Below are 230686 nucleotides of genomic sequence, written 5' to 3'. Positions count from 1 at the left end.
CCGCCGCCGAGGCCGCCGAGCTCGCGCTCGACCTGCCGGTGCTGTACGCGTCCGGCCGTGAGGGCAAGGCATCCAAGGAACGCCCGGAGAACGGCAACGCACCGGACGCGGAGAACCTCGACGCGCTGTTCGACGTGCTGCTGGAGAACATCCCGGCACCGAAGGGCGATCCGGCCGCGGCGCTGCAGGCGCACGTCACCAACCTGGACGCCTCCGCGTTCCTCGGTCGCCTCGCACTGGTCCGCATTCACAACGGCGAACTGCGCAAAGGCCAGAATGTCGCGTGGATGCACGCGGACGGTGTCAAGCAGGTGAAGATCACCGAGCTGCTGCAGACCATCGGCGTGGAACGGCAGCCGGGTGAGGTCGCGGTGGCAGGCGACATCGTCGCCATCGCGGGCATCCCCGACATCATGATCGGTGACACCCTCGCGGACATCGACGAGCCCGTCGCGCTGCCGCGCATCACGGTCGACGAGCCCGCCATCTCGGTCACCATCGGCACCAACACCTCGCCGCTGGTCGGCAGGGTGCAGGGCCACAAGCTGACCGGGCGGATGGTGAAGGCGCGGCTGGACCAGGAACTGGTCGGCAACGTGTCGCTGCGTGTGCTCGACATCGGTCGACCGGATGCCTGGGAGGTGCAGGGCCGCGGCGAGCTGGCGCTGGCCATCCTGGTCGAGACCATGCGCCGTGAGGGCTTCGAGCTGACTGTCGGCAAGCCGCAGGTGGTCACCAAGCAGGTCGACGGCAAGGTGCACGAGCCGTACGAAGAGCTGACCATCGACTGCCCCGACGAGTACCTCGGCGCCATCACCCAGCTGCTCGCCGCGCGTAAGGGCAAGATGGTGCAGATGAGCAACCACGCCGCGGGCTGGGTGCGGATGGAGTTCATCGTCCCCTCGCGCGGTCTGATCGGCTTCCGCACCGACTTCCTCACCGAGACCCGAGGCACCGGCATCGCCAACGCGGTCTCGCACGGCTACGCGCCGTGGGCCGGTGAGATCCGGGCCAGGCACACCGGCTCGCTGGTTTCCGATCGCGCGGGCTCGGTGACCCCGTTCGCCATGATCCAGCTGGCCGACCGCGGCCAGTTCTTCGTCGAGCCGGGCGCGGACACCTACGAGGGCATGGTCGTCGGGATCAACCCGCGCGCCGAGGATCTCGACATCAACGTCACCCGCGAGAAGAAGCTGACCAACATGCGCAGCTCCACCGCCGACGTGATGGAGACCCTGGCCAAGCCGTTGCAGCTGGATCTGGAAGGCGCGATGGAGTTCTGCGCCGCCGACGAATGCGTGGAGGTCACCCCGGAGGTGATCCGGGTGCGTAAGGTGATTCTCGGCCAGAACGAGCGCGCGCGGGAAACATCTCGGCGCAAGGCGAGAGATCGCGCGGCGCTGTAATTGCTTGTCGCATAAGGGAATCCGGCGTCACTGCATGGCGCCGGATTTTTCCTGCCCGAATCACGGGTGGTGGCCGGGCCGGGATCGCGGGGATCGGCGGTGGGTGCGACCCGGTCTCGAGCGGTTTTCGAATAGATCGTATCGGTTGGCGGGTCAGAATTTTGTTGCGGTCCGAGAATTCCGCTCGTACATTGTCGAAAAGGTATTTGAAAGAGCGATCCGACGGCAGCGATCGGAACATCGGGAACGGATAGTCCTGGCTAAGAAAGATAAATACGGATACGTTCGATTGGTAGCGCAATTCGGGAGCGGGTCGCTGTGCTCCGGATCGCGGGCATGATTCTGAAGTATGCTGCGCGATAACTTTCGATGGATGTAGTCGGGTTCTGCGTACGCGTGGCCGGAGTTTGCTTTCACGGCGAGTTATCGGATGTTCTCATCGGTGAGTTTCGTTTGGAGATCACGTTGCCGATATCGACGACAGTATGCTGCCTTCGGGATGAAAGATCTTGGTCTGTATTGAGCGACCCTCTGCGCTGGGGTGGCATGCTCCGACCAGGAAATACTGTGCTCATGCAGGGGCTCCGACCCGCGACAAACGGCCGCGATGATGACCACGGAGGAGGGTAGGTCGGCCTCCGCGAGTGCGCCACTTCCGCTCCGGGTCGGCAAATCGGGACGCTACCCGCTCGATGCTGAATGTCATCGCGCGGCCTGGTTCGGGCATGCGCCGCTCCATCATTGCTCCCCGGCCGCTGCGAATCGGTGGGGCGTCGATATCGCAGGAGGCACCGGATCGGTAAGCTGAAAGTTTGCCCGAGGATTAAGCGTGCAATAGTCACCCGGCGGAACGGGGTCTGCGGTGCGTTCGCTATTCGGTACAGGACGTATATCGGTACAGGGCATATATAGGACCGGTATCGCAGTTCGTCGGCTGCGATACCGTGATTCTGCGCGCGGACTCGAACGTGCGGTAGAGTTCCCGAGCGTGAAAGTGGGCCCAGGAAAACGCACAGCGTGGCGCACGTTGTTGCCGACCGTGGCAGTGCTGATGCTGATCAGCAGCTGCGCGGCGAACCCGCCGCCGCCCATCGAGAGCACCGACAGCCCGAAGACCACGCCGGTGAAACCCGCGGAGACGACGGTGGTCGTCGCCCTGGACACCATCGGAACGGCCTTCAATCCGCATCTGCGGTCCGACCAGTCGGCCGCCACCTCGGCGATCGCCTCGCTGGTGCTGCCGAGTCCGTTCCGGCCGGTCCCCAGTCCGACCACGCCGGGGACGACGGCGTGGGTGCCGGACTCGTCATTGCTGGTTTCCGCCGATGTCACCGCGCAGGAACCGTTCACGATCACCTATCGGCTGCGCAACGAAGCGTCCTGGTCCGACGGGGCGCCGATCGCGGCCGAGGACTTCCGATATCTGTGGCAGGAGATGATCTCGGAACCGGGGGTCGTCGATCCGGCGGCCTATCGGCTCATCTCGGATGTGAACTCTTCGGCTGGTGGCAAGACGGTGACCGTCGTGATGTCGCAGCCCTACCCTGGCTGGCGCGAGCTGTTCACGGATCTGCTGCCTTCACATCTGTTGAAGGACGCTCCGGGTGGGTTCGCCCGTGGGATGAACGGCCAGGTGAGCGGCGTTCGAGTGTCCGGAGGACCGTTCGGGATCCGATCGGCCGACCCCGGACGGGACGAGATGCTGCTGGAACGCAACGACCGCTTCTGGGGTACCCCGGCCATGCCCGGCCAGATTCTGCTGCGCCGCGGCGGCACGACCGCTCAGCTGGCGGGCTCGCTCCGCACCGGCGATGTCCAGATGGCGCTGGTCCACGGCGGCGTGGCGACCCAAGCTCAACTCGGTGCGATTCCGTCGGTGCGGACCGCCATCATGCCGCAGTCGCGGGTGCTGCAGCTGGTGCTCAACGGACGCAGGGGTGAACTCGGTGATCCGCGGGTCCGGTCCGGGGTGCTCGCGTTGCTGGACCCCGCGTTGCTGGCGGCGGTTGGTGCGCAGACCGGCAACTGGGTGGAACCGGCGCGCGCCCAGGTGCTCGCACCGTCCGATCCCGGTTACGTCCCGACCGCTCCGCCGAGGCCGTCCGCGGACGGGGCCTTCGCTTTGCTCGCCGCCGCGGGTTTCGGGCGGGCGCCGGAGCCGCCGCCGGTGACGTCGCCGACCTCACCCGCGCCGCAGCCGAGAACGATCGGCAAGGACGGCAAGCCGCTCGCCGTGCGGATCGGCGCAGCCGACAAGGACGCTACCGCGCTCGCGGTGGCCAATACCGCCGCCGACCAATTGCGTAGCGCCGGAATCGATGCGACGGTGCGCAGCGTCGCCGCCGACGAGTTGTACGGTAAGGAATTGATCGACGGCACGGTCGACGCGATCGTCGGCTGGGAGGTGGCCGGTTCCGATCCGGCGACCGTCCTGGCCTCCCGCTACGGTTGTCCACCGCCCGCGCTGCCGGAACTCACCGGAATCGCGCAGGCCATCGCCGAGGCCGCCGCGCGCGCGCCGAGCAACGTCTCCGGTGTGTGCGATCCGACCCTGCAGCCCGCGTTCGACGAGGCGCTGCGCGGAGTCGAGGTGGGCCGGGTGCTCGCCGATGCCGAGCCCAAGCTGTGGGCCATGGCCACAGTGCTGCCGATCGTGCAGGACAACGCGGTCGCGGTGTCCGGGCCGCGGGTGGACGGTGCCTCGCTCAGCGGCGCCATCCAGGTCGGCATCTTCGGCGACGCCTCGATGTGGCGCAGGATTCCGTGATGGCTGCGACGACTGGTGGGTTGCTGCTGGTGCACGCCCACCCGGACGACGAATCCATCACCACTGGAGGCACGATCGCGCACTATGGCCGCCATGGTGTGCCGGTCACCGTGGTGACCTGCACCCTCGGTGAAGAGGGCGAGGTAATCGGCGACGAGTGGGCGCAGCTGGCCGCCGATCACGCCGATCAGCTCGGCGGATATCGGATCCTGGAGCTGACCCGTGCGCTGTCTGCCCTGGACGCGGCGCCCCCACGGTTCCTCGGCGGTGCGGGGCGCTGGCGCGATTCCGGCATGGCGGGCACCCTCGCAGCCGACAAACCGAGGGTGTTCGTGCGGTCCGGCGAGGAGGCGGTGCGGGCCCTCACGGAGCTGGTGCTGGAAGTGCGGCCGCGTGTGGTGGTCGGCTACGACCCGAACGGCGGCTACGGCCACCCCGACCACATTCGGGCCCATGAGATCACCACGGCCGCCGTGCACGCCGCCGCGGACGCGGGCTGGAACACCCCGAAGTTCTACTGGACCGTGACCGACGCCGACATGCTGCGCCTGCACACCGCCGCGCTGGCCAAGCGCACGGTCGATGGGTTGCCCGGCCGGCTGCCGCCGGGCTGGCGGCTGCCCGCGGACGGGGAACTCGCGAGCGTGCCGAGCCACACCGTGACCACGACGATCGACGTCTCCGACGAGCTCGCCGCCAAGCGCGCCGCGCTGCGGGCGCACGCCACCCAGGTCACCGTCGCGCCGTCCGGGCGCGAGTTCGCACTGTCCAACAATGTCGCTCAGCCGGTACTGCCGGAAGAGCACTTCATCCTCGTGCGCGGCCGGCGTGGTCCGGTCGGGCCCGACGGCCGTGAGCACGATCTGTTCGCGGGCTTGGACTGACCGATTCCGCCGAGTGACCGGCGTGTTCCACGTTGTTTCCGAATAATCCGAATAATCCGCGCAATTCGACCCCGCTTTTCCGAAGTGCCGCCGACCTGCGCGGATCCGCCCCCTGTGGGTTGCTGTCGCGATGGATCCACGCGACGGGTACCGTTCCCGTGATCTCGCGATATCGATGTGGAAGGTTCAACTTCATGACAGCGGTCGGCGACAAGGCTCACCTCAGCATCGAGGACCACGGATACCACAAGAGTCTCAAGCCGCGGCAGCTACAGATGATCGCGATCGGCGGCGCCATCGGCACCGGCTTGTTCCTCGGCGCGGGTGGACGGCTCGCCAATGCCGGACCAGGATTGTTCCTGGTCTACGGAGTGTGCGGATTATTCGCCTTTCTCATTCTGCGGGCGCTCGGTGAGCTGGTGCTGCACCGGCCCTCGTCCGGCTCGTTCGTCTCCTACGCACGCGAGTTCTTCGGCGAGAAGGCCGCGTTCGTGGCCGGCTGGATGTACTTCTTGAACTGGTCGATGACCGGTATCGCCGACACCACCGCGATCGCACAGTACTTCCACTACTGGTCCGGGTTCGGCCACATCCCGCAGTGGGTGCTCGCGCTGATCGCGCTGGTCCTCGTGCTCGGCGTCAACCTGATCTCGGTGAAGTGGTTCGGCGAGATGGAGTTCTGGGCCGCGCTGGTGAAGGTGTTCGCGCTCAGCGCGTTCCTGATCGTCGGCACGGTCTTCCTGCTCGGCCGGTTCACCGTGCAGGGAAGCCCGACCGGCCCGAGCGTGATCACGGACCACGGCGGCCTGCTGCCGACCGGCATCATGCCGCTGGTCGTGGTGGTCTCCGGTGTCGTGTTCGCCTATGCCGCCGTCGAACTGGTCGGCACCGCGGCGGGTGAGACGGAGAACCCGGCCAAGATCATGCCGCGTGCCATCAACTCGGTGATCGCCCGGATCGCGGTCTTCTACGTCGGTTCGTTGGTGCTGCTCGCGCTGCTGCTGCCGTACACGAAGTACACCGCCAAGGAGAGCCCGTTCGTCACCTTCTTCACCATGCTCGGTGTGCCAGGCATCGGCAGCGTGATGAACCTCGTCGTCCTGACCGCCGCTTTCTCCAGCCTGAACGCAGGCCTGTACTCGACCGGACGTATCTTGCGCTCGATGTCGATGAACGGCAGCGCACCGAAATTCACCGGCGTGATGGGCCGCAACGGAGTTCCCTATGGCGGCATCCTGCTCACCAGTCTGATCGCGTTGGTCGGCATCGCACTCAACGGCATCGTCCCGGACAGTGCTTTCGAGATCGTGCTGAACATGGCCTCGCTGGGCATCGTCGCCTCCTGGGCCACCATCGTGCTGTGCCAGCTGCAGCTGTGGCGCTGGTCGACGCAGGGACGCATCGAGCGGCCCGCGTTCCGGATGTTCGGCGCGCCCTACACCGGGCTGCTCACCCTGCTGTTCCTGTTCCTCGTCGTCGTGCTCACCGGATTCGACTATCCGCTAGGGACCTGGACGGTCGCGACCCTCGCGCTGATCATCCCGGCCCTGGTCGTCGGCTGGTTCGCTACCCGTAAGCGGGTGCTGGCGATTGCCGAGCAGCGCGCGGGCTACACCGGCGAGTTCCCGGTCGTCGCGAACATCCCGGTGGACGGAGAGAACTGATCGTGCGCGTGGAAACGCCGGAATAGACTCGGCCCTATGTACAACTGGCAGCTCCAGGACGCGATCGTGGCGTTCGTCGACAGCATGAAGCCGCACTGGCCTGCGCAGCACGACCTGTACATGACAGTGCTGTACGGCTTCGTCGACATGCAAAGCCACCTGCTGACCCTCCTCGGCTACCCGCCGGTGCCGTGACAACGAAGGTCGACGATTACGCGGGTGATCACGCCGCCGTGGAACCGGGTGCGGGTCGCATCCGGGTCGCGCTGGCGCCGGTGGTCCTGGTTCTCCTGGTCCTGAACGGCCTGATCACCCTGTTTCTCGAGGTCTTGTACCTGCCGACCTATCTCGGAGCCATCGCCTTTCCGCTCTCCGGCGTCCTAGCCGGTGCGGTCAACCTCCTGCTCGTCCTGGGGGCGCGTTCGGTCTCGCAGCGCACCGCGGCGATGTTCCTTCCGCTGGTCGCGTGGGCGCTCGGCTTCCTGGTCTGCGCGAGTACCGGCCCAGGCGGCGACATCATGCTCGGCAGTGATTGGCGCACCGTGCTTCTGCTGTTCTGCGGGCTGGTGCCGCCCCTGCTGTATATCTACTTCCGGATGAACTCGGTCCTATTTCCGTAGGAGCTGAGCCTGCCGCTTGGGAACTCAGCCGTCACCGCGCTGGGTCCGCCGGACCCGGCGATCGGCGATGCGTGGCTCGGGCGGGTGTGTCTTGGTCGTGGTCACCACGATCTTCATTGAACGCTCGCGCGGTTCAGCAATCGATCAGCGACACCGGTAGCCCGGGTGGTCGGTGGTGCCCATGCGGCACGTGCGAGCCGTCCCGGTGGGTCAGCGCGTGCCGAGCCGTCCCGGTGTGACGGCCTCGATGAGTTCCCATGCCGCGTCGAACGGAACGTCGACCACCGAGTAGCGCTTCTTGCCCGCGGCGGTCGCCGCGACCACCGTGGCGAGTCCGGCGCGCCGCTGGAAGAAGGTCTGCCGTACGGTCCAGCCGATCACGCCGGGTGCCTCCAAGCAGTCCCGATCCCGGTCGAGCGATCCGGAGCGGGTGATCAACCAGGTGGGGGTGGCCGCCGTGCCGGGCAGCACGGTGTGCCCGAGACCGCGGTAGCGGTCCTCCGCCAGCACGATGGCGATCGGAAGGGGCAGGCCGGGCACCAGCCACCACCACGGCGAATAGTCGATTCCCGCAAGGGAAAAGCCGATCAGCGCCAGAGCCGCTACGACGACCGGAAGGAGCGCGCGGGTATATCGGCGGCGCCGGGCGGCAGGGCCGTGCGATATCAGCGGCGCGCTACCGGGTGCGCTGTGCGAGGACGAGGGCGAGCCGAACTGCCAGGTACCGTTTGCTGTTATTTTCGATGTGGTCGGAATACGGTTGTCCCGCAGCTCATTCGGGGCGAGCAGGTGGCCGAGGGTGTGCTCGATGGCGCCGCGCGGGGCTTGGGGCAGGATCTTCTGGCGCGGGTTCTCGCCGGTCATGATCGCCTCCAGCTCGGCAGCCCCGGCCAAGCGCAGCAGCAGCGGCTCCTTCACCGTTGCGCCGCGCAGCCGGGCCAGGTCGAGCGTGATCTGCCGGGTGGTGAACAGACCGTGGCGTAGTTGCATGGTCTTTCCGTTGTCGGTGACACGGAGCCCGAAATAGGTGGCCAGGTAGTGCGCGCAGGACGAGACGCTGACCACGATGACGACGGTGAGCAACAGCGCGGCACCAGCGATGGCCAGTACGAGGGCGCTGCCGTTCTCGACGTTCTGCACCGCGTCCGACCGGAACACTATTTCGCCGATCCCGTACTGGAACGCTACGCCCACGATCGGCGCGATGATCGCGAACCCGGTCAGCGACAGCGGCGCGTACCGCACCCACTCCGGTTTCCAGTGTCCGATCTCGCGCGCAGGGGTCCTTGCCGTCACGAAACCGCCGGCCGACTTCTCCGGGAGTTCGTTTCGTTTTTCGGCCTGAACCGCCGACCCCGCGGTGTGCGCGAGCAGGGCCTTGCGCAGCTGCGGCAGCACCCGCGCGTTCAGGGCGTCGAGCTTGAACTTCTCCCCGGAATCCGCCCGCTGCCCGGTCCCGATCGCCAGCACAGCCAGCCCCAGCGCCCGGTGCAGCAGATCCGCCTCGATGTCCACCGACCGGATCCGTGACCTCGGCACGGACAGCTTCTTGCGCTGTACCAACCCGGTGCGCAGCTCGACGTGGGTCGGTCCGACCCGATATGTCGTGGTGAACCAGCGGGTGAGCGCGAACCCCACGATCAGCGTTATCGGGATGACGCTCCACACGTGATTGCCGCTGCTGGTGCCGAGGATCACCGAACCGATCAGCACCGGGATGAACTTCACCACTTCGGTGATCGGATGGACCAGCAGCATTCGCTTGTCCAGCCGCAGCCAGGGCTGGTCGGAGCGATGCTCGGCGGTGCCCGTGGTTCGCTCGCTCACGTCGCATCCCCGCGGTGCTGGGCGGCGATCCGGGTCAGGCGCGTGACGGTCTCCTCGGCCACGGGGAGGTCGAGGGCGCTGATCTGCACGGCGCCCGCGGAGGAGGCGGTGGTCACGGTGACCGTCGCCAGTCCGAGCAGGCGTTCCAGCGGGCCACGTTCGGTGTCGACGGTCTGCACCCGGGAAATCGGCGCAACCCGGTTCTCCTGGGTGAGCCAGCCGACCCGGGTGTACACCGCCTCGTCGGTGACCTCCCAGCGGTGCACCGCGTACCGCCACCACGGCACCACGGCGACGTTCAGCGCGGCCAGCGCAAGGGTCACCAGCAAGACCCCGAGTTGCCAACCCCGATGCCCGGCGTCGACCAACGCCCAGATGATCTGCGCCGCGAACGGAACCGCCCAAGCCAGCGCGGCCTGCACCGTCCACAGGAGCTTCGCCTTCGGACTGGGGCGCCAGGCCGGACCGGCCATGATCGTGCGCGACTGCGACATAACTGCCATGGTTGCATGACCACGCGCCGGTTGGCGCCGCAAACATCGACAGGTCAGCGCGACGGTGCGCGTCCGCGGGAACAGCCACTCGGCGAGGGAACGCCACCCGTCGTCGTCGATGTCTTTTCTGTTGTACGGCAAAGGATTTGTCTGATGGCGGGCTCGTCGAACGGGATGGATCATCCCGATGGCACAAATTGTCGACTCCGCAGTTCGGGAACGGTTCCCGGAGCAGCGCTCGCCGAGCCACGCGTCGAGGGCTGACCGCACCGTGCGCCTCGACTACCCGGTGCGGCGTCCTCGGAATAGCCGTCCATGCCGCACGGTTGTCAACGCTCAACGGTGCCTACGTCCCGCTCGGGCTCCGTTGTGAGCGGATCCGTCGACCCAGTGGCTCGTCGGCTGCGCCTCACTCACAAGCACTGGAGGGAGACAGTTCCGGATGTGTAGCGCATGATCGAGGGCGTGACCGACCTACCGAACCCGAGCGTCCCGTCCGCATCGCCCAGTACGTCGGCCATGCGTCGGGCGCTGCGACGAGCCCGTGACGGTGTCACATTGAACGTCGACGAGGCCGCGGTGCTGCTGCACGCGACCGGCGATGATCTGCTGGACCTGTGCCACAGCGCCGCGCGGGTGCGTGATGCCGGGCTGGCGTCGGCGGGTCGTCCGAAGACGATCAGCTATTCGCGCAACGTCTTCATCCCGCTGACCCGCCTCTGCCGCGACAAGTGTCACTACTGCACCTTCGTCACCGTGCCCGGCAAACTGCGTGCCGAGGGCAAGGGCATGTTCCTGGAGCCCGAGGAGGTCCTCGATATCGCACGCCGAGGTGCGGCCTTGGGTTGTAAGGAGGCGCTGTTCACGCTCGGTGACCGGCCCGAGGATCGCTGGCCGGAGGCCGCGCAGTGGCTGGACGAGCGCGGGTACGACTCGACGCTGGACTACCTGCGCGCCGTGTCGATCATGGTGCTGGAGGAGACCGGTCTGCTGCCGCACCTGAACCCGGGCGTGCTGTCGTGGGAGGAGATCTCGCGGCTCAAGCCGGTGGCGCAGTCGATGGGCATGATGCTGGAGACCACCGCCACCCGGCTGTTCACCGAGAAGGGCAACTGCCATTACGGCAGCCCGGACAAGGATCCCGCGGTGCGGCTGCGCGCCATCACCGATGCGGGCCGGCTTTCCGTGCCCTACACCACCGGTATCCTCGTCGGCATCGGCGAGACGATGGCGGAGCGGGCCGAATCGATCATGGCGATCCGTAAGCAGCACAAGGCTTTCGGGCACATCCAGGAAGTCATCATCCAGAACTTCCGCGCCAAGGACGACACCGCGATGCGGGATGTGCCGGACGCGGGCATCGACGAGTTCTTGGCCACCGTCGCCGTCACCCGGGTCCTGCTCGGCCCGGACGTGCCGGTGCAGGCGCCGCCGAATCTGGTGTCGCACGCCGAGTGCCGCGCGCTGATCGATGCGGGCATCGATGACTGGGGTGGTGTGTCGCCGGTGACGCCGGATCACGTGAACCCGGAGCGGCCGTGGCCGAATCTGGACACGCTGCGGGAGATCACCGAGGCGGCGGGCTATCAGCTGGTCGAGCGGACCTCCGCGCATCCGAAGTATGTGCGCGCGGGCAACCCATGGGTCGATCCGCGCATCGGTGCGCACGTCGCGGCGCTGACCGATCCGGCGACTGGGCTGGCGAACCCGGACGCGATACCGGCCGGCCTGCCCTGGCAGGAGCCGGACGAGTCCTGGGAGTCGGCCGGACGCGTCGACCTGAACACCTCGATCGACACCGAGGGCCGCAACACCGAAAGCCGCAGCGATTCCGCGCTCGGTCACAGCGGTGTGAGCGAGGGGCCCGGAGGCGGTAGCCTGCGTGACCACGGAGGGCCCGCGAACGCCGCTGATCAACACAGCGGTGTGAGCGAGGGGCCCGGAGGCGGTAGCCTGCGTGACCACGGAGGGACTCGTGAAGGCCGCCGATCGGACACTGACATCGTCGGCGCTTTCGGTGACTGGGACACGATCCGTGAGCAGGCGCGTGATCTCGCGGCCGCGACGCCGCAGCGACTGGATGCCGATGTGCTCGCCGCGCTGCGTGCGGCCGAGCGCGATCCGGCGGGACTGACCGACGCCGAGTATTTGGCTTTGGCCACGGCCGAGGGCCGCGAGCTCGATGCGGTGGCCGCGCTCGCCGATCAGCTGCGCCGCGACACCGTGGGTGACGAGGTCACCTATGTGGTGAACCGGAACATCAACTTCACCAACATCTGCTACACCGGCTGCCGGTTCTGCGCGTTCGCCCAGCGCAAGGGCGATGCGGACGCATTCACCCTCAGCGTGGACGAGGTCGCCGATCGGGCGTGGGAGGCGCACGTCGACGGTGCGACCGAGGTGTGCATGCAGGGTGGCATCGACCCGGACCTGCCGGTCACCGGATATGCCGATCTGGTGCGGGCGGTCAAGCGGCGGGTGCCGTCGATGCACGTGCACGCGTTCAGCCCGATGGAGATCGTGAACGGCGCCTCCCGCGGCGGGCAGAGCCTCCGGGATTGGTTGGTCGCGCTGAAGGAAGCCGGCCTGGACACCATCCCCGGCACCGCCGCGGAGATCCTGGACGACGAGGTGCGCTGGGTACTCACCAAGGGCAAACTCCCCTCCTCGGCCTGGATCGAGGTGATCACCACCGCCCACCAGGTGGGTCTGCGCTCCAGCTCCACGATGATGTACGGCCACGTGGACAACCCGAAGCACTGGGTCGGCCACCTGCGTGTACTGCGCGGAATCCAGGACGAGACCGGCGGTTTCACCGAGTTCGTTCTGCTGCCGTTCGTGCACCAGAGTGCGCCGCTGTATCTGGCGGGCGCCGCGCGGCCAGGGCCGACGAACAGGGACAATCGGGCCGCGCACGCACTCTCGCGGATCATGCTGCACGGTCGGATCCACAACATCCAGACCAGCTGGGTCAAACTCGGCACCACCGGCACCAGGGTCATGCTCAACAGTGGCGCCAACGATCTCGGCGGTACGTTGATGGAGGAAACCATCTCCAGGATGGCCGGCTCGCAGCATGGGTCCGCCAAGACCGTCGCCGACCTGGTCGAGATCGCCTCGGGTATCGGGCGTCCGGCCCGCGAGCGGACCACCACCTACGGCGTGCCGAAGCACAAGATGTCGGCGCTGCCGTTGACGGTGGGATAGCGCGAATCTGTCGCGCTCTGTGGTGACCGCGTTGCGCGATCGCCGGCACGTCGTCATATTGGGGTGGCCCGCCATAATCAACGGGGGCCACCCCAGGACTACCAGCACAACAAGTGATTTCATGAGCACATGGGTAACTCACTGGACACGCCCAGAACTCGAGCAGTCTCGACGCAGGACCTGAACGCAAGTCCCGCGCCACCCAACTAGTACGGCCGGAAGATCCGGAGAGGCGGAACAAGGCCACCCCGAATAGGGCAGGCTGACCAGTAGTAGCGTGGGGTGCCGGGATAGGGTTTCGCCGGGCGGACTATCCCGCAGGCGAGGACAGACTAGGAGAGCGGCAGTGCCGTACATCATCGCTGAACCGTGCGTTGACGTGAAGGACAAGGCATGCATCGAGGAGTGCCCCGTTGATTGCATCTACGAGGGTGGTCGCATGCTGTACATCCATCCCGACGAGTGCGTGGACTGTGGTGCATGTGAGCCGGTGTGCCCGGTGGAGGCGATCTTCTACGAAGACGACACCCCGGACCAGTGGAGCGGATACGTGAACGCCAACGTCGACTTCTTCGACGAGCTGGGCTCGCCGGGCGGCGCGACGAAGGTCGGCAAGGTCGATTACGACCCCCCGTTCATCAAGGAACTGCCTCCGATGGCGACTGAATGAGATCTGACGTGTCATCGCGTGGCCGGGTCAGCAGGCTGCTGCCCGATTTTCCCTGGGACACCATCGCTTCGGTGAAGGCGAAGGCGGCGGCCCACCCCGGCGGGATCGTCGATCTGTCCGTCGGTACCCCCGTCGACCCCGTCGACCAGGTGATCCGGACGGCATTGAGTTCGGTCGCCGAGGTGCCCGGGTATCCGACCACGCACGGCACACCCGAACTCCGCGCGGCCGCGGTCGACGCGCTGAAGCGGCGTTACGGGATCACCGGTCTCGACCCGGCGGCGGTGCTGCCCGCGATCGGCACCAAGGAGCTGATCGCGGGAATGCCGAGGCTGCTCGGTCTGGGCGCGGGCGACTTGGTGGTCATCCCCGAGGTCGCCTACCCCACCTATGAGGTGGGCGCGCTGCTGGCGGGCGCGCAGGTGCTGCGTGCTGACGGACTGACCCGGCTCGGACCGCAGAAGCCCGCGCTGATCTTCGTGAACTCCCCGTCCAACCCGACCGGCCGCGTGCTCGGCGTCGACCACCTACGCAAAGTAGTGGCCTTCGCCCGTGAGCGCGGCGCGATCGTCGCGTCCGACGAGTGCTACCTGGGCCTGGCCTGGGAGGGTCGTGCCATATCCATCCTGGACCCTGAGGTGTCCGAGGGCGACCACACCAACCTGCTCGCGGTGCATTCGCTGTCCAAAACCTCCAACCTGGCCAGCTACCGCGCCGGTTTCGTGGCGGGCGATCCCGCCCTGGTCGCCGAGCTGCTCGAGGTGCGCAAGCACGCGGGCATGATGGTGCCGTTCCCGATCCAGGCGGCGATGACGGCCGCGCTCAGTGACGACGCGCACGAGGCGCAGCAGCGCGAGCGGTATCGGGCACGCCGCGACGTGTTGCGAAAGGCGCTGGTGGAAGCCGGTTTCCGGATCGATCACTCGGAGGCGGGCCTGTATCTGTGGTCGACCCGCGGCGAGCCGTGCCGGACCACACTGGACTGGCTGGCCGAACGCGGCATCCTCGCCGCACCCGGCGACTTCTACGGCCCCACCGCAGGCGCGCACGTGCGGATCGCGCTGACCGCGACCGACGAGCGCATCGCCACGGCCGCCGAACGGCTCACCGCGGGCTGAAGGCCGAGCACCCGAACCCGTCACTGACTCCCCGCGCGCCCCGCCGGGAGTTAGCCTGAAGTATGGACGCTGTTACGGTTGTCCCCACGCCCGGCAACGAGCCGGCGCACTCCTACGCGCCGGGAAGCCCCGAACGGGAGCTACTGCTCGGCAAACTCGCCGAGCTGTACGCCGAAACCGTCGACGTGCCGCTGGTGATCGGCGGCAAGCACCGGCCGGGGATCGGCGAACGGCACGACATCGTCGCGCCGCATCGCCGCAGGCACGTGCTGGGGACCTACACCGACACCACACACTCGGAAGCGCACGGAGCCATCGATGCCGCGATGGCGGCCGCGCCCGGTTGGCGGGCGATGCCGTTCGAAGAACGTGCCGCGGTCCTGTTGCGCGCGGCCGACCTGCTGGCCGGGCCGTGGCGGGAGACCGTCGCCGCGGCCACCATGCTCGGCCAGTCGAAATCGGTCCAGCAGGCCGAGATCGACGCGCCCTGTGAGCTGGTCGACTTCTGGCGTTTCAATGTCGCTTTCGCGCGCGGAATCCTGGAGCAGCAGCCGCAGTCCAGCGCCGGAGTGTGGAACCGCATGGACTATCGGCCGCTCGAGGGGTTCGTCTACGCCATCACGCCGTTCAACTTCACCGCGATCGCCGGGAACCTGCCGACCGCACCCGCGCTGATGGGTAACACCGTGGTATGGAAACCTTCGCCCACGCAGACGTTGTCGGCGTTCTACACGATGCGGTTGCTGGAGGCGGCGGGCCTGCCTCCCGGCGTGATCAACATGGTGACCGGCGACGGCGCGCAGCTGTCCGAGGTGGCGCTGGCCGATCCCCGGCTGGCAGGCATCCACTTCACCGGTTCCACCAAGACATTCCGGTACCTGTGGCAGCAGGTGGGCGCGAATATCGGTCGCTACCATGGCTATCCGCGCCTGGTCGGGGAGACCGGCGGCAAGGACTTCATCGTCGCCCACTCCTCCGCCGACCCAGACGCGTTGCGCACCGCCTTGATTCGCGGGGCATACGAGTATCAGGGCCAGAAGTGTTCGGCGGCTTCGCGTGCCTACATCGCGCGTTCGGTATGGCGCGAGATCGGCGACGACTTCCTGCATCAGACCGGCCAGCTGAGCTACGGCGACGTCGCGGATCTGTCCAATTTCGGTGGGGCCCTGATCGATCGGCGCGCGTTCGACAAGAGTGCGGCGGCCATCCGGCGGGCCGGGGACGCGGGCATCACCATCCCGATCGGCGGCACCTACGACGACAGCGAAGGCTGGTTCGTCCGGCCGACTGTGCTGGTGGTGGACGATCCGCACGACGAGTCGTTCGCCACCGAGTACTTCGGACCGATCCTCGCGGTGTACGTCTACGACGACGCCGAACCCGGCTCCTACAGCGCGATTCTCGCCGAGGTGGAGTCGGCGGCGCCGTACGCGCTGACCGGCGCGGTGTTCGCGCAGGACCGGTACGCGATCGAACAGGCTGACGCCGCGCTGCGATTCGCGGCGGGCAATTTCTACGTCAACGACAAGCCGACCGGCGCGGTCGTGGGTCAGCAGCCGTTCGGCGGTGCGCGCGCCTCCGGCACCGACGACAAGGCAGGCTCGCCGCTGAACCTGCTGCGCTGGGTCGCGCCGCGCACGATCAAGGAAACCTTCGTTCCGCCGGTGGACTACCGCTATCCGCACATGGGGACATGATGTGCGGCGCGTCATGCGGCCGGGAGGCGGCGCGGTGAATCCGTTGCGGCTGGTGATTCTGGCCGCGTCGTCATCGAATCTCAGGTTCCTCCTGCGCGTGGTGTGATTCGCAATTCGTGCCAACATCGGAAAGTGGGCAGGGCAGATGCCCTGCCCACCTACCCTCTGGTGTAACGTATCCGAGTTTTCTACACCAGTGGTCTACCCAGGCGCAAACGCCTTCGTAGGTCGAAAAGATACGCGTTGAGTGGGAACATCCGTGCTTGTTTGGGCAAACGGGTGTGTATCGCAGCGATGGCCCGCAGCATCCGATCGAATCGGTGCTGGTCGCGTTCGGTCCAGGACATGCCCATCTCGTCGCGCAAGTGTTGTGGGAGAAGGCCGGTGACGAAGAAGCGTTGCAGCTTCGCGAAGGTGAACCGGACGAAGCGCGGCACCATCTTCAGATCGATCAGATCGTCGAAGTAGTCCCGGAGCGCGGGCTCGATGCTGCGCTGCGCCAGGTTCTCGTCCCAATACCGCTGGAACTTCGCACGATTCGCGGGCCACATTTCGGGCCGCATCTGCAGCGTGGTCCCGAACCGCGCGGCGTAGTAGTAGAAGGCGTCGGCGGTGGCGGGGTCCATCGGGCCGTGCATCCGGGTGTAGAGGTCGTCGATGCCCCAGTACAGGCAGGCGGCGACCCACAGTTGCAAGTTCGGGTCGAAGGCGTTGTATTTCACCGGGCTCGCTGCGGTGGAGTGGACCGGGCGGTGCGACACATTGACGGCGTCGCGGTAGGCGGCGCGTTCCTCGTCCGAACCCATCAGCGCGACCGCGATGTAGGTCAGCGTGGTGCGCAGCCGCTTGATCGGGTGCAGAGTGACCTTGCCGCTGTCGACGGTGCTCTCCAGGACTCCACGCCCGACCGGCCGCAGGCTCAGCTGCATGATCACATTGGCGGTGCCGCCAAGGAAGGCGGCGATTCCGTCCACATACTCTCGAGCGGTTTCCGGGGTGAGGGTCTGGCTCGGATTCGGCTCGTTCTCGGATGCGGGCAGCGGGGCGGTCATCGTCGACCTCGTCTTTCCGTGTCCGTCCGCTCGCCGCGGAGCGGACGGTGAGAAGATTGCTAAGCCACCTTCTCATTGCTTCGAAAGGGTGTCAACCGCGGTGATGGTATGCGATGCTGGCCATGTCATCGTTTCGCCAATGTGGATAGGGTGGAGGCATGGCGATGCTGACCAGACTGCTGGCGCTGGTGCGCAGTGCGGCTCCGGAGGACCACAATCAGGCGCGGGTGCTGGACGCGGCGTTGCTGGCGTTTCTGGATTTCGGCATCAAGCGCACCAGCATGGTCGAGGTCGCGCGCCGCTGCGGGTTGTCGTTGGCCACGCTGTACCGGCGCTTCGCGAGCAAGTCCGATCTGATCAAGGCCGTCGGGCTACGACAGACCCGCGAGTTCATCGATGAGGTCGATGCCGCGCTGCAACGGCAGGTCGATCGGGACGCCAGTGCGGAGGACCAGATCGTCGAGCTGTTCGCCGCGTTCATCACCGGCCTGCGCGGCAACCAGCTGATCCACCGGCTGCTGGCGACCGAGCCCGAACTCGTACTGCCCTACCTGACCACCGAGGGCGCCCCGGTCATCGAACTCGGCCGGGACTATCTCGCCGAGTTCATTACGCGGTTGCAGCAGGAAGGCAAGCTGCCGGAATACGATCCGGAGCCCTTGGCCGAAATGATCGCCCGCACAGCGCTTTCGTTGGCGTTGACGCCGCAGACCGTGATTCCGCTCGCCGACGACGCGGCGATCCGGCAGTTCGCCCGGGACCACGTGGTGGTGTCGTTCCGGGTGCGGTAGTGGTTCCGAGGGGCTAGCTACGCGCAGCGTCTTGCGGCCTGGGCGGTGGTTAGCTCAACGGTTCCCATCCTGGCCACGGGCGCCGGCCGAGTCGCTCGCGGAGGCAATCGACGCGATGCTGCGCTTGATGAGCGTGGGCGAAGTTCTCAGCGGCGGTCTGCACCGCCATACAGGTCATCCGCATTTCCCGGATGTCGCGCAGTAGTTCGAATCCTGCCCAAGCCGTCACGTCGACACCGTAGGCATCGGAGAAGGTGTCGTACTCGGCTTGGCTGATCCAGCCGAATGAGGTCAGTTTGATTGCAGTGTGGACGAGGTCCCATTCCGGTGGGCCGACCGATGCTCGCTCGAGATCGAGGAACAGCGTCACCCCGGCGTCGGTGGTGACGACGTTGCCGTCCCAGGCATCCCCATGGATCGGGCACCACGGTAGTCCGGTCGGGAGCGCGTCCCACTCGACGTGCAGGTCGTCCAGGTGGGTGCTCAGCCATTCGCGATCGGAAGCGCCGAGGGTACGTGCCGCGGCGATCCGTTCGGCTAGCCGTACGAATGGGTCGACCTGGCTCAGGAACGGCGGGCTCGGGAGGGTGTGCAGGTGGTGCAGTGCGCCCGCGATCTCGGCCGGTTGACCGTTGCGGTGCGGCGGAAGCTCTTCCAAAAGGTCACTGCGCGCTGACCGACAACCACCAAGTCCGCTGCCGTGCCTGCTGGCTCCACCGCAGCGACATCGTTGTCTCGCAACCAACTTGCGATTTGCAGTTCGCGGCTGGCGGCCTCCTGCTGGCCGGACCGTGCGATCCGAGCGACGATGTTGCCCGGCAATCGGAAGACCGCGTTCTCCCCCAGTTTGATCGGTGTCGGGGATCCGGCGACGTCGGCGACCGCGCAGGCCGATCCGAGGATCTCGACGAGGTCAGAACTCACGCGATCACTGTGCCCGCACGGTGCGCGAAATTCCGCAACTCCTGGATGTCCTCGGCGGCGCGCTTGCTCTTCACCGCGCCCGCACGGTTGATCGCTGTGGCGCCGATGGACACTGCCTCGTCCCTGTCGCCGGTCGCCATCACCAGCGAGGCCAGCTTGATTGTCGACATCGTTCGAGACCGAGCCGCCTCATCTCCGTGGCCGGCGACCGCAGCCGCAAGACGGGATCTCGCTTCACCGGCGAATTTGCCCCGGATGGCCAAGTCGAACAGTGCGTGGCCGGTGTCGCCGGCGTGCTGCGGCGCGTCGTAATACGCCATCCAGCTCGGATCGTTCTGTGGCTCGGCGTTGGCGAAGTTCTCGTCGGCGTGCCCAACCGCGGTGAGGGTCTCCTGGATTCGTCCCAGCTTGGCGTGCCCGCGTGCCCGCGCGGTGAACAACATGGCCCTCTCCGTCGGCGTCAGACGGTCCGAGTGCTGGAATGCGCGGTCGATATGGCCCAAGCCCTGTTCGATGTTGCCGGTCCAGATCGCGTGGCGCCCGATCGAGCTGAGCACCTTCGCTCGCAGATTCCAGGCGTCGGCCTCTTCAGCGCAGGCGAAGGCGACGCCGAACATCGTGGTCGCATCGGCGTGTTCGCAGGCATCGAAGGCCATGAAAGCGGCTGTGTGAGTGAGCGCACCGACGGCCAGGAGCAGGTCGGGGCGATACTTCGGCGCACATTCTGCACCGAGGTAGGAGACCGCGGTACGGACCTGCGCGGCGACTACATCGCGCACCAGACCGCTTCCGTAGGTGGCATCCCAGGTTGCGAACAGATCAGACGCTGCAAGTAACTGGCGGATTTCGACGAGGCCGACTTTGGCTGGAGTCTCGGACACTCGGAAATCGTCGAGCATTCGCAGAAGGCCGGCCGGGGAGCCCAGACGGAGGGCGACCAGGTGGTGCTCAACCGGAAGACCTCGAAGAACGAGTTCGACCTGTTCACTCTGCCGTTGGTCGGCAGCTCGTGTGGTGGCTGCAAGGAATCCGCGTGCCTGGGCGGCTGCCCGGCCGAAGAGATCGTCATGGGCGCATCTTCGTGCGCCACCTATCCCGACATCGTGCCCGTATGCCGGTTGTGGAAGTCCAGCGCAAAGCCCGAATCGGAGTAGGAGCCAACCGAAATGAACATCCTCGAACAGGTCATTGAGCCGCTGCGCGACGTCGACTGGAACGACACCGAAGCTGTCCATGCCACGACACAACCCGTACTCGGCGGACTCGCCACCGACCGGCGGCTGCTTCGGACATCGGTTCTCGCCGCACTCGGCGACGAGGAATTGCTGCCTCTGTGCGAGCATTACGACATCCTCGACAAGATCGTGCTGTTCACCGATCCGAGCGGAATCCGGGTGCGCCTTCACGTCTTCCAGTCTGGCTACTTCGACCGGCCCCACAACCACCGCTGGACATACTCCAGCCGCATCCTGCGAGGCCGATACCTGCACAGGCTCTACGGAGACGCCGAGCTCGACTCCTCGCTCCACCCGGGAACGCTGGACGCGGTGCAGGTTCGCGAGGAGATCATTGGCACCTCGTACACCCTGAGCCACAAGGCCATCCACGCTGTCGTCGCCGATCCTGGGGCGGTATCGCTGGTCGTTCGCGGGCCCGCGGTGAAAGACCGGTTCCTTGTGATGGACGCGGCCACCGGCGATGCCTGGTGGCAGTACGGCGCTGCCCAGGAATCGGAGGAGGACTCGCGAAAAAAGAAGATGTCGCGTGACCGGTTGAGCGAGGTGATCGACTCGCTCGTCGACTGGAAAGTCCTCTAGTCAAGGACTGGGGTCGTGTCGGGTGCCGCGGCGGGCACCCGACTGGCGACTACCTACCAGCCGTACACCGAGAACGGTTGGCTGGCAACGATCGAGCTCAGCGCTGCCCGGCAGTACCTGATCATCCGATCAGGCAGCTCGGCTGGCGCGAACCATTCCAACGCATCGCACTTGTCCGGTTCCTGATTGATCGGAGTCCCGGCCCAGGTGCTGACCAGGAAGAAGAACGCAGCTCGGCCGCCGGAACTGGAGTTGTGCATGACGTGCGCGAAATGCACGTCTATGGGAGCAATCACCACCCCGATCTCCTCCGCTGCCTCCCGGACGAGTGCGTCGACGACGGACTCGTCGGACTCGAGGTGACCGGACGGCAGGTGCCAGGCGCCATCTTCGTATCCCGTGTTGGCTCGGCGCCCGAATAGGTACCGCCCTTGATCATCGACCAGCACCAGGTGTACGTCCCCGATCAGCTTGTGCCGCTCGGTCACTGTCGCGCTCACAGCGTTCTCCTTTCGATTCAGTGCGCGCCGGCTGGCGCGGGCCGACCGTACGCCACAACCCGCGTTGTCCTTATTCCTATGTCGAATAGTCCAGGAGCACGAATGACCACGCCCGTTGTCCTCTACCGACAAGATGGCCATCTCAGGATTCAGCCGCAAGCGCCCGGCTGGCTGCTGGCCATCATCGCGTTCAGCGCCGCGGCGGCAGCTGGCCGGGCCGAGGCACGTTTGCCGGAATCGGAACGCCGCGGTTACAAGGCCATCGTCAACCGGGAGGCGGGGCGATACCGCCTTCGGGACTCATACTGTGTGGCTGAAGGAGCGGGACTGTGCTGGACGATCTCGACGAGGATGTCAGCAAGCCGCTGGCTCCGGGGTTCGCCGATACGCCGCGTTCGCGGTGTGCGTTCTATCGGAAGGTGTGCCAGCTACCCACGGTAGTCGACCCCGACTCTGGACAGATCACGATGCGGGCGGGGCTGGTGTGGGGTGTCATGATGCCCGTCGAGCTGGGCCAGGTGGTGAAGGTCGATATGGAGCGGCGCCAGCTCGGCGGCGGGCCGATCGTCTCGCATCCGCGGTCGCGGACGTGGACCTTTCTCACCAGGTCGGACATCGTGCAGAAGCTGCGCGAGAACATCGACGCCGAGCTGTTCCGCCATCGAGTGACGCTGATCGGAACGGGGGGTCGGATCGGATTGCCGTCGCCGACGGATAGGGGCGTGGCATATCGGGCCTGGATCACCGCCGCCTACAGCCCGTTTCGGCCCTCCGGCGCGGCGGTGGTCGAGTCCATCCGTGCCGTTATCGCACCGAGGAGGCACTACACCCATGCCTGACACTCCGGAGTTGGAGTTGCCGCACTTGTACCGGGCCGATTGGAACGGCTACAGCCTGTGGTGGTTCACGGAGGATGGGTTGCTGGTGCGGGTCGCGCTGCTGGAATCCCCGGCCGGAGAGGCGAAGTTTTTCCCGACCGCGCCGACGCTCGGTGAGTGCTTTGGCATGATGCCGCGTGAGCTGTGGGAGAAAGCCCGCTGGGACTGTCATGACGTTCACAACGCGGCAACCGGGCGGCGCACCCGGTGGAGGTGAAATGTTATGAGCGTCAACGCATCTCCGAACGCTAGTGAGAGAGATTTACGTTTGTCCGTGTCCCTGCACGGTCTTCGGATGGATTTCGCTGCTTGCATCACTGGCGGCGTTGATCTTCGTGCAGGAACACCAGCACCAGCATTGCTTGGATGCGGTGGGGTGGCGCTGACCGGCACCACCGGATTGCCGTGCCTACCGTCTGAACGGCTATACCTCGAGCTGTGAAATCGTGCCGGAGATGGAGAAGGGGAACGTCATGGGAAGGTTCGAACCGTAGACCGCAGCGGACCTCGAGAGGATCGAGCGCGACCAGCAGGACCCTCGCTGGCTGGCATGACTGGGGGCATGCTCAGGCGGTTGTCGTCGCGGACTGTGCCTTGCCGGGTGATCCCCTCAGCGGAAGGGCATCAGCCCCGCGGCGATCGACGGTAGTGCGGCGAGGACGTCGGCGGTCTGCTCGGCGGCGGTGCCGCGAGTGTGCGCGGTGACCGCGAAACCCGGACCGTAGGACGCCGAAGCGACCTCGGGCTCACCGAGATCGGACCAGCCCCACTTGGTCCCGAGCACCAATGGGAATTGTGCGGTGCCCCACCCCTGTTCGGTGCCGTCGAGGGCGGTCGAGCCCGCGGCCGCCATCCAGTCGAAGATCGGCGACCCGGGATCGGTGCGCAGTTTGGCCGCAAGGAAGTCGGACACGTCCGCGGCGCTTGTCGTCCCGGCGCCCCAGTCCGTGCCGGGCCGGGTCTCGGTGAGGCGGTATTCGTGTGCGACGGCGCCGACGGCTTCCGGGTACTTGGCCGCCATCAGGCTCGCCGCGCCGTCATCGGAATAACGGATCATCCGTTCGGCGAGGTTGCGGTCGCTCGCCGAGCCGTCGCCGTGGCGCAGCGCGTAGTCAGCCAGAAACAGCTTGACCAGGGACAGCGCCGAGCGTGGTTCGTGTTCGTTCGCGCTACCCCATCCGACCCCGATGATCGTGCGCACGGAGATCGCTGTGCGGGTCGGCAAGGCGGCCTCGCCGGGTTCCGCGCTCGCGACCGGCGCGACCAATGCGAGGCAAGTGCCTACCGCCAAAAGCGCGGTCACCGTCATTCGACAGCCCATCGAATCCTCCTGGCTCGTTTCGGTGCGGCACCGGTCGGTGTGATTCGAGATAACACCGGTGCAGGCACTATCGGGGGCGCGACACGCGAATGCCGAACGATTGTTCTCGACGCGGCGCTGCGCGAGGCGCGCCGCGGCCGAGCCGTCAGACCAGGCGCAGGCCGAGTAGTCGCCGGACGCGCATGTCCAGCAGGTAGGCGTTGAACGGGAACAGGCGGACCGGCCGGGGCAGCCTGGTCTCGGCAGTGCCCAGCACGCGCAGGATGCGGTCGAGGGCGCGGTCGTCGCGCTCGGTCCAGGTGAGGTCCATTTGGTCGCGCAGATGCTGAGGGAGCAGGCCGGTGACGAAGAAGCGGTGTGGGCGGCCGAACACGAGTTGCGCGGGACGTGGCAGCATGCGCAGGTCGATCAGGTCATCGAGGTAGTCGCGGACGGTCGGGCCGATGGTCGTCTTCGCCATGTTCTCCGCCCAGTACTCGGCGAACGCGCGCCGGTCGGCGGGCCACATCTCCTCGGGCATCTGGAGAGTGGTACCCAGTCGGGCGCCGTGCCGGTAGAAGGCATCGGCGGTGGCCTCGTCCATCGGGCCGTGCAGACGCTCGTACAGGTCCTTCGCGCCCCAGTAGAGGCAGGCGGCGACCCACAGTTGCAGGGCGGGGTCGAAGGCGTTGTAGTGCACCGGGCTCGACTCGTCGGAGTGCACCGGTCGGTGCGAGACATCGACCGCGGCGCGGTAGGCCGCGCGCTCCTCGTCGCTGCCGAGGATCGCCACGGACAGGTAGGTCAGCGTCGTGCGCAGCCGTTTGACCGGGTGCAGCATGACCTTGCCGCTGTCGACCGTGCTCTCTGTGACGCCGTAGCCGATCGGTGGGGTGCTGAGCTGCATGATGACGTTCGCGGTGCCACCGAGGAAACCGGCGATGCCGTCGATGTACTGCCCGATGTCGAAGGGATTCGGCGATTCGGGGTGCGTCGTCGTGCGAAGTGGCCTGGTCATTGTTGACCCCGTGTTCATTGACCCCGCGCTCATTGAGAAGTCTATGCAATAATTTTCTCAACACCTCATCTGAGTGGCAACCGTCACAGCCGTAGGTCGCGTGTGGTGCTCGGCCGGATGTCGTGACGGTGCGCGCGGCCCGGCGAAGTAGCGTGGTCGAATGTCGTTCGGTCCGCCGCTGCTGCTCAGTTCCCTGAATCCGCTCGCCGTCGCAGGCGGAGCGGACATTCCGAATGCCGTGACGATCGATGGGACGGTGCTGTCGCGCAGCGATCTGCTCGGCGCGGCGACCTCGGTGGCTGAGCGCGTCGCCATGGCGGAGCGGGTGGCGGTGCTGGCCGAGCCGACCGTCACCACCGTGCTCGCGGTAGTCGGCTGCCTGATCGCGGGCGTGCCGGTGGTACCGGTGCCACCGGACTCGGGCACCGCCGAGCTGGCGCACATTCTCGCCGACTCGGGCGCGCAGGCGTGGCTCGGAAAGGCGCCGGAGAATACCGAGCTGCCCGTGGTTCCGGTGCGACGGCATGCCAGGTCCTGGCACACGTATCCCGAACCCGATCCCGCCACGCCGGCTTTCGTGCTCTACACCTCGGGAACCACCGGCCTTCCCAAGGGAGTCGTGCTCCATCGCGGCGCCGTCGCGGCGGGTCTGGACGCGCTCGCTGACGCCTGGGCATGGACCGCGAAAGACATTCTGGTGCATGGTCTTCCGTTGTTCCACGTGCACGGGTTGATCCTCGGCGTGCTCGGCCCGCTGCGCGTGGGCAGCCCGCTGGTGCACACCGGCAAACCGACCCCGGCGGCGTACGCCGCGGCCAAGGGCTCGCTCTACTTCGGCGTGCCCACCGTGTGGTCGCGGATGGTCGACGACCCGGACGCGGCAAAGCAATTGGCCGACGCCCGGCTGCTGGTCTCCGGAAGCGCGCCGCTGCCGGTGCCGGTCTTCGAGCGGCTGCGCGAACTCACCGGGCACGCGCCGATCGAGCGCTACGGCATGAGTGAAACCATGATCACGCTGTCCACCCGGGCTGACGGCGAGCGCAGGCCCGGCTGGGTCGGCACGCCGGTGCGCGGCGTGCGGACCCGGCTCAGAGACGAGGCCGGCGCTGCGGTGCCGCACGACGGCCAGAGCATCGGCGGCCTCCAGGTGCTCGGCCCCATGCTGTTCGACGGCTATCTGAACCGGCCGGAGGCGACTGCCGAGAGCTGGACCGACGACGGCTGGTTCAAGACCGGTGACGTCGCCGCCATCGGCCCGGACGGCTTCCATCGCATTGTCGGCCGGGAATCGGTGGACCTGATCAAGTCCGGCGGCTATCGCGTCGGCGCGGGCGAGGTGGAAACCGTGCTGCTCGGGCACCCCGCGGTCGCGGAGGTAGCGGTGGTGGGGCTGCCCGACGACGACCTCGGCCAGCGCATCACCGCCTTCGTCGTGCTGCGCGCCGGCGTCGGCGAGCGTGAACTGATCGACCATGTGGTCGAACAGCTTTCGGTGCACAAGCGTCCGCGCGAGATTCGGGTGGTCGACGCGCTCCCGCGCAACGCGATGGGCAAGGTGCAGAAGAGGCTGCTCGGCTGAGAGTTCACCATGGCGTTGACCTCAAGTTAGGTCGAGGTTCTACCTTCGTGGTATGACCTCGACCTTGACGCCCGAACAGATCGACTACCTGCACAGCCAGCGCCTCGGACGCCTGGCCACCGTCCGGCCCGACGGCACACCCCAGAACAGCCCGGTCGGCTTCCGCTACAACGCCGAGCTCGGCACCATAGACATCGCGGGCTGGAACATGGGCGCTTCCTGGAAGTTCCGCAACCTCGCCACCAACAACCACGTCGCTTTCGTCGTCGACGACATCGCCGCGACCCAACCCTGGCGCGTCCGCTGTCTCGAAATCCGCGGCACCGCCGAAGCACTGACCGACGTAGACCCCTACATCACCGGCGTCTCCCGCGAAATGATCCGAATCCATCCCCACCGAATCGTCGCCTTCGGCCTCGTCCCCGACGCCGCATAGTGGGAAGCCCGTCTCCAGCCCCGCGCTGGGCCAGGTGAAGGCGAGGCAGCCGCCCTGATTCACCCAGCACCGGCGAGCGGTTGGCACGGATCCGTGCTCGAGAACCGCCCGGCGCGGACCGATTGATTATCCCAACGCACCAACTGATTTCGTAAGCACATGGGTAACTCACCGGGAACGCCCAGAACACGACTGGCACCCAACGCAGGACCTGAACGGAAATCCCGCGCCACCCAACTAGTACGGCCTGAAGACCCGGAGAGGCGGAACAGCGAGGCGGAAGAGCTCAGTCGTTGGCGTGCAGGGCGGCGTTGAGTTCGATGCCGGTGCCCTTGCGGAGGACGACCTCGACCGCGCCGGTCGTGGAGTTGCGGCGGAACAGCAGATTGTCGCGGCTGCTGAGTTCGGCGGCCTTGACCACGGTGCCGTCTGGGGTGGTGACCTTGGTGCCCGCGGTCAGGTAGAGGCCTGCCTCCAGGACGCAGTCATCGCCGAGGGGGATGCCGAGGCCGGAGTTGGCGCCGAGCAGCGAGCGCTCGCCGATGGAGACCACCTGTGTGCCACCGCCGGACAGCGTGCCCATGATGGACGCGCCGCCGCCGATGTCGGAGCCGTCGCCGACCACGACACCCGCGGAGATGCGGCCCTCGACCATGGACGAGCCGAGGGTACCCGCGTTGAAGTTCACGAAGCCCTCGTGCATGACCGTGGTGCCTGAGGCCAGGTGCGCGCCGAGGCGAACCCGGTCGGCGTCGCCGATCCGCACGCCTGAGGGAATCACGTAGTCGACCATGCGCGGGAACTTGTCGATGCTGTACACCGTGACGGGGCCGCGGGCGCGCAGCTTGGCTCGGGTGATCTCGAAGCCCTCCACCGCAGCGGGGCCGTGGTTGGTCCACACGACATTGCTCAGCAACCCGAACTGGCCATCCAGGTTCACTTCGTGCGGCTTGACCAGGCGGTGGGACAGCAGGTGCAGGCGCAGGTAGACGTCGTGCGCGTCGACCGGGGCGGCGGACAGGTCGGCGATCGTCGTTCGCACAGCGACCACGTCGACCCCGCGCGCCTCGTCGAACCCGAGCAGCGCCGCGTACTCGGCGGGCGCCTCGTCCAGCCGCTTGCTGCCGGTCTCGGCGAACTCACCCAGCCGCGGGTTCGGGTACCACGTGTCCAGTACGGTCCCGTCCGCGGTCACGTTGGCGATACCGACTGCTGCTGCTCCCTCGATGCTCACGTCACAAGAGGTTACTGTGTTGGTTTTGCAGCGCCTGCGGCGCTGCGGGTTCGCGGGCTCTGTTTTCGGCCGCGCGGGCGCGGCGGGTTCGCGGCCCCCTGGTGGCTCGCGTCCGAGCGGCCGACGCTGGCGACTTCGTCGCGGACGCGTCGGCCGCTCGGACGCGAGCCGGGCCGCGAACGGGTAGTGCTCGGTCTCGCTTCGCTCGGAAGTGGGGTGGGGGCGATGTGGTTGCGTTGGGAGGCGAGCGCGGTTGTTCGGCTCGCATCTGCGGTTGTTCGGCCGCACATCATTGAGCCAGGTAGGCGGTTGTGCCGGTCGGGCAGTCCCGATCCGGTGGCGGGGCACAGTGCGGTCGGCGGACCGTGCGCGGAGCGGAGTTTTCTGGACGCCGTCGACTTGAAGTTGGTTCGTCGCGGTGGGGTGCGCGGGTGCGGGTGGGGGCGGTCGTAGGGTGAAGGGCGTGACCATCGACCTGCATGCCGACCCGATCACGCTGACCGCCGCGCTCGTCGACATCCCGAGCGTCTCCCAGGGTGAGGCGGCGATCACCGACAGGATCGAGCGGGCACTGCGGGAGCAGACGACCGGGTTCGAGGTGCTGCGGCACGGGAACGTGGTGCTGGCGCGGACGAATCGCGGATTGCCGACCCGGGTGATCCTGGCCGGGCACCTGGACACCGTCCCGATCGCCGACAATGTGCCGGGCCACTTCGCTGTCGGTCCGGCGGGCGAGCGGGTGCTCTACGGGTGCGGCTCGGTCGACATGAAATCCGGTGACGCGGTGTTCCTGCACCTGGCCGCGACCGTCGCCGAGCCGGTGCACGATCTGACGTTGATCTTCTACGACTGCGAGGAGATCGCCGCGGAGTTCAACGGGCTCGGCCACATCGAACGCGACCACCCCGGCTGGCTGGCCGGCGATCTCGCGGTGCTCGGCGAACCGTCCGGCGGCTGGATCGAGGCGGGTTGCCAAGGAACGCTGCGGGTTCGGTTGAGCACCTCCGGCGTCCGCGCGCACTCGGCGCGAGCGTGGCTCGGCGACAACGCTATTCATCGGCTTGCCCCGATTCTTCAGCGGCTCGCGGATTACCGGGCGCGCGAGGTCGACATCGACGGCTGTGTTTATCGAGAGGGGCTGTCCGGCGTCCGCGTCTCCGGCGGCGTGGCGGGCAATGTGGTGCCGGACCTGGCGGAGATCGACGTCAACTTCCGCTTCGCCCCTGACCGCACGGTGGACCAGGCCATCGATCACGTCCGCGAGGTCTTCGCCGGTCTCGAGATCTCCTTCGAGGTATTCGACTTCGCGCCCGGCGCGCTCCCCGGCCTGTCCGCACCGGCCGCCAAAGACCTCATCGCCTCGGTGCACCGCCACGGCGGCGGCGGTGTGCGTGCCAAGTACGGCTGGACCGACGTCTCCCGTTTCGCCGCCCGCGGCATCCCCGCTGTCAACTTCGGTCCCGGCGACCCCAACCTCGCCCACAAGCGCGACGAGCACGTTCCGGTCGACCAGATCACCGACGTCACCGCGATACTGCGCAACTACCTCACCGGCGACGCGCGCTGAGACCCGGCGGCGGCCGCGGTGTGGCTGCCTGCCATCACAGCGACGATCAGCGGCACAGCCGGGAGGACGACGGGACGTCGCCACAACGCCACGCGGCGCTTCAGACGACGGCGCTTCAGACGACGATGGGAATGATCGCCTCAGTGGTCAACGGTCCGATCGATCATGGCGGGGAGGCTCAGGTCGCGCACGGCCGTAGCCGGCGCCCCGGCTGCTCAGGCGGGGACGGGCTCCAGGTTGTCAACATCGTCAAAGGGCGGATAGCTCTCGCTGCCCGTCTGCTCGGCGGCATCAATGTAGTCGGCGAGAGCGTCGCGGGATTGAGCGAGCCTGTCCATCTGATCGTCCAGTCGCTGCAGCCGTGACCGCATCGCGGCCAGCAACTCGGGACACCCGGGCAGGGTCGGGGCCTCTCCGACTGCACAGGGCAGCAGGTACGCGATGTCCTCGGAGGATAGACCGGCGCCAAGCAGGTGCCGGATCTGTTTCACCCGCAGCACGGCGTTCTCGTCGTACTCGCGGTAACCGTTCGCGCCGCGGCCTGCCTCCAGCAGGTCCTGGGCCTCGTAGTAGCGCAACTGATGGGCGTTGACGCCCGTCCGACGACTCAGTTCCCCGATCCGCATCGAAACCTCACTTGACCTTCACACCGGTATCAACGTTGATGATGCTGCCATGAACAAAAAGACCGATACCTCCGTGACAGTCATCGGACTCGGACTGATGGGCCAGGCACTCGCCGGTGCGTTCCTGAAAGCCGGGCATACCACAACCGTGTGGAACCGTACGACCTCCAAGGCCGACCAGTTGGTGGCCGAGGGCGCACGGCTGGCGCCAACGGTCGGCGACGCGCTCGAGGCAGGTTCGGTGACGATCATCTGCGTCACCGACTACAAGGCCATGCACGAGTTGCTCGGCGCGAGCGATATCGAGCTGGACGGCACAATGTTGATCAACTTGACCTCGGGCGATTCGGCCCAGGCCCGGGAGGCTGCCCGATGGGCCGAGCAGCGCGGCGCCCATTACCTGGATGGCGCCATCATGGCCATCCCGCCTGCGATCGGGACCGCCGAGGCGGTGATTCTGCACAGCGGGTCGCAGTCGGACTTCGAGGCACACAAGTCAACACTCGACGCGCTCGGCACCGTCACCTACCTTGGTGCGGACCATGGGCTGGCATCCCTGTACGACGTGGCCGGCCTAGCCATGATGTGGAGCGTCCTGAACGCCTGGCTCCAGGGCACTGCCCTGCTCAGGACGGCCGGCGTAGACGCCGCGACGTATGCGCCGTTTGCGCAGCAGATCGCTGCCGGTGTGGCCGAATGGCTGCCTGGGTATGCCGAGCAGATCGACAGCGGCTCCTTCCCTGTCGAGGTGTCGGCCCTGGAGACCGACGCGCGGGCGATGGCACACCTGATCGAGGAGAGCGAGGCGGTGGGTGTCAACGCCGAACTGCCGAAGTTGATCAAGGCGATGGCTGACCGCTCGATCGCCGCCGGACACGGTGGGGAGCAGTATCCCGTGCTGATCGAAGAGTTCGGCAAACCCCGCAACGACTGACCGATCCCGACACCCGGGATCTAGCTGGTCTGGCCGCTGTCGCGAGCGGTGGGGAACTCGATCTCGGGAGCCTCTCCAGCATCGAGCAGGAAGTACCCGAGGAACGTGACGCCGTCGTCCTGCGCGTCGAAACGCGCTATGCGGACACCTTTCGGCTCGTAGAACACATCGCCGGAGCCGAGCACGGTGGGTGGCTCGCCGTCGACCTGATAGACGACCGAACCGCTCTCGATACTGCCGAAGACCGGGCAGTTGTGCACATGCAGTCCGCCGGCATGTCCTGGCGCGATAGCGATGCGCCGAATCTCGACCCGGTGGAGATTCTGGGGTGTCGGCAGTGGCTGGTCGAGCAGAACCGAGCGGGTGACCGAGTGAGCGGTTCCGGCGGTTCCGGTGTGATGGTCAGCGTGATATTCGGCGTCGGTGACGGCATCTCCGGCTTCGGATCCGGCGCCGTCTTCCGGAATTTCCTCGACGGCCAGGTGGGTCATGGCAGTTGTGGAAGTGGCGCCGTGCCAGTGCCATTCGCCGGGAGCGATGCGAACAGTGTCGCCCACCCGGATGGTCTCGATGCGCCCGCCGCGACGCTGCACGAGGCCAGTGCCCTCCGTAACGATGAGCACTTGGCCCAGGGGGTGCCGGTGCCACACGGTGCGAGCCCCTGGTGCGAAGCGGACGCGATCAACCTGGGTTCGCGACAACCCGTCGGGACTGGCCAGCGTCTCGAACCACGCGTCGCCAGTGATCCACTCGGCAGGAGCAACCGCAGTGGTGGTCGTGTGCGATATATGCATGATGTTGTGCGACTCCGCTGTTGATGGATTACGCGACGGTATGCGCGGCAAGAAGGCCGAGGATGCCCGCGACCGCTTGGTCGAACGGGTCCCGGGTGTCGTCGGCGCGTGCGAGGACGTAGCCACCCTGTAGGACAGCGACGATCGTCGTGGCGGTAGCGGCAGGGTCGAGCGTGGGGTCCAACTCTCCGCGGTCCAGACCCTCCTGAACGACCTGCGTGAGACGTCCACGTAACCAGGTGAAGGTTTCTTCTATCGGTGTGCGGAGGGCGGGAGTGACCATAACGTCCGGGTCCTGGGTGAGCCTTCCGATGGGACACCCCCGCAGGACATCACGCTCGCGACGCAGATAGGTGGCGATGCGGGTATAGGCCGTTCCCGCAGCGGACAGTTGGGCATCGGCGCCGGCCCGCAAATCTTCGGCGGTTCGGCAGATCGCGGCGAGAGCCAAATCCTGTTTGCCTGCGAAGTGGTGGTACATGCTGCCCTGCCCGGCACCGGCCCGTTGCTGGATCGACTTCGGGCTGGTACCGACGTACCCGCGTTCCCACAGCAATGCTCGAGTGCTCTCGATGAGGCCTTCTCGTGTACTCACGCAAGCAACTGTACATACTGATAGGTACAGAGTAAACGTGGCCGCTGATCCCGCCGAACAATGTCCTGCATTCGGCATGAGGGTGCTCGATGACAGGCGTCGGCCACATCGGCCACTGTCTGAATCGTTTCGGGTGGCCTGGCGGTAGGTCAGCCGATCCTCGCCTGCCGTTTCAGGAATTCGGCGACCGTGGCGGTGTAGTCATCGGGACGGCTGAGCAGCAGGGAGTGCCCGCCTTCGGGGAAGGTGCGGAGCTCTGCGCCGGGGTGCAGATCGCGCAGTCGCTGGGTGTGCTCGGCAGTGATCAGCGGGTCGTCGTCAGCCTTGATGATCAGGGTTGGCCCCTGCCATGCCTGCTCGCTTTGCAGTTGTGGAAGTCGTTGTGCCGCATCGAGCAGTCGAAGGTAGGAGTTGACCGCGCCGTCCTGCCCGCCGGTGCGGGTAGCGGCATCGACGCGGTCGAGCCAGAATTCGGCCTCGGCGGCGTCGCTCCAGGTGTTGCGCAGCGATGTGCGGATGGCGGTCAGGGTGTGCTCCCAAGGAGTGTCCCGGGTTCGAGTGAGCACCCCTTCCAGGCGCGCGACGTCTTCGGGGCCGTAGAGGCCGGTACAGCCGAGCGTCAGCGAGCCGACCCGGTCGGGTGCCTTCCGCGACAGCTCCTCGGCCAGCATGCCGCCGGCCGACTGGCCGACCACGTGCGCGGAGTCGATGTGTTCGGCGTCGAGGATGGCGACGATACCGTCGGCGAGTTCGTCGAACGTGGTTGGCCCGGGCGGATAGTCGACGGCGAGGGTGCGGAAGCCGGGGCGCAGGGCCGGTGTCAGGTCCAGCCAGCCGATGGCGATCCCGGCGCCGCCGGTCAGCAGCAGGACCGTCGAGCCTGCGCCGCCGGTGTAGTAGGTCCACTCATGCCCACCGACGTGCAGGGTCTTCGTGTCGTGGTCGCGGTCGAACGCTGTCGCGCGCTCGAGGATGGAGGTCATGTCGGCTCCGAACTGTGGCATCGTCAGGCGGCGGCTTCGGTGATTTCGGTGGCGAGATCGGCGGGGACGGGCATGGGCGTGCGTAGGCCGGCATCGGTGCGGCCGGTGTTGCCTTCGGGGAAGCGGCCGGTCAACGATCCGGGGGCGGCGACGATGATCCGCACGACCTGACCGGCGGCTTCGCGTCTGTCGCGCTGAGAGATCGCGAGCGCGAGCATAGCGACGTGGTTGCGGGTGTGCAGCCACGGATAGGGCTGCGAAATGATGTGCGCGCGTTCGAGATGCGTCCACCGCCGCTGCGGATCGGCGACGTGTTTCGCTGCCGTCATTTCGCGCTGGTAGAGCTGTTTGATGCCGCTGCTGACGGTGGTCACGACAGGTCAGCCTTTCGTCCCGAAGTGGGTGGGATTCCTTGCGCAGTCGCAGCAAGAGCAGTCGTGCGCGGCGGTTTTCGTTTGCTGGGTGCCGGGTGCCGGGTGCCGGGTGCGGGTGTGGGGCAGCAGGTGTCGCCTTTCCAGGCGTTGATGCCTTCCTTGACCGCGATCACGGCGATCACCAGGGCGGCGATCGGGTCGGCCCACGACGACCCGAACAAGGCGTTGAGCAGCAGCCCGGTCAGCAGGACCGCCGACAGGTAGGCGCAGAGTAGGGTCTGTTCGGAGTCGGCGACCGCGGACGCCGAACCGAGTTCGCGCCCCGCGTGCCGCTGCCCCCACGACAGCACCGGCATGATGATCAGACTGGTTGCGGCCAACCCGATTCCGATCGGGGAGTGCCGAGCATCCCCGATGCCGAGCAGGGCGCGGATGGCGTCGACGGTGACGTAGGCGGCCAGTACGAAGAAGCAGAAGGCGATGATCCGTAGCGCAGTCCTCTCCCTGGCTTCGGGGTCGCGGCTGGAGAACTGCCAGGCGACCGCCGCGGCGGAGGACACCTCGATCACCGAGTCCAGCCCGAACCCGATCAGCGCTGTCGACGACGCCCGGGTTCCCTCGACCAGCGCAATGCTCGCCTCCAGCACGTTGTAGCTGATCGTGGCCGCGACGAACCAGCGGATCCGCCGCGACAGCACCCGTCGCCGCGCGGGGCTGGGTCCCAGCCGGGCCGGCGACGTCCCGAGATCGGGCATCAGCAGGACTCCGCATTCACCGAGGCCGGGCAGCAGGCCGGATCGACCGCCAAGACCAGCCCGAGCAGATCGTCCAGCGCATGCCCGATGCGCGGGTCGGCAAGTTCGTAGCGGCTGCGCCGACCTTCGGGAACGGCGACGACCAGGCCGCAACCACGCAGGCAGGCCAGGTGGTTGGACAGGATCTGCCTCGATACCCCGATCCGCTCGGCCAGATCCGACGGATAGGCGGGCCCGCTGCGCAAGCTCAGCAGGATCCGGGTGCGAGTCTGGTCTGACAACGCATGACCGAAGCGGGCCAGTGCATCCGAGTGCAACAGCGTCTCCACAAATCCAATAATACAGATTCTCGTGTATTCATGAAAATATGAACTGTCTGCGGCGGCGAGGGCTCGGTGTGAAGTAGGGCTGTTCGCTGGCCGACCAGGGATGTGGGCCCGAAAACTATGCCCGAACTCCCCTCGGAAACTAACCCCGAACTCCGAAACCTCTACTCGAACGCGACACGTACTGTGCGTTCCGGATCTGGGTGGCGAGCCATCGATGGTCTGCCCAGGCCGCCGATGGTTGAGCCGGAGACCGGGGCCTCCCCGGCGGCAAACCGACCTGGGGGCCGCGGGCCGGTCGACCCTCGACCGCATACTGGTATCAATCCAGGGGGCCCCTTTTTCCTCAGGTTCGCACCGATGCGCCGAACCTGAATGGCGGACGACTTCTCGCGTCGACCCGGCGTGCACGCCGCCGGACGGTAGCGTAGAACGCATGTCCACCGACGCCGCCGACCGTGAGGTCGCCAACAAGCCGAAGTCGACAGCGAAATTCCGCGGACCGATAATGTTCCGCCGCGACCGCAAGGACGGCCTCGGTACCGCCGACCGGAATCTGCTGGACCAGCGCGGCGATACCGACTGGGTACACACCGACCCGTGGCGCGTGCTGCGCATCCAAGCCGAGTTCGTCGAGGGTTTCGGCGCGCTCGCCGAGGTGCCGCGCGCGGTGACCGTCTTCGGTTCCGCGCGCACCTCCGCGGACCATCCCGAGTACCAGGCGGGCCGGGCGATCGGCGCGGCGCTGGCCAGGGCGGGGTTCGCGGTGATCACCGGCGGCGGGCCCGGCGCGATGGAGGCGGCCAACCGCGGCGCCTGCGAGGCAGGCGGCTACTCGATCGGCCTCGGCATCGAGCTGCCGTTCGAGCAGGGCCTCAATGAGTGGGTCGATCTGGGCATCAACTTCCGCTACTTCTTCGTCCGCAAGACGATGTTCGTGAAGTATTCCCAAGCGTTCGTCTGTCTGCCCGGCGGTTTCGGCACCCTCGACGAGTTGTTCGAGGCGCTCACGCTGGTGCAGACCCGTAAGATCACCCGCTTCCCGATCATCCTGTTCGGCAGCAGGTACTGGTCCGGACTGGTCGACTGGCTGCGCGATTCGCTCGGTGGTTCCGGCAAGATCTCCCCGGGTGAGCTCGGCCTGCTGCATGTCACCGATAGCGTCGAAGACGTGGTCGGGATCATCCAGGCCAACGCGGAGGCGGGCGCCGCCGAGGACGCGATCGGCACGGAGGACCAGTGGTGAGCGAGCGAATCATGGCACAGCGCGCATCGCGCATCGCGCATGCCGGAGCCGAGCGCCAGCGAGGCGCAGGCATGAGCGGTCAGGCCCGGAGGCGGCAGCGGAGCGTGACCACGAAGGGCCCCGCTCATGCCAGAAAGGACACAGCATGAGCGAACAGCCCTTCGCCGTCTGCGTGTACTGCTCGGCGAGCACCATGAATCCCGACTACCTCTCGCTGGCCGCCCGGGTCGGTACCGAAATCGCCCGGCGTGGTTGGCAATTGGTCTCCGGTGGTGGTCACGTCTCGATGATGGGAGCGGTCGCGACCGCGGCTCGTGCCAGCGGCGCGAACACCATCGGCGTGATCCCGAAACACCTGGTGCACCGGGAGGTCGCCGACGTCGACGCCGACGAGCTGGTGGTCACCGACACCATGCGCCAGCGCAAGCAGGTCATGGAGGATCGCGCCGACGCCTTCCTCACGCTGCCGGGCGGCATCGGCACCCTCGAGGAGTTCTTCGAGACCTGGACCGGTGGCTATCTGGGACAGCACGAGAAGCCCGTCGTCGTGCTGGACCCCAATGGATTCTTCGCCGGGTTGTTCTCCTGGCTGGACGAGCTGTACGACCGGAAGTTCGTGCCCCGGACAGCCTTGTCGCGGATTACCGTGGTGACCGATCTCCCGTCCGCGTTCGCCGCACTGGAGGCGCCGCGTACCGCCTGATTCGGTGAGCTGACGACGTGAGCGCCGACGGCCGCTCGATGGTTCGCTCGCCGATTCGATGGGCGATACGCCCGGACGCCGACAGCGCCTTCTCCCCGCCGGACCATCGTGGCTGCTTTCCTGCTTACGACAATGCCGACGATGTCACCGGCCGAGCTCTCAACAGCTGACGACAACACCCCGAGCGGACCCGGTGGCGGCGCTCTACCGAATCTGCCGCCACCATCCCGTTCGGAACGGAACAACTGATTTCGTGAGCGCATGGGTAACTTGTCGGGTACGCCCCAACACAAGCGGCACCGAACGGAGGACTTGAACGCAAGTCCCGCGTTACCTCCTGGTACGGCCTGAAGACCCGGAGAGGCGGACTGGCTACAGTCGTGGACATGTTCAGCTCCACCGCAGCGCCGCTTCCCACTCTGTGCGGCAGGCAGGTGGCGACGGATCGTGCACTGGTGATGGCTATCGTGAATCGCACGCCGGACTCCTTCTACGACCGGGGTGCCACCTTCACCGACGCGGCGGCCTTGGACGCCGTGGCGCGCGCGGTGGACGAGGGCGCTGACCTGGTCGACATCGGTGGCGTGAAGGCCGGGCCCGGCGCGATGGTCGACGCGGCCGAGGAGGCACGGCGTGTGATCCCGTTCATTGCGGCCATTCGTGCGAAGTACCCGCAGCTACTGATCAGCGTCGACACCTGGCGCGCGGACGTGGCGCTGGCCGCTGTGGGCGAGGGCACAGACCTGATCAACGACACGTGGGCGGGCGCCGACCCGGACCTGGTGCCCGTCGCCGCCGAGCACGGTGCCGGGGTGGTGTGCAGCCACACCGGCGGCGCGGTGCCGCGGACCAGGCCGCACCGGGTCCGCTACGCGGACGCAGTGGGCGAAGTCGCCGACACAGTGGTGCGCGCCGCCGAGAACGCGCACGCGGCGGGGGTGCGCGAGGACTCGATACTGATCGATCCGACGCATGATTTCGGCAAGAACACCTATCACGGTCTCGAGTTGTTGCGCGGAATCGACGTTCTTGTAAATACCGGATGGCCAGTCTTGATGGCGCTGAGCAACAAGGATTTTATCGGGGAGACTTTAGGTGTCGATCTTTCCGAACGACTGGAGGGCACATTGGCGGCAACAGCATGGTCGGCGGCCGCAGGCGCCCGAGTCTTCCGAGTGCACGAAGTCGCCGCGACCCGGCGGGTCGTGGACATGATCGCCGCGATCCAGGGCATCCGGCCCCCCGCACGAACCTTGCGAGGTCTGGTATGAAAATCCAACACCGCGAGCCCGCCTGGGCGACGACCAATACCTGGGACACCCCGGACTGGACGGTGGACGAGCTCGTCGCCGCCAAGGCGGGCCGCACCGTTTCGGTGGTGCTGCCCGCACTGAACGAAGAACGCACCGTGGCCGAGGTGGTGGCCAGCATCCGGCCGCTGCTCGGCACGCTGGTCGACGAACTGATCGTGCTCGACTCCGGCTCGACGGACGCGACCGCGCAGCGCGCCCGCGCCGCGGGAGCCGAGGTGATCAGTCGCGAGCAGGCGGTACCCGAGCTGGAGCCGGTCGGGGGCAAGGGCGAAGTGCTGTGGCGCTCGCTGGCTGTGACCAGCGGCGACCTGGTTGCCTTTGTCGACTCCGATCTCATCGATCCGGATCCGGCTTTCGTGCCGAAACTGCTCGGCCCGCTGCTCACGGTCGACGACGTACAGCTGGCCAAGGCTTACTACCGCAGGCCGCTGCGCCAGGGCGGCGCGGTGGACGCGCACGGTGGCGGTCGCGTCACCGAGCTGGTCGCGCGTCCACTCCTCGCCGCGCTGCGGCCCGAGCTGTCGCAGGTGCTGCAGCCGCTGGGCGGCGAATATGCGGGCACTCGCGATCTGCTCACCTCGGTGCCGTTCGCGCCGGGCTACGGCGTGGAGATCGGGCTGCTGCTCGACACCTATGACCGGCTCGGCATGTCCGCGATCGGGCAGGTCAACCTGGGCGTTCGCACGCATCGAAACCGGCCGCTGGCCGACCTGGGTGTGATGAGCCGCCAAATCCTTGGCACCGCGCTCGGTCGCAGCGGCGTGCGTGACTCCGGCGCGGCGCTCACCCAGTTTCCGCTCATCGGCGATGAATTCACCGCACACAGTACCGAGGTCTCGCTGACCGACCGTCCGCCGATGAACACCCTGCGGCCCGCGCGGGCGGCCGCCTGAACTTCGAGTACTTCGGTGCACGAGCCGCGCGGATATGTCGGGCGGCCGCGCAGCGGTCAGGCGCGGAGTCCGTCTGTAGTGTGCGTCGGGTCGAGCGGGGGCGAGGCAGCCGTATTACGGGCGCTGTCGGACGGAGTCCGTCTGCAGTCTGCGCCGGGCCGAGCGAAGGCGAGGCAGCCGCATAATGGGCGCTGTCGGACGGAGTCCGTCTGTAGTCTGCGCCGGGCCGAGCGAAAAGGTGAGGCAGCCGCATAATGGGCGCTGTCGGACGGAGTCCGTCTGTAGTCTGCGCCGGGCCGAGCGAAGGCGAGGCAGCCGCCTACTCGGAGACTATTCGGCGCGGCGGCGCTGGTCGGGAAGTGGCTCGGCCACTGCAGGCCCGGCCTGCGGCCCGTCGTCCGCAGGCGCTACGGCCGCCTCCTTCGCGAGGCGGCCCTGCAGCTCGGCGACGGTCAGCTGCCGGTGCGCCGCCGTCGGCCGCAGCAGCACGGCGACGACCAGGGTGAGCAGCCCGGTCGCCAGCCCGGCGGCACCGACGAGCACGAGCGAGTTCACCGTTTTCTCCTCGAAGAACGCATCACGCGGTCGTCTCACGGAGCTGAAGGTAAGGCGGGACGTCACCCGTCTCGAAATACGCCGTGAAGATCTCGGCCGCCTGCTCGGCGGTGAACAACTCGTCCGGGTAGATCAGCGGAGCGGGCACACCGGCCGGCACCGGGACGTCGATGCTCGGCGCGCCGATCCGGTCGCCGGGCAGGCCGACGGCGAACTGGCGCGGCGCGGCGTCGACGGTGCTGCGCAATTCGATGGCCAGCGCTCCGGCCGAGCCGGTGCACTGCAGGTAGTTGCGTCCAGGCGCGGAGCTGATCACCGGGCTGATGTCGGCGGGCCGCATGGCCGCGGCGAGCCGGGTCATGTTCACCGAGTAGCGGTGGTACCCGTCGAGCCTGCGCAGCGGGCGCAGGAAGCTGTCGACCGTCTCGCCGGCCCCGAGGAAGACCTTCAGCCGGTCGCTGTAGGTGACCCGGTGGGTGATCAGCGCCGGGTCGGTGGCACGCAGCGCCGGATCGGGGTCGAGCTGGTCGCGCCGCAGCGGGGGAAGTGTGGAAACCGAACTCTCAGATATCGAACCTCGAACACGCATCAGAGCCCGCCCATCGAAATAGTTATCTTTCGGCTATTTAAGCATCAGCGCAGGAAACACCCTACCCGAGGGTGTTGTGACGTGTCGTATACCTCTGGAACCCTGCGTGTCACAAGCCCTTAGAGGATAGGGGTTTGCGCAGGTGGACGTCGTTCGACTGGCCGTGACCGGTATGTCGATTCAGCGGACCGGCAGTCGAATCCTGGGCTCCGGAATGGGCCTCGGGTGATCGGCAGGGACGATCCGCGCAGGCGGACCGACCGTCGTCGCGGGGCGATGAAGTTCTCAGCCGCTCTTCGGCATTCGGCACGTTACCGCCGAATCATGCCGAGACCCCAAGCAACTCGTCGCCGCGGGCCAATGGTGCCTACCGGCTCGCGTTATCGCGGTTCGCCGTGGATCAGCGGCGCACACCTTTTGCGGGAAACCGGGTTTCGGCGTCATGGCGGTACACCGGCGTGAGAAGATCGGCCTCCAATGGTTCGCCGGTGGCCCGGTCGAACCGGCAGGCGACCAGAACTGAGAACAGGTGTGTGCTCGCACGCTCGTGCAGGGTTGCCAGACGGGTGGCGAGCAGCCGAATGGCGCCGAGAGATCCGGGTGGATGCATGCCGTCGATCATCAACACGCTGCCGCGCCCATCGGGTCTTGGCAGCCTGGCCAGATAGGCGATGTCATGCGGTTCCGGCCCGCCGGGCCGGTACACCCGGCGCGCCGCCCGGTCTTCGATGCCACGACGGGTGTCGCCCGCCCTGGCCACCGCGCGCCGCAGCCGTGGATCGGCGGTGATCAGCTGGCGCAGGCTGGGGGAGAGCTCCGGGCCACCCAGCACGATCAGCCCGTCGCGCTTCAGGTCGACCGGGCGGCCGGGTAGGAAATGTTCGACCGCGACCGTGAAGCCGAGTTCGCGGAGTAGTTCGGCAAGACGGTGCGGCGCAGCCGGGTCCGGCGCACCGACTACCCGCCCGGCCCGCACCTCCGGGACGAGCACGGTGAGCGAACCGTGCCCGAAGAACAGTCCCTCCGGCGATGGTCCCTGCGTACTCACCTGATGGATCCGGGCGCGGGAAAGCCCCGCCGCCGCACCGATTCTGGCGAACGTCCAGCCATCGGCATGGAGTTCCCTGATCACAGCACGGCGAATCCTGGTCAGTTCGTTGATGGTCTGCTGGGCCGCCGCCACCCCGTCGGTGGCCGCCTTCAGTCGCTCGACCCTGTCCTCGATCGCGAACACGCGCGCCACGTCATCGGCCGACATGTGCGAAGTCTAGACAGCTGAACAGGTCATGGTGTCTAGACTTCTTGACAGATCAGGTGGCGTCCGTGTCGATCGGCGGACGTTCGTTGCGCTCCAACGGCTTATCGATCTTCGGCATCGGGTAGTCGGGCATTCCGCTGTTCGTGCTGTACAAATCCTTTTTGTCGAGCAGCGTGCCTTCCCAATCCTTGAACAGCGAATCGTCGCCGTTGAGAAGGTGTTTGGTCACCATCCCGCGCGGAGTCATACCGCGCAGTTCGTTCAGGTCGGCCAGCGGCTTGCGTAGATCCTCGAACTCGGGCCCGAGTTCCTGCTTCAGCTGCGAGGTCGCACCGCTGGCATAGTCGCGCACCTGGCGCAGGCTGCGAGTGGTCCAGCGCACCGCACCGGGCAAGCGCTCCGGTCCGAGAATCACGAGGGCGGCGACGAGCAGGATGACCATCTCGCTCCAGCCGATGTTGCTGAACACGTAATCAGGCTACCTGGGGACCCCACCAGCGGCTCAGTCGGATTCCAGCGTGACCGGCACGTCCACCTGTCGGCCATCACGGATCAAGACCACGTTCACGGTCTCCCCGATCTTGCGCGACTGCACCGCGACGACCAGCTCCTCCGGGCCGGTTACCTCACGATCGCCGACCTTCACGATGACGTCGCCCTCGACGATCCCTGCCTTGGCGGCGGGGCTGCCGGGTGCTACATCGGCGACTTCCGCGCCGCTCGTCGTCTCATTCGCCACCTGTTTGGTGCGCGGGCTGATTCCCAGCCTCGGATGATGAATCGCACCATCGCGGATCAAGGTCTGGGCGACTTGGGTCATCATGTCCACCGGGATGGCGAAGCCGAGGCCGACCGAGCCGCCGGTTTCGCTGCGAATGGCGGAGTTGATACCGATGACTCGGCCCTCCATGTCCACCAGTGCGCCACCGGAGTTACCCGGGTTGATCGACGCGTCCGTCTGCACGGCGTCGATCACGGCGTTCGTGTCGCTGCCCTCACCCTGCAACTTCACCGGGCGGTGCAGCGCGCTGACGATGCCGGAGGTGACGGTCTTGCTCAGTCCGAGGGGCGAGCCGATAGCCAGAACATCGTCGCCGACCTGGACGTCGCCGGACTTACCGAGCTTGGCGACGGTGATGTTCTTCACATCGACCTTCAGCACGGCCAGGTCGGTCTTCGGATCGCGGCCGACGATGTGGGCGGGCACCCGGGTGCCGTCGGAGAACTGGACCTGGATCGTGGCGCGATTGGTCTTGTCCTGTGCGGCCATCGAGATGACGTGGTTGTTGGTGACGACGTAGCCCCCGCCGTCGATCACCACACCGGACCCGGTGGCGCCATTGTCGCCGACGGTGACCCGAATCGAAACGACCGAGGGCAATACGGCGTTCGCGACCTGCGCGATCAGTCCGTGCGGACGATCGGTGTCGCCGCTCTGCTCCAAGGCGACCTTGCGCGAGGTGAGCGTGGAAGCGGTCTCCGCGGTCAGCCTGCCGACCAGACCGCCGAGCAGACCGATCACGAGCGCGACGAGCGCGAGCACGGCCAGCGCCTTGGGAGCGACCCGGGAGCCGAACAGCACCTGGCGTGCGGTGAGTTTCTCGGCCTGCGGCAATGGCTGCGGTGTGGGCGTCGGCACCGCAGGCGCGCCGAGGCGCGCGGCGGCATCGGGATCACGCCACGGATCGGCCGGACCCGCGATTGCTGCTGTGCCGTCGGCGGCGTCGGGATCGCGCTGCAGCAGCTCGCTGGAACCCTCCGGGCGGCCGAACGCCTCCGCGAGCACCGCGTCCGGGGGGCGGTTGTGGAGTTCGGGGCCCACCTGCGGCGCCGGACCCGCGGTGCGGATCGGCAGCGGCTCGGCGAACGAACCGGACAGGCCGGACGGCCTGCGGAAGGCGCGCGCGGTGTGCGTGTCGACATGGGGTCGGTAGACCGGACGCGGACCGAGCACGGGCGCGTCCGATGGACGGAGATTCCCGCGGTTGGCCGCCGAATCCGAGGTGTCGGCCGATCCGGAATTCGTAGATTCGGTGGTCACTCGGGAAACTCTACTTCCGCCACCACGTTGTCCACCGGGTCGCGGTGAACGAATCGGTCAGAAAGCCGAAAACCGCCTCGTTGCGCGGGGTCCCGTCGGAACCTGAGGCCGGGGTCCGCCCGTTGCTCGCGCCGCCCGGCAGTTCGGCGAGGGGAATCCTGGTCAGACTGTCGTGCAGCCCGGTGGGGATCGCGACATGGCCCGCATGACGTAACGCGATGCGCGCCTGTTGCTGTGCGTCGACCTCCGCCGCGCATTCGGGGCAGAGAGAAAGATGCTGGGCGGCACGCAGATAGGCGTTCATCCGCAACTCGCCGTCCACATAGGCCGCGATCGCCTCGCTCGCCAGATGCTCGGTGGGGCTGAAACGAGGCGGACGACGACCGGACGTACTGGAGTCGCCACTCATTCGGTGCTCACCCTTTCAACCGACATCATCCGATTTGTCGGGCGATGCCGGCTTTCGACGGATCACCCTATGTTGTTCGCGTCAGCGGCGAACCGCTGCTCACTTCCATTATGCGCAAGGTAGTCACGCAGTGCCTGCCGCCCACGGTGGATTCGACTGCGCACGGTGCCCAATTTCACGCCGAGCGTAGCGCCGATCTCCTCGTAGGACAGCCCTTCGATGTCACACAGCACGACGGCGGCGCGGAACTCGGGTGCCAGCGAATCCAGCGCGGATTGCAGGTCGGGATCCAGCCGGGCGTCGTGGTACGCCTGCTCGGGGCCGGGGCCCTCGGCGGGCACGCGGTCGTAGTCCTCGGGCAGCGCTTCCATCCTGATCCGGTTGCGCCTGCGGACCATGTCCAGGAACAGGTTGGTGGTGATGCGGTGCAGCCAGCCCTCGAAGGTGCCCGGCTGGTAATTCGAGAGCGAGCGAAACACCCGAATGAACGTTTCCTGGGTGAGGTCGTCGGCGTCCTGTGCGTCGCCGGAGAGGCGGTAGGCCAGGCGGTAGACCCGATCGGCGTGCTCGCGGACCAGCTCGTCCCAGGACGGCATGGCCGACCGGTCACCGGTGGCATCGAAGGCAGCAGTCCCGCTCAGCTCTACGGACTCCTCGGAGGCCTCGGCTTCGGTCGGCAGGATCTGCTCGGGCAGGGTGGCGTACTCACGCGCCGCATCGACCATGTGGATGGAGCTACCTCCTACTAGGGACCGTAAACGTCGGAACTCGCGGTGGCCCGGATCTGCGGACCGTCGCGTACGGATACAACCGACGATCGGTATGTCGTTGTTCCCGCGTTCCGTGTTAGACACGGTCGGTGGTCTTGCGTTGCCCATACTCTCTCGTGTCCTGATATGGCCGGGGTATGGAGATCCTGAGGGTCACCTGAGAAAACTGGCCGCGAGAATGGCGGGCGGCGCGTGTTGTACGGAACGCCGAGACCACCCGCCCGGCGTTAGCCTCATACCCGTGGCATCGAATCTGGAGCGAAATCTCGCCTACGTGGAGGAATCCGTCGTGGAAGACGAGATCCTCGTCAGCGCGCGCGAACGGGCCACCGAACTCGGCGTGGCACCCGTGCCGCCCTCGGTGGGGGCGATGCTGAGCATCTACGCGCAGTTGCTCGGCGCACGTGCCGTAGTCGAGGTGGGCACCGGTGCGGGCATCAGCGGGCTGTGGCTGCTCGACGGGATGCGCGAGGACGGAACGCTGACCACCATCGATTCCGAGCCAGAGCACCAGCGCGCGGCCAGGGAGGCGTTCCGCGCCGCCGAGATCCCACCCGCACGGACCCGGCTGATCAACGGACGCGCGCTCGACGTTCTGCCGCGCCTGGCCGACGGCGCCTACGATCTGGTCTTCATCGACGCGGCGCCGCTGGAGCACCCGGAGTATGTCGCCCAGGCGGTGCGACTGTTGCGCGACGGCGGGGCAATCGTGCTGCACAATGCGTTGCTCGGCGGACGGGTGCCCGACGCGGCACAGCGCGATCCGGCCACTCAGGCTGTGCGCGCCGCCACCCGCGCCATCGCAGAGCATCCCGAACTCACCAGCGTGCTGATCCCGGTCGGGGACGGATTGCTCTGCGCCTCACGCGGTTAGTGATTCGCGCCTTGCTCGACACGAGCTGATTTCATGGCCGAATTGCGGGTACCCGCTGGGAAACAAGTCAGCGAGGTTGTCAAGATGCGTGAACTCGATGCCGTCGAGATGGTCTACATGGGTGATGTCGTCGTGGAGCGACGATCGAGTTGGCTGCGGCCCACGGTAATCGCCTTCCTGTTCGTGATCCTGGGTGCCGTTCTGGTGCTACTCGTGGTCAGCAACGCCGATTTCGACAGCGGAACTCCGAAAGTCACTCCGACACAGGGGCCGTGCGAGCCATTCTGCACGCAGACTGTCGTGCCGCCTGGACCGTAATCCGCCCCCGAACGCCGGCCGCAGATACCTGGTGCCCGTGCAGGTTCGAAGCGAAAGTGAAAAGGCCCGAAGAGCAACTCGATTCGTTCGGCCGAAGCAGATCCCGTGGCTTCTGCACTTTTCGTCAGTCCGTGATCGGCCAACCCATCGAATACCCGGACACGCGCCGACTGTCCGGCGCATTCTTCAGGAGGCATGTGTGAATGGGGCACTAGCGGGTTGATCCTCCGAGCGAAGCATCTGGAAGAAGGTGCAGTGCGGTGATGTTCCTTTGGGACGACGACGAGCGTCGCCCTCGTCCGATCCACTGGGGTCGGGCGATGGCAGCCTTCGCCGCGGTGCTTCTGTTGGCGGTGCTGGCGGTGTATCTGGTCAGCACCGCCGATTTCGGCACCTCGAAGAGGACCGTGCCGCGCACGCCGGGCCCGTGCGCACCGTTCTGCATCGGATCCCCTGCCCCCGAGCCGGGGGAACCCTGATACAGCTCACCACGCAACTACTGATTTCGTAAGAACATGGGTAACTCGTCGGGCACGCCCAGAACTCGAGCGGCACCCATCGTAGGACCTGAACGCAAATCCCGGGTCACCCTGACTGGTACGGTCTGAAGACCCGGAGAGGCGGGCCAGCCCTAGACCCACACGCCCTTGCCCACCGTGACCACGCCGCCGTTGCTCACGGCGAACCGGCTGCGGTCGCGCTCCAGGTCTACCCCGATGATCTCGCCCTCGCCGACCACCACGTTCTTGTCCAGAATGGCGTGCCGCACCACCGCGCCGCGCCCGACGCGGACACCGGGCATGAGAACACAGCCCTCGACGGTGGCGCCGTCGTCGACCATGACATTGGAACTGAGCACCGAAGTGCGCACGGTGGCCGCGGACAGGATGCTGCCAGCGCCGACGATGCACTCCTGAGCCAACCCACCCTGGGCGAACTTGGCAGGCGGGAGGTTCTCGGCCGCGCCGCGGATCGGCCAGTGCCGGTTGTAGAGGTTGAACACCGGGTGCACCGAGACCAGATCCATGTGCGCGTCGTAGAACGCGTCGATCGTTCCGACATCGCGCCAGTAGCCGCGGTCACGGTCGGTGGCGCCGGGCACGTCATTGTGGGCGAAGTCGTAGACGCCCGCCTGACCCGCGGCGACCAGCGACGGGATGATGTCGCCGCCCATGTCGTGGTCGGAGTCGGAGTTGTCCGCGTCCGCCTTGATCGAATCCACCAGCACCTTGGTGGTGAAGACGTAATTGCCCATGGAGGCGAACGTGACGTTCGGGTCGTCGGGGGTGCCCGGCGGGTGCGCAGGCTTCTCCAGGAACTGGGTGATCCGGCCCGAGTCATCGGTATCGATGCAGCCGAACGCACTCGCCTCACTGCGCGGCACCCGGATGCCCGCGACGGTCACGCCCGCCCCGGAATCGATGTGGTGGCGCACCATCTGCTCCGGATCCATCCGGTAGACGTGGTCGGCGCCGAACACCACGATGTAGTCCGGGTCCTCGTCGTAGATCAGGTTCAGCGACTGCATGATCGCGTCCGCGCTGCCGGTGTACCAGCGTGGCCCGAGCCGCTGTTGCGCAGGAACCGGGGTAATGTATTCGCCCGCGAAGCCGGACAGCCGCCAGGTTTGCGAGATGTGCCGGTCCAGCGAGTGCGACTTGTACTGGGTGAGCACGCACAGCCGCAGAAAGCCCGCGTTGACCAGATTGCTGAGCACGAAGTCGATGAGGCGATAGGCGCCGCCGAATGGGACCGCGGGCTTGGCGCGGTCCGCCGTGAGTGGAAAGAGTCGCTTGCCCTCGCCACCGGCGAGCACGATCCCGAGTACGTGCGGCTGGCTCCTCACACCTGCCAAACTACCGGGTGACGCGCCCGGGAGTGGCCTCCACCGAATCGAACGTCTAGTTTGAACCGGTGAGTTTCGGCACGTATCGCGGGCACTCGGCGGTGGATTCCGGCGAGCGGGGCCGGCTTCGGGTCGCAATGCTGACCCGCGAGTATCCGCCCGAGGTGTACGGCGGAGCCGGGGTACACGTAACGCAGTTGACCGCGTGTTTGCGCGAGCTGTGCGAAGTGACCGTGCATTGCATGGGCGTCGCGCGCACAGATGCCGTAGTACACCAACCGGATCCGGTGCTCTACGCCGCCAACCCCGCGTTGCAGATGATGTCCGCGCAGCTGCGGATGGCCGATGCCGCGGGCGAGGTCGATTTGGTGCACTCGCACACGTGGTACACCGGTCTGGCGGGGCACCTGGCCGCGACGCTCTACGGGATCCCGCACGTGTTGACCGCGCATTCGCTGGAACCGCGCAGGCCGTGGAAGGCCGAGCAGCTCGGCGGAGGCTACCGGCTCTCGTCGTGGTCGGAGCGGGCCGCCGTCGAACACGCCGACGCCCTCATCGCGGTGAGCGAGGGCATGCGCCGTGACGTGCTCGACGCCTACCCGGCCGTCGACCCGGATCGGGTACACGTGGTGCATAACGGCATCGACGGGAGAATCTGGCATCCGGGGCAGGAGGCCGCGGGCACGTCGTCGGTGCTCGACACGCTCGGCGTGCGCCCCGATCGGCCCATCGTGGCGTTCGTCGGCCGCATCACGCGGCAGAAGGGCGTCGGCCACCTGCTGGCCGCCGCCCGGGACTTCGACCACGACATCCAGCTCGTGCTGTGCGCAGGCGCCCCCGACACGCCGGAGCTGGCGCAGGAGGTCGCCGCCGCGGTGGACGAGTTGCGGCGGCGGCGCGGCAACGTGTACTGGGTTCGCGAGATGCTGCCGACCGAGCAGATCCGCCAGATCCTCGCCGCCGCGGCCGTGTTCGTATGCCCGTCGGTGTACGAGCCGCTCGGCATCGTGAATCTGGAGGCGATGGCTTGCGCGACCGCGGTGGTCGCCTCCGACGTCGGCGGGATCCCCGAGGTGGTCGAGGACGGCCGCAACGGACGGCTGGTGCATTACGACGCGGGCGCCGCCGAGGACTATGAGCGCGACCTGGCCGCCACCGTCAACGAGGTCGCCTGTGACCCGGCGCTGGCCGCCGAGTTCGGTGCGGCGGGCCGCGCGCGGGCGGTCTCCGAGTTCGACTGGGCGCAGGTTGCCGCGCGCACCATCGAGGTCTACGACAAGATCCGAAAGGTGTGACTCCGCGCAGGCAGCGGCGCGGTCATGACACCGGGCGGTAGGTGCGCACGGCGACCGACGCGGTCACCTCCACGCTCTTCGGCAGGTTCGCCAAGCGCGGGTCCGCGGCGGCCACGTGATGCGCGGACGGTCCCATGCCCACCACGTTCGCGACCTCGCTCCGGCCGAGTTTCATCGGATACTCGACGAGCGCGTTCTCGACCGCCTCGAAGTGACCCGACAGCGCGGCCTCGAGCTTGCGGTCCTTGTCCGGGTCCACGCGCACCATGTCCAGCGGCCCGATCAACTCGCCCAGGTGGCGTTCGGTGGGTGTGGCGACGACGAAACGGCCGTCGTTGCCGAGCACCCGGGCTACCTCGCCGGGATTGCGCGGCGCGAAGACGGAGAGCACGCGGTCGAGCACGCCGTCGCGGATCGGCAACCCGCGCCAGGCATCGGCCAGCACCGCCGCGGCGCGCGGGTGCGCGCGGGCGCACCGCCGGACGGCGGGCTTGGCCACGTCCAGCGCGATGCCGACGGCCGGGGAAACGGCGTCGAGCACCCGGGCGAGGTAGTAGCCCGTGCCCGCGCCGATTTCCAGCACCGCACCGTCGGGTCGCCGGGCCGCCGTGACGGCGCGAGTCACCGCATCGGCGATCGGCAGGAAGTGTCCCCCGCTCTGGAAAGTGGCGCGCGCGTCCAGCATGGCCGCGGTGTCACCGGTCATTTTTGTCGACGCGCCGGTCAGAAGGCTGACATAGCCCTGCCGTGCGACGTCGAAGCTGTGCCCTTGTCCGCAGCGCAGCGCCCGGTCGTGCATTTCCAGCACGAGCGCCGAGGCATCCTCGTGCGACCGCTGCGAGCCCACGCATTCGGGGCAAGTCAGCAGACCGGCCACCGCGGCGAGGGCCGGGTGTTCAGCTGGTGACACTCAGCTGGTGACGCTCTTCAGTTCGTCACCCAGCGCCGCTGCCTCGTCCGGCGTGAGTTCGACGACCAGCCGCCCGCCACCCTCGAGTGGAACCCGCATGACAATTCCACGCCCTTCCTTGGTTGCCTCGAGGGGACCGTCCCCGGTGCGGGGCTTCATGGCCGCCATCCTCTGCTCCCTCCAGATCTGCGCGGTCTGCTGCGCACTTTCTTGGAACTCCAGTTGTCACCAACTAGTGAGCTCGCCGACATTTGGCGAGCTACACCCATTCCATTCTTCCCTATCGCGGATGTGGGCGGATACCTGAGTTCAAAAAGTGACCGGTCGGCCCGGGTCCGGCAGGTCACTGCCCACCCAGCAGTCGGCCAGGTGATCGTCGACCATTCCAGTCGCCTGCATCAGTGCGTAGGCGGTGGTCGGTCCGACGAATCGGAACCCGCGCCGTTTCAATTCCTTTGCCAGAGCTAAGGATTCGGTGGTGGTGGCGGGCACCTCCGCACCGGTGCGCGGCCGCGATCGCCGCGGCGGCGCGAATGACCAGAGCAGTGCGTCCAGGCCGATGTCGAGGTCGCGGGCGACCCTGGCATTCGCGATGGCGGCCTCGATCTTGAGCCGATTGCGCACGATGCCCGCGTCGGCCAGCAGCCTGGCCACGTCGGCGTCGCCGAATTCCGCGACGCGCTCGATCGAGAACCCGGCGAACGCCGCGCGGAACGCGGGCCGTTTCCGCAGGATGGTGATCCACGACAGCCCCGACTGGAACGCCTCCAGGCACAGCCGCTCGAACAGGGCGTCGTCGCCGTGCAGCGGCTTGCCCCACTCGTAGTCGTGGTAATCCCGGTACAGCTCGGACTCCAGCGGCCACGCGCAGCGAATTCGGCCGTCGTCGGCCGGCGCGATCATTTCGACTCGGGTGCGATCGGTGTCTGCCACCCGGCAGCCTGGACATCGGCCACTTGGCGCTGGAGTTCGTCGATCCTGGCGGCCAGCCTGGCTAGCGCCCAGTCCACCTCTGCGGCCTTGTACCCACGCACCACCTGCTGGAAGCGCAGCGCGCGCACGTCCGCTCCGGTAATTCGCTCGGCGGGCAGCAGCGTGGCCGTCGCCCCCTCCGGCAACGGCCCCAACTCCTCGGACCGCCCGAAGACCGCACTGGCGAGCAGGAACAGCACTGCGGCGACCAAGCCGACGATCAGCACGTATAGCAGCATCGTGAGCATGCTGTAATTTTTCCAGCGCCTGCGGCGCTGGGTGTTCGCGGCCCCCTGTTGGCTCGCATCCGAGCGACCGCCGCTGGCGACTTCGTCGCGGACGCGGCGGCCGCTCGGACGCGAGCCGGGCCGCGAACAGGCAATGCTCGGTCTCGCTGCGCTCGGAAGGGGGAGTGGGCCGATATGTTGCGCCAGGGGTGGGAGCGGTGGCGAGTTGTTCGGCCCGCCACTTGCCGCCAGCGATGGCTATTGTTCTGGGTGCTTCGGCAGCTCGGACGCGAGCCAAGAGGGGGCCGCGAACACGCAGCGCCGCAGGCGCTGCAAATTAAGCACGGCTATCGATGCCGAGCGACATGCCCGCGAGGCCACGGCGGCGGACGGCGAGCTTGTCGGCGACCTCCTGCAGCGCCTTGGCTGCCGGGTTGTCGGGATCGCGCAGCACGATCGGGGTGCCCTCGTCACCCGACTCACGCAGCGCCTGCTCGATCGGGATCTGACCGAGCAGCGGTATGTTCGCGCCGACGGCGCGGGTGAGCCGGTCGGCGACGGCTTGGCCGCCGCCGGAGCCGTACAGATCCATCCGGGTGCCGTCCGGCAGGTCCAGCCAGGACATGTTCTCCACCACGCCCGCGATCCGCTGACGGGTTTGCAACGCGATTGCTCCCGCGCGCTCGGCCACCTCTGCGGCGGCCGGCTGCGGGGTGGTGACGACGAGGATCTCGGCGTTGGGGATCAGCTGGGCGATGGAGATGGCGACGTCGCCGGTGCCTGGCGGCAGGTCGAGCAGCAGGATGTCCAGGTCGCCCCAGAACACGTCGGCGAGGAACTGCTGCAGCGCTCGGTGCAACATCGGCCCGCGCCACACCACCGGTGTGTTGCCCTTGGTGAACTGCGCGATCGAGATCATCTTCACGTCGTGCGCGACCGGCGGCATGATCATCCGCTCGACCTGGGTCGGCCTGGCGTCGGTGCCGAGCATGCGCGGGATCGAGTGTCCGTAGATGTCGGCGTCCAGCACGCCCACCGAGAGGCCGCGCGCGGCCATGGCGGCGGCGAGGTTCACCGTGACGCTGGATTTTCCGACGCCGCCCTTGCCGGAGGCGACCGCGTAGACGCGGGTCAGCGAGCCGGGCTGGGCGAACGGGATGACCGGGTCGGCCGAGTCGCCGCGCAGCTGCTTGCGAAGCTCGGTGCGCTGCTCGTCGCTCATCACGTCGAGCTCGACGGTCACCGCGCCGGCACCTGGCACGTCGGCGACGGCCCTGGTGACCCGCTGCGTGATCTCGGTGCGCAGCGGACAGCCCGCTGTCGTCAGGTAGATCTCCACGTGGACATTGCTGTCGGCGCCGATCGCGACGCTTTTCACCATGCCCAGTTCGGTGATCGGCTTGCGGATCTCCGGGTCGTCGACCTTCGCGAGGGCGCCCCGCACATCCGATTCCGTAACTACTGGCATGGCAGGAATTTTAGGCGTGTCAAATTCTGGGCAGGTCTCCGGGCCGGGGTGCGACCCCGGTGCTGTAGGAGGTTTCCCAGGCCATGACGTTCGCGACGTAGGCCATGGAGTGGTTGTATCGCAGGATCGCGCGCGACTGTTGGGCCAGGTCGCGCATGTTCAATCCGCCGTCGCACAGGTATTTGCCCGTGGTCAGGGCGGCGTCGAAAAGATTCTGCGGATCTGCGATGCCGTCGCCGTTGCCGTCGGCGGCGTAGCGCTTCCAGGTTTGCGGCAGGAACTGCATCGGGCCGATCGCGCGGTCGAATCCGGCCAGGCCGTCCAGCGCACCGTCGTCGGAGTCGCGGACGACGTGGTTGCCCGCCAGCGATCCGTCCAGCACCGGGCCGTAGACCGGGGTCAGCGGGTTGCCGTCGGTGTCGGCCTTGCCGCCGAACGCGTGCGTCGACTCGACCCGACCGATGCCGGCCAGCAACGACCACGGCATCCCGCACACCGGATTCTCCGCGGCCAGAACACGTTCGGCGTTCTGGTAGGCCGCGACGGCCACGCCGGGAACGCCCACCGGCCCGGCAGGCAACGCGGCGACTTGCCTTCCGTTCGGCAGCACAACGGTTTTCACCACCGGCGCCGCGGTAGGCGCGGGCTTTGCCATTGCGTGAGCGACGAATTCGGTCGTGGCGACGGGTTCTGCGACGACCTGCGTTCTGGCGCCCTGCACGTCCTGATCGGCTCCCGGTGCTTGAACCGCCGCCGCGGACGCGCCCACGCTGCCCACATCGGACGCGGCCGTGACGGCCACGAGTCCAGCGGGAACCAATCCGGTCAATGCGATAACGGAGCTCCGTCTGGCGGTGGCAGGCGGCTGTTTCCGGTGACGTCCCACGGTGTGGCGACCCTCCAATGGCTCATCGTGAGCCCTTCGTGATGGACGAAGGGAAGGTTACCGCATTCGAGATTGTTTTGTTACTGCTTCGTGATCCGCTGCTGGTTTAGGTCACTGTTGGAGTGTGGGTAGGGGTATGACGATGCCGAAGGGGAGGGTGATGCCGGGTGCTGGGGTGGATTCTGCGGGTTCGCCGGGGCCCGGTTCGGGTTCGTGTGTTTCGGCCGGTTCGGCGGGGGCGTCTCGGCGGGGTCCCTCGGCCGGCGCGGCGCCGGGTGCGGCGTCTGGCCGGCCGCCGGGTTCGGCGTCTGTCCAGACGCCGGGTTGTGTGCCGGGCGGGGTGCAGGTGGCGGCCTGGGGGTCGCGGGGATCCTGCGCCCGGGAATCTCGTGCCTGGCGGTCGTAGGGTTCGCCGGTGCCCGCGCCGTAGCTGCGTCCCGGCGGGACGGGAACAGGTATGTCGGGGCGTGGCATCGGTGCGGGCACCACCCGCGCCACACAGGGATCCACCGGTGCAGGCGGGGCCGGGCAGAAAATGCCACACGGGATCGGCGGCAGCCCCGGGATCATGATCATCACCTCGACCGGAGCCGGGGCCACCGGAGCCGGGGCGACCGGAGGCGGCACCTGCACACTGGAGTGCTCGGCGGGATCGGGGGGCGGGGCCTGGGCAGGCAGCGGTCCGAGGACGCCGGGCGCGACCAGCTCCGGTGACACCGCCACCTGAGTGGGAGAACCCCCCGTGCGGTAGGCCGCCGACCAACTCAACACATTCCCCGCATACGCCATCGAATTGTTGTACCGGAGCACCGCCCGCAACTCCTGGACCGGATCACGCAAATTCAACCCACCCGAACACAAATATTTCCCCGCACCCAATGCCGCGTCGAACACATTGTTCGGATCGGCCACCCCATCGGCGTTCCCGTCCGCGGCGTACGCATTCCACGTACCCGGCAGAAACTGCATCGGACCTACCGCCCGCACAAACCCACCCTCCGCCGACCGGATCACCTCGTTGCCCGGCAGATGGCCATCCAACGCCGGACCGAAGATCGGACGCACCGTCGTCCCCGCCGCGTCCGTACGACCACCCCCCGCATGCCCCGACTCGATCCGCCCGATCCCAGCCAGCAAACTCCACGACACCCCACACCCCGGCATCGAGGACTCCAACGCCAACTCCGCATTCCGATACGCCGCCAACAGAATCTCCGGAATCCCCAACGCACCCCCCATCACCGGCAACGAAATATCCCGCAGCGGAACCACACCCGCATACGGAGCCACCCCTTCCCCCCGCGGGACCAATGCCCGAAGCTTGCGCGGCGCCTCCCCGGTCACCGGTAACAACCCCGGCATCCGAGACAACCCCTCCTCCATCACATCCCGCCCACCGACCCCGCCCGCCGACGCCGCCAACAACGCCCGGGGCGGCCGCACCACCGACGACGGCTCCGCCGCCGAACCACTCACCACGACGCCAGCAACAACCAAGGCCGAGACGGTTATCGGAGCAGAAATACGCATTCGGCCACACCATCCTCGACGTCGCGGGGAGCGATTGTCCGGGACATCCCGGCCCGGGCCGCTCTGGACAACGCTGTCCAGGTTACCCACCGGTCAGATGGTTGTTCGGTATTTTCGGTCAATCATCGGCGCCGGGCGGTGAAACCGGAACCGTGGACTGCTTTCGGCCGGAGGTTTTCTTGCGAGCGGACTTTTCCGGGTGCGTCTCCTGATCCCGGGATTCGGCGGACTCGATCCGGTCCAAAATCTCCTTCATCTCTTCCAATTCGCGGCGCAAGTAGTCGCGCGTGGCCACTTCGCCGACCGCGAGGCGTAATGCCGCGAGTTCACGGGCGAGAAACTCGGTGTCCGCCTTGGTCTGCGCGGCCCGCATCCGGTCCTCCTCCAGCGCGACCCGATCGCGGTTGTCCTGCCGGTTCTGTGCGAGCAGGATCAGCGGCGCGGCGTAGGCGGCCTGGGTGGAGAACGCCAGATTCAACAGGATGAACGGATACGGGTCCCAACGCAGCGCGACAACGAACACGTTGAGCACGATCCAGAAGATCACGATGATCGTCTGGATCGCCAGATAGCGCCCGGTGCCGAGGAACCGCGCCACCCGCTCGCTGCTGCGGGCCAGTGCCTCGGCGTCCCAGTCCAACCGGAACCGGGTTTCCATGGGCGTCTCCAAGCGCTGGCGCGCGCTGCTGTAGCCGAGCCCCCGTGCCGGGTCCTTGTCACTCATGCCCAGGCACCCCTTCGTGCATCTCTTCTTGGTCGCGCCAGTTGTCGGGTAGCAGATGGTCGAGCACGTCGTCGACGCTGACCGCGCCGAGCAAGTGGTTCTCCTCGTCCACCACCGGCCCGCAGACCAGGTTGTAGGTCGCGAAGTAGCGGGTCACCGCGGCCAGCGGGACGTCGGGGCGCAGCGGCGCGAGGTCGGCGTCGAGGATGCCGCCGACGAGATGAGCGGGCGGTTCCCGCAATAGTTGCTGGATGTGCACCGATCCCAGGTAACGGCCGGTCGGCGTCGCGGTGGGCGGACGGACTACGAAGACCATCGAGGCCAGCGCGGGGGTCAGATCGGGATTGCGCACCCGTGCCAGTGCCTCGGCCACCGTGGTGGCCGGTGTCAGGATGACCGGCTTCGGGGTCATCAGACCGCCCGCGCTGTACGGGGAGTGCTTGAGCAACCTGCGGACTGGCTCGGATTCCTCCGGATCCATCAGGGCGAGCAGCGATTCGGCCTCGCCCGCGGGCAGTTCGCCGAGCAGGTCGGCGGCGTCGTCGGGGTCCATCGCCTCCAGCACGTCGGCCGCCCTCCGCACCTCGAGATGACTGAGCAGTTCGACCTGCTCGTCGTCGGGCAACTCCTGCACGACGTCGGCGAGGCGTTCGTCGTCGAGCGCGACGGACACCTCGACGCGCCGCTTCTCCGGCAGCTCGCGCAGCAGATGCGCGACGTCGGCCGCGCGCAACCCCTCGAACTGTTCCAGCAGTTGGGTGACGTCCTGTCCGGGCCTGCCGATTTCGTATGGCGTCAGGCCGGACACCATGGTCCAGTCGACCACGTGCACCGTGCGGCGGCGCCCCAACCTGCGGTGGCCGCGCACCGCGACCCTGGTGACCAGCCAGTCCCTAGTGCGGGTCTGTTCGATGCCGAGATCGACCACGTGCACGTCCACGCCGTCCAGGTCCGGCAGATCCGGGTCGTGCACCCGCACCGTGGAATCCACGATCTGCGCCAGCGCGAGCATTTCGCCGGGGCGCTGGGTGAACCGACGCAGGCTGACCGTTCCGGTGTTCAACGTGACGACGCCAGGCTCGATCGCGGTGACCCGCAGGATCGGCACGAAAATGCGCCGCCGGGTGGGCAATTCGACGACGAGGCCGTGCACCCGAGGTTGCTGGCGGTCGGACCGGATGGCCACGACGACGTCGCGGATCCGGCCGATAGACTCGCCGTCCGGTCCCAACACCACCAGGCCGGCCAGCCTGGCGACGTACACCCTGGTAGCTGCCATGCTGCCAGGCTAGAGGTTCGCGGGCGGGTGCTCGCAACGCGCCACCATCGACGGGAGTGGGCCAGGTACGCGCCCTCGACCTGCTGCTGACCCAGCTGGAGAAGGCATGCGGCCTCGAGGTCGGGCGCATCGGCATCGAGCCGCAAATCGAGAACGCGCTCGGCCTGCGCAACATCGACGATGGCACAGGTGATCGCGGAGCAGGGCCGCGCCGCCGGAATGACGCGCACCACGCGTTTCGCACCACCGGAGCAGCGGTCGGAGTAGCAGAGCAGAATGGAGAGATGACGAATCCCTTGGGGAACTCGAACCGCGCTCGGCAGGGCCTGCCGACGCCGCCCACCGGCTGGCCGGTCGGCTCCTACCCGACCTACGCCGAGGCGCAGAAGTCGGTGGATTACCTGGCCGACAACCAGTTCCCGGTGCAGGACGTGACCATCGTCGGCGTCGACCTCATGCAGGTCGAGCGGGTCCTCTACCGGCTGACGTGGGGCAAGGTCATCGGCGGCGGCGTGGTGTCGGGTGCCTGGCTCGGCCTGTTTCTAGGCCTTCTGCTGAGTCTGTTCACCACGAGTGGCGCGCTGGGTCCGCTGCTCGTCGGCCTGATCGGCGGCATCATCTTCGGCGTCATCTCCACCTCCATTCCGTACGCCGCGACCAGAGGGCAGCGCGATTTCGCGTCCACCATGCAGTTGGTTGCGGGCCGCTACGACGTGCTGTGCGACCCGAAGTCGGCCGAGCAGGCGCGCGACCTACTCGCGCGGTTGGCCATCTGACGCATGGAAGTGACGGAGGCGGTCCGCACCGGGGTGCTGGGCCATTTCGGGGTGGATTCGGCGGGCGTCGATTCGGCGTCGGTGACGTTTCTCGGCTTGGAGCCGATCGAGATCCTGCGCATCGTCGAGGGCGATCTGGTGCATTACGCCACGCTCGGTGGGTCCCGGCATCCGATGGGCGATCCCACGGCGCTGCACTCGGATCCGGTGCGTGGGCCGCGAGCCGAACTGGTGTTGACCCTGCGTTCCGGAGTGGGCGCGAGCTCGGGACTGGCCAAGTCGCTGGGTGTGCTCGCCGCCGCGCCCGTGGTGGAAGGCGTTGTGCTGCAGGCGGATGCGCTGATGGACTTGGGTGAGCCGATGTGGCGCAACGCGCCGTTCACCGCGGTCCTGCTCGGCGGCAGTGACATTCCCGATGTGGTGCTGCCCGATCCGGCCGAGCCGGTGCGGTACTTCGCGGTGACGCCGGTGACCGCTACCGAGGCGGCGTGGGTGCGGGTACGCGGCGCGCAGGCACTGCGGGACGCGTGGCAGGAAGCGGGCATCGATGTGCGCGATCCGGAACGGGGCGTCGCGAGCCTGTGAGCCGGTGTCGGGCTACAGCCACTTGTTGCGGCGGAAGGTGACGAACAGGCCGGTGCATATGGTGACGATGAGCAGCCATACCGCCGGATAACCCCAGACTTGGTGCAACTCCCACATGTGATCGAAGTTCATGCCGTAGATACCCGCGATCATCGTCGGCACGGCCGCGATCGCGACCCACGCCGAGATCTTGCGCATGTCGGTGTTCTGTTGCACGCCGATCTTGGCCAGCGCGGCGCTGATCAGCGCACTGAGCGCCTCATCGAAGTCGTTGATGCGCTCAGCGACGGCGGTGTGGCGCTCGGCGACGTCACGCAGATAGCGCCGAACCTCCTTGGACAGCGGCAGGTCCGGTTTGTGGCTGAGCTGTTGCAGCGGCGCGGCGAGCGGATTCACCGCGCGCCGCAGCTCCACCACCTCGCGTTTGAGCTGGTAGATCGATTCGACGGTGACCCTGCTGCGCGGGGTGAAGACTTCCTCTTCCATCCCGTCGATGTCGTTCTCGACCGATTGGGCCACCTCGATGTAGGAATCGACCACCCGATCGGCGATAGCGTGCAATACGGCGCCGGGACCCAGCGACAGCTGGGCCGGGTCCTCCTCCAAGGCCCTGCGCACCTCGGCGAGCCCCGAGTGTTCCCCGTGCCGCACCGCGACCACGAAGTCGGCGCCGGTGAACACGACGATCTCGCCGGTCTCCACGATCTCGCTGACGCTGTCCATTTCGTGCTCGACGTAGCTCACAGTGCGCAAGACCAGCAGAAGCATGTCGTCGTAGCGCTCCAGTTTCGGCCGCTGGTGGGTCTTCACCGCGTTCTCCACGGCCAGATGGTGCAGTCCGAAGGTGGTGGCGATGTCGGCCATCTGTGTCCGGTTCGGATCGTGCACACCGACCCAGACGTATCCGGTTCCCTTGTCGCGGACTTCTGCCAACGCCTCCTCATGGCTGAACCGGCCGGGCAGCCGTTTGCCGTCCACGTACACCGCGCAGTCCACGATCGCACGCGCCGTCGGCACCGTAGGCACTCGCGGCGGCGTCGGCGTCCGGCCGTATCCGCGAAATGACAGCGGGGAAAAGGAGGGCACGGTGACGATGCTACGTCGCCTGCGCGTGCGGGAACGGATCCGCGAACTGTAAGACTGGGGCGTGCGCATCGACCTGCATACCCATTCGACGGCGTCCGACGGTACCGACACTCCGGCCGAATTGGTACGGAACGCGGCGGCCGCGGACTTGGATGTCGTCGCGATCACCGACCACGACACGACGGCCGGATGGGCGGAGGCAGTCGACGCGCTACCGAAAGGGATGACGCTGGTCCGCGGCATGGAGATGTCCTGCGTCGGGCTCGGCGCGGACGGCTGGCCGGTTCCCGTGCATTTGCTCGCCTACCTGTTCGATCCGACCGATCGTTGTTTCGCCGACGAACGCGAGCGGCTGCGCGCCGAGCGGGTGGAGCGCCTGCGTGCCATGGCGGAGCGGATGGCGGCCGACGGACTGCCGATCGACCCCGATGCCGTGCTCGCCTCGGCCGGGCCGTCCGCGGGTCGTCCGCATCTGGCGCGCGCACTCGTGGCGGCGGGCGTGGTGCCGAGTGTGGACGCCGCATTCACCGAGCTGCTCGCCCCGCACGGCCGCTATTACGCGGAGAAGGCCGACACGCCGCTGCGTCACGCGGTCGAGATGATCGCCACCGCCGGTGGCGTGAGTGTGCTCGCGCACACCAGGGCGCGCAAGCGGGGCAGGTTGCTCGCGCTTTCGGACATCCGCGAGCTGGCCACCCTGGGGCTGGGCGGTCTGGAGATCGATCACCCCGACCACTCGGCGGCTGATCGTGCGCTGCTGACGGACTTGGCCGCCGAACTCGGTCTGCTCACCACTGGTTCGTCGGACTACCACGGCGCGAACAAGACCATCCGGCTCGGTGAATTCACCACCGAAGCCGCCCAATTCGAGAAGTTGGTCGGCAAGGCGACCGGGGTGCCGGTGATCGCCTCGTGAGAGTGGTGCGTGGGCTCAGCGGAATTGTTGCCGCAGGCACCTTCGCACTCATGCTCGTTGTAGTCGGCGCCTCGGTGATCGCCGACCGGCGCGGGTTCCCAGGGCCCGGCGGAGAGTCGGTGACCTGGCATGCGGTGATCGCCGCGATCGCCGTCACGGCGCAGATTTATTCGGATAGGCATCGGGGTTTCGCAGCCCTTTCCGGATCCGTGGTTGTTTTCGTCGCGGCCGGCATATTGCTTTGGACACAATGGTGGAGTTGATATTCCGGTATTGGTTGCGGCCGGGTGAATTGTGGCCGAACATTTCTCATTGTGAGTGCACTCGAGACGGACGTACTGGTTCTCGGCGGTGGCCCCGCCGGGACTTGGGCGGCCGTCTCGGCCGCCGCCACCGGGGCCAGCGTCGTCCTCGCCGACAAAGCGCGATGCGGCTCCAGCGGGCCGACGGCGTTCGGCACGACGTCGCTGTGGAACATTCCGCCGGGGCCTGCGCGGGATGCGGCGGTGCAACGTGGGTACGCGCACGGCGGCGGGCTCGGGGATCCGGAGTGGATGCATCGGGTGCTGGAGGAGACCCACCAGCGGGTGGAACAGCTGGCGCGGTGGGGCCATCGGTTTCCCGGCGAGGCATCGGGCGGCGCGGCGCGGCGGGTGTATCTGGACGGCGCGGGCTACCTGCGTCGTATGCGTCGCGGCGTGCTCGCGGCCGGAGTCCGGATTCTCGACCATCATCCGGCGTTACAACTGCTCGTCGATCGCGACGGCGTGGTGTCCGGGGCGAGCGGATTGCAGCACAGCGGCTTTCGGCGCTGGACCGTTCGCGCGGGTGCGGTCGTGGTCGCCACCGGTGGTTGCGCGTTCCTGTCCGGCGGCGCCGGCACCGAAGTGGACACCGGTGACGGGCTGCTGTTCGCCGTCGAGGCGGGCGCCGAACTGTCCGGCATGGAGTTCTCCAACGCCTACGGCCTGACCCCGCTGCCGCACAGTAGAACGCCCGCGGTGCGCTCGAGTTCCTCATCGGATCTCGCGCTGCATTTCGCCACCTTCTACGACGAATCCGGCGCCGTGCTCGACGGGCATCGGTCGGCGGCCTTCGCGGCCATCGCCAACGGTCGCCAGGTGTACACCTCGCTCGACGACATCCCGGATGCCCTGCGCAGCTGGTTGATACGGCAACGGGTGGTCGACCGCACGGGGCGGGTGCCGCTGCAAGCCGTGCTGGAGGGCACCGTGCGCGGCACCGGGGGACTGCGGATGACCGGATTGGATTGCGCCACCACCGTCGCCGGGCTCTACGCCGCCGGTGACGTCACCAGCCGGGAACCGATCACCGGCGCCAGCAGCGGGTTCGGCGGCCAGGGTGGCGCGTGGGCCGTCGCCTCCGGCGTGTGGGCGGGCGCGGCAGCTGCGAAGTTCGCGCGTGCCGCGGACCGGCGCGTGCCTGCCAGGGAGGTCCCGGGCGCCGGGCTCAACGCCGTGGCGCGGATCGATCCGAGGGCCGTGGTCGGGTTGGTGCAGGAGCACACCCTGCCGCTGCGCCGCAGCTACTGGCGCAGCGCAGGCAGCCTGCATGACAGCATCGGCGAACTGGACGAGATGTGGCCCGGCGCGGAATTCGATCTCGGCGGCAGCGGTGTGGACCGGCTGCGCGCCAGGCAGGCCGCTGCGCTGCTCGCGGTGGCGCGGTACACGAAATACAGCGCGCTGATGCGGACCGAAAGCCGCGGCATGCACCGCCGCACCGATCATCCCGGTGCGGCCGAGAACTGGCGGGTGCGCCTGACGTCCGGTGGGATTCGCAGCGTGTGGGTGCGTCCGGATGTCGTGGGGAGAGCGTCGGGAGAGCCGCGAGACATCGTCGCATAAGCTGCCCGGGTCTCACACCGGCTCGGCGCCGGATGGTGCGACAGCTCACGGGGCAGCGGCCGTGAGGTGCGAGTTTCCGCTCACTTCAGGGTAATTCCGAGGCCTTACGGTGGGGTGATGGCGCGCGACACGGCCCTGGGCATACCAGGTTTGGCAACTTCCCTGTGGGGCTGGCAGAATGTGCGGATTCCTTACTTACGCCACCGCCGGGTAGGGGAGAGCTGGAGAGCTACGGAGATCTCCGACTCGCGACGCACCGTCGCGGCCCGAGGATCACGCCGCATGTTCCGACCGGACCACCCGTCTGGTTCTTGCTCCGCGCATCAATGCCGTGACACGTCATCAAGATATCTGCCAGCCGCAGTCGTTTTGCTCGCAGCCATCTCGAAACGTCCCGGTCAGCGCATTCGATGAGCGCAGTGAATCGACTTATACCTATTACCCGGTGGTAACCGTCCCCCGGTTTAGCCCGACCCGAGCAGGAGTGAAATCGTGTCACCTGTGACTGACGCACCGAATGCCACCGCAAACCTTTCCGAAATCACACACGACGAAATTTTCGCGGGTCATCTCGGCGGCAAACTTTCGGTCGAACTCAGCGCGCCCCTGGAGACCCAGCGCGACCTCTCGATCGCCTACACGCCAGGTGTCGCCCAGGTCAGCCGCGCGATCGCACAGGATGAGGCGCTGGCCAAGCGCTACACCTGGACCGATCGGCTGGTGGTCGTGGTCAGCGACGGCACCGCCGTGCTCGGCCTCGGTGACATCGGCCCGCGCGCCTCGCTGCCGGTGATGGAGGGCAAGGCCGCGCTGTTCAAGAAGTTCGCCGGCCTGAACTCGATCCCGATCGTGCTGGACACCAAGGACGTCGACGAGATCGTCGAGACGCTGATCCGCCTGCGTCCGAGTTTCGGCGCGGTGAACCTGGAGGACATTTCCGCGCCGCGCTGCTTCGAGATCGAGAAGCGAGTCATCGAAGCGCTGGACTGCCCGGTCATGCACGACGACCAGCACGGCACCGCGATCGTGGTGCTCGCCGCCCTCAACGGCGCGGCCAAGGTACAGGGCCGCGATATCGAAGGCCTGAAGGTCGTAGTGTCCGGCGCGGGCGCGGCCGGTGTCGCGTGCACGAACATCCTGCTTGCCGCGGGCGTCTTGGACGTCACCGTGCTGGACTCGAGGGGCATCGTCAGCAAGGACCGCGGTGACCTCAACGAGGTGAAGGCCGAGCTGGCCACCCGCACCAACCCGCGGCACCTCAACGGAGGTGCCGCCGAAGCGCTGGCAGACGCCGATGTGTTCCTCGGCCTGTCCGCCGGCCTGATCGCGGAGGAGCTCATCGCTTCGATGGCGCCGGAGTCGATCGTGTTCGCCATGTCCAACCCGGACCCGGAGATCCACCCCGAGGTGGCGCGCAAGTACGCCTCGATCGTGGCCACCGGCCGCAGCGACTTCCCGAACCAGATCAACAACGTGCTGGCGTTCCCCGGTGTCTTCAAGGGCGCGCTGGACGCGGGCGCTCGTCGGATTACCGAGGGCATGAAGATCGCCGCCGCCAACGCCATCCTCGGCGTCGTCGCCGACGAACTCGGCCCCGAGAAGATCGTCCCGAGCCCGCTGGACCCTCGCGTCGCCCCGGCTGTCGCCGAGGCCGTCGCCGCCGCTGCCCGCGCCGAGGGCGTCGCCTGACCGGATTTTCAGCGTAATCGACCAAGGCGCCCCGCTCGATTCGAGCGGGGCGCCTTAGTCGTTCGTATCGAATCGATGCGTGGCCGACGGAGTCAGTCCGCGGTTCGCAAATCGACCGCGGGAGCTACGGCCAGTCGCGGTGATCGGCGCAAGCGGCCGGTCCCCGGTGCGCCAGCCCACACCGTGAATGCGAGCAAGCCGTCGAGCAGCATCGCGAGCACCGCCACCAGGAGGGCGCCGACCAGAACGCGGTCGTAGCGGTAGAGGCTGATGCCGTCGAAGATGTAGCGGCCGAGCCCGCCGAGGTTGACGTAGGCCGCGATGGTCGCGGTGGCGACCACCTGGAGGGTGGCGCCACGCAGGCCGGTGAGCAGGATGGGCATGGCGTTGGGCACTTCCACGCGGAACAGGATCTGGCGTTCGGTCATGCCCATGGCGCGCGAGGCGTCCACGACATCAGCCGGGACATTGGCGATCCCCGCGTAGGCGCCGGCCAGCAGCGGTGGGACGCCGACCGTGACGAGGGCAAGCAGGGGCGGGATCAGGCCGAGACCGAGCAGCAGCACCAGGAAGGTCAGCAGACCGAGTGTCGGCAGGGCGCGCATGGCGTTGGCGAAGCCGACCAGCACCGCCGCTCCACGCCTGGTATGGCCGATGACCAAGCCGAGCGGTACCGCGATCACCGCGGAGATCGCGATCGTCAGGAAGCTGTACCAGAGGTGCTGAGCGATCCGGGTGCCGATGCCCGCTGGGCCGTTCCAGTTCGCACCGTCGGTGAGGTAGTGCCAGGCGTCGAGGAAAAGGTTCATGCGGCAGCGGCTTTCGCTTTCGAGGTCCTGGCATCGGCGCGCACCCACGGTGTCGACCAGCGTCCGAGCACGTACACCACCCGGTCGGCGATCAATGCGAGCGCGAGTGTCACGATGATGCCTGCGATGATCTCGTCCGGATAGTCGCGCTGATACCCCTGGGTGAACAGCTTGCCGAGCCCACCGACGCCGATCAGCGCGCCGACCGACACCATAGCGATGTTGGTGACCACCACCACCCGCAGGCTGGACACGAACACCGGGACGGCCAGTGGCATGTCGACGGTGAGTGTGCGCCGCAGCGAGCCGAAGCCGACCGCGTCGGCCGCGTCGAGCACGGTGGCGGGCACCGAATCCAGGGCGGCGGGGACCGCGATCACCAGCAGCGCTGTCGAGTAGATGGTGAGCGCGATGATGACGTTCAGCGGATCGATGGCCGAAATCCCCACCACCGGAGGGATGATCACGAACAGCGCCAGCGAGGGGATGGTGTAGGCCAGGCTCGCCACGGTCACCGTGACCCGCCGCAGCAACGCCACCCGACGCATCAGCGCGCCGACCGGAATCGCGATCACCAACGCCAGCAGTAGCGGCACCAGCGCGAGGTACAGATGGGTTCCGGTGAAACCCATGATCTCCGAGAAGTTGTCGACGAGATACTTCATGCCGTCCTCCGGATCTCGGGCATCCGGCCGCCGCTCACCGCGCTTCCTGTTCGAAGAAGTGCCGATTGCGTTCGGCGTCCTCGTCCGCGCGCTGGTTCGCCAACTGCCGCACCACCTCGGTGGCCAGTACACCGCCGCGGACGGCACCCGAATCGTCCACGGCGACACCGACTCCGGATGGCGAAGAGATCGCGGCGTCCAGCGCCTGGCGCAGGTCCCCGGTCGGGCTGAACAGCGAGCCACCCGCGGACATGCTGTCGGCGAGCGCACGTCCGGAGCGCAGCGCCTCGACGCCGGTCACGTCAACCCAGCCGATCGGCTTGCTGGTCGCGTCGACCACCAGTACCCATTCCCCGCGGTCCAGCCGTAGCGTGCTCACCTCCTCGGCCACTGCCATCCGGATCTCCTGGAGCGGAACGTCGTCGGCGATTCGGAAGGACAGCCCCCGATACCCGCGGTCGCGACCGACGAAATCGGCGACGAAATCAGTGGCAGGCTGGGCGAGCAGATGCCGCGGCGGGTCGTGTTGCTGCAACACTCCACCGCGGCCGAACACCGCTACCCGGTCACCGAGGGTGATCGCCTCGTCGATGTCGTGTGTGACGAACACGATGGTCTTGTGCAATTCGGCTTGCAGTCTTTGCATTTCGACCTGCAATTCGGCACGCACCACCGGGTCGACCGCGCTGAACGGCTCGTCCATCAGCAGAACCGGCGGGTCGGCGGCCAGCGCGCGCGCCACACCGACGCGCTGCTGCTGACCGCCGGACAACTGCGCCGGATACCGCCCGGCCAGCGACCGGTCCAGGCCCACCCGGTCCAGTACCTCGAGCGCCGCGGCCCGCGCCGCGCGGCGCGAGTCGCCGCGCAACACCGGGACGGTGGCCACGTTGTCGACGACCGTGCGGTGCGGCAGCAGCCCGCCGCTTTGGATCACGTACCCGATACCGAGGCGGAGCCGCACCGGGTCGATCGTCGAAATATCTTGTCCGGCAACGGTGATCGTTCCTGAGCTGGGGGTGATCATCCGGTTGATCATCCGCATCGAGGTGGTCTTGCCGCAGCCGGACGGGCCGACGAACACGGTGAACGAACCGGATTCGATGCGCAGATCGAGGTCGGTGACGGCATGTGTGCCGTCCGGATAGGTCTTGCTGATACCGGAGAACTCGATATCGGACAACGCTGTTTCTCCTATCCGTTCGGCCTGCTCAGCCCTTTGGCAGCCACCCAAGCCACGGCCGCGGCCTTGGGCTCGGTCTTGCTGGTGCCCGAGACGGCCTCATTCAGCTTGATCAGCTCGGCGGTGGTCAGCTCGGCCGACGCCGCATTCAGTGCGGCGAGCGCCTTGTCCGACTTCTTGGCCGCGTTGACCAGCGGGACGATGTTCTGCGCCGGGAAGTTGTGCTTCGGATCCGCCAAGACCACGAGGTCGTTCTGCACGATGGCGGGCGAGGTGGTGAAGATATTGGCGGCGGTCACCTGGCCGTCCACCAGTGCGCGCACGGTGGCGGGCCCGCCACCGTCGGCGATCGGCACGAAGTTGTTCGCGGCGATGTCGAGGCCGTAGTTCTTCTTCAGACCGGGCAGACCGACCGGGCGCTCCTGGAATTCGGCCGGTGCGCCGAACTTCACCTCGGCCGAATGCGCGGCCAGGTCCGCGATGGTGCGCAAGTTCCAGCGTTGGGCGGTGGCGCGGGTGACGACGACGGCGTCGGAGTCCTCGCCAGGCGCCGGGGTGCCGATGGCCAGGTCGGAGCCGATCGCCTTGCCGAGCGCGCTGTCCACGTCGGCGGCGGTGGTCGCGGTCGCGTTCTTGTCCAGGTACTGCAGCAGGTTGCCGGTGTACTCCGGGATTACCGAAATGGCGCACTGCCGCAGCGCCGGGATATAAGCTTCCCGACTGCCGATGTTGAGCTTGGTGTCGACGGTGAATCCGTTCACCCGCAACACCTCCGCGTACACGTTGGCGATGGTCTCGGACTCCGGGAAGTTCGCTGAGCCGACGATCAGCCCGTCGCTTTCGCAGCTGCCCTTGGCCCCGAGCGGATCGGAATTGCCACAGGACGACAGGATCATCGCGACGGCGAGGGCCGCGGCGGCGGCAAGGACGCGCGAGGCGCGCAACACGATGCGCAGCGCGGAGCGCCGGTGCCTGGCGGCATCGGTGGTGCGGGTGGATTTCACGGGAGTCCTTCCGGCGTGGCGGGCGGTGCGCGGTCTGGGGGCCGAGCGTCCACCGGTACATTCTGGGTGTCCATACTGCCCGCTTCCGGGTGTTCCCGTTGGTTGAGTCGGTCCGTCGGAGAGTTGGTGTCGCCGTATGATGTTGGCCACGTCGGTGCGGATGGTTGCTCGATTTCTGGTGGTCGGGGCCGTCGCGCTGGTCGTATCCTGCGGGAACGACGATTCGGGGCCGCGCATCACGGTCGGCGCGGGCGACTCGGCGGAGTCCGCGGTGCTCGCCGAAATCTATGCGGGCGCGCTGGCGCGCACGGGCGCGCGGACCGCGGTCGAATCGCATCTGGGCGGTCGCTCGGATTACCTGGCCGCGCTCGACGCGGGCCGGGTCGAGGTGGTGGGGGAGCACACCGGCGCGTTGCTTGCCCATCTCGACGAGCATGCGGCCGATCGCCTGCCCGCGAAGGTGGCGAGCGCGCTGAGCGCCGCGCTGCCCGAGGGACTGCTGGTGTCCGACATCGCGGACGGCGCCGATCTGCGGCCGCGGGTGTTGGTGACCGAGCAGGCCGCGGCGCGCGACAACGTGCGATCCGTCGGCGATCTCGCCTCGCGCTGCGGTGGGCTGACCGTCGGCGTGGCGTCCGCGCCCGGACTGCTGCCGCTTCCGGCCGGGCTCGATCGGGTCACCGGATGCGACTTCGCGGCGATCGCGGCGTTTCCGGATCCGGCCGCGCTGCGAAGGGCATTGCTGGACGGGCAGATCCAAGTCGGTGTGCTGACCGGTCCACCCGAGCTCGCTCCCGGCGCGACCGACGGGCTCACCGCGCTGTCCGACGACGACTATGCGCTGCGCGCCGAGAACGTGCTGCCGCTGTTCCGCAAGGGGCTGCTCGACCAGCGGCAGATCAAGAAGCTGAACTATGTCGCGGGCGAGCTGACGACGAAGGACCTTGCTGTCATGATCCGGCGGGTCCGGGACGACGGTGCCGCGCCGGGCGAGGTCGCGCGCGCCTGGTTGGACGAGCACGCGTTGTAGCGTCCAGGGTGTCCCCGGGCGCATGATCCGCTGGTCTCCGGGGTTTTCGACGGGGCCGCCGATCGGGTCGCTGGAGGTCACGACGGTCGCCGACCGTTGTGGCGACAAGTGCGCCGCGTCTGTTCTACGCATATGACTCCGTCCAGAGCTGTTGTCGAGCCTGCTGCTGGTACCGCCGTCGCATGTGCCCGCCTGAACTGGGCTGACCGTGTTCCGTCGCGGCCGCGCGGGCGAAATTCCGTGTCCCGACTGCCTTTCCGCAAGCTCATGAGACTTGCATCCCCTTTACTCCACACCGTATATTCCGCATGGAATATTAAGTATGGAGTATGTCGGAGACCCGGACTGCTGTCGCGGGTCGCGAGTGACGCCCGGCTCCTCGATGACCGAAAGCCGGGGCGAACTGCGGGAGGTGACCAGACATTGGGGCAGCAGGCGTATCCATCCGTGACGCCATTGGCGATCGCTGTGCTCGCGCTGCTCGAGGAGCGGCCCATGCATCCCTACGAGATGTATCAGCTACTGATCGCACGCCGGGAAGACAAGCTGGTCAAGGTGCGGCCCGGCTCGCTGTACCACACTGTCACGCGGCTGGCCGACCAAGAGCTGGTCCGCTCCGAAGGTGTCGACCGAGCGGGCAACCGGCCCGAACGCACCACTTACCGGATCACCGCGCGCGGCAGGGACGCGTTGCGCGACCGGATCGCGGAGATCGTGCGGCGGCCCATCCCGGAGTATCCGAGGTTTCCGGTGGCGCTGGGGGAACTGCACAATCTCCCCAAACAGGATGTGCTCGCGCTGCTGCGTGAACGGGTCGGCCGGCTGGAGGCCGAACTCGCCGACACCGACATGATGGTCGCCTGGGCCGACGAGCACGTCGTCCCGCGTCGTTACTGGATCTCGCTCCCGTTTCTGCGTGCGATGCTCGCCGCCGAAGCCACGTGGGTCAACGAGTTCATCGCCGAGTTGGACGGCGGCGCACTCGAATGGGAGGACTTCGACCCCGAGACCGGCGTGCGGACGTCCGACCACGACGACACGTGGTCGGACGCCGACTCCGCCGAACTGCCCGTGCCGCGCAAGGCCGCGGCGAACTCCGCCACAAACATTCGGTCATCGGAGAATCTGAGTTAGGAACGAAATCCATGTCCACACAACGCAATCCGTGGCTCGCGCTAGTCGCGCTTGTCGTCGGCTTCTTCATGATCCTGCTGGACATGACGATCGTCGCGGTCGCCAATCCCGCGATCATGACGAACCTGCACGCCGATATCTCCCAGGTGATCTGGGTGACCAGCGCCTACCTGCTCGCCTACGCCGTGCCGCTGCTGGTCACCGGCAGACTCGGTGACCGCTTCGGCCCCAAGAACATCTACCTGATCGGTCTCGCAGTGTTCACCGCCGCGTCGCTGTGGTGCGGTCTGTCCGGCACCATCGGCATGCTGATCGCCGCGCGCGCCGTGCAGGGGATCGGCGCCGCACTGATGACGCCGCAGACCATGGCGGTGATCACCAGGACCTTCCCGCCGGATCGGCGCGGCGCGGCCATGGGTCTGTGGGGCGGCGTCGCGGGTCTGGCCACCCTGGTCGGTCCGATTCTCGGCGGCGTTCTGGTCGAAAGCCTCGGCTGGGAGTGGATCTTCATAGTGAACGTCCCGGTCGGCATCATCGCCTTCGCGCTGGCGGTCTGGCTGGTGCCCGCATTGCCGACCCATGAGCACAAGTTCGACATTCCCGGTGTCGTGCTCAGCGGCGTCGGCATGTTCCTGCTGGTATTCGGCATCCAGGAGGGCAACAACTACGACTGGTCGCCGCGCATCTGGCTGATGATCGGCGCGGGCGCGCTCGTGCTCGCCGCATTCTTGGTCAACCAGGGGCGCAACACCGGTGAGCCGCTGCTGCCGCTGAGCTTGTTCCGCGATCGCAACTACGGGCTGTCCACCGCCGCCATCGCCGCGATGGGCGGGGCGGTGACCTCGCTGATGGTGCCGTCGTTCTTCTACTTGCAGGCCGTGCGGGAAATGTCGCCGACCGAGTCCGCGCTCGTGTTCGCACCGATGGCGCTCGTGACCGGCGTGGGCTCCCCGCTGATCGGCAAACTCGCCGACAAACTGCACCCGAGGATCGTGCCCACCGTCGGATTCGCTCTGTTCGCGCTGTCAGTGTTCTGCTTCTCCGCGTTGATGGAGCCGGACTCCTCGCTGGCATTGTTCCTGGTGTCCGCGGGTCTGGGGGGCCTCGGCAACGCCTGCATTTGGGCGCCGCTGGCGGCCACCGCCACGCACAACCTCCCGGTGCAGCAGGCCGGTGCGGGCGCAGGTGTCTACAACACCACCCGCCAGGTGGGTTCGGTGCTCGGCAGCGCGGCGATCAGCGCCTTGATCGCCGCAAGGATGTCAGCGAATGGACTCGGCGGAGGCAAGGTCGCCGAGGGCGGCGCGGGCCAGGGCCCGATCCCGGAGTTCGTGAAGGACTCCTTCAGCACCGCGCTCGGCCAGTCCACCCTGCTGCCCGCAGGCATCCTGCTCATCGGCGTCGTGGCTTCGGCGCTGTTCGTCCGGCATGGAAAGTCGGCCCCGGCAGGACTGCGGGAAGATCGCGACAAGGCAGATTCGATGGTGAGCTGAATCCGCGAACCCGTGCCCCGCAAGCCATCCGCGCGCGGGGCACGGGGTGTCGGCGAATCAGTGCTGCCTCCCTCGACGGATTACTAGCCGAAACCGGCTTCACCCTCGACCCGATAAACCCATGAGTTCGAACTCATTACTCGGTCAACCGAGCCATGGCAAACCCTGATAGCAACGCGGCAACGTCTGGCAATATTGCGTCACCGAATCGGGCTAGTGGAGAGTGGTTCCCCGGTGCCCGACCGGGATCCGCGTCCGGTGGACAAGCGCCGAACAGTAGCATTGCACCAGGCACGGCATCCAGTACCAAGGAGAAGTCCTCCGATGCGTTGATCGGGTGTGGCGCTGTGGCATAACGTCGCTCTCCCAGCAGTTCTCGAACCACATCAGCGGTGAATTCGACCTCACTGGAGTCGTTGACTGTTGCTGAAAACTCTGGTTTGAACCGAATGTCGACATCGACACCATGCGCCATGGCCAAACCTTTGAGACAGCGGGTGAATATCTCTCGTAATCTGGGCTCGGAATCAGAGGAAAACGTACGGACGGTCGCTTCGAATGATGCGACCTCGGGGATGATGTTGTGACGAGTGCCCGCATGTAACGTGCCGACTGTAAGTATGACTGGATCGAACACGTTGAAATTCCGGGTAACCGCAGTCTGTAGTGCGCCGATCATCTCGGCAATCGCAGTGATCGGATCCCTCGTCTTGTCCGGCATCGCGCCGTGTCCACCCGGGCCGGAGACCGTAACCTCGAGCGTGTAAGCAGCGGCCAGCACTACTCCGGGACGGCTGGCCACTAGGCCGGTAGGAGACTGACTGGACGAAACATGAATAGCATAGGCATGGTCGGCCCGTCGTCCCGCAGCATCGAGCACTCCTTCTCGGATCATTGCTTCGGCGCCGTTCCACCCTTCTTCGCCGGGTTGAAACATGAATACCACGTCGCCGGAGAGCCGGTTTCTCTGTGCGGCCAGTAGTCGAGCGGCCCCTACCAGTGCCGTTGTATGCAGATCGTGGCCACAGGCGTGCATCGCGCCGTTCGTCGCGGCGAAGTCTTCACCGGACTGCTCGTGGATCGGTAGCGCATCCATGTCACCGCGCAAGAGGACTGTGCGTCGTCTGCCATTCGACGGCGACTCGGCTGTTCCGCGGAGTACCGCCGTGATCGAGGTACTTTCGATCCCAGTGGATATTTCCAGAGGAACCCCATCCAGTGCGTTGAGAACTCTCTCCTGAGTTTTCGGCAGAGAAAGGCCGACCTCTGGCTCGCGGTGTATTTCTCGGCGTAGATGCCTGAGATATGTACTCATTTCACGAGCGTCATCCAAGAGGTCCATAACGTGTCTCCTCGTGTCCATCTGCGCTATCTTGTGAGCGTTCCGCGTTACCAGGGATCTTTACACCCGAGGGTGGTGCAGTCCAGGGGCCGATCGCAGGGTCGGGTGGCTCGAGGGGATGGCGCACTCGGGCCACCTGCAGGGCGCGGCCAAGTCGTGTTTCAGCGGGCGAGCAGTAGTCAGGCGGGCCGGTTGAAGTCGTAGGCCATGGTGTCGCGGCGCGGCGGCGATGTTGGTATGCCCAACCGGCCGTAGCGGGCCGATGGCGGTGTTGCGGAGGGTAGTCATGACCTGCGGGTGTGGATCCGGCAGCGGTCCTCGTCGAAGGAACCATCGCGGACCCAGTGCGGGTAGTCCTCGATCTTCCCATTACCTGCAATCATTCGGCGACCTGTTCGGGGGTTGTGTCGGCGACAATGAGGCTGGTGACGGCATAGGCAGTTGTGCGGGCGCGTTTGCCGGGCTTGCGCCCCACCTACGGGTGCGGGTCAGCCCTAGCGCCTGTGCGGCACCGGGAGCCCGATGCTATCGGAGATCTCTGTCGTCTTCAGCGTGCGGGGTGTCCGCCTGCCGTGATCGCGTCCGGTCGAGATCGCCGCGCAGCGGAATGTCTTTCCAGGCAGGGGCTTTGACGCGTTCATGGAAGTCGCGTCGATCGGACTCGACGGTGCGGATGTAATGGCCGCCGCCGTCGGTGATCATCGTGGCGGTGTCGCCCCGGCAGTGCATGGCATCGGCGGCGATCACCGCACCGGTGATGCCCGAACATGTCAAAAGCGCCTGCGGACAGAGTATTTCGTTGGTTTCGCGCCGACGTCGATCTGGGGGGCGACCGGCACGCTCGCCCAGCCCGGCGCGCGGATGCACCAGGTTCCGCGGTGTCTCGGGTGTCACGCAGGGTCTTGCCGTCGACCACGATCACCCGACTGCCGCGGAAAACGCTGGTGCGCAGCCACATCCACCTCGTCGATGGTGTCGGGGGCACCTGGTGCGGCAGCCTGCGGATCGTCGCTTCCGACGGCACCCGGCCACTCACACTCAGCTGCACCATGATGCCGACCGGCGCCCCATCAGCCCATTGGGTGATCGCGGCGAACGACCGCGCGCCGGTCGGCGCCACGGTCGGCGCCACGGTCGGCACGGTGCCGACTCGCTGGCGCACTCCGCCTCGCTTGCGCGGATCACCGACCGTCTTCAACACTTCCAGCAATCCCACAGGAATCAGCGATCCAATGGAGGATTGTCGTCCGCCTCGCCCCGGGGCGCGGCCTGGCAGGGTATCGGCGAGAAGGACGGGAGGTGATGACAACGCGGGCACGGCAACGACTTTCGGAACGGACCGGCACGGTAACCGAGATCGTTACCGCATGCGGCAGCGCCCGCCTGAGAAGGAACGCCGAAGTCGCAGGTAAAATCCTTATTTCACAATTTTGCCGCCGCCATGGGTCACCCGGCCCCTGGGTCGATCCAGTGCAGTCGAGTAACTCTTGGGTGTTCTCGGGGACGGCTGAAGGTCGAGTCCTAGGTCCTGGCGCAGTGGTTCGGGAAAGACCGAGCTCGTACGTGTTGTAGGGGGACGATAGTCGCGATACCCTGTAGGCCCCCATCACGAGAACGTGTGATACGTGAGCGAGGCTGCCACCTAGCAACACTCACTTTGGGGTTGTTGGTAAGACGGAGGACAATATCATGGATGCTGTGGAAGTTGAGCGCACGGAGCTGCCCACGTGGGAATACGGGTGGGGAGTGACCGACGGTCCCGGGGTGCCGGAAGGCCTGTTCGTCGAGGACTCGATCAGCCACGACTGATCGGTCGGATCGATAGATATCATGTCAATTAGGTGTTGTTAGTGAACACCTCGAGTGCGCAGACGGGTCGTCAGGAGCGCGGGTGGATGTCTCTGCTGCGCGCTCCCGACACCCGTCCGCTGCCACGCTGTTGGTGGTACGACGACTCCACATTGGTGATCGTCGATGCCGCGCTCGCCGAGGAGGTATTGCGTGCTCCTCGGGGAACCTACATTTTGCCGAGCAGGTTTTACGTCGATTCGGCTGAGGGCTCTGGCGGCGGGCGAACATCGACCGAGCTGCCGCCCGGCCGAGCTACGGTGCAATCCTGGATGACGCCGGCCTGGACAGCTGCCTCGGTGCGCAAGCTCGCCCCGGCGATGCTGGCCGCGGCCGATGCGGGCCTGGACGCTCATCCACCGGCGGCGACCGGTTGGCCCGCGTTGGATGGTGCGCTGGAACTCAGCTCCCGGTTGGCGGCATTGCTCTGCCTGGGACCCGACGCCGATCTGATGACTGGTCTGCACGCCACCATGCGCGCGGCCGCTCCCGGTGTCGTGCGTGGCGTCGGCCGACCCGATGACCCCGATGCGAAGGCCCGCTTTGCCCAGGCCGCGGCCGAGATCGGGTCCCGGGTCCAGCGTGCCGTCGACCGGCGACGCGGCGGTGTCGAAGTCGACAGTCCCGATCTGCTGTCGACACTGATGGCCGCCGCCCACAAACGTGGCCAAACCGATCTACGCAGCGTGGTTTTCGCGGTGGCACATGCCCTGTGGCGAGTGGAGACCGGTCCCGGCCTTGTCACCGCGTGGATGCTGCACGAACTGGCAAAGCACCCTGATCACCAGACTCGGCTCCGCCAGGAAGCTCTCGCTGTTCTCGGTAGTAGTGGGACCCCCGAGGCGCTCAACCCGGCCGACTTGATTTCCACCGGCCACGCCATGCATGAGACTCTGCGGCTCTACCCGACCGCATGGATCCAGGGGTGGGTCGCTTGCCAGGCGGTCGACATCGGTGACCAGCACTTGGAGCCGGGGATGCAGGTGCGCATCGCCGTGTACCCCATCCAACGGGATCCTGCCAACTACTTCGATCCCCATGCTTTTCTGCCGCAGCGCTGGGCCGATTCAGACCTGGCTGGACCGGCTAATGCATTCCTGCCGTTCTCGCTGGGCACCAGTTACTGCAAGGGGACCCATTGGGTATACGCCGTCGCCGCCTTGTCCACCGCGGCTATCCTGCGCCGCTACCGACTGGCTCCGACTCAGGGCGCTGAGGTCATCGAGCAGTTCACCTCGCACCTGCAACCCGTCGGGCTGTCCCTGGATGCCAGCCAGTTACCGACCAACAATTAAGGCTCGCTATCCACATGCCCGTTATCGGCGGGGCGTTGATTCCTCCACTCGCTCTTCGCTGCCATCGCGGCATCATCATCGGTCCGCCTCGGACGGAAGGACGACATGCAGGATCTACGTGACTACATCGAGCAGCTCGAACGGCGAGAGCAACTGCTCCGGATCACCGCCGAGGTCGACTGGAACCAGGAGCTCGGTGCCATCACGCGGCTGGCTTGTGAACGACGCGCCCCTGCACCGCTTTTCGAGAACATCAAGGGATATCCGGGGCACCGCGTCCTAGGGGTGGCGATGGGGCCGGACTCGCGGTCGTTGTTCGGTCGGGTGGCGACTGCACTCGAACGTCCCATAGATACTCACCCGCTGGACCTGATCGAGTCGATTCGGACGAAGCTGAGCAAGCCGGTCGAGCCAGTTGTCGTCGATCGCGATTCCGCCCCCTGCAAGGAGATCATCCACCAGGGAGATGACGCCAACCTGCTGGATCTGCCGGTGCCGTGGATCAAGTCGATCGACGGCGGACGCTACGTTGGGACGTCCTGCATCGTTGTGACCAAGGATCCGGACACCGGTTGGACGAACTGGGGCACATATCGGTGCATGGTGCACGACGAGCGCAGCTTCGGCATCCTGCTGCTGCCGAGCGAGCAGCACGGCGGCGGAATTCTGGAAAGGTACAAGTCCGCAGGCAAGCCCATGCCCATCGCTGTCGTGATCGGCGCCGATCCACACTCCAGCCTGGCAGCGATGACGCCCTTCGAGAAAGGGGTGAGTGAGTCCGCCATGGCGGGCGCGCTGAAAGGATCCCCGGTTTCCCTCGTCGAGTGTGAGACAAGCGATCTTCTCGTCCCGGCGACAGCGGAGTTCGTCATCGAGGCGGAGGTGCACCCCGGCGATCTAGCCATGGAAGGACCATTCGGCGAGTACACCGGTCACGCCGCGCACAGCGGTCTGAGTCCGGTCGCCAGGGTCTCGTGCATCACCCACCGAGCGAACCCGATCTTCACGATGGCTAATCCGAGCAAGCCGTACGACGACAACGGAACGCCGATGTCTCTGATGGTCAGCGCCTTGATCAAGAGCCGGCTTGAAGCCGCCGGTGTGCCGGGTGTATCCGTCTTCCTGCCGTCTCCACCGATTGTCACCGTAGTTTCGGCCAAGGCACGTCCTGGTCTCGCAAAGCGTGTCTTCGCCTCGGTGTTCTCCGGTTATCGGATGTTCTCCTCGGGTTTGGTTCTGGTGGACGATGACGTCGACATCACCGACATGGACCAAGTGTGGTGGGCGATCGCGACCCGGTTGCACCCGGACCGTTTCGAAGTGGTCCGGAGGCTTCCCGTGACGAACCCGCTCTTGCCGCACCTGACTCCGGAAGAGCGAAGCACGTGGGAGAACAGTGCGTGGATCATGGATGCGACCTTCCCCACGAGCTGGTCTTCGGAGTACCGGCACAAACACACCCGGGTAGTCGACTTCGCGGATGGCTGGACCGAAGACATTCAGCGGCTCGTTCTCGGTCGCTGGGCTGAGTACGGTTACGGGCAGCGGTGATGCGCGAGCAGCGACTGATCGTCGCGATGACCGGGGCAACGGGAGCCATCATCGGGATCCGCCTGCTCGAGGCGCTGCGGGACCTCGAGGTCGAGGTGCATCTGGTACTCAGCGAGTGGGCGAAGCGCACGATCCGGATCGAGACCGACTACTCCGTACCGGATGTGCTGGCTCTCGCCCACCGGCACTACCAGCATTCGAACCAAGCAGCACCGATATCGAGCGGTTCGTTCCGAACCGATGGGATGATCATTGTTCCCTGCAGCATGAACACGCTGGCCGCGATCGCTCATGGCCTGTCGGAGAACTTGATCGCGCGCGCAGCCGACGTGACGCTCAAGGAGCGGCGCAGGCTCGTGATTGTGCCACGGGAAACCCCGCTCAGCTCTATCCATTTGCGAAACATGCTCTCCCTCAGTGACGCGGGAGCGTCGGTGGTGCCACCCGTTCCGGCCTTCTACAACCTCCCGCAGTCGGTAGACGACCTTGTCATGCACATCGTCGCGCGGGTTCTCGACCAGTTCGGCATCGAGAACGAGCTCACTTCGCGCTGGGGCACACCGAGCGCTGAGTCCAATGGGGGTGCTCGCCTCGTGGTGTCCGGGGTCGAGGAACCAGCGGACAACGGTTATCGCTGAGAATGGTCATGGTCGGGATGGCGGTCCCGAACCGATCGCCGAATTGATCCGATATCGAGCTCAGCCGACCTGGATCGTGACGGTGGGGTAGCCGGTGGCGCCGTCGGGGACCACGTCGCTGCGCTCGGCGGTCTGGGTTTCGCCGGTGCCATCGGTGGCGCGGGCGCGGATGGTGTGCGGGCCCGTGGTGGCATCCCAGTCGAAGACCCACTGTCTCCAGGTGTCGACGGACTGTTCGTCGGCGAGGCGGGCCTGCTGCCATGCGCCATTGTCGATCTGCACCTCCACGCCGCGGATGCCGCGATGCTGCGCCCAGGCGACACCGGCGATGGGGATGCGGCCCGGCTCGATGCGGCCGCGGGCGCGCGGGGTGTCGATGCGGGTGCCGGTCTTGATCGGGCCGAGGGCCGACCAGCCGCGGCGGGTCCAGTAGGCGGTGGCGCGGTCGAAGCGAGTGACTTCCAGTTCGGTCACCCATTTGGTGGCCGAGACGTAGCCGTAGAGACCTGGGACGACCAGGCGGGCGGGGTACCCGTGTTGCACGGGGAGGGGTTCGCCGTTCATGCCGATGGCAAGCAGGGCGTCGCGTCCGTCGGTGAGCACCGACAGCGGACTGCCCGCGGTCCAGCCGTCGGTGCTGTGCGAGAGCGCCATGTCGGCGTCCGCGTGCGGTCCCGCCTCGGCGAGTAGCTGGTCAAGGCGGTAGCCGAGCCAGCGCGCGTTGCCGATCAGGTCGCCGCCGACCGGGTTCGACACGCACGCCAGCGTGACCAGGCGTTCCTCCACCGGCCGATTGGCCAGATCCGCCCAGGTGAGCTCGATTTCGTGGTCCACCATGCCGTGGATGCGCAGTGACCAGGAGTCCTTGGACACCTGGGGCACGATCAGCGCGGTGTCGATCCGGTAGAAGTCGTCGTTCGCGGTCAGGTACGGCGTCGACCCGGGAACACGCAGGTCCACGCCGGGCGCGAGAGGCTGCACGGGAGCGCTCGGCTCCGGCAGCCGCACCGCGGCTCGCTCACCGGACACGTCCCGCCGCCGGGCACTGAGGAGCCGCCCGCCGAACCCGGTCACCACGGCCGCACCGCCCGTCACCAGCAGACCCTGCAAAACCTGCCGCCGCTCCGGTGCGGCGGCCCGCTGCGCCGCGTCGACCGCCGTCGTGGACGACGCGGCCGGTACCCGCGCAGCGCTGGCGGGAGGCGCGGCTTCGTCGCTCGGCCTGCCGGATTCGCTTCCGGTGTCCGGTGTTCGGTGGTCTCGCCGCTCGAACGCAGAGGACTCTTCGGCCTCGGCCGTGCGCTCGATCCGGCGGGTCAGCACGCGCAGCGCATAGATCCCGACCGAGACACCGATGACCGTCGGTAGCGCACCGGAGACGCTGGTGCGGGCCACCGCCGCGGCGGCGGCGATCACTCCGAAGGCGGCGAGCAACCACGAGCCCGTGGCACGGGACGGGCGTTCGATCACTCCCGCCAGCCCGGCGACGACGAGGGCGACCACGCCCATGATCAGATACAGCGCGGACTTGTCGTCGGTGCCGAAGGTATCGATGGCCCACTCGCGCAGGCTGTCGGACGTGTGATCGACCACGACCGAGCCGAGGGCGTTGAGCGGTGCGCTGCGGGCGTCGGCGAAAGCCGCGACCAATTCGGCGACGCCGAGCGTCAGCCCCGCCGACACGATCCCGGCCACCACCCGCAGTCGCAGCTCGGCCATGGAACCGAGCCTACTGCCGGTTGCGGGCGCACAGTGCGACCATTCCAGAACATGCGAACCGTCTTTGTTCTCGACGTGCTGGCTCCATCCCAGCGCGGCCGCCGAGGTTCGGATCCGAGAAAGGCGCTGCCCGCGAACAGCTCTGCGGACAGCGCCTCTCGGTGGCTGGGTCAGCCGTAGATCTGCGCCACGTCGTCGGCGTGCTGCTTCATCACGACCGCGCGCTTGAGCGACATCTTCGGGGTGAGCTCGCCGGTCTCCTGCGTCCAGTCGGTCGACAGGATGCGGATCTTCTTGATCTGCTCGGCGTGCGAGACCTTCTGGTTCGTCTCGGCCACCGCGGCGTTGATCTCGGCGATCAGGCCTTGGTTCTCGATGAGCTTCTCGATCGGGGTGTCGGCGGGCAGGCTGTTGCGCTCCTTCCAGCCGGGCAGCGACTCCGGGTCGAGGGTGATCAGCGCGCCGACGAAGGGCTGGCCGTCGCCGACCACCATCACCTGGCTGATCAGCGGGTGCGCCCGCAGCGAGTCTTCGAGCAGCGCGGGGGAGACGTTCTTGCCACCGGCGGTGACGATGATCTCCTTCTTGCGGCCGGTGATCGTGACGAAGCCGTCCGCGTCGATGGCGCCGAGGTCACCGGTCTTGAACCAGCCGTCCTCGAAGGCATCCTCGGTAGCCTCGGCATTGCCCCAGTAGCCGTTGAACACGACCGGGCCACGCACCAGCAGTTCGCCGTCCTCGGCGATCTTGACGGCGTGGCCCTCGATCGGCCTGCCGACCGAGCCGACCCGGATGTGCTCCACAGTGTTCGCGGTGACGGCCGCCGTGGTCTCGGTGAGGCCGTAGCCTTCGTAGATGGTCAGCCCGACGCCGCGGAAGAAATGGCCGAGACGCGCGCCGAGCGGGCCGCCGCCGGACATGGTCGCCTCGCACTGGCCGCCGAGTACGGCGCGCAGCTTGCTGTAGACCAGCTTGTCGAACAGCGCGTGCTTCAGCTTGAGTGCGATCCCGGGCCCGCCGGTGTCGATCGACTCGCTCCACGCGATGGCGGTGTCGGCCGCGGCATCGAAAATCTTGCCTTTACCGCTGTCGTGCGCCTTCTGCTTGGCGCTGTTGAACACCTTCTCGAAGACGCGCGGCACCGAGACGATGAAGTGCGGCTGGAAACTGCCGAACTGCTCGACCAGGGTGGACCAGTCGGCAGTGTGCGCGACGGTCACCTTGGCGTCGAACGTGGTCAACGCCAGGCCGCGCGCGAAAACGTGCGCCAGCGGCAGGAATGCGAGGGTCTTCTTGCCCTCGGTGATGTACTTGCTCAGCGCGATCCGGCAGGACGCGGACTCGGCGTAGAGGTTGGCATGCGAGAGCATGACGCCCTTGGGCCTGCCGGTGGTGCCGGAGGTGTAGATCAGGGTGGCCGGCGACGCGGCGTTGACCTGAGCGCGGCGGTCGTGCACGGCCTGGTCGTCCAGCTCGGCGCCCCGCGCGGTCAGCTCGTCGAGCGCGCCCTTGTCGATCTGCAGGGTCTCCTTCAGATCCGGAAGCGACCCGGTTTCGATCTGGTCGATGACCTTGCGGTGCTTGTCGCTGTCGAGGATGAGCACCTTGGTGGCGGAGTCCTGCAGGATCCACTTGGCCTGCTCGGCAGCGGAGCTGTCGTAGATGGCGACGGTGCATCCGCCCGCGGCCCAGATGGCGAAGTCGAGTACGGCCCACTCGTATCGGGTCGGGGCCATGATGGCGACCCGCTCGCCGAGTTCGATGCCCGAGGCGATCAGGCCCTTGGCCACGCCGGTGACGGTCTTCGCGAATTCCGCGGCCGTCACGTCCTGCCAGCCACCGCTGCCGTTCGGCACGTTGAACAGCACCGCGTTCGGCGACTGCTCAGCATGGCGGAAGACGTTGTCGGAATTGTTCGCGTCATCCGGAATGGTGTAGGAAGCCGGGACTTCGAACTCTCGCATCAGTGCCCTTCCACGTGTGTTTACTCGCCAGTAATCTACGACACCTGTGCCGGGGCCGTGAGGTGGACCACCGAAATGGATCCGCACGCCATCGCGGACTACGGATCCGCTCCGTATTCATCCTAGGTCGCGCAGGTCCAGCGGTTGGATCGCTTCGCGCAGGAACTCGGCGAGTTCGCGCAACGCGGCGGCCGCGGGCGCCACCAATGCGGCCTGCAACTGCGCGACGTGCCAGAGGCCCTCGCTCTCGGTGAAGCGGACGTGCACGCCCGCCGCCCGCAGCGCGGCGACCAGATCGACGCACTGCCCGTGCAGCAGCTCGCTGACGTCGACCTGCACATAGGTCGGCGGCAGGCCGCGCAGCTCACCGGTCAGCGGAGCGTAGCCGGGATCGGTCGGGTCCCCTGCGCCCAGATAGGCGGCCGCGCAGGCGCGCGACCACGGCTTGTTGATCACCAGATCGCGCTCGCGGTCCGGGATCCGGTTGGGGTCCCCCCACGGCGCGATCAGGCCGAGGGCGGCGGGAGTGTGCCCGTGCCGCGCGATCAGACGCTGCGCCAGCGCCAGCGAGAGTCCGCCGCCCGCGGAGTCACCGGAGATGGTGATCTGATCCGGGCGGTAGCCCGCGTCCGACATCAGCTCCAGGAATGCCGCCTCGGCGTCGTCCAGCGCGGCGGGGAACGGGTGCTCCGGCGCCAGCCGGTAGTCGAGGACGTAGACCGGGCAGCCGGTGTCGCGCGCGAGCCGGGCTGCCAGCGAACGGTGTGTCGCGAGGGAACCGACCGCGTATCCGCCGCCGTGCAGGTAGAGCACAGCGCCCTGGGAGGAAAGGGCGCCGCCGGTGATCCGCTCCGCGGGCCTGCCGCCGAAACGCAGCGTTCGCACGACGCTGCCCTCAGGCAGCAGCTGCGCCCGCGAGCTCACGTCGAGCAGTAGGCGCTGCGTCGGAAACGACAACCGCTGGTTGAGCGTGGCCCGGAAGATCGGATTCAGCACTGCCCGCGCCACGGGCAGCGGAAGGTTGATGTCCCGCATGGTTGTTCCTCGAATCCGGATCAGGGCAGGAAACGGCGTTCGACGGTGGTCGCGATGCGCTGGTAGCCCGACGCGGTGACCCGCACCAACATGTCGAGCAGCTTGGCCTCCCAGCCGATCAGTACGCGGCCGTGTCCCTTGCGCACGCCTTCGGTGATGGTCTTCGCGGCCATCTCCGCGGTGTGGATGGCCAGCTTCTTGTCGAACATCGAGGCAGCCGACGTGCCGTCGATGCCTTCGGCGTAGGTGGCGTTGCGTGCTACCGCGGTCTTGATGCCGCCGGGGTGCACACAGGTCACTTTGACCGGGTGCTCGGCAACCAGCATTTCCTGGCGCAGCGACTCGGTGAAGCCGCGCACCGCGAACTTGGCCGCGTTGTACGCGCTCTGGCCGGGGATCGCGATCAGGCCGAACAGGCTGGACACGTTGACGATGTGGCCGTCGCCGGATTCGATGACCATCGGCAGGAACGCCTTGGTGCCGTTGACGACACCCCAGAAGTCGACGTCCATGACGCGCTCGAAGTCCTTGAATTCCGAGCGGATCACCTCGCCGTGGTGGGCGATGCCTGCGTTGTTGTAGACCTGGTGCACCGTGCCGAAATGCGCCTTCACGGTATCGGCGTAGTGCAGCACCGCTTCCCGCTCGACCACGTTCAGCCGGTCGGATGTAACCTCGGCGCCGAGCTGTTCGCAACGGCGCGCGGTCTCGGCCAGCCCCGCGGTGTCGATATCGGACAGTGCCAGTTTGGCGCCGCGCTCGGCGAGATTCTCGGCCAGCGCGCGACCGATACCGGAGCCCGCTCCGGTGATCACACACACTTTGTTCTTGAAGTAAGCGTCATTGCTCACTGTGCCACCGCTTTCAGGTCGGCTCGGGAGAGGGATACGTCGTAAGCGGCCACGTCGAATCTCTTGGTCCGCCTACGGAATTCGAAGGTGAAGTCAGGCCACAGTGTGGTGTTGTTGCCGTGCTTGTCCAGGTACCAGCTGGAGCAGCCGCCGGTCACCCAGACGCTGCCGGACAGCTTCTGCTGCAGGTCCTTGTTGTAAGCATCCTGCATATCGCGGCGGACCTCAACGGTCCGAAGTCCCATTCGGTCGACGGTGGCCAGCGCGTCGGCGACGTAGTTGATCTGCGATTCGATCATGTACACCATCGACGTGTGCCCTAGGCCGACGTTCGGGCCGAGTAGGAAGAACATATTGGGGAAGTTGGCGATCGTGCTGCCCTTGTAGCCCTGCTGGCCGATCTCGTCGAACACCTCCGACAGGGTGCGACCGTCGCGGCCCGTGATCGTGTCGTAGGTCGGGGAGTCGGTGACGTGGAAGCCGGTCGCGACGATCAGGGCGTCGATCTCCCGCTCGGTACCGTCCTTGGTGACGATCGAGTTCTTGCGGACCTCGGCGATGCCGTCGGTGACGACGTCGACATTGGGCCGGGCCAGCGTCGGGTAGTAGTCGTTGGAGATCAGCATGCGCTTGCAGCCGATCCGGAAGTTCGGGGTGACCTTGGCGCGTAACTCGGGATCGCGGATCTCCCCCCGCAGCTTCGCCTTCGCGACCAGCTCGAGCACCTGCATCAACGCGGGAACCTTGGCGAGGCCGACCACCTGGGTCTCGCGCGCGGCGTAGATCGCCGCGCGGGATAGGCGCTGTAGACCGGGTACATGCCTGAAGGCCAGCCGCTCGGCCTTGGTGTAAGGGCGGTCCAGGCGCGGCAGCAGCCAGGGCGCGGTGCGCTGGTAGACATCCAGCCGGCCGACCTTCGGGGCGATGGCGGGCACGATCTGGATGGCCGAGGCGCCGGTGCCGATGATGGCGACCCGCTTGCCGGTCAGGTCGGCGTCGTGGTTCCACCGCGCGGAGTGGAAGACTTCGCCCTCGAACCCGTTGATGCCTTTGATGTCCGGCAGCGCGGGCTCGCACAGCGCACCGACCGCGGACACCACGGTGTCAGCGGTGAAGCTGCCCTGGCTGGATTCGATCTCCCACACCGCGGAGTCGTTGTTCCAGCGAGCACTGGTCACGTCGCAGTCGAAGAGGTGCTTATCGCGCACGCCGTAGCGCGCGGACACTTTCTCGATGTACTGCTGGATTTCGCCCTGACGGGAGAACGACCGAGACCAGTTCGGGTTGAGCTCGAAGGAGTACGAGTACAGGTGCGAGGGGACGTCGCAGGCCGCGCCGGGGTAGGTGTTGTCGCGCCAGGTGCCGCCGACATCGCTGCCGCGCTCCAGCACAAGGTAATCGTTGCGACCCTGCTGGGTCAGTCGGATGGCCAGACCCAGACCCGCGAACCCACTGCCGATGATGATCGTCTTGGCGTGGCGGGTGGGCCGGTTGACGACAGCTTTGTCTGTAACCTTGCGACTCATATATCTGAGAATACGGTGTTCACCCAGTGGCAGTCAACAGTATTGACTAGTGTTCAGTAAGAGTCGGTAGCATGGGTTCGGTGAGCAGGAGGAGTTCCGGGGAAACCGCCAAGCGGGTCCGCATGAGTCCGGATGAACGCCGCGAGCAGCTGATCACCTTGGGCGCCGAGATGCTTGGCGATCGAGCCATCGAAGACATCTCCATCAGCGAGATCGCCGAACAGGCGAGCATCTCCCGCGGTCTGCTCTTCCACTACTTCCCGACCAAGCAGGACTTTCAGCTTGCGATCGTGCGGCATGCCAACGCCGAGTTGCTCCAGCGCGTCACCCCCGACCGCAACCTCGCGGTGTTCGAGATGTTGCGCGACTCGATCGAGCGCTACGTCGAATACGTCAGCGATAACCGCACCTCCTACCTGGCGCTGCTGCGCGGCCCCACCAGCGTCAGTCCCGACCTGGCGCCGCTGGCCGACCAGACCCGGGACGCCATCATCGGCATCATCCTCACCGAGGCCCCTGTCTCCGTCGACGCCGCCGACCGCCCCCGCCTCACGCTCGCCATGCGTGGCTGGATCGCCTTCGTCGAGGAAGCCACCCTCACCTGGTTGCGCACCGAACCCATCCCGCGCGCCGACCTCATCGACCTTCTCGCCGAATCCCTCATCGCCATAGCCTCTTCCGTCGACCCGGCGCTGGCGGCCGCGCTGCGTGGGTGACCGGCGGCCCTCTGCACCACAGTGCGGTGATCGGCCACGTACAACCGGCGCTACCGCTGCGGGCCGTCGCCGTAGATCGGAATCTTCCGGTCGCGCAGCGCATTCCTGACCGTGAGCGGGATGAACTTCTCCGCCACGGCAGGAGCTCGTCCAACCAGGCGATACATGTCGGCGAACCGCCTGCCGGCCAACATCGACCCGTGTCCGATGACCGCGCACACCGGTACGGCGCTCCTGTCGCCATGCTGGACGTGGACTGCCCTAGTGCTGCCAATGCCGTGCTCTTACAGTGCCTTTCGAATCATTTCCGGGCTCCGCGGCGAATATCGTTGAGCGGTCGATTGTGTGGAACGCGATGGAGGTGGCCGCTGATGTTGGTCATCAACGAACGAACGGCGGCGCCGCGATCCGAGCAGCGTGTGCTCGACTGGATGCGGACCTGGACCGGGCAGTACGTCATTGTGGGACTGGCGATCTCAGGGTGCTACCTACCGGACCACAATGGCGAGGGAGAGGCGCGGGAAGCCGATCTGGTCGTGATCACGCCCAGGGCTGCGGTCGTGGTCGGGGTGAAGGGGACCGCGCCGGAAGCCATGACAGGCGTTCTCTCGGTGCAGGCCAACGGACGCTGGCGGCTGTCCGGCTTCGAGGGTGACCCGATCCACGTGCGCGACCACGACAGCAGCCCGTTCGACCAGGTGTCGAGCAACGTCTTGAACCTGGAGGAACTGGTGCGCAAGCACCACGCCGACGCTTTCGTCGACGGCTTGATCGTCGTGGTGCCGCCCCGAGACTCGAACATCACACTGAACATCGAAACGCGCAGGCGCGGTTGCGGGGTGCTGCTCGGATCCAGCCCTCGCGAGCTGCGCGCCTGGTTCCACCGCACCGTGAGCCGAAAGCTCATCTGGACCGCAGAGCGCGTGCACGCCCTGCTCGGCGACTTGGACCTGGCCGATCAGGTGACTCTCGAAGATCTGGTTGCGGACGGCTTTCCGCTGGAGCGGAAGCTGCGTGCCGGGACTGCACTTGCGGCGCTCGAAAACGCGGCGCGCGAGCCTCGTCCGGTCGACGACACGCCTGCCACCGGAATCTCGACCGCCGCCGGTACGCCTGCGAATTCGGGTGTCCCGCCAGCGCATTCCACAGTCGGGGTGTCAGGCGTGGCGCCGATTGCCCCAGTGGCGTCGGAATCTTTTGCGCCGAAGCCTGCTGCACCGGAACACGCCGCACCGGAACACTCAGCATCGGAGCCCTTGTCGTCGGGCCCGGCACTCGATTCCGCTGCACAATCAGTGCCCGTGTTGTCGTCGCCCTTCACGGACCGGTGGTCGTCGTGGATCGAATCCGACGCCGACCGGCCAGTACGCCCCGCCCCTGCATCATCGCGCTCGCACCCCACGCCGCCACCGCAGCATCGGCTGTCACTGCGATCCACGTCGAACACCGGAGCCCGGCCACTGCGATGGCCCACAACACCGGTCATCGTCGAGCGTCGACCACGCATTGCGGATCTCCGGCGAATCACCGCGGCGCTCCCGAGTACGGCTGGCCGAACAACCGCACAGCCACAAGCGGGGGGCGGCCATCGGCCGCAGCAGATCGCGGCCGCGGCATCGATCGCGGTCATCATCGGCGCCATCTGGCTGCTGGCCGTCGCCTGCTCGACCCCGCACGGTGACGCCGTAGAGCAGAGACCATTGCCGACGTCGCCCACCGAGGTCGTTGGGCCACCTCCGACCGTCGCGGAAACACCGGCCCAACTGAATTTGCTGCCGCTGTGCCTTCCGTTCCGATCCGATTGTTGACCCCGGCAGTCCGAACGGGCCTCGGCGACCGTATTGCCCACCCTTCCTGGCAGTAGGCATAGTTCGGTCGGCCATGCGATGATCGAGGAGCAGTTGCTGACCGATCCTGAGGGGAGGATCTGGACCAGTTACTTCGACGAAGCCAGCTACTGGTCGGCCGATCCGGACGGCACGCGGTCGCATCGCTTCCTGGTCGGCCTGGCCCGCTGGGACGACACCGGCGGTATCCCCTGGCTCGCGCCCGCCCACACCGGCAGCCGGGTCGTCTGGTGCGACTGCTACGCGCTGAAGGTCGGTCGGACCCTGGTCCATGCCTGCCCCTACACCGACTTCCCGTTGGTCGAGTTGGATGCGAGCGGGGGCCGGTCGATCACACCGAATCCGGTCACTCGATGTCACGGCCTGGCAGTGTCGGGTTCCACGCTTGCTTTCCTGGACCAGCACCGGCACGGTGACGCGATCGTTTGGGAGATCCGTAGAGCCCATCGGGAGGATCGGGTGATCACCGAGACCGGACGAGAGACCCTGGCACTGCCCGACGGCCGGTCACCGACGGGCTGTGCTCGGGGGAAGATCGGGCGGGACGCAACTCTGTGGCTGCATGAAGATGGCAACCCCCGACAGTGGTATCGATACGAGATCGATTGCTAGGCAGACAGCGAGGACAACTGTCCAGAGCAGACGGCATCGTTCGGCGGCAACCGCCGTGACAACCGCCGCGAGTAGCTCGGCATGCGTACCGGTTTCCACGATCCGCCCGCGCACGACGACGGCGATCCGATCGGCCTGCGCGGCGGTCGCGAGCCGGTGCGCGACGATCACCGAGGTGCGGTTGCGGGTCAGTGATCGGCTCGCTACCAGTAGCGCGGTCTCGGTGTCCTGGTCGAGGGTCGCCGTTGCCTCGTCGAGCAGCAGCAGGTCAGGGCCAACCAATTCGGCCCGGGCCAGCGTGATCAACTGGCGCTGACCCGCGGACAGTCCGCGGCCGCGTTCGCCCACTGGTTGCCGCATACCGAGCGGCAGGGCGGTGATCGTATCCAGTGCGCCGCCGGAGGTCGCACGATGTTGTGGTGGAGTTGGGGGTGACGACTCGATTACCGAAAGATCTTCAAGATCAGAAGAACACTGTTAGTTCGACTAAGGTTCTGGGCTGTGGAAGTCGGGACGCCGCCTCATGATACGAGGACCGGTTCGGTGTACCGATATGTTCGCCGTGAGCGACACATCCCAGCTACTGCCATTGCGGCTGCGCTCGGTCACCCAGAGGGCGAGGTCGGAAGCGCGTTGGAGGCGTTGAGAAGTTATCGTCTCATCGACGACTCGCGTGACATCGCTAGGCCGTGTCTCATAAGTCCGGTGTGCGGTACGGTTTTCTGACCGCTTTTCTGGCGCCCTGCGGCTGTCTTACCCGCCCGAGCGTCTCAGCGCAGCGGGGATGAGGCGGAGGCAGGCCGCAATGTGTACTCGACCCTCGTGCAGTGGCCAAGGTTTCGGTCAACCGCTGGAAAGTTCATCGACTACTTGCCTCAGCCATTTCGAGATCGTAAGCCCCTCACACCGTGGATCGTAGCTGGCGCGGGCTCTCGCCAGCCACACCTCGGCCATCTGCTGGTCGCTCGCACCGGAGTCGAGCAGAACCTGAATGGCTTCGCGAACAGCCTCGACCTGTTCGGGAGGTTCGCCGATCCTGAAGTTTCGGATGACGCCCATCGGTGAGTCCGCTTCGAGGTCGAAGTCTTGGTGGAAGTAGGCCTGCGCAAGATATTCGATCTCTGGACCGTCCACTGCCACTCCTGTTTCATCAGCCCGATGGTCGGAGGTGGAACCCCGTTGTCCGGGTGGAGAAGTTGGTGATATGGCGAGGTCTCCGGTAACTGGTTGATCGACCAAGATTCCAACTGAACACCGGAGCCCTCGTGCCCAGCGTAGCGGTGACGCGGCGCGCGGACTTGACCGACGCCGAATGGGCGCGGCTGGCACCACTGCTGCCTCACGGGAAGAAGGCGGGACGCCCGCCGAAATGGACGAAACGACAGCTCATCGACGGGATCCGATGGCGGGTCCGCGTCGGCTCACCCTGGCGGGACGTGCCCGCCTGCTACGGGTCATAGAAGTGACTTGTGTTGTCGTGTAAGGAAATGCACGCCGACAGCTAGTTCGGCGAATCCTGCTGGGCGGTGGCTGCCTGGTCGGCGTTCTCCGGATAGTAAGGCGCCGGGCCGAATTGCTCTGGGGGACAGAGCGATTCGGCCCGGCGTCAGATCAGGAAACTATGCCGTCGGCTCGAACGCTTCCGCGACGATCTCAGCCTGCTCCACCGCGTGCACCTTGCTCGAACCCGAGGACGGGGCCGACATGGCGCGGCGGGAGATGCGGCGCAATTTGCCGAGGCGGTCGGGGAGAACCTCCGGGAGGTTGAGGCCGAAGAAGGGCCAAGCGCCCTGGTTGGCCGGTTCCTCCTGGACCCAGGCGAGGTCGGTCGCGTTGGGGTAGCGGTCGAGCGACTCGTTCAGGCGGAAGGTGGGCAGCGGGTAGAGCTGCTCGATCCGCACGATCGCGACGTCCTCGCGCTTCTGCTTCGCCTTCTCCGCGGCCAGCTCGTAGTAGAGCTTGCCGCTGGTCAGCAGAACCCGCTTCACCTTGCCGCGGTCGCCGATGCCCTGCTCGTAGGCGGGTTCGTCGAATACCGAGCGGAACTTGCTCTCGGTGAAGTCCTTGAGATCCGAGACCACAGCCTTGTTGCGCAGCATCGACTTCGGGGTGAAGACGATCATCGGGCGGCGGATGCCGTCCAGCGCGTGGCGGCGCAGCAGGTGGAAGTAGTTCGCTGGGGTGGACGGCACCGCGACGGTCATCGAACCCTCCGCGCACAGCTGGAGGAAGCGCTCGATGCGGCCGGAGGTGTGGTCCGGCCCCTGGCCCTCGTGACCGTGCGGCAGCAGCAGCACGACATCGGACAGCTGGCCCCATTTGGCTTCACCGGAGGAGATGAACTCGTCGATGATCGACTGCGCGCCGTTGACGAAGTCACCGAACTGTGCTTCCCACAACACGAGCGCGCTGGGGTTGCCCAGCGAGTAGCCGTATTCGAAACCGACGGCGGCGTATTCGCTCAGCGCCGAGTCGTGCACCGCGAACCAGCCCGGGTTCTCGCTGCCGATGTTGTGCAGCGGGGTGTACTCCTCGGCCGTCTTGCGGTCGATGATCACCGAGTGCCGCTGGGTGAACGTGCCACGCCGGGAGTCCTGGCCGGTCAGACGGACCGCATGGCCTTCATCGATCAGCGTGCCGAAGGCGAGCAGCTCGGCGAAGGCCCAGTCGACCTTGCCCTCGTAGGCCATCTCGCGGCGCTTCTCCAACACCGGCTTGACGCGCGGGTGCACGTTGAAGCCCTCGGGCACATGGAGGAACGCGTCACCGATGCGCTGCAGGACCGTCTTGTCCACGGCCGTCACGACGGTCGCGGGCACCGGCTGGTCGCCCTCGACCGATTCGCTCGGTTCCGGTGTGTACTTCTCCAGCTCGCGGACCTCGTTGAACACCCGCTCCAGCTGGCCCTGGTAGTCGCGCAGGGCGTCCTCGGCCTCTTTGAGCGAGATGTCGCCACGGCCGATCAGGCTTTCGGTGTACGCCTTGCGGACGCTGCGCTTGGTGTCGATGACGTCGTACATGTATGGCTGCGTCATCGACGGGTCGTCGCCCTCGTTGTGGCCGCGGCGCCGGTAGCAGATCATGTCGATCACGACGTCCTTGCGGAACTTCTGCTTGAAGTCCACCGCCAAGCGGGCCACCCAGTCACAGGCCTCCGGGTCGTCACCGTTCACGTGGAAGATCGGCGCACCGATGAACTTCGCGATGTCGGTGGAGTATTCGGTGGAGCGGCTGTTCTCCGGTGCGGTGGTGAAGCCGATCTGGTTGTTCACCACGATGTGGATGGTGCCGCCGACCCGATAGCCACGTAGACCCGACAGGTTCAGCGTTTCGGCGACCACGCCCTGACCCGCGAACGCGGCGTCACCGTGCAGCATCAGCGGCACGACCGAGTAGCCCTCCGGCCCGTCGCCCTTGTCCAACAAGTCCTGCTTGGCGCGGACCAGGCCCTCCAGGACCGGGTCGACCGCCTCCAGGTGCGAGGGGTTGGCGGTCAGCGAGACCGCGATCTCGTTGTCGCCGAACATCTGCAGGTAGTTGCCGTGCGCACCGAGGTGGTACTTCACGTCGCCCGAGCCGTGCGCACCGGCCGGGTTCATGTTGCCTTCGAACTCGGTGAAAATCTTCGAGTACGGCTTGCCGACGATGTTGGCGAGCACGTTCAGCCTGCCACGGTGCGGCATGCCGATGATGACCTCGTCGAGCGAATGCTCGGCGCACTGGTCGATCACCGCGTCCATCATCGGGATGACCGCCTCGGCGCCCTCCAGCGAGAACCGCTTCTGCCCGACGTACTTGGTCTGCAGGAAGGTTTCGAAGGCCTCCGCCGCATTCAGCCGGTTCAGGATGTACTTCTGTTGCGCGACAGTCGGCTTGACGTGCTTCTGCTCGACCCGCTCCTGGATCCACTGCAGCTGCTCGGACTCGAGGATGTGGGTGTACTCCACACCGACGTGGCGACAGTACGCGTCACGCAGGATGGAGAGCACCTCGCGCAGCTTCATCTGCTCCTGGCCGTGGAAGCCCGCGACGTTGAACGTGCGGTCCAGGTCCCACAGGGTCAAGCCGTGCTGGGTGACATCGAGATCCGGGTGGCTGCGGAACTTGTCCTTGACCAGACGCAGCGGATCGGTGTCGGCCATCAGGTGGCCGCGGTTGCGGTAGGCCGCGATCATCTCCAGCACGCGCGAGCTCTTGTCGACGCCACGCTCGCGCATGTCCTTGCGCCAGCGAACCGGCTCGTAGGGCACGCCGAGGCCGTGGAAGATCTCGTCGTAGAACTCGTCGGAGATCAGCAGCTGGTGGATGGTGCGCAGGAAGTCACCGGACTCCGCACCCTGGATGATGCGGTGGTCGTAGGTGGAGGTGAGCGTCATCAGCTTGCCGACGCCCAATTCCGAGATCCGCTCGTCGCTCATGCCCTGGAACTCGGCCGGGTACTCCATGGCGCCCGCGCCGATGATCGCGCCCTGACCATTCATCAGGCGGGGCACCGAGTGGACGGTGCCGATGGTGCCCGGGTTGGTCAGCGAGATGGTGACGCCGGAGAAGTCCTCGGCGGTCAGCTTGCCGTCGCGGGCACGACGCACGATGTCCTCGTAGGCGGTGTGGAACTGCCCGAAGGTCATGGTCTCGCAGCCCTTGATGGCGGCGACGACCAGTGCGCGGCTGCCGTCCTTGCCGGGCAGGTCGATGGCGAGCCCGAGGTTGGTGTGCGCGGGGGTGACCGCGTTCGGCTTGCCGTCGATCTCGGCGTAGTGCCGGTTCATGTTCGGGAAGGACCTGACGGCGTGCACGATGGCGTAACCCAGCAGATGGGTGAAGGAGATCTTGCCGCCCCGGGTGCGGGCGAGGTGGTTGTTGATGACCAGGCGGTTGTCGATCATCAGCTTTGCCGGGATGGCGCGCACGCTGGTCGCGGTGGGGATGGCCAGCGAGGCTGCCATGTTCTTCGCCACGGCCGCCGCGGCGCCACGCAACACCTTGGCCTCGTCGGTGGCGGTGTCGGCCTGCTTCGGGCCGGAGGTCGGCGTCGCGTTCGAAGTGGGCGCCGGGGTGGTCTGCGGGGTGCGCGTGGTGACCTTGGCGGGCGCGGCGGGCTTCGTGGGCGCGGCGGGCTTCGCTGCCGCCACGGCGGGCGGCGTCTTCGGGGTCGTGGCAGCCGGAGCTGCTGAAGGCGCGGCCGCCGGAGCCGGGGCGGCAGCCTGCGCGGATGTGGCGGCGGTCTGGCTGTTACCAGAATCACCACTCACCTCAGGTGTGTAGTCGGCCAGAAACTCGTGCCAGCTTGCGTCGACAGAAGATGGATCCTGTTTGAACTTCTGATACATCTCGTCGACTAGCCACTGGTTCTGTCCGAACTGGGAAGTTGAGCTGCTCACAGCAGGTGTTCGCCTCATTTCGTTCTTCGCGCTGCGACGTTTGTGACGTGCCCGGCATGGGAATCAGCGGATACGCGCCGATGCGCCCTGTCTGAGGATAGGCCCAGCAGCAAATCGGTGGATCTACTGACCACCACCCGACACCCCCGACCTCATAGGTGACGACTCGTCGATACCCGAGAATATTCCCTCTGTCTCGCGGGCCGCTGCCCAGAGCCGGGCATAGGGTCCCGCGGCGGCGAGCAGTGCGGCGTGCGGACCGAATTCCACGACTCGGCCGTGGTCGACGACGGCGATCCGGTCGGCGCGCGCGGCCGTGCCGAGCCGGTGCGCGACGATTACCGTGGTGCGGTCCCGGCTCACCGATCGGCTCGCCGCCAGCACCGATGCCTCGGCGTCCGGATCGAGGGTCGCGGTGGCCTCGTCCAGCAGCAGCAAGTCCGGGGCGACCAGTTCGGCGCGGGCGAGCGCGATCAGCTGGCGCTGGCCCGCCGACAGGCCGCGGCCTCGCTCACCGACCGGCTGACCCATACCGAGCGGGAGGGCGGCGATCATGTCGGTCGCGCCTACCGCGGCGGCGGCCGCGGCCACCTCCTCGGCGGTGGCGGACGGTTTCCCGAATGCGATGTTGCTCGCCACGTCGCCGGTGAACAGGTGAGCTTCCTGCGGGACTATGCCGAGGCGGGAGCGGTATTCGGCGAGGCGGTAGTCGCGGATGTCGACGCCGTCGACCCGGATCGCGCCGGAATTGCTGGAGCCTGCGCCGTTCTGCTCGGTCGTGCCGGGACCGTTCCGCTCGGCCACATCGGCGCCGTCGTCGTTCTGCTCGGGGTTGCTCAGCGCGCCGGACTTCGGAGAACCACCCGTGCCGTTCGTCACACCCGCGGGCAGGTCGTACAGACGTGCCAGCAACTTGACGACGGTCGACTTGCCCGCGCCGGTCGGTCCGACCAGCGCCAGCGTGGAACCCGCCGGGACCCGCAGCGAGACGCCGTCCAGAGCCGGAACCGGGCTGCCCGGGTACCGGAATCGGACATCGTCGAAGGCGACATCACCGCGCAACCCCTCCTCGATCGGCGCCGGCTCGGCCCGGTCGGCGGCGATCGAGGAGGGCGTGCGCAGCAGATCCCCTATGCGGCGCAGGCCCACCTTGGCCTGCTGATACCCGTCGAACATCTGTGATAACTGCAGGATCGGCACGAACAGCAGCTGCAGATACAGCACGAACGCGACCAGCGTTCCCGCGCTGGTCACACCGTCGGCGACCTCGCGCGCTCCGACGAACACCACCGCGGCCAACGCCAGATCCGCCCACCCGACGACGAACGCGAAATACAGTGCGATCGCCCGCTGCGCTCGCAACCGGCTGTCGCGGTAGCGCTGGGAGTACTCGGCGAAGCGGCGGGCGGCACGTGGCTCATGCCGGTTGGCCTGCACCGCGCGCAACCCGGTGACGTTCTCTTGGAAATCTGCGTTGACCGCCGACACATGCTCCCGCGACACGGTGTATGCAGTGGACGACATCCGCCGGAACAGCGCCGTCGCGACCACCAGGGCGGGCAGCATCACCAGCACGACGAGGGCAAGCGAGACATCGATGACGAGCAACGCGACCGCGATGCCGGCCAGCGTCAGCACGCCGACCAGGGTGGTGGCCACCCCGGTTTGCAGGAACATCGACAATGCGTCGACGTCGGTGGTCATCCTGGTCATGATCCGGCCGGAGAGCTCGCGCTCGTAGTAGTCCAGGCCGAGCCGTTGCAGATGCGCGAAACTGCGCACTCGTAGCGCGAACAGCACCCGCTCGCCGGTGCGCGCGGTCAGTAGCGTCGTCGCCGCGCCGACCGCCCAGCCCGCGGCGGCGAGCACCGCGCCGAGCAGGGCCGCGCGGACCAGCACCTCGGCGTGGTTGCCGACCACGCCGTTGTCGATCGCGTAGCGCACCAGGGGCGGGAACGCTATGCCGATCACCGCGTCCGCCGTGAGCAGCGCCATCACGGCCAGCACCAGCCAGCGGACCGGGCGAAACATGCGGGTCAGCCGGAACTCCGGATCCGGCTCGCGCAATCGCTGTGCGTCCAGGCCCGGCTGCTCGGTGGCGGGTGGCAGGCGCTCGATCGTGCGGCGCAGCTCGGGCGTCTCGCTCAGGTCCGCCGTCGCTCCCGCGGAGAGACCGCCGCCCGAACGCGGGGGCGGCGTCCGACCGGCCCGCACCGTGGTCGCGGAGGCGTCCGGCGCGGAGGCGATGTGCCCTGCGGGCGCGGGTAGCCGGATGATGCGATCGGCGTAGGCGAGGGTCGATTCCCGGTGCGCCAGGATCAGCGTGGTCCGTCCGCCGCGGTCGGACAGCGTGTCGAAGATCGCGGCCTCGGTGACCGCGTCCACCGCAGAGGTGGCGTCGTCGAGCACGAGGATGCGCGGGCGTGCCAGCAGCGCCCTGGCCAGCGCGATCCGCTGTCGCTGTCCGCCGGAGAGCGTGAGGCCGCGCTCGCCGATCACAGTGTCGTATCCGTCGGGCAACTCGGCGATGAAGTCGGCGGCGGCGGCCTGGATCGCCGCCTGCCGGATCTCCTCGTCGGTCGCCTCCGGTCGCCCGAGCGCGATGTTGGCGGCGATGGTGTCGGAGAACAGGAACGGATCGTCGAAGACGACGCCGATCGCCGTGCGCAGGTCGGCGGCGCGAACGTCGGCGATGTCGACCCCGACGACGTCGGCTGCGCGCGTCACGGCGTGCGGATCGGTCGGCGCGGCGGCGGAGGCGCCTGCTCCGTTGGTCCGCCGCGAGTCGGGGTGCTCGGAGAACAACTGGATGCTGCCGGAGTCCGGCGCGTAGAACCTGGGGAGCAGTAGGGCGAGCGTGGACTTGCCGGAACCCGCAGGGCCGATGATCGCTACCGTCTCGCCGGGCCGCACGCGCAGGTCCATCTCACGGAGCACCGGCTGTTGGGGGTCGAAACCGAAAGTGAGCGTATCGATGTCGATCCCGAGCGGCCCGTCCGGCAGCGCGACCGGACGTTCGGGGTCCGCGATGACGGGCGCGGTGTCGATCACCTGGAAGACCCGCTCGGCCGCGGCCCTGGTCAGCTGGGCCATGACGATTACCGACGAGAGGATGCGCGCGGTACCGGTCATGGTGGCGACGTAGGCGGCGAACGCGACGAAGGTGCCGATGCCGAGCAGGCCGTGCAGCGCGAGCATTCCGCCGAGCGCGATCACCGCGACCATGCCGACCTGCGGAATCGCCGCGACGCTCGGAGCGAACCGCGCGTCGATCCGCGCGGCGCGCATGCGCTCCGCGAACAGCGTGCGGCCGAGCCGCTCCAGCAGACCGACCATCCGCGCTTCCTGCCCGAAGCCCTTGACCACACGGACGCCGGTGACCGTCTCCTCGACGTGCTGGGCCAGATCGGCGGCACGCTGCTGCGCCGACCACGTGGCCGCATGCAGCTGCGGCCGCACCCGGTAGACCACAAGGCCGATCGCGGGAACCACCAGCAGCGCAACGGCCGCCAGCGGCGGGGAGAGCCAGAGCATGACCGCGGCGGCGAGCACGAACTCCAGCAAAGCCATGCCCGACAGCGGCGCCATCGCCATCAGTCCCTGCACCAACTGGAGATCGGTGATCGAGCGCGACACCACCTGCCCGGTGCGGATCGTGTCCTGCCCGATGCCGTCCAGTCGCTGTAACGACCCGAGGATGTCCAGCCGCAGTGCGTGCTGCACATCCAGCGACATTCGCCCGGCCAGCAGCCGCCGCCCGAACCCGGCCGCCGACCGGCCGACCCCCAGCAGCACGAGCAGTCCAGCGACCGCGCCGATCGCTGCCGTGTCACCGATGCCTGCCGCGTCGACCGCCCGTTTGATCAGCAGCGGGCCAGCGGTCTCGGCCACCGCGCCGACGAGCAACGCCGCCGCGAGTCCGGCGAGCACCGTGCCGTGCGGCCTGCACTCGGCCCACAGCCTGCGAATCCATCCCGGTCTGTCGCCCCCGTCCACGTCGCCTACTCGCCCCTCGGTTGTACCGCGCTACCCATTGACGGTACCGACACCCGCCGACACGTCGTTGCTCCCGAAGCTTCTTCAGCCCCTTCAGACGCTTCGAGTCAGAGATCGCGAGTGCGCAGGCTCCACCAGGTCGCGGCGCCGAAGCAAATGGTCCACAGCAGCAGGACAACGACGGCGGCTGGGGCGGGTGCGAGGAAATCACTGTCGGGGTAGGAGCCGACGGCCACGGTGCTGACGGTGGCCGAGAGGGGCAGCAGGGTCACGCCGCCCGCCATGCCGATGCCACGCGCGATCAGCCACAACAGTGGTTCGGCGACGGCGATCCAGCCCAGCAGCAGCCCGGCCGCGGCGGCGGACGATCGCAGCAGGATCCCGACGCTCGCCCCGATCAGCGACCAGCAGACCGCGGCGAGCAGTCCGCCGCCGAGCGCGGCGAGCAACTCGGCGGTGAAACCGAACTTGCCCCGGCCGAAGCCGAGCAGCCCTGCGAGCGCGACCAGCTCGACCGCGAACGCGGTCGCCAGCGCGACGCACCCGGTGACCAGGAACTTGGAGGCGGCGAGCCGGTCGCGGTCGGCGGCGAACAGCGCAGTCACCGCCATGGTGTGGTGCCGGTACTCTGTGCCGCTGCTCACCGCGCCGAAGATCGCGCCCGCTAGCACGGCCACCGCGAGGCCAACGTAGAGCCCGATCGTCGCGGCCCCGGTGGCGGGCTCGCTCTTCGGGGCCGCAGGTCCGGCGAGGCTCGCGGACCCGATGCTCGCGATCAGCGCGATCGCGAGGATCGCGCCGACGAGCACCCGGCCCTGCGGCAGTGTGAGGACCTTGCGGACCTCGGAATTGACGGTCGGCACCAAGTCCGTGGGCAGGAGGGGGATCATCGTGGGATTCCGTAGGGCATCGGCGATGGTTGCTGGTTGGTGATTCCGGCGGGCGCGGCGAGGCCCGGGTACTGCGGCGCGGGCGCGGCGGTGGGTTTGGTCAGCGACGCGAGCACCCGGTCGGGGTGGATCGGGTCGGGGACGATGCTGTCCAACCGCACCTGCGCCGCCGCGGCCGCCGCCCTGATCTGCGCTTCCGTCGCCTCGGCCACGGCGAGGCGCCCGTCCGTCCTGATCACCGCGTCGGTAAAGCCTTGCGCGGCGAGCATCGTCGCCAGCGCGATCGGTGTGGACGCCGCGACGACCAGCCGGTCCGGATGTCCGCGCCGCAGTCGTGCCGGGCTGCCCTGGTACACCACCGTGCCCTCCTTCAGCACGATCAGGGCGTCCGCGCTGGGCAACACCGCTGCGAGGCTTTCGCTGGACAGCAGCGCGCTGCCGCCGTGCCGAGCGTGCCCGCGCAGAAAGTCCTGCAGCCAAGCGCGTTCCGCGGCGTCGAGTCCGTCCATCGGGTCGTCGAGCACCAGCAGCGGGGGATCGGTGAGCAACGCGGTCGCCAGGGCCAGCCTGGTCTGCTGCCCGGCCGACATGGCGCCGATCTTCGTCCTCGCTTCCTCGTTCAGCCCGACGATCTCCAGCACCTCGGGCACCCGCGCGTCCGCGACCCCGCCTGCGGCGGCGTAGCTCCACAGATGGTCCCGCGCCGTCCTCGCCGGGTGAAGACCGCGCGGCGTGAGCACGCCGCCGACCATGCGGGAGGACCCGGCCGCGTCCTGACGGGCCGACCCCGGGCCGCCGACGAGAACGGTCCCGGAGGTAGGGACGAGCAGGCCGAGCAGCAGCCGCAGGACGGTGGTCTTGCCCGCGCCCCGCGGACCGACCAGCGCCGCCGTGGTGCCGGATGACACGGTGAAACTGACGTTCTCCACGGCGGGCGTCAGGTCGTACCGCTTGGTCAACGCCCGGACCGAGAACGCGAGCGGACGCGCCCCGCTCATTTCGGCGTCTTCGGGGGTTTCGGCTGCGCCGGGTCGACCGCGGTGAGTGGATCGGCGTCGACGACCAGATGCCGGTCGGCGGGCCACACCACGGGCGGGGGACCGAATGCCTTGCGCGCGTTGGTGATCGTGGACTTGCCCAGCGCGCGGTTACCCGCGCCGCCGATCAGCGCACCGATACCCGCGGGCAGTACCTTGCCCGCCATGAGCGCCGCGCGCTTGGTGATGAACCGGACGATGAACCGTTTCACCAGCGAATCGTTCATGCTCGACAGTCCGGGAATCCGGTTGGCGAACACAGTGCCCCAGTTCTTCGCCGACGTGCCGACACTCTTCTGCACGATCTCCATGCCGCTCTCGCCGAGCACGACGGCGAGCACCAGTGCCCTGCGCTGTGCCTGGTCCTCCGGTGAGATGCCGTGCACCGCCGCCACCGCGAGGGTGAACACCGCCGACGCCTCCATGAAGAACGTGGTCTCGGCGCTGACCGCCGCGATCGCCGCGACGGTGCCGACACCGGGCACCGCGGCCGTCGCGCCGACCGCGCTACCGCTGCCGGTCACCGCGAGCAGGTACTGCTTCTCCAACCGCTCGATGATGTGCGCGGGGGTTTCGTCGGGATGGGAGCGCCGGATTCGGTCGACGTACTTGGCGACCGCGGGTGCCTGCAGGCGGGACCCGGTATCGAGCAGCTGAACCACCGTCTTCTCGAACGCGCCTTTGACCATCGGCGGCATCCTCCTCTTCCCGTCTGCTTGGTGAACTGTATGGCACCGCGGCCGTCAGCTCGTCATGACAACGAACTACCCAGCCGGATCGGTTCCACTACGCCGGACTGTGCAGCGCGGGCACGCGGTCGGCAGACGGAGGAGGAGGCGGCGGGGTTCCATCGCCGAACGGCCTGCCGCCGAGGGCTTCCCTGCCGTGCGGGGTGAGCCAGTTCGCCAGCTCTGGTCCCTTCGGGACGATCCCGGTCGGGTTGACGTCCCGGTGCACCACGTAGTAATGCGTCTTGATCTGCCCGAAGTCGATGGTGTCGCCGAAACCAGGGGTCTGGTAGAGGTCACGCGCGTACGCCCACAGCACCGGCATCTCGGCGAGCTTCGACCGGTTGCACTTGAAGTGCCCGTGGTAGACCGGGTCGAACCGCACCAGCGTGGTGAACAGCCGCACATCGGCCTCGGTGATCGTATCGCCGACCAGATAGCGTTGCGCCGCAAGGCGTTCCGCGAGCTGATCCAGCCGGTCGAAGAGCCGGTCGTAGGCGTCGTCGTAGGCGTCCTGCGACCCGGCGAAACCGCAGCGGTAGACGCCGTTGTTGACGTCGCGGAATACTGTGCGATTCACCTCGTCGATCTCCGCCCGCAACGCCTCGGGGTACAACTGCGGCGCCCCGGGCCGGTGGTATGCCGTCCACTCGGTGGAGAAGTCGAGGGTCATCTGCGCGTAGTCGTTGGTGACGACTCGGCCGGTCGGTACGTCCACGATCGCGGGCACTGTGATGCCGCGCGGATAGTCAGGGAACCGCGCCAGGTACGCGTCACGCAGCCGGGGGATGCCGAGCACCGCGTCGACACCGCCGGGATCCAGATCGAAGGTCCAGCTGAGCTTGTCGTGGGTGGGCCCACACAGGCCGAGCGAGAGCACGTCCTCCAGTCCGAGCAGGCGGCGCACGATCAGCGTCCGATTGGCCCACGGGCAGGCCCGTGCGGCGACCAGGCGGTAGCGGCCCGGCTCCACCGGGTAGCCGTCTCGGCCGTCGGCCGTGATCCTGGTGGTGATGTAGTTGGTGTCCCGCTTGAACTCGCCTGGCTCGACGTAGGAACCGTTTTCACTGGCCGACTTGGTCACCCGGACAGTCTCGCAGATCGACGTCCTAGTAATGGGCGCTGCCGGACGTGGTCCGTCCTCAGCCCGCGCATGGCCGGAGCGAAGGCGGAGGTACGCCCTAGCGGGCGCTGCCGGACGCGGTCCGTCCTCAGCCCGCGCATGGCCGGAGCGAAGGCGGAGGTACGCCTAGGCTGACCGGATGAATGAAACGACGGCCACCCGGCTGGAGCGTGAGATCACCGACGGCGGTGCGGAGGTGGCGACCCTCACCCTCGCCCATCCGCCGCTCAACCTGTTCGATCGGGCCATGCTGGACTCGCTGGTCGCCGATATCGGCGAACTGTCGGGCCGCCCGCCGCGCGCGGTGCTGCTGCGCGCCGAGGGCAAGGTGGTGTCAGGCGGCGTCGACGTCCACATGTTCGACGGACTGACCACTGAGCAGGGCGCCGAGTTGTGGCGCACGCTGTTCGCGCAGATCATCCACCCCTTGGAGGCGCTGTCGTGTCCGGTGGTGTTCGCCGCGCACGGTCTGACCCTGACCGCCGCCTTCGAGATCGCGCTCGCCTGCGACTTCCTGCTCGCCGCGCCGAAGGCGAAGTTCGGACTGGTGGAGACCGTGGTCGGACTGACCCCGTCGATGGGCGGCCCGCAGCGCCTGGCCGAGCGCGCGGGTTCGGGCCGGGCCCGCGAATTCGTGATGACCGGCGATCTGTACGACGCGGCGACCATGGCGGACTGGGGCGTGGTGAACGCCGTACACGACGACGTCGACGCGGCGGCGAAGGAGCTGGCCCGCCGTCTGGCCGATGGCCCGACGAAGGCGCACGCGGCGACAAAGAAGATTGTCGAGGCGTGGCGTTCCGGTGGTGTGGCGCATGCGGATTCGGTGACGCCGGAGGTGTCCGGCGCGCTGTTCGCCACCGACGACCTGAAGGGTGCGGTGCGCAGCTTCCTCGAGGTCGGTCCGGGGAAGGCCGATTACTCCGGCCGGTGACGGGTAGGACACGTTCATCTCCTATCCCAGCGAGATTGTGACATGCATCATATAGTCGCAGTGCCTGCTGACTCGAGGCACGCGGAGGACGAATGTCGCAGTTGCTCATCGAATACCCCCTGACCCGCCCGCATGTCTGGGACAACCCACTGGCCCGGGGTGCGGACGGGGTTCTGCGCTACGGAAACCTCACGCCCGCGCTGACCGAACTGCTGGATCTGCAGGTCCACGCGTTCTCGACGCGCGAGGCCGTGGTCGAGGTCGGCGGCCCGCGCCTGACCTACCGTGAGCTGTGGCACTCCGCCTCGCGGATCGCCGGCGGGCTGCAGGAGCATGGCATCGGCTACGGCGACCGTGTCGCCATTCACATGCCCTCCGGTGCGCGCTGGGTGCAGGCCTTTCTCGGCGCATTGCTCAGCGGCGCGGTGCCGGTGCTGGTGCACGACGGTCTGCCCGAGGCGGTCGCCGAGCGCGTGATCGCCGACAGTCGCGCCGATTTCGTGCTCGGGCGTGCCTGCTCGGGCACCGAACTGCCCGACGGTGCCGCGTACATCGATGACGGTGCGGCACTGGGGGATTTGGCGCTGCTGTGCTACACCAGCGGAACCACCACCCCCAAGGGTGTGGAACTGACCAACGAAAACCTGCTTTCGGCCGTGCGGTCGATGGTCGCCGCACTGAATCTGCCGACCGACGGCCTGCGCAACCTGGTGCTGCTTCCGTTGGCGCACGCCAGCGGCTGTGTCGATCAACTGCTGCCGACCTTCGCGGTCGGCGGCACCGTCGTGCTCGCCAGGGACACCCGCGCGCTCGCGGAAGCCATTGCGGCCGAACGGATCGATATGGTCTCGGCGACGCCGCGGATCTTCGCGGGCCTATTACCGGAACTCGCCGAGTTGCGCGCCGAGGGGTTGTGTACCGAGGGCATCGCCCGGATCAGCAAAGCCGGTCACCGCGGCGAACGCGCCGCCGCACCCGCCACGCCCGCCGACCTGACTGCCGAACTGCGCGGCATGTTCCCCACCGCTCGGCAGTGGTCGGTGTGGGGCGCGACCGAGACCAGCGGCATCGGCCTCGCCGTGGACGACGCCGAACAGGCGGAGGACCCCTCCGACGCCGGCGCGGTGCTCGGGTTCCCGTTCGGGGGTACGGAATTGGCGCTGTGGGGGCCGCGTGCGACGGCGGGCTGCGGTGAGCTGCTGTGCCGTGGGCCGAATGTGACGTCGCGCTACTGGAACGATCCGACCACCACCGCGGCGCGGTTCACCGGAACCTGGTTCCACACCGGAGATCAGGTGACCATCGACGCGGACGGCTTGGTCCGCAGGGGAGCGGCGCTCGCCGAATGACTCGGTCTCACTCCAGCATTCGCATGCGCAGCCGGGCGCGCAGGTCGGGCGTCAGCCCGACGGCGGCGAGGTAGCCGTCGAGATCGCCGTGCAGGTCGCGCATCGCGGTGCTTGCGGTGTCGAGGTATTCCTCGCGCACGCCGAGCAGATCCACCGAGACCTCTTCACCGCCGAGTAGTTGCGTCGTCATCAGGGAACGGAGCGCGGGGATGGCTCCGTTGCTGAGCAGGAAATCGGTGAACACGTCGGCCTCGGTGACGCCGACGGCGCGCAGGAGCGTGGCGATCGCCCAGCCGGTGCGGTCCTTGCCCGCCGCGCAGTGTACGAGCACGGCGCCCTCGCCACGCACGATGGATTCGGCGATGGCGAGAATCGCGCCGTTCGCCTCGGGCAGCGCGGGGAACATCCGGTAGACCTCGAGCATGTACGTGAACGCGGTCCGCGCGGTGGCCTCGTGTGGGGGCGCCTCGGCCATTCTGGAGTCGAACGGTGTGACGGTCAGCCGGACATCCTCGGTCAGCCGGTCCGCGCCGATATGCTCGATCTCGCGATGTCCGCGCAGGTCGTGCACGTCGCTGACGCTCAGGTCGCGTAGCGCCGCGTGGCCCGCGTCGTCGAGGCCGCTCAGCTGAGCCGAACGCAGCAGCACGCCGGGGCGGACCTTCGCGCCGTCGACGGTGCGCAGGCCGCCGGTGTCTCGGAAGTTGAACGTGCCGGAGAGGAAGTACTGGTCGGCGGGCGGCGAGAGAGTCACCGGTCCAGGCTATCGGCCTCGCGGTACGAAAAGGAGTCGTTATCGGATCGAACGCCACACACGGGTGCCTGATTTGAGTGGTTCTGGTGTGTGATAGATCACAGAATTGCGGGTGCATCGAGGTCCGGTACCGTAAAGTGGCTTACGGTCTGGCGTACGGCAGGTAGGGCTGAGGTCGACCGTCATAGCGCGATTTTCGGAGAGCTTCGGTATGTCCCGGCGGCATTCCGTTTGGGTAACAAAACATTCTTTCAGTCTGAAATACCCACTTAAGCCATTCTCAAACCCCGAAAAACCACTACCATTGACGAACGTTGGACCGGGCAGCCTGGTGTTTCCCGAGATAGCCCGCCCGTTCAGCGAGTCGCGCCGACGAAGGTGCGCGAAATTTTTTCGCCGAGGGAGTCGTCGTTGAGCACACGTGGAGAAGTAGTAGCAGAGGTACGGCTGCGACCGAGCATCTGTGAGGCGGTCGAAGAGGCAGCGGCCACGCTCGATCACACTGGGGTCCGCGCACTGCGGGTCTTGCTGCACTCCGGGATCAGCGCATACTGGCCGTTGATCACGGCTGCTCCGACCAAGCATCTCAGGGCATACGAGGCGACGGTGCAGATGCTGAGCACTCGCTGGGGAGTGCGGACAAGCTGTGCCGCGGACCCGATCGCGTCGGCGGCCTATCAGGAGATGGACACCGAGGTCGCCACGTTCCTCGAGCTGTGCGCCGAGCGATCCGGAACGCAGTGGCTCGAACCGGTGGGGGCGATCGCCGCATACGTCGTGTCGCTCGTCCGGGGCGCTGTCTTGCGCTGGCTGGCCGACGGCAATGACGAAACCATGCTGGTCGTGCTGGACGACCTGGTCGCCATCCTGACGACGAAGGCTGTCGAGAACTAGTAGGCAGAAATACTGGACGTTTGACCAGTGCGGTGGTTGAGTATTTCTGGTGACCGAAACGTCGCCGATCGCGGGCCTGCACGCGGCCACCGCCGAGCTGGATCCGCCGCTGGCCGTCCTGGACTTGGCCGCCCTCCGCGCGAATGCCGCCGATCTGGTGCGCCGCGCCGCGGACATACCGGTGCGTGTGGCCAGCAAATCCGTGCGCTGCCGCGCCGTGCTCGAAGAGGTGCTCGGCGCCGATCTCACCGCCAGGGGCGGCTTCGCGGGCATCATGTCCTACTCCCTGCGCGAAGCCATCTGGCTGGTACATCGCGGAGCCCGCGACATCCTGCTCGGCTATCCGAGCGTGGACCGGGCGGCGCTGGCCGAACTGGCCGCCGACCATACGCTGCTGCGTTCCATCACACTGATGATCGACGACGTCGCCCAACTCGACCTGATCCGCGCCGCCGTCGGCACCGACCGGGTGCGCGCACGGGTCTGCCTGGACGTGGATGCCTCGTTGCGGATCGGCCCGATCCATCTCGGTGTACGCCGCTCCCCGGTGCGGACCCCCGAACAGGCCGCCGCATTGGCGAGTGAGGCGCTGCGCCGCGGGTTCGACGTAGTGGGCGTGATGACCTACGAGGCGCAGATCGCGGGGCTGCCCGACACCACTGCCGCGGTGCGCCTGGTGAAGCGGGCGTCCGTGGTGGAGATCGCCAAGCGCCGCGCGAAGGTGCTCGACGCGGTCCGCTCGGTGACCGGCAAGCTGGAGATCGTGAACAGCGGCGGCACCGGTTCGATCGAGGTCAGCGTCGCCGACCCGGACGTCACCGAGGTGACCGCGGGTTCCGGCTTGTACGTGCCGACACTCTTCGACCACTACCGATCGTTCACCCCGAGGCCCGCACTGTACTTCGCCACCTCTGTGTTGCGGCGACCGACGCCGACCATCGCCACCGTCTTCGCGGGCGGCTACACAGCCTCCGGCCCGGCCGGGCCGTCGCGGATGCCGAAACCGGTGTGGCCAAGCAGACTGAAGCTGCTCGGCACCGAGGGCGCGGGAGAGGTGCAGACCCCGCTGTCAGGGGCCGCGGAGCTGCGCATCGGCGATCGGGTGTGGTTTCGGCACGCGAAGGCCGGTGAACTTTGCGAGCGGTTCGACACCGTGCATCTGGTCGAGGCCGACGGGTCCCGCAGCTCCGTGCCGACCTACCGCGGCGAGGGCGCCTGCTTCGGCTGACCCACTCAGCCCAGCCGCAAGAACCCGGCCAGGTCGGCAAGGTCGTCGGGTGCGGCGGGCAGGTATTCGGTGAGCAGTGGCGAGCGAATGATGATCGCCTTCCACATGGCGCGGCACAGCGCGGCGTGGAGCAGGTTGCGTGATAACAGGAACGGCATGCCGTAAGGGGCGTCGGCCGGGCTGGAGGTGGTCATCGAGAGCAGCACCACGGCCGCTTCCCTGCCTCGGAACCGGTCCGGCGTCCCCACCAGCACGTCCTCGATCTTCGCACGGGCCAGCATGGTCTTGATCCGCCCGACCTGCGCGGCGTACGGCGCCACCACGAAGATGTCGTGCGGGTGCATTCTGCGGGTCGTCGCACCGATCGTCCACGACATGCCCAGCAGCGTACGGACCCGGCGCACCACCTCGCGGGCCTCGGCCACCGATTCGGCGGAGTTGCCGTGATGATCCACCAGGACGGTGCACACGCCAGGTTCCTCGCCGTCGAGCTGCCGTGCGAGCGTGACGGTTTCATTGGACCGCAGCCGACCGTCGTAGTACAGCCGGGAGAGCGGTTGGCACACCGCGGGATGCATCCGCCAGGTCCGGTCCAGAAAGTAGCCGCGCTGCGCGGGCAACGTCTGGCGGCCGTCGGCCAGCCAGCCGAGCACCGATTCGCCGACCGGGGCCGGATGGGCGCTGCGCGCGGCCGATGGCACGGGATCGCCGAGCAGCAGCAGGTTTCGCGCGCTGGCCGCGACGGCCACGGTGTCGGCCAACGACAGGCGGCCCGCGTCGGCGACTACGAGCAGGTCGAGGCTCGCGCGCGGCACCACGTCCTCGTTCGCGAAATCGGCCGGGGTACCGCCGATAACGCAGCCGCTGATGGCGTTGTCCAGGAAGCGCGGATAGCGATCGGCGTCGAGCACGGCCCACTCCGGGGCGACCGCCGCGACGTCCTTCTTGGCGACCAGCTCCGGGAGCACGCCGATACGCACGATCGCGTCGAGTAGATTCTCCACGGTCGAATGTGCCTGCGCGACAATGCCGATCCGCCATTTCTGGCGGGTGACCAGATGCTCCAGCACCCGGGCAGCGGTCGAGGTCTTGCCGGTGCCGGACGGTGCATGCACCGCGAGATAGGAGCGGTCGAGCCCGCGCACCGCGGCGGTGATCGCCGCGGCGTAGTCGCCGTGCACCGCGGGCAGCCCGGCGTCCCCGCGCAGCCGGGGCGGGCGGCGCACGAGAATATCGAAGATCGCCTCCCTCGGCGCATCCGGCAATGTCATGAGCAACTGCTGCGCCGCGAATTCGACCGCCATCTCGGCGTTCTCATCCCACGCAGGCAGACCGGGCGCGATCGCGGTCGGCAGCTCGTCGTAAGGTTCGCAGCCGTCGGGCAGCAGCTCCTCCAATCGGACGGTGTCGTCGAATTCGGCGTCCACCGAGCAGCCGAGCACCGTCGCGGTCGCGGTGGCGCGCCGACCGACGGCGGTCACCATGCCCGCGGCGGCCGGCCGGTCGTAGAAGGTGTAAACGGCGGTGCCGGGGGTCAGCGCGCTCGGCCCTGCCGCGCCGCTCCAGCTCCTTGCGATCCGGCCGGTCAGCGTCAGATACCGCCGCATTGTCGGCCGGTCCGGGCGGCGATGCCACTTGGTGTCGACGGTGCCCCAGTCGGCGACCAGAACGCCAGGGGCGTCAGCCCATTCGTCCACGGGATGGCTGAGCCGGTCGGCGTGTGCCCACCACAGCGGCTGCCGTTCGCGGCGGTGGTAGCCGAGCGCCGCGGCCATCATGGCGGAGGTGTGCAGCGGATCGCCATATCCCGCGGCATATTCCGCGAGCGCGGCCTCCAGCGACGACGGACGGGACGGGGGCACGGACTCCGGCTCGTCGGGGCCCGCCACCGTGCACCACGAACTCGCCCGCTCCAGCGTCACCGCCTGAGGGTCGATGCGTTGCTCGGCGGCGCGGTCCAGTAACCAGTCCCGCAGCCGCAGCACGGTCAGGCAATCGCGTTCGGCGGCGGGCGAATGCGCCGCACCGGGGAGCAGCCGCCGCAGTCTGCTCAGCCGGTAGGACCGCTCGCCGATGATCATGGCGTTGCGGATGATCGGGTACAGGTCGACGAAGACGCCGTCGCACAGCAACTCGTCCACGATCTCCTCACCGACGCCGTGCCGTCCGGTGCAGTGCAGCAATGCAGTGCGCACCGCCGAGGTGTAGTGGTACACGTGCAGGTCCGGATACATCCGCCGTCGTCGCACGAGATAGTCGAGCACCTGCTCGAGCGCGCGGCGCTGTGCGGTCGCCTCGCTGTCCGGCGCACCCGCCGCGCCGAACGGGCCGCGGAACGACAGGTGCACGGTGCCCGGCCCGCCCACCTCCAGGGTGAGCGGTAGTCGCCCGCCGCCCTCGATGGTGAGCGAGAGGTCGCCGGGCGAGGGCGGCGGCAGCGCGCCGAGCGCGATCGCGTCCACCAGGCTGTGCATCGGCCGGCCCGAATCATCGCGCCGCAGTTGAATTTCCGCCTGGCGCCGCAGTACGGACAAGGTGCGTGGCGGCACGCCTGGCACCGAGACCTCCGCGGCGGCCAGCCGATCGATGGTGCTCACCCCTGCTTCGCGCAGACGGGTACGCGTCGCCGACGGCATGCCGGCCACGAGCAACAGGTCGCGCGCGGCGGAGAGGGCGGCGGTGCAGGTCCGGCAGTGGCCGCAGGCAAGATAGCGAGAGTCGCCCCACTGCACCGGTAGCAACTCGCTGAGCTTCTCGTCCAGAATGCGTTCTACCCTGCGCCTGCGTGCGCGATACACAGGAAGCAGCTCGCTCAACGTGTGGGCGCTGCTCCCCTCGGCAAGGTGCAGCCGGATCAGCGGCGCGGTCAGCGCGCCGGAGCGGTCGATGGCGTCGGCGCACGCGGAGAGTTCGACCGCGGCGCCGACCCGGTCCGTCCCGGTGGGCGCGGTGCCGTGCACGGTGTAGCGAACCCGATGGTCCGCGCGGACGAGGAAGTCGCAGGAATAGTCGAATCGGCCGTCGAAGAATGTCGCGCCGTGGATCACGGGCGCGCCTGCGCGTAGCGCCGCGACGGTCTGCGCGTGCGCGGCTGTCAGCGCATCGATCCGCTCGGCCGATTCGCCGGGTTGGTCGGGTGGACGGTCGATCTCCACCAGCGCGCCGCCGAACCGCGCGCGGTAGTCGGCGAGGTAGCGTTCCAGGGGATCTTCGTATACGTTCGGCGGCTCGGGCACCGGTTCGGCGCCATCGAATTCGGCCTGCATGGTGCCCAGTTCGGCGTCGAGGGCGCGCAGCAGCGCGAATTCGCAACGCGCTGCGCGCACGAGGTCGACGGCGGTGCAGACGACACGATCACCGAACAGGAACAACCGCGGCCCTCCTGTGTCTTCGCGGGACACCCGCTGCCGGCGTGCGCCTCGTTACGCACCGACCGCAACACTGTAGCTAGCGCGTCTGACCTCGGCGTACCCTCCCCGCTTCAGGAGCGTGGCTTACGTCGCTCCGTTCGCTTGGCGCCGTCGCGCTCCCGGCGCGGACCCCGGCTGAACGAGCGCTGCTGCGGCGGACCCTGGTCGAGCTGCAGTTGGATGAGTACTCCACCGATCCTGGTGCGCCGCAACGCTTCCAGTGTTTCAGCAGGCAGCTGCGCGGGCAGCTCCACCAGGCTGTGGTCGGGACGGATGCTGATATGCCCGAAGTCGCTGCGGCGCAGGCCGCCCTCGTTGGCGATGGCGCCGACGATCGCGCCCGGCACCACGCGATGCCGCTTGCCGACGCTGATCCGGTAGGTCGCCAGCTCTGTTCCGGTGGCGCGGTGCACACCGCCGCCCTGCCGGTCGTCCTCGAAATGCCGTGCGGGCCGCTCGCGCGGGGTCCGGTCGCGCTGCGGGCGCTCCACCGGTTCGGGCTCGGGTTCCATGAAGAAGTTGTCGCCGTCATAGGAGCCGACGGCCAGCGCCGCCGCGATGTCGACCAGCGGGATGTTGTGCTCGCGCTCGTAGTCCTCGATCAGCTTGCGGAACAGCGGGACGTTCGCCGAGGCGAGGTTTTCGGTGATGGCGTCACCGAACTTGGTGACGCGCTGTGCGTTGACGTCTTCCACACTGGGCAGTTGCATTTCGGCCAGCGGGTGCCTGGTGGCCCGCTCGATCGACTTGAGCAGATGCCGCTCGCGCGGTGCGACGAACAGCAGCGCCTCGCCGCTGCGCCCGGCCCGGCCGGTGCGGCCGATGCGGTGCACGTAGGACTCGGTGTCGTGCGGGATGTCGTAGTTGACCACGTGCGAGATACGGTCCACGTCCAGTCCGCGCGCGGCGACGTCGGTGGCGACGAGGATGTCCAGCGCACCGGACTTGAGCTGGCCGATGGTGCGCTCGCGCTGGTTCTGCGCGATGTCTCCGTTGATCGCGGCGGCGGAAAAGCCCCTGGCGCGCAGCTTTTCGGCCAGCTCCTCGGTGGCCTGCTTGGTTCGAACGAAGATGATCATCGCCTCGAACGACTCGACCTCGAGGATCCTGGTGAGCGCGTCCAGCTTGCGCTGATGCGAGACCTGCACCCAGCGCTGCGTGATGTTGGTCGCCGTCGAGGTCTTCGACTTGACCGTGATCTCGACCGGATCGTGCAGATACTGCTTGGAGATCTTGCGGATCGCGGCGGGCATGGTCGCGGAGAACAACGCCACCTGCTTGTCCGACGGTGTGTCCGCGAGGATGCGCTCGACGTCCTCCTGGAAGCCCATCTTCAGCATCTCGTCGGCCTCGTCGAGCACCAGGTACTGCAGCTGCGACAGGTCGAGCGTGCCCTTCTCCAGATGATCGATCACGCGGCCCGGCGTGCCGACCACGACGTGCGCGCCGCGGCGCAGGCCGGACAGCTGGACGCCGTAGCTCTGGCCGCCGTAGATCGGCAGCACGTGCAGGCCTGGGATGTGCGCGGCGTAGCGGCCGAACGCTTCGGCGACCTGGATCGCGAGCTCACGGGTCGGGGCGAGCACGAGGGCGCGAGGATGTCTGCCCGCGACCTCCAGGCCCATCAGGATCGGAATGGCGAAGGCGGCGGTCTTGCCGGTACCGGTCTGCGCGAGACCGACGACGTCCGCGCCGGAGAGCAAGGGGGGAATCGTCGCCGCCTGGATCGGCGAGGGCGACTCGTAACCGACATCGGCGATGGCTGCGAGGATGCGGTCATCGATACCGAGATCGGCGAAAGACGGGCCGTCGGTGTCCCTGTCGTTGTCGCCAGGAACGCTGTCGACCTGATTGGTACTCATTGACCAGGAGTTTACTGCCTCGTACTGGTCGCCAAGGCCACGGCCCCAATACGGTGAGACCTATGCAACTGGACAACTCGCGCGGGCATCGGGACCCGACGCCGGATCAGCTGGACGTGGCGGTCGTCCAGTTCGCCCCGTCGACCGCCCCGTCGGCCAACCTCGCCACACTGCGCGAGCATGTGCGTACGGCCCGCGATCGCGGCGCGCGGGTGGTCGTCGCGCCGGAGTACTCGATGTTTGCCGTGACCCGGTTGGACGAGCGGGTCGTTGCCGTCGCCGAACCTCTGACCGGGCCGTTCGTCACCGGCCTCGGCGGCATCGCGCGCGATTTCGGCGTGTTCTTGGTCGCCGGAACGGTGGAGGAGGTCGCTCCCGGCAGTGGTCGGATCCGCAACACGCTCGTGGTGCTCGGACCCGATGGAACCCTCGTCGCGTGCTATCGGAAAGTGCACCTCTACGACGCCTTCGGACATCTCGAATCCGACGTGGTCGAGCCCGGCGCGATCGAGACGCCGGTCACTTTCACCGTCGCGGATGTGACATTCGGCATGCAGACCTGCTTCGATCTGCGCTTCCCCGAAGGCGTTCGCCGGGTCGCCGCGGCGGGAGCGCACGTGCTGCTGCTGCCGGCGCAGTGGATTCCCGGCCCGGCCAAGGTCGACCAATGGACCACCCTGGTGCGGGCGCGCGCCATCGAGAACACCGTCTACGTGGCCGCCGCCGATCAGGCCGCGCCGCGCGGCGCGGGTGCTTCGATGATCGTCGACCCGACCGGCGCGGTGCTCGCGGAACTCGGCGACGAGCCGGGTATCCTCACCGCCGGAATCGACCTCGCGCATCTGGGCGAGGTCCGCACCGTCAACCCCAGCCTCGCCTTGCGCCGATTCGCGATCACCGAGCGCCGACTGGAGTAGCGTCCGAATGGATGGTCTACTCCGATCGGGCATCGGCCGGTCGCACGCTGGGTGCGCTTCTGGAACACCTGCGGGCGTCGAACCCGCTGGTGCTCGGTCTCCCGCGCGGCGGCGTCCCGGTGGCTGCCGCGGTGCGTGAGGTGATCGGCGGTGATCTCGACATCCTCCTGGTCCGCAAGCTCGGTGTGCCGTGGCAGCCGGAGCTGGCGATGGGCGCCGTCGGCGAGGACGGCGTGCGCGTGCTGAATCCGGATGTGTTGTCGCACACCGGAGTCTCGCCCCGGCGACTGGCCTCGATCGAGAACGCGGAGCGCGCCGAGTTGGAGCGGCGCAGGCTGGCGCTGCGTGGCGACGCTCCACCGGTCGCGCTGGACGGGCGCACGGTGGTCATCGTGGACGACGGGATGGCGACCGGCGCCACCGTCGTGGCCGCCTGCCGCGTCGCGCGTCTGCACCGGCCCGCGCGGATCGTGGTCGCGATCCCGGTCTCCTCCGACGAGGCGTTGCAGCGTGTCACCGCCGAGGCCGACGAGGTGGTCTGCCCGTTGGTGCCGCGCATGCTCGGCGGTGTCGGCGCCGCCTACCGTGACTTCCACCAGCTCGCGGACGACGAGGTCACCGCGCTGCTGTGCTGAGCGCGGCTCAGATCTCGGCGATACCCTTGCGGTGGCGCTGCGCCAACTCCGCATAGAAGGCCGGGTTCAGCTGGACCCACATCTGAGCCGGGGTGCCCTCGATCGGCCGCTTCACCTCCGCGGGTGATCCGGCGGCCAGCACACCGTCGGGAATGTCGGTGCCGGGCTGGACCAGCGAGTGCGCCGCGATCATGGTGCCTGCGCCGATCCTCGCAAGATCGAGCACCGTGGTGCCGTTGCCGACGATGGCCTCCGCACCGACCGAGGCGCCGTGGAACACAACACTATGCGCGATGGTCGCGCCGGGGCCGATCTCCATCGGCACGTCCGGCGGCACGTGCAGGACCGCGTTGTCCTGGATGTTGGCGCGTTCCCGGATGATGATCGGGGCCAGGTCCGCGCGCAGCACCGCGCCGTACCAGATCGAGGCGCCCGCCTCGACCCGCACGTCACCGATCAGGGTCGCGGTCGGTGCGACGAACGCCGTCGGATCGACCTGGGGCCGCTTGCCTTCGAATTCGTAGAGTGGCACTTGTACACCGTAAGCGCTTGCCGCGCGTCGTGGTCTCCCCGGACGCGCACCGCGATGGATCAGCGCTCTGCGTATGCCGTGATGGTGCGCGTGGCCGCGGTGATCATCGGGCGCAGATGGGCGGCGAACCCTTCCGCCGTCACGGCGACGATGTCGACGTCGGTGCCGGTGCGCACCGCGTATCGCCCATCTCCGACCACGTCGATCCAGCACAGCACGCCGAACGGGCGCGGCACGCCCGCACCGCGGCGGGCGGAGACGACGATCTGACCGATGCCCTCGCGCGGCTGCTTCAGCAGCTTGCGGATTCTGGCCGATGGCGACGGTCCGGCGACCGGGACGGTGACCAGGCCGCGGCTGTCCTCGCCGACCTGGGCACGCGGGGCGGTCAGGCGCGGGAGTGCGCCGGGGGCGTTCTCCGGCAGTGTCGAGACCACCCGCGCGGCAAGGTTTTTCGGGCTGCCGACGAACAACCGCACCGCGTCGCCGCGGTCCGGGGTCGCGCCAGGACGCTGCGCCGCGACCACCGCGATGTTCCCGCATGCGGCGCCGAGAATCCGGACCGGCCGCGCCGCCGGGCCGGGTGCGTGCCCGCCTTCTGCCGCGGGGGTGGGAGGCGGCGCAAGGGGGCCATCGTCCCGGCACGGACCCAGTTCGTGCGGGATCGGCGCCGGTTCACGCTGTCCGAACACCTCGATGCGCAGGTCCGGCTTAGCGAGGATGCGCAGTGCCGCTTCCAGATCCGCGTCCAGCACGCGATCGCACCAGCCGCTGAGTGCGGGTAGTTGCGCGGCGCGTTCGCCGGTGTCGCGCGCGGACAGGCGGATGGCCAGCGGGTAGGGGATCCGATCGCCGTCGGTGCGCGACCAGGCCAGCGCGAACTGGTCCGGGGTCAGCGTCCAGTTCACTCGTACTCGGTCCATTCACCGAGCACGGGCGGCGTCGTCGGATCGAGCGACCCGATCAGTTCGCCGCCGTCGTCGGAGGGCTCGAGGTAAGTCGGGAGGTCGTCGAGATCGAACTCGTCGTCCTCGTCGTCGACGTGCACGGTTCGTGCGGCGACCGCGTTCGCGGCGACGCTCGATCCCGGTCTCGTGGTGTCGGTGGTGGCCAGCGCGCCGCCCATCAGACCGCCGACGGCGCCCGCGCCCAGACCGGTGACCGCGTCGTTGCCCGCGTTGTCCGTGCGTCGCTCATCGCGTTTGCGTTCCTGCTCCGCCGGGACCGGGTTGCTCGTGCCCGGAGTGGTCGGCACGACGATCGGCGCGGGCGTCGCGGCGGTCGTGTTCGTCGACGCCGGTGCGCTCGCGGCGGGAGCGGTGCGGAGCCGGGTGCCGGCCGGGACCACCGACAGCGGAGCCTCGGCGGCGGCAGGCGCGACGCGGGGTGCGTTCGCCCGCGGGTCGGCGGGGACGACGCTGTCGGCCGGAGTGACCCCGGCGGTCGTTGTCGCGGGTACGGCGTCGGGCGTCCGGTCGGTAGGCGCCCCGTTCGCGCTCGGATCCGCCGATCTGGTCCCCTGCACGGTCATGTCGAGCGAAACAGTCTGTGCGTCAAATACTTTCGGACTGGTTCCGGTCACGTTGGCCGACGGTGCACCGGTCGGCGCTTCGGGCGTCCGGTCGTCCGCCTGGTCGGGGAACGCGGGGACATCGGTGCCGGTCTGGACGAACACTCCCGCATAGATGTCGTTCATCGCGCGCACGACATCTTGGCGTGCGTGCTCGCCCTCCTTTTGTCCGTCGATGTTGCTGGTCGCCTGGGCCGGATCCAGTAGGGCCGCGGCCAGATCCGGCGCGACGCCGGACGGCTCCGACACGGCGGCCCGCAGCGCCTCCGCCGCGTCGCTCGCCTGACCGAGGCGCTGCGAGACCACCGCGAGCACATCGGCGAGGTCTTGGCCGCCCTGCTCGAACACGCGCACAACGGCGACCGCGCTCTCGGCCGCGCTGCCGCGCCAGCCGTCGGCGATAGCGGCGCGAATCTCGGTGTGCGCCTGGAAGATCGCGTCCGCCATTTCTGCGGCGGAATCGGCCCACGCCTGCCGGCCACCCGCGAGCACCGCGGGATTCAGCAGCTGGACTTTGGCGTGGATCTCGTCGTGGGTGAGGTTGTCGAAGATTTCGACGTTCGGCACGTAGGCGGGGTCGGTGCGCCGGTGCGTGGCCCGCTCGGCGGCGCGTGGCATTTTACGCATGAGTGGCTCCCGTCGCGTCGATCCGATCGACCGCCGCGGCGAGAGCATGGTCGGCCCCCTGGTAGGCGGCCGCCGCCGCACGGAAGGTCTGTGCGAGTGCCCTGGCTCCCGTGGCGTATTCCCGCAGCCGGGCGATCGCGCCGTCGGCCTTGCGCTCGAAGCCGGTGCGTAGGGAGTCGCCGGAGGCGAACCCGCCGAACCCGGGCAGCGAGGTCGCCGCGTTCAGCACGCGGATCTGCGCTTCGACCCGGTCGGCGAGTTGCTCGTACTGGCGCGCGCACCGTTCGTGTGCGCCGTCCGCGACGAGGAGGCCGTCGATCCACAGTGTCCCGTCGTCGACCGCCCGATTCAGCGCGGCGACGTCGACACCGGGCGCCGTGACCTCGGCGGGTGGCTCTCCGCCGAACCCGTTCTCGTTCGATGGCATGTGCGCCGTCCCCCTTCTTCCTCATCCGAAGCGTGTTCGGTTCACGGATGTCGCGCCGACCCCACGACGACACCCTGCATCCAGTCCGCGATGTCGGCAGCGACACGCGCGTGCACCGGCTCGTGCAGCAGGTCGTGCCCGGCGTCGGTGTACTCCCGCAAATGTACCGATTCGTGGCGGCTAGTCCAGACCCTGACCGCATCGATCGGCGCGCGCCGATCTTCGACGCCGTGCACCGTCAGCACCGGAAGCCTGCGTGGCAGCGGCGTTCCCGGCGCGCCGGGCGCACCGCCGCCGAGTGCGCGCTTCGGCACGCCGGACAGCACCAGCCCCGCCAGCGTGCTCGCGGGCAGGGCAGGCCGCAGCGGGTAGGCCCGCTCCAGGACGGCCGAATCCGGTGTCGCCTCCGCCGAATCCGGCACCGCGGCGCCGAGCATGCCCAGTGCGGTGACCGCGCCGAGTGAGTGGCCCATCAGGATCAGCGGTGTGTGTGGGTGTGCGGCGCGGGCCAGCTCGACCAGGCGAAGCGCGTCGGCCACCAGCTCGGCCAGGGTGCCCGGCCGGTCCGGGTCGCCCTCGCTCAGCCCGTGTCCTGAGGTGTCCAACGCCCACATCTGCATGTGGGCAGGTTGCAGGGTGCGGGCGAGACGGTGATAGTGGCCGCTGTGCTGGCCCATTCCAGGCAGCAGAACCACGGTGAGCACCGGGTTTTCGGTCGGCCACCACCGATAGTGCATCCGGCCGCGGGCGCCGTCGAAGAATGGCATTCGTCGATCTTGCCAAAGATTCTGTTGGCCATGGGGCGCCACATCCACTCGGAAAAGATCGCTACACTGCGCGGCGACCTTCCCCCTTTCCCGAGCTGAGGTGCCCGTTGCGAACCTCCCGCCGTCCAGGCGCCTTGCTCCTACCCGCCGCCGCGCTCGCGCTGACCTTCGCGTCGGTGCCGAGCGCCACCGCCGCCCCGATCGCCTCCTGCGCTCCCGCCGCGTCCGCGACCGCCGTGCCCGCCGGGTTGCCCGTGCTCGACTGGTCGGAGAACGTGGGCTACGACGCGCAGGGCAACCTGTGGGTTTCTCGCCTCTACCGCAACGAGGTTCAGCGCTACGACGCGGCAGGCACGCTTACCGCGACCGTACCGGTCGAATTCCCAGGCGCGGTCCGGCTCGGCCCGGACGGACTGCTCTACGTCGTCTACGGCGACACGCCGACCAGTGTTATTCGGCCCGGCGGTGTGGTCCGCTTCGACCCCGCGGCCGCCGTGCCGAAGCCCGAGGTGTTCGTCTCCGGGTTCACCATGCCGAACGGCGCCGCGTTCGACCCGAGCGGCAACCTCTACGTCGCGACCATGTCCGGCGTGGTTCGGGTCCGTCCCGACGCGAGTGTCGACATCGCCTGGGGTGAGCCGGTGGCCGTGCTCGCCGCCAACGGCGTTGCCGTGTACGACGGGGTGCTGTACGTGACCACCAACGGCGGCCCGCTCGGCCGGATCGTCCGCGTCCCGATCGCCGCGCCCGCCGACCGCGGCACCGTCGCCGACCTGTCCTCGCCGCTGCCCGGCGTGCCGGATTTCGCCGACGACCTCTTGGTCGACCCCGCCGGAGTCCTCTACGTGACAACTCTCGCGGGCCAACTGGTCCGGGTCGATCCGACGAACGGTGCCGCGTGCGCAGTCCTCAGCGGCGAGCCGATGACCGCGGTCGTCGCGGTACCCGGACACCCGGACGAATTGCTTGCCGGCACCGAAAGTGGCGCCATCCTGCGCATCCGCCTGTCCCACTGACCTACCCACTGGCCGCGCGCCGAATACGTTGGCGTACCGGCACTTCAGGAACAAGGGCGCCGTTGTCCGCGCCGTGCAGAGCGCTCTACGGAAACTGTGCGCAGCAGCCGGACGGCGGTCGCGATCGACTGGGGCGGGTGCGGCGACGAGGGTTCGCGCGGCATCGTTCGCGACATCGACAACGGCTTGTCCGGCACCCACGCATACCCGGTGACGGCCGTGGTCGGGTCTCACCGCCCGATGGCATCTGGTCGGGTTGCGACCTGCGGCTGGCGATTTATCTCACCGGCGCGGCGGTCAGTGGTCTGTCTCGAAAAAATAGACTTGACGAATGTCATATTGAGATGTCATTATCAAGAGGGAAAGGCACTGGAAATTGGGTGCCTATTTTCTTTTGCTCCCTCGACATCGGTCGAGTTCGGGTGTAATTTGGGGCTTCGCGTCGGGTCGCGTGCTGTCCAACTCTCGAAATCCGAAATGACTGTAGAAAGTGGCACTGTCTGCGTGTCGCTTTCTACCCGTTGTTGTCGAGTCATGTTCGGGCGGCGTCCGGAACGGTGCGCAATGTGAAATACGGCCCACAGGACAAGCAGATACCGTGACGACCGCGCGAACGCGTGGGCGGCGCGAGGTGCTGGAAGGACGCATCTTGGCAGTCTCGAGTCAGACCAAGGTCAATGCCGAAATACCCGTCGATACCAGCAGGAGCGGAGCCTGCGGAGCGACCAGACGACACCGCTCCGGGGCACCGAAGCGGGTCTCGTTCGCCAAACTCCGTGAGCCCCTGGATGTTCCGGGGTTGTTGGATGTCCAGACCGATTCGTTCGAATGGTTGATCGGTGCGCCTGCCTGGCGCGAACGGGCAGCGGCGCGCGGCGACTCACGTGTGGGCGGATTGGAGGAGGTGCTCGAGGAGCTCAGCCCGATCGAGGACTTCGCCGCGACGATGTCGTTGACGCTCTCCGACCCCCGTTTCGAGGAGGTCAAGACCTCGATCGAGGAATGTAAAGACAAGGATATGACCTACGCGGCGCCGCTGTTCGTCACCGCTGAGTTCATGAACAACAACACCGGTGAGATCAAGAGCCAAACGGTCTTCATAGGTGATTTTCCGATGATGACCGACAAGGGCACTTTTGTCGTCAATGGCACCGAGCGCGTCATTGTCTCGCAGTTGGTGCGTTCGCCGGGTGTCTACTTCGATCGCGCCGTCGACAAGGCCACGGATAAGGATCTGCACAGTGTGCGCGTCATCCCGTCGCGCGGGGCGTGGCTGGAATTCGACATCGACAAACGCGACACCGTCGGCGTTCGTATCGACCGTAAACGCCGTCAACCCGTGACAGTCCTGCTCAAGGCGCTCGGCTGGACCAGTGCGCAGATCACCGAGCGGTTCAGTTTCTCCGCGATCATGATGACGTCCCTGGAGAAGGACAACGCGTCGGGCACCGATGCGGCGCTGCTCGATATCCATCGCAAGCTGCGCCCGGGCGAGCCGCCGACGAAGGAGTCCGCGCAGGCCCTGCTGGAGAACCTGTTCTTCAAGGAGAAGCGCTACGACCTGGCGCGCGTCGGTCGCTACAAAATCGACAAGAAACTCGGCATCCACGCCGACGAAGTCATCGGCTCATCGACTCCGCCTCGCCGGCGCCCGGCTCCGTCATTCGCCGGGGACGCTGCGCCGACGGCTCGCCCCGGTGGGCTCGGCCCACGGGTGCTGACCGAGGAAGATATCGTCACGATCATCGAATACCTGCTGCATCTGCACGCGGGTGATTCGGTGATGACCGCGCCAGGTGGCATCGAGGTTCGGGTCGAGGTCGATGATATCGATCATTTCGGTAATCGCCGGGTGCGCACCGTCGGTGAGTTGATCCAGAACCAGATGCGGGTAGGCCTGTCCCGGATGGAGCGCGTGGTCCGCGAGCGGATGACGACTCAGGATGTCGAGGCGATCACGCCGCAGACCCTGATGAATATCCGCCCCGTCGTCGCGGGGATCAAGGAGTTCTTCGGAACCTCGCAGCTGTCGCAGTTCATGGACGAGCGGAACCCGCTCGCGAGTCTGACCAACAAACGCCGCCTGTCGGCGCTCGGGCCGGGTGGCCTGAGTCGGGAACGCGCCAGTCTCGAGGTCCGTGATGTGCATTACAGCCATTACGGCCGGATGTGTCCGATCGAGACGCCCGAAGGTCCGAATATCGGGCTGATGGGTTATCTGTCGGTGTACGCACGGGTCAACCCGTTCGGCTTCATCGAGACGCCGTACCGGAAAGTGATCGACGGCAAGGTGACCGACGAGGTCGACTACCTGTCCGCCGACCAGGAAGACCTTCATGTTGTAGCGCAGGCGAATGAGCCGCTCGATGCCGAGGGACGCTTCATTGATGCGCGAATCGCGGTGCGTCGCAAGAATTCCGAGGTCGAGCTCGTTGATTCCGACGAAGTCGACTACATGGATGTGTCGCCGCGTCAGATGGTGTCGGTCGCGACGGCGATGATTCCGTTCCTCGAGCACGATGATGCCAACCGTGCCTTGATGGGTGCGAATATGCAGCGTCAGGCCGTTCCGCTGATCCGTTCCGAGGCGCCGATCGTCGGCACGGGTATGGAGTTGCGTGCGGCGGTGGACGCGGGTGATGTCGTGGTGAACGAGAAGGCTGGTGTGGTCGAGGAGGTTTCGGCCGACTATGTCACCGTGATGGCCGATGACGGTACTCGCAAGTCCTATCGGATGCGGAAGTTCAACCGCTCCAACCAGGGCACCTGCTCCAACCAGCGTCCGATCGTGGACGAGGGTCAGCGGGTCGAGCATGGTCAGGTTCTGGCTGATGGTCCGTGCACCGAGAACGGTGAGATGGCTCTGGGTAAGAACCTGCTCGTGGCGATCATGCCGTGGGAGGGCCACAACTACGAGGACGCGATTATCCTGTCGCAGCGCCTGGTGGAAGAGGATGTTCTCACCTCGATCCACATCGAAGAGCACGAGATCGATGCTCGTGACACCAAGCTGGGTGCCGAGGAGATCACGCGGGATATCCCGAATGTGTCCGATGAGGTGCTGGCCGATCTGGACGAGCGTGGCATCGTGCGTATCGGTGCGGAGGTTCGGGATGGTGACATCCTGGTCGGCAAGGTCACGCCGAAGGGTGAGACCGAGCTGACTCCGGAGGAGCGGTTGTTGCGGGCGATCTTCGGTGAGAAGGCGCGCGAGGTGCGGGACACTTCGTTGAAGGTGCCGCATGGTGAGTCCGGCAAGGTTATCGGTATCCGCGTGTTCTCGCGTGAGGACGATGACGATCTGCCTCCGGGTGTCAATGAGCTGGTGCGTGTGTATGTGGCGCAGAAGCGCAAGATCCAGGATGGTGACAAGCTGGCGGGTCGGCACGGTAACAAGGGTGTGATCGGCAAGATCCTGCCTACCGAGGACATGCCGTTCATGCCTGATGGCACCCCGGTCGACATCATCCTGAACACGCACGGTGTGCCGCGTCGTATGAATATCGGTCAGATCTTGGAGACCCATCTGGGCTGGATCGGTAAGGCGGGTTGGCAGGTCGACATCGCCGACGGCAGCCGCCCGGACTGGGCCAAGCGATTGCCCGAGGAGTTGTTGTCGGCGGGCCCGGATACGAATCTCGCGACACCGGTCTTCGACGGTGCCCGCGAGGAAGAACTCGCCGGGATGCTGGCGTCGACACTGCCCAACCGCGACGGCGATGTCATGGTCGGGGCAGACGGTAAGTCGACATTATTCGACGGCCGCAGCGGTGAACCCTTTCCGTACCCCGTCGCCGTCGGTTACATGTACATCCTCAAGCTGCACCACTTGGTCGACGACAAGATCCACGCCCGTTCGACCGGCCCGTACTCGATGATCACCCAGCAGCCGCTGGGTGGTAAGGCGCAGTTCGGTGGCCAGCGGTTCGGTGAGATGGAGTGCTGGGCCATGCAGGCCTACGGTGCGGCGTACACGCTGCAGGAGTTGCTGACCATCAAGTCCGACGACGTGGTCGGCCGTGTGAAGGTCTACGAGGCGATCGTCAAGGGCGAGAACATTCCGGAGCCGGGCATTCCGGAATCGTTCAAGGTTCTGCTCAAGGAACTCCAATCGCTGTGCCTCAACGTCGAGGTCCTCTCCGCCGGCTCCGCCGTCGAATTGCACCACGGCGATGACGACGAGCTCGATCGGACCGCTGCCAATCTCGGAATCACGCTGTCCCGCACCGAATCCGCATCAATCGACGACCTTCCGAGCTGATCCGCGTGTCAGAGCTGCCGCGCACCGGATCCTCGGTGCGCGGCACTCCGAGACGTGCGCGGGTTCGGTGGTCATGCGGCGTGATGTGTCCGAGCGCCTGCGTCCGAACCGGAACGACTTGTGCCAGAACGAAGATCACAACGCGGCCGTGCGCGACCGCCGATTCGCGAGCTGTCCGGACGCCACAAGCACACGTGTCTTCCCGCCCGCGTGACTCGTCGAGGACTTCCTACCCACAGATCCGGACATACGCGGAGTCATCGAGTTCGGCCGGCGCCGGTGCTCGGCCCTGGGTTCGTGGTGACCGCGTGTTCGATGCGGTGCGCAAGGGTGCGCAAGTGGGTAACCAGCTCCGGTGGCTCGTGTACCTGGAAGTCGACGCCGAGCCCGAGCAGCCGGTGCGCCAACCATTCGGGCGAGTCGTCCCGAACGGTATCGATCCGGCAGGAGTGCGCATCGATCGCGCCGATCTCACCGGGGTCGTCGCCCAGCCGCCCCGCGATCTGCTCGGCAGGGGCATCGATGGTCAGTCGCAGTCGGAATGTTGGTGTGTCCCAGTCGGTCCGTTGGCCTGCGACATAGGCGGCGGCGTCGGCGGCAGGCAGGGCACGCGGGGTGAAGCGGGCGGCGGTGGGCTGTGGCCGGTCGATCCGGTCGACGCGGTAGACCCGCCAGTTGTCGCGGTCGATGTCGTAGCCGACCAGGTACCAGCGCCGCCGGACGGGCACCAGGCCCACCGGCTCGGCGTTGCGCCTGCTTTCGGCGCCGGACTCGTCGTGGTAGGCGAAGCGCACCCGCTCGCGGTTGGTTACGGTCGTGGCGAGCGTGGCGAGCACTTCTGGGTCCACGGCGGGCCCGTCGGCGGTCGGCGTGCTCAGTGCGGTGCCGAATACCCGCACCTTGCGCCGCAACTTCGCAGGTAGCACCTGCTCCAGCTTGGCAAGTGCCCGCACCGACGCTTCTTCGATCCCGGCCACGGCGATCCCGGCCGCGGCGCGTAGCCCGACCGCGATGGCGACCGCCTCGTCGTCCTCGACCAGCAGCGGCGGCAGGGCCGACCCGGCAACCAGCCGGTAGCCGCCCGTCGCGCCCATCGTCGCCGTGACCGGATACCCGAGCTCGCGCAGCCGGTCGATGTCGCGGCGCACTGTGCGATCGGTGACGCCGAGGCGTTCGGCAAGCTCGCTGCCCGGCCATTCGCGCGGAGTCTGCAGCAGCGACAGCAGCCGCAGCAGACGAGCGGGGGTGTCGTTCACGATTTCGAGGATGCCAGATAAGTAGGACACAAACAGTCCTAGATACTCCCTACCGTGGTTCTGGATCGCAGGACTTACCAGCAAGGAGCCCCAACGATGACCAGCAAGTCCACCGACGTTCGCCCGTTCCGCATCCAGATCCCGCAAGCCGATCTGGACGACCTGCGCGACCGGCTCGCACGCACCCGCTGGTCGGCGCAGTTGCCCGGCGCGGGCTGGGATCGCGGCATCCCGGTCGGCTACCTGAAGGAGCTGGCCGAGTACTGGCGGACCGAATTCGATTGGCGTGCACAGGAAGCGGCGCTCAACGAGTTTCCTCAGTTCATGACGCGGATCGACGGTCTCGACGTGCATTTCCTGCACGTGCGCTCGCCGGAGCCGGACGCGACGCCGCTGATCCTGACCCACGGCTGGCCGAATTCGTTCGTCGAATTCACCAAGACCATCGGCCTGCTGGCCGATCCGCGGGCGCACGGACTCGACCCCGCGCAGGCGTTCCACGTGGTGGTGCCGTCCGTCCCCGGGTTCGGCTTCTCCGAGGGCCCGCACGAACCCGGCATGACACCGCACAAAGTGGCGGAGATGTGGTTGGAACTGATGGACCGGCTCGGGTACCGGCGTTTCGGCGCGCAGGGCGGGGACCTCGGCGCGTACGTCGCACCGGAACTGGCCATCGCCGCGCCGGACCGCGTGATCGGCGTGCACCTCGACGGCGGCGTCGGGATGCCGACCGAGGCCGACGTACCCACCATGACGCCGGACGAACGCGCCGAGTGGGACCTCATGCAGAAGTGGATGACCGGTGTGAACCACCACGTGCTGCTGCACGCCGCACCGCAGACTTTCGCGCACGCCTGGACCGACTCGCCGGTGGGTCTGCTCGCCTGGCTGATGCACAAGTTCACCGAGTTCACCCCACTGGCCGACCGCGCCGAGGACGCGATAGACCGCGACCACCTGTTGACCAATATCAGCCTGTATTGGTTCGCCAACACCGCAGCCTCATCGTCCTGGCCGATGTACAACGGTCTCGGTGACGGCGGTTTCGTGTGGCCGAAGGGGCAGAAGCTGGTCCCTACCGGCACCTACGGCGGTGGCTCCGCGCTGATGCGCCGACTGGCCGAGCGGGACAACACCATCGTGCACTGGCCGGAGGGCAACACCGGCAATCACTTCGTCGCGATGGAACTTCCGGACGCGCACGTTGCCGACATCCGCGCGTTCTTCGCCGATCTTCGGTGAGCACGCGTGAGCGAGGCCGCCCGCGATGATCCCGGAGTGTGCCGAGTCGTCGTCAGCGAGCGGGTTCTGCCTGCGCCTCCGCGCCCGCGGGCACACTCGGTGCGGCTTCCGGTGCGAGGGCGGGTCCGACCTCGGTGCCGTTGCGACCCGGTGTGATCAAACCCGGTGTGGGAGGCGGCGGCGCCGCGGGGACGCCGACCGGCTTGTCCGGCACCACGAAAAGGCCCACCGTCGGCGTCATCACGCAGTGCGCGAACGGGTAGTCGATGATGCCCCACATCGAGGCGATGACCGTGCCCGGACCGCTGATGACCGTCTTGGACAGCGACGGCTGGTGGTACTCGGTCAGGTCGTTGAGCGGGGTGATGCCGCTGGCGCCGGTGTTCACGTTCACCCACGCGACGACGAGGCCCGAGGCCAGCGGCGCGCCGGAGTGCGAGGGGGTGGCGCTGAACCGCAGTGTGCCCGCCGCAACATTCAGGTCCGGGCTGGTGCCCGGCCCGTCGGTGGTCGCGGCGGCGATGATCGTGGTGATGGGGCCGTTGCTGCCGCAGCCGAACGTGGGCGCGGCGTAGGCGAACGGTGTGAACACGCTCGAGACGTGGCGCAGCTCCGCGACGTCGACCAGAGCGGTGTAACGCGAGAGCGCGTCGACGCCCGCCTGCGTGGCTGGGTCGGGTCGGGCCCTCTCGGTGAGGCGGCCGAGGCTCGAGTCCAGCGGTGACCGGGTTTCGTCGGCGAAGGCCGTGCCGGAGAAGGTCAGAACGGCGCCGATGCCGAGAGCTGTCGCGGCCGTGATGGCACGTGCGATGGTTCTGCCGTTCACTCGTTCTCCTCGATACCGAACCTTTCGGGGTCATCGACCCATGACCAGCAACGTACCAGCTCACCGGTTCTGTCGCCCGAGGGTGACGGGCGTCGGTAGCTGACGGCAGAACCCGGTCCACCACGGGAGCGAATACGCGGGACCTCTCGATGCGATCCAGTCGCCGAGGTGGGATTACCGAGGGGTAGTTTGGAGCAGGAAGTACGAGACACGCTGGGAGATGCGTATGAAACTATCCTTGTCCCCCGAAGACGTCGCCTTCCGCGACGAACTGCGTAATTTCTATCGGACCGAGATCCCGGCCGACATCCGCGAGCGCGTCCGGAACGGCCATGAGCTGTCCCGCGACGACGTCGTCACCGCGAACAAGATCCTCAACGACCACGGCCTCGCGGTGCCGAACTGGCCCGTCGAGTGGGGTGGCAAGGACTGGACGCCGATGCAGCGGCACATCTGGCAGGACGAGATGCAGCTCGCCTCGGTGCCAGAGCCGCTGACGTTCAACGCGCAGATGGTCGGCCCGGTGATCGCCCAGTTCGGCTCGCAGGAGTTGAAAGAGCGATTCCTCCCGGCCACCGCCGCGTTGGACATCTGGTGGTGCCAGGGCTTCTCCGAGCCTGACGCCGGCTCCGACCTGGCCGCACTGCGCACCACCGCGGTCCGCGACGGCGACTCCTACATCGTCAACGGTCAGAAGATCTGGACCACGCTGGCCCAGTACGCGGACTGGATCTTCTGCCTGGTCCGCACCGACCCGAACGCGCCGAAGAAGCAGGCGGGCATCTCGTTCCTGCTGTTCGACGTGAAGTCGCCCGGTGTCACCATCCGCCCGATCAAGCTGATCGACGGCGGGTACGAGGTGAACGAGGTCTTCTTCGAAAATGTCCGGGTGCCCGCCGATCAGCTGGTCGGCGAGGAGAACATGGGCTGGACGTACGCCAAGTTCCTGCTCGGCAACGAGCGCACCGGTATCACCGGCGTCGGCCGCACCAAGGTCAAGATCGGCGTCGCGAAACAGTACGCGGCGCAGACCAGGTCGGGCAGCGGCACGCTGCTGGAGGATCCGGTGTTCGCGGCGCGGGTCGCCGAGCTGGAGAACGAGCTGCTCGCGCTGGAGCTCACCCAGCTGCGTGTGGTCTCCAACTCCTCGGACGGCAAGCCGAATCCGGCCTCGTCGGTACTCAAGCTGCGCGGCTCCGAGCTGCAGCAGGCGGCCACCGAGCTGCTGGTCGACATCGCTGGACCGGATGCGATTCCGGTGGACGCGGACGACATCGCCTCGCCGGCCTGGGCGCAGCGTAGCGGCCCCGCTTACCTGAACTACCGCAAGACAACCATCTACGGAGGCTCCAGCGAGGTGCAGCGCACCATCATCGCCTCCACGATCCTCGGATTGTGAGGCGACACCATGGATTTCGATCTCACCGATGAGCAGGTCATGCTCCGCGACACGGTTCGTGACCTGCTCGCGCGCAACTACGACGCCGAATCGCGGCTGAAGATCACCGATTCCGAGCTCGGCTGGAGCCGCGACGTATGGCGTCAGCTCGCCGATCTCGGCGTGCTCGGGCTGAGCTTCAGCGAAGAGGACGGCGGTGTCGGCGCTGGTCCGGTGGAAACGATGGTCGTGCTGGAAGAGGTCGGCCGCAGGCTCGCGCCGGAGCCGATCCTGGACGCGGTGCTCGTGCCGGGCGGGCTCGTCGCCACGGCAGGCAGCGCTGAACAGCGTCAGCGGATCCTGCCGGAGGTCGCCGCGGGCGCGAAGCTGCTCGCCTTCGCGCACGCCGAGCCCGGTGTGCGCTGGCCGTCCACCGAGCCGGCGACCACCGCTGCGGCGGCCGTGCCTTCGGTGTCGTCCGCGGGGCCCTCTGTGGTTACGCAGGCTGCCGCCTCCGGGCCCGTCGCTACCGCTGTGTTCGATGCGGCGTCCGCGGGGCCCTCTGGGGTTACGCAGGCCGCCGCCTCCGGGCCCGTCGCTACCGCTGTGTTCGATGCGGCGTCCGCGGGGCCCTCTGTGGTTACGCAGGCTGCCGCCTCCGGGCCCGTCGCTACCGCCGGGGGGGATTCCTACACGCTGACCGGCGTCAAGAACCCGGTCCCGCACGGCGACAGTGCCGACGAGCTCGTGGTCAGCGCCGCGCTGCCGGATGGCGGGGTCGGGCTGTTCTTGGTCGCGCCGAACGCCACCGGTGTGGTCCGTAAGCCCTACCGCACGGTGGACGGTCAGCGCGGTGCGCAGCTGGAACTGGACAACGCGCCCGCCGAGCGTCTCGGCGCCGCGGACGCCGCGGAGGCGATCGCGTCGGTGCTCGGGCACGCACAGGCCGGCCTGTGCGCGGAATCGGTCGGCGCTATGGCGGAGGCGCTCCGGCTGACCACCGAATACCTCAAGCAGCGCAAGCAGTTCGGTGTCACGCTGTCGAAGTTCCAGACGCTCACCCAGCGGGCGGCCAACATGTACGTTTCGCTGGAGCTGGCGCGCAGCATGAGCCTGTACGCCACGGCGTCGCTGGTGGACGGAGCCTACGACCCGGTGATCGCGTCCCGTGCGCGCTTGCAGGTCAGCCGCGCCGCGCGGCACATCGGGCAGGAAGCGATTCAGATGCACGGTGGTATCGGCGTCACCGCCGAATACCCGGTCGGCCACTACGTGGCCCGGTTGACTGCGATCGAGCGCACCCTGGGTGGCGGGCTCGAGCATCTGCGAGTGCTCAGCGCTCGGGTCGGCGACTACGAACTGGCTGAACTGTAGGGCCGATGCGGTGGTGCGCGCGCCGCGCGCCACCGCGGGTCACTCGTTCGCGGTCGGCTCACTCGGCGTCATGACGGGCGGCTCGACCGCGGCCGGTCGTGTGCTCATCGGCGGCCTCGCGTCCTCGGGTGCCACGCCTTCGTGCAGAATCCGCGGCGAGGACTCGGCAGAGGTGGTGCTGCTGCTGAAGCCGGAGAACGGCGTGGCAGGGCGTTGCTGGTACGGCGCGATCTTCCAGGTCGGCGAGGGCGGGATGATCACCTTGGGCGTCGTCGGGCCGGTGGTGCCCTCGTGGGCAGCGGGCTCGACGTACTCACCCGCCTTCAGCGGCGGCGGCGGGACATAGGTGTCATGCCTGCCTACGCCGCACGCGCCGATGAGAACGAGTCCGATGGAAACTGCTCCCGCGGCGATCGCCGGACCGGCGATCTTGGCCCTGCTGTTCTCCATCGGTAACAACTCCTCGTGGGTATCGAGTGGCCTTACCTTACTCGAGGCCGGTCGGCCAGGCGAGGTAAGTGGTCGCTGGAAGGCGCCGTATGGCGCTTTAAAACAGTTCTAATTCAGATATCGAATTGGTCTCGTCGGCGTGTCGCGGGCACGTGTCGCTGTCATCCGACGTGCCGGAGTCGTAGCGTGTGTGAGCAAAGTTACGCGTGAGACGCCTGTTTCAGGATGAGAGACACGTTGTGTGAGAACGTGAAAGCGGTTCTCTGACCGGCGTCATCGAGGAGTAGATGATGGGAGCTTACTCGACAACATCGCGGCGCAGGTCGTCCCGCGCCGCGGAGGATGCGGTGTTGGCAACTGCGCAGCATCTGGAGTCGAACCAGCCGGCGCGTGCGCTGTCCACGACTGTGTCGCGGACCCTTGCCTGGTTGATCTTTGTCGGCGGAATCGTCGGGGCGGTCCTCGGCATCGCCGGCCTGCACGTCGAAATCACCGTTGCCGGTCTCATTCTCGCGTGCACCGCGGGGCTGGTCCTGCTCAAACTCCGCACGGGTGGCAGCGAAGCCGACTGAAACGACCGGTCGGTCGCGCGTGGGCACGCATGCCGTTCCCGGAAAACTCGCGCACGCAATACATTTAGGCACCTACCGTTGTCCGAACGGGGTGTAGTGCGTTGTTTTCGGTGCTCGGTCTCCTCCGCGGGAAAGCCTGTGGCGGCGGGTCTTCCCGCACGACGCTGGGACCGGCGATGTCCCGCGCGACGCGGCGAATGCCGCATCGCTGTGTAGCCGGTGGGGGTTGGTGCCGGCGGTGGCCAGCAGTGCCTTGATCTGGTTGATCACGGCGGTGCGGGCCTTGACCGCGGAGCGGCGGGTGGTGAGTAGGGCCCGCGGGGCCGTGGTGTTCGCTCACGGCTTCGCCTCGATGGCGCTCGGCTCCGTCGTGCGCTATTGCGCACTGTGCGCTCGGTTCACTCGCTGAAGCTTGCTCACGGGTCGGTCTCGATCTAAACGGGGCGGAAGCCTTCGCTTGCGCGGCTTATCGCAGTCCGCATCGAGGAGTGCCGCGTACCGGAATCCGAACCGGCCGCGGCTGTCACCGCACCCATGCATGCACCGAGGTGCGTGGAGATGATCGGCCATCTCGTCCGATCGGGGAAGCGTTCCTCGAGCGCGAGCAGAAGCGCCGCGTGCACGGACTGCAGCCGAATCATGAGCGATCCGGGCAATCCTCGTGCGCTGCCGACGAACTGGCGACGCAGATCCGCGAGCTCGTCACCGTTCGCGGCGGTGACATCGAAAGCGTCTACGAGTGCGTACATGGCGGCTTGCGTGGCATCCCAGGCGGTTGTCTCGGGGTCGAGCCGGGACAAGATGTCGAGCGCGACCTGAATGTGCCCCTCGATGTGGTGGAACAGAACGTCTTCCTTGGACGGAAAGTGCAGGAAGAATGTCCGGCGCGACACCCCGGCAGCCGCGGCGATATCCGAAACCGAAGTCGCGACGAAGCCCTGCCGCAGGAACAGAGTTGTCGCGGCTCGGACGATCGCCTCCCGTGTCGCCCGCCTCTTCTGTTCGCGGAGTCCGGTCGCTGCGGTCACAACTCGTAGCCTAATACCAGAGGGAATTAAGTGCACTAGTGTATAACTGCACTAGTGCACTTAAGCTTGTGTCGGTGTCGGCGTGGCAATCCCGAGTCGGCATCGCCTCCCGTGCGGCGACAGCGGAAGACCGTTGAACCGCAGTTCACGCGTGTGGCTGTACGCGACAACGAGAGTGAGGTAGGAAGATGGCGAACCTGGAGGGACGAACCGTCCTGATAACGGGAGCTGGGCGAGGGATCGGCCGGGCAGAAGCGCTGTACTGTGCGGCCGTCGGGGCAAACGTCGTGGTGAATGATCCCGGCGTGCAGACCGACGGTTCCGGTGGCGATAGCGGAATCGCGTCCACGGTGGTCGATGAGATCCGGGCACTCGGCGGACGGGCGGTGGCAGACACCGGAAGTGTCACCGATTGGAACGACGCCCGGATAATGGTCGAGCGTGCCGTCGTCGAATTCGGCGACCTCCATGCGGTGGTGAACAATGCCACCATCGAGGTCAATAAAGGGCTAGAGCGGTTGACCGAAGGTGAATTCGACGATGTGGTCGCCGTGAAGTTGAAGGGAACGTTCGCGGTCAGCCGGTGGGCGGCGGCGTTCTGGCGGCGGCGATTCGACGAGGGTGTGCGAACGGACCGGGCAATCGTCAATACCGCCTCGGGTTCCGGCCTGCTGAATCCACTTCCACTGCAAACCAATTACGCCGCGGCCAATGCCGGAATCGCGGCGATGACCACCGTGCACGCCCTGGAGCTGCGGCGACTGGGCGTGCGAGTGAACTGCGTCAGCCCGTCGATGGTCCGTACCCGCTTGACAGAGCAGGTGCCAGGCATGGATCGAACCCTTCCGCCCGACCGCCTGGACCCGAAGGATCCGATCACCGTGGCTCCGCTGGTTGCCTACCTCCTCGACGAGGCATGTCCGTTGACCGGACAGGTGCTCTCGGTGCGCGGCGGTTCGATCGCGGTGAATCACGGATGGGCGCGTGGCGGTCAGATCGACAAGGACGACGAACTGTGGACCGTGCCGGAACTGGCGCAGAGTTTCACGACGCTGACGGTGGAGGATCCGTTCGATCGACTTGCTACGGCGCTCGGCGGTGCGCTTGGCGTCCAAGGTCGGGACCAGCTGGAAGCGCTGATCGACGGCGAGCTCGACAAGCTCTGATCCGGCCGGACGAGGCGTCCGACCCAGGACCTGCGGTAGCACCCGTGGGTGGGTCGCTGCATCCGGATGCGACGCCTGGTCCCGGTTTCTGATGGGCCGGAGACGTGCTGGCGCGTCGCCAACAGCCGCGATGATGCTCCGATAGATGTCAAGCGGCTGGAACCTGGTCGCATTTATCGAGCAGGCTTTCGATGATGTACCCGGCGACATCTCACCGGTGCGGCACGCGTCAGTGCAGCGGCGCCGAGCGCCACCACCGCAACAACTCGTCGACCGTGGTGGAGCTGAAGCCGTCGGTGTACATCAGGAACTGGGTCCGATCCGGGTCCCCGGTGAACGCGGTGACCATCTTGGCGCCGTCGTCCACGTATTTGTAGTTGGTGTAGGACTTTCCGGCGTTGCTGTCCGTCGACTTGGTGGCCTGCGAGGGCAGGCCCTTCAGCACGTTCTGCACGTCGGCGGGTGTCTTGTAGGCGTAAATGCGGTAGTACGGGTCCTCGTTGTTGCCACCCTTGAAGCAGCGCCACTGCGCGGCCCAGTCGCCGAAGTTCGGTTCGCCCTTGGACGGCGACGGCGGCGAGCTCGGCGAGGCCAGCCAGCACTCGGCGCCGTTGTATCCGACTTCTTCGGTCTTGGACGGGGGCACCATCCTGGGGAACTCCGCGCTGATCGACTCCGCGGTCGCGCCGACGATGTTCGGCTGCACTGCCGAGGTGGTGGTGCTGCCGCCGTTGCTGGAGCTCGAGTTGGTGACCACGCCGATGATGCCGAGTACCACCAAGATCAGCACGATGACGCCCACCGAGACGCCGACGACCAAACCGGTGTTCTTGCGCGGCGGTCCGGCCGCCAGATGCGTGGGCACGCCGCGCGGTGGAGCGGGTGGCGCGGTGAACGCGGAGAACCCGGAATGCTGGGCATAGGGGTTGGTGGGCGTCGGCTGTGGCGCGGGGCCGGTGCGCGGCGACTGGTTCACCGGCGCGGGCGGCGGCATCGGCGACGATATCGATGCGGAGAGCTGATTCGGTCCGCCGGCTTGTGGGCCGGGGCCGTGCGCCACCGGGAAAGGCGTGCCGGTGACCGGGATATGCGGTCCGCTGATCGGTCGCGCGGTCGTCGGGCGCGGTCCACCGGTGACCGGCTGAGGCGGTCCGGTGATCGGGCGGGGACCACCCACCACCGGCATCGACGGCACACTCGGAGTGGTCAGCGCCTGCTTGGCGGCCGCGGCGAACTCCGCGCAGCTGGCGTACCTGTCGTCGGGACGCTTGGCCATCGCCCTGGCCAGCACGCCGTCCAGCGCGTACGACAGGCCGGCGCGGACGCTGCTCAGCGCGGGCGGAGCGCCTTGCAGATGCCCCTGGATCACCGCGGCGGGGTTCGTCGCCTTGAACGGGCCGGTGCCGGTGAGCAGCCAGAACAGCGAGCAGGCCAGCGAGTACTGGTCGGACCGGTGGTCGAGCGCGGCGCCGGTGAGCTGTTCGGGCGATGCGTAGGCGAGGGTCGCGGTGAAGGTGCCGGTCTGGGTGAGATGCCCGGTGTCGTCGCGCAGCCGCGCGATGCCGAAGTCCGTGAGATACACCCGCTCACCGCGGCCCGCGCCGGAACGGGCCAGCAGGATGTTCGCGGGCTTCACGTCGCGGTGCAGCACGCCGCTGCCGTGCGCATAGTCCAGCGCGTCCGCGGTCTCCTTGATGATCTGCACCGCACGTTCGGGCGGCAGCGACTTCGCCTCCACCGAGGCGGCGTCGATGCCATCGATGTACTGCATCGAGATCCACAGCTGCTCGTCCTCGAGCCCGCGGTCGTAGACCGTGACGATGTTCGGGTGATCGAGCTGGGCGACCAGATCCGCCTCCCGTTCGAATCGCGCCCGCACCTCCTTATCGAAGAACATCTCCCGGTTCAGCAGCTTCAGCGCTGTCATCCGCGGCAGCCGCGGATGTTTCGCCAGGTATACCGAACCCATGCCACCGCGACCCAGTTGCCGCTCGATGACATAGCCGGCGAAAACGTCACCGCTGGCCAGCATGACTGCTCCACTTCCCGCCGCCCGCCGGGACCCACCGGCGAACAGGCGTACAGCATAAGAACGCGCGATCCGGGACGGGCCCGACCACGGAAAACATCGAAACCATAGCAGCTATCGCGCAGCTCCCGTTCGGTCACGGACTTCGTCCGGCTGCGCCCATTAGGCTGACCGCTATGCGCATTGGAGCACATGTCCGGCTCGACAGCGATCCGATCGGCTTCGGTGAAAAACTGGGCGCCGACGTCATCCAGCTGTTCGTCGTCGATCCCCGGGGCTGGGACAAACCCACCCCGCATCCGCGCACCGAAGAGATCCTCGCTAGCCCGATCGACGTGGTGGTGCACTCCTCCTACCAGATCAACGTGGCAAGTCTGAACAACCGGCTGCGCATGCCCTCGCGCAACGCGGTCGCGCAGCAGGCGAAGGCGGCCGCGGAGCTCGGCGCGTTCGGCCTCGTGGTGCACGGCGGGCACGTGCGCTCCGACGCCGAGCTGGAGACCGGAATCGACAACTGGCGCAAGCTGTTCGAACGCCAGCAGGACAAGGGCGGCTTCGCGGTCCCGATCCTGATCGAGAACACCGCGGGCGGCAGCCACGCCATGGCGCGGCACTTCGATTCCATCGCCCGGCTGTGGGACGCCGTCGGAGACTACGGCGCCGGTTTCTGCCTCGACACCTGCCACGCCTGGGCGGGCGGTGAGGAACTGGTCGGCGTCGTCGACCGAATCAAGGCGATCACCGGGCGGATCGACCTGGTGCACCTGAACTCCTCGCGCGACGCGTTCAACTCCGGTGCCGACCAGCACGCCAATTTCGCCGACGGCACCATCGACCCGCAGCTGCTCGCCGAGGTGTGCAGGACGGCGGACGCCCCGGTGATTCTGGAGACCCCCGCCGAAGGCGTCGCGGACGATCTGGCCTACCTGCGTGAACACGTGGGCTGATCTGTGTTTGTTTTGCAGCGCTTGCGGCGCCGCGTGTTCGAGGGTCGACAACGTCCGGCTCGGCGGCGACCTGGCCCCGACCAACCTCGACGTGATCGATCGCGCCCTGCTGGAGCACAAGGTCATCTTCTTCCGCGGGCAGGACCACCTCACCGAGGACGTGCTGTACGAGTTCGCCCAACTGCTTGGCACGCCGACCACCCCGCATCCCAGGGGGCGCTTCGCGTAGTGGAAAGGAGTCCGTTTGTGGTCGGGTTCGTACTTCGCCGGGTCGGTCGGCGGCGGCCCATTGTCGATCCTGCGCCAGTACATCGAACAACAGAACCGCCCTACCGTGTGACAAGTTACGTCGACTGCGCAGCTGACGCGCTTCCTCCCTCGCCGTGAACGGCGGAGTATCCGCGCTACGTTTACTTGGTGATCATGAGTATTCGGCCGCTGGACGGGGTGCGCGTCCTGGAACTCGGCAACTACATCGCCGCGCCGACCGCAGGGCGGATCCTCGGTGACTTCGGCGCCGAGGTGATCAAGGTGGAACGGCCGAAAGTCGGTGACGAGCTGCGCAACTGGCGACTCTACGGCGGCGACACCTCGATGCTCTATCGGACCGTCAACCGCAACAAGAAGTCCATCACGCTGGATCTGCGCAGCAAGGCGGGGCGCGGCATCGTGCTCGATCTGATCCGGCGGTGTGACGTGCTGCTGGAGAACTTCCGGCCCGGCATGCTGGAGAAGTGGGGTCTGGGGCCGGAGGTGCTGAACGAGGCGAATCCGGACCTCGTGATCACCAGAATCTCGGCCTATGGGCAGACCGGGCCGCTGTCCGCGCGTCCCGGGTTCGCCGCCGTGGCCGAAGCGGTCGGCGGCCTGCGTGAGCTGGTCGGCGACCCGGATCGTCCTCCGGTGCGCACCGGGGTCTCGATCGGTGATTCGATCGCGGGCATCTATGCCGCCTTCGGCACCGTGATGATGCTGTTCCAGCGCGAACGCCGAACCGCGCAAGACGCGCCGATACCCCTGTCTGAGCGGGTTGTCGACGTGGCGCTCAACGAGGCGATCCTGTCCGTGATGGAATCGCTGGTGCCGGACTACCTCGCCTACGGCATCCAGCGTGAACGCGTCGGCGGCCGGATGGAGGGCATCGCGCCGAGTAACGCCTACCCGTGCGGCGACGGAGCCAGCATCATCATCGGCGGCAACGGCGATGCCATTTTCCAGCGCTATATGGCGGTCATCGAGCGCCCGGACCTGGCCGCCGACCCGGAGCTCCAAGACAACGCGGGCCGCTGGCGTCACCGCGAGCGACTCGACGCGGCGATCGGCGAGTGGACGATCCGGCACACCCGCGCCGAGGCGCTGAAGCTGCTGGAGGCCGCGGCCATTCCGTGCGGCCCTATCTATACCGCCGCCGACATCGTGGCCGACGAGCAGTACCGGGCGCGCAACATGATCCAGCCGTTCGCGGTGGATGTCGGTGCGCCGGAACCGAAGATGGTCGGCTTCCCCGGCATCGTCCCGGTGATCGGTGAACAGTCCTTGCCCATCCGCAATGTCGGGCCCGATCTGGGAGAGCACACCCGAGAGGTGCTCTCCGAGTTGCTCGGCATGAGCGAGGCCGAGATCGACGAGCTGGAGGCGTGATGAGACATAATCGCGCAGCGCTCATCGGCGCCGACCGGGTGCGGGTGTCCCGCAAGATACTGGAGGCGTGATGAGACATAATCGCGCAGCGCTCATCGGCGCCGACCGGGTGCGGGTGTCCCGCAAGATACTGGAGGCGTGATGAGACATAATCGCGCAGCGCTCATCGGCGCCGACCGGGTGCGGGTGTCCCGCAAGATACCGGAGTCGCCATGAGCACGCAGCCACAAGATCGCAGGCGACCCCAGGGGCGCGGAGCACGAGAACTGCGTTCGCCGGGCAGCAGCAGGCCCGCGGTGCAGCCGAATCCGACCGGGGCGGGCGAGAAGCCGTGGGGCGGCGTGATGTGTGGACGCCGCCAGGCGGGAGGACCGCGATGACCGCGCCGGTTCTACGCGACGTGACGCTGCGCGACGGGTTGCAGCTCACCGGCAAACTGCTGCCGGTCGAGCGGAAGGTGGAGGTGGTGCGCCGCCTGCTCGCGCTCGGGGTGCCCGCGTTGGAGATCGGCTCCATGGCGCGGCCGGACCTGGTCGCGCCGATGGCGAACACGATGGAGCTCGTCGCCGAGTTGACTCCCGAAGAGCTGCAACGCTGTTGGGTGTGGGTGGCCACGCCGAGACACGTCGAGAAGGCGGCGGCGGCGGGGATGCGCAACTTCCAGTACTGCTTCTCGGTGTCGGACGCGCACAACAGGGCGAACATCGGGCGTGACACCGAGGACAGTGTCGCCGTGCTGCCGGACGCGGTGCGGCTGGCCAGGGCGGTGGACGGGTCGATTCAGCTGTGTCTGGCAACGGCTTTCACTTGTCCGTTCGACGGGCCGGTCGATCCGGAGCGGGTGCTTGCCATCGCCCGCGACCCGCGCACCGAGGGCACGGAAGATATCGTCATCGCCGACACGCTCGGACAGGCGTATCCGGGACAGGTCGCGGCGCTTGTCACGGCGGTGCGGGAGCGAACCCCGCAGCGGCGCATCGTCTTCCACGGCCACGACACCTGGGGGATGGGCGTGGCCAACACCCTGGCCGCCGTCGCGGCGGGCGCGGACATGGTCGACGGGGCGCTCGGCGGCCTCGGCGGTTGCCCGTTCGCCCCGGGCGCGAGCGGCAACACTTCTTCCGAGGACATCCTCTTCGCGACGCGGCCGGAGTGGTTCGACCCCGCGGCGCTGGCCGCGCTGGTCGCGCTGTCGGAGGAACTGCTCGTCGAACTCGGCGAACCCAACCGTTCCCGTGCCGCCGAGGGCGCACGATCGAAGGCGTCGGCCTTCGAGTGGGTCGTCGAGCGAGCCCGCACCTAACCTGATCGGTCGCCCCCCCCACACACACAACCACATCGGCCCCTGCTTCCGAGCGGAGCGAGACCAAGCATGGCGGCGAACAATAGCGCGGCAGGCGCCGCACTACAAACACAGCCCGAAACATCAATAGATGGCGAACCCCGATGCCGGGATCACAACCTGCGTAACCACATCGGCCAGACTCCCGTTTCCGAGCGAAGCGAGACCGAGCATTCCCTGTTCGCGGCCCAGCTCGCGTCCGAGCGGCCGACGCGTCCGCGACGAAGTCGCCAGCGTCGGTCGCTCGGACGCGAGCCACAAGGGGGCCGCGAACCCGCCGCGCCCGCGCGGCCAACAAACATGGCACATGGGCGCGAACCCGGTAAGACTGGACGGCATGACTTCGCAAGCCATGCCTGCCGACACCGCCGAGAAAGTGGCTCAGCCCGATGTCGCGGCCCGTGCTATCGAACTGACCAAGGTCTACGGTTCGGGAGATACCCAGGTCAGGGCATTGGATGGAGTATCGGCCGAGTTCGCGAAGGGGGAGTTCACCGCGATCATGGGCCCGTCCGGATCGGGTAAGTCGACCCTGATGCACTGCTTGGCCGGGCTCGACAGCGCCAGCTCCGGGACCGTGCGTATCGGGGACACCGACCTCACCACCTTGTCCGACAAGCAGATGACGTTCCTGCGCAGGGACCGGATCGGGTTCGTTTTCCAGGCGTTCAACCTGGTCCCGACGCTCACGGCGCTGGAGAACATCACGCTGCCGCTGGACATCGCGGGGCGCAAGCCGGACCAGGACTGGCTGGACACCGTCCTGACACGGCTCGGGCTGACCGATCGGCTCACCCACCGTCCCAGTGAACTGTCCGGCGGACAGCAGCAGCGGGTGGCGTGCGCGCGGGCACTCGCGGGCAAGCCGGAAATCATCTTCGGCGACGAGCCGACCGGCAACCTGGACTCGCGTGCCTCGGAGGAGGTGCTGACAATCCTCCGCGCCGCGGTGGACGAGTTCGGGCAGACGGTGGTCATCGTCACGCACGAGCCGCACGCGGCCGGGTTCGCCGACCGGGTGGTCTTCCTCGCCGACGGACGCATCGTGGACGAGATGCGCGATCCGACCGCGGACACCGTACTCGACCGGATGAAGTCGCTGGAGCAGGCGTGATAGTGATGGCCGGTAGTCCGATGCGCAAGGTGGCGCTGCGCAATCTCGCCGCACACAAAGTCCGCCTGGCCCTGACCCTGCTGTCGGTGGTGCTCGGCACCGCCTTCATCGCCGGCTCGTTCGTGTTCACCGACACGCTGCAGCGCACCTTCGACGGGATCTTCGCGAACCAGGCCAAGGGTGTCGATGTCCGAGTGGGCCCGAAAGAGCGCCAGGCGCAAGGCATTCCGAACAATGTGGTGGACGAGCTCGCGAAGTACCCCGGCGTCCGCACGGTAGCGCCCAGTGTGAACGGACCGGTGGTGCTGCTCGATCCCGCGGGCAAGAAAGCGGTGCAGACCGGCGGAGCGCCCAGCATCGGCCAGTCGTACCTGCCGCCGGAGAAGGCGGTCGCGGAGCCGGACAAGTTCGTGCAGGGCGTCCCGCCCGCCCGGCCCGGTGAGATCGCGCTGAACACCGGTGGGGCCGAGCGGGCCGGGCTGAAAATCGGTGATCGGACCAAGATCCTGATCCCGTCGCTACCCGACCCCATCGAGGTGACCCTGACCGGCATCTACGAAGTCCCTTCGGACACCGGCGGTTTCATCGCCGTACTGTTCGACGACGCGCAGGCGCGCAAATTGTTCACCGACGGCATGCACGTCGCCTATGTGGATCTGGCGGCGTCCGGGATACCTGGCGACGAGCTGCGCGACAATCTGGCCGAGGCGCTGCCGAACTACAAGGTGCAGAACGGCGAACAGGTCCGCGCGGACCTGAAAAAGGAAGTCTCCAACGCGCTCAACTTCATCAACTACTTCCTGCTCGCGTTCGGCGCGATCGCGCTGATCGTCGGCACGTTCATCATCTACAACACCTTCTCGATGATCGTCGCGCAGCGATTGCGTGAGCTGGCGCTATTGCGCGCGGTCGGTGCGAGCCGTCAGCAGGTCGGCTGGTCGGTGGTGGCCGAGGCATTCGTCATCGGGCTGATCGGCAGTGCGATCGGTCTCGCGGGTGGCGTCGGATTGGCGTTCGGATTGTCGGCGCTGCTGAACGCGTTCGACCTCGGTCTGCCGACCGGGTCGATGGCGGTGCTGCCGCGCACCATTCTGGTCGGCCTGCTCGTCGGTCTCGCGGTGACGATGGTCAGTGCCTACGCGCCCGCGCGCCGGGCGTCGAGGATTCCGCCCGTGGAGGCCATGCGCGAGGAGTTCGCATCCGCCGGTGAATCGCTGCGGCTGCGTACCGCGATCGGTGCGGTGCTGGCCGTGCTCGGTGTCGGATTCGTCGTGGTGGGTGCGCGATCGGCCGGGGGAACCGCGGCCGCGACCGTCGGGGTCGGCGCGCTCGGCCTGATCTTCGCCGTGTTGCTCGCCGCACCCGCGCTGTCGCGGCCGGTGGTGTCCGTGCTCGGTGCGCTGGTGCGACCCTTCGGGTCGATCGGCCGGATGGCGCGTAACAACGCGACGCGCAACCCCCGCCGCACCGCCGCGACGGCTTTCGCGCTCACCCTCGGGCTGATGCTGGTGTCGGCGATCGGCATGCTCGGCGCGTCGGCGAAGGCCAGCGTCGGCGTTCTGGTGGACAAGGGTGTGCGGGCCGATTACGTGCTGGCGGGTCCGCAGCTGCTCGGGGTGCCGTTCGGCGCCGCCGACGCGGTCCGCACGTCGGTGCCTGGTGTGGCCGACGTGGTCGGGGTCCGCGGCGTCGGGTTCAAGATCGATGACGAACAGGTCATAGGCACCTCGGCGGACGGACCGCTGGACCGGGTGCTGAGCTACGACATCGTGCGCGGCAGCAACACCGTCGGTGGCCACGACGTGCTGGTCTCGGAGGACGAGGCCGACGATCGTGGTTGGCAGGTCGGCCGGCAAGTTACCGTGACCGGTTTCGACGGCAAGAAGATTCCGCTGACGGTGGTCGGCGTGTACAAGAAGACACCGTTGCTCGGCCCGATGGTGGTGTCGAAGAGTCTCTTCGAGGAACTGGTGCCGCTCAACTTCCGGACCAACTACCTGGTGCTGATCAAGGCGAAGCCGGGCGCGAACCTCACCGAGATGCGCACCGACCTGGAGAAGGCGACCGAGCAGTACGTCGTGGTGCAGGTGCAGGACCGCGAAGAGTTCAAGGGCGCGCAGGGTCGGCAGATCAACACGCTACTGGCCATCCTCTACGGGCTGCTCGCTCTGGCGGTGGTGATCGCGATCCTCGGCATCGTGAACACGCTCGCGCTGTCGGTGGTGGAGCGGCGACGCGAGATCGGCATGTTGCGCGCCGTCGGCATGCAGCGCGCCCAGGTGCGCAGGACGATCTATCTGGAATCGATGCTGATCGCGGTATTCGGCGCCGTCGTCGGCATGGCGCTTGGGCTCGGGCTGGGCGTGGGATTCCTGCGGACGCTGCGCGATCTCGGACTCGACCAGATCGCCATCCCGTGGACGCAGCTGGTGCTCGTCCTGATCAGCTCGGCAGTCGTCGGGGTACTCGCCGCGCTCTGGCCCGCGGTGCGCGCTGCGCGTACACCCCCACTCGCGGCCATTGCCGATCTCTGAAAACCCGTGCGGCGCAATTCACCATCCCGATCAGCTGATCGTCTTCTCAGCACTCAGCGAATTTCCGTCAGCGTCGACTTCTTCGTAGTCGATGCTGAACTCGAGACCAGTGCTTCTGCAGTGCTCGGCAAGATCCCGGAGCCTACCAACCGCCACCTCGGGCACGCCATCGATATGTCCTTCGAGAAGAAAGTATGTGGGCGTACCCAATCCCCCTGCATCATGACACAAGAGTTCGAATCCGTCGGTCTCGTAGTACACCTGGAACCCGCGGCGCGGCCTCATCTGCAAATCGTCGATCGACAGCCATGACCTCAGCATCTGCTCCACGATTTCCGGGCTATCCGTATAGAAAGTTCCGTGGTACGAGGTAATTGCCATGGATCTCCTTTGTTCGATGCGATCGACGTGGCGTGACCAGAAAATCACTCCAACCGAACGAACACCCGCTCGTCGGCATTATGTGTGTTCGGCCGACTACTCGACCACCGTGGCGAGATGTGCTGTGGCGCCTGCCGTTCGAGCCTCCCTGCCGCGCGGCTGAGCCTCGCCGTTCGGCAGCAGCGCCAGGAAGTTGCGCACGAGAGGCCGATCGTCATCCACCCGGTGCGCCACATAAACCGTTGTCGTGGCCTCGGTTTCGGCGAGCGGCACGATGCGCACCGACTTCGGTGCGGTGAACGTCGCGCTGCGTGGCGCGATGGTGACGCCCAGGCCCTCACCCACGAGGTAGAGGATGGTGGTCCAGTTGTTGCCCTCCTGCACGATGCGGGGCCGGCAGCCGGCCTCCACCAGGGGCCGCAGGTTCTTGTCGTGGGCATGGGCGCCGGCGGCCCGCGGGAAGAACACCAACGGGTCGTCGGCGAGTTCGGGGCCGGTGAGGACGGCGCGGTCCGCCTGCGGGTGGTCGACCGGAAGTACCGCCATGAACGGCTCGGTGACCAGCGGGAACACGACGATACCCGGCTCACTGTCGGGATCGCGCACGATTGCCATGTCGAGCGCGCCATGACCGAGCTGAGCCATCATGTGGGTGGTGTAGCCCTCGATGAGTTCAATGTGGACCAGCGGATAGCGGTCCCGGAACTGCCGGACGCTCCGCAGCGGTTTCAGCGGCAGCACCGACGGGACGAAGCCCAGGTAGAGCCGCCCCTGACTGCCCTGACCGATACCAGCGACCTCGTCGAGGTCGCGGGCCGCGTGACCGAGGATCGCCGCAGCGCGCTCGCGCAGGACTTCCCCTGCCGGCGTGAGGGCGACGCTGCGCGAGGTGCGGTCGAGCAGGCGAGTTCCCAGCAACATTTCCAGGCGCTGAATCTGCTGGGTCAGCGCGGGCTGAGCGATGTGCAGCCGCGCAGCCGCCCGGCCGAAATGCAATTCCTCGGCGACGGCCAGGAAGTAGCGCAGGTGCCGTAGCTCCACCCCATTATTCATAAGTTCAACATATCAATCGGACCTATCAAGTATTGGACATGATGGTTCCATGCCGGGCATGCTGACGATGTGTTACAGGAGACCGAATGCGCAGCCGCCGAGCAGGCCGGCAGCATCGTCATCGAGCCGATGTCGAGCCCGGCTGACGCCCAGGCGTTCAAGAACCTCAACGAGGACTGGATTGTCGAGCTGTTCTCCCTCGAGCCCGCCGACTCCGCCACACTGGACGACCCGGAGCATGAGATCGTCGCCAAAGGCGGGCAGGTGCTGATCGCCCGCGACGGCGAGGACATCGTCGGATGTGTGGCGCTGGTGCCGGAGGGCGACGGTGTGTTCGAGCTGTCGAAGATGGCCGTGGCGCGGGACTGCCGTGGCCGTGGCCTCGGTCGGCTCATCCTGCGGGCGGCCATCGACCATGCCCGTCGGCGCGGCGCCACAGCGCTGTTCCTCGGCAGCAGCACCAAACTGCCCAACGCGGTGCATCTGTACGAATCAATCGGTTTCGTGCACGTGCCGAGCGATCAGATCGGGCCGATGCCGTACCAGCGCGCGGACGTGTTCATGCGGTACGAGCTGAGCTGACCGCTGTCCGGATGGCTGGACGGGAAGGTAGTTCGATCGCATTCCCCCAGAGCGGCAACTCCTGCGGCGCTGTCGCGGTGATCTCCTGGAATGCGGACATGACCTGCAGGGCGCGGTCGGCTGGCCTGAGCATCTGGCCCCGCCATACAGTGTCGGGACCAGATGCAGGTCGAACTCGATCGCCGTGACCGGCGCATAGTCACCGCCACCACACAACGACCAGAACAGGTCGGGCTCGACCGACGCAACTGCCTCATTCGCGATGGTTGGCATGTTGCGGTGGAGGAACTTTCGCGGCGTCTGGTGCCGGATGAGTTTTCGAGCGTGGCCACCTGTCCCGTCCCGTGTGCGGGTAGCAGCAACTGTCGCGAATCCGCTTCTTGTGCAAGCGAATCCGTCTCAGTGCGTTCGCGTGTCTGCCCCGTCACATTCTGCTGAAGTTGTCGGCTCGGTGATGCTAATTTAAACGGAGGTTGCCACTCCGCTTAATTTTTGGGTAACGGCCTGGTTCAACGGGGAAGGAGGCCGCGCGATGGTCGCAGTGGGTCTTGGCGGCCCTGGCGTCGAACTCGAGTTCACGCCCGGTGGAGTCGTCGAACGGGTGCGGGCGGCCGTGCACGGCCGCGGCGGTGAGGCGATTCGGCAACTCGCCCTGATCACGGTCCTGTACCTCGGCTATCGGGCAGGTCGCATGGTCTCCGCCGACGACATGGGCCGCGCCATGGACAACGCGCATGACCTGCTCGGTGTCGAGGACCGGCTCGGCCTGCCGGAGGAGACGACGGTCCAGGCGATCTTCGTCCACCATGATCTCTTCGCGGTTCCGGCCAATTTCTATTACGCCACAGCTCATTTCACCGCCGCCGTCGGTGTCCTGCTGTGGCTGTGGATGTTCCGGCCGGAGCACTACCGCTGGACCAGAAACCTCATGGTGGCCCTTACCGGAGCGGCGCTCGTGGTGCACATGCTGGTCCCGCTCGCACCGCCACGGATGCTCCCTGACCAAGGCTTCGTCGATCTGGCCGCAATGCACGGCCAATCCGTCTACGGTGCGGCCGATTCCGGCGGACTGTCCAATCAGTTCGCCGCCATGCCCTCGCTGCACGTCGGCTGGGCACTACTGCTCGCCTTCGCGGTGGTCGCCGCGAACCGCACCCGCTGGCGCTGGCTCGCCCTTGCCCACCCCGTCCTGACCACGCTCGTCGTGGTCGGCACGGCCAACCACTACTGGCTCGACATCATTGTCGCCGTGGTGTTGCTTGCCATATCCGCCACGCTGCACCCACTCGTAGTGCCCGCGTCGTCCACCGCGTGGGGCGTCATGGGTCCTGCTCCCTATCGGCCGCAGGGAAGCCGTCATCGACGGTAGTGAAATGGTGGCTTCGGGGCGAAGCAGAACCACCATTGGGCTACGTTCGGTGTGCGTTTCGATGCGCAGCCAGGCAACCGGCACTGGGTGTGAGGGCGCTGGTCGCACTTCGGGCGAGGCGGTACGCCGCGTTGTCGGCGGTTGGGTAGGTCAGTGGTCGATACACGCCGCGCGGCGGTCACCCGGAGGGGGTTCCATTCACCAGTACGATCACGGGGCCCATCTTGTTTGCCAGTTCGGACAAGGAGTCGCCGTGGATCCGCTTGCCATCCTGAATACGTTGCTCTCGCTTGCCGTCCAGATCTTTTCCCTGGTCCAGGGGGACAGCAGCTTCTCGGCAGGTAGCTGAGCGAGTCGCCTCGGCGCTGCCCCTGTGGTGTCGAGGCGGCTCGGTGCCAGGGCAGGTAGCGCGGTGCGGTGATGGGTCAGCGGTGGGCGGCATCGGTGTTGGCCCAGGATTGGATGTCGCCGCGGTCGAGGGCCAAGGCCAGGAGGGTGGGAAATTTGTCGGGGGTGCAGGCGAAGGTGGGAATGTCGAGGGCCGCGAGGGCGGCGGCATTATCGTGGTCGAAGGCGGGGGCGCCGTCGTCGGAGAGGGCGAGCAGGACGACGATCTGGACGCCGGACTCCTTCATCGCGTTCACACGGCGGAGCATGTCGTCGCGTATGCCGCCCTCGTACAGATCGGAGATGAGGACGAACAGTGTGTCGGCGGGCTGGGTGACGAGGGACTGACAGTAGGCGAGAGCTCGGTTGATGTCGGTGCCGCCACCGAGCTGGGTGCCGAACAGCACCTCCACCGGGTCGTCGAGTTTGTCGGTGAGATCGACGATTTCGGTGTCGAAGACCACCAGCGAGGTTCGCAGCGACCGCATGGACGCGAGCACCGCGCCGAACACCGACGCATACACGACGCTGGTGGCCATCGACCCGGATTGATCGATGGCGAGCACGACGTCGCGACGCACCGCCTGTGCCTTGCGGCCGTAGCCGACGAGGCGTTCCGGCACCACGGTGCGGTGCTCGGGCAGATACGTCGCGAGGTTCTTGCGAATGGTGCGGTCCCAGTCGATATCTCGCAGGCGTGGGCGCGTGACACGGGCCGCGCGGTTCAGCGCACCGTTGACCGCGGCGACAGTCTGCGCTGCGATGCGCTGCTCGATCTCGCGGACCACTTTTTCCACCACCATGCGCGCGGTCGCCTTGGTGGTCTCGGGCATCACCCGGTTGAGGCTCAGCAAAGTGCCTACCAAGTGCACGTCCGGCTCGACCGCCTCGAGCAACTCCGGCTCCAACAGCAGCTGGGTGAGGTTCAGCCGCTGCACGGCGTCGCGCTGCATCACCTCGACGACAGTGCCGGGGAAGTAGCCGCGAATGTCGCCCAGCCAGCGGGCCACGCGCGGCGCCGAGCCCTGCAGCCCGCCGGTGCGCTTGCCCGGCGACTGGTGGTCGTGGGTGTTGTACAGCGTCGACAACGCCCGGTCCATGGCCACGTCCTCAGCGGAGCCGAGCCCGCCGAGACCCTCCTCGGCCGCCGCGCCGAGCACCAAACGCCAACGCCGCGCCTGTGTTTCGTCGGCAGTCATACCGTCACCCCCAGGATCTCCGCGGCAGTGCGCACCGCGATCCTTCCGCGCTCCACATCGAATTCCGCCGCGGTGCCCGCTGCCGCGACGACGGATCCGCCGTCGCGCACCGCCTGCCCGATCGCGCGGCGCTCGCCGGATTCGAACGCGCCGAAGGTCCGGCGCAGCAGCGGTAGTGTTTCGACGAACGCGTCGTCGCCGAGTTTGCGCAGCCAATCGTCGATGAGCCGCAACAACTCTCGATCGTGCACGAGCAGCAAGCCGTGGCCGCCGAGGAACCCGTCGATCCACGCCGCCTTGGCCGCGGCCGTGTTACCGACCGACAGGGCGGCGGCGAGCCGACGCGCGGACTCGGCGTCGCCGATGCGGCCGGCGTCGGCGAGTAGCCGAACGGCCCGGCCGACCAAGGCGCCGTGCACGTCGTCTCGGTCGGCGAGGCGGCCGAGCACGGCCAGCCACTCGTCGGTCGCCCAGCTGTCGTCCCTGGTATGGATGGCGGTGTGTGCCGCGTCGAGCAGGGTGCACAGCTCGGCGGCGGCATCGGTGTCCAGTCCCGTCACTGCCGCGGGCAGGCCCGCGCAGATGCGCACGAGCAGTCCGTCGGCGACGTGTCCGAGTGCCTTGGTGTCGGTGCCGCGCACGTCGCCGTAGCGCAGCGTTCTGATCAGCCCTGGCAGGGCGGCGAGCAGGTGGGTGACGTCGTGGTCGAGCGCGGCGGCGGATTCCAGCCGGGCGATCAGCCCGTCGGTGGCACCGCCGAGATCAGCGAGCAGGGCCACCTCCAGCGCGGCGGTCAACTCGACGACGGTGCTCTCCGCCCGGCTCGCGGTGTCGAGGATCTTCGCCTCGGCGGCGGTACGGATGGTGGTGCCCCAGCGGGAGGCCTCGATGATCGAGATCGCGTACTCGGGCCGCCATTCCAGCGTCCAGGTCTCCCGGAAGGTGCCGGAGCCGCGTACCTCGCTTGTGGTGAGCGTGCCCCACCCGATTTCGAGCACGCGCAGCCGGTGCAGGAGCCGCGACCGTTCGACTTCGCGCTGCTTGCGCAGGTCCAAGTCTATGGTGCGGGCATGAGGTTCCTGTTTCACACGTAGTGACCGGATCTTGGCGCGTAGGTCCGCGTCCAGCGGGACGGTCGGTGTCCCCTCGGGAACGCTGCCGAGCGCCTCGCCGACGACGAGCTCGCCGACCACCAGACGCAGCATCGTCTCGTCGCCCGCGCACATCACCGACCTGGTCGCCTCGGTGACCTCCGACAGCCCCGCGAGTGGGCGGCCGCGCAGCGCGGCGAGAGTGTCGGCGAGCCGGACAGATTCGATGATGTGCGCGCTGGAGACGGGCAGATCGTGGGCGCGCAGCACGCCGGCGACTTTCGTCAGCCACCGGACGATCGGCTGCTCGGTCTCGGTGAACAGGTGGTGGTACCAGCCCGGCGAGGTGACGCCCGCACCGTATCCGGAGGTCGTGGACAGCCGCGAATGTGTCCAAGGCACCCAGGTGAGTCGGGTCTTGGTCTTCGGAAGCCCTTTCAGCAGACGGGTATCAGGGGCGGCGGGGCCGAGCTTGCCCGTGAGTGCGGGCGCGTGCCATGCGCCGCACACGACCGCCAGCCGGACCGCCCCGTCCTTCAGCGCCTTGCGCATGGTCTGCCGCATGTAGGCCTCACGCCGCAGCGTGTTCGCGTCAATGGTGATCGGATCAGGTGGTGCCGGTCGGCTGATGTCGGCGTCGGAGAGCGCTTCGGCAACCGAATTCGCCTCCAGTGCTTCGGTATCCGTGGATTCGCCGGGTATGGGTTCGTGGTGTGCGTGACTGTCGTGCGCTGGTTCGCCTGCTGCTCGGTCGTGCGCTGATTCGTTGTCCGTCCGTCCGCCTCGTGCTGGTTCGCCTCGTGCTGACTCGTTGTGCGCCCGTTCGCCTGTCGCCGGTCTGTGAGCTGGTGCGCCTTGCGCTGTTTGGTCGTGCGCTCGTACGCCTCGCGTCGCTTCGCCGCGTGTTGGTTCGCCGTGCCCCGGTTGGCCGGGGGCCGGTGCGCCGTGCGCTGGTTGGTCGTGCGCGCTTCGCGTCGATTCGCTGTGTGTTGGTTCGCCGTGCCCGGGTCGGCCGTGGGCCGATGCGGTTTGTGGTGGTTTGCTGTGCGCTGGCTCGTTGCGCGTTTCGGTGTTTGCCGGTGCGTGCTCGGTGGTGCCAGGCACAGGCTGTTGTTCGCGCGCGGTCTGCTCGGCGGAATCCCGTAGTGCGCCCATCGCCTCGGTGATGGGGTCGAACGCGTCGGCGTCGGGGGCGGATTCGACGACCGCGTCCCACCAGCGCTCGGCGTCGTCGTAGCCGCCCGCCTCGGCCAGGGCGGTCAGTGGATCGAATCGATCGCCGGGCTCGTCCTCCGCCGCGAGGACGACCGTCGCGGGCAGATCGCAGAACCGGACAGGCACGGAGTTCCGCACGGCGTATCGCAGCGCCTGCCACTCGGGGGAGAACACCGCGTACGGCCAGAACGCGGCCTTGGCCGGTGCGTCCGGGACATAGGCCAGCAGCGCGACCGGTGGCGCCATCCCTTCGGCCGCGACGTAGCCCACCAGCGGGTCGGCGTCGGCGGGACCTTCGATGAGGATCATGTCGGGACGAAATGCCTCCAGGGCCAGCCGCAATGAGCGCGCCGAGCCGGGACCATGGTGGCGAATACCGAACACCCTGGTCACCGGCTTGGCTCCGGTGCAGGAGTTCACCCGGTGATCTCACGGCAGGCACGGTAGAAGTCCGACCAGTCCGGCCGCTCCCGGACCACGGCCTCCAGGTACTCGGTCCAGACCACCGCATCGGCCACCGGGTCCTTGATCACCGAGCCGAGCACGGCGCCGGCGATGTCGGAGGCGCGCAGCACCCCGTCGCCGAAGTGGGCCGACAGCGCGATCCCGTTGGTGATCACTGAGATCGCCTCGGCGGTGGACAGCGTTCCCGACGGCGACTTGAGCTTGGTCCGCCCATCGGCGGTGCTGCCGGAGCGCAGCTCACGGAAGACCCGCACCACCCGCCGCACCTCCTCGGCCGCGGCGGGCACCGTGGGCAGTTCCAGGGCGGACCCGAGCTGCTCGACCCGCTTGCTGACGATGGCGACCTCCTCGTCCTCGCTGGCGGGTAGCGGAAGTACCACCGTGTTGAACCGGCGGCGCAGCGCGGAGGACAGATCGTTGACGCCCCGGTCGCGGTTGTTCGCGGTGGCGATCACGTTGAACCCTTTGCTCGCCTGCACCTCCATGCCGAGTTCCGGTACCGGGAGCGTCTTCTCCGACAGCACGGTGATCAGCGCGTCCTGCACGTCCGAGGGGATGCGGGTGAGCTCCTCGATCCTGGCGATCGCACCGGTGCGCATCGCGGTCAGCACCGGCGAGGGCACCAGTGCGCTTTTACTCGGCCCTTCGGCGAGCAGTCGCGCGTAGTTCCAGCCGTACCGGATCGCTTCCTCGGCCGTGCCCGAAGTCCCCTGCACGAGCAGCGTCGACGCACCGCTGATCGCCGCCGAAAGATGTTCCGAGACCCAGGTTTTGGCAGTTCCCGGCACGCCGAGCAGGAGTAGCGCGCGATCAGTTGCCAGCGTCGAAACCGCCACCTCCATCAGCCTGCGGGGCCCGACGTACTTCGGGGTGATCACGGTGCCGTCGTCGAGAGTTCCGCCGAGCAGGTAGGTGACCACCGCCCAGGGTGACAACCGCCAGGACGGCGGCCGGGGCCGTTCGTCGTCGGCGGCGAGGGCACGCAACTCGTCGGCGTACGCCTGTTCCGCGTGCGGGCGCAGGAGGTTCGGCGTGGGGTCGATTGTGGTCACTGCAACTCCTCGAGCATGATCGAGCGGTGGTTGAGGTCGTGGGCGAGCTGGTCGAAGGCGCGCTCCCAAGCGGGATCGTCGCACCGGTGGGCCACCGCGGCGACGGCGTCCGCGACGGCGACGGGGAGATGGACAGCGGCCGTGGCCAGCAGCGACCGGTGCGCGTTCGGGGAGGCGCCGTGTGCGTCCGGGCGGCGGGCCGCTGCCCGTGCCCGCTCGAACAGCAGCAGGATCAGATGCTGCGCCAGCGCGTCCGGCCATGGGTGGCCCATCGCGGGCAGCAGTGCCTCGATCTCGGAGAGCCAGGAGCCGTCCAGCCGCAACAGATGCGAGGTCCGGTCGGGCAGCGGGAGCAGCGCGAACAGCTCACGCCGGCGCAGCATAGCCAGATCGGTCGGCACGCCCGCCTCGAACAGCGCGCGCGCCCACGGCGAATCATGTTGTGCGAGTGCGGCATCCACCCAGCCATCGAAGATCGGCTGCCGGAATCGGTCCTCGATCGTGGTGCGCACCGCCTGCTCCGGTGTGTTCAGCAGACTCGACCAGTGCGCCAGCGGTGTCGCCGCGACCACCTGCCGCAAACGGGCGGCCTGAACATCGGGCGCGCCGTTCCAGCGGTAGGCGAATTCGACCGTGCGGTCGGTGATTCCGTCGCGCTGTGTGGCGGCGTCGAGCGCGTCGGGCAGAGCGGGCACCAGATTCGTGTGCCGCATCCGGTGCTCGGCGCGGATCCACGTGGTCGCCCGGTTCCGCATGCGCTGCGCGAACGCCGAATTCGGCAGCAGCGCGAGCAGCCCCGCCGCGGTGCGCCGCACATCGGCGCGCCGATCGTCCAGCGCCGTCTCCAACAGCGGTTCGTCATCCGGCCCGATGCCCTCGGCGAGCACGGCCAGCAGCTCCGCCTTCAGCGGACCGGATTCCTTCGGCCATGCCGCGACGAGCCGCTTTCCGGCGGCGTCGGCGTCGCGACGACGGAGCGCGGCAAGCCAGTCGCGCCGCTCGGGCGGCTGCCCGAACTGCCAGGTTTCCACGGAAAGGTCGGACGCGATGGGCTGCTGCCGCACCAGGTTCCGCCACTCCGGGTGCTGCGCGGCCAGCCAGCTGCCGCGGGCGCCGGCCAGGCGCAGCAGTGGCTCGCGCAGCGCGGCGTTGATCTTCGCCTGCTCCAGTAGTCGCACGCTCAGCGCGCCCGGGGCCCGATAGTCGTGCGGCGCCGCTGCTTCGAACCATTCCGGGAGGAAGGCCGAGTGCTCCTGCACCATGCGCGTCAGTCGTGCCGCAGCCGGGCGCGGCAGCAGGCGGCGGTCGTCATCCGCCGCGGGTTCGGTCGCGGTCGCGGTGGCGGGCATGACCGCGCCGCGCGTGAAAACATCCTGCAACGCGGCGGTTTCGAGAAGCCGCAGCGCCGGGTCGGTCGGCAACCGGACCGCGGCGCGCGCCACCGGAGGCGCCAGCCGGTCGAGATCCGGTGTCCGGCGCGCGGTACCGAGCAGCGCGACGGAAGTCAAATCCGCGCTCGAGGTCTGTACGGCAGGCGAATTCGGCGGGCGGCCGACGGGGTCCGTTGGCGCCAGGTCGATGACCTCGCCCGCGGTGAACACCGAGATCGGAGCCAGCCCGTCGGTGCCCCATTCGGCGGCCACCGTCACCGGGTGGCCACCGGAGACGGCCAGCAGTCGCCACGGTTGCTCGGCCGCGGCGATCGGCAGCGCCGTGCCGTCGGATTCGGTGAGGTACCAACCCTGTTCGGTCAGCGCGGGAATCACGTCGACGAGCAGCATCGGCCATGTGCGCAGCCACGGATCGGCGCCGAGCGCCGCGGCGTGGTCGGCCAGTGCGGCCGCGATGGTTTTCGGCCGGTCCTTGTCGGCGGGCAGCGTGGTGAAGGGTTCGGCGGGGCCGCGCCGTTCGCCCCAGAGCGCCCGCAGCGGCGCGGTGCCGGGGTAGTAGTGCAGTTCGACATCGGCGAGTTGACCGAGCGCGGGAACGTCGGCGGGAAAGCTGGGGGAGCCGAAGGAGTGGTCGACGATCAGCGCCCAGCGCTTGCTCGCTCGCCCGTACAGCCAAGTGCGCCTGGTGTGCAGCCGCTCCTCATCGGAGACCCGCACACCGAACACCATCCACCGGTCCCGCACCGCGGGTTCGCCGCGCACCGCCTCGGCCGGATTCGGGTAGCCGATGTGAGTGCGGATACTCGCACGCAGCGCGGGCTCCACGTCGTCGAGCTGCCGGTGCGCGGCGACCAGGAGGTGCATCCGCGCATACTCGCGCAGCACGAGATCCGGCCAGTCGGTCCTGGTGACCACCGTGGTCGGCAGTCGGCGCAGGGCCGAAGCGAGGCCAGGCGCCTGTGCGTCGACCATCCTGGCGGCGATGGCCTCGAAGGCGCGGAACGAGCGTTCCGTCTGCGCGAGCCCGGTGCGTACCTGGTCTCCGAGCCAGATGTCGAGTTCTTCCAGTCCCGCGGTCACCCGCACCCTGCGCTGCTCGGCGGTGGCAGGGTTCGGTGTGCGGGCCACGCGCCCCGTGGTGGACGCCGACCGCGCCGCGCGGCCGCCGATCCAGGCCGCCGCGTAGTCCGCGGTCTCCGGGACCGCGGGAACCTCGCCCACGGCCCAGGCCAGCAACAGCGACAGTGCGTGTTTGCAGGGGAACTTGCGGCTCGGACAGGAGCAGCTGTACGCCGGGCCGGACAGATCGACCACCGTCTGGTACGGCACCGCGCCGCTGCCCTGGCACTGCCCCCACAGCGCGACGCCGTGCTGCCCGGCGCCACGCCAACGGTCCGTAAACTTGCGCGCCGCCGACAGCGAACCCGCGTCCGGTGCGAGCGCCCTGACCTGGTCTTCCGTCCAGGGCGTCGTCATCGGACGGTTCCAGCTCGGTGGTGCCTCATCGCCTTCCCCATTCCTCGGTTGACCGGATTTCTACCGCAGCACACCGACAGGTGCCGACGCCGCCGGTGTGTTCGCACGGAAATTCTTGTCGCCGTGCCACATTCGCCGACCGAGCTGATCTTGCGCCGATCGATGCGCTCTGGCATTCTGTGCTGTTCGGCTCGACCGAGCCACCCGGAACGGGTGTTGACACCATCGAGCTGCCCGCCGGGGTTGGCGAGGGGTGGACATCGAGACGCAGCCGAGCCGTTTCGATGACCATATCCATCCCCGCGGGCAGATTCGCACCGGCACGGTGGGTGTCTGCCGAGGCTTCGCTCGGCCGAGCACTTTTGGTGTCTGCCGAGGCTTCGCTCGGCCGAGCACTTTTTGTGTCTGCCGAGGCTTCGCTCGGCCGAGCACTCCTTGCGAATACGGCGCGATCGGGTACCGTTTCGCACAGCTTCGACAAAGGCGCCGTGCACGGGGTCGGAGGACGTGTGGCGGCTCGGTGGTGGAGGGGGTTTTCGCATGCGCCTGGATCCCGACGCTGTCCAGGTCGACGGGCCAGCGGACGCGGCGCCCCGGCTGTCCGCGGTGGTGACCAGGCGCCTCGCCGAGGATCCCGCGGTGCCGCCGTCGGTGACGCGGACCGTGCTGCGTGCGCTCGGCGGCGCCGAACCTGGTGATCCGACAACGGCATTCGGCCACTCCGGCATCTTCTTGCGCTCCATCCGGGTGCGCGGCTTCCGCGGCATCGGGCCGGAGACGACGCTGGACCTGCCACCCGGGCCCGGACTCACCCTGGTGGTCGGCCGCAACGGCAGCGGAAAGTCCAGTTTCGCCGAGGCCGCCGAACTGGCCCTGACCGGTGGAAATCGCCGGTGGGACGGGCGGTCGGCCGCTTGGCGCGAGGGCTGGCGCAACTTGCACGACGGTGACGCGCCGCGCATCGAGCTGGCGCTGCTCACCGCGGGCGGTGCGCCAAGGAGTGCTCGGCCGAGCGAAGCCTCGGCAGACACAAGGAGTGCTCGGCCGAGCGAAGCCTCGGCAGACACAAGGAGTGCTCGGCCGAGCGAAGCCTCGGCAGACACACAGTTGACCATCGCCAAGGAGTGGACTCCCGCCGCGGATCTGGCCGACGCGGACTGGACTCAGCAGTATCCGCCCGCCTCGCCAACGGAATTCGACGTGGACCGGTGGGCGGCTCAGCTGGAGCTCTACCGCCCGTTCCTGTCTTACAGTGAGCTCGGTGCCCTGGTCGACGGCAAGCCGAGCGATCTGTTCGATGCGCTACACCAGCTGCTAGGTCTCGACGAACTCACCATGGCGCAGGAACGAATCCGAATGCGTCGGCTGGAACTGGAACGCGCCGTGCGTGATTCGCGCCAGGAACGACTCGAGCTGCTCGAGCTGCTCGCGTCGGTGGCAGACGACCGTGCGGTCCGGGTGACGGGTCTGCTACGCCCTGCCCAGCCGGATCTCACCGCGATCGGGCGCGAGGTGCTCGGCGCCGTCGACGACCCGGCCGGGCCGGACGGGCTGCGGGCGATCGTGCGGCTCGCGCTGCCGACCGACACCGAAGTGGAAGAGGTGGCCGCTCGCCTGGAGCACTGCGGCGAGGCGCTGGCCAGGGGCGCCACCGCCGACGCCGAGGCCGATCTGCGGGTGCTCGAGCTGTTGCGCAAGGCGCGCGATCACCGAGCGGCGCGCGGGACATGTCCGTGCCCGGTCTGTGGAAGCGGCGCCCTCGACGACGCCTGGGCCCGCGACACCGAGGCCGCCATCGATCAGCTCGCCGCCCGAGTCGACGCGCTCACCACCGCGCGCGCCGAACTGGGCCATGCCATACGGGCGGCGCGGGCGCTGCCGGATCTCGTTCCGGCGGAATTGGAATTCGATCCGCGCAACCCGCCGTCGGTGGACACCTCCGCGGTACGCGGCGCTTGGTCCGACTGGGCCGCGTTGACCAGTGCCGAATACACCCCCGACCTTGCCGACCGGCTGCGCGGCGCGCACGCGCGGCTGGTCGACGAACTGGACCTGCTGCAGCAGGGCACCCGCAAGGAACTCGACCGCCTCGACGAGGTGTGGACGCCGCTGGTCCCGCGGATCGCGACTTGGCTGAAGGGGGCGCGCGAGGTCGCCGCGCGTGCCGCCGAACTGCGCACGGTGAAGAAGGCCGAGGATTGGTTGAAGTCGGCGACCGCGGGTCTGCGCGGCGAGCGCATGACGCCGCTGGAGACGACGGCGCGCTGGGTGTGGCAGACGCTGCGCCAGCAGAGCAGTGTCGAACTGGGCGCGATCCGCCTGCAGGGCAACGCGGGAACCGCGCGCCGGGTGCTGCTCGACGTCACGGTGGACGAGGTGGACGGCGCCGCGCTCGGCGTGATGAGCCAGGGTGAGCTGCACGCGCTGGGGCTCTCGCTGTTCCTGCCGCGCGCCACGGTCGAGGAGAGCCCGTTCCGCTTCGTCATGATCGACGACCCGGTGCAGGCGATGGACCCGGCGAAGGTGGACGGCCTGGCCCAGGTGCTCGCCATGGTGGCGTGGACCCGCCAGGTGGTGGTCTTCACCCACGACGAGCGCCTCGCCGAGGCGGTGCGGCGGATGGAGCTCGACGCGACCGTGCTCGAAGTGCAGCGCCGCGATCGTTCGGTGGTCGAGGTGCGGGTGTCGAGCGATCCGATCCGCCGCTACCTCGATGACGCCCGTGCGCTCGTGCGCACCCCGCAGCTGCCCGCCGCGATCGCCAACGAACTCGTGGCCACCTGCTGTCGTTCCGCGGTCGAGGCGGCTGGTCTGGCGAGGGCTCGACGCACCCTGCTCGCCGCGGGCATGAACCACTACGAGGTCGAACGCCACATCGACGCCGCGCAGTCGACCAGGGCCAAGATCGCGCTCGCGGTGTTCGGTGTTGGCAGCAAGGTCGACGACTTGAACAAGAACCTGGTCGCGCGCGAAGGGCAGTGGGTGGTGAACGCGCTGCGCGATGCCACGGCGGGCGCGCATGTGCCGATCGGGCGCACGATGCGCGAGCTGATCGGCGAGACCGAGAAGTTCGTCGCGTGGCTGGCCCGGTGAGGCGCCGGTGAGCGGGCGGCGTCCGCGCACCGGCGCGCGCCGCGGACCTGGGCGCGGGCCGAAGAACGGCTCGCGGCGGCTGCCCGCGAATCGTCCGTCGGTGGCCGAGCGGCTGGACACCGTGGATCGGCTGCTCGCCGGTTCGGTGACCGACGCGGGCGGGCTTTGGTCCCGGGCGACCGTGTGGATTCTGCGGATCGCTCTGGAGCAGTGCGTCGACGAACTGTGGATGCGGCTGGCGCCCGCTCTGATCCGCTGTCCGATGCGGGCGCAGCTGATCGCGTTGCGCGCCTTCGCAGGACCGGAGGTCGCGGCGCGGGTCGCGGCGCTGTGGGCGGCGCTGTCACGGGCCGCGCACCACCACGATTACGAACTCGCGCCGAGCGTCACCGATCTACGGCGCTGGCGGGAACAGACCGTAGCCCTCGCCGCGGAGCTGGCGGCCGTCGACGCGCACCGGAGGTAGCCCGGTCGGTGCCGGATACGGCGGCTAGGACGCCGGCTGCCGTGGGCCGCTGACGATGTGGTCGATGATCCCGTAGTCCTTCGCCTCGGCCGGCGTGAACCACCGGTCGCGGTCCCAGTCGGTCAGGATCTGCTCATCGGTCTGGCCGGTGTGCTCGGCGACCAGCCCGGCGAGTTGGCGCTTCATAAGAGCCTGCTGCTCGGCGAGGATGAGGATGTCGGCCGCGGAGCCGCCGAGCCCGGCGGAAGGTTGGTGCATCAGGATGCGGGTGTGCGCCAGCGCGTGGCGTTTGCCCTTGGTGCCGCAGGTGAGCAGAACCTGCGCCATCGAACCGGCCAAACCCATGGCGTAGGTGGCGATGTCGCAGCCCACGTAGGTCATCGTGTCGTAGATGGCCATGCCCGCGTCGACCGAGCCGCCGGGAGAGTTGATGTAGAAACTGATCTCGCGGTCCGGGTCTTCGGCGGCGAGTAACAGCAACTGTGCGCACAGCCGGTTGGCGATGTCGTCGTCGACCTGCTGGCCGAGAAAGATGACGCGTTCGCGCAGGAGTCGTTCGTGTACCGAATCGTCGAGGGTGCGTCCGCTGGTAGCCATGGCACGAGCGTAGAAGTTTGCCGAGCATACCGGAACGGAAGTTCACCATCAGCGAATTCCGCTGCTAGCGAACATAATTCAGTCTTCATTTCGGGTTTGCCGGGGTATAAGGCGAGCCCGGCGGAGCTGAGTCGTTCGCCCGGCGGCAAGATCGGTGGCATGGGCGAGCGAGCAATGAACACAGCCGAGTTCTCGGTCATGGTGGAGTCGAGCGCCAGTGATGCGCAGTCATGAGCGAGTGCATCGAGCGAATCATCGACACAGCGCGCATCGCGCATGACGAAGCCGAGCGCGAGGCGCAGTCATGAGCGGATCGCGCAGGTGCCCGTGTGGGCGGGGCGAGGCATTCGACGACTGCTGTGGCCCGGTGCTGCGCGGCGAACGTGGCGCCGCGACGGCGGAGGCGCTGATGCGGTCGCGCTACACCGCGTTCGCGGTGAGGGACATGGATTACCTGCTGCGGTCCTGGCATCCGCGCACCCGTCCGCCGGAGGTGGTGCTCGATCCGGCGCAGCGCTGGCTGTTCCTGGAGATTCGCGCGACCGAACGCGGTGGCCTGTTCGATGACACCGGCACCGTGGAGTTCGTCGCGCACTACCGGGACGCGGACGGTCGCGGCATGTTGCACGAGGTGAGCAGATTCGCCCGGTCCGATGGCGCGTGGGTCTACCTGGACGGCACGCACAAAGCCTGACCGGTAGCGTCAGCGGGCATGGCCCGCGTCGCGATCGAGTACTGCACCCAATGCCGCTGGCTGCTGCGCGCGAGCTGGATGGCGCAGGAGTTGCTGAGCACCTTCGCCACCGAGCTGGGCGAGGTCTCGCTCATCCCGGGTTCGGGCGGCGTCTTCCGGATCACTGTCGACGGCGAGCAGATCTGGGAGCGCAAGGCCGACGGCGGGTTCCCCGATATCGCGGTGCTCAAGCAGCGGGTGCGCGACCGGGTGGCACCGGAACGCGACCTCGGCCACGCCGACCGGCGCGACTGAAACCCGGACCGGCCGAAGCGGAGTCAGCCGCAGCAGCCGCCACCGCAGCAGCCGCCGCCCGCCGGCCGCGCCGCGGGGCTCGGCGCAGGTGTGCTGCCGCCCCTGGTGACCGTGGCGAAGGTGGTCAGCAGTTTGACCGTGTCGTCGTGCCCGCTCGGACAGGTCGCGGGCGCCGACGACTCCGCCATCGGACGGGCCATCTCGAAGGTGTCGCCGCAGCTGCGGCACCGATAGCTGTAACTCGGCATTCGCACAGTGTAGGGCCGCGCCGCAGGGCCGTTCGGATCGGCCTGCGGTACCAACCGGTCGCCGGCCAGATCCCGGTTCGTCGTTCCTGACAGATGTCAGCACCTTGCCAGCTATCTGAAGGCTTCCGCCGAGACCTCGCTACCGTGACCGATTCGACACGACGGCACCAGCACCGGCCTGAACAGCGGATGAATGTGATCCGACGCAGCAATGTCTCGGCATCGAAACGTTGTCGTCCTGATCTTCGACGTACTCTCGAGAGAGAAGTATGAGGAGGTCTGAGATGAGCGCTCAGTTCTTCGAGATGGCGCCCGGTCCCGATGACCTTGCCGAGCCGATCGTCCGCACGTCGTACGGTGACGTGCGCGGCGTGCACCAAGGATCGGTTCGCGTCTGGCGCAGTATTCCCTACGCGGCCGCCCCGACCGGAACCGCCCGATTCGCGCCGCCGCAGCCGCCACCGTCCTGGGCGGGAGTGCGCGACTGCACCGCCTTCGGCCGGATCGCCCCGCAGACGATGGGCAACATGGTGCCGGTCGATTCGCACCTGAAGATCGGCGAGGACTGTCTCTGGCTGAACGTCTGGTCGCCGCAGCACGACATCGGCGCCCCGGTGCACAGCGTGGAAACCGGCGAGTCTCGGCCGGTCATGGTCTGGCTGCACGGCGGTGCGTACTGCCTCGGCACCGCCGCGCAGGAGATCTACGACGGGCGCAAGCTGGCCGCGACCGGCGACGTCGTGGTGGTCGCGGTGAACTACCGGCTCGGCGCGCTCGGCTTCCTCGACCTGTCCTCGCTCGGCGACGACTTCGTGCCCAACCTCGGCCTGCACGACCAGATCGCCGCGCTGGAGTGGGTGCGCGACAACATCGCCGCGTTCGGCGGCGACCCCGGCAATGTCACGCTGTTCGGCGAGTCGTCCGGCGCCGGCTGCGTCACCGCGCTGCTGACCTCGCCACGTGCCACCGGCCTGTTCCACAAGGCGATCGCACAGAGTCCACCCGCGACCACGGTGTTCGGGCAGGAGCGGGCGGCGACGGTGGCGCGGCGCTTCCTGGAGCTGATGGAGCTGCCCGCGTCGCGCGCCAAGGAACTGTTGGAATGCCCCCTCGACCGGATCGTCGCGGCAGCGGGCGTGCTGCTCGACGAGATCCCGCTGAAGGAGCCGGGCAGGCTGGCCGCCGCGCCGGTGGTCGACGGCGACCTGCTGCCGACCTACCCGATCGACCGGTTCCAGCACGGGCGCTCGCACCAGGTGCCGCTGATCATCGGCACCAATAAGGACGAGGCGTCGCTGTTCCGGGTGTTCCGCTCGCCGATCATGCCGGTGACCCCGGACGCGGTGAACGCGATGCTTCGTGACGTCGCGGCCAACCACCCGGAGATGTCGCCGGAGCGGATCGCCGAAATCACGTCGGCCTACCCGGATCTCACCAAAACCCGCGGCGCGATGGCCATGTCCACCGACGCTGCCTTCCGGATGCCCGCGCACTGGGTGGCCGACGCGCACGCCCAGCACTCACCGACCTGGATGTACCGCTTCGACTATGCGACGCCCATGTTGCGGGCGGCTCGGGTCGGCGCGGGGCACGCCACCGAATTACCGTACGTGTTCGGTAATTTCGGCACCTTCAACCACGACCCGACGTTCTGGCTCGGCGGACGCAAGGTGGCCATGGAAGTGTCCGGTCGCATGATGCGCCGCTGGCTGGCCTTTGCGGCACACAGCGTTCCCGCTGCCCTCGACGGCTCCAAACACTGGCCCCCCTACCGCCTGGCCGCCCGAACCACCCTGGTCATCGACACCGCCGACCGAGTTGTCGACGACCCTGACCGCGAATTGCACAGCGCCTGGGGCGAACAGGCAGTGGGGTTCAGTTAGGACGCTGCCGCGACCGTGACCAGCGCCGCCGCGCCCCTTGCGAGCCTGGTGGAATCAGCCCGGGTAGACGTAATGACGGGGCCCGAAGTTGCCAGTTTTGCTGGAGCCGGCATAGGGCATGTCGAGGGGGGCCGTGTTGAGCTTGTGTGGGTTGCCGTCGAGGTCTGCTTGCCAGCAACCCTGTTGGACGCCATGGAAACTGGTGCACACGATGCGGGTGCTCGTGCCGAACGGTGAGGTCAACCGGTTCCGGTCGGAAAGTGGATTCCAGTAGTCGGGGTCGCTCGGGACGGCGAAATTCTTGGTCTCATAAACCTCGAACGCGCCCCCGCCGTCCGTGGGCCAGTCGTCGGCGGCGGCGGTGCCCGCACCGATCAGAAGCGCGGCGCCGGCCATCGCGGTGAGCGCGGCGATCCGCGCGAGGAGTTCGGTGTTGATGTTCATCCGCATCCTTGTCCTCTGAGGAACTGCGACTAAAAGCCGTATCACCGTAGCTCAGAGCATCATTCACCGTTCATAACCCAGTTCTGGCAACTCGATACCGTGAAAGGTGATGGGCTAGACGTCCGTCGAGAAGCGGATGCCGCCGTCGGGAATAACGACGCCGGGCCAGACTCGCGCCCCGCGCAGCAGCTCACACCGCGCACCGATGTTCGCGCCGTCGCCGATGACGCCGTCGCGAACGAGCGCGCGGGGGCCGATGCGCGCACCGAAGCCGATGATGGTGCGTTCGACCGTGGCGCCCGCTTCGATCACGGCGCCGTCGAAGACGACCGCGCCGTCCAGCCGCGCGCCCGCGCCGATCTCGGCGCCGCGACCGACGACCGTGCCGCCGATGAGCAACGCTCCTGGCGCGACGCCCGCACCAGGATGGACCAGCGATTCGCCGCGCTGACCAGGCAGGGCGGGCGAGGGTGCGATACCACGCACCAGGTCCGCGGAGCCGCGGACGAAGTCCTCGGGGGTGCCCATATCGCGCCAGTACGAGGCATCGACGTGGCCCTGGACGCGGGCGCCCTCTGCTAGCAGCGACGGGAACACCTCGCGCTCCACCGAGACCGGACGTCCGGCCGGGATCTTCTCGATGTATTCGCGGCGGAAGACGTAGCACCCGGCGTTGATCTGGTCGGTCGGCGGGTCCTGGGTCTTCTCCAGGAACGCGGTGACCCGGCCGTTCTCGTCGGTCGGCACACAGCCGAACGCGCGCGGATCGCTCACCCGGACCAGGTGCAGCGTGACGTCGGCGTTGGTCGACTCGTGCGTGTCCAGCACCGAGCCGAGGTCGGTGCCGCCGAGTACGTCACCGTTGAACACCATCACGTTGTCCGCGCGCAGCTTGGCGAGCACGTTCCGGATGCCGCCGCCGGTGCCGAGCGGCTCGGTCTCGGTGACGTACTCGAGCTCCAGCCCGAGATCGGCCCCGTCGCCGAAGTGCTCCTCGAACACCTCCGCCTTGAACGAGGTGCCCAGCACCACATGCGTGATCCCGGCCTCCGCGATGCGGGCGAGCAGATGGGTCAGGAACGGCAGCCCCGCCGTCGGCAGCATCGGCTTGGGTGCCGAAAGGGTCAGCGGACGCAGCCGCGTCCCCTGGCCGCCGACCAAAATCACGGCGTCGGTGCCCGCATTTCCTGCCATCAAGCTTCCCCTGTTCACAGTGGGTCGTTATTCGCTCATGCGCCGGTTACCCGGCGCTCTGCGCCTGTTGGCGCAGGGCAGATCGAACCGCAATCCGCGAGCGCACCGCAAGTCCGGCCCGCAACGCCAGCCGCAACGGCGCCTGCCACCAGTGCGGATGCCGGTCAGCCTGGAAACGGTAGGCGCTGGCGTGGTGCGCGGGCAGCATCACCTCGGGATGGCGGCCCGCCGCGTGGCCCTTGGCGTGGGTGACCTCGGCGTCCGGCACGAACACGTTGTGCCAGCCCGCCTTGCCCATGCGGTCGCCGAAGTCGACGTCTTCCATATACATGAAGTAGCGCGAGTCGAAACCGTCGATCGAGTCGAAGGCCGCGCGCCGCACCAGCAGGCACGACCCGGACAGCCAGCCGACGGCCCGCTCGGAGATCTCCTCGTTCTCCTGCCGGTACCGGCGGCTCCACGGATTGGACTTCCACACCGTGCCGAGGATCGCGTGCCCCGCGCCGTCGAGCAGCCCGGGCACCCGGCGGGCGGATGGGTACACGCTGCCGTCCGGCTCCCGCACCATCGGCCCGAGCGCGCCGGCTCGTGGCCAGCGCTTGGCGGCGGCGAGCAGCTTGTCGATGGAATCGGTGCTCCAGCGGATGTCCGGATTGGAGATCACGACGAACTCGATGTCCGGATCGATCTCCGCGACCGCCCGGTTGATCGCGCCGCCGTAACCGATGTTGCCGCCGGTACGCAGCAGCCGCACGTGCGAATTGGCCTCGGCGACCAGCTCCGGCACGCCGTCCACAGACCCGTTGTCGGCGAGGATCACCTGTGGTTTCTCGGTAGTGGCCGCGGCCAGGGTGGTGATGAAGTGCTCTAGGTGCTCACCCGGCGAATAGGTCACCGTGACGACGGCCACGCCCGTGGGGGTGACGGAATCAGAAGCTGCTGTGTCTTCGGTTCGCTCGCTGCGCTCACTCACAGTTGCCAACCCTAGTCGGACACCCGCACCAGCGCGTCCTCCAGTGCCGTCCGCCAATCGCGCAGCGGGGTCAGCCCGGCCTCGTTCCAGGAACGAGGCGACAGCACCGAATATGCCGGGCGCCGTGCGGGTCTCGGATGTGCGGACGAGTCACACGGGCGGACGCGCCCTTGGTCGGCGCCGACCCCGGCGAACACCGCGCGCGCGAGTTCGAACCAACTGGCCTGCCCGGCATTGGTGGCGTGCAGCACACGTGGCGCGTCCGGTCGCCCCGCCAATTCCAGCAGGGCCGCGGCCAAGTCGGCGGCGTAGGTGGGCGAGCCGAGCTGGTCGTCGACCACGTCGACGGTGTCACGTTCCCGTTCGAGACGCAGCATTGTCGCGACGAAATCGCCGCCGCGCCCGGCGTATACCCACGCGGTGCGCACCACGTGCGCGTCAGGGCATCGCGCGAGCAACGCCTGTTCGCCCGCAAGCTTGGACTTGCCGTAGACGGTTGCGGGACCGGTCGGATCGGTGGTGTCGTACGGCCGATCGTGGGTACCTGGAAAGACGTAGTCGGTGGACAGATGGATCAGGCGGGCGCCGAGGTCGGCGCAGGCGGCGGCGAGCACGGCGGGTCCCGTCTCGTTTCCCACGTACGCCGCCTCGATTTCGGTTTCGGCGCGGTCGACGGCGGTGTACGCGGCGCAGTTCAGCACCACGTCACCCGGTGCGAGCACCGCGCGTACCGCGGACGGATCGGTGATGTCCAGTTCGGCGCGTCCATAGCCGCGGGCAGCCGGAGCGAGACGCAGCAGTTCCCGGCCCACCTGCCCGCGCGCCCCGGTGACAACGAGGTGTGTGGATACGGCGGAGTCGGGCGCGGTTGGGGCGGTCACGGGCGCAAGTCTGGCACGCCGTCATACCGGTGGTTGAGGTCCTTCCCGGTAACCGTTCGTTAGCCTTGGAGTATCGGGGCTTCCCGGACCGGGCGGGGCAGGGTGGGAACCGGGGTGACGGGGGCAATTGCGCAAGCGACGCGAGGACACCAACTTTCGGCAGGAGGATGCAGAGTTGTCGCAGCGGAGGGGCACATCGATCCCGTCGCGGTCGGCCGGGGCAGGCGCGCAGTCGTTCGGGCCACTGCGTCTGGTCGTCGCGGTCGCCTCCGTGATTGTGCTCGTGCTCACCGGTTTCGCCTGGCGCAGTGTCGACTCGCTGATCGCGGACATCGAGCGCATCGGCGACCTCGGTCTCGGCGGTGGCCGCGACGGCGCGGTGGACATCCTGCTCGTCGGCGTGGACAGTCGCGCCGACGCGCACGGTAACCCGCTGTCGGTCGGAGAGCGTGCCATGCTGCACGCGGGCGACGAGGTCGGCACCAACACCGACACCATCGTGCTGCTGCGGGTACCGAACGACGGCCGCTCCGCGACCGCCATCTCCCTTCCGCGCGACTCCTATGTCGACATTCCCGGTATCGGCATGGGCAAGATCAACTCGGCCTACGGCGTGACCAAGGCGACGCAGCAGACGAAGTTGCTCGACGAGGGCGTCTCGGACGCCGACGCGGAGCAGCAGTCCACGAAGGCGGGCAGACAGGCGCTGATCAAAACCGTGGCCAACCTGACCGGCATCACCGTCGACCACTACGCCGAAGTGAGTCTGCTGGGCTTCGTGCTGCTCACCGATGCCGTCGGTGGCGTCGAGGTGTGCCTGAACCGGCCGGTCGACGAATGGATGTCCGGCGCCGACTTCCCCGCGGGCCGCCAGCGCCTGGACGGTCCGCAGGCGCTGAGCTTTGTACGCCAGCGACACGATCTGTTGCGCGGCGACCTCGATCGCATCGTGCGCCAGCAGGTGTTCATGGCGCAGCTGGTGCGGCAGGTACTCAGCGCGAAGACGCTGCGGAATCCGGGCAGACTGAAACAGCTCAGCGACGCGGTGGGGCGGACGGTCGTGCTGGACGACGCCTGGGATGTGGTCGCGTTCTTGCAGCAGCTCGAGGATCTGTCCGGCGGGGAGGTGAAGTTCGAGACGATCCCCGTCAAGGATCTCAACGGTGAGACCCGCAATGGCGAGTCGGTGGTGAAGGTGGATCCCAAGGCGGTCAAGACCTACGTCGCCGCGCTGGTCGCCGACGGCGAATCCGCGCAGAACTCCGATCTCGGGGTCGACCCGGCGACGGTGACCGTCAGCGTCTACAACGCGGGCGGCGTCGGAGGACTCGCGGCTCAAGTGGCGCAGGCGCTGGACGCCAAGGGTTTTCGGGAAGGCACGGTGACCAACTACACCGGCCGGAGCGTCACGAGCAGCCGGGTGCTCGCCGCGGACGCCGCGGACCCGAAGGCCAAGGCGGTGGCGAAGGCGCTTGGCGGGCTGTCGGTCGTCGCTGATTCGACACTGGCGGCGGGTTCGGTGAGCGTCGTGCTGGCGAGCGACTATTCTGGTCCGGGCTCGGCGGCCAGCAGTGTGTTCGACTTCTCCGGAACGTCGACCTCCGCCACGCCCGTGCCGCCCGCCCCACCGATCGACGCAGGCCAGAACGGACCGAAATGCGTGAATTGAACCATGCGTGACATCGACCAGGCCCACACCCTCACCGAAGCGGTACTCGATCCGATCCTTGCCCGCGAACCCGCGGGCCCGCGCGTCACCTACTACGACGACGCTACCGGCGCGCGGATCGAGCTGTCCGGTCTGACGCTGGCGAACTGGGCGGCCAAGACCGCCAATTTGATTCGAGACGAGTTCGGCCTGAGCCCCGGCGCCAGGGTCGCCGTGCTGCTGCCCGCGCACTGGCAGACCGCCGCGGTGCTGCTCGGCTGCTGGTGGGCGGGCACCGAGGTGGTGCTGCGCCCGGACGAGGACGCCGACCTGGCCCTGGTGACCCCCGACCGCCTGGACGATGCCGACGGCGTCGGCGAGGTCGCCGCGCTGTCGCTCGACACGATGGGCGCCCCGGTGCGCGACCTACCCGTCGGGATCACCGATTTCGCCACCGCGGTGCGTGTGCACGGCGACCAATTCCTGCCCCGCGGGGCAGGTGTCGCGCTGGACGGTATGCCGGTCGCGGAGGTGCTCGCCGAGGCGAGGAAATCGGCCATGCGGCAAGGCTTCTCCGAGGGCGACCGGGTCCTGTCGAGCACGCCGTGGGAGACCCCTGCGGAGCTGATCGACGGGTACGTCGCGGTGCTCGCCGCGGGTGCCTCGCTGGTGCAGGTGGTCAATCCCGATCCGGAGCTGCGTGACCGGCGGATTGCGTCGGAACGGGTGACCGCGCAGCGCGGATGAGTAGGACCCGGCATCGCGAGCGAGCGTTTGCCTGCTCCTACCGCGGTATAGGCCGGAGTCCGACCAGGGGATGTTCCACAACTCGGCCGGATTCCGTACGGTGGAGTCGATCGTACAACGATGGGGGTCGAGGACATATGAAGCCGCGGTATTGGTTCCGCTGGTTGTCGGTTCAGGGCGCGCCGCGTCTCGTCCTGCGTGCGCAGGCTCGCCGCGGTGACCCGTTCGCCGAGCTGGTCGGCGGGCCGACCGGCTGCGCCGACCCCTACCCGCTGATCGAGCAGCTGCGCGGCAAGGGCAAGCTCATCCGCACTTCGATCTCGTGGGCGACCTTCGACCACGAGCTGTGTCGTGCGATCCTGCGCGACAACAGATTCGGTGTGCGCACCACCGAGAGCTTCGACATCCCCAAGCCGATGCAGAAGCTCGCCGAGCGCTTCCCGCTGCCCCCGAACCCGGTCGAACCGCCGTCGATGCTGGTGATCGATCCGCCGGAGCACACCCTGATGCGCAAGCCGGTCGCCTCGGCGTTCACGCCGCGCGCCATCCGCAGGCTGCGCGACCGGGTCGAGTCCGTCACCGCGGAATTGCTGAACGAGTTGCCCTCGGACGGATCGGCCGACCTGATCGAGTCGTTCGCCGCGCAGGTGCCGATCGCCATCATCTCCGAAATGCTCGGCTTTCCCGACAAGGACAAGGCGATGTTCCTCGACTGGGGCGATCGGATGACGCCACTGCTCGACCTCGGCATCTCGTGGCGGGTGCACCGCAGGGCGCTGCGGTCCATGGAGGTGATGAACGACTACCTCGACCGGCATATCCAGCGATTGCGCCGCGAGCCGGGCGAAGACATCCTCAGCAGCCTGGTCACCGCGGGCGAGCTGGACGACAACGCGCTGAAGGCCTCCGCGAGCCTGCTCATGGGGGCGGGTTTCGAGACGACGGTCAACCTCATCGGCAACGGCGTCGTGCAGCTGCTCGCCCATCCCGATCAGCTGGAACGGCTGCGCACCGAGCCGGAGCTGTGGCCGAACGCCGTCGAGGAGATCCTGCGCATCGACTCCCCGGTGCAGACCACGGCACGGACCGCGTTGACCGACGTGGAGATCGAGGGTGTGCGGGTACGCAAGGGCAACACGGTGGTGCTGTCGCTGGCGGGCGCCAACCGTGACGCCGCGGTCTTCCCCGACCCCGAGCGCTTCGACGTCGGGCGCGAGAACGCCAAGGACCACCTCTCGTTCAGCAGCGGCGTACACGTCTGCCTCGGCGCCAGCCTGGCCAGGATGGAAGGCGTCTACGCGCTACAAGCCCTGTTCGACCGGTTCCCCGACCTGCGGCTGGACGGTACGCCGCAACGCCGCAAGCTGTTCACGCTGCACGGCTACGAGCGGATGCCGGTCCGGCTCGGACGCCGCGCGACGGCGCCGGAACCGACCGCGGTGTGACCGGAGCACCGATCAGCCGGTGGACGCGCTCTTCCAGACGTAGCGGGTTTTCGGGCGACCCGCCCTCCCGTAGTCCGAGCGCCGGACGACCAGGCCGTCGTCGGCCAGCTTCTCCAGGTAGCGCCACGCGGTGATGCGAGAAACCCCGATCGAGGTCGCGGTGTCGGCGGCCGTCATGCCTTGGGTCTCGGCGGCGCGCACGGCGCGGGAGATCTCGTCCAGCGTCTGGGGCGCGACGCCCTTCGGGGTGGCGGCGCGCTGGTCGGAGGTGCGCAGCGCGCTCAGCGCCCGGTCGATGTCGTGCTGGGAGATGGCGGACTCGCCCGCGGGGAGAGCGGTGCGGAATTCCCGGTAGCGGTCCAGCTTGTCGCGGAACGCGGCGAAGGTGAACGGCTTCAGCAGATACAGCACGACGCCGTGCGACACGGCGGTACGCACTAGGGCGAGGTCGCGCGCGGAGGTGATGGCGATGACGTCCGGGCGCGGCGCAAGGCCGGTCAGCGCGGCGGCGACATCGAGGCCGCTCGCGTCCGGCAGGCCGATGTCCATGAGCACCAAATCGACCGGCGTGCCCTCGGCGGCGGCATCGGCCGCCGCACGCATCGCCTCGCGTCCGGTATGCGCGACGCCGACGGGGGTGAACCCGGCGATGCGCTCCACGTAGGCGCGGTGCGCCTCGGCGATGAGTGGCTCGTCCTCGACGATGAGCACTCGGATCATCGTGCCGTGTCCTTTCTGGCATGTGCGGGGCTCTTCGTGGTCACGCTTCGCTGCCGTCTCCGGGCCTGACCGCTCATGCTGTGTCCTTCCGTGGAATCGTCACGGTTACCGCGCTTTCGGGATCCCGTTCGGTGCGAATGGTTCCCCCGTAGCGGGCCACCAGACGGTGGACCAGTGCGAGACCGAGCCCGTGATGGTCCGCTTTGGTCGAATAGCCACGCTGGGAAGCGCGCGCGAACTTTTCCGCCGACATGCCGGGACCGCTGTCGGCGACCCGGACGAAGAGCACCGAATTGCGATGCGCTGCGTCGGCGTCCTGATATCGCATGGTGACCTCCACCCATCCGGACGCACTTCCCGCTGCGGCGTCGATCGCGTTGTCGATGAGATTGCCGACCAGCGTGACGGTTTCGTGCGGCGACAACGGGTCCACCGAGTCGAGTGCGGTGTCCTCGGTGATGGTCAGTTCGATGCCCCGCTCGGTCGCCTGGTTCACCTTGCCGAGCAGCAGTGCGGCGAGCGCGGGCGCACCGACCGCGGCGAGCAGCCGGTCGATCAGCGCCTGAGACAGTTCGAGTTCCGAGGTGGCGAACTCCACGGCTTCCCGGTGGCGGCCCAGCTCGACCATGGTGACGACGGTGTGCAGCCGGTTGGCGGACTCGTGCGCTTGCGCCTGCAGCGACTGCGCGAAGCTGCGCACGGTATCGAGTTCGCCCATCACCGCACGCAGTTCGGTGTGGTCGCGGATCGTCATCACAGTGCCGATCGACCGGCCCTCCCACGTCACGATGTCCTGGTTGACCAGCAGGATCCGATCGGAGGTCACGTGCATCTCGTCCCGCACGACACCCCAGCTCATCCCCTGCAGCGAGAGCGGAAGGTGGCTGCGCCGGATCTTGCCGGCGGGGAGGTCGAGCAGCCTGCGCGCCTCGTCGTTGACCACCTCCGCGTGCTCGCCGGACGGCCCGAACACCACAAGACCCTCGTGGATGGAGTGCAGCACGGCGTCGTGGTGCTCGTACATCACCCGCAGTTCGTCGGGCGCGAGGCCGTGGGTCTGCCGCCGCAGTCGACGGCTCAGCAGAAACGAGCCCGCTCCCGACACCGCGAGACCCGCGCTCGCCACGCCGAGGATCACCGGTACCTGGGTGGCGACCTGGTCGCCGATCTTCGCGCGGGTCACTCCGGCGGAGACCAGACCGACGACGCGCCCGTCGTCGTAGATGGGAGTGACCGCACGGATGGAAGGGCCGAGAGTGCCGGTGAAGGTCTCGGTGAACGTCTCGCCCGCCAGCGCGCGATCGATATTGCCGCTGAAAGGCAGCCCGATGTTCGCTGGGTTGGTGTGTGTGTAGCGGGTCCGATCCGGCGCCATGACCACGATGAAGTCCATGCCCGTCTCGCGCCGGACCTCCTCGGTGACCGGCTGCAGCAGCGCCGTCGGATCGACGGTACGGAGTGCGGCGACGGTGGACGGCGCGTCCGAGACAGTCACCGCGACGTCGATGACCTCACGGGTGGTGGTGACGTCGCTGTCGTGCCTGGCGTCCAAGACCGCCAGCACCGCGCCGATGGCGATCATCATCGCGAGCACGACCAACTGGAGGGCGAATGCCTGACCGGCCAGGGATAGCCGACCACGTCTCACAAGCTTTTCCTTCGCTGAACGTAATGCACCAAACAGTGACCCGGATCACTCCGGCCAGTCATCATTCTGCCTGGGGTGCATGAGACACCTCACTTCGGTACCACTCGAAGGGAACCCATCGCGATGAGCGACCCCATTACAACGCGGCACGACCGCACCCATTGGCTATATTTCGCCGTCATCCTGGCGGTGGTCGGGGGCGTCCTCGTCGGCTGGCTGGCGCCCGATGTCGGGCAGTCGTTCGCCCCGCTGGGAACCATCTTCGTCAACCTGATCAAGATGATGATCGCACCCGTCATCTTCTGCACCATCGTGCTCGGCATCGGCTCGGTGCGCGCGGCCGCCACCGTCGGCAAGGTCGGCGGTCTGGCCATCGGATACTTCCTGATCATGTCGACCATCGCCCTCGGTATCGGCATCGTGGTCGGCAATCTGCTGCAGCCGGGTACCGGCCTGAACGTCACCAAGTCGGTCAAAGCCGGTCACGATCTAGCCAACACGGCGCATAGCGCGGGTGGTACCTGGGAGTTCATCCAGGGCATCGTCCCGACGACGCTGTTGTCCTCGCTCACCGCGGGCAACGTGCTGCAGGCACTGTTCGTCGCGCTGCTGGTCGGTTTCGCGGTGCAGGCCATGGGCAAGACGGGGGAGCCGGTGCTGCGCGCGGTGGCGATCATTCAGAAGCTCGTGTTCCGGATCCTGGCGATGATCCTGTGGCTGGCGCCGATCGGCGCGTTCGGCGCGATCGCGAACGTGGTCGGCAAGACCGGGCTCGACGCGGTGGTGAAGCTGGCGACGCTGATGGCCGCGTTCTACCTGACCTGCCTGGTGTTCGTCTTCGGTGTGCTCGGCGTGCTGCTGTGGGCGGTGTCGCGGGTGTCCATCCTCAAGCTGGTCCGCTACTTGGCGCGGGAGTACCTGCTGATCGTCGCGACCTCGTCGTCGGAGTCCGCGCTGCCGCGTCTGATCGCGAAGATGGACCACATGGGAGTGGAGCGCACCACGGTGGGTGTGGTCGTGCCGACCGGGTATTCGTTCAACCTGGACGGCACCGCCATCTACCTGACCATGGCGTCGATCTTCATCGCCGACGCGATGGGCAAACCGCTCGCCCTCGCCGAGCAGGTCGGCCTGCTGCTGTTCATGATCATCGCGTCCAAGGGCGCGGCGGGCGTCACGGGCGCCGGTCTCGCGACGCTGGCAGGCGGGTTGCAGAGTCATCGGCCCGAACTGCTCGACGGTGTCGGTCTGATCGTCGGCATCGACCGCTTCATGTCCGAGGCACGCGCGCTGACCAACTTCTCCGGCAACGCGGTCGCCACGGTGCTGATCGGCACCTGGACCAAGACCATCAACGTGGACCGGGTGAAGGACGTGCTCGATCGCAAGCTGCCCTTCGACGAGCGGACCATGGTCGACGACGACCACGGGACGCCACCGCCGCCGCGGCAACCCGAAACCAAGAACCTGGTTACGGCTTAGCCGCACGGTGAACGACGAAGGGCCCGCAGGATCTGCGGGCCCTTCGTCGCGTTCCGGGGCAGTCTGCCCACTTCTCCGGGTGAAGGTAGTGCTGGGTGCTGCCGGAGGCGTGGGCGTGTCCGAAACCGTGCTCGGCTTCAGCCACTCGACGAGTTCCTTGTGCGAGGTCAGCACGGTATGCCGAGGTGGTGCCCCGGGCGGCTGGCTTCAGGTGCCAGCACCAACCGCGTCCGGCCTCGACACGGTGCGGTTCCGGAGACTCTGCTCACGGATGAGCAGCACGCCGGTCAGCGCGACGAGAACGGCGGTCAGGCCGTGGACGCCGAATGCGGTCGCGGTGGAACCGCTCCAGCTCAGCACGGTCAGCATGTCGCCGATCGGGACGAGCGCGATGACGAGGGTCGCGATGCCGAGCGCGTAGCGCCGCCGCGCCGAGCTCTCGAACGTGGCCGACGCCTCCGCCCCGAACTCCGCGACCAACGCCTCACGTTCCTAGTAGCCGAATGGCTCGCCGCCGTCGGCGCGCCGCTCACCCGACCGGACCTGGCGGAGTCGGCTCGCCCGTCGAGGTCGGTAGCGTGGGGGGCATGGCTGATGTGGTGGTGGTCGGCTCCGGGCCGAACGGGCTCGCCGCCGCGGTAATCCTGGCCAGGGCCGGTCTTGCGGTGGAGGTGTACGAAGCCGAGGCGACGGCCGGGGGTGGATCGCGCACAGCCGAGCTGACCGTGCCCGGATACCGGCATGACGTGTGCGCCGGTGCGCATCCGATGGCGTTGGCGTCGCCGTTCTTTCGCGCGTTCGATCTCGAGGCGCACGGTGTCGAGCTACTCGCGCCGGAGGTGTCCTACGCGCATCCGCTCGACGGCGGTGTGGCCGGACTGGCCTGGCGGGATCTGGAGCGGACCGTCGATGGCCTCGGCCGGGACGGTGCGGCCTGGCGTTCCCTGTTCGCGCCGCTGGTACGGCACTGGTCGGACGTGGTCGATTTCGCCATGTCGGATCTGCGCCGGATGCCACCGGGGCTCGGGACCGCCTTCCGGTTCGGGCTACGAACCCTGGAGCAAGGCACGCCGTTGTGGAACATCAGGTTTCGTGACCAGGCCGCGCCCGCCCTGCTCACCGGCATCGCCACGCACGCGATCATCCCGCCGCGCGCCATCACCGCCGCGGGCGCCGGACTGCTGCTCGGCACCCTGGCCCACGCCGGAGGCTGGGTTGTTCCGCGCGGCGGTAGCCAGGCGATCCCCGATGCTCTCATCGCCGAACTCGAACGCCTCGGCGGACGGATATCCACCGGGCACCGGGTCGACTCGCTGGACGAGTTCTCCGACGCCCGCGCGATCATGCTCGACCTCGCCCCTGCCGAACTGCTGCGCATCGCAGGCGACCGGCTGCCCGCGCGATATGCCGAGCGACTGCGGCGTTTCCGCTACGGTGGCGCGGCGTGCAAGGTCGACTTCGCGTTGTCCGGACCGGTGCCTTGGCGGGCCGATGGCTGCGAGCTGGCCGGGACGGTGCACGTCATCGGCACTCGCGCCGAGGCCATGGCGGCGGAACACGCCGTCGCCGCAGGGCGACACGCCGAACGGCCCTATGTGCTGTCCATCCAACCCGGCGTGGTCGATTCGACCCGGGCACCCGCGGGCAGCCACACGTTCTATACCTACGCGCACGTGCCGAACGGCTCCACCCGCGACGTCAGTGACGCCGTGATCGCCCAGGTCGAGCGTTTCGCGCCGGGTTTCCGCGACCTGATCGTGGCCGAGAATGTCCGCACCGCGGCCGAGATGCCCGCGCACAATGCCAACTATGTCGGCGGCGACATCTCCGCGGGCGCGATGTCCCTGCGCCAGTTCGCCTTCCGCCCCGCCGTGCGTTGGAACCCTTACGCCACACCCATTCCCGGCGTCTACCTGTGCTCGTCGGCGACCCCGCCCGGCCCGGGCGTGCACGGCATGAACGGCATGCACGCTGCCCGCCACGCTCTGCGCGGGCGCTTCGCTGTCCACACCGACCCCCTGGACCTCCTCCGGACCCGTACCCCGCAGCTTCGCTGATCCAGCGCACGCCCGACCAGCTCGCCCGAATGCTTGCGCCATGCCGGTTATCGGCGGTGCGCGAAGGCTTACCTGTTGGCGAGTTCGGTGCGGTAGAGGTCGGGTTCGAGGTAGATGACGCGGGCGGCGGGGACAGTGGAGCGCACGCGGGATTCGGCGTCGTCGATCGCGGTGGCGATGGCGGCGACGTCGAGGCCGGGAACCACGCCGATCTTCGCGGCCACCAGCAGCTCGTCGGGGCCGAGGTACTGGGTCTTGAGGTGGATCAACCGGTCGATGCGGGTACCGTCGACCAGATTCTCGCGGATCAGCCGGTCCTCGTCGGGGGTCGCGCCCTCGCCGATCAGCAGGCTCTGCATCTCCACGATGAGCACGATCGCGATCACGCCGAGCAGCCCGCCGATGGCCAGGGTGCCGACGCCGTCCCAGACCGCGTCGCCAGTGAGCATGGTCAGGCCGACGCCCGCGAACGCGAGGAGCAGACCGACCAGCGCGCCGGTGTCCTCCAGCAGCACCACCGGAAGTTCGGGGCTGCGCGAATTGCGAATGAACCGCCACCAGCTCGCATCACCCTTGAGCGGCTTGGATTCCCGGATCGCGGTCATGAAGCTGTAGGACTCCAGCCCGATCGCGATCACCAAGATGACGATCGCCACGAGCGGCGAACTGAGCTCCTCCGGATGCTGGATCTTGTGGATGCCCTCGTAGATCGCGTATCCGGAGCCGAGCGTGAACAGGACCAGCGCCACGATGAACGAATAGAAGTAGCGGTTGCGCGCGTACCCGAACGGGTGCAGCGCGTCGGCCTCACGCTCGGCGCGGCGCTGACCGAGCAGCAGGAGTCCCTGGTTGCCAGTGTCGGCCACGGAGTGCACCGCCTCGGCGAGCATAGACCCGGAGCCGGTGATCGCCGCGCCGACGAACTTCGCCACGGCGATCCCCGCGTTCGCCGACAACGCCGCGATTATCGCCTTCTTGCCACCACCAGCTGACATGGAAGCATGTCCTCTCTGTTTTCGACCTATCCGCGAACAGACTAATGGGCGCAGTCGGACGTAGGCCATCGTCAGCCCGCGCATGGCCGGAGCGAATGCGGAGGTACGCCTAATGGGCGCAGTCGGACGTAGGCCATCGTCAGCCCGCGCATGGCCGGAGCGAATGCGGAGGTACGCCTAATGGGCGCAGTCGGACGTAGGCCATCGTCAGCCCGCGCATGGCCGGAGCGAATGCGGAGGTACGCCTAATGGGCGCAGTCGGACGTAGGCCATCGTCAGCCCGCGCATGGCCGGAGCGAATGCGGAGGTACGCCTATGACAGCCGGACCGGACAATTCGGATCGGTCAATTGGTTCCGCCCACACACGCGCAGAACAGCTGGGCATTACCGTTCACCGCCTGGGCGCGGATATCGGTGTCGGCCGCGGAGATCCATGCGGCGGCGCCACGTTCGAGCTCGAGCAGGGAGCCGTTCTGGAACAGTCGCACCGCGCCCGCCGTGCACAGCACGATGCCCGGCCCCGCCGCGGTCAGCGGCACCTTCGCGGAGCCTGCGACGAGGTCGAAGCGCCGCAGCACGAACTCCGGGGCGGGCGTGCGGTAGCGCACCGACCCGCCGCCTGCCGGTTCCGGCAGCACGACGGGCAGGTTGATCGGCTCGAAGTCCAGCACCCGTAAGAGTTCCGGCACGTCTACGTGCTTGGGCGTGAGACCGCCGCGCAGCACATTGTCGGAGTTGGCCATGATCTCCACGCCGAGTCCGCGTAGGTAGGCATGCAGGTTTCCGGCCGCGAGGAACAGGCCCTGGCCCGGTTCCAATGTCAACCGGTTCAGCAGCAGTGCAGCGAGCACGCCGGCGTCGCCGGGGTAGGCCTCGGCGAGTTCGAGCGCGGTGCGGGCTTCGGGGACGAATTCGCGCTTGCCCTTGCCGGACAGATAGCGCACGCAGCCGTCCAGCACAGCGGGCAGCAGTGTGGCGAGCACATGGTGCGGCAGCGTGATCCAGGTGGTGAACAGGGTGCGCAGACCCGCCGAATCCGGTTGGGCGGCAAGCAGATCGGCATAGGAGGCGAGCCCGTCCACGCGCAGCGCGCGTAACAGCTCGACCGTGCGGCGTGGGTCACGGAATCCGGCCAGCGCCTCGAACCGGTCCAGCGCGACGATCAGTTCGGGCTTGTGGTTGCCGTCGCGGTAGTTGCGCATCGGCGAGTCCAGCGGCACCCGCGCCCGGTTCTCCCGTTCGAATCCGGCCTCGGCCTGTGCCGTGCTGGGGTGTGCCTGCAGCGACAGCGGCTCCTCGGCGGCGAGGACCTTCAACAGGAACGGCAGCTTCCCACCGAATTCCGGTGCGGCGGCGCCCAATTCCCGGTCCGGGTCGGCTGCGACGAGTTCGAGCAGCGAGATGGTGTGGTCACCGATCCGTACCTGCGCGGGGTCGGCCGGATGGGCGCCGAACCAGAGTTCGGCCTCCGGGTGCGCGGAAGGAACGGGCCGTCCGCACAGCTGAGCGAGTGCGGTGCGCGATCCCCAGGCATACGACCGCAGCGCACCGACGAGTTCGTGCACTAGTAGCTTCCCCCGTACTGCCCCTGGCTGTCGGCCGCGGCGGGGCGGGATCCGATCAGCCCCAGGTAGGCGGCGGCCATCTCCAGTCGCAGCGCGAGCACGGCGAGCTGTTCGAGTTCGGTGCCGTGCCCGGATGCGGACTCCTCGGAATGGGTCTGCGCGGGCGCGGCGGGGTCGGTCAGGTCGGTGCGCAGCAGATCGACGTCGGCATTGACCAGATCGGCGTCCACCGGGCTCGACGCCGCGCCGTCGAACACCGCGATCCGGCGGCGCGCGGCCGCCTGATCGGGATCGGTGCTGAGCATGAACACCCGGATGCGCTCGACCGGCGCGGGCCCGTCGAGCTCCTCGTCATGGAACAGTGGATCGAAGTCGGGCGTCGATCCGCCTGCCGCCTCGGCAATTCGGCCCTTCGCCGCGACGGCCTCGGCGAGATCCACCGCGGCACACACCCGGCCCGCGGACTGCAGCAGCACCTCGGCGCCATGCTCGGCGAGTTCGGCCGCGGCCGGCGAGTCGCCCGCGAGCACGATGCCGCGTTGTTGCATTCGGGCGGCCAGCGTCTTGGCCGGGTTGTGGAAGACCTCGTTCTGCGGGCCGTCGCGCAGCGCCTCCGCGTCGAGCACGTCGGCCAGCTCGGTGAGATCGGGGACTGCGGCGCCGGCGCGGAGGGGGTCGATCGCACGCAGTACCGCGATTCCGGCGGCCAGGAAGCGCAGCAGGCGGTTGTGATCGAGCACCTGCACCCTCGGTTCCAGCAGTGCGGCCCGACCGGCCGCCGCGGCGCGCAGCGGGCCCTCGTGCGGCGCGGCGACGACCACCTCGGCGCCGCGGCGCAGCGCCCGGTCGATGGCGTCGATGAGGCGCGGATCGCCCGCGTCGTCCCCGGAGACGAGCACGACGTCCAGCGGTCCGACCCACGGTGGCAAGGCGGTCGCGGGCACGACGGGTAGGCCTGCGCGATCGCCGAGAGCGGCGACCAGCAGACTCGCGGCACGCGCCGCGCGTCCGGAACCGGCAACCAGCACCACGCTGCGCGGTCTCAGGTCAGCAAGGCGGGCCAGCGCATTCTCACCGACGGCCGCCGCGGTGGCGCGCACCTGGGCGCCGCCCGAGGCGGCCGAGCGCAGGGCGCCGCCGGTATCGGCCGCCTCGAGCGAAGCGGCATCGTCGAGGTCGAGCACCGGTGTTCCAGCGATCATCGGGCGTCCCACCTCCCCTCATCGCGCTGTGTCGTTTCCGCCCCCGCGCCCACCCGGTTCAGCTGCCACACCGAGACCGAGTCGGGCGAATCCAAGGCCTGTGATTCCACTATTCCAGTCAGGAGCGGACGATGCTCAGGATCTCGGTTACGAGTACGTCTACTTCCTCCGCCGATCGGGCCTCGACGTTGAGCCGGAGCAACGGTTCGGTATTCGACGCGCGCAGGTTGAACCAGGCGTCGTCGGCCAGCTGCACAGTCACCCCGTCCAGCCGGTCCACCGAGTGCGCCCGGTCCGCGAAAGCCTCTACTACGGCCATCGTCCGCTCCTTCGCATCGGCCACTGTGGAATTGATCTCTCCGGAGGCCGCATACGTTGCGTACGACGACATCAGGTCCGACACCGGCCGGTCTTTCTCGCCGAGCGCGGCAAGTACGTGCAGGGCCGCGAGCATGCCGGAGTCGGCGCCCCAGAAGTCGCGGAAGTAGTAGTGCGCGGAGTGCTCGCCGCCGAACACGGCTCCGGTGGCGGCCATTTGCTGCTTGATGAACGAATGACCGACCCTCGTGCGCACCGGCGTTCCGCCCAGCTCGTGTACCAGTTCCGGCACCGCACGTGAGGTGATCAGGTTGTGGATGATCACCGCGCCCGGCTCCTTGGCAAGCTCGCGTTCGGCGACCAGGGCGGTGATCGACGACGGCGATATCGGGTCGCCGTTCTCGTCCACCACGAAGCAGCGGTCGGCGTCGCCGTCGAAGGCGAGGCCGATGTCCGCGCCGGACGTGCGGACCAGCTTCTGCAAGTCCACCAGGTTCGCCGGATCCAGCGGGTTGGCCTCGTGGTTCGGGAAGCTGCCGTCCAACTCGAAGTACAGCGGCACGACGGTCACCTGCGGCAGCGTGCCGAGCACCTGGGGCACGGTGTGGCCGCCCATGCCATTGCCCGCGTCCACTACGACGGTGAGGGGGCGGATGTCGTCGAGATCGACGAGGCCGCGCAAGAAGTTCGCGTAGTCGGCGAGCAGGTCGAGTCGGGTCGCGGCGCCGCGCGCTCCTTCGGGGCCGGGCACGCCCTCGATCAGCTCGTCTTTGATGGTGGCGAGGCCGGTGTCCTGCCCGACCGGGAGGGCCTTGGCCCGGCACAGCTTGATGCCGTTGTAGCGGGCCGGATTGTGGCTGGCGGTGAACATGGCGCCGGGGCAGTCCAGGTGGCCGGAGGCGAAATACAGCTGGTCGGTCGATGCGAGGCCGATGTGCACGACGTCCAGCCCCTGGGCGAGCACGCCGTCGGCGAAGGCGGTGGACAGCTCCGGTGAGGAGTCCCGCATGTCGTGTCCGATGACGACCTGGTTCGCGCCCTCCGCGCGCATCAACCGGGCGAACGACGCCCCGACATCCCTGACGAATTCCGCATCGATCTGTTCACCGACCACGCCGCGAACGTCGTATGCCTTGATCACCGCGTTCACGAATTCGGCAGAGCGGGGGACTGTCATGCCCAACACCCTAGTGGTTGCCACCGGTCGGTCCGCCACCGTCCTGGTCCGGTCAGGACGGCGGATCAGGGAGGACGCGCAGATGGCCGCGGCGACCGGTGCGCGTGGTGCGTGGCGGCGGGGGAGCATAGTCGTGGTAGCCGCGCTGGTCGTGTTCCGGCGGGCGGCGGCGCAGTCCGGCCTCGCGGACCGCTTCGGCGAGCGCGGTCAGATCGTCGTCGTCCGGTGTGCTCGAGGAGAATCCGCCTTCGTGTCGAACCAGCTCCCAACCCTTCGGGGCGGTGATCCGTGAGCCGTGTGTTTCGCAGAGATCCCAGGAGTGCGGTTCGGCAACCGTCGCGAGTGGTCCGACCACTGCCGTCGAATCCGAGTACACATAGGTGAGCGTCGCGACGGCCGGATTCTTGCAGCCTGGTCGGCAGCAACGACGCATGGGGATCACGCCGATGAGAGTAACCCTCCTGGCGCGTCGATGGGGACAGACACGCTTGGCGAATCTCAGTCTGCTCTCAGCGGAATGCGGGAAGCACGGCGTTCCGCGGGAGGCGCCCGTGGCGCGTCCGACGGTGTGTTCCACAGTGGAGATCCCCGGGCATCCAGCCTACGCGCCCGTGGATCGGTTTCGCTCGCCCCGCAATGGCATTCGAGGGGTGGGCCCGTCCGGATGGGTGCGGATCACTCGGCTTCCGGGTCGATGACGTCCGGGTCGACGCCGAGGTAGGTCGCGACCTGCTGGACCAGGACCTCGCGCAGCAGGTCGACCAGGTCGTCGGGATCGCTGGCCCGCAGCTCGAGCGGCTTGCGGAACAGCACGACCCGCGCCCGGGTCGCCGCGCCGTGCCGGTCGACGCCGGCCGGGATGAGCCGGGACAGTGGGACCGGCCCGTCGGCGACGACCTCGTCCGGCCAGGTAACCGAATCGGGATGCAGCGGACGGATTTTCGGAACATCGTCGACGGCGATGTCGAGTTTGGTGAGCCGGTCGTGCCATCGGGTGTCCAACGGGGCGAACGCCTCCAGCACCAGCCGGTCGAACTTCTGGCCGCGGGTCCGCCAGGCCGGCACCGTGGGTGGCAGCATCGGCCCGCGCACTCCGCGGCCGCGGCGGATCACCGACCGGGCGGTGGGCGGTCGACGCTTACGGGAACGTGCCATGACACAAAATCTAGGCCAGTGTATTCCCGCCGCGCTCATCGAGGCGGCGTGATGGTCTCGTCGTGTCGATGAGTGTGCCGGCGAGTGTCGCGTCGGTGCTGCCGTGAACCGACGGTCGGGCGCGGGATCGGCTGTCCTCGCGTGTTCCCGGAGTCACCCTGGTGGAGGTGGGCAACTCCGGGCCTCGCGTACGTCTCAGCTGATGCCGCGCTTGAGGCGGCGGCGCTCCCGCTCGGAGAGCCCGCCCCAGATGCCGAAGCGCTCATCGTGCGCGAGTGCGTACTCCAGGCACTCGTCACGTACTTCGCAGCCCATGCAGATCCGTTTCGCCTCACGGGTCGAGCCGCCCTTCTCGGGGAAGAACGCCTCCGGATCGGTCTGCGCGCACAGGGCACGCTCTTGCCACTGCTCTTCGATGGATTCGAACATCTCGTCGAAGCCGGTCACGACCAGGCTGAGCCGGGGTGCCGAGACTCCGTCACCCCCCTCTTCGTCCTTCCAGCCGTTGTCTGCGCAGACGCCACGTGCTGCGCCTGCTGTGGAATCGGTCGGCGAGACCATCTCATTGGCCATCGCTCCGCCTCCTCACTGTGTGTTAGCGCAGAATGATTCGTTCCGTCGGACCAACACGCATGCCGACGGCCATACCCCGCGACGTTGTCCCGCGGACGTCCCCGAGCCTGTCATTCACTCGAATGTCTGTTCGAAAAGCTGCTCGCGCCTTGGGCTCTCGCGCGAACCCGGAATGACATGACTGTGATTAGACACGCCGGACGTGTCGATGGTCAAGCCGCCGACGCTATTCCGTTACTATCCGCAGCCGCATTCCGAATTGATCTTGTCATGTACGTTAGCAAATAGATAGCAAATTTACTGCGAGTCGTGGCCGCCGGGGTACCGCATAGGCTGTGCGGATGTGACTGGACAACAAGCGGACGCTGTACCCGGGTGCGGGCCCCGGATCGCCGTCCTGGTCGGCGGTGTAGGTGGCGCGCGTTTCCTCCAGGGCGTCCGCGAACTGCTGCCCGAGGCCGACATTTCCGCGATCGTGAACGTCGGTGACGACGTCTGGATGCACGGCCTCCGGATCTGCCCCGACCTCGATACCTGCATGTATACCCTAGGTGGCGGTATCGATACCGAGCGCGGCTGGGGCCGGGTCGGCGAGACCTGGCACGCCAAGGAGGAACTCGCGAAATATCATGCCCAGCCCGACTGGTTCGGCTTGGGGGATCGTGATATCGCCACGCATCTGATCCGAACCGAAATGCTGCGCGCCGGCTACCCGCTCTCGGCGGTCACCGAGGCGCTGTGCAACCGGTGGCAGCCCGGCGTGAAACTCATCCCGGCAACCGACGATCGCTGCGAAACGCATGTCGTTGTGACCGACCCGGACAATCCTGGCGAACGGCGCGCGATCCATTTCCAGGAGTGGTGGGTCCGCTACCGCGCGAACGTCGACACCCATGGATTCGCCACAATCGGCGCCGATGACGCCAAACCGGCACCAAATGTGACGGAGATCATAACGTCCGCCGATGCGGTGCTCCTCGCTCCGTCGAACCCGGTCGTGAGCATCGGAGCCATCCTCGCCGTGCCGGGTATTCGGGGCGCCCTGCGCACGACCGAGGCCAAGGTGATCGGCGTGTCCGGCGTGATCGACGGAAAGCCGTTGCGCGGTATGGCCGACGAGTGCCTGTCGGTGATCGGGGTGGACACCACGGCCGAGGCGATCGGTCGTTACTACGGCGCCCGCTCGGCGACCGGAATCCTGGACGGCTGGCTGATCCACACCACCGACACCGCCGACGTGCCCGGCGTCGAGGTGCGTAGCGTGCCTCTACTGATGACCGAACCGCCGACCACCGCCGAAATGGTGCGTCAGGCACTGGATCTCGCGGGAGTGAAGCCATGACGACACCCACCGACCACGCGGCAGGAGAGCTGCGCATCCTGCCCGTCACCGGCCTTCCGGAGTTCCGGCCCGGTGACGACCTGGCCGAACACCTTGCTCGGTGTGCACCCTGGCTGGCCGACGGCGACGTGCTCGTAGTCACCAGCAAGATCGTCGCGAAGGTCGAGGGCCGAGTCGTGGAGGCGCCGATGGACCCCGAGGAACGGGACAGCGCCCGGCGCAGGCTCATCGACCAAGAGGCGGTGCGGGTGCTCGCGCGCAAGGGCCGCACCTTGATCACCGAGAACAAGCTCGGCATCGTGCAGGCGGCCTCCGGGGTCGACGGCTCGAATGTCGAACAGGGCGAACTCGTTCTGCTGCCCACCGATCCGGACGGCAGCGCCAAGGCGCTGCGGACGGCGCTGGCCGAGCGACTGGGCGTGACGGTCGCGGTGGTCGTCACCGACACCATGGGCCGCGCCTGGCGCAATGGCCAGACCGACGCGGCGATCGGCGCCGCGGGGCTTCGGGTGCTGCACGACTACGCGGGTGCTGTAGACGGCCAGGGAAACGAGCTGCACGTCACCCAGGTCGCGGTGGCCGACGAGCTGGCCGCCGCGGCGGACCTGGTGAAGGGCAAGCTCGGCGGCGTTCCCGTCGCCGTGGTGCGCGGGTTTTCGGTCACCGACGACGGGTCCGACGCCGCCGACCTGCTGCGCAGTGGCACCGACGACCTGTTCTGGCTCGGTACGGCGGAGGCGATCGAGCAGGGGCGGCGGGAGGCGATTCTGCTGCGTCGGTCGATCCGCCAGTTCGCCGACACCCAGGTCGATCCCGAACGCATCCGTGCGGCGGTGTCCGTCGCATTGACCGCGCCTGCCCCGCATCACACCCGCCCGGTGCGGTTCGTCTGGCTGCGCAAGCCGGGTCTGCGCGCCCAGTTGCTGGAGGCGATGGCGGAGAAGTGGCGCGCCGATCTCACCGCCGATGGCCTCGCGCCGGAACGCGTCGAGCGCCGCATCGCCCGTGGCCGCATCCTGTTCGACGCACCTGAGGTGATCATCCCGTTCTGCGTGCCAGACGGCGCGCACGACTATCCGGACGAGCGGCGGCGCGCCGACGAGCGCACCATGTTCACGGTCGCGGTGGGCGCCGCGGTGCAGGGCCTGCTCGTCGCCTTGGCCACCGAGGGGATCGGCAGCTGCTGGATCGGGTCGACCATCTTCGCTCCGGAGGTCACCCGTGACATCCTCGGCCTTGCCGACGACTGGAACCCTCTGGGCGCGATAGCCATCGGCCATCCGCTGGAGGAGCCGACCCCGCGGCCGGTGCGCGGTGCAGGCCTCGGCCTGGTCGAGCTGTGAGTGCGCGAGCGCCGCTCGGCGTGGGCGAGCGAACAACAGGCACAGCCGAACATCGCGCGGTCATCCGGGGGCGAAGCGCGGGCGAGGTGGAGTCGTGACCGCGGCCTCGCTGCATGCCTCGGCCATTGAGCTGCTCGAATCCTGGTGTCCCGCAGCGAGTTCCGACCAATCGCTGCGCGAGGCGATGCTGGCTTTCCTCGGCTCGGCTGCACGGGGCTGCCTACGTGAACATGTACCCGGCCACATCACCGCCTCGGCAGTGGTCTTCTCCCACGACGAGCGCGAGGTGCTGCTGACCCTGCATCCGCGGGTGGGCCGGTGGATCCAGCTCGGCGGGCACTGTGAGGAGGGGGACGCCACGGTCGCCTGCGCCGCACTGCGCGAAGCGACCGAGGAGTCCGGCATCGCGGGCCTGCGGCTGGAGCCCGGGCTGTACGGCGCGCAGGCGCATCCGATCACCTGTTCGCTCGGTCTACCGACCAGGCACCTTGACCTGTTGTTCCGGATCACCGCGCCCGTCGGCGCGGTACCGGTGCGCAGCAGCGAGTCCACCGATCTGCGCTGGTGGCCGGTGGACTCGCTGCCCGCCGACGCCGACGTCCTGCTGCGTTGACGCGCGACCGCCGAAACTCACTGCCACAGACCTCCACCCCGGACAGTGCCGATGGGGTGCTTGCGGGGTGGATCGTCCGACGGTGCCGCGAGCGTCTCACCCGACGCCCGCGCCGCATCCGGCGGAGCTGTTCGGCTGCCTGCGTCTCGTCCGAGTAACCCATAAGCAGCGGACGGGGCCATTCTGGTCCTTTACAAATTGTCTGATTTGTCTAGACATGAGACAAATGGCACGGTATCGTCCAACATTAGAGGTAACGCACGTCACACGTGATGTGCCGCTCGTGATGTGCCGCTTTGAATGGAGACAACGATGTCGACAGACGCTGACCTGTCCGCACAGCCGGTCGACTCACCTGCTTGGCGTGACCGCAAGCGATACATGTGGCTGTGGGGCTTGTTCGCACCGACCGGCCTGTTCACAATCGGCCTCCCGCTCGTCTGGGTGTTGAACGAACTCGGCTGGCACCACCTGGCTCAGGTGCCGTTCTGGCTCGGGCCGATCCTGGTCTACGTGCTGATCCCGTTGGCCGACATCTTCTTCGGTCCGGACGGCGACAACCCGCCCGACGAGGTGATGGAGTACCTGGAGAACGACAAGTACTACCGCTACCTCACCTACCTGTACCTGCCGTTCCAATACGCGACGCTGCTCATCGCGGCCTACCTGATCACCGCGGACAACGTGAGCTGGCTCGGCATCGATGGCGGGCTGCACATCGTGGACAAGATCGGCCTGGCGATCACGGTCGGCATGATCGGCGGTATCGGCATCAACACCGCGCACGAACTCGGCCACAAGAAGGTGAGCCTGGAGCGCTGGCTGTCCCGTATCGCGCTGGCCCAGTCGTTCTACGGGCATTTCTATATCGAGCACAACCGCGGCCACCACGTGCGGGTCGCGACGCCGGAGGATCCGGCGAGTTCCCGCGTCGGCGAGACCTTCTGGGCATTCTGGCCGCGCACCGTGTGGGGCGGCCTGAAGTCGTCCTGGCACCTGGAGAAGGTCCGCTTGGAGCGGCTGGGCAAGAAGTCGTGGAGTCCGCGGAACGAAGTGTCCAGCGCCTGGCTGATGTCGGCGGTGCTGTACGCGGTGCTGCTGGCGGTGTTCGGTATCGAGCTGCTTCCGTACCTGATCCTGCAAGCTGTCGTCGGCTTCAGCCTGCTGGAGGCGGTCAACTACCTCGAGCACTACGGCTTGGTGCGCCAGCGGACCGCCGGCGGACGCTACGAGCGGCCCGCTCCGGTGCACAGCTGGAACAGCGACCACATTGTCACGAACATCTTCCTGTACCACTTGCAGCGGCACAGTGATCACCACGCCTATCCGACCCGCCGCTACCAGACGCTGCGCAGTTGGGATGGCGCACCGAACCTGCCGAGCGGCTACGCCAGCATGATCTTGCTCGCCTACTTGCCTCCGCTGTGGCGCCGCGTCATGGACAAGCGGGTGCTCGCGCACTACGGCGGCGACATCACGCGCGCCAACATTCATCCGGGCAAGCGTGACCAGGTGCTCGCGCGCTACGGCGCGGATGCTCCGACCGGCGGTGCACAGGTGGCCGGGGCATGAGCGAGCAGTGCGAGCGAGCAACGGGCGCAGCCGCCATGGCGATTATCGGGGGGCCGGGCGCCGGCGAGGTGGAGTTATGACCGCGTATCGCTGCCCAGTCTGCGACTATGTCTTCGACGAGGCGAAAGGGGCGCCGCACGAGGGTTTTCCGGCGGGCACCGGGTGGGAGACCGTGCCGGACGATTGGTGCTGCCCCGATTGCGGTGTACGAGAGAAGATCGACTTCGAGCAGATAGGGGCCACGAAATGAGTACAGCATCGCCGAGGGATTCGATGAGGGGTGGCGGCCGGGAGACGGGTGGGCCCGAATACAAGCTCTATCAATGCATCCAGTGCGGCTTCGAATACGACGAGGCCGAGGGTTGGCCGGACGACGGGATCGCGCCGGGAACCCGCTGGGACGACATTCCGGACGACTGGACCTGCCCCGATTGCGGAGCCGCCAAGGCCGACTTCTTCATGGTCGAGATCGAGCGGTCGTGAGACTTTGACTGCGGCAAGTGCCCGTGACAATGTCGCGGGTATGCCGCGCAACGGAACCAGGATTCCCTACCAGGAGGCCGCACGGGAACTCCTGCGCACGTCGGTCCTGGACGCGATGCGCGAGCTGCTCACCGAGCGCGACTGGTCCAAGATCACGCTCGGTGATGTCGCCGCGAGGGCCGGAGTGAGCAGGCAGACGCTCTACAACGAGTTCGGCTCGCGCAACGGCCTCGCCCAGGCGTATGCGTTGCGTTTGGCCGACGATCTGGTCGACCACGTCGACGCGGCGATCACCGGCAATGTCGGTGATGCCCGCGCCGCGTTCCGCGAGGGGATGGCCGACTTCTTCCTCGACGCGGCTGCCGACCCGCTGGTGCGGTCGCTGCTCGCGGGCGAGGTGAAGCTGGATCTGCTGCGGCTGATCACCCTCGATGCCGGGCCGCTGCTCGACCATGCGACCGAGCGGCTTTCGCTCGCGTTCCAGCGCAGTTGGGTGGCGGCGACGGACACCGAATCGGACGTCATCGCGCACGCGCTGGTGCGCATAGCGCTGAGCTACATTCCCACCCCGCCCGGCCCGGGACGGGATGCCCCGGAGGAGTTGAGCGCGCTGCTCACCCCGTACGTCGAGGCGATCCTGGCGGCGCGGGTGCAGAGCTGAGCCGATTGGCCCACGGCAACCGGGGCGCGATCGAGGGCAGTGATTCTCATCACATGTGAACCTCCCCGAGGGTCGGCTGCCAGGCAGGTAATCTCTGCCACGTTTCAACCGTTCAGCTAGATGTAACAGACGTAGAGTCTGCAACTATCTTCATGCGTCGTCGAAGTCAGGGTCATATTAAGCGGGGCAAACGTGCAAACGGTTGGCAAACCGGCGGGGTCGGCCGATCCCAAACGCCATCTGTGGGTTCTCGGCTTGATCGCTCCATCATCCGCATTGTTGCCGTCACAGCTCGTGCTCCACACGGGCGCTGTGGTCTTCTGGTGGATCGGGCCGATCATTGTGCTGGTCGTGATCCCGGTGCTGGACTGGCTGATCGGCGAGGACGGCAGCAACCCGCGGGATGAGGACTACGAGTTGCTGTCGAACGACCGGTACTACCGGTGGTGTACCTACCTGTTCTTGCCGATCCAGCTGATCGGGTTGGCCGTCGCGTGCTACCTGTGGGCCGGTGACGAGTTGAGCGTGGTCGACAAGCTCGGGTTGGCCGCCACTCTCGGTCTCGTCAGTGGCATCGGCATCAACGCCGCCCACGAACTCGGGCACCGAGTCGAGCACCTGGAGCGCTGGCTGGCCAAGATTGCCCTGGCTCAGTCCGGGTACGGGCATTTCTTCGTCGAACACAACCGCGGGCACCACGCGCGGGTGGCGACTCCGGAGGATCCGGCCAGCGGCCGACTCGGTGAGTCGTTGTGGGAGTTCCTGCCGCGCAGCGTGTCCGGTAGCTTTCGTTCGGCGATCGGTCTGGAGCGCGAGCGACTGGTCCGCAAGGGCAAGGGTTGGTGGAACGTGGACAACCACATCCTGCAGGCGTGGTCGATGACCCTGGTGTTGTTCGGCGGCCTGATGGCGGCGTTCGGCCCTGGGGTGCTGCCCTACCTCGCGTTGCAGGCCGTGATCGGCATCGCCCTGCTGGAGACGGTGAACTACGTCGAGCACTACGGCCTGCTGCGGTCGCGGCGCCCGAACGGGCTCTACGCCCGCTGCTCGCCGCGGGACAGCTGGAACAGCGACCACCTGGTCACCAACATCTTCCTGTTCCACCTGCAGCGCCACAGCGACCACCACGCCAACCCCGGCCGCCGCTACCAGACGCTGCGCAGCTCCCAGCAGGCTCCGCAACTGCCTGCGGGGTACGCCACGATGATCGTGCTCGCCGCCATCCCGCCGCTGTGGCGCCGGATCATGGACCGGCGCGTTGTGGACCACTACAGCGGCGACATCACACTGGCGAACATTCAGCCGCGCAAGCGCCGCCGGATCCTGTCGGCACACGGGGTGACCACCTAGTCCGTATCCGGCGGCCAGCGACTAGCCTTGCCTCGGTACTTGCCGAACCAGGAGAGGCTGATGACCACCTCAGAACTTCCCGCACGCACATCTTTGACCGCCGATGTCCGCAATGGCATCGACTACAAGGTGGCGGACTTGTCGCTGGCCGAATTCGGTCGCAAGGAGATCCGCCTCGCCGAACACGAGATGCCCGGTCTGATGGAGCTGCGCCGTGAGTACGCCGAGGTGCGGCCGCTGCAGGGCGCGCGCATCTCCGGCTCGCTGCACATGACCGTGCAGACCGCGGTGCTGATCGAGACGCTGACGAGTCTCGGCGCCGAGGTTCGTTGGGCCTCGTGCAACATCTTCTCCACCCAGGACCACGCGGCCGCCGCGGTCGTCGTCGGACCGCACGGCACTGTCGAGGAGCCGAAGGGCACCCCGGTCTTCGCCTGGAAGGGCGAGACCCTGGAGGAGTACTGGTGGGCCGCCGAGCAGATGCTCACCTGGCCGAACCAGCCCGCCAACATGATCCTCGACGACGGCGGTGACGCCACCATGCTCGTGCTACGTGGCGCACAGTTCGAGAAGGCGGGCGTGATTCCGCCGGAGGACGAGGACCACTCGGCCGAGTACAAGGTGTTCCTGAACCTGCTGCGCGAGCGCTTCGAGACCGACAAGGGCAAGTGGAGCGCGATCGCAGACTCGGTCCAGGGCGTCACCGAGGAGACGACCACCGGCGTGTTGCGGCTCTACCAGTTCGCGGCGGCGGGTGAACTGGTGTTCCCGGCGATCAACGTCAACGACTCGGTCACCAAGAGCAAGTTCGACAACAAGTACGGCACCCGCCACTCGCTGATCGACGGCATCAACCGCGGCACCGACGTGCTGATCGGTGGCAAGAAGATATTGATCTGTGGCTACGGCGATGTCGGTAAGGGCTGCGCGGAATCGCTTGCCGGACAGGGCGCCCGGGTGCAGGTCACCGAGATCGACCCGATCAACGCACTGCAGGCGCTGATGGACGGCTACGACGTGGTGACCGTGGAGAAGGCGATCGGCGATGCCGACATCGTCATCACCGCGACCGGCAACAAGGACATCATCACCCTCGAGCACATGAAGGCGATGAAGGACCAGGCCATCCTCGGCAACATCGGGCACTTCGACAACGAGATCGACATGGCGGGGCTGGAACGTTCCGGCGCAACGAAATTGACGATCAAGCCACAGGTCGACCTGTGGACGTTCCAGTCCGGCCGGTCCATCCTGGTGCTGTCCGAGGGGCGCCTGCTGAACCTGGGCAACGCGACCGGACATCCGTCGTTCGTGATGTCGAACAGCTTCTCCAACCAGGTGATCGCGCAGATCGAGTTGTGGACCAAGCCGGAGGAGTACGACAACGAGGTCTACCGTCTCCCGAAGCACTTGGACGAGAAGGTCGCTCGAATCCACGTCGAGGCGCTGGGCGGCGAGCTGACCAAGCTCTCCAAGGACCAGGCCGAGTACATCGGCGTGGACGTGGAAGGCCCGTACAAGCCGGAGCACTACCGCTACTGAGCGGTAGGCGCGTGGGTGTCCCGTCGACCGTCCGGTCGGCGGGTACCGCGTGGTCGGTCACCGAGCCGCGTCCGGCCAGGTCGGCCCGGTATCAGCCCTGGTCGGTCGGTGTCGGCGGCGAACAGGCGGCGGGGTATCGTGCCTGCCCATGGGAGTGCTGTTAGCGGTCGAGGGCCTCGACGGCGCGGGAAAGCGCACGCTGATCGACCGGGTCGTCGCCGATCTGCGCGAGCGTGGCCTGCGGGTGCAGGCGATGGCCTTCCCGCGGTATCACCACTCGGTACACGCCGACCTGGCCGCCGAGGCGCTGCGCGGCGCGCATGGCGATCTCGCGGACTCGGTCCGCGGCATGGCGTTGCTGTTCGCACTGGACCGCGCGGGCGCCCATGACGAGTTGTCGAAGCTGTTGGCCGACAACGACGTTGTGATTCTGGACCGCTATGTCGCCTCCAACGCCGCGTATTCCGCTGCCCGGCTCGGGCAGTCGGCCGACGATGAAATCGTCGACTGGGTGGGCGAATTGGAGTTCGGCAGGTTCGACCTTCCCGCGCCCGCGGTGCAGGTATTGCTGGATGTGCCGACCGAGGTCGCGGCCGAGCGTGCCCGCAGGCGAGGCGAACTCGACGACGCCCGCGCGCTCGACGCCTACGAACGCGACCGCGGTCTGCAGCACCGAACCGGTGCGGTGTACCGTGAGCTGGCCGAACGCGACTGGCACGGGCCATGGTGGACATACCGATCCGACGACGACCCGGTTACGCTGACCGCGCGGATCACCGAAATCATTGGTCGATAAGGTTGGCTGTGCCGCGGGTTCACACCAGTGTTGGCGTGGCGGCCCGATCCTGGCCTGGGAGATGACAACATAGTAGTTATGAAGCCGAAGATTCTGGTCGTCGACGACGATATGGCACTCGCTGAGATGCTCACGATCGTCTTGCGCGGGGAAGGGTTCGACCCGCATGTGGTCGGCGACGGCACACAGGCCCTTGCGGCGGTTCGGGAGATCCGCCCGGATCTGGTGCTGCTGGACCTGATGCTGCCCGGTATGAATGGCATCGACGTGTGCCGCGTGCTGCGGGCCGATTCCGGGGTTCCGATCGTGATGCTCACGGCCAAGACCGACACGGTCGACGTCGTGCTCGGTCTGGAGTCGGGCGCCGACGACTACATCGTCAAGCCGTTCAAGCCGAAGGAACTCGTCGCCCGGGTGCGCGCCCGTCTGCGCCGCACCGAGGAGGAGCCTGCCGAGCTGCTGTCGATTGCGGATATCGTGATCGATGTGCCCGCGCACAAGGTCAGCCGCGGCGGCGCGCAGATCTCGCTGACGCCGCTGGAGTTCGACCTGCTCGTCGCGCTGGCCCGCAAGCCGCGCCAGGTGTTCACCCGTGAGGTCCTGCTCGAGCAGGTCTGGGGTTATCGGCACGCCGCCGACACCCGGCTGGTGAATGTCCACGTGCAGCGGCTACGCGCCAAGGTCGAGAAGGATCCCGAGAATCCGGAGATCGTGCTGACCGTCCGTGGCGTCGGCTACAAGGCCGGACCACCGTGACCCGGCCTGAGTTCATGGCCCGGAGGCGGTAGCTTGCGTGACCACGAAGGTCCCCGCCGAGGCCGGCATTCAGACACCGATGGCGTGATCGCACGTCTTCGGCGATCGATGGCACCGGTGGTGGCCTGGTTCCAAGCGGTCGGCAGCGCCCTCGGCCACCTCTGGCGCCGCTCGCTGCAGTTGCGCGTCATCGTGTCGACTCTGACCCTGTCGCTGATCGTCATCACGATCCTCGGCGTGGTGTTGACCAGTCAGATCACCGACCGCCTGCTGGACGCCAAGATCAATGCGGCGCTCGAGGAAATGGACCGCGCGCGCAACACGGTGCAGAGCCAGCTGGTCGGCGTGCACGACATCGGCACCCAGCAGCAGCGTCTGCAGGATGCGCGCAACGCGCTGTCCAACCGCGGCGACGCTGGCCAATCGACCGGTGCCGCAGGCACTTTCGATTCGGCGCTGACCATCATCGGTGGCATGCCGCAGCAGCAGATCTCCACCGGCCCGATCCAAGAGGTGCCCGACGAGCTGCGCCGGTTCGTGCAGCGCAACCAGGTCAGCTACCAGTTCGCCACGGTCGACGACCCGGACGGTTACCGCGGTCGTGCGCTGATCATCGGCAGCCCGAGCGCCGACACTCCCACGCTGGAGATTTATCTGATCTTCCCGCTGGCCAACGAGGAACGCAGCCTCGCGCTGATGCGCGGCACCATGCTCGTCGGCGGCATCGTGCTGCTGGTGCTGTTGGCCGCGATCACCGCGCTGGTGACCAGACAGGTGGTGTTGCCGATCCGCTCCGCGGCCAGGATCGCGGGTCGTTTCGCCGACGGCAGGCTCAAGGAACGCATGCTGGTGCGCGGCGAGGACGATATGGCGCGGCTGGCCCAAGCGTTCAACGAGATGGCCGAAAGCCTGTCCAACCAGATCACGCAGCTGGAGGAGTTCGGCAACCTGCAACGTCGGTTCACCTCCGACGTCAGCCACGAGCTGCGCACGCCGCTCACCACGGTGCGCATGGCCGCCGACCTGATCCACGGCAGCAGCGACGACCTCGACCCCGCCCTTGCCCGCAGCGCCGAGCTGCTGGTCAACGAGTTGGACCGGTTCGAGGGCCTGCTCAACGATCTGCTCGAGATCAGCCGCCACGACGCGGGCGTCGCCGAACTTCAGGTCGAATCGCTCGACGTGCGGATGTGCGCGCGGGCCGCGATCTCCACCGTGCGGCACCTGGCCAAGGACGCCGGTGTCGAGGTGATCACCGATATGCCGGAAGAGCCGCTGGTCGCCGAGGTCGACCCGCGCCGGGTAGAGAGGGTGTTGCGCAATCTGCTGGCCAACGCGATCGATCACAGCGAGGGCAAGCCGGTGCTGATCCGGATGCGCGGCGATGCCGACGTCAACGCGGTCGCCGTCGTGGTGCGGGATCAGGGCGTCGGCCTGCGACCCGGCGAAGAGAAACTGGTCTTCAACCGGTTCTGGCGCTCGGACCCGTCCCGGATGCGCCGCTCCGGCGGCACCGGTCTCGGCCTGTCGATCAGTGTGGAGGACGCGAACCTGCACGAGGGCAAGCTCGAGGCGTGGGGCGAGGTCGGCGTCGGCGCCACCTTCCGACTGACGTTGCCGCTGGTGCGCGGGAAGAAACTCGGCGCGAGTCCGCTGCCTCTGGAGCCTGCCCGCAAGTCGATGCGGGTGGTCGAGCCGGAGCGGCCCGCCGATCCCGTCGCCGCGAATCCGGCCGCCGCGGGCGACAGCGCATCAACGCCCGCCGATCCCGCGTCCGGTACAGCACCTGTGTCTGTACCCGGCGGCGAGCCTGCCTCTGGTGGCGCTTCGGCATCGGGTGCTGCTGTGTCTGTGCCTGGTGGCGAGCCTGAGTCGGGTGCTTCCGCGTCCGGTGACGGGCCTGCTTCTGGTGGGGCGTCGGCGTCGGATTCTGGCGGTGCGGCTGCTTCTGGCGACGGGCCCGTGTCCGATAGTGCTCCTGCTTCTGATTCGGCGCCCGCGTCCGGAGCCGGGCAAGCGTCCGGTGGCACATCCGCGTCCGGTGACGGGCCTGCTTCTGGCGGGGCGTCGGCGTCGGCGTCTGGTAGTCCGCCTACGTCTGGTGGCGTACCTGGGTCCGGCGACGGGAAGACCCTGTCCGGTGCCACGCCCGCGTTCGGTGACCGACCCGTGCCCGGTTCGAACGGATTGCAGGCGCCCGAGTCGATGCAGTCCGGGGGCGGGACGGAGCGCAAGTCCGGGGACGTACAGTCATGAGCATGCGTGCCAGGTCTGCGCGGAGGCAGCGGTTGTCCACGCTGGTCGCGGTCGTGGTCGCGATCTTGTTGCCGCTGACCGGATGCGCCAGTCTGCCCGAGTCCTCCGCGCCGCAGGCGCTGGGCACGATCGACCGAGAGCCCACGTCCGAGGGTCCGCCGCCGCCCATCGCCAACCGCGATCCGGATCTGCTGCTGCGCGACTTCCTGCAGGCCACTGCTGATCCGGCAAATCGCCACCTGGCCGCGCGCCAGTACATGACCCCCGCGGCCTCGACCCAGTGGGACGACGCCGCGAGCACCGTGATCGTGGAGAAGCCGGACACATTGCGTGAATCGCGCTCCGGCGACAAGGCGACGTACCGGATCCGCGCGCGCAAGGTCGGCGAGCTGGCCGCGGACGGCGCGTACCACGCCAGTGACGGCCTCGTCGAGCACAAGATCGAGCTGACCAAGATCGATGGAGAGTGGCGCATCGACGAGCTGCCCGACGGCGTCGTGATGGACTCCACCGCGTTCGCCAGGTCCTATCGGCGCTACGTGCTGTACTTCGTCGACCCCGCTGGTACCACCGTCATCCCGGATCTGCGCTGGGTCTCGGTGGCCAAGGTTCAGCTGACCCAGAAGCTGCTCAGCCTGCTGACCGAGGGCACCCAACCCGCGCTCGCCCCGGTCCTGCGCAACGAGCTGGCCGGGCCGGTCGCCGTCCGCGGTGCGATCACCAAGGCGAACGGCGACCCCGACGGGGTAGGCATCGGGCTCGGCGGCGTCAAGATCGACTTCGCCGGCGCCTCCGCCCTGAACCCGCGCGATCGCGAGTTGCTCGCCGCCCAGGTGATTCTGACGTTGTCCGGCGCCGACATCCTCGGCCCCTACGTTCTGCTCGCCGACGGCAAACCGCTGGACGACCGGTTCGCCGCGAACGGATGGACCGTCGCTGACGTGCAGCAGTTGAACCCGGCGACATCCGCACGCAATCAGGTCGGGCTGCACGCGCTGCGCGGCGGCGGACTGGTGCGGTTCCAGGACAACGGCGGCATCACGCCGACACCGGGGTATTTCGGCGCGGTGAACAACCTGCAGTCGGCGGCGCTGTCCCAGGACGGTCAGCTGGTGGCAGCGGTGGCCGAGACAGGAAGGTCCGAGCAGCCCCGCACACTGATGGTCGGCACTTACGGCGGCAACGCCTTCCCGGTGGCCGCGGGCTCGACCATCACCCGACCTTCGTGGACCTCCGACGGCAGCGCGGCGTGGGCGGTGGTCGACGGCGAGCGGGTGATCCGCGCGATCAACGACCGGGCCACCTCGACGGTCTCGGTGCAGGAGGTCGACACCTCGGCGCTGGCCATGGTGTCCTCCGGTCTCGCGCCGAGGTCGCCGATCACCGAGTTACAGATCGCACGCACTGGCGTCCGGGCGGCGCTGATCGCCGACGGCAAAGTCTATGTGGCGGTGGTGGAACGGCGTCCGGACGGTCACTACGCGCTCACTGCGCCGCTGCCCATCGCGATCACCCTGAGCACCCGCGCTGTGTCGCTCAGCTGGCTCACCCTGGACACGATCATCATCGCTCGCGAGGGCAATGTCGACCCGGTGAACACCGTCTCGGTGGACGGTTCCCAGCCGATGCCACAGACCAGCCGGAACCTGACGCCTCCGGTGCGAGAGGTCAGCGCGTCGCCGGAACACCAGTACGTCGCGGACTCACGCGCGGTGCTCGAGCTGACCAGCAATCCGGACGGCGGTGAGCCGTACTGGCGCGAGGTGCCCGGTCTGGGCGCGAATGCCGTTCCGGTCCTGCCTGGCTGAGATCGTCGGTTTCTCCGACTCGCCGTGACCCGTTGGTGGCGGTGCGCACCGTGTGATCATCGAGGGGCGTCGACGCATTGATGTGACCGCGGGGGTCGTCGAAGACGGCAACCCGTCGGCGGGCGGAGACGCGGTGGCGGTCGGTCGTTTGGGGAGCACCATCGACTGGCAGCAGTGGGCGCCGTCCCATCGTTTGCGCGGCGTCTGTGCGGTTCGCGTACACCGGTCTTGATCAGGTCCTCCGCGCAGTCGCGTGGCGCGTGCACGATACCGAGCGACAGGCCCCACCATCGCAGGGTTGACGAGGGCACGGCCGCGGCGATAGCGGTCGTTCTGACGTTAGTCGGCGCCCCGATTCTCGAACTGCGGCTGGGTCGTCGTGATCACTTCCGGGGCATCGTATTCCGCAGCCGCAGCCGCAGCCGCAGCCGCAGCCGCAGCCGCAGCCGCAGCCGCAGCCGCAGCCGCAGCCGCAGCCGCAGCCGCAGCCGCAGCCGCAGCCGCAGCCGCAGCCGGCGAAGTTGTCGGTGCCTGGGCGCAGACTCGGGCGATGGGGACGCTGCTGGATCTGATTCTGCCGACGGCCTGCGGTGGGTGCGGGCTGGCAGGGACGGCGTGGTGTGCCGACTGCGGGGCCGCCTTGGCCGCGCCGCCGGTGCGGGTGCGACCGCGCACGGATCCGGGTGTCCCGTGCTGGGCGCTCGGTCCCTACCGCGGGCCGGGCAGGCGTGCGGTGCTCGCGGCCAAGGAGCGGGGTAGGCGGGATCTCGCGGAGCCGCTCGGCGCGGCGCTCGCGGGCGGGCTGGCGCGGCTGCGGTCGTCGGATCGGCCGCTGGTACTGGTGCCTGCGCCGAGCAGGGCCGCGGCGGCACGGCGTCGGGGCGGAGATCCGGTGCTGCGGACGGCGAGCGTAGCCGCGAGGTGTCTGCCCGATAGCCGGGTGGTATCAGTGTTGCGAGTGTGGCGCGGGGTGCGTGATTCGGTCGGCTTGACGTCTGGTGAGCGGGTGCACAATCTCGGTGGGCGGGTGACCACTGTACCCGGCTGCGCCTCCGAGTGGGGGATACCGAAAGACGCCGAGGTGGTGGTGGTCGACGACGTTCTGACAACCGGTGCGACGGCCCGGGAATCGGTCCGCGCGCTCGCGCGGATCGGGCTGCCGATACGTGGGGTTTCGGTCATCTGTGCCGCTTGACGCCGGGAAATTTGCGTGAACACTGGCGATCCGCCCGATGTCGTACTAGCGTCGCGATCACACACCCGAACCAGGAGTTTGGAGGTGTCGCCTCGGACAACGTGTGCCGAGCGATTCTCGATCGGCACTGCTCAATCCCGCCGCATGAATCGGTCTGTGCGGCCATATCCGGGAGGTACGCGTGACGACTTCTTCACGACCTTCAGTGAAAGACGCTGCTCCTTCGGTGCTGGATTCCGGCGCCCAAGATGCGACAGAGCAACCTGGAGCGGAAGGCCAACGGGCCCCGCTCGCCGATATCGTGGTGAAAGGCCGCAATGTCGAGGTGCCTGATCATTTTCGAATCTACGTCGCGGAAAAACTCTCCCGCCTCGAGCGCTTCGACCCGTCGATCTTCCTCTTCGACGTGGAGCTGTTCCATGAACGCAACCGTCGTCAGCGCAAGAGCTGCCAGCGCGTCGAAATCACTTCGCGCGGTAAAGGTCCCGTTGTCCGGGCCGAGGCTCGCGCGGACAGCTTCTACGCCGCCTTCGAGTCGGTGACCGCGAAGCTGGAGAGCCGATTGCGTCGTACCAAGGATCGGCGCCGGGTGCACTACGGGGACAAGACCCCGGTTTCTGTCGCCCAGGCCACGGCCGACCTGGTGGATGAGTCCCTGTTCGAGCGGCCGAGCGGGTCGAGTACCGCCTATGCTCATCCCGGAGGCGAAAGCCGCCGCGTCGACGAGGCAGAGAACACCGATTACGCCACGGGTCCCGGTCATATCGTGCGTACGAAGGTGCACCCGGCGACTCCGATGACCGTCGACGACGCCCTCTACGAGATGGAACTCGTCGGCCACGACTTCTTCCTCTTCCACGATAAGGAGACCGACCGGCCGTCGGTCGTCTACCGCCGTCACGCCTTCGACTACGGTCTCATCCGGCTAGCCTGATCAAGTCCGTCCGTTTCTCCGGGTGCTCAACTCGACGTTGGGTGCCCGGAGATCTTTGTGAAAGCCGCTGTCTTCCTTGGTCGGCGACGTGCCGGCGCGAGCAACTCGGATCGCCGAGTCGGGCAGTGCCGCCCCGAAGTTGTTGCCGCCCAACGCGTCGGCCCCGGCGCATCCCGGCCGATTGCTACCATGGCAGCCGCGGGTCCGGTGGTGGTGAGGTAGTCCGTGGCTAAGCCGAAACTTCGGGCCAGCGCCATCAGGATCTCGACTTCGACGGTGTGCCCGTCGTTTTCGCGGTCGAACTCGCCGTTGCGTAGTCGCTCCAGATAGCCCGCAGGGACGGCGCGCCCGACGAACTCGCCGACCTGCTCGGTGACTGCCTCCGTGCTGCGCGCCGATCGCGGCTGCAACATCGCGAACAGCCGGTTGATCTTGTGGCTCGTCGCGTCGGCGGGTATCTCCAGCAGATGCGCAAACGCCATCTCGACCAACGGGTGCAGCTGCCTGCCCGGCCCGCCGTCGCGTTCGAGCATCGCGGTCGCGTAGCGGGCGGACAGCCTGGTCACCACCCGGTCGAGTTGGGTGATCGCCGCGACCACCTGGGGATCGGTGGTACGCCCGTGCTCTACGGCGTCGGTGAGCCTGCCCGCGGACGCGAGAAGTCCAGTGAGGTCGGCGATTTCGAACCGGATCGAGTCCGGTCCGGCCACCACCGACTCGCCTGAGCCGCGAGCAGCGGCCGACGGCTGGTCCGAGGATGTCGGCCACGGCGTCGTTCCGAGGTGAGCAGGGGCGTTCGCCGGGGCGGGTGTTTCCGGTCGGTCGCGCTATGGTGGGCGGCGGAGGAGGGGATCGCTGCTGGGTGCGATTCACCGTCGGCGAAGGGGGTCGACGGTGAACTTACTATAGAGTAAGTTTGGTGGTCTGAGATCTTCGAAAGGAAATCGCATGGCCACCAACGCCGCTCGCCGTGCTGTGATTGTGTCCGGTGCGCGCACACCATTCGTGCGTGCGTTCACCGGGTACACCCGAATGGACTCCATCGCGCTGGCGGACGCCGCGGTCCGGGGGTTGTTGGAACGGACCGGGCTGCCCGGCGCACAGGTGGAGGCGATCGTCTGGGGCGGGGTCATCCTGCCGAGCGCGGCGCCGAATATCGCGCGCGAGATCGCGCTGGACCTGCGGCTCGACCCAGGTTGTGAGGGCTACACGGTGACCAGGGCTTGCGCCTCCGGCCTCCAGGCGGTGACCTCCGCCGCGGCCGCGATCGAGCGCGGCGAATACGACATCATGATCGCGGGCGGCAGCGACTCCACATCGAACGCCGAGGTCAAGCTGCCGCAGAAGGTGGTGCACGCGGCGGCGCCGTTGGCGCTCGGCAAGCCGAAGCCGAAGGACTACCTCGCCGCGGTCGCGCAGCTTGCGCCGTTCACCGATCTGCTGCCGCGCCGCCCCAGGATCGCCGAACGCACGACCGGCGAGGTGATGGGTGAGTCCGCAGAGAAAATGGCCCGCGTCCATGGCGTGAGCCGGGCCGATCAGGACGAGTTCGCCGCCCGCTCGCACCACCGCGCGGCTGCGGCCATCGAGTCGGGGCGGTTCGACGACGAGGTGCTGCGGGTGCGCACTCCCGAGGGGGTCGAGATCGCGCGTGACGGCCTCGTGCGCGGTAACACAACCGTCGAGAAGCTGGCCGCACTGAAGCCCGTGTTCGCTGCCGACGGCACCGTCACGGCGGGCAACGCCAGCCCGCTGACCGACGGTGCCGCCGCAGTGCTGCTGATGAGCGAGGAGAAGGCGCACGCCCTCGGCTATCGGCCGCTGGCTGCCTTCCGCTCCTGGAGCTACGTGAGCGTCGACCCGACCGATCAGGTGCTGATCGGCCCCGCGATCTCCATGCCGCGCGCGCTGGAGAAGGCTGGAATGTCCTTGGGCGACATCGATGTCACGGACATCCACGAGGCCTTCGCCGCGCAAACGCTGTCCGTGTTGAGCGCCCTCGCCAGCGACGAGTGGGCCAAGACCCGGCTGGATCGCGACACCGCCGTCGGCGCGGTGGACATCGACACACTGAACGTGCACGGCGGCTCGGTTGCCCTCGGACATCCGTTCGGCGCCACCGGGGCGCGGATGGTGACCACCATGGCCAACGAGCTGGCGCGCACGGGCAAGAGCACGGCGCTGCTCGGCATTTGCGCCGCGGGCGGCATCGGCGCTTCAGCCGTGCTCGAGCGGGTCTGACCAGGCGTGGGTCGGTACGAGTGCACTGCCTGTGGCGTCAGCGCCCTGCTCAGGGTTGCCCGGGGGATGTGCCTGGCTGACGGTCGCGGCCCTCGTCAGCGATGATCCGCAGGCAGGTCTGGTGCTTGGTCTCGCCGGGGATCCCCTCCCGCCGCAGGCGCAACATCGCCTGAGCCAGATCAATGCCCAGCTCGCTCGACAGCCGAACGGCAGCGACATTGGCCATTGCACAAACCTCCTGAACGAAGAACCCTGCGTCCGAAGCAGTTTCGCCTGAGGCGTACCCACTCTGCCGGTAATTGAACCACGAACGACTCACTTTGCCCGCATCGTCGACCTCGACTCCGTCGAGCCAGTGCCGCTCCAGCATCTCGGCCTTCAGACGAGCCGGACCACTATCGCCACCGCGAGAACCGCCGAGCTTCCCGGTGAACTCCGCGCGCACGTCGCGGCGCCGCTGGATGGCTTCGTAGACGCTCAGAACATCAGTACACACGGGCCTCGGTCAGCCAGCTGTGTTTGGTGGGCGGGCGCAGTCGGCGGAATGACGCGTGTGCGCTGTCGAACTGATCAGACCGGGCGACGCGTGATCCGGCGTCGCCCCTTGGCGATCGCGGTGCGCAGACCCCGGCGCTTCCCGGTCACCGGGTCGACGGTCGCTGTGGTCTTACCACCGAACTTGCGCTCCGAGGCTGTTTCGGGCGCGTCGTCGACGGTGGCGCGCAGGTATTTGTTCGGCAACGCCAGCTTGAGGATGGTCCGCCACGCCTTGAAGTACTGCACCGGGAGCGAACCGGTGGTGTAGGGCAGGTCGTACTTCTCGGCCAGCTCGCGCACCCGCACGGCGATGTCGGCGTACCGGTTGCTCGGCAGGTCCGGGAACAGATGGTGCTCGATCTGATGGCTGAGGTTGCCGGTCATGAAATGCGTGACCGGCCCACCGGAGATGTTGGCGCTGCCCAGCATCTGACGCAGGTACCACTGGCCGTGCGTCTCGCCGTCGATGTCGGCCTTGGTGAACTTCTCCGCGCCGTCCGGGAAATGGCCACAGAAGATCACCGCGTTGGACCACACGTTGCGGATCGCGTTGGCGGCCAGATTGGCGGTCAGCGTGGAGAAGAACGCGGGCCCGGTGAGCGCGGGGAAGACCACGTAGTCCTTGAGGACCTGCTTGCCCATTTTGGTGAGCGCCTCGCCGCGCTTGCGTTCGAACTCGGCCCGTTCCGGGGTACCCGGCTTGAATCGGCCCGCGGCCAGTTTGCCCAGCTCCAGGTGCTGGATTGCCACGCCGTATTCGAAGAACAGCTGCAGCACCAGGTTGTAGAGCGGGTTGCCCAGGTTGAACGGCTTCCACCGCTGATCGCGGGTTACCCGCAGCAGGCCGTAGCCGATGTCGTCGTCCATGCCGAGCACGTTGGTGTACTTGTGGTGCAGGTAGTTGTGCGTGTGCTTCCAATGTTTGGACGCACCCGTGTTGTCCCATTCCCATGAGCTGGAGTGGATCTCCGGATCGTTCATCCAGTCCCACTGCCCGTGCATGACGTTGTGCCCGATCTCCATGTTCTCGATGATCTTGGCGGTGCTCAGCAGGGCGACGCCGGTCAGCCATGCGGGCGGCAGGAAGCTGCCGAACAGTACGGCGCGGCCGCTGATCTCGAGCGCGCGCTGGAGCCGGATGACGTTGCGGATGTACTTCGCGTCGCGCTCGCCGCGCGAGGCCTCGATTTCTCGCCGGATCGCGTCGAACTCCGTGCCGAGTGCTTCCACATCGGCCTCGGTCAGGTGCGCGTATTCCTTGACATCCGAGATGGCCATGCCGGTTACTATACCGTAAGTTACGAGACCGTAAGTTGTGAGGAAGTCGTCACAACTGGGTCGGATGCGCTCTTGTGATCAGCGACCGGATATGTCAACGCCGCCTACGGCCGAAGCGAAAAGGCTTGTCCCGCACGGCTTTCCTGCGCAGCGCCGCCTGCTCGTGACGGGCACGCTCCTGCAGCGCGAGTGTGGCCTCACGCAGCATCTCCTGCTCGTGCTTGGCCTTCTCCCGCAACGCCGCCTTGGCCTCGCGCAGCAGCTCCTTCTCCTGCCGCGCCTTCTCCTTGAGCACAACCTTCGCCTCATGCAGCGCCGAGCGCAGACCGCGCCGTTTGCCGGTTTCCGGATCGATGCGCAGCCAATGCGTGGACTCCGCGCCCGGCAGCGTCAGATCCCACCCGGTGCCGATCGACGGCAGGGTGATGCCGGCGAACTTGCGTTCTGAGGAGGTCTCCGGGGCATTGTCGGCGGTCGCCTTCAGGAAGCGGTCCGGCAGCGCGAGCTTGTGGATGGTGCGGAACGCGAGCAGATACTGCTTGCCCAGCGAGCCGGTGGTGTAAGGAAGGTCGTATTTGTCGCACAGCTCGCGCACCCGCGCCGCGATCTCCGGGTACCGGTTACTCGGCAGATCGGGGAACAGGTGATGCTCGATCTGGTAGCAGAGGTTGCCGCTCATGAACGCCATGGCAGGCCCGGCCTTGAAGTTGGCGCTGCCCAGCATCTGGCGCAGGTACCACTCTGCGCTGGTCTCGTTCTCGAGCTGTTCGATGGTGAACTTCTCCGCGCCGTCGGGGAAGTGGCCGCAGAAGATCACCGCGTACGCCCACAGGTTGCGCACCAGGTTGGCCAGTGCGTTCGCCTTCAGGGTCTGCTTGAAGGCCGGTCCGGTAAGCGCAGGGTAGATCAGGAAGTCCTTGGCCACCTGCCGGGAGATCTTACGGGCGAAGTCCCGGTTCGGCTGCGACATGAGCTCGCGGGGCGGGGTGTCGGCCAGCTCTTTCTCGATGCTCAAGTCGTGCAGTGCGATGCCCCACTCGAAGGTGGTTGCCAGCAGCAGGTTCGCCAGAGGCTGCATCAGGTGGATCGGCTTCCACTGCTCGTCGCGGGTCATCCGCATGATGCCGAAGCCGAGGTCCTCGTCCTTGCCGAGGACGTTGGTGTAGGTGTGGTGGGAGTAGTTGTGTGCGCGGCGCCACTGCGACGAGGGGCCTGTCATGTCCCATTCCCAGGAGCTGGAATGGATCTCCGGATCGTTCATCCAGTCCCATTGCCCGTGGCTGACGTTGTGCCCGAGCTCCATGTTCTCGATGATCTTGGCGACCGAGAGCAGCACGGTGCCCGTCAGCCAGGCCCAGCGGTTGCGGCTGCCGAACAGCACGGCGCGGCCCGCCACTTCGAGACCGCGCTGGGCCGCGATCGAGCGTCGGATGTACCTCGCGTCGCGCGCACCGCGGGACAACTCCACCGAGCGCCGGATCGAATCGAGCTCCTGCCCCAGCGTCTCGATGTCGGCCGCCGTGAGGTGGGCGAACGTCTTGATGTCGGTGATGGCCACCGGGGTCCTTTCCCTACTCGAACTAGATCGAGGGTACCTGCCGGACTACACGTCCAGGGTGCAGTCGCCTGCGGCAGCCGAGATGCAGGTCTGCACCTTGTCGCCCTCGCGGTGCTCGTCTCCGTTGCGCAGATCGCGCACGTAACCGGAATTCACGGTGACCACACAGGTCTGGCAGATTCCCATCCGGCAGCCGAACGGCATCCGTACCCCGACGGACTCGCCTGCCTCCAGCAGGCTGGTCGCGCCATCCACCTCGGTGGTGCGCCCGGACTTGCCGAACGTGACTGTGCCGCCCTCGCCGACCGCTGAGCGCTCGATCTCGAATCGCTCCACGTGCAGCCGGTCGGATCGGCCGACGTCTCGCCAATGGTCGTCGATCTCGTCGAGCATCGCCGCGGGGCCGCACGCCCAGGTGTGTCGCTCCCGCCAGTCGGGAAACTTCGAGTCGAGGTCGGCGAGTGCGAACTTGCCATGCTCGCCGGTGAGATGCAGGTGCGAGCGGAAACTAGGATTCCGATCGTGCAGCGCGCGCAGTTCCGCGCCGAACATCACGTCGTCGGCGGTGCGCGCGGAATGCAGGTGCAGCACGTCGGTGACCAGTTCACGGCGGTCCATCGCGCGCAGCATCGACATGACCGGGGTGATGCCGCTGCCCGCGGTGAGGAACAACACCTTCTCCGGTGGGGGGTAGGGCAGCACGAAGCCGCCCTGTGGCGCGGCGAGCCGGACGACGGTGCCGACCGGAACGCCGCTGACCAGGTGGCTGGACAGGAAGCCTTCCGGCATCGCCTTGACGGCGATCGAGATCAGTCGCTTGCCGCCGTGTCCGGGCTCGGTCCAGTTCGGGGGGCAGGTCAGCGAGTATGAGCGCCAATGCCAGCGGCCGTCGACCAGGATGCCGATCCCGATGTACTGACCGGGCTGGTATTTGAAGTCGAAGCCCCAGCCCGGTTTGATCACCAGTGTCGCGGAGTCCGCGGTTTCCTTGCGTACCTCGACGATGCGCCCGCGCAGCTCGCGTGCCGACCACAGCGGGTTGGCCAGGTGCAGGTAGTCATCCGGCAGCAGCGGGGTAGTCACCCGGGCCACGGCGCCGCGCAAGACGTTCAGCCTGCCGCCGCGCTCGGCGACACTCGCGGCAGGCGCCTCCAGCCACTCGCGGACGCCCCGCACCGAGAATCCCCCTCTTTTCGAACCCATCGCTGCCGTTCGTCTCCTTGTCGTCGGATGCGCCGATCGGACGCCACCTCGCCTGCCAGGTTACGGCATCGTAGGTTCATGTGGTGGGCAAGCCAGGGCGAACGCCCTCGCTCCGACACTCTGCGGCGCGGACGATGCAAATTCAGAGCAGTTCGAGCAGGAATGGCAGCTCCTGCGCGGCGTACCAGGCCAGCTGGTGGTCCTCGGCGTCGCCGAGCACGAACTCGGCGTCGGTGTCACCGAGATCGGCCGCATCGATCACGTCGACCGCCTTGGCCACCTCTGGCTCCGCGTCCGCCAAGTCGACGTGCACCGAGGCGATCTGCTGATAGCCGATCGGACCCGCCAAGCGCACGACCGCGTCGTCGAGATCGGGCCGCAGCTTCGCGCCGGTCACGTCGGCGGCGATCACCGCGCGCCGATAGACCGGGCTGCCGGAGGCGACCGGAGCGGCGGCGTCGTCCGGCGCTGGGTTCGCTGGGTGCTCTTCGGACTCGGCGATCTGCTCGCGCTCGGCGGCGAGCAGGCGCAGCGACGCGCGGGCGGCCTCGCCGATGGCCACCTCGCCGAGTTCTTCGTCGTCGCCGGAGGCGTATGCCTCGCGCAGCGCGGGGGTGACCGCGAACGCGGTGCCGCCGATGGGGGCCAGCTCCCGGTTCGCGACCAGTTCGCGCAGCATCGGCACCGTCGCCGGGATGTAGACCCGTAGCTTCTTCTGATCAGACGCAGGCACCGAGCATCTCCTCCATGGAATCGCGCACCGACGCGGCGAGCACGCCGATGTCGGCCATCGCGTCGCGGTCGGCGTTGAGTCCGAAGAAAACGCATCCGTCGTAGGACGTGATCCCGATGCTCGACGCCTGGTTGCGCAGCAGTGGCGCCACCGGGTACATCTCCAGCATCCGCGCGCCGCCGATGAACATCGGCGTCTGCGGACCCGGCGCGTTGGTGATCACCAAGTTGAACGTGTGCTCTGCGAACGTACTCGCCGCGCGCACGCTCATCGCATGCAGGCTGGCCGGAGCGAACCCGGCCAGATGAACGAGGGTGCGCGCGCGGACGCCGCGTTGGTGTCTGCCATTGAGTTCGGTGGCGTGCGAGATGTGCGACAGGCGCATCACCGGATTCGGCTCGCCGACCGGAAGATCGATCAGGAACGACGACACCTCGCCCGCCGGCTTCAGCCGATCCCCACCGTTCCCTTCGACATAGACCGACATGGGTACGACCGCTCGCAGCGTGGTCGACTCGGTGAGCGCCTCGCCGCGCGACAGCAGCCAGTTGCGCAGCGCGCCGGTGACCACCGCGAGGATCGCGTCGTTGGTCGAGCAGTCGAATCGGGTGCGGATCGTGCGGTAGCCCTCCAGGTCGGTGCGTACCACGTCGAAGCGACGGCTGCGGGAGGTAGGGCCGTTCAGCGGGCTGTCCGGCGCGCCGGTCGCCGCGGCCCGCACCGCCGACACCACCGAGTCCACCGCCTTGCCCGCCGTGCCGACCACCGCGAACGCGCTCGCGGTCGCGTCGCGGGCGACCTCCAGCGCCTTGCGTGGCTGCGCCGCGAGGTCGGCCAGCGCGCCGACCAGCAGTTCGACGTCGCTGGGTTCGCGCGGCGCGATCCAGGCGTCGTCGGCCAGCTCGCGCGGTGCGGGTCCGGCATCGAGGATCACGTGGCCGATCTCCAGCGCGGTATCTCCATCCACGAGTGCCGAGTGCGACTTGGTGAAGATCGCACAGCGGTCGTCGGCCAGACCTTCGATCAGATACATCTCCCACAGCGGCCTGCTCTGATCCAGGGGGTGGGAGGCGAGCCGGGCGACCAGTTCGTACAGCTGCTGATCGGTGCCAGGAGCAGGCAGCGCCGAGCGTCGGATGTGGTAGGTGATGTCGAAGCGGCTGTCCTCGACCCAGACCGGCCGTCCGAGCGACAGCGGGATCTCCCGCACCCTGCGCCGGTACCTCGGCACCAGCGGGAGCCTGCCTTCGACCAGGTCGACCAGCCGGTCGTAGTTCAGGATCGGCGCAGTGGAGCCTGCGCCGGAGTCGGTGTTCCGGACGATCGCGAGGGAGCCGATGTGGATCGGATTGCTGCTCGACTCGAGCCGGTAGAACGACGCGTCCTGCGGCGTCAGTCTCGTGATCACGCTGCCCGGTGCTCCTTTTCCCGATGCCGTCCCTGTTTTCCCGATGCCGTCCCTGCCTATTGTGCTGCCGCGACAACGGTTGCCTCGCCCCGTTGTGGCATATCCGGTGAAATCGGTGTGCCCCCTCGACCCTCCGGGTGGTAGGGAACTCGATTCGATCACAGCGGGGGCAGGGATGCACGGTCGACGGGGCGTTCGGTCGCTCAGCGTGTCGGACCGCCGCGACGTCGACCGAGAGCCAGGTCATCGTGTCAGCGATTCCGTCACGGCAGCCCACGCGGAAATGGGCGCGCCGCGCGGACGTCTTGTATCGTCGGGATCTTCGTGAAACAGCTTCGGCGCCAATGAATTCGCCGATAGTTCGCTGTGCTGGCAGGCGCGGCGCAACGGGTCCGTCCGGTGGCCGAGCATTGATCGGGTGTCGTGCGTGGAGCGCGTTCGCGGGCGGAATCGACCCGCCAGCCGCGCGTACTGTGGAAGACAACGCGCGCGTCAGGGGGCCCTGACGACATGGGAGGCGGCACGTCGCTGCTCGTCGGCGCCTACCATGGATGCCGCATTACCATGAAGCAAGCCGCGGATTCCGCGCCACCGCGTGGGCCCGCACCGGCCCGGGGGCCGACGACACGATAGAACCACCGACCAGAGGACTGACGAGACCCGTGCCTGCGCTGACACTGACGAGGTTGCTACGGATTGGTGAGGGTCGCATTGTCAAGCGGCTCTCGCATTTCGCGGACCAGGTGCTCGACCTCGAGTCGGACTACGAGTTGCTCACCGACGCCGAGCTGCGCGGCAAGACGGACGAGTTCCGCGAGCGCTACGCCGAGATGGTCGAGGACGGCGAGACCGATCCGCTCGGCCAGCTGATGGCCGAGGCGTTCGCGGTCGCGCGCGAGGCGTCCTGGCGGGTGCTCAGCCAGAAGCACTACAAGGTACAGGTCATGGGCGGCGCCGCGCTGCACACCGGCAACATCTCCGAGATGAAGACCGGCGAGGGCAAGACCCTCACCTGTGTGCTGCCCGCCTACCTGAACGCGATCAGCGGCGACGGCGTGCACGTCGTCACAGTGAACGACTACCTGGCCAAGCGTGACGCCGAGTGGATGGGCCGCGTGCACCGCTTCCTCGGTCTCGAGGTGGGCGTGATCCTGTCCGGCATGACCCCCGCCCAGCGGCGGACGGCCTACAACGCGGACATCACCTACGGAACGAACAACGAGTTCGGCTTCGACTACCTGCGCGACAACATGACCCACTCGCTGGACGACCTGGTGCAGCGCGGACACAACTTCGCGATCGTCGACGAGGTCGACTCGATCCTGATCGACGAGGCGCGCACCCCGCTGATCATCTCCGGTCCGGCCGACGCCTCCTCGAAGTGGTATGCCGAGTTCGCGCGCATCGCGCCGCTGCTGAAAAAGGATCTGCACTACGAGGTCGACATCAAGAAGCGCACGATCGGCGTGCACGAGGCGGGCGTCGAATTCGTCGAGGATCAGCTCGGCATCGACAACCTGTACGAGGCCGCCAACTCGCCGCTGGTGAGCTACCTGAACAACGCCATCAAGGCCAAGGAGCTCTACGCCCGCGACAAGGACTACATCGTCCGCGACGGTGAGGTGATCATCGTCGACGAGTTCACCGGCCGCATCCTGGTCGGGCGCCGCTACAACGAAGGTATGCACCAGGCGATCGAGGCCAAGGAACAGGTCGAGATCCAGCCGGAGAACCAGACGCTGGCCACCATCACGCTGCAGAACTACTTCCGCCTCTACGACAAGCTGTCCGGCATGACCGGCACCGCCGAGACCGAGGCCGCCGAGCTGCACCAGATCTACACCCTCGGCGTGGTCCCGATCCCGACGAACAAGCCGATGGTCCGTGCCGACCAGTCGGACCTGATCTACAAGACCGAAGAGGCCAAGTTCGCCGCCGTCGTCGACGACGTCACTGAGCGGCACGAGAACGGCCAACCGGTGCTGATCGGTACCACCAGCGTCGAGCGGTCGGAGTACTTGTCCAAGCAATTCACCAAGCGCGGCATCCCGCACAACGTGCTGAACGCGAAGTTCCACGAGAAGGAAGCCGAGATCATCGCCGAGGCCGGACGGCCGGGCGCGGTGACCGTCGCGACGAACATGGCCGGTCGTGGTACTGACGTCGTGCTCGGCGGCAACCCGGACATCATTACAGACATCCTGCTCCGCAAGCAGGGTCTCGACCCGGTCGAGACGCCCGAGGAGTACGAGCGGGCCTGGCTGCCGACCCTGGATCAGGTCAAGGCGCAGACCGCCGAGGACGCCGACGCGGTGCGTGAGGCGGGCGGCCTGTATGTGCTCGGCACCGAGCGCCACGAGTCGCGCCGCATCGACAATCAGCTGCGCGGTCGGTCCGGCCGTCAGGGCGACCCCGGCGAGTCCCGCTTCTACCTGTCGCTGGGCGACGAGCTGATGCGCCGCTTCAACGGTGCCGCGCTGGAAGCGATCATGACCCGGCTGAACCTGCCCGACGACGTGCCGATCGAGGCGAAGATGGTCTCCAAGGCCATCAAGAGCGCGCAGACCCAGGTCGAGCAGCAGAACTTCGAGATCCGCAAGAACGTCCTCAAGTACGACGAGGTGATGAACCAGCAGCGCACCGTCATCTACGGCGAGCGCAACCGGATCCTGCGCGGCGAGGACATGGAGGGCCAGGTCCAGAGCATGATCACGGACGTGATCTCCGCGTATGTGGACGGCGCCACCGCCGAGGGGTACGTCGAGGACTGGGATCTGGACAAGCTGTGGACGGCGCTCAAGACGCTGTACCCGGTGGACGTCGACTACAAGGATCTGACCGGCGAAACCGAGATCGGCGAAGCAGGCGAGCTGACCCACGACGAATTGCTCGAGGCGCTGCTGGACGACGCGCACGATGCCTATGAGCGCCGCGAAGACGAGATCGACGGACTCGCGGGTGCGGGCAGCATGCGCAATCTCGAACGGCAGGTGCTGCTTTCGGTGCTCGACCGCAAGTGGCGCGAGCACCTCTACGAAATGGACTACCTCAAGGAGGGCATCGGCCTGCGCGCCATGGCGCAGCGCGACCCGCTGGTCGAGTACCAGCGGGAGGGCTTCGACATGTTCGCCGCGATGCTCGACGGCCTGAAGGAAGAGTCGGTCGGCTTCCTGTTCAACCTCCAGGTCGAGGTGCAGCAGCCGCAGCCGGAGGGCGTCGCGGTCGACCCCGGCCTGCGTTCGCCGGTCGGCGCCATGACCGCGCCGCGCCCCCTGCCCGCCGAGGAGGCACGCGTCGCCAACGGTGTCCCGGCCGCCTTGCGCGCCAAGGGCATCGACGAGAGCGGCCCGCGCGGGTTCAGCTACTCGGGTCCGTCAGGTCCGGACGAGGGCGGTCGCGCCGCGGTACACAGCGATGCCGAGGAATACGGCACGGACGGTACCCAGCCCACCCGTCGCGAGCGCCGTGAAGCCGCCCGCACCGAGTCGAAGGGCAGGCGCGGACCGAAGTCGCGTCGCAGGCACTGATCAGCTGAATCACGAAGGCGTCCAGGGTTCCTGGGCGCCTTCGTGATATCGACGCAATCATTACGTCAACATAGTCCAGCGACGGACGCTGCACGTGGTTCGAGGAATGGCCTTTCGCGCCGGGACAACCCGACGGGCATCAGGCCGCTTGCTCTCGGTCGACCCGCGATGGTCAGGACCAGCTCTCGTTGGAGATGAGGGCGTTCAGCAACATGCGGATGGCGGCAACCCGCCGTTCCCTGCCGGGGAGGTTGTCGAGGGCACATTCGGGGTCGGCCGGTGGCCCGAGGTGGGTGCAGCCGCGAGGGCAATCCTCGATGGCGGCGGCCAGATCGTCGAAGGCGGCGATGACGTCGTCGGGGGTGATGTGGGCCAAGCCGAAGGAGCGGACGCCCGGGGTGTCGATGACCCAGCCGCCATCGGGAAGGGGGATGGCCACCGACTGTGTGGAGGTGTGTTTGCCCTTACCGACGCCGGAAACCTCGCCTACCGCCCGATCTGCTTCCGGCACAAGACGATTCACCAACGTCGACTTGCCGACACCAGAATGCCCGATCAGGGCGGTTAGCCTGCCGTCGAGCAGTTCAAGCACCGGCTCCAGCGGGTCGTCGACGCCGCCGTAGATGATGATGAGATCCAGATCATCGAAAGACGAGGCGAATTCGGAGTCGGCGGCCAAGTCGTGCTTGGTCAGGCACAGGATCGGCTGCAGTCCACCAGCATACGCCGCGACCATCGCGCGCTCGACGAAACCGGTGCGCGGCGGCGGGTCGGCCAGGGCGACCACGATGAACAGTTTTTCGGCATTGCCCACCACGATCCGCTCGAACGGATCGGTGTCGTCGGCGGTGCGGCGCAATACCGTTCGACGGTCGGCGACCCGCACGATGCGGGCAAGGGTGTCCGGCTTTCCGGACAGGTCGCCGACCACATCCACCTGGTCGCCGACCACGATGGGAGTGCGCCCGAGTTCTCTTGCTCGCATGGCGACGATCAGCCGATCCGGATCGCCACCGAGTACACACCCCCAGCGGCCGCGGTCGACGGAGACCACCATGGCGGCTTCGGCATTGCTGTGCTGTGGCCGGGTCTTGGTGCGGGGGCGGGAACTTCGCCCCGGACGGACCCGGACGTCGGATTCGTCGTAGCTGGCGGTGGAGCGTCCTGCCCGGCTCAGCGCACTCCTCCTTGGCCGGATAGCGCGGGGTCGAGCATCCGCTCCCACAGTGAGACGAAGTTCGGTAGCGTCTTGGCGGTAGTCCCGATGTCCTCGATCTCGATGCCGGGCAGCCGAAGGCCGAGAATTGCTCCCGCCGTTGCCATCCGGTGATCGGCGTAGGAGTGCCACTTGCCGCCGTGCAACTCCGCGGGCACGATCTCCAGCCCGTCCTCGGTTTCGGTGACCCTACCGCCGAGCCGGTTGATCTCGGTGGACAATGCGGCCAGCCGGTCGGTCTCGTGTCCGCGCAGGTGCGCGATCCCGCGCAGTGAGGACGGGGAATCGGCCAGCGCGGCCAGCGCGGCGACGGTCGGGGTCAGCTCGCCCACGTCGTGCAGGTCGATGTCGATGCCCGCGAGCCGGTCGGGGCCGTGCACGGTCAGGACGCCGTCGAAGATTCGCGCGTCGGCGCCCATCCGCACCAGGATCTCGCGGATCACGTCGCCCGGCTGAGTGGTCAACCGTGGCCAGTGCGGGATGCTGACCTCACCGCCGGTGACCGCGGCCGCGGCAAGGAACGGGGTTGCGTTGGACAGATCCGGCTCGACCTCCCAATCCACCGCCCGGATCGGACCATGCTCGACGGTCCAGATCTGCGCCCTGCGGTTGTCCGCCGGCGCCTGGACCCGCACGTCGGCGCGGCGCAGCATCTCGACGGTCATCTCGATGTGCGGCATCGAGGGCAGCGCCTTGCCGTCGTGGTGCACGACGAGACCCTCCGCGAAGCGGGCCGCCGAAAGCAACAGGCCCGACACGAACTGAGACGACCCGGACGCATCGATAGTCACCGTGCCGCCCCGCAGCGCGCCGGTTCCGTGCACCGTGAACGGAAGCGCGTCGCCGTCGATGTCGGCGCCGAGGCTGCGCAATGCGTCGAGGATCGTGCGAAGCGGGCGGATCCTGGCCTGCTCGTCACCGTCGAACGCGACATCGCCGGACGCCAGCGCCGCGACCGACGGGAGGAAGCGCATCACGGTGCCCGCGAGTCCGCAGTCGACCGTGCCGCCGCGCAGCGCGGCCGGGGTGACGGACAGTGTGTCGCCGTCACCCTCGATGCGCGCGCCGAGCGCGCACAGCGCGGCGATCATCAGGTTCGTGTCCCGACTGCGCAGCGCGCCTGTGATCGTCGAGGGTCCGTCGGCCAAGGCGGCCAGGATGAGGGCCCGGTTCGTGATCGATTTGGATCCGGGCAGGGTCACGGTCGCGTGCACGGGGACATCGACATGGGGCGCTGGCCAGAAAGTCACTCGTCCATCATCGCACTGTGTATTTTTGCAGCGCCTGCGGTGCTGCGTGTTCGCGGGCCCCTGATGGGGGTCGAGGAGTAATCCGCCCGATCCGGCGCTGAGGAGTTGCGACCGGTGCCATCCCGTATTCGGCGTGCTCGTATGCCCCTCGGACGTTGAGGAAGCACAGACGCCGATGCGGCGATAGGCGGCCCGATGGCATAGAGGCGGCGGATGACGGCGACTCCACGAGCCCTCGCTCAACGTCTCACCCTGACCTGCTGCAGCACGCGCGCGCACCTGGTACTCGCCAAGGGCGATTCCCGCTGGCTGTCGACTCTCGCCGTCCTCAGCTCTACATTTCCGGTCTTACAGTCCCTCAGAGGAGGCTTCGCCCGCGGACTGGATTCCACCGAGCTTGGTCGGATTGACCTGGAAGCGAATGTTTTCGATGCGGCCGTTGACGATGTCGTAGGTGAGCGCGCCGACCCGGTAGTCTCCGATCACGCCGATAATGCTGAGTTCGCCATTGACAATGGCGGAGGTGAGGCGGATGCCGGCGGAGACCGGCTTGGCCATGACGCCCAGCATCCAGCGCGCCACATGGTCCGGGCCGTGCAGCGGGCGGCGGGCCGCAGTGACGATGCCGCCACCGTCGTTCCACAAGGTCACGTCGGGGGCGAGCAGTTCCATGAGGGCGCTGAGGTCGCCGCCGTGGCAGGCGGCCATGAACTTGTCGGTGATCTCCCTGCGGGATTCGTCGTCGGCGTCGAAGCGCAGGCGGCGGGCCTGCACGTGATTGCGCGCACGGTGCGAGATCTGACGGACGGTCGCCTCGGGGCGGTCCAGGAAGCCGCCGATTTCGGCGTAGGTGTAACCGAACACCTCGCGCAGTACGAAGACAGCGCGCTCGGTGGGATTGAGGGTTTCGAGGACGACCAGCATGGCGGTCGACACGGTGTCGGCCATTTCGATCTCCTCGGCGGTGTCGGGTGCGGTGAGCAGCGGTTCGGGAAGCCATGGCCCGACATAGGTTTCGCGGGTGGCCCGGGCGGAGGTGAGGCGGTTGAGCGAGAGGTTGGTGACGGTGCGGATCAGGTAGGACTTGGGGTGCTCGACCGAAGCCCGGTCTGCCGCGTTCCATTTCAGCCAGGCATTCTGCAGGATGTCCTCGGTGTCGGCGACGCTGCCGAGCATCTGGTAGGCGGTGCTGAAGAGCAGGCGGCGGTGTTCGACGAAGGGGTCGATCGGTGCGTCGGTCCGCTCGGCGGCGCGGGGCTGCCTATCGGTGTTGTGGTCCTGCATGGGACTCATATCTACTGGTCTTGGGGATCGGGGTCCACTGGGAGGCCGGATTCGTCATCCGGCCTCCGCCTCGGGGGATCATGCGGTCTCGCGGGTGGCGCGGCCGCCCTTGGACAGCTGCACCTGCGCCTTCATGTACTTGCTCATCTTGAAGGCCAGCGGCGGGGTGCTGCTCACCGACTGCTTATAGGCGACTGCGGCCTTGCCCTTGAGGTACCAGCGGTTCGGGGTGTCATCGGCATTGGTGAACTGGATGACGGCGTCCTTGCGGCCCAGGCTCACCGGCTGGTGGAAGTAGCCGTAGCGGAATGGCTTCACGGTCTTGCCGTGCAGCAGCCGGGCCAGGGTGTCGGCGGTGTAGGCGGCGGTGGGCAAACCACTCTGGCAGGTGCCGTGGACCTGGCCCCAGTTCTGCTGAACCAGCGCGGCGTCACCGATGGCGTGGATCTCCGGGTGCGACACCGAGCGCAGGGTGGGGTCGGTGATGATGAGACCTTTTGCGTCCGTGGCTATTCCGGCCTGAGCGGCCAGTGGTGAGACCTTGACGCCGGTGGTCCACAAGGTCAGCTCCGAGGCGATCAGTTCACCGGTGTCCAGTCGCACGGCATCAGGCAGCACCTTGGTGACCTTTACGCCGACCCTGCGGACCACGCCGAGCCGGTCGAGGACTCGGTTCAGGTAGGCGCGGGCCTTGTCTCCCATCATCGAGCCGGGTTCGGCATGGCTGACGAGCGTGACGGTCAGGCCCGGGTGTGCCTCGGCGATCTCGGCGGCGGCTTCGATGCCGGTAAGTCCGCCGCCGCAGACGGAGACACGGCCACCGGCCAGGGCCACTTCGGTCAGGCGCTGCGAAAAGCGGTGCGCCAGGCGGGGATCGTTGAGTGTCCAGGCGTGCTCGTTCGCCCCGGGGACGGTGCTCGTGTCGGTGCTGCTACCGAGCGCGTAGACGAGGTTATCGTAGTGCAGGATCGCGCCGTTGTCGAGGGTGATCAGGCGGGCCTCGGCGTCGATGGTGGTGGCGGCGGCCTGGTGGAAGTCGACGCCCGAACCGGTCAGCAGGGCGGGAATATCGTGGTTGGCCAATTCCTGGCCGGCGGCGACCTGGTGCATGCGCAGCCGCTCGGTGAAGCGGACCGAGGGGTTCACCAAAGTGATGCGCACATCCAGTTTGCGGGTATTGCGAGCCAGCCGGATGGCGGCCAGCATGCCGGTGTAGCCGGCGCCGACGACGACGATTTCTCGGGTGGTGGTGTCGGTGTTCATCGCTTGCTCCCTGGGGCTCGTTCTGCGTGGTCGGCTATGGGACAAGACAACCCGTCCGAACGTGACAACTCGTTGTTGTGACCTGCGTCACTGCGATTCGGCGTGGCGGCAATGGGGTTGAAACTGCGGGCGGCCGGGCGCTCCGTCCTGCGACACCAGCAGCGCCCGCAGCCGGAACCGGCAACCCGCCATCGCTGCTGGCCCAGCCATATTCGTTGTTTTCGTGCGATTACTACCGGAACTCTTGGGCGCCGGCGTCGAGAACGGCGCGGTCACCCACCGCATCACCGACCTGCTCGCAGTGCCCGCTGCGGTGCGGTTCCTGTCGTGCGAGCCGCTGCTGGGCCCGATGGACCTCGGCGGGTTCCTGTTCACCCGCACCTGCGCCGACGGCTGCGGGTGCCGGTGGCCTGATGACGGTTCCGGCCGTACCGGCGGTTCACTGACAGCGCGTGAAACGGCACTGGGCGGGCCCGATGGTGTCTCTCGCCAGGCATGCAGGTCGGTGCGGGCGGCGGCGTAGCGACTAGCGGAAGCGACCAGCGGCGGTTAACTTCGAGCCATGTCGGCTGGTGCGCGTGCGGTTGAGGTGTTCGAGAACTCCAGGGCGCGATTGGAGGCGATCGCGTATCGCCTGTTGGGTTCGGCGAGCGATGCCGAGGACGCGGTACAGGATACGTTTGTGCGCTGGCACGCCGCTGACCGCGAGTTCGTCGAGACGCCCGAGGCGTGGCTGACGAAGGTGCTCACCAACATCTGCCTCAACCAGCTCGCATCGGCACGGGCACGGCGAGAGGCATATGTGGGCCAGTGGCTGCCCGAGCCGATCTTTGCCGGGGACCGTATGTTCGGCCCGGCCGACACCGTCGAGCAGCGCGAATCGGTGTCGATCGCAATGCTCACCCTGATGGAACGGCTGTCAGCCAAGGAACGCGTCGTGTACGTGCTACGCGAGGCATTCGGCTACGCGCACAGCGAGATCGCCGAAATCCTCGATCTCACCGAGTCCAACTGCTATCAGATCTACCGGCGCGCCAAACAACACGTGGCCAACGACCGGACCCGCGTGGAAGTCGATGAGGCTGCCGCCCGCAAGGTCGTCGAGGAGTTCCTGGCCGCGGCGCTCAGCGGCAACACCGACTCGCTGGTGCGATTGCTGGCTGACGACGCGGTCAGTGCGGGCGATGGTGGTGGCGTGGTGACGTCTCTGCCGCATCCGATCACCGGCGCGCTGCGGGTGGCGCGGTTCCTGCGCCGCCTGTTCGAGCCCACTGCGGACAAGTGGGCGACGATCGGCGGCCGTGCCGACCTGTTCGCCGCAGTGGTCAATGGCGTGCCCGCACTCGTGATCATGGTCGGGGATCGGGTCGTCGGCGTCATCACCCTGGAGGTGACAACCAACGGCATCGCGGCCGTCCACACGCAAGCCAACCCGAGCAAGCTCGAACGGGCCACACGCCACTGGGCCGCATCCGAGCACGCAGACCCCCTCCTCGCGGGGTGGTGACCTAGATCACAGTTCACTTCTGTCAGGTTTCGCGCCGCTGTCCGGTTCAAGAAGCGAACACCACCCAGACAGGAGTGAGACTATGAAGCACCGCATCGTCGTTCTCGGCGCCGGATACGCTGGAGCCAACGCCGCCGGTCGGCTGGCCAAGCGGCTGCACCCCGCCGATGTCGAAATCACCCTCGTCAACGCCGATCCCGAGTTCGTCGAGCGGGTCCGCATGCACCAGCTGGCGGCAGGTCAGGAGCTGAAGAGCCGCGTGCTGACCGATGTCTTCGCCGACACGGGCGTGCGGGTGGTGTTGGCGCGGGTGACCGCGGTCGATGCCGACCGCAAGACGGTCGACATCGACGCCGCCGATGGCTCCCGCGAGATCGCCTACGACACTCTCGTTTACGCCCTCGGCAGCGACGCCGCCGACTGCGGTGTGCCCGGTGTGGCCGAGCACGCCTACACCATCGCCGGCAAGCAGTCCGCGCTGCGGGTGCGCGAGCGTCTGGCAAGCCTGGGCGCGGGTGCGACCGTGCTGGTCGTCGGTGGTGGCCTCACCGGAATCGAAGCCGCCACCGAAATCGCCGAAGCCCGACCGGATCTCGAGGTCGCCCTCGTTGCTCGCGGCGGCCTCGGCGACTGGCTGAGCGAGAAGGCGCAACAGCATCTGCGCAGAGCGTTCGGCCGGCTCGGCATCACCGTGCGCGAGCACACCGATATCGCCCGCGTCGAGCGGACCGGCGCGGGCACCACCGACGGCCGCACGATCCCGGCCCGAATGACCGTGTGGACAGCCGGTTTCGCCGTCCACCCGATCGCCGCGGCCACCACCCTGCGGGTGTCGGCGACGGGGCAGGTCGTCGTCGATGACACGATGCGGTCGGTCTCGCACCCCGACGTCTACGCCGTCGGCGACGCCGCGCTCGCCCCCGGGGCGAACGGCGATCCGCTGCGCATGTCCTGCGCCTCGGGTGTCCCTACGGCCTATCAGGCCGCTGACGCCATCGCCGCACGCCTGACCGGCCGAAAGATTCCGCGCAATTCGATCGGCTACACCGGCCAGTGCGTCAGCCTCGGTCGCCGCGACGCCGTCGTGCAGTGGGTCACCGCCGACGATCAGCCCAAGCCCTCCGCCTTCACCGGCCGGGCGGCCGCGCGACTCAAGGAGTTCGTCTGCAAGAGCGCGGCTTGGAGCATCTCGCACCCGACATCGATGCTCCCGTCCCGCCGCCGTCACATCACCACCGCCGAGCCGATCCGCGCCCTCACCGCGTGACGCCGCGCTCCGTATGGGCCGTGTCGGGCGGGACGATCCGACACGGCCCGTTCTACTTCCGCCGCAAAGATTCCCGCAGGTCGGATTCCTCCGAATCTGTGACGGTTGCCGTGTACGTGCCAATGGTGGAGTGGGCGGGCACCCGACATGGCGTCGAGTACCCGAACCCCTTGTGCAGCTTTGCTTTTCCTTACTTGTGCCGTCCGTGCAGGAACGGAACCAGCTTGCGGAGCAGCTTCATGGTGGAGTTGGTGCGGGAATAGCTGAGCAGCGCCATGCCGGGGATGGCGAAGCGCTGCAGCGCGATCGAGTGCGGGCGGACGAATTCGCGCAGGCCGGGCTCGCCGTGGATACGGCCGATGCCGGAGTCGCCGACTCCGCCGAAGGGCAGGCCGGGGATGGCGGCGAAGGCGAGCACCGAATTCACCGAGGTGGCGCCGACACGCAGTCTGCGTGCGATGTCCAGGCCGTTCTCCTTCGAGTACACCGCTGCGGCCAGGCCGTATTTGGAGTTGTTGGCCAGCTCGACCGCCTCGTCCACGCTGTCCACGGTGCGGATGGTGACGGTGGGGCCGAAGGTCTCCTCGCACACCGCCTCGGAGCTCTCGTCCACGTCCATGAGCACGACCGGCTCGATGAATGGGGCCTTGACCGACTCCGTCCCGCCGAGCACCGCGGTGCCGCCGCTCTTCAGTGCGTCCTCGATGTGGCGGCGCACGATATCGACCTGGCTCGGCATGGTCATCGGACCGTAGGCTGCTTTGTCGTCGGAGCCGGGCTTGATGTCGGTCAGGATGCGCTTGACCTCGGCGACGAACTTATCGCGCACCGAGCGGTCCACGTACACCCGCTCCACACCCGCGCAGGTCTGGCCGCTGTTGGCGGTAGCGCCCCAGGCGACGGCGTCGGCGGCGGCCTTGATGTCGGCGTCAGCCGCGACGATCACCGCGTCCTTGCCGCCGCACTCCAGCAGGATGGGGGTGAGGTTCTCCGCCGCGGCGGCCATGATCCGCTTACCGGTGGCCGTGGAGCCGGTGAAGGCGATCTTGTCGACGTCCGACCGGACCAGCGCCGCGCCGGTGGCGCCGTAACCGTTGATCGTGACGAACACGCCCTCGGGCAGTTCGGGGTTCGCCTCGGCGAACGCGTCGGCGAGGAAATTGCCGATGCTCGTGGAGAATTCACTCGGCTTGAACACCACGGTGTTGCCCGCGGCCAGGGCGTAGGCGATGGAGCCGTTCGGGGTGTAGACCGGGTAGTTCCACGGACCGATCACGCCGATGACGCCGAGCGGACGCTGCTCGAGCCGGGCGGCGAAGTTCGACATCAGAGCGCCGGGGTAGATCTTCTTGGGGGAGAGAATCTTCTTGGCGTGCTTGGCCGCCCATGCGATGTGCTCGAGCGCGAGCATCAGCTCCAGGAAGGCGTCGTCGAGCGGCTTGCCGTTCTCGGCGTGGATCAGCTCGCAGAACTTCTCCGAGTTCTGCACCAACCTGCTCGACCAGCGCAGCAGGTACCCGCGTCGCTCGTCGAAGCTCAGCGCGCCCCAGGTCGCCGCCGCAGCGCGGGCCTTCTCGACCGCAGCGGCTACCGCGTCGTCGTCGGCGATGACGTGTGTGCCGATCACCTCGCCTGTCGCCGGATTGACCGACGTGAGTGCCGTATCGTGATCGGCCGGTTTGGTGTCGGTGGATGTCACAGTGGGTCTCCTCGTGCCGTCTGCGGTGGCTGGTTGGTGCGCACGCCCGAGTGAGTGGGCGTAGTGGCCACCCTGTGAGAGAATGTTATTTCAAAACTCTCAACTAGTCATCAACTACTGATCGATTGTCCCCGAGACTGTCGGTGACGGGTGGGAGTATCGGGATATGTGCGGACGATATGCGACCACTACCGACCCAGGCAGGCTCGCGGTCGAGCTGGACGCGATTGATGAGACCGAGACCAAAGGCGCTCCAGCGGCGTTCACCAACTACAACGTCGCCCCGACCACCCAGGTCCTCACCGTGGTAGAGCGGCACCAACAAGGGCGCGAGGACGACAGTCCGACACTGCGTATCCGGCGCATGCGCTGGGGGCTGATCCCGGTCTGGACCAAGGCCGCCGAGCGCGGCGTCCCGGTGAAGGGCAAGCCGTTGTTCAACGCCCGCGCGGACAAGGCCGCCACCACGCCGGCCTTCCGCGATGCGGTGAAATATCGACGCTGCCTGGTGCCGATGGACGGCTGGTACGAGTGGATCGTTGCCCCGACCGCCGAGCCGGGCGCGAAGGGCAAAGTCGCCAAGCATCCGTACTACATGGCGAATGCCGACGGCTCCCGCCTCTACATGGCGGGCCTGTGGTCGGTGTGGCGCGATCGTTCCCACCCGGAGAGCGAACCGCTACTGTCGTGCACCATCCTGACCACCGACGCGATCGGCGACCTGACCCGCGTCCACGACCGGATGCCGCTGCCCATGCCGAAGGAGCACTGGGACGCCTGGCTGGATCCGGATCATCCAGCTCCGGCCGGCCTGCTTGACAGCCCGAGTGAAGAGGCGGTCGCAGGGATCGTGCCGCGGCCGGTACCCGCGCTGGTCAACAGCGTGCGCAACAATGGGCCGGAACTGCTTGCCCGAGTGCGGGACCGAGCCGAGTACGGGCAGATCAGTCTGCTCTGATGGACCCGACCGAGAGACACGAAACCGGGCAGCCGAACTGCCCGGTTCGTCGAGATCAGCCGATCAGAACGAGCACTTCACGGTCGGGGTCATGATATTCAGCCCGCACTTGATAACCCCGACGAAGAGATCGATGATCTTGCTGGTCACATTTCCGCCGAGCTTCTCGGCTTTCTCGGACTTGTCGTCCTTCTTCAGCTTGACCCCACCGGATGGGGCGTCATCGGCGCCTAGGCCGTCGAAGGGGAAGTCGCTGACCTGCGTGATCGACGGGGTGTTCGGCGCTGCGGCGGACTCAGCGGCAAAGAGCGTCACCGAACCGAGAGCCAAGACGAGAGCTCCGAACAACGCGACGATCATGGTGCGCAAATGCTGCGCGGACATTCGCATCACATCCTCGAGTCGAATGAACCTGGCCCGTTCAGTAACGCACAGATCACAGCGAATCGGGTCGAATTACACCGACGCCACCGGCGCTGTCACCGCGGAAGTCAGCCGGACCAGATCGGCGGGCCCCAGCTCGATCTCCAGTCCGCGCCGCCCAGCGCTGCACAGCACCCGGTCCCAGGACAACGCGGACGCGTCGACCACGGTGGGCAGCAGCTTGCGCTGGCCGAGCGGGGAGATGCCGCCGAGTACGTACCCGGTCGTCTTCTCCGCCCGCGTCTTGTCGGCCATGCTCGCCCTCGACGCCCCGAGAGCCGCGGCGGCGGCCTTGAGTGACAACGTGTTCGGCACCGGAAGCACGGCCACCGCGAGCGAGCCGGTGGTCAGCTCGATGACCAGGGTCTTGAAGATCTGCTCGGCCGCGAGCCCGAGCTCGGCGGCGAGCGCGTCGACCGCCTCGGTGCCGTAGGAGTCGGTACGCGGATCGTGCTTGTAGACGTGCACACGGTGGGCGACCCGGGCCTGGGCCAGAGTGCGGATCGCCGGGGTCGAGGCTCCTGCCATGGCCGAAACTTTAACGGCGCGACCTGTCGGGACGGCAACGGCTTTTGCTGCCGGACAGTGGTCACGGGAACACCGCGCGGGCCGCGCATGTTGTAGCCGATACATAGCGCTTGGAGGAACTTCACCCCTCTGTCGCACGTGACCAGGCCCCGTGAACGACGTGAAGGAGATGTCGGTGCCCGTGCTGCTCGACGATCGTCCGGTATGGGCGGAGGCGTTACCGAGACGAGCCGGATTCTCGCTCGACGTGCCGTTGCCGGTAGATTTGGCAAGTACGGCGATCGAAGGGACAGGTGTGACGAGCGACGATGACGTGGTGGCCGACGATGTCACCGCGGTCGACGATGCCGAGCTGGCTCAGCGGTTCGAGCGGGACGCGCTCCCGCTGCTCGACCAGCTCTACGGCGCCGCGCTGCGTATGACCAGGAACCCGGCCGACGCCGAGGACTTGGTGCAGGAGACCTACGTCAAGGCGTTTCAGGGATTCAAGTCCTTCAGGGAAGGCACCAACCTCCGTGCCTGGCTGTATCGAATCCTGACCAACACCTACATCAACTCCTACCGCAAGAAGCAGCGACAGCCCGCGCAGTACCCGACCGACGAAATCACCGACTGGCAGCTGGCCGCGACCGCCGAGCACACCTCGCAGGGGCTGCGCTCGGCCGAGGTCGAGGCGCTGGACGCGCTGCCGGACGACGACATCAAGGCGGCACTGCAGGAACTGCCGGAAGAATTCCGGATGGCGGTGTACTACGCCGACGTCGAGGGCTTCCCGTACAAGGAAATCGCCGACATCATGGGCACTCCCATCGGTACGGTGATGTCCCGGCTGCACCGCGGCCGCAAGCAACTGAAGGGTTTGCTCGCCGATGTGGCGCGCGAGCGCGGATTCAACCGTTCGGGGGAACGCCAGGAGGTCAAGCAGTGAGCGAGCGTAGCGAGCGAACCGCAAACGCCACGACGGAACCGAGCGTCGGCGAGGTGGAGTCGTGAGTAGCGAGCGGGACCCCGACATGGATCTCGACTGCACGGCGGTACTCGCCGATGTGTGGTTGATGCTGGACGGGGAATGCGACGACGCCACCAGAGCCCGGTTGCAGCACCACATGGACCGTTGCAGCCCCTGTATCGAGGCCTACGGCATCGAGGAGAAGATCAAGGGTTTGCTCAGCCGCAAGTGCGGCGGTGACCGCGCGCCCGATTCCCTACGCGAGCGGCTGACCATCGAGATCCGCCGCGTAGTCGAGTAATCGGCCGCGGCGGGCGGGGCGTGTTGGCAGCCCAACCACATCGGCCCCACCCCTGCTTTCGAGCGCAGCGAGACCGAGCATTGCCCGTTCACGGCCCGGCTCGCGTCCGAGTGGCCGACGCGGCCGCGACGAAGTCGCCAGCGGCGGTCGCTCGGACGCGAGCCTTTAAGGGGCCGTGAACACGCAGCGCCGCAGGCGCTGCAAAAGCAACACAGCTCAGGCGTTGGGCCGCTTGCCGTGGTTGGCCGCATTGCCCTTCCGGCTACGCTTCTTACGTCCGCGCTTACCCATGAGTAGTCTCCCTTCTGGTTGAAGCACATTGTTTCATGTGTGGTTGGCTGTACCGTCAGCGGATACAGGCCAACGAGGGAATGGGGTGTCATGGCTGAGGAAGTGCTCGCCGAGCTGGTGTCTGTCGTCTACCAGGTGGTCGTCGAGGAAGGCACCGACGTGCAGGAGGGCGACACCCTGGTGATCCTCGAGTCGATGAAAATGGAGATCCCGGTGGTCGCGGAGTCCAGCGGCACGGTGACCTCGATCGGCGTCAAGGAGGGCGACGCGATCAAGGCGGGCCACCTGATCGCGGTCATCTCCTGACCGATTGCGGCGGTAGACCTCTATGGCGACTCTCAGCGAGCTCCTAGCCGAGCACACCGATCTACCCGGCGTCGCCGTCGACCATCTGCAACGGGTGGTGGGCGATTGGCAGCTGCTCGCCGATCTGTCCTTCGCCGACCTCCTGCTCTGGGTCGGAGCGGGCCCGGTATCGGCGGGGGCCGACATCGTATGCGTCGCCCAGTGCCGCCCCACCACCGCGCCCACCGTGCATCAGGAGGACATGGTCGGCACGCTTGCCCTGAAAACCGATCACCCTCAAGTGTTCGACGCACTGGTGACCGGCAAGATCGTGCGCGCGGACAGCGATGTGGAGGCCTCCGGCGTCTACCATCCGCCCCCGGTGCACGCGGTCCGCGAGGCCATTCCCGTGCGCTGCGGCGACGACGTGATCGCGGTGCTCAGCCGGGACACCGACCTGCAACGCTCCCGGGTACGCAGCACACTGGAGATCGCCTACCTCGCCTGCGCGGACGACCTGTGCCAGATGATTGCCGACGGCAGCTTTCCGACCACAGAGGACCGTGCGGCCACCCATTCCAGCCCGCGCGCCGGGGACGGTTTCATCCGGCTCGACACCGAGGGCATCGTGGTCTACGCCAGCCCGAATGCGTTGTCGGCATACCACCGAATGGGTTTGCAGGCCGATCTCGCGGGACAGGATCTCGCCGTCACCACCCGCTCGTTGATCACCGACCCGTTCGACGCGCAAGAAGTGGTCGGCGACATCCAGGCCGCCCTGGCCGGGCGGACCGGACGGCGCATGGAGGTCGAGGCGCGCGGCGCGACCGTGCTGCTGCGCACTTTGGTGCTGCGCCCGCACGGTGAACTGGCAGGCGCCGCCGTACTCGTTCGCGACGTCACCGAGGTCAAGCGCCGCGACCGCGCGCTGCTCAGCAAAGACGCCACCATCCGGGAGATCCATCATCGGGTGAAGAACAACCTGCAGACCGTCGCCGCGCTGCTCCGCCTGCAGGCTCGCCGCACCGAGAACGAGGAGGCGCAGGTGGCGCTCACCGAGTCGGTGCGAAGGGTCACCTCGATCGCGTCGGTGCACGAGATGCTGTCGATGTCGGTGGACGAAGAGGTCGACCTGGACGAGGTCGTCGACCGGCTGCTGCCGATCATGGCCGACGTCGCCACCGTGCACACCGCCCGGATCAAGGTGCGCAGGGCGGGTTCGCTCGGTGTGTTCTCCGCGGAACGCGCAACCCCGTTGGTGATGGTGTTGACCGAACTGGTGCAGAACGCCATCGAGCACGCCTTCGACTCCGGTGAGAACGGCACCGTCACCATCCGTTCCGAACGCTCGGCCCGCTGGCTCGACGTGATCATCAGCGACGACGGCCGCGGCCTTCCGTCCGGTTTCAGCCTGGAATCCTCCGACCGCCTCGGCCTCCAGATCGTCCGCACCCTCGTGACCGCTGAACTGGGCGGCTCCATCGGCCTGCACCCCGGTGCCGACATCGGCACCGACGCGGTGCTGCGCGTCCCCCTCGGCCGCCGCTCCGCGCGGTAGCTGTGTTTTTGGCCGCGCGGGCGCGGCGGGTTCGCGGCCCCCTTTTGGCTCGCGTCCGAGCGGCCGACGCTGGCGACTTCGTCGCGGACGCGTCGGCCGCTCGGACGCGAGCCGGGCCGCGAACAGGGGAATGCTAGGTCTCGCTGCGCTCGGAAGTGGGGGTTGGGCCGGTGTGGTTGCGTCGCGCCGCAACTGCAGCATCCAGTGATTCGGCTGTGTCTTGTGGACTGGGCGGCGAACACGCGGCGCCGGCGGACAAACACAGCCGCAAACAGAACACAGCCCGGCACCTTTGTGGGTGCCGGGCTGAAGATGCGTTACCGGGCCGGGCTGAATGGCCCGGTAAGGCGGATCGTCTGGCTAGACGACGGTGCGGGTGCGGGTGCGCGCGTTTCGGCGTTTGAGCGCCCGGCGCTCGTCCTCGCTCATACCACCCCACACACCGGCATCCTGTCCGGACTTCAGGGCCCAGGACAGGCAGTCGGCGGTGACGGGGCAGCGAGCGCAGACCAGCTTGGCATCGGCAATCTGTGCGAGCGCCGGACCACTGTTACCCACCGGGAAGAACAGCTCGGGGTCCTCATCGCGACAGATGGCCTTGTGGCGCCAGTCCATTCCTCTGCTCCTTTGCTGGGCGCCGCACAGGGCGCCTACGGTTTCTGGTTCGTTCACTTGTGCGACTCGAATGTTTCCGCACGGTTGCTTGTGAATGCTTTCACGAACACCGTAGATGTCAATAGGCATGCGGTGCACCGTGGGGAAGCTCACGCTCTCAAGGTCCCCCTACGGGGAACCTGCCCGGTCCTTTGTACTCGCTCTACCGGGTTTTTGCAGCACAACCGCGATGTTTTTCGCAGTGTTTCGCACTCAATCAGGCTGAGGCGCGATCACCCCGAGGATGTTCGGTACTGACGTGAACTCCACCACGTTGCGCTTCCCGATGAAATCGCCGTCGATTTGCAGGCCGATGGGTTCCTTGGTCTCGATTCTTACGGCGGGAACGTCATCTTCGCGAAATAGATTGCGGGACTTGGGTTTTCCGTCAGCGGCGAGAAGCTGACGCGCGAGCAGGAGGGTGGGGAGCACCGCCATCGAGCGCACAGCAAACAGTCCGAGTCCGCTCTCGAACCGGGTGCCCGGGTTGGTGTGCACCGGGGTGGCGTTCAGATAGGTCCACGGTGTGGTGTTCGTAACGAAGGCGTAATGCACGCCGTCCACGGCCGCATGGCCCGGGATTTCGACCCGAACGCTCGGTTCGCTGCGCCTGGCTCGGAAGAATTGTCGCACAGTTGTTCGAACGTAGCGTGCGGGGGTGGCCGCGTGACCATCGGCGCGGCTGGCGTCGATCGCCTCGCACACGTCGGCGTCCAGGCCGACGCCGGCGCTGAAGCAGAACCAGCGGTCGTCTGCCATGCCGAGCCCGATGCGGCGGTCCTTGTCCAGCGTAAGCAGGTCGATGAGCTGGTTGGTCGCGGTGACCGGGTCGGGCGAGATGCCCAGCGCTCTGGCGAAGACGTTCGCCGAGCCGCCGGGGATCACGCCGAGGCGGGGCAGCCAGGCCTGGCCGTCGTTCAGTTCGGGTAGCGGTAGGAAACCGTTGATGGTCTCGTTGACGGTGCCATCGCCGCCGTGCACCACGATCAGGTCCATCTCGTTGGTAGCGGCCCACTGCGCCAGTTCGGCGGCGTGGCCGCGGTGCTGGGTGTGTGCAACGGTGAGCTGGGTGCGGCTCTCCAGCGCGTGCGCCAGCAGGTCCCGGGTTGCCGGCGTAGTCGAGGTGGCATTCGGGTTCACGATCAGGAGCGTCCGCACCTTCGCAGCCTAGTTCGCTCCGGAGCCGTGCCGGAAAGCGGCAAACGAGACCCCGGAGGATCGCGTCCCTCGGACGACGCCACGGCGGTGTCCCGTTCGTCCGGGTCGTAGGCTTGCCGCGTGAGCGAGCGCAGCCAGCGAACAACAAGCACGGCCGAGCATCGCTCGGTCATGGCGGAGCCGAGCCCTGGCGAGGTGCCCACATGAGCGAGCGTCAGCGAGTGAGCCGTGGACACAGTGCTCGGTCGTGCACGACGGAGCCGAGTGTCGGCGAGGCAGCCCGATGAGCGACAAGGGGTCAGCCGGTGTGCCGACGACGGTGCGTGCAGCCGGTGGTGTGGTGACCCTCGAGGGGGTGGCCGCCGTGGTCGTGGCGGTCGTGCTGGTTGTGCGTGGGCTGCTAGGCCACGACCAGAGCGTGACAAGCGGATACGGTACGGCCGCCTGGTTCGGTGTTCTCGGTGGCGCGGTGCTGGCCGCGGGCATCGCGCTGCTGCTCGGGAAGCGCCGGGGTCGCGCGAACGCCGTCATCGCCCAGTTGTTGCTGCTTCCGGTGACGTGGTCGCTGCTCACCGATTCGCACCAGCCGGTCTACGGCGCGCTGCTCGGGATCGTCGCGGTCGCCGCGCTCGTGCTGCTGTTCGCGCCGCCGTCGACCCGCTGGATGGCGCAGGACTACGGGGTCGAGCCGGAGTAGTTCGAGGCAGCCGCTCCGGAAGCAGGCTGACGGGCGGTGCGCAGCGCCGCACGGCAGAGGTGGTCGGCGTGCCTGGTGGTTTCGGGCAGCCGGTAGCGCGGGGTCAGGGCGAGCACCTGCGCGCACGCCGTGTCGAGGTCGATGCGGTGGCCGACGGAGACGAAGACTGGTTTCACGCCGGTCCGGGTGCGCAGCGCGCGACCGACCACCTCTCCGTCGATGGTGATGTCGGTGGCAGCGCCACGCTCCCGGCCGGGCTCGGCGTAGTCGCCCCACACGGTCTTCGCGACGCCGATCGTCGGCACTCCGGTGAGCAGTCCGAGGTGGCAGGCCAAACCGAAACGGCGCGGGTGCGCGAGCCCCTGCCCGTCGCAGATCAGCAGATCGGGTGCGGTATCGAGCTTTTCGAGGGCGGCGAGGGTGGTCGGGATCTCGCGGAAGGCGAGCAGGCCGGGCAGGTAGGGGAAAGTGGCGACGCTGTGCGCCACGGTGGAGGTGACGGGCCTCAGCGTGGCGGCGTCCAGGACGACTGCCGCGGCGACGGCTCCGCCTACGACGGTGTCGTCGTAGGCGGAGTCCAGCCCGGCCACCGTGTGGAACCGCGTGCCAGGCGCGGTGCGCTGATCGATCCGCGGCCGCAGGTCGTCCTGGACCGCGATGGCCTCCTCGGCGGTCGTCGGCCAGGAAACACGATCGACGTGCGCGAGCCACGACATGGCCGGTGCCGTTACCGCGCCTCGGCGGCCAGCGTGCCGAGAGCGGCGCCAGCGAGACGGTAGCCGGCCCACTCGTCCTGCACCACGGCGCCGATCGACTCGTAGAAGTCGATCGAGGGCTTGTTCCAGGTCAGCACCGACCAGGCGACGCGGCTGTAGCCGTTGTCCACGGCCTCCTTCGCCAGCGCCGCCAGCAACGCCTTGCCGTAGCCCTTGCCCCGGGTCTCCGGCTTGACATACAGGTCCTCCAGGTAGATGCCGTGCACCCCGTCCCAGGTGGAGAAGTTGAGGAACCAGATGGCGCAGCCGACCAGACCGGTGTCGTCCGCCACCACGTGCGCGAAGACTTTCGGTTCCGGCCCGAACAGCGCGGTGTCCAGCTGCTCGGCGGTGACCGTGCACTCATGTTGCGCCTTCTCGTATTCGGCCAGATCGTGGACGAGGTCGACGAGCGAGGGCACGTCGGAGGGGACGGCGCGGCGCAGGACGGCCGCGCCGAGGTCGGCGGCGGAGTCGGTGGCGGCGGGGCCGGATCGGGTCACAGTGATGCTCCGTTGGGTAGCAGGTTGTGCGCGTGGATGGTTCGCGCGTCGTGTTCGTAGCCGAGCACGGTCAGCGCGCCGGTCGACATGGCGAAGCGGCGGCCCTCACGGATGTCGAATTCGGCCCACCGGGCGATCAGCGCCCGGGAGGAGTGGCCGTGCCCCACCAGCACGATATCCCGGTCCGGCAGCACCGGTGCCACGGAGGCGAGCACCCGGTCCGTGCGTGCACGCACCTGGTCGGCGGTCTCGCCGTCGGGGACCGCTCCGGTCCAGATGGTCCAGTCGGGTACGGACTCGCGGATCTGCGGGGTGGTCAACCCCTCGTAGGCGCCGTAGTCCCATTCGGCAAGGTCGTCGTCGACCACGATGTCGGTGAACCCGGCCAGTGCCGCGGTGCGCACCGCGCGTTGCCGTGGGCTGGTGAGCACCAGCGGGTCCCGCAGGTTCAGCGCGGTCAGCAGGGTGCCCGCCGCCCTGGCCTGTTCCTCGCCGCGCTCGGTGAGCGGCAGATCGGTGCGGCCGGTGTGCCGCCGCTGGGTGGACCAGCTGGTCTCACCGTGCCGGAGCAGCACAACGCGGGCGTCGTCGAGTACGGACATGTCTCCCATCATGGCCACGCCCGCGCAGCGCTGCCCGCACCGGGCCGGTCAAGGTCGGATCGGCTGTCCGAGCTCGATCACGACCAGCGGCAACGGACGCGTGACCTTGGCCTGGTACTCCGCGAGTAGCTGATTGTTCGCCGTCACCCAGCCCGCGTACTCGTCGTACTCGGCGCCTTCCAGTGCCCGCGCCGTGGCTCGATAGGTGGTCGACCCCAACTCGACGGTGACGCGGGAATCGGCTTTCACGTTGAAGTACCAGGCCGGGTACTTGTCTTCGATGAACGAACTCACGTACAGGCTCTCGCCGCGCCGCAGCAGGCCGAGCGGGACCACGTGCTGCTTGCCGCTCTTTGCCCCGGTTGTGGTGAGCAGCAACAGTTCACCGCCCTCGTAGGCGCCGCCGACTTTGCCGCCGTTGTCGCGGAACTCCTGGATCACTCCGTCGTTCCAGTGGGCGATCTCCGCGTCGGAATACTCCTGGTTCCACGGCGCGTCCGGATCGTCGTAGGACGTGATGGCGCGTGTGGATTCCGATGCGGTGGACTCTGTTTCGTTCATGCGCCGAGTGTGCCGGAAGGCACCGACACGATTCGGCGGTCAGCCGAGGGCGTGCAGCTGTCCGTCGCGCAGTTCGAGCACGGTGTTCCCGAGCACCGCGAGGGAGATGGGCGTTCCGGTGTAGCCGGTCCGCTCCACCGGCAGGCGCCCGACCGCGGCGCCGGTGGCAGGATCGAGGACAGCGAGTGCACCGGTGGTGGGCAGCAGCAGCTTGCCCGCCATGAGCGCGGGCGCACCGAGGGCTCCGCCCGCGGTCCACAGCGGGTCGAATGTGCTGCCGTTCAGGGCGATCACACTGTTGCCGGTGAACACCAGGTATGCCGAGCCGATCCGGGTCGTTGTGCTCGTTTCGCTCAGCGGTGCCGAAAGATCATGCAACACAATCGGATTCCCGTTCCCGTCGTACACCGCGAGGCGCGGCGGCAGCTTTTCGGGGCCCGCGGATGCGCCCGGGAGGTACAGCACGATTCGGCTGTCGGACACCGCGATCACCCGCGCGTCGGGAGACTCGGCTCCGGGACCGGTTAAGACGTGCGAGCCGTACTCTTCGGGCACCGTGTTGTCCTTCGGCGCCGGGTTGAGCACGGTCAGCCGATTGGCGGGGTCAGCGGGGCAGCGTTCCAGAATACCCAGCCGGGAGGGGCTGGAACTCGCAGACAGCAGCGTGCAGCCTTTGCGCGGTTGGGTTCGCACGTTCACCGGCGCGTCGACGAAGCCGTACTCCAGGGTGCGCACCAGATCCGAGCGCCACACCTCGAGCCGCTCCGGGCCCTGAGCGACCACATACGTGCCGTCGACCGACAGCCGCACGCTCGGATCCATGTAGCTGCTGCGCGCGGTTCGCCGGGCGCCGCTGTCTCCGGCGAGCAAGGTTGCCTGGCTGCAGCCGCGGTGGTCGCGGTACACCGCGACCACCATCCCGAACTGGCCCTCGATCCCGCACAGCGGCATGTCGCGCTGGTATTTCCACAACTGGTCGCCCGTGCGCGGATCGCGGCCGGTCACGGTGCCGTCGGCACCGGTCAACGCGACGCCGCCGGACACGAGCGCTCGCGCGCTCGCGCTGTCCGGCGCACGCCACAGTTCGCGCAGCGAGGTCGGCAGCCGATCGGCCGCGACCGGCGTCGGCACGGTGGTCGCCGCGGTCACCGATTCGGTGCCGTGCGAGTCACCGCGTGCCCATACCACGATCCCCGCGACCACCATGAGAACCGCGATTGTCAGTGCGGAGATGATGTCGGCGCGCGTCCGCCGCTCGGGTGCGAGCACGAGTGCGAGACTAGCGGATCAGACCGAAGCGGCCGCCGTGGTCTCGGCC

The 230686-nt window shown here is 67.6% G+C and carries 209 protein-coding genes and 6 pseudogenes (2 of these 215 running past the window's edge); 102 read left to right on the top strand and 113 right to left on the bottom strand.

From position 1 onward, the window contains the following. The 6 genes from typA to OHB12_RS19285 form a co-directional block, all read left to right on the top strand. Nucleotides 1-1406, top strand: partial view of a translational GTPase TypA gene (typA, locus tag OHB12_RS19310; protein WP_327109998.1) — the 3' portion only. 493 nt of this gene lie to the left of the window's left edge; 1406 of the gene's 1899 nt are visible here — the last part of the coding sequence; its start codon lies beyond the left edge, outside the window; it ends in the stop codon at nt 1404-1406. A gap of 1051 nt (nt 1407-2457) precedes the next feature. Then, nucleotides 2458-4173: an ABC transporter family substrate-binding protein gene (locus OHB12_RS19305; protein ID WP_327121251.1), complete on the top strand. Its 1716-nt coding sequence runs from the start codon at nt 2458-2460 to the stop codon at nt 4171-4173. Beyond that, a complete protein-coding gene (gene mshB / locus OHB12_RS19300; RefSeq protein WP_327109997.1) occupies nt 4173-5057 on the top strand; it encodes an N-acetyl-1-D-myo-inositol-2-amino-2-deoxy-alpha-D-glucopyranoside deacetylase in 885 nt (294 codons plus the stop codon). Before OHB12_RS19305 ends, mshB begins: the two co-directional genes overlap by 1 nt. A gap of 194 nt (nt 5058-5251) precedes the next feature. Beyond that, nucleotides 5252-6721 carry an amino acid permease gene (locus OHB12_RS19295; protein ID WP_327109996.1) on the top strand — a complete coding sequence of 490 codons (1470 nt, stop codon included), beginning with the start codon at nt 5252-5254 and terminating at the stop codon, nt 6719-6721. A 36-nt stretch (nt 6722-6757) separates the two neighbouring features. Further along, nucleotides 6758-6916: a hypothetical protein gene (locus tag OHB12_RS19290; protein WP_327109995.1), complete on the top strand. Its 159-nt coding sequence runs from the start codon at nt 6758-6760 to the stop codon at nt 6914-6916. Next, the gene (locus tag OHB12_RS19285) at nt 6913-7341 is read left to right on the top strand and encodes a hypothetical protein (RefSeq protein WP_327109994.1); all 429 of its coding nucleotides are present in this window, start codon (nt 6913-6915) and stop codon (nt 7339-7341) included. Before OHB12_RS19290 ends, OHB12_RS19285 begins: the two co-directional genes overlap by 4 nt. A gap of 210 nt (nt 7342-7551) precedes the next feature. Here OHB12_RS19285 and OHB12_RS19280 read toward each other — a convergent pair whose 3' ends face one another. Further along, the gene (locus OHB12_RS19280) at nt 7552-9099 is read right to left on the bottom strand and encodes a PH domain-containing protein (RefSeq protein ID WP_442800115.1); all 1548 of its coding nucleotides are present in this window, start codon (nt 9097-9099) and stop codon (nt 7552-7554) included. 65 nt (nt 9100-9164) lie between these two features. Continuing rightward, nucleotides 9165-9662 (bottom strand): PH domain-containing protein, encoded by a 498-nt coding sequence (locus OHB12_RS19275; RefSeq protein WP_327109992.1) that lies wholly within the window; start codon nt 9660-9662, stop codon nt 9165-9167. A 453-nt stretch (nt 9663-10115) separates the two neighbouring features. Here OHB12_RS19275 and cofH point away from each other — a divergent pair, with 453 nt between their 5' ends. The 4 genes from cofH (at nt 10116) to pruA (ending at nt 16354) form a co-directional block, all read left to right on the top strand. Beyond that, a complete protein-coding gene (gene cofH / locus OHB12_RS19270) occupies nt 10116-12869 on the top strand; it encodes a 5-amino-6-(D-ribitylamino)uracil--L-tyrosine 4-hydroxyphenyl transferase CofH (RefSeq protein WP_327109991.1) in 2754 nt (917 codons plus the stop codon). 346 nt (nt 12870-13215) lie between these two features. Continuing rightward, nucleotides 13216-13539 carry a ferredoxin gene (fdxA, locus tag OHB12_RS19265; RefSeq protein ID WP_040695137.1) on the top strand — a complete coding sequence of 108 codons (324 nt, stop codon included), beginning with the start codon at nt 13216-13218 and terminating at the stop codon, nt 13537-13539. Next, on the top strand, nt 13536-14657 hold the full coding sequence (gene dapC / locus OHB12_RS19260) for a succinyldiaminopimelate transaminase (RefSeq protein WP_327109990.1): 1122 nt from the start codon (nt 13536-13538) through the stop codon (nt 14655-14657). Before fdxA ends, dapC begins: the two co-directional genes overlap by 4 nt. 62 nt (nt 14658-14719) lie before the next feature. Continuing rightward, complete coding sequence (gene pruA / locus OHB12_RS19255) at nt 14720-16354, top strand: L-glutamate gamma-semialdehyde dehydrogenase (protein ID WP_327109989.1); 1635 nt, start codon at nt 14720-14722, stop codon at nt 16352-16354. 188 nt (nt 16355-16542) lie between these two features. Here pruA and OHB12_RS19250 read toward each other — a convergent pair whose 3' ends face one another. Further along, complete coding sequence (locus tag OHB12_RS19250) at nt 16543-17406, bottom strand: oxygenase MpaB family protein (protein WP_327109988.1); 864 nt, start codon at nt 17404-17406, stop codon at nt 16543-16545. Nucleotides 17407-17564: 158 nt separating this feature from the next. Between OHB12_RS19250 and OHB12_RS19245 the strand changes: the two genes are divergently transcribed. Continuing rightward, nucleotides 17565-18197: a TetR/AcrR family transcriptional regulator gene (locus tag OHB12_RS19245; protein ID WP_327109987.1), complete on the top strand. Its 633-nt coding sequence runs from the start codon at nt 17565-17567 to the stop codon at nt 18195-18197. A 49-nt stretch (nt 18198-18246) separates the two neighbouring features. Here OHB12_RS19245 and OHB12_RS19240 read toward each other — a convergent pair whose 3' ends face one another. Together OHB12_RS19240 and OHB12_RS19235 are read right to left on the bottom strand one after the other, a co-directional pair. Then, the gene (locus OHB12_RS19240; protein ID WP_327109986.1) at nt 18247-18855 is read right to left on the bottom strand and encodes a phosphotransferase family protein; all 609 of its coding nucleotides are present in this window, start codon (nt 18853-18855) and stop codon (nt 18247-18249) included. 262 nt (nt 18856-19117) lie between these two features. After that, nucleotides 19118-20002: a hypothetical protein gene (locus OHB12_RS19235; RefSeq protein ID WP_327109985.1), complete on the bottom strand. Its 885-nt coding sequence runs from the start codon at nt 20000-20002 to the stop codon at nt 19118-19120. A 60-nt stretch (nt 20003-20062) separates the two neighbouring features. Here OHB12_RS19235 and OHB12_RS19230 point away from each other — a divergent pair, with 60 nt between their 5' ends. Together OHB12_RS19230 and OHB12_RS19225 are read left to right on the top strand one after the other, a co-directional pair. Next, on the top strand, nt 20063-20275 hold the full coding sequence (locus OHB12_RS19230) for a hypothetical protein (protein WP_327109984.1): 213 nt from the start codon (nt 20063-20065) through the stop codon (nt 20273-20275). A gap of 12 nt (nt 20276-20287) precedes the next feature. Further along, nucleotides 20288-20938 carry a hypothetical protein gene (locus OHB12_RS19225; RefSeq protein WP_327109983.1) on the top strand — a complete coding sequence of 217 codons (651 nt, stop codon included), beginning with the start codon at nt 20288-20290 and terminating at the stop codon, nt 20936-20938. 53 nt (nt 20939-20991) lie between these two features. On the opposite strand, the gene OHB12_RS19220 is transcribed toward OHB12_RS19225, so the two are convergent. Next, the gene (locus OHB12_RS19220; protein WP_327109982.1) at nt 20992-21438 is read right to left on the bottom strand and encodes an NUDIX hydrolase; all 447 of its coding nucleotides are present in this window, start codon (nt 21436-21438) and stop codon (nt 20992-20994) included. Nucleotides 21439-21767: 329 nt separating this feature from the next. On the opposite strand from OHB12_RS19220, the gene OHB12_RS19215 reads away from it, so the two are divergent. After that, complete coding sequence (locus OHB12_RS19215; protein ID WP_327109981.1) at nt 21768-22277, top strand: DNA-directed RNA polymerase subunit beta; 510 nt, start codon at nt 21768-21770, stop codon at nt 22275-22277. Continuing rightward, complete coding sequence (locus OHB12_RS19210) at nt 22270-22533, top strand: hypothetical protein (protein WP_327109980.1); 264 nt, start codon at nt 22270-22272, stop codon at nt 22531-22533. Before OHB12_RS19215 ends, OHB12_RS19210 begins: the two co-directional genes overlap by 8 nt. A 393-nt stretch (nt 22534-22926) precedes the next feature. On the opposite strand, the gene OHB12_RS19205 is transcribed toward OHB12_RS19210, so the two are convergent. Together OHB12_RS19205 and OHB12_RS19200 are read right to left on the bottom strand one after the other, a co-directional pair. Further along, on the bottom strand, nt 22927-23625 hold the full coding sequence (locus OHB12_RS19205; RefSeq protein ID WP_327109979.1) for a hypothetical protein: 699 nt from the start codon (nt 23623-23625) through the stop codon (nt 22927-22929). A gap of 157 nt (nt 23626-23782) precedes the next feature. After that, nucleotides 23783-24634: an oxygenase MpaB family protein gene (locus OHB12_RS19200; protein ID WP_327109978.1), complete on the bottom strand. Its 852-nt coding sequence runs from the start codon at nt 24632-24634 to the stop codon at nt 23783-23785. A gap of 160 nt (nt 24635-24794) precedes the next feature. Here OHB12_RS19200 and OHB12_RS19195 point away from each other — a divergent pair, with 160 nt between their 5' ends. Next, nucleotides 24795-26213 (top strand): acyl-CoA synthetase, encoded by a 1419-nt coding sequence (locus OHB12_RS19195; RefSeq protein WP_327109977.1) that lies wholly within the window; start codon nt 24795-24797, stop codon nt 26211-26213. 52 nt (nt 26214-26265) lie between these two features. Further along, on the top strand, nt 26266-26649 hold the full coding sequence (locus OHB12_RS19190) for a PPOX class F420-dependent oxidoreductase (RefSeq protein ID WP_327109976.1): 384 nt from the start codon (nt 26266-26268) through the stop codon (nt 26647-26649). 286 nt (nt 26650-26935) lie between these two features. On the opposite strand, the gene dapD is transcribed toward OHB12_RS19190, so the two are convergent. Beyond that, entirely contained in the window at nt 26936-27883 is a 948-nt protein-coding gene (gene dapD, locus OHB12_RS19185; protein ID WP_327109975.1) for a 2,3,4,5-tetrahydropyridine-2,6-dicarboxylate N-succinyltransferase, read from the bottom strand. A gap of 463 nt (nt 27884-28346) precedes the next feature. Between dapD and dapE the strand changes: the two genes are divergently transcribed. After that, nucleotides 28347-29450: a succinyl-diaminopimelate desuccinylase gene (dapE, locus tag OHB12_RS19180; RefSeq protein WP_327109974.1), complete on the top strand. Its 1104-nt coding sequence runs from the start codon at nt 28347-28349 to the stop codon at nt 29448-29450. A gap of 215 nt (nt 29451-29665) precedes the next feature. On the opposite strand, the gene OHB12_RS19175 is transcribed toward dapE, so the two are convergent. After that, nucleotides 29666-30076 (bottom strand): MerR family transcriptional regulator, encoded by a 411-nt coding sequence (locus OHB12_RS19175; RefSeq protein WP_327109973.1) that lies wholly within the window; start codon nt 30074-30076, stop codon nt 29666-29668. Nucleotides 30077-30125: 49 nt separating this feature from the next. Here OHB12_RS19175 and OHB12_RS19170 point away from each other — a divergent pair, with 49 nt between their 5' ends. Continuing rightward, the gene (locus OHB12_RS19170) at nt 30126-31010 is read left to right on the top strand and encodes an NAD(P)-dependent oxidoreductase (protein ID WP_327109972.1); all 885 of its coding nucleotides are present in this window, start codon (nt 30126-30128) and stop codon (nt 31008-31010) included. 20 nt (nt 31011-31030) lie between these two features. Here the strand turns inward: OHB12_RS19170 and OHB12_RS19165 are convergent, their stop codons facing one another. The 6 genes from OHB12_RS19165 to OHB12_RS19140 form a co-directional block, all read right to left on the bottom strand. Next, nucleotides 31031-31804 (bottom strand): (R)-mandelonitrile lyase, encoded by a 774-nt coding sequence (locus tag OHB12_RS19165; RefSeq protein WP_327109971.1) that lies wholly within the window; start codon nt 31802-31804, stop codon nt 31031-31033. 28 nt (nt 31805-31832) lie between these two features. Next, entirely contained in the window at nt 31833-32399 is a 567-nt protein-coding gene (locus OHB12_RS19160) for a TetR/AcrR family transcriptional regulator (protein WP_327109970.1), read from the bottom strand. Between the two features lie 149 nt (nt 32400-32548). After that, on the bottom strand, nt 32549-33382 hold the full coding sequence (locus tag OHB12_RS19155; RefSeq protein ID WP_327109969.1) for an alpha/beta fold hydrolase: 834 nt from the start codon (nt 33380-33382) through the stop codon (nt 32549-32551). Between the two features lie 23 nt (nt 33383-33405). Next, nucleotides 33406-33756, bottom strand: a complete 351-nt coding sequence (locus tag OHB12_RS19150; protein WP_327109968.1) for a DUF3703 domain-containing protein — start codon at nt 33754-33756, stop codon at nt 33406-33408. Further along, nucleotides 33753-34511 (bottom strand): cation transporter, encoded by a 759-nt coding sequence (locus OHB12_RS19145; protein ID WP_327109967.1) that lies wholly within the window; start codon nt 34509-34511, stop codon nt 33753-33755. Before OHB12_RS19145 ends, OHB12_RS19150 begins: the two co-directional genes overlap by 4 nt. Further along, a complete protein-coding gene (locus OHB12_RS19140) occupies nt 34511-34840 on the bottom strand; it encodes an ArsR/SmtB family transcription factor (protein ID WP_327109966.1) in 330 nt (109 codons plus the stop codon). Before OHB12_RS19140 ends, OHB12_RS19145 begins: the two co-directional genes overlap by 1 nt. A gap of 433 nt (nt 34841-35273) precedes the next feature. Between OHB12_RS19140 and OHB12_RS19135 the strand changes: the two genes are divergently transcribed. From OHB12_RS19135 to OHB12_RS19120, 4 genes are all read left to right on the top strand, one after another. Beyond that, nucleotides 35274-36083 (top strand): TIGR00730 family Rossman fold protein, encoded by an 810-nt coding sequence (locus OHB12_RS19135; protein WP_327109965.1) that lies wholly within the window; start codon nt 35274-35276, stop codon nt 36081-36083. A gap of 145 nt (nt 36084-36228) precedes the next feature. Then, nucleotides 36229-36786: a TIGR00730 family Rossman fold protein gene (locus OHB12_RS19130; protein WP_327109964.1), complete on the top strand. Its 558-nt coding sequence runs from the start codon at nt 36229-36231 to the stop codon at nt 36784-36786. A gap of 386 nt (nt 36787-37172) precedes the next feature. Continuing rightward, a complete protein-coding gene (gene folP / locus OHB12_RS19125; RefSeq protein WP_327109963.1) occupies nt 37173-38057 on the top strand; it encodes a dihydropteroate synthase in 885 nt (294 codons plus the stop codon). After that, the gene (locus OHB12_RS19120; protein ID WP_327109962.1) at nt 38054-38992 is read left to right on the top strand and encodes a glucosyl-3-phosphoglycerate synthase; all 939 of its coding nucleotides are present in this window, start codon (nt 38054-38056) and stop codon (nt 38990-38992) included. The genes folP and OHB12_RS19120 overlap by 4 nt, the downstream gene beginning before the upstream one ends. 330 nt (nt 38993-39322) lie before the next feature. Here OHB12_RS19120 and OHB12_RS19115 read toward each other — a convergent pair whose 3' ends face one another. The 7 genes from OHB12_RS19115 to sigE all read right to left on the bottom strand — a co-directional run bounded on the left by OHB12_RS19115 (nt 39323) and on the right by sigE (nt 44569). After that, on the bottom strand, nt 39323-39547 hold the full coding sequence (locus tag OHB12_RS19115; protein ID WP_327109961.1) for a hypothetical protein: 225 nt from the start codon (nt 39545-39547) through the stop codon (nt 39323-39325). Nucleotides 39548-39569: 22 nt separating this feature from the next. Next, nucleotides 39570-40136 (bottom strand): hypothetical protein, encoded by a 567-nt coding sequence (locus OHB12_RS19110; protein ID WP_327109960.1) that lies wholly within the window; start codon nt 40134-40136, stop codon nt 39570-39572. A 400-nt stretch (nt 40137-40536) separates the two neighbouring features. Beyond that, nucleotides 40537-41394, bottom strand: a complete 858-nt coding sequence (locus OHB12_RS19105; RefSeq protein WP_327109959.1) for a hypothetical protein — start codon at nt 41392-41394, stop codon at nt 40537-40539. 52 nt (nt 41395-41446) lie between these two features. Continuing rightward, the gene (tatB, locus tag OHB12_RS19100; protein WP_327109958.1) at nt 41447-41863 is read right to left on the bottom strand and encodes a Sec-independent protein translocase protein TatB; all 417 of its coding nucleotides are present in this window, start codon (nt 41861-41863) and stop codon (nt 41447-41449) included. 33 nt (nt 41864-41896) lie between these two features. Then, nucleotides 41897-43435, bottom strand: a complete 1539-nt coding sequence (locus OHB12_RS19095; protein ID WP_327109957.1) for a S1C family serine protease — start codon at nt 43433-43435, stop codon at nt 41897-41899. Between the two features lie 10 nt (nt 43436-43445). Beyond that, nucleotides 43446-43844: a hypothetical protein gene (locus OHB12_RS19090; RefSeq protein WP_327109956.1), complete on the bottom strand. Its 399-nt coding sequence runs from the start codon at nt 43842-43844 to the stop codon at nt 43446-43448. A gap of 62 nt (nt 43845-43906) precedes the next feature. Then, nucleotides 43907-44569, bottom strand: coding sequence for an RNA polymerase sigma factor SigE (gene sigE / locus OHB12_RS19085; protein ID WP_327109955.1), 663 nt, complete (start codon nt 44567-44569; stop codon nt 43907-43909). 286 nt (nt 44570-44855) lie between these two features. Between sigE and OHB12_RS19080 the strand changes: the two genes are divergently transcribed. The 3 genes from OHB12_RS19080 to OHB12_RS19070 all read left to right on the top strand — a co-directional run bounded on the left by OHB12_RS19080 (nt 44856) and on the right by OHB12_RS19070 (nt 46285). Next, nucleotides 44856-45488, top strand: coding sequence for an O-methyltransferase (locus OHB12_RS19080; RefSeq protein ID WP_442799816.1), 633 nt, complete (start codon nt 44856-44858; stop codon nt 45486-45488). Between the two features lie 84 nt (nt 45489-45572). Beyond that, nucleotides 45573-45806 carry a hypothetical protein gene (locus tag OHB12_RS19075; protein WP_327109954.1) on the top strand — a complete coding sequence of 78 codons (234 nt, stop codon included), beginning with the start codon at nt 45573-45575 and terminating at the stop codon, nt 45804-45806. 260 nt (nt 45807-46066) lie between these two features. Then, nucleotides 46067-46285: a hypothetical protein gene (locus OHB12_RS19070; protein ID WP_327109953.1), complete on the top strand. Its 219-nt coding sequence runs from the start codon at nt 46067-46069 to the stop codon at nt 46283-46285. 152 nt (nt 46286-46437) lie between these two features. Here the strand turns inward: OHB12_RS19070 and glgC are convergent, their stop codons facing one another. Next, nucleotides 46438-47652: a glucose-1-phosphate adenylyltransferase gene (glgC, locus tag OHB12_RS19065; RefSeq protein WP_327109952.1), complete on the bottom strand. Its 1215-nt coding sequence runs from the start codon at nt 47650-47652 to the stop codon at nt 46438-46440. Between the two features lie 137 nt (nt 47653-47789). On the opposite strand from glgC, the gene glgA reads away from it, so the two are divergent. Beyond that, nucleotides 47790-48947, top strand: a complete 1158-nt coding sequence (gene glgA / locus OHB12_RS19060; RefSeq protein ID WP_327121247.1) for a glycogen synthase — start codon at nt 47790-47792, stop codon at nt 48945-48947. A gap of 22 nt (nt 48948-48969) precedes the next feature. On the opposite strand, the gene OHB12_RS19055 is transcribed toward glgA, so the two are convergent. The 9 genes from OHB12_RS19055 to OHB12_RS19015 all read right to left on the bottom strand — a co-directional run bounded on the left by OHB12_RS19055 (nt 48970) and on the right by OHB12_RS19015 (nt 56943). Beyond that, nucleotides 48970-49857 (bottom strand): putative RNA methyltransferase, encoded by an 888-nt coding sequence (locus OHB12_RS19055; RefSeq protein WP_442799815.1) that lies wholly within the window; start codon nt 49855-49857, stop codon nt 48970-48972. Next, a complete protein-coding gene (locus OHB12_RS19050) occupies nt 49858-50025 on the bottom strand; it encodes a DUF3117 domain-containing protein (protein WP_011211259.1) in 168 nt (55 codons plus the stop codon). It lies immediately after the preceding gene. Nucleotides 50026-50166: 141 nt separating this feature from the next. Continuing rightward, nucleotides 50167-50760 carry a DNA-3-methyladenine glycosylase I gene (locus tag OHB12_RS19045; protein ID WP_327121243.1) on the bottom strand — a complete coding sequence of 198 codons (594 nt, stop codon included), beginning with the start codon at nt 50758-50760 and terminating at the stop codon, nt 50167-50169. Then, nucleotides 50757-51077 (bottom strand): DivIVA domain-containing protein, encoded by a 321-nt coding sequence (locus OHB12_RS19040; RefSeq protein WP_327109951.1) that lies wholly within the window; start codon nt 51075-51077, stop codon nt 50757-50759. The genes OHB12_RS19045 and OHB12_RS19040 overlap by 4 nt, the downstream gene beginning before the upstream one ends. Before the next feature lie 316 nt (nt 51078-51393). Beyond that, entirely contained in the window at nt 51394-52524 is a 1131-nt protein-coding gene (locus tag OHB12_RS19035) for an Mrp/NBP35 family ATP-binding protein (protein WP_327109950.1), read from the bottom strand. A gap of 19 nt (nt 52525-52543) precedes the next feature. Beyond that, a complete protein-coding gene (locus tag OHB12_RS19030; protein ID WP_327109949.1) occupies nt 52544-53410 on the bottom strand; it encodes a lytic transglycosylase domain-containing protein in 867 nt (288 codons plus the stop codon). A 111-nt stretch (nt 53411-53521) separates the two neighbouring features. After that, entirely contained in the window at nt 53522-54940 is a 1419-nt protein-coding gene (locus tag OHB12_RS19025) for a lytic transglycosylase domain-containing protein (protein ID WP_327109948.1), read from the bottom strand. 118 nt (nt 54941-55058) lie between these two features. After that, nucleotides 55059-55664 (bottom strand): DUF1003 domain-containing protein, encoded by a 606-nt coding sequence (locus OHB12_RS19020; RefSeq protein ID WP_327109947.1) that lies wholly within the window; start codon nt 55662-55664, stop codon nt 55059-55061. After that, nucleotides 55657-56943, bottom strand: a complete 1287-nt coding sequence (locus OHB12_RS19015; protein WP_327109946.1) for a magnesium transporter MgtE N-terminal domain-containing protein — start codon at nt 56941-56943, stop codon at nt 55657-55659. The genes OHB12_RS19020 and OHB12_RS19015 overlap by 8 nt, the downstream gene beginning before the upstream one ends. A 65-nt stretch (nt 56944-57008) precedes the next feature. On the opposite strand from OHB12_RS19015, the pseudogene OHB12_RS19010 reads away from it, so the two are divergent. The 3 genes and pseudogenes from OHB12_RS19010 to OHB12_RS19000 all read left to right on the top strand — a co-directional run. Continuing rightward, a pseudogene (locus tag OHB12_RS19010) lies at nt 57009-57122 on the top strand (CoA ester lyase); the annotation flags it as partial. A gap of 105 nt (nt 57123-57227) precedes the next feature. Continuing rightward, complete coding sequence (locus tag OHB12_RS19005) at nt 57228-57719, top strand: general stress protein (protein ID WP_327121241.1); 492 nt, start codon at nt 57228-57230, stop codon at nt 57717-57719. 3 nt (nt 57720-57722) lie between these two features. Continuing rightward, nucleotides 57723-58304 carry a suppressor of fused domain protein gene (locus OHB12_RS19000; RefSeq protein ID WP_327109945.1) on the top strand — a complete coding sequence of 194 codons (582 nt, stop codon included), beginning with the start codon at nt 57723-57725 and terminating at the stop codon, nt 58302-58304. A gap of 12 nt (nt 58305-58316) precedes the next feature. Here OHB12_RS19000 and OHB12_RS18995 read toward each other — a convergent pair whose 3' ends face one another. Further along, nucleotides 58317-59390, bottom strand: a complete 1074-nt coding sequence (locus tag OHB12_RS18995) for a magnesium and cobalt transport protein CorA (protein ID WP_327109944.1) — start codon at nt 59388-59390, stop codon at nt 58317-58319. A 61-nt stretch (nt 59391-59451) separates the two neighbouring features. On the opposite strand from OHB12_RS18995, the gene OHB12_RS18990 reads away from it, so the two are divergent. The 3 genes from OHB12_RS18990 (at nt 59452) to OHB12_RS18980 (ending at nt 63863) form a co-directional block, all read left to right on the top strand. Continuing rightward, nucleotides 59452-60306: a PHP domain-containing protein gene (locus OHB12_RS18990; RefSeq protein ID WP_327109943.1), complete on the top strand. Its 855-nt coding sequence runs from the start codon at nt 59452-59454 to the stop codon at nt 60304-60306. Nucleotides 60307-60620: 314 nt separating this feature from the next. After that, the gene (locus OHB12_RS18985; RefSeq protein ID WP_327109942.1) at nt 60621-62174 is read left to right on the top strand and encodes an FAD-binding protein; all 1554 of its coding nucleotides are present in this window, start codon (nt 60621-60623) and stop codon (nt 62172-62174) included. A gap of 492 nt (nt 62175-62666) precedes the next feature. Beyond that, entirely contained in the window at nt 62667-63863 is a 1197-nt protein-coding gene (locus tag OHB12_RS18980; RefSeq protein WP_442799814.1) for an NAD(P)-dependent malic enzyme, read from the top strand. Nucleotides 63864-63955: 92 nt separating this feature from the next. Here the strand turns inward: OHB12_RS18980 and OHB12_RS18975 are convergent, their stop codons facing one another. From OHB12_RS18975 to OHB12_RS18960, 4 genes are read right to left on the bottom strand one after another with little or no spacing between them, the layout of a single operon-like run. Further along, nucleotides 63956-64672 (bottom strand): ABC transporter permease, encoded by a 717-nt coding sequence (locus OHB12_RS18975; RefSeq protein ID WP_327109941.1) that lies wholly within the window; start codon nt 64670-64672, stop codon nt 63956-63958. Next, nucleotides 64669-65337, bottom strand: a complete 669-nt coding sequence (locus OHB12_RS18970) for an ABC transporter permease (RefSeq protein ID WP_327109940.1) — start codon at nt 65335-65337, stop codon at nt 64669-64671. Before OHB12_RS18970 ends, OHB12_RS18975 begins: the two co-directional genes overlap by 4 nt. A gap of 34 nt (nt 65338-65371) precedes the next feature. Beyond that, nucleotides 65372-66520: an ABC transporter ATP-binding protein gene (locus tag OHB12_RS18965; RefSeq protein WP_327109939.1), complete on the bottom strand. Its 1149-nt coding sequence runs from the start codon at nt 66518-66520 to the stop codon at nt 65372-65374. 11 nt (nt 66521-66531) lie between these two features. Next, complete coding sequence (locus OHB12_RS18960; protein WP_442800114.1) at nt 66532-67464, bottom strand: ABC transporter substrate-binding protein; 933 nt, start codon at nt 67462-67464, stop codon at nt 66532-66534. Between the two features lie 196 nt (nt 67465-67660). Here OHB12_RS18960 and OHB12_RS18955 point away from each other — a divergent pair, with 196 nt between their 5' ends. The 3 genes from OHB12_RS18955 (at nt 67661) to OHB12_RS18945 (ending at nt 71181) form a co-directional block, all read left to right on the top strand. Continuing rightward, nucleotides 67661-68554, top strand: coding sequence for a glycine betaine ABC transporter substrate-binding protein (locus OHB12_RS18955; RefSeq protein WP_327109938.1), 894 nt, complete (start codon nt 67661-67663; stop codon nt 68552-68554). Nucleotides 68555-69001: 447 nt separating this feature from the next. Then, nucleotides 69002-69688, top strand: coding sequence for a PadR family transcriptional regulator (locus tag OHB12_RS18950; RefSeq protein WP_327109937.1), 687 nt, complete (start codon nt 69002-69004; stop codon nt 69686-69688). An 11-nt stretch (nt 69689-69699) separates the two neighbouring features. Beyond that, nucleotides 69700-71181, top strand: a complete 1482-nt coding sequence (locus OHB12_RS18945; protein WP_327109936.1) for a DHA2 family efflux MFS transporter permease subunit — start codon at nt 69700-69702, stop codon at nt 71179-71181. Between the two features lie 136 nt (nt 71182-71317). Here OHB12_RS18945 and OHB12_RS18940 read toward each other — a convergent pair whose 3' ends face one another. Then, nucleotides 71318-72523: a M20 metallopeptidase family protein gene (locus tag OHB12_RS18940; RefSeq protein WP_327109935.1), complete on the bottom strand. Its 1206-nt coding sequence runs from the start codon at nt 72521-72523 to the stop codon at nt 71318-71320. Nucleotides 72524-73048: 525 nt separating this feature from the next. Continuing rightward, on the bottom strand, nt 73049-73390 hold the full coding sequence (locus tag OHB12_RS18935; RefSeq protein WP_327109934.1) for a hypothetical protein: 342 nt from the start codon (nt 73388-73390) through the stop codon (nt 73049-73051). Nucleotides 73391-74373: 983 nt separating this feature from the next. On the opposite strand from OHB12_RS18935, the gene OHB12_RS18930 reads away from it, so the two are divergent. The 3 genes from OHB12_RS18930 to OHB12_RS18920 all read left to right on the top strand — a co-directional run bounded on the left by OHB12_RS18930 (nt 74374) and on the right by OHB12_RS18920 (nt 77855). Then, the gene (locus OHB12_RS18930; protein ID WP_327109933.1) at nt 74374-75666 is read left to right on the top strand and encodes a cytochrome P450; all 1293 of its coding nucleotides are present in this window, start codon (nt 74374-74376) and stop codon (nt 75664-75666) included. Nucleotides 75667-75771: 105 nt separating this feature from the next. After that, nucleotides 75772-77217 carry a UbiD family decarboxylase gene (locus OHB12_RS18925; protein WP_327109932.1) on the top strand — a complete coding sequence of 482 codons (1446 nt, stop codon included), beginning with the start codon at nt 75772-75774 and terminating at the stop codon, nt 77215-77217. Next, nucleotides 77217-77855 carry a UbiX family flavin prenyltransferase gene (locus OHB12_RS18920; protein WP_327109931.1) on the top strand — a complete coding sequence of 213 codons (639 nt, stop codon included), beginning with the start codon at nt 77217-77219 and terminating at the stop codon, nt 77853-77855. The genes OHB12_RS18925 and OHB12_RS18920 overlap by 1 nt, the downstream gene beginning before the upstream one ends. 60 nt (nt 77856-77915) lie before the next feature. Here OHB12_RS18920 and OHB12_RS18915 read toward each other — a convergent pair whose 3' ends face one another. The 5 genes from OHB12_RS18915 to OHB12_RS18895 all read right to left on the bottom strand — a co-directional run bounded on the left by OHB12_RS18915 (nt 77916) and on the right by OHB12_RS18895 (nt 84950). Further along, entirely contained in the window at nt 77916-79574 is a 1659-nt protein-coding gene (locus tag OHB12_RS18915; protein ID WP_327109930.1) for a molybdopterin-dependent oxidoreductase, read from the bottom strand. A gap of 170 nt (nt 79575-79744) precedes the next feature. Then, entirely contained in the window at nt 79745-81538 is a 1794-nt protein-coding gene (locus OHB12_RS18910; RefSeq protein ID WP_327109929.1) for an AMP-dependent synthetase/ligase, read from the bottom strand. Between the two features lie 117 nt (nt 81539-81655). After that, the gene (locus OHB12_RS18905; protein ID WP_327109928.1) at nt 81656-82573 is read right to left on the bottom strand and encodes an alpha/beta hydrolase; all 918 of its coding nucleotides are present in this window, start codon (nt 82571-82573) and stop codon (nt 81656-81658) included. Between the two features lie 20 nt (nt 82574-82593). After that, nucleotides 82594-83424 (bottom strand): SDR family NAD(P)-dependent oxidoreductase, encoded by an 831-nt coding sequence (locus tag OHB12_RS18900; protein WP_327109927.1) that lies wholly within the window; start codon nt 83422-83424, stop codon nt 82594-82596. After that, the gene (locus OHB12_RS18895) at nt 83421-84950 is read right to left on the bottom strand and encodes a flavin-containing monooxygenase (protein WP_327109926.1); all 1530 of its coding nucleotides are present in this window, start codon (nt 84948-84950) and stop codon (nt 83421-83423) included. Before OHB12_RS18895 ends, OHB12_RS18900 begins: the two co-directional genes overlap by 4 nt. Before the next feature lie 71 nt (nt 84951-85021). On the opposite strand from OHB12_RS18895, the gene OHB12_RS18890 reads away from it, so the two are divergent. Further along, the gene (locus OHB12_RS18890) at nt 85022-85666 is read left to right on the top strand and encodes a TetR/AcrR family transcriptional regulator (RefSeq protein ID WP_327109925.1); all 645 of its coding nucleotides are present in this window, start codon (nt 85022-85024) and stop codon (nt 85664-85666) included. Nucleotides 85667-85716: 50 nt separating this feature from the next. Here OHB12_RS18890 and OHB12_RS18885 read toward each other — a convergent pair whose 3' ends face one another. Further along, complete coding sequence (locus OHB12_RS18885; protein ID WP_327109924.1) at nt 85717-85887, bottom strand: hypothetical protein; 171 nt, start codon at nt 85885-85887, stop codon at nt 85717-85719. 150 nt (nt 85888-86037) lie between these two features. Between OHB12_RS18885 and OHB12_RS18880 the strand changes: the two genes are divergently transcribed. Further along, on the top strand, nt 86038-87474 hold the full coding sequence (locus tag OHB12_RS18880; RefSeq protein WP_327109923.1) for a nuclease-related domain-containing protein: 1437 nt from the start codon (nt 86038-86040) through the stop codon (nt 87472-87474). 33 nt (nt 87475-87507) lie between these two features. Beyond that, the gene (locus OHB12_RS18875) at nt 87508-88125 is read left to right on the top strand and encodes a hypothetical protein (protein ID WP_327109922.1); all 618 of its coding nucleotides are present in this window, start codon (nt 87508-87510) and stop codon (nt 88123-88125) included. Here the strand turns inward: OHB12_RS18875 and OHB12_RS18870 are convergent. Then, nucleotides 88021-88533: pseudogene (locus tag OHB12_RS18870) on the bottom strand (ATP-binding cassette domain-containing protein); the annotation flags it as partial. The gene OHB12_RS18875 and the pseudogene OHB12_RS18870 overlap by 105 nt on opposite strands. 435 nt (nt 88534-88968) lie before the next feature. Next, nucleotides 88969-89259 carry a contact-dependent growth inhibition system immunity protein gene (locus OHB12_RS18865; protein ID WP_327109921.1) on the bottom strand — a complete coding sequence of 97 codons (291 nt, stop codon included), beginning with the start codon at nt 89257-89259 and terminating at the stop codon, nt 88969-88971. 131 nt (nt 89260-89390) lie between these two features. Between OHB12_RS18865 and OHB12_RS18860 the strand changes: the two genes are divergently transcribed. Continuing rightward, entirely contained in the window at nt 89391-89585 is a 195-nt protein-coding gene (locus OHB12_RS18860; RefSeq protein ID WP_327109920.1) for a transposase, read from the top strand. Nucleotides 89586-89744: 159 nt separating this feature from the next. Here the strand turns inward: OHB12_RS18860 and OHB12_RS18855 are convergent, their stop codons facing one another. The 6 genes from OHB12_RS18855 to OHB12_RS18830 all read right to left on the bottom strand — a co-directional run bounded on the left by OHB12_RS18855 (nt 89745) and on the right by OHB12_RS18830 (nt 101241). After that, nucleotides 89745-93524: a multifunctional oxoglutarate decarboxylase/oxoglutarate dehydrogenase thiamine pyrophosphate-binding subunit/dihydrolipoyllysine-residue succinyltransferase subunit gene (locus OHB12_RS18855; RefSeq protein ID WP_327109919.1), complete on the bottom strand. Its 3780-nt coding sequence runs from the start codon at nt 93522-93524 to the stop codon at nt 89745-89747. 105 nt (nt 93525-93629) lie between these two features. After that, entirely contained in the window at nt 93630-97502 is a 3873-nt protein-coding gene (locus tag OHB12_RS18850) for an ABC transporter ATP-binding protein (protein ID WP_327109918.1), read from the bottom strand. Between the two features lie 107 nt (nt 97503-97609). Continuing rightward, nucleotides 97610-98392, bottom strand: a complete 783-nt coding sequence (locus OHB12_RS18845) for an ABC transporter permease (RefSeq protein ID WP_327109917.1) — start codon at nt 98390-98392, stop codon at nt 97610-97612. Next, on the bottom strand, nt 98389-99390 hold the full coding sequence (locus OHB12_RS18840; RefSeq protein WP_327109916.1) for an ATP-binding cassette domain-containing protein: 1002 nt from the start codon (nt 99388-99390) through the stop codon (nt 98389-98391). Before OHB12_RS18840 ends, OHB12_RS18845 begins: the two co-directional genes overlap by 4 nt. Beyond that, nucleotides 99387-100118: a hypothetical protein gene (locus OHB12_RS18835; protein ID WP_327109915.1), complete on the bottom strand. Its 732-nt coding sequence runs from the start codon at nt 100116-100118 to the stop codon at nt 99387-99389. Before OHB12_RS18835 ends, OHB12_RS18840 begins: the two co-directional genes overlap by 4 nt. 97 nt (nt 100119-100215) lie before the next feature. Next, the gene (locus tag OHB12_RS18830) at nt 100216-101241 is read right to left on the bottom strand and encodes a glutathione S-transferase family protein (protein WP_327109914.1); all 1026 of its coding nucleotides are present in this window, start codon (nt 101239-101241) and stop codon (nt 100216-100218) included. Between the two features lie 178 nt (nt 101242-101419). Here OHB12_RS18830 and OHB12_RS18825 point away from each other — a divergent pair, with 178 nt between their 5' ends. Both OHB12_RS18825 and OHB12_RS18820 read left to right on the top strand, forming a co-directional pair. After that, entirely contained in the window at nt 101420-102214 is a 795-nt protein-coding gene (locus OHB12_RS18825; protein ID WP_327109913.1) for an enoyl-CoA hydratase/isomerase family protein, read from the top strand. A 92-nt stretch (nt 102215-102306) separates the two neighbouring features. Continuing rightward, a complete protein-coding gene (locus OHB12_RS18820; RefSeq protein ID WP_327109912.1) occupies nt 102307-103563 on the top strand; it encodes a class I adenylate-forming enzyme family protein in 1257 nt (418 codons plus the stop codon). Nucleotides 103564-103570: 7 nt separating this feature from the next. Here the strand turns inward: OHB12_RS18820 and OHB12_RS18815 are convergent, their stop codons facing one another. Further along, nucleotides 103571-104317 carry a tyrosine-protein phosphatase gene (locus OHB12_RS18815; RefSeq protein WP_327109911.1) on the bottom strand — a complete coding sequence of 249 codons (747 nt, stop codon included), beginning with the start codon at nt 104315-104317 and terminating at the stop codon, nt 103571-103573. A 411-nt stretch (nt 104318-104728) separates the two neighbouring features. Here OHB12_RS18815 and OHB12_RS18810 point away from each other — a divergent pair, with 411 nt between their 5' ends. Next, nucleotides 104729-105211 (top strand): TetR family transcriptional regulator, encoded by a 483-nt coding sequence (locus tag OHB12_RS18810; RefSeq protein WP_327109910.1) that lies wholly within the window; start codon nt 104729-104731, stop codon nt 105209-105211. 49 nt (nt 105212-105260) lie between these two features. Further along, nucleotides 105261-106439 (top strand): amino acid deaminase/aldolase, encoded by a 1179-nt coding sequence (locus tag OHB12_RS18805; protein ID WP_327109909.1) that lies wholly within the window; start codon nt 105261-105263, stop codon nt 106437-106439. 5 nt (nt 106440-106444) lie between these two features. On the opposite strand, the gene OHB12_RS18800 is transcribed toward OHB12_RS18805, so the two are convergent. Together OHB12_RS18800 and OHB12_RS18795 are read right to left on the bottom strand one after the other, a co-directional pair. Further along, complete coding sequence (locus OHB12_RS18800) at nt 106445-109810, bottom strand: AAA domain-containing protein (RefSeq protein WP_327109908.1); 3366 nt, start codon at nt 109808-109810, stop codon at nt 106445-106447. A 110-nt stretch (nt 109811-109920) separates the two neighbouring features. Next, on the bottom strand, nt 109921-111711 hold the full coding sequence (locus OHB12_RS18795) for a DEAD/DEAH box helicase (protein ID WP_327109907.1): 1791 nt from the start codon (nt 111709-111711) through the stop codon (nt 109921-109923). Between the two features lie 62 nt (nt 111712-111773). On the opposite strand from OHB12_RS18795, the gene OHB12_RS18790 reads away from it, so the two are divergent. Both OHB12_RS18790 and OHB12_RS18785 read left to right on the top strand, forming a co-directional pair. Beyond that, the gene (locus tag OHB12_RS18790) at nt 111774-112628 is read left to right on the top strand and encodes a carbon-nitrogen hydrolase family protein (RefSeq protein WP_327109906.1); all 855 of its coding nucleotides are present in this window, start codon (nt 111774-111776) and stop codon (nt 112626-112628) included. Nucleotides 112629-112639: 11 nt separating this feature from the next. Then, a complete protein-coding gene (locus tag OHB12_RS18785; RefSeq protein ID WP_327109905.1) occupies nt 112640-113263 on the top strand; it encodes a phosphoribosyltransferase in 624 nt (207 codons plus the stop codon). Between the two features lie 7 nt (nt 113264-113270). Here the strand turns inward: OHB12_RS18785 and OHB12_RS18780 are convergent, their stop codons facing one another. The 5 genes from OHB12_RS18780 to OHB12_RS18760 are packed head-to-tail and all read right to left on the bottom strand — an operon-like array spanning nt 113271 to nt 117186. Next, entirely contained in the window at nt 113271-113795 is a 525-nt protein-coding gene (locus tag OHB12_RS18780; protein ID WP_327109904.1) for a gamma carbonic anhydrase family protein, read from the bottom strand. Nucleotides 113796-113854: 59 nt separating this feature from the next. Further along, a complete protein-coding gene (locus OHB12_RS18775; RefSeq protein ID WP_327109903.1) occupies nt 113855-114718 on the bottom strand; it encodes an ESX secretion-associated protein EspG in 864 nt (287 codons plus the stop codon). After that, nucleotides 114700-115992 carry a PPE domain-containing protein gene (locus tag OHB12_RS18770; RefSeq protein WP_327109902.1) on the bottom strand — a complete coding sequence of 431 codons (1293 nt, stop codon included), beginning with the start codon at nt 115990-115992 and terminating at the stop codon, nt 114700-114702. Before OHB12_RS18770 ends, OHB12_RS18775 begins: the two co-directional genes overlap by 19 nt. Further along, entirely contained in the window at nt 115985-116419 is a 435-nt protein-coding gene (locus OHB12_RS18765; protein WP_327109901.1) for a hypothetical protein, read from the bottom strand. The genes OHB12_RS18770 and OHB12_RS18765 overlap by 8 nt, the downstream gene beginning before the upstream one ends. A 41-nt stretch (nt 116420-116460) precedes the next feature. Continuing rightward, entirely contained in the window at nt 116461-117186 is a 726-nt protein-coding gene (locus tag OHB12_RS18760; RefSeq protein ID WP_327109900.1) for an alpha/beta hydrolase, read from the bottom strand. A gap of 107 nt (nt 117187-117293) precedes the next feature. Here OHB12_RS18760 and OHB12_RS18755 point away from each other — a divergent pair, with 107 nt between their 5' ends. Beyond that, nucleotides 117294-118202, top strand: a complete 909-nt coding sequence (locus OHB12_RS18755; RefSeq protein ID WP_327109899.1) for an SMP-30/gluconolactonase/LRE family protein — start codon at nt 117294-117296, stop codon at nt 118200-118202. A gap of 685 nt (nt 118203-118887) precedes the next feature. Continuing rightward, nucleotides 118888-122463, top strand: a complete 3576-nt coding sequence (gene rpoB, locus OHB12_RS18750) for a DNA-directed RNA polymerase subunit beta (RefSeq protein WP_327121235.1) — start codon at nt 118888-118890, stop codon at nt 122461-122463. Between the two features lie 257 nt (nt 122464-122720). Here rpoB and OHB12_RS18745 read toward each other — a convergent pair whose 3' ends face one another. Continuing rightward, nucleotides 122721-123719 (bottom strand): helix-turn-helix transcriptional regulator, encoded by a 999-nt coding sequence (locus tag OHB12_RS18745; protein ID WP_327121233.1) that lies wholly within the window; start codon nt 123717-123719, stop codon nt 122721-122723. A 96-nt stretch (nt 123720-123815) separates the two neighbouring features. Between OHB12_RS18745 and OHB12_RS18740 the strand changes: the two genes are divergently transcribed. After that, nucleotides 123816-124961: an epoxide hydrolase family protein gene (locus tag OHB12_RS18740; protein WP_327109898.1), complete on the top strand. Its 1146-nt coding sequence runs from the start codon at nt 123816-123818 to the stop codon at nt 124959-124961. 52 nt (nt 124962-125013) lie between these two features. Here the strand turns inward: OHB12_RS18740 and OHB12_RS18735 are convergent, their stop codons facing one another. Next, entirely contained in the window at nt 125014-125787 is a 774-nt protein-coding gene (locus OHB12_RS18735; RefSeq protein WP_327109897.1) for a hypothetical protein, read from the bottom strand. Nucleotides 125788-126013: 226 nt separating this feature from the next. Between OHB12_RS18735 and OHB12_RS18730 the strand changes: the two genes are divergently transcribed. Beyond that, the gene (locus tag OHB12_RS18730; RefSeq protein ID WP_327109896.1) at nt 126014-127186 is read left to right on the top strand and encodes an acyl-CoA dehydrogenase family protein; all 1173 of its coding nucleotides are present in this window, start codon (nt 126014-126016) and stop codon (nt 127184-127186) included. 9 nt (nt 127187-127195) lie between these two features. Then, a complete protein-coding gene (locus OHB12_RS18725) occupies nt 127196-128539 on the top strand; it encodes an acyl-CoA dehydrogenase family protein (RefSeq protein ID WP_327109895.1) in 1344 nt (447 codons plus the stop codon). A 39-nt stretch (nt 128540-128578) separates the two neighbouring features. Here the strand turns inward: OHB12_RS18725 and OHB12_RS18720 are convergent, their stop codons facing one another. Then, on the bottom strand, nt 128579-128989 hold the full coding sequence (locus OHB12_RS18720) for a hypothetical protein (RefSeq protein ID WP_327109894.1): 411 nt from the start codon (nt 128987-128989) through the stop codon (nt 128579-128581). Between the two features lie 350 nt (nt 128990-129339). On the opposite strand from OHB12_RS18720, the gene OHB12_RS18715 reads away from it, so the two are divergent. After that, nucleotides 129340-129561, top strand: coding sequence for a hypothetical protein (locus tag OHB12_RS18715; protein ID WP_327109893.1), 222 nt, complete (start codon nt 129340-129342; stop codon nt 129559-129561). A 72-nt stretch (nt 129562-129633) separates the two neighbouring features. Here the strand turns inward: OHB12_RS18715 and OHB12_RS18710 are convergent, their stop codons facing one another. Next, on the bottom strand, nt 129634-129831 hold the full coding sequence (locus OHB12_RS18710) for a transposase (RefSeq protein WP_442799813.1): 198 nt from the start codon (nt 129829-129831) through the stop codon (nt 129634-129636). Between OHB12_RS18710 and OHB12_RS18705 the strand changes: the two genes are divergently transcribed. Further along, the gene (locus OHB12_RS18705) at nt 129800-129970 is read left to right on the top strand and encodes a hypothetical protein (RefSeq protein ID WP_327121799.1); all 171 of its coding nucleotides are present in this window, start codon (nt 129800-129802) and stop codon (nt 129968-129970) included. The two genes, OHB12_RS18710 and OHB12_RS18705, sit on opposite strands and share 32 nt — an antisense overlap. Nucleotides 129971-129995: 25 nt before the next feature. On the opposite strand, the gene OHB12_RS18700 is transcribed toward OHB12_RS18705, so the two are convergent. Next, on the bottom strand, nt 129996-130589 hold the full coding sequence (locus tag OHB12_RS18700) for a TetR/AcrR family transcriptional regulator (protein WP_327109892.1): 594 nt from the start codon (nt 130587-130589) through the stop codon (nt 129996-129998). 188 nt (nt 130590-130777) lie between these two features. On the opposite strand from OHB12_RS18700, the gene OHB12_RS18695 reads away from it, so the two are divergent. Beyond that, entirely contained in the window at nt 130778-131755 is a 978-nt protein-coding gene (locus tag OHB12_RS18695; RefSeq protein ID WP_327109891.1) for an SDR family NAD(P)-dependent oxidoreductase, read from the top strand. Nucleotides 131756-131984: 229 nt separating this feature from the next. Here the strand turns inward: OHB12_RS18695 and OHB12_RS18690 are convergent, their stop codons facing one another. Next, the gene (locus OHB12_RS18690; protein WP_327109890.1) at nt 131985-133787 is read right to left on the bottom strand and encodes a serine/threonine-protein kinase; all 1803 of its coding nucleotides are present in this window, start codon (nt 133785-133787) and stop codon (nt 131985-131987) included. A gap of 173 nt (nt 133788-133960) precedes the next feature. Between OHB12_RS18690 and OHB12_RS18685 the strand changes: the two genes are divergently transcribed. From OHB12_RS18685 to OHB12_RS18655, 7 genes and pseudogenes are all read left to right on the top strand, one after another. After that, nucleotides 133961-134731, top strand: a complete 771-nt coding sequence (locus tag OHB12_RS18685) for a deoxyribonuclease IV (RefSeq protein WP_327109889.1) — start codon at nt 133961-133963, stop codon at nt 134729-134731. Further along, a pseudogene (locus tag OHB12_RS18680) lies at nt 134715-134942 on the top strand (hypothetical protein); the annotation flags it as partial. The gene OHB12_RS18685 and the pseudogene OHB12_RS18680, both read left to right, overlap by 17 nt. A gap of 18 nt (nt 134943-134960) precedes the next feature. Beyond that, nucleotides 134961-135071: pseudogene (locus OHB12_RS18675) on the top strand (transposase); the annotation flags it as partial. 83 nt (nt 135072-135154) lie between these two features. Then, a complete protein-coding gene (locus tag OHB12_RS18670) occupies nt 135155-136372 on the top strand; it encodes a CaiB/BaiF CoA transferase family protein (RefSeq protein WP_327109888.1) in 1218 nt (405 codons plus the stop codon). 376 nt (nt 136373-136748) lie between these two features. After that, on the top strand, nt 136749-137675 hold the full coding sequence (locus OHB12_RS18665; protein ID WP_327109887.1) for a hydroxymethylglutaryl-CoA lyase: 927 nt from the start codon (nt 136749-136751) through the stop codon (nt 137673-137675). A gap of 376 nt (nt 137676-138051) precedes the next feature. Beyond that, nucleotides 138052-138828 carry an ABC transporter ATP-binding protein gene (locus OHB12_RS18660; RefSeq protein WP_327109886.1) on the top strand — a complete coding sequence of 259 codons (777 nt, stop codon included), beginning with the start codon at nt 138052-138054 and terminating at the stop codon, nt 138826-138828. 5 nt (nt 138829-138833) lie between these two features. Then, nucleotides 138834-141362, top strand: a complete 2529-nt coding sequence (locus OHB12_RS18655) for an ABC transporter permease (protein ID WP_327109885.1) — start codon at nt 138834-138836, stop codon at nt 141360-141362. 30 nt (nt 141363-141392) lie between these two features. On the opposite strand, the gene OHB12_RS18650 is transcribed toward OHB12_RS18655, so the two are convergent. Both OHB12_RS18650 and OHB12_RS18645 read right to left on the bottom strand, forming a co-directional pair. Beyond that, on the bottom strand, nt 141393-141743 hold the full coding sequence (locus tag OHB12_RS18650) for a hypothetical protein (protein WP_327109884.1): 351 nt from the start codon (nt 141741-141743) through the stop codon (nt 141393-141395). A gap of 96 nt (nt 141744-141839) precedes the next feature. Next, complete coding sequence (locus OHB12_RS18645; protein WP_327109883.1) at nt 141840-142796, bottom strand: LysR family transcriptional regulator; 957 nt, start codon at nt 142794-142796, stop codon at nt 141840-141842. A 69-nt stretch (nt 142797-142865) separates the two neighbouring features. On the opposite strand from OHB12_RS18645, the gene OHB12_RS18640 reads away from it, so the two are divergent. Together OHB12_RS18640 and OHB12_RS18635 are read left to right on the top strand one after the other, a co-directional pair. Then, a complete protein-coding gene (locus tag OHB12_RS18640; RefSeq protein WP_327109882.1) occupies nt 142866-143378 on the top strand; it encodes a GNAT family N-acetyltransferase in 513 nt (170 codons plus the stop codon). A gap of 532 nt (nt 143379-143910) precedes the next feature. Then, nucleotides 143911-144747 (top strand): phosphatase PAP2 family protein, encoded by an 837-nt coding sequence (locus OHB12_RS18635; RefSeq protein ID WP_327109881.1) that lies wholly within the window; start codon nt 143911-143913, stop codon nt 144745-144747. Between the two features lie 425 nt (nt 144748-145172). On the opposite strand, the gene OHB12_RS18630 is transcribed toward OHB12_RS18635, so the two are convergent. The 4 genes from OHB12_RS18630 to OHB12_RS18615 are packed head-to-tail and all read right to left on the bottom strand — an operon-like array spanning nt 145173 to nt 153023. Beyond that, entirely contained in the window at nt 145173-146333 is a 1161-nt protein-coding gene (locus tag OHB12_RS18630; protein WP_327109880.1) for a vWA domain-containing protein, read from the bottom strand. After that, nucleotides 146330-149059, bottom strand: coding sequence for a DUF5682 family protein (locus tag OHB12_RS18625; protein WP_327109879.1), 2730 nt, complete (start codon nt 149057-149059; stop codon nt 146330-146332). The genes OHB12_RS18630 and OHB12_RS18625 overlap by 4 nt, the downstream gene beginning before the upstream one ends. Continuing rightward, entirely contained in the window at nt 149056-150156 is a 1101-nt protein-coding gene (locus OHB12_RS18620) for an ATP-binding protein (RefSeq protein WP_327109878.1), read from the bottom strand. Before OHB12_RS18620 ends, OHB12_RS18625 begins: the two co-directional genes overlap by 4 nt. Beyond that, nucleotides 150153-153023, bottom strand: a complete 2871-nt coding sequence (locus tag OHB12_RS18615; RefSeq protein WP_327109877.1) for an SWIM zinc finger family protein — start codon at nt 153021-153023, stop codon at nt 150153-150155. Before OHB12_RS18615 ends, OHB12_RS18620 begins: the two co-directional genes overlap by 4 nt. 540 nt (nt 153024-153563) lie before the next feature. Between OHB12_RS18615 and OHB12_RS18610 the strand changes: the two genes are divergently transcribed. Next, entirely contained in the window at nt 153564-156116 is a 2553-nt protein-coding gene (locus OHB12_RS18610; RefSeq protein ID WP_327109876.1) for an AAA family ATPase, read from the top strand. Between the two features lie 7 nt (nt 156117-156123). Continuing rightward, the gene (locus OHB12_RS18605) at nt 156124-156582 is read left to right on the top strand and encodes a hypothetical protein (protein WP_327109875.1); all 459 of its coding nucleotides are present in this window, start codon (nt 156124-156126) and stop codon (nt 156580-156582) included. Nucleotides 156583-156606: 24 nt separating this feature from the next. On the opposite strand, the gene OHB12_RS18600 is transcribed toward OHB12_RS18605, so the two are convergent. Continuing rightward, nucleotides 156607-157179: an ATP-dependent Clp protease proteolytic subunit gene (locus tag OHB12_RS18600; protein ID WP_327109874.1), complete on the bottom strand. Its 573-nt coding sequence runs from the start codon at nt 157177-157179 to the stop codon at nt 156607-156609. A gap of 304 nt (nt 157180-157483) precedes the next feature. Between OHB12_RS18600 and OHB12_RS18595 the strand changes: the two genes are divergently transcribed. Beyond that, on the top strand, nt 157484-157873 hold the full coding sequence (locus OHB12_RS18595; protein ID WP_327109873.1) for a YchJ family protein: 390 nt from the start codon (nt 157484-157486) through the stop codon (nt 157871-157873). An 18-nt stretch (nt 157874-157891) separates the two neighbouring features. Then, entirely contained in the window at nt 157892-158167 is a 276-nt protein-coding gene (locus OHB12_RS18590; RefSeq protein ID WP_327109872.1) for a SelT/SelW/SelH family protein, read from the top strand. A gap of 23 nt (nt 158168-158190) precedes the next feature. Here the strand turns inward: OHB12_RS18590 and OHB12_RS18585 are convergent, their stop codons facing one another. Next, entirely contained in the window at nt 158191-158415 is a 225-nt protein-coding gene (locus OHB12_RS18585) for an FmdB family zinc ribbon protein (protein ID WP_327109871.1), read from the bottom strand. A 284-nt stretch (nt 158416-158699) separates the two neighbouring features. Between OHB12_RS18585 and OHB12_RS18580 the strand changes: the two genes are divergently transcribed. Then, nucleotides 158700-160298 carry a carboxylesterase/lipase family protein gene (locus tag OHB12_RS18580; RefSeq protein ID WP_327109870.1) on the top strand — a complete coding sequence of 533 codons (1599 nt, stop codon included), beginning with the start codon at nt 158700-158702 and terminating at the stop codon, nt 160296-160298. 54 nt (nt 160299-160352) lie between these two features. Here OHB12_RS18580 and OHB12_RS18575 read toward each other — a convergent pair whose 3' ends face one another. The 4 genes from OHB12_RS18575 to rfbD form a co-directional block, all read right to left on the bottom strand. Then, on the bottom strand, nt 160353-160742 hold the full coding sequence (locus OHB12_RS18575) for a hypothetical protein (RefSeq protein WP_327109869.1): 390 nt from the start codon (nt 160740-160742) through the stop codon (nt 160353-160355). Between the two features lie 114 nt (nt 160743-160856). Continuing rightward, complete coding sequence (locus tag OHB12_RS18570) at nt 160857-161936, bottom strand: NDP-sugar synthase (RefSeq protein WP_327109868.1); 1080 nt, start codon at nt 161934-161936, stop codon at nt 160857-160859. A 46-nt stretch (nt 161937-161982) separates the two neighbouring features. Then, complete coding sequence (locus OHB12_RS18565) at nt 161983-162846, bottom strand: glycosyltransferase family 2 protein (RefSeq protein WP_327121231.1); 864 nt, start codon at nt 162844-162846, stop codon at nt 161983-161985. A gap of 74 nt (nt 162847-162920) precedes the next feature. Further along, nucleotides 162921-163790: a dTDP-4-dehydrorhamnose reductase gene (gene rfbD / locus OHB12_RS18560; RefSeq protein WP_327109867.1), complete on the bottom strand. Its 870-nt coding sequence runs from the start codon at nt 163788-163790 to the stop codon at nt 162921-162923. A gap of 244 nt (nt 163791-164034) precedes the next feature. Here rfbD and OHB12_RS18555 point away from each other — a divergent pair, with 244 nt between their 5' ends. The 3 genes from OHB12_RS18555 (at nt 164035) to OHB12_RS18545 (ending at nt 167630) form a co-directional block, all read left to right on the top strand. Beyond that, nucleotides 164035-165459, top strand: a complete 1425-nt coding sequence (locus OHB12_RS18555; protein WP_327121229.1) for an LCP family protein — start codon at nt 164035-164037, stop codon at nt 165457-165459. A 3-nt stretch (nt 165460-165462) separates the two neighbouring features. Beyond that, entirely contained in the window at nt 165463-166185 is a 723-nt protein-coding gene (locus OHB12_RS18550) for a TIGR03089 family protein (protein ID WP_327109866.1), read from the top strand. 137 nt (nt 166186-166322) lie between these two features. Continuing rightward, nucleotides 166323-167630, top strand: a complete 1308-nt coding sequence (locus OHB12_RS18545; RefSeq protein WP_327109865.1) for a cytochrome P450 — start codon at nt 166323-166325, stop codon at nt 167628-167630. 12 nt (nt 167631-167642) lie between these two features. Here the strand turns inward: OHB12_RS18545 and OHB12_RS18540 are convergent, their stop codons facing one another. Together OHB12_RS18540 and OHB12_RS18535 are read right to left on the bottom strand one after the other, a co-directional pair. Next, a complete protein-coding gene (locus OHB12_RS18540; protein ID WP_327109864.1) occupies nt 167643-168350 on the bottom strand; it encodes a response regulator in 708 nt (235 codons plus the stop codon). 73 nt (nt 168351-168423) lie between these two features. Then, nucleotides 168424-169998, bottom strand: a complete 1575-nt coding sequence (locus OHB12_RS18535; RefSeq protein ID WP_327109863.1) for a sensor histidine kinase — start codon at nt 169996-169998, stop codon at nt 168424-168426. A 123-nt stretch (nt 169999-170121) separates the two neighbouring features. Between OHB12_RS18535 and OHB12_RS18530 the strand changes: the two genes are divergently transcribed. Continuing rightward, nucleotides 170122-171480 (top strand): cation:dicarboxylate symporter family transporter, encoded by a 1359-nt coding sequence (locus tag OHB12_RS18530; protein WP_327109862.1) that lies wholly within the window; start codon nt 170122-170124, stop codon nt 171478-171480. Between the two features lie 207 nt (nt 171481-171687). Here the strand turns inward: OHB12_RS18530 and OHB12_RS18525 are convergent, their stop codons facing one another. Further along, on the bottom strand, nt 171688-171960 hold the full coding sequence (locus OHB12_RS18525) for a DUF4267 domain-containing protein (protein ID WP_327109861.1): 273 nt from the start codon (nt 171958-171960) through the stop codon (nt 171688-171690). A gap of 107 nt (nt 171961-172067) precedes the next feature. Between OHB12_RS18525 and OHB12_RS18520 the strand changes: the two genes are divergently transcribed. Beyond that, nucleotides 172068-173537, top strand: a complete 1470-nt coding sequence (locus OHB12_RS18520; protein ID WP_327109860.1) for a phytoene desaturase family protein — start codon at nt 172068-172070, stop codon at nt 173535-173537. Nucleotides 173538-173605: 68 nt separating this feature from the next. Here OHB12_RS18520 and OHB12_RS18515 read toward each other — a convergent pair whose 3' ends face one another. The 7 genes from OHB12_RS18515 to OHB12_RS18485 all read right to left on the bottom strand — a co-directional run bounded on the left by OHB12_RS18515 (nt 173606) and on the right by OHB12_RS18485 (nt 180379). Further along, nucleotides 173606-174532: a cation diffusion facilitator family transporter gene (locus OHB12_RS18515; protein ID WP_327109859.1), complete on the bottom strand. Its 927-nt coding sequence runs from the start codon at nt 174530-174532 to the stop codon at nt 173606-173608. 345 nt (nt 174533-174877) lie between these two features. Beyond that, nucleotides 174878-176098: a mannose-6-phosphate isomerase, class I gene (gene manA / locus OHB12_RS18510; protein ID WP_327109858.1), complete on the bottom strand. Its 1221-nt coding sequence runs from the start codon at nt 176096-176098 to the stop codon at nt 174878-174880. Continuing rightward, entirely contained in the window at nt 176098-177300 is a 1203-nt protein-coding gene (locus OHB12_RS18505; protein ID WP_327109857.1) for a tobH protein, read from the bottom strand. Before OHB12_RS18505 ends, manA begins: the two co-directional genes overlap by 1 nt. Nucleotides 177301-177418: 118 nt before the next feature. Next, a complete protein-coding gene (locus tag OHB12_RS18500; protein ID WP_327109856.1) occupies nt 177419-178795 on the bottom strand; it encodes a phosphomannomutase/phosphoglucomutase in 1377 nt (458 codons plus the stop codon). A gap of 52 nt (nt 178796-178847) precedes the next feature. Beyond that, nucleotides 178848-179228, bottom strand: a complete 381-nt coding sequence (locus OHB12_RS18495; protein WP_442800113.1) for a DUF3499 domain-containing protein — start codon at nt 179226-179228, stop codon at nt 178848-178850. 242 nt (nt 179229-179470) lie between these two features. Then, nucleotides 179471-179950, bottom strand: a complete 480-nt coding sequence (locus tag OHB12_RS18490) for a metallopeptidase family protein (protein ID WP_167477524.1) — start codon at nt 179948-179950, stop codon at nt 179471-179473. A 195-nt stretch (nt 179951-180145) separates the two neighbouring features. Next, entirely contained in the window at nt 180146-180379 is a 234-nt protein-coding gene (locus tag OHB12_RS18485; RefSeq protein WP_041561325.1) for a WhiB family transcriptional regulator, read from the bottom strand. A gap of 487 nt (nt 180380-180866) precedes the next feature. On the opposite strand from OHB12_RS18485, the gene cofD reads away from it, so the two are divergent. From cofD to hpf, 15 genes and pseudogenes are all read left to right on the top strand, one after another. Beyond that, complete coding sequence (gene cofD / locus OHB12_RS18480; protein WP_327109854.1) at nt 180867-181865, top strand: 2-phospho-L-lactate transferase; 999 nt, start codon at nt 180867-180869, stop codon at nt 181863-181865. After that, complete coding sequence (locus OHB12_RS18475) at nt 181862-183208, top strand: coenzyme F420-0:L-glutamate ligase (protein ID WP_327109853.1); 1347 nt, start codon at nt 181862-181864, stop codon at nt 183206-183208. Before cofD ends, OHB12_RS18475 begins: the two co-directional genes overlap by 4 nt. Before the next feature lie 94 nt (nt 183209-183302). Continuing rightward, a complete protein-coding gene (locus tag OHB12_RS18470) occupies nt 183303-183821 on the top strand; it encodes an NUDIX hydrolase (protein ID WP_327109852.1) in 519 nt (172 codons plus the stop codon). A 312-nt stretch (nt 183822-184133) separates the two neighbouring features. Further along, nucleotides 184134-185393, top strand: a complete 1260-nt coding sequence (locus OHB12_RS18465) for an alkane 1-monooxygenase (RefSeq protein ID WP_327109851.1) — start codon at nt 184134-184136, stop codon at nt 185391-185393. 76 nt (nt 185394-185469) lie between these two features. Then, nucleotides 185470-185643, top strand: a complete 174-nt coding sequence (locus tag OHB12_RS18460; RefSeq protein ID WP_327109850.1) for a rubredoxin — start codon at nt 185470-185472, stop codon at nt 185641-185643. A gap of 23 nt (nt 185644-185666) precedes the next feature. After that, the gene (locus OHB12_RS18455; RefSeq protein ID WP_327121225.1) at nt 185667-185876 is read left to right on the top strand and encodes a rubredoxin; all 210 of its coding nucleotides are present in this window, start codon (nt 185667-185669) and stop codon (nt 185874-185876) included. A gap of 40 nt (nt 185877-185916) precedes the next feature. Next, nucleotides 185917-186537 (top strand): TetR/AcrR family transcriptional regulator, encoded by a 621-nt coding sequence (locus OHB12_RS18450; protein ID WP_327109849.1) that lies wholly within the window; start codon nt 185917-185919, stop codon nt 186535-186537. Between the two features lie 255 nt (nt 186538-186792). Then, the gene (locus OHB12_RS18445) at nt 186793-187887 is read left to right on the top strand and encodes an alkane 1-monooxygenase (protein ID WP_327109848.1); all 1095 of its coding nucleotides are present in this window, start codon (nt 186793-186795) and stop codon (nt 187885-187887) included. A 60-nt stretch (nt 187888-187947) separates the two neighbouring features. Beyond that, nucleotides 187948-189429, top strand: coding sequence for an adenosylhomocysteinase (gene ahcY, locus OHB12_RS18440; RefSeq protein ID WP_327109847.1), 1482 nt, complete (start codon nt 187948-187950; stop codon nt 189427-189429). 148 nt (nt 189430-189577) lie between these two features. Then, nucleotides 189578-190225, top strand: coding sequence for a dTMP kinase (locus tag OHB12_RS18435; RefSeq protein ID WP_327109846.1), 648 nt, complete (start codon nt 189578-189580; stop codon nt 190223-190225). Between the two features lie 78 nt (nt 190226-190303). Further along, on the top strand, nt 190304-190981 hold the full coding sequence (gene mtrA / locus OHB12_RS18430) for an MtrAB system response regulator MtrA (protein WP_039800350.1): 678 nt from the start codon (nt 190304-190306) through the stop codon (nt 190979-190981). A gap of 108 nt (nt 190982-191089) precedes the next feature. Continuing rightward, nucleotides 191090-192739 (top strand): annotated as a pseudogene (mtrB, locus tag OHB12_RS18425) (MtrAB system histidine kinase MtrB); the annotation flags it as partial. Between the two features lie 494 nt (nt 192740-193233). Then, a complete protein-coding gene (gene lpqB / locus OHB12_RS18420) occupies nt 193234-195045 on the top strand; it encodes an MtrAB system accessory lipoprotein LpqB (protein WP_327109845.1) in 1812 nt (603 codons plus the stop codon). Between the two features lie 550 nt (nt 195046-195595). Then, nucleotides 195596-196240 carry a ComF family protein gene (locus tag OHB12_RS18415; RefSeq protein WP_327109844.1) on the top strand — a complete coding sequence of 215 codons (645 nt, stop codon included), beginning with the start codon at nt 195596-195598 and terminating at the stop codon, nt 196238-196240. 229 nt (nt 196241-196469) lie between these two features. After that, complete coding sequence (gene hpf, locus OHB12_RS18410) at nt 196470-197174, top strand: ribosome hibernation-promoting factor, HPF/YfiA family (RefSeq protein WP_442800112.1); 705 nt, start codon at nt 196470-196472, stop codon at nt 197172-197174. 26 nt (nt 197175-197200) lie between these two features. Here hpf and OHB12_RS18405 read toward each other — a convergent pair whose 3' ends face one another. Next, nucleotides 197201-197884, bottom strand: coding sequence for a hypothetical protein (locus tag OHB12_RS18405; protein ID WP_327109843.1), 684 nt, complete (start codon nt 197882-197884; stop codon nt 197201-197203). Nucleotides 197885-198122: 238 nt separating this feature from the next. On the opposite strand from OHB12_RS18405, the gene OHB12_RS18400 reads away from it, so the two are divergent. Continuing rightward, nucleotides 198123-199415 (top strand): acetyl-CoA C-acyltransferase, encoded by a 1293-nt coding sequence (locus OHB12_RS18400; protein ID WP_327109842.1) that lies wholly within the window; start codon nt 198123-198125, stop codon nt 199413-199415. A gap of 49 nt (nt 199416-199464) precedes the next feature. Here OHB12_RS18400 and OHB12_RS18395 read toward each other — a convergent pair whose 3' ends face one another. The 6 genes from OHB12_RS18395 to OHB12_RS18370 form a co-directional block, all read right to left on the bottom strand. Next, nucleotides 199465-199911: a hypothetical protein gene (locus OHB12_RS18395; RefSeq protein ID WP_327109841.1), complete on the bottom strand. Its 447-nt coding sequence runs from the start codon at nt 199909-199911 to the stop codon at nt 199465-199467. 74 nt (nt 199912-199985) lie between these two features. Beyond that, nucleotides 199986-201230: a fatty acid desaturase family protein gene (locus OHB12_RS18390; protein WP_327109840.1), complete on the bottom strand. Its 1245-nt coding sequence runs from the start codon at nt 201228-201230 to the stop codon at nt 199986-199988. Between the two features lie 94 nt (nt 201231-201324). Continuing rightward, nucleotides 201325-202788 carry a fatty acid desaturase gene (locus OHB12_RS18385; RefSeq protein ID WP_327109839.1) on the bottom strand — a complete coding sequence of 488 codons (1464 nt, stop codon included), beginning with the start codon at nt 202786-202788 and terminating at the stop codon, nt 201325-201327. 45 nt (nt 202789-202833) lie between these two features. Further along, complete coding sequence (locus tag OHB12_RS18380) at nt 202834-203991, bottom strand: ferredoxin reductase (protein WP_327109838.1); 1158 nt, start codon at nt 203989-203991, stop codon at nt 202834-202836. Nucleotides 203992-204133: 142 nt separating this feature from the next. Next, nucleotides 204134-204670 carry a DUF6912 family protein gene (locus OHB12_RS18375; protein ID WP_327121221.1) on the bottom strand — a complete coding sequence of 179 codons (537 nt, stop codon included), beginning with the start codon at nt 204668-204670 and terminating at the stop codon, nt 204134-204136. Nucleotides 204671-204710: 40 nt separating this feature from the next. After that, on the bottom strand, nt 204711-206132 hold the full coding sequence (locus OHB12_RS18370; RefSeq protein ID WP_327109837.1) for a WS/DGAT/MGAT family O-acyltransferase: 1422 nt from the start codon (nt 206130-206132) through the stop codon (nt 204711-204713). A 662-nt stretch (nt 206133-206794) separates the two neighbouring features. Between OHB12_RS18370 and secA the strand changes: the two genes are divergently transcribed. Further along, on the top strand, nt 206795-209659 hold the full coding sequence (secA, locus tag OHB12_RS18365; protein ID WP_327109836.1) for a preprotein translocase subunit SecA: 2865 nt from the start codon (nt 206795-206797) through the stop codon (nt 209657-209659). Nucleotides 209660-209831: 172 nt separating this feature from the next. Here secA and rsgA read toward each other — a convergent pair whose 3' ends face one another. The 4 genes from rsgA to OHB12_RS18345 form a co-directional block, all read right to left on the bottom strand. Then, nucleotides 209832-210716 carry a ribosome small subunit-dependent GTPase A gene (gene rsgA, locus OHB12_RS18360; protein ID WP_442799812.1) on the bottom strand — a complete coding sequence of 295 codons (885 nt, stop codon included), beginning with the start codon at nt 210714-210716 and terminating at the stop codon, nt 209832-209834. Between the two features lie 116 nt (nt 210717-210832). Beyond that, the gene (gene aroA, locus OHB12_RS18355; RefSeq protein WP_327109835.1) at nt 210833-212125 is read right to left on the bottom strand and encodes a 3-phosphoshikimate 1-carboxyvinyltransferase; all 1293 of its coding nucleotides are present in this window, start codon (nt 212123-212125) and stop codon (nt 210833-210835) included. A gap of 348 nt (nt 212126-212473) precedes the next feature. After that, entirely contained in the window at nt 212474-213409 is a 936-nt protein-coding gene (locus OHB12_RS18350) for an RNA polymerase sigma-70 factor (RefSeq protein ID WP_327121217.1), read from the bottom strand. 78 nt (nt 213410-213487) lie between these two features. After that, nucleotides 213488-214672, bottom strand: coding sequence for an NAD(P)/FAD-dependent oxidoreductase (locus tag OHB12_RS18345; RefSeq protein WP_327109834.1), 1185 nt, complete (start codon nt 214670-214672; stop codon nt 213488-213490). Between the two features lie 244 nt (nt 214673-214916). Between OHB12_RS18345 and OHB12_RS18340 the strand changes: the two are divergent. The 3 genes and pseudogenes from OHB12_RS18340 to OHB12_RS18330 form a co-directional block, all read left to right on the top strand. After that, a pseudogene (locus OHB12_RS18340) lies at nt 214917-215027 on the top strand (DUF5131 family protein); the annotation flags it as partial. A 207-nt stretch (nt 215028-215234) separates the two neighbouring features. Then, nucleotides 215235-216179: an RNA polymerase sigma factor SigJ gene (sigJ, locus tag OHB12_RS18335; RefSeq protein WP_327109833.1), complete on the top strand. Its 945-nt coding sequence runs from the start codon at nt 215235-215237 to the stop codon at nt 216177-216179. A gap of 82 nt (nt 216180-216261) precedes the next feature. Next, the gene (locus OHB12_RS18330; protein ID WP_327109832.1) at nt 216262-217446 is read left to right on the top strand and encodes an NAD(P)/FAD-dependent oxidoreductase; all 1185 of its coding nucleotides are present in this window, start codon (nt 216262-216264) and stop codon (nt 217444-217446) included. A 190-nt stretch (nt 217447-217636) separates the two neighbouring features. Here the strand turns inward: OHB12_RS18330 and OHB12_RS18325 are convergent, their stop codons facing one another. Beyond that, a complete protein-coding gene (locus OHB12_RS18325; protein ID WP_327109831.1) occupies nt 217637-219145 on the bottom strand; it encodes an aldehyde dehydrogenase family protein in 1509 nt (502 codons plus the stop codon). Nucleotides 219146-219311: 166 nt separating this feature from the next. Here OHB12_RS18325 and OHB12_RS18320 point away from each other — a divergent pair, with 166 nt between their 5' ends. After that, entirely contained in the window at nt 219312-220103 is a 792-nt protein-coding gene (locus OHB12_RS18320; RefSeq protein ID WP_327109830.1) for an SOS response-associated peptidase, read from the top strand. Nucleotides 220104-220166: 63 nt separating this feature from the next. On the opposite strand, the gene OHB12_RS18315 is transcribed toward OHB12_RS18320, so the two are convergent. Next, nucleotides 220167-220487 (bottom strand): hypothetical protein, encoded by a 321-nt coding sequence (locus OHB12_RS18315; protein ID WP_327109829.1) that lies wholly within the window; start codon nt 220485-220487, stop codon nt 220167-220169. Nucleotides 220488-220559: 72 nt separating this feature from the next. Beyond that, on the bottom strand, nt 220560-221054 hold the full coding sequence (gene ybaK, locus OHB12_RS18310; RefSeq protein WP_327109828.1) for a Cys-tRNA(Pro) deacylase: 495 nt from the start codon (nt 221052-221054) through the stop codon (nt 220560-220562). A 295-nt stretch (nt 221055-221349) separates the two neighbouring features. Here ybaK and OHB12_RS18305 point away from each other — a divergent pair, with 295 nt between their 5' ends. Together OHB12_RS18305 and rsrA are read left to right on the top strand one after the other, a co-directional pair. After that, nucleotides 221350-221982, top strand: coding sequence for a sigma-70 family RNA polymerase sigma factor (locus OHB12_RS18305; RefSeq protein ID WP_051169214.1), 633 nt, complete (start codon nt 221350-221352; stop codon nt 221980-221982). A gap of 85 nt (nt 221983-222067) precedes the next feature. Further along, nucleotides 222068-222304, top strand: a complete 237-nt coding sequence (rsrA, locus tag OHB12_RS18300) for a mycothiol system anti-sigma-R factor (RefSeq protein ID WP_327121213.1) — start codon at nt 222068-222070, stop codon at nt 222302-222304. A gap of 216 nt (nt 222305-222520) precedes the next feature. Here the strand turns inward: rsrA and OHB12_RS36385 are convergent, their stop codons facing one another. Then, a complete protein-coding gene (locus tag OHB12_RS36385) occupies nt 222521-222595 on the bottom strand; it encodes a 50S ribosomal protein bL37 (RefSeq protein WP_022597109.1) in 75 nt (24 codons plus the stop codon). A 90-nt stretch (nt 222596-222685) separates the two neighbouring features. Here OHB12_RS36385 and OHB12_RS18295 point away from each other — a divergent pair, with 90 nt between their 5' ends. Both OHB12_RS18295 and OHB12_RS18290 read left to right on the top strand, forming a co-directional pair. Next, entirely contained in the window at nt 222686-222901 is a 216-nt protein-coding gene (locus OHB12_RS18295; RefSeq protein WP_327109827.1) for a biotin/lipoyl-binding carrier protein, read from the top strand. Nucleotides 222902-222923: 22 nt separating this feature from the next. Continuing rightward, nucleotides 222924-224438: a sensor histidine kinase gene (locus OHB12_RS18290; protein ID WP_327109826.1), complete on the top strand. Its 1515-nt coding sequence runs from the start codon at nt 222924-222926 to the stop codon at nt 224436-224438. Nucleotides 224439-224798: 360 nt separating this feature from the next. Here the strand turns inward: OHB12_RS18290 and OHB12_RS18285 are convergent, their stop codons facing one another. After that, nucleotides 224799-225053 (bottom strand): WhiB family transcriptional regulator, encoded by a 255-nt coding sequence (locus OHB12_RS18285; protein ID WP_011211115.1) that lies wholly within the window; start codon nt 225051-225053, stop codon nt 224799-224801. Between the two features lie 252 nt (nt 225054-225305). Further along, nucleotides 225306-226250: a diacylglycerol/lipid kinase family protein gene (locus tag OHB12_RS18280; RefSeq protein ID WP_327109825.1), complete on the bottom strand. Its 945-nt coding sequence runs from the start codon at nt 226248-226250 to the stop codon at nt 225306-225308. 283 nt (nt 226251-226533) lie between these two features. Between OHB12_RS18280 and OHB12_RS18275 the strand changes: the two genes are divergently transcribed. Beyond that, entirely contained in the window at nt 226534-226947 is a 414-nt protein-coding gene (locus OHB12_RS18275) for a hypothetical protein (RefSeq protein WP_327109824.1), read from the top strand. Here OHB12_RS18275 and OHB12_RS18270 read toward each other — a convergent pair. The 6 genes in view from OHB12_RS18270 to OHB12_RS18245 are tightly spaced (at most 48 nt apart) and all read right to left on the bottom strand, a layout consistent with a single transcriptional unit that may run on beyond the window. Further along, nucleotides 226926-227663: an endonuclease V gene (locus tag OHB12_RS18270; protein ID WP_327109823.1), complete on the bottom strand. Its 738-nt coding sequence runs from the start codon at nt 227661-227663 to the stop codon at nt 226926-226928. The genes OHB12_RS18275 and OHB12_RS18270 overlap by 22 nt on opposite strands. Nucleotides 227664-227674: 11 nt before the next feature. Further along, nucleotides 227675-228205: a GNAT family N-acetyltransferase gene (locus OHB12_RS18265; RefSeq protein WP_327109822.1), complete on the bottom strand. Its 531-nt coding sequence runs from the start codon at nt 228203-228205 to the stop codon at nt 227675-227677. After that, nucleotides 228202-228807, bottom strand: coding sequence for an acid phosphatase (locus OHB12_RS18260; RefSeq protein ID WP_327109821.1), 606 nt, complete (start codon nt 228805-228807; stop codon nt 228202-228204). The genes OHB12_RS18265 and OHB12_RS18260 overlap by 4 nt, the downstream gene beginning before the upstream one ends. A gap of 48 nt (nt 228808-228855) precedes the next feature. After that, on the bottom strand, nt 228856-229368 hold the full coding sequence (locus OHB12_RS18255) for a nitroreductase/quinone reductase family protein (RefSeq protein ID WP_327109820.1): 513 nt from the start codon (nt 229366-229368) through the stop codon (nt 228856-228858). A 39-nt stretch (nt 229369-229407) separates the two neighbouring features. Next, entirely contained in the window at nt 229408-230637 is a 1230-nt protein-coding gene (locus OHB12_RS18250; protein ID WP_327109819.1) for an Rv3212 family protein, read from the bottom strand. An 18-nt stretch (nt 230638-230655) separates the two neighbouring features. Next, nucleotides 230656-230686, bottom strand: the final stretch of a protein-coding gene (locus tag OHB12_RS18245; RefSeq protein WP_327121211.1) for a DEAD/DEAH box helicase. Its footprint extends 1718 nt past the window's final position; the window shows 31 of its 1749 coding nt (coding positions 1719-1749); its start codon lies beyond the right edge, outside the window; it ends in the stop codon at nt 230656-230658.

It is taken from the genome of Nocardia sp. NBC_01730 (assembly GCF_035920445.1).
Lineage (GTDB): Bacteria > Actinomycetota > Actinomycetes > Mycobacteriales > Mycobacteriaceae > Nocardia.
Note: the sequence above shows the minus strand (reverse complement) of the source record. Positions and strands in the feature narration are given on the sequence as shown.

Excerpts from the sequence above, each read along its gene's own strand:
- OHB12_RS18945 (WP_327109936.1), top strand. The coding sequence starts at position 69,700 with ATGTCCACACAACGCAATCCGTGGCTCGCGCTAGTCGCGCTTGTCGTC.
- OHB12_RS18970 (WP_327109940.1), bottom strand. The coding sequence starts at position 65,337 with ATGAAGTATCTCGTCGACAACTTCTCGGAGATCATGGGTTTCACCGGA.
- OHB12_RS18570 (WP_327109868.1), bottom strand. The coding sequence starts at position 161,936 with ATGGCAGGAAATGCGGGCACCGACGCCGTGATTTTGGTCGGCGGCCAG.
- OHB12_RS18925 (WP_327109932.1), top strand. The coding sequence starts at position 75,772 with ATGCAGGATCTACGTGACTACATCGAGCAGCTCGAACGGCGAGAGCAA.
- OHB12_RS18660 (WP_327109886.1), top strand. The coding sequence starts at position 138,052 with ATGACTTCGCAAGCCATGCCTGCCGACACCGCCGAGAAAGTGGCTCAG.
- OHB12_RS18350 (WP_327121217.1), bottom strand. The coding sequence starts at position 213,409 with ATGCAGGACCACAACACCGATAGGCAGCCCCGCGCCGCCGAGCGGACC.
- OHB12_RS18690 (WP_327109890.1), bottom strand. The coding sequence starts at position 133,787 with ATGCTGGCCAGCGGTGACGTTTTCGCCGGCTATGTCATCGAGCGGCAA.
- OHB12_RS18540 (WP_327109864.1), bottom strand. The coding sequence starts at position 168,350 with ATGATCCGAGTGCTCATCGTCGAGGACGAGCCACTCATCGCCGAGGCG.
- mshB (WP_327109997.1), top strand. The coding sequence starts at position 4,173 with ATGGCTGCGACGACTGGTGGGTTGCTGCTGGTGCACGCCCACCCGGAC.
- OHB12_RS18390 (WP_327109840.1), bottom strand. The coding sequence starts at position 201,230 with ATGGCCATCTCGGATGTCAAGGAATACGCGCACCTGACCGAGGCCGAT.
- OHB12_RS18880 (WP_327109923.1), top strand. The coding sequence starts at position 86,038 with ATGTTGGTCATCAACGAACGAACGGCGGCGCCGCGATCCGAGCAGCGT.
- OHB12_RS19040 (WP_327109951.1), bottom strand. The coding sequence starts at position 51,077 with ATGCTCACGATGCTGCTATACGTGCTGATCGTCGGCTTGGTCGCCGCA.
- OHB12_RS18435 (WP_327109846.1), top strand. The coding sequence starts at position 189,578 with ATGGGAGTGCTGTTAGCGGTCGAGGGCCTCGACGGCGCGGGAAAGCGC.
- OHB12_RS18855 (WP_327109919.1), bottom strand. The coding sequence starts at position 93,524 with ATGAGGCGAACACCTGCTGTGAGCAGCTCAACTTCCCAGTTCGGACAG.
- OHB12_RS18765 (WP_327109901.1), bottom strand. The coding sequence starts at position 116,419 with ATGCCATCGAACGAGAACGGGTTCGGCGGAGAGCCACCCGCCGAGGTC.
- OHB12_RS18790 (WP_327109906.1), top strand. The coding sequence starts at position 111,774 with ATGCAACTGGACAACTCGCGCGGGCATCGGGACCCGACGCCGGATCAG.
- OHB12_RS18895 (WP_327109926.1), bottom strand. The coding sequence starts at position 84,950 with ATGAGTCGCAAGGTTACAGACAAAGCTGTCGTCAACCGGCCCACCCGC.
- OHB12_RS18260 (WP_327109821.1), bottom strand. The coding sequence starts at position 228,807 with ATGTCCGTACTCGACGACGCCCGCGTTGTGCTGCTCCGGCACGGTGAG.
- OHB12_RS18685 (WP_327109889.1), top strand. The coding sequence starts at position 133,961 with ATGCGCATTGGAGCACATGTCCGGCTCGACAGCGATCCGATCGGCTTC.
- OHB12_RS18455 (WP_327121225.1), top strand. The coding sequence starts at position 185,667 with ATGAGGGGTGGCGGCCGGGAGACGGGTGGGCCCGAATACAAGCTCTAT.
- OHB12_RS18485 (WP_041561325.1), bottom strand. The coding sequence starts at position 180,379 with ATGTTCGAATCCATCGAAGAGCAGTGGCAAGAGCGTGCCCTGTGCGCG.
- OHB12_RS18520 (WP_327109860.1), top strand. The coding sequence starts at position 172,068 with ATGGCTGATGTGGTGGTGGTCGGCTCCGGGCCGAACGGGCTCGCCGCC.
- ahcY (WP_327109847.1), top strand. The coding sequence starts at position 187,948 with ATGACCACCTCAGAACTTCCCGCACGCACATCTTTGACCGCCGATGTC.
- sigE (WP_327109955.1), bottom strand. The coding sequence starts at position 44,569 with ATGGTCGATGCGGCGCGTGAGTACGCCACCCTGCCCGAGCAGATCCTG.
- OHB12_RS18915 (WP_327109930.1), bottom strand. The coding sequence starts at position 79,574 with ATGGCCGAGCTGCGACTGCGGGTGGTGGCCGGGATCGTGTCGGCGGGG.
- OHB12_RS19165 (WP_327109971.1), bottom strand. The coding sequence starts at position 31,804 with ATGCATATATCGCACACGACCACCACTGCGGTTGCTCCTGCCGAGTGG.
- OHB12_RS18580 (WP_327109870.1), top strand. The coding sequence starts at position 158,700 with ATGAGCGCTCAGTTCTTCGAGATGGCGCCCGGTCCCGATGACCTTGCC.
- OHB12_RS18650 (WP_327109884.1), bottom strand. The coding sequence starts at position 141,743 with ATGGCAATTACCTCGTACCACGGAACTTTCTATACGGATAGCCCGGAA.
- cofH (WP_327109991.1), top strand. The coding sequence starts at position 10,116 with ATGATCGAGGGCGTGACCGACCTACCGAACCCGAGCGTCCCGTCCGCA.
- OHB12_RS19020 (WP_327109947.1), bottom strand. The coding sequence starts at position 55,664 with ATGAGTGACAAGGACCCGGCACGGGGGCTCGGCTACAGCAGCGCGCGC.
- OHB12_RS19120 (WP_327109962.1), top strand. The coding sequence starts at position 38,054 with ATGAAAATCCAACACCGCGAGCCCGCCTGGGCGACGACCAATACCTGG.
- OHB12_RS19110 (WP_327109960.1), bottom strand. The coding sequence starts at position 40,136 with ATGCGTGTTCGAGGTTCGATATCTGAGAGTTCGGTTTCCACACTTCCC.
- OHB12_RS18635 (WP_327109881.1), top strand. The coding sequence starts at position 143,911 with ATGGTCGCAGTGGGTCTTGGCGGCCCTGGCGTCGAACTCGAGTTCACG.
- OHB12_RS19275 (WP_327109992.1), bottom strand. The coding sequence starts at position 9,662 with ATGTCGCAGTCGCGCACGATCATGGCCGGTCCGGCCTGGCGCCCCAGT.
- OHB12_RS19005 (WP_327121241.1), top strand. The coding sequence starts at position 57,228 with ATGACGAATCCCTTGGGGAACTCGAACCGCGCTCGGCAGGGCCTGCCG.
- OHB12_RS18760 (WP_327109900.1), bottom strand. The coding sequence starts at position 117,186 with ATGCCATTCTTCGACGGCGCCCGCGGCCGGATGCACTATCGGTGGTGG.
- OHB12_RS18835 (WP_327109915.1), bottom strand. The coding sequence starts at position 100,118 with ATGGTCAAAGGCGCGTTCGAGAAGACGGTGGTTCAGCTGCTCGATACC.
- OHB12_RS18530 (WP_327109862.1), top strand. The coding sequence starts at position 170,122 with ATGAGCGACCCCATTACAACGCGGCACGACCGCACCCATTGGCTATAT.
- OHB12_RS18545 (WP_327109865.1), top strand. The coding sequence starts at position 166,323 with ATGAAGCCGCGGTATTGGTTCCGCTGGTTGTCGGTTCAGGGCGCGCCG.
- OHB12_RS19305 (WP_327121251.1), top strand. The coding sequence starts at position 2,458 with ATGCTGATCAGCAGCTGCGCGGCGAACCCGCCGCCGCCCATCGAGAGC.
- OHB12_RS18255 (WP_327109820.1), bottom strand. The coding sequence starts at position 229,368 with ATGAACGAAACAGAGTCCACCGCATCGGAATCCACACGCGCCATCACG.
- OHB12_RS18665 (WP_327109887.1), top strand. The coding sequence starts at position 136,749 with ATGACCGCGCCGGTTCTACGCGACGTGACGCTGCGCGACGGGTTGCAG.
- OHB12_RS18400 (WP_327109842.1), top strand. The coding sequence starts at position 198,123 with ATGGCCACCAACGCCGCTCGCCGTGCTGTGATTGTGTCCGGTGCGCGC.
- OHB12_RS18905 (WP_327109928.1), bottom strand. The coding sequence starts at position 82,573 with ATGCGGGACATCAACCTTCCGCTGCCCGTGGCGCGGGCAGTGCTGAAT.
- OHB12_RS18450 (WP_327109849.1), top strand. The coding sequence starts at position 185,917 with ATGCCGCGCAACGGAACCAGGATTCCCTACCAGGAGGCCGCACGGGAA.
- OHB12_RS19130 (WP_327109964.1), top strand. The coding sequence starts at position 36,229 with ATGAGCGAACAGCCCTTCGCCGTCTGCGTGTACTGCTCGGCGAGCACC.
- pruA (WP_327109989.1), top strand. The coding sequence starts at position 14,720 with ATGGACGCTGTTACGGTTGTCCCCACGCCCGGCAACGAGCCGGCGCAC.
- OHB12_RS18645 (WP_327109883.1), bottom strand. The coding sequence starts at position 142,796 with ATGAATAATGGGGTGGAGCTACGGCACCTGCGCTACTTCCTGGCCGTC.
- OHB12_RS18845 (WP_327109917.1), bottom strand. The coding sequence starts at position 98,392 with ATGATCCCCCTCCTGCCCACGGACTTGGTGCCGACCGTCAATTCCGAG.
- OHB12_RS18490 (WP_167477524.1), bottom strand. The coding sequence starts at position 179,950 with ATGGCACGTTCCCGTAAGCGTCGACCGCCCACCGCCCGGTCGGTGATC.
- ybaK (WP_327109828.1), bottom strand. The coding sequence starts at position 221,054 with ATGGCAGGAGCCTCGACCCCGGCGATCCGCACTCTGGCCCAGGCCCGG.
- OHB12_RS18285 (WP_011211115.1), bottom strand. The coding sequence starts at position 225,053 with ATGGACTGGCGCCACAAGGCCATCTGTCGCGATGAGGACCCCGAGCTG.
- glgA (WP_327121247.1), top strand. The coding sequence starts at position 47,790 with ATGCTGACCCGCGAGTATCCGCCCGAGGTGTACGGCGGAGCCGGGGTA.
- lpqB (WP_327109845.1), top strand. The coding sequence starts at position 193,234 with ATGAGCATGCGTGCCAGGTCTGCGCGGAGGCAGCGGTTGTCCACGCTG.
- OHB12_RS18890 (WP_327109925.1), top strand. The coding sequence starts at position 85,022 with ATGGGTTCGGTGAGCAGGAGGAGTTCCGGGGAAACCGCCAAGCGGGTC.
- OHB12_RS19225 (WP_327109983.1), top strand. The coding sequence starts at position 20,288 with ATGAACATCCTCGAACAGGTCATTGAGCCGCTGCGCGACGTCGACTGG.
- OHB12_RS18920 (WP_327109931.1), top strand. The coding sequence starts at position 77,217 with ATGCGCGAGCAGCGACTGATCGTCGCGATGACCGGGGCAACGGGAGCC.
- mtrA (WP_039800350.1), top strand. The coding sequence starts at position 190,304 with ATGAAGCCGAAGATTCTGGTCGTCGACGACGATATGGCACTCGCTGAG.
- OHB12_RS19135 (WP_327109965.1), top strand. The coding sequence starts at position 35,274 with ATGTCCACCGACGCCGCCGACCGTGAGGTCGCCAACAAGCCGAAGTCG.
- OHB12_RS19210 (WP_327109980.1), top strand. The coding sequence starts at position 22,270 with ATGCCTGACACTCCGGAGTTGGAGTTGCCGCACTTGTACCGGGCCGAT.
- OHB12_RS18770 (WP_327109902.1), bottom strand. The coding sequence starts at position 115,992 with ATGCGTAAAATGCCACGCGCCGCCGAGCGGGCCACGCACCGGCGCACC.
- OHB12_RS18320 (WP_327109830.1), top strand. The coding sequence starts at position 219,312 with ATGTGCGGACGATATGCGACCACTACCGACCCAGGCAGGCTCGCGGTC.
- OHB12_RS19195 (WP_327109977.1), top strand. The coding sequence starts at position 24,795 with ATGTCGTTCGGTCCGCCGCTGCTGCTCAGTTCCCTGAATCCGCTCGCC.
- OHB12_RS18590 (WP_327109872.1), top strand. The coding sequence starts at position 157,892 with ATGGCCCGCGTCGCGATCGAGTACTGCACCCAATGCCGCTGGCTGCTG.
- OHB12_RS18585 (WP_327109871.1), bottom strand. The coding sequence starts at position 158,415 with ATGCCGAGTTACAGCTATCGGTGCCGCAGCTGCGGCGACACCTTCGAG.
- OHB12_RS18695 (WP_327109891.1), top strand. The coding sequence starts at position 130,778 with ATGGCGAACCTGGAGGGACGAACCGTCCTGATAACGGGAGCTGGGCGA.
- OHB12_RS19205 (WP_327109979.1), bottom strand. The coding sequence starts at position 23,625 with ATGACGGTGACCGCGCTTTTGGCGGTAGGCACTTGCCTCGCATTGGTC.
- OHB12_RS19145 (WP_327109967.1), bottom strand. The coding sequence starts at position 34,511 with ATGCCCGATCTCGGGACGTCGCCGGCCCGGCTGGGACCCAGCCCCGCG.
- OHB12_RS18550 (WP_327109866.1), top strand. The coding sequence starts at position 165,463 with ATGCGTGACATCGACCAGGCCCACACCCTCACCGAAGCGGTACTCGAT.
- OHB12_RS19155 (WP_327109969.1), bottom strand. The coding sequence starts at position 33,382 with ATGACCTCCATCCTCGAGCGCGCGACAGCGTTCGACCGCGACCACGAC.
- OHB12_RS18740 (WP_327109898.1), top strand. The coding sequence starts at position 123,816 with ATGACCAGCAAGTCCACCGACGTTCGCCCGTTCCGCATCCAGATCCCG.
- OHB12_RS19090 (WP_327109956.1), bottom strand. The coding sequence starts at position 43,844 with ATGAGTGGCGACTCCAGTACGTCCGGTCGTCGTCCGCCTCGTTTCAGC.
- OHB12_RS19245 (WP_327109987.1), top strand. The coding sequence starts at position 17,565 with ATGGCGATGCTGACCAGACTGCTGGCGCTGGTGCGCAGTGCGGCTCCG.
- OHB12_RS18315 (WP_327109829.1), bottom strand. The coding sequence starts at position 220,487 with ATGTCCGCGCAGCATTTGCGCACCATGATCGTCGCGTTGTTCGGAGCT.
- OHB12_RS18670 (WP_327109888.1), top strand. The coding sequence starts at position 135,155 with ATGAGTATTCGGCCGCTGGACGGGGTGCGCGTCCTGGAACTCGGCAAC.
- OHB12_RS18730 (WP_327109896.1), top strand. The coding sequence starts at position 126,014 with ATGAAACTATCCTTGTCCCCCGAAGACGTCGCCTTCCGCGACGAACTG.
- OHB12_RS18910 (WP_327109929.1), bottom strand. The coding sequence starts at position 81,538 with ATGCGAGAGTTCGAAGTCCCGGCTTCCTACACCATTCCGGATGACGCG.
- OHB12_RS18345 (WP_327109834.1), bottom strand. The coding sequence starts at position 214,672 with ATGAACACCGACACCACCACCCGAGAAATCGTCGTCGTCGGCGCCGGC.
- rsrA (WP_327121213.1), top strand. The coding sequence starts at position 222,068 with ATGGATCTCGACTGCACGGCGGTACTCGCCGATGTGTGGTTGATGCTG.
- OHB12_RS18725 (WP_327109895.1), top strand. The coding sequence starts at position 127,196 with ATGGATTTCGATCTCACCGATGAGCAGGTCATGCTCCGCGACACGGTT.
- OHB12_RS19050 (WP_011211259.1), bottom strand. The coding sequence starts at position 50,025 with ATGGCGGCCATGAAGCCCCGCACCGGGGACGGTCCCCTCGAGGCAACC.
- OHB12_RS18270 (WP_327109823.1), bottom strand. The coding sequence starts at position 227,663 with ATGTCGTGGCTCGCGCACGTCGATCGTGTTTCCTGGCCGACGACCGCC.
- OHB12_RS18820 (WP_327109912.1), top strand. The coding sequence starts at position 102,307 with ATGTCGCAGTTGCTCATCGAATACCCCCTGACCCGCCCGCATGTCTGG.
- OHB12_RS18515 (WP_327109859.1), bottom strand. The coding sequence starts at position 174,532 with ATGTCAGCTGGTGGTGGCAAGAAGGCGATAATCGCGGCGTTGTCGGCG.
- OHB12_RS19000 (WP_327109945.1), top strand. The coding sequence starts at position 57,723 with ATGGAAGTGACGGAGGCGGTCCGCACCGGGGTGCTGGGCCATTTCGGG.
- OHB12_RS19075 (WP_327109954.1), top strand. The coding sequence starts at position 45,573 with ATGCGTGAACTCGATGCCGTCGAGATGGTCTACATGGGTGATGTCGTC.
- OHB12_RS18375 (WP_327121221.1), bottom strand. The coding sequence starts at position 204,670 with ATGCTGCGCGAACTGGTCGCGAACCGGGAGCTGGCCCCCATCGGCGGC.
- OHB12_RS18595 (WP_327109873.1), top strand. The coding sequence starts at position 157,484 with ATGAGCGGATCGCGCAGGTGCCCGTGTGGGCGGGGCGAGGCATTCGAC.
- OHB12_RS18840 (WP_327109916.1), bottom strand. The coding sequence starts at position 99,390 with ATGAGCGGGGCGCGTCCGCTCGCGTTCTCGGTCCGGGCGTTGACCAAG.
- OHB12_RS18290 (WP_327109826.1), top strand. The coding sequence starts at position 222,924 with ATGGCGACTCTCAGCGAGCTCCTAGCCGAGCACACCGATCTACCCGGC.
- OHB12_RS18630 (WP_327109880.1), bottom strand. The coding sequence starts at position 146,333 with ATGACTGCCGACGAAACACAGGCGCGGCGTTGGCGTTTGGTGCTCGGC.
- rsgA (WP_442799812.1), bottom strand. The coding sequence starts at position 210,716 with ATGGTGGTCTCCGTCGACCGCGGCCGCTGGGGGTGTGTACTCGGTGGC.
- OHB12_RS18505 (WP_327109857.1), bottom strand. The coding sequence starts at position 177,300 with ATGATCGCTGGAACACCGGTGCTCGACCTCGACGATGCCGCTTCGCTC.
- OHB12_RS18475 (WP_327109853.1), top strand. The coding sequence starts at position 181,862 with ATGACGACACCCACCGACCACGCGGCAGGAGAGCTGCGCATCCTGCCC.
- OHB12_RS18720 (WP_327109894.1), bottom strand. The coding sequence starts at position 128,989 with ATGGAGAACAGCAGGGCCAAGATCGCCGGTCCGGCGATCGCCGCGGGA.
- OHB12_RS18610 (WP_327109876.1), top strand. The coding sequence starts at position 153,564 with ATGCGCCTGGATCCCGACGCTGTCCAGGTCGACGGGCCAGCGGACGCG.
- OHB12_RS19295 (WP_327109996.1), top strand. The coding sequence starts at position 5,252 with ATGACAGCGGTCGGCGACAAGGCTCACCTCAGCATCGAGGACCACGGA.
- OHB12_RS19190 (WP_327109976.1), top strand. The coding sequence starts at position 26,266 with ATGACCTCGACCTTGACGCCCGAACAGATCGACTACCTGCACAGCCAG.
- OHB12_RS18500 (WP_327109856.1), bottom strand. The coding sequence starts at position 178,795 with ATGACAGTCCCCCGCTCTGCCGAATTCGTGAACGCGGTGATCAAGGCA.
- folP (WP_327109963.1), top strand. The coding sequence starts at position 37,173 with ATGTTCAGCTCCACCGCAGCGCCGCTTCCCACTCTGTGCGGCAGGCAG.
- OHB12_RS18975 (WP_327109941.1), bottom strand. The coding sequence starts at position 64,672 with ATGAACCTTTTCCTCGACGCCTGGCACTACCTCACCGACGGTGCGAAC.
- OHB12_RS19035 (WP_327109950.1), bottom strand. The coding sequence starts at position 52,524 with ATGCCAGTAGTTACGGAATCGGATGTGCGGGGCGCCCTCGCGAAGGTC.
- OHB12_RS19175 (WP_327109973.1), bottom strand. The coding sequence starts at position 30,076 with ATGCGGATCGGGGAACTGAGTCGTCGGACGGGCGTCAACGCCCATCAG.
- OHB12_RS18495 (WP_442800113.1), bottom strand. The coding sequence starts at position 179,228 with ATGCGTCGTTGCTGCCGACCAGGCTGCAAGAATCCGGCCGTCGCGACG.
- OHB12_RS18655 (WP_327109885.1), top strand. The coding sequence starts at position 138,834 with ATGGCCGGTAGTCCGATGCGCAAGGTGGCGCTGCGCAATCTCGCCGCA.
- OHB12_RS18825 (WP_327109913.1), top strand. The coding sequence starts at position 101,420 with ATGAATGAAACGACGGCCACCCGGCTGGAGCGTGAGATCACCGACGGC.
- sigJ (WP_327109833.1), top strand. The coding sequence starts at position 215,235 with ATGTCGGCTGGTGCGCGTGCGGTTGAGGTGTTCGAGAACTCCAGGGCG.
- OHB12_RS18615 (WP_327109877.1), bottom strand. The coding sequence starts at position 153,023 with ATGACGACGCCCTGGACGGAAGACCAGGTCAGGGCGCTCGCACCGGAC.
- OHB12_RS19025 (WP_327109948.1), bottom strand. The coding sequence starts at position 54,940 with ATGCGTATTTCTGCTCCGATAACCGTCTCGGCCTTGGTTGTTGCTGGC.
- OHB12_RS19045 (WP_327121243.1), bottom strand. The coding sequence starts at position 50,760 with ATGATCGCGCCGGCCGACGACGGCCGAATTCGCTGCGCGTGGCCGCTG.
- OHB12_RS18795 (WP_327109907.1), bottom strand. The coding sequence starts at position 111,711 with ATGAGTACCAATCAGGTCGACAGCGTTCCTGGCGACAACGACAGGGAC.
- OHB12_RS18575 (WP_327109869.1), bottom strand. The coding sequence starts at position 160,742 with ATGAACATCAACACCGAACTCCTCGCGCGGATCGCCGCGCTCACCGCG.
- OHB12_RS19200 (WP_327109978.1), bottom strand. The coding sequence starts at position 24,634 with ATGACCAGGCCACTTCGCACGACGACGCACCCCGAATCGCCGAATCCC.
- OHB12_RS19015 (WP_327109946.1), bottom strand. The coding sequence starts at position 56,943 with ATGGCAGCTACCAGGGTGTACGTCGCCAGGCTGGCCGGCCTGGTGGTG.
- OHB12_RS18330 (WP_327109832.1), top strand. The coding sequence starts at position 216,262 with ATGAAGCACCGCATCGTCGTTCTCGGCGCCGGATACGCTGGAGCCAAC.
- OHB12_RS18275 (WP_327109824.1), top strand. The coding sequence starts at position 226,534 with ATGAGCGACAAGGGGTCAGCCGGTGTGCCGACGACGGTGCGTGCAGCC.
- OHB12_RS18955 (WP_327109938.1), top strand. The coding sequence starts at position 67,661 with ATGATGTTGGCCACGTCGGTGCGGATGGTTGCTCGATTTCTGGTGGTC.
- OHB12_RS19170 (WP_327109972.1), top strand. The coding sequence starts at position 30,126 with ATGAACAAAAAGACCGATACCTCCGTGACAGTCATCGGACTCGGACTG.
- OHB12_RS18415 (WP_327109844.1), top strand. The coding sequence starts at position 195,596 with ATGGGGACGCTGCTGGATCTGATTCTGCCGACGGCCTGCGGTGGGTGC.
- OHB12_RS19280 (WP_442800115.1), bottom strand. The coding sequence starts at position 9,099 with ATGCTGCTGGTCCATCCGATCACCGAAGTGGTGAAGTTCATCCCGGTG.
- OHB12_RS18380 (WP_327109838.1), bottom strand. The coding sequence starts at position 203,991 with ATGGGTTCGAAAAGAGGGGGATTCTCGGTGCGGGGCGTCCGCGAGTGG.
- OHB12_RS18295 (WP_327109827.1), top strand. The coding sequence starts at position 222,686 with ATGGCTGAGGAAGTGCTCGCCGAGCTGGTGTCTGTCGTCTACCAGGTG.
- OHB12_RS18940 (WP_327109935.1), bottom strand. The coding sequence starts at position 72,523 with ATGGACCTCTTGGATGACGCTCGTGAAATGAGTACATATCTCAGGCAT.
- OHB12_RS18460 (WP_327109850.1), top strand. The coding sequence starts at position 185,470 with ATGACCGCGTATCGCTGCCCAGTCTGCGACTATGTCTTCGACGAGGCG.
- OHB12_RS18785 (WP_327109905.1), top strand. The coding sequence starts at position 112,640 with ATGGTCTACTCCGATCGGGCATCGGCCGGTCGCACGCTGGGTGCGCTT.
- OHB12_RS18600 (WP_327109874.1), bottom strand. The coding sequence starts at position 157,179 with ATGGCTACCAGCGGACGCACCCTCGACGATTCGGTACACGAACGACTC.
- OHB12_RS19290 (WP_327109995.1), top strand. The coding sequence starts at position 6,758 with ATGTACAACTGGCAGCTCCAGGACGCGATCGTGGCGTTCGTCGACAGC.
- OHB12_RS19105 (WP_327109959.1), bottom strand. The coding sequence starts at position 41,394 with ATGTCGGCCGATGACGTGGCGCGCGTGTTCGCGATCGAGGACAGGGTC.
- dapC (WP_327109990.1), top strand. The coding sequence starts at position 13,536 with ATGAGATCTGACGTGTCATCGCGTGGCCGGGTCAGCAGGCTGCTGCCC.
- OHB12_RS19250 (WP_327109988.1), bottom strand. The coding sequence starts at position 17,406 with ATGACCGCCCCGCTGCCCGCATCCGAGAACGAGCCGAATCCGAGCCAG.
- OHB12_RS18775 (WP_327109903.1), bottom strand. The coding sequence starts at position 114,718 with ATGGACCGAGTACGAGTGAACTGGACGCTGACCCCGGACCAGTTCGCG.
- OHB12_RS18465 (WP_327109851.1), top strand. The coding sequence starts at position 184,134 with ATGTCGACAGACGCTGACCTGTCCGCACAGCCGGTCGACTCACCTGCT.